Genomic DNA, 229,590 nt, shown 5'->3' with positions numbered 1-229,590 from the left:
CTTATGACGTTTTGAGCGTCCGCTTCAGTCGTTTCTGCACGCTGGCCACCTTGCTGTCGAGACGGCCCACGGCCCCCTTGCGATAGTCGATCTTGATGGAACAGGAGATGCGATTGCAGTCCTTGCGCATCCGTTCGTAACACTGCTTGACGACGGCCATCACCTCGTCCCACTCGCCTTCCAGCACCGTCCCCATCGGGTTCAGCCGGTACTCTACGCCGCTCTTATCGATGATCTCCAGCGAGCGGGCGACATATTTGCCCACGCTTTCGCCCTTGCCCAACGGCGACATGCTGACTTCGAGCAACACCATGATGGCCTCTCTCCTATTTCGCGGGATTGGTTTCGGGGTTCGCCGTTCGCTGCTGGAGCCAGGCGGACGGGTACTGGACGTGGCCGGTCAGTCTGAACTCCTGGACGGCGCGACGAAGGATGTCCTTGCGCTGCGCATAGTCGGCCTGAGTGGCCTTGGTCTCGTCACGAAGCTCGCCCAGCCATGAGAGAAACTCCGCCGCTTCAGGGCCGAAGATGGATTCAAGGTCCTGGCGAATCCTGGAGGCGAGCGCCGGCGAGGCCCCGCTCGTGCTCACCGCGATTCGCAGGTGTCCGCGACTGACCACGGCCGGCATCATCACGGTGGAGTATTCCGGCTGGTCCACGGTCCAGAGCTGGAACCTGTCCTTGCGGGCCAGCTCCATCAGCGATTCTGCAAATTCCCGATTATCCCTGAGGCAGTTCAGGATTAGGACGACGCCGGGCGTGTCGGTGGCGCGGAACAGCCGCCCGCGGTGAATGACCTTGGCGCTGGCCGTGAGTTTCTTCAGCGTATCATTGAGCGTGGGATTGATCACGGTGACCTTGGCGCCGGCCTCCAGCAGCCGGATCGCCTTCTCGGCGGCTTCCTCGTCTCCTCCGAGCACGAGACAGGGCCAGCCTTTCACATCGAGTGACAGTGGAAATCCTGGATTCACGATTGACCTCTCCTTCTGGCTGCCGTCCGTCGCATGGTCTAGAGCGGACGGTCGCGTATCATACAACAGGACTCGCCGCGCACAAAAGGGACCTCCCATTTTTCGAGCCCGATCGTTATAATGCGAATCTTTGCATAGGCGCCGGAGGCGTCGCCCGGAATAATAGTGGGGCCCGGCGACAAGGAGAAATTGTGGCAAAGCATACGATGGGGACGTTCGGGATGGCGGGCGGTATCATCGCCTTGGCGGCGATCGCCGCCTATTTCGGCCTGGCCCACGGCTGCGAGAAGCCCGGCGTGAGCCGCATTGCCGGCCGTGTCACGATCCTTCCCGAGTTGGCCGGGCAGGTCAAGGCGACGGACGTGTTGTTCGTGATCGTGAGGCGGCCGCAGGCCAAACGCCCGTTAGCGGCCAAACGGTTCGATAACCCGCAATTTCCCGTGACCTACGAAATCACCAACGCCGACGTGATGATGCAGGGCACGGAATTGCGGGGCGTGGTCGAGGTGGTGGCGAGATTGGACCGCGACGGCCAAGCCGGACCGGCTCAGCCGGGCGATATCGAAGGCGAGTTCGAAAAAAATCCGACGATGGTCGGCGGAGACGACGTGGATATCACCTTGAAGGACCTGCGCTGAGCGGTGGCCGCACCCAGCGAAAGCCCGTCATTCGTCACTCGTCATTGGTCATTCGAAGGATGTCTCGGTCTAAATCCTGAACGAATGACGGTTGTCGAATGACACTTGACGTCCTCGCTGAGGCACCCGAGAGCATAGCTGGACGGGATTTTTAAGCGTCCTGTCTAGCAGGGTGTTGAAAAACTAGCATGCACGGCTCAAATTTTCCCCACCTCGCTCAACCGCCAACAGCTTCTGGCAATCCGAGAGGAGCCTGGCCGTCGTCTTCTGGTCTGTTGCGGCTCGCTGAACATAACCAGTCCCCCTTGGGGAGATCAGGTGGCCGGTGCCGGCGCCTGCAGGCGGCTGATACGGAGCAGGTTGTAGGCGGCGCCGACGAGCAAGGCGGCATGCTGCGTCCGTGCGAGACCTCGGAAGCGGGTCTTGCGCAAGCCGCCCACGGTCTTGAGCCAGCCGAAGATCTCTTCCACCCGTTTGCGAATCCGTTGGCTCAGCGCGTAGCCCACCGTGCGCGTGATGCGGCCATCGAGGCCGGGTGTGCGCCGGCCTGCCACCCGCGCCAGATGGGGACGAATGTGGCGCCGACGCAATTGGCGCACGAAGTCCCTGCAGTGATAGCCCTTGTCCGCCCCGAGTGTACGGGGGCGAATGCCCCGGCTGGCCTGCCGGCGCAGCATGGCCAGGGCCGTCTCCCGCTCGGCGGTCCCGGTGGCCGGCGCGATCTGCAGATCCACACACAGGCCGTGCCGGTTCTCCATCAAGACATGGCCGGAGAAGCAGAGCTTGGCCTCTTTGCCCTGGCCCTTACGGGCCAACCGAGCTTCCGGGTCCGTCGTGCTCTGATGCGTGGCGTTGGTGCGCCGCTCCCCATGAAAGTCCACGGTAGGATTACCGGGATCGTCCGGCGGTGCCGCCGCCGGGGCGGCCTTGGGCGTGACACTTTTGAGCGAGGCCCAGGCTTCGATCAGCGTGCCGTCCACGGTGAAGTGCTCATCCGAGAGCAGCCCCTCGCGGCGCGCGGCGGTGACCACCGCGTCAAAGAACCGCTGGGCCACCTCGTGCTGGAGCAGCCGCTCACTGTTCTGGCTGAACGTGCTGTGATCGAACCCCGGCTCATCGAGATTCATGTCCAGAAACCAGCGAAACAGGATGTTGTAGTTGAGCTCCTCGCAGAAGAGCCGATGCCCACGGATGGAGAACAGCGCGATCAGCAACTCGCTCTTCAGCAGCCGCTCGGGAGGGATCGACGGCCGTCCCGTCGAGCTGTACATCTCGTCAAAGGTCCGCTCCAGGGTCGCCAAGACTTCGTCAGCCCTCGCCTTGATCGCTCGCAGGGGGTGGGTGGCCGGAACTCGGGCTTCGGGAGACACGTAACTGAACATGGCTTGCTGAGCAGTCACCTCACCGCGCATCGTTCTCCCCCCTGGTTGTGTGAACGGCTGCACGGTGCTAATACTTATTCTGTGAAAGTCAATGGCTTTTTCAACATCCTGCTAGGTGTCGGCGGCGTCCTCGTCGAGCGCCATGTTCCAATAGAGATAGTCGCGCCAGCTTTGCGGCGCATTGCGGATCCCGATGGTGATCGTGACGACGGGGCTCCAACGGGGCTTGACGGGTTTCTTGATGAGCTTCATGCCGGCTTCCTCCGGCGTCCGTCCGCTCTTGCGGTTGTTGCAACGCCAGCAGGCCGTCACGATATTCTCCCAGGTCTTCTTGCCGCCTTTGGCGATGGGCACGACGTGATCGAAGGTCAACTCCTCCGTCCGAAACTTCACGCTGCAGTACTGGCAGGTATAGCCGTCGCGGGTGAAGATATTGATGCGCGAAAACTTGACCGCACGGTGGCTGTCCTTGAGCTTGACCATCTTGAGCAGCCGCATGACGGACGGAAGCTTGAAGGTAATCGAGACGCCGTGCACGTCCCGGTCGTAGAACTCGAGCACTTCGACCTTCCCTTGCCAGAGGAGCGAAATCGCCTTCTGCCAATGCACCACTCGCAACGGTTCATACGTCGCGTTGAGCAACAGGGTCAGTTCCATACAGAGTCCCTTTTTCCCTCCCTTAGATGAGAGTATAGCATCCAGGTCTATGCCATACTCACCGGATGAAATCAAGCAAGGGGCCGGCCATAGGAGCCCGTGCGATATTACACATTCTGCTATGGCGAATGATCCACGAGCATCTGCGTTGTTCTCGGCCCCGAAAAATCCTCAACGTACTCCAGCGAGTACGCCTCCGGTCTTTCAGGGCCTGCGGCCGCGCATCTGCTCATGCCTCCTTTGCCTCGCTACGAACGGTAATGTCGGACAGGCTCCCCGGCCGCGCCCGCCTTCCCCGTAACCGGATCTTGACGATTACCATATGAAGGCTAAGCGTTTCCCCCTTGTTCGCCTGGAAGAACTGCCCCCGGGAACCTGCCGGTCGGTCGAGACCGAGGCCGGATGGGTGGCGCTCTACAATGTGGAAGGGCGGATCTATGCCACCGACGACGTCTGTCCCCATGCAGGCGGACCGCTGGGCGAAGGTCAGATGAAAGGCGATTGCGTCGTGTGCCCCTGGCACGGATGGCGGTTCAACGTAAAGACCGGACAGCGGGTGGACAATCCTGATTTTCGCGTGGACTGTTTTGATGTGACGGTGGAAGACGGTCTGATCATGGCGGAGATTCCACTCGATCGCCCAGGGTCGTAGCCGTCTCGAGAGTCGGGCTCCGTGTAACGACCACGGGCGCTCCGTCAAGGCTATCTCACCGGCAGCGGCATCGCGGGGTTCAACGGGGCCAAATCTACCTCCGGCATCAGGTCAATCGCCGGCATCGACAGCGCGCTGATCTTCTTGTCCTTCAGATCCACTTGCCAAGTGTACTCCCGCTCGACCCAGTTGCGGCTTCCCTGCTCCCGGAACATGACCTTGACGATATACAGGTCCTCGGCCTGCTTCTCCACCATCCACTGTCCAAGACGGGTTTTCGCCCCCCGTGCTTCCCGCGACCGCGCAATCTCGTTCACACCTTGCAGGATCGTCGGGGCCTGTTTGGCTCGATGGGTCTGCACCAGCGCCAGGGCTTCGGCGGAGGCCGGATCGGCCAACAGGTTCAAGCTGGGAGGCTTCACGAACCAGTAGATGGCCCCGCCGATCACCAGCAGGCCGAGTGCAAGCCCATGCCACAAGGCGCTGCGAGACGGGCGCGAGAAGGGCTGGCGCGCTTGTGCGGCTGAAACACCGGAAGGTGGATTCGGCTGGTCCGGCTGAATGGGTGATGCAGGGCTGTCCATATGTGTTCACGGCGCGGTCCCGTCGGCCGGCCTCCATGGAGAATAGGGATCGTTGCGGTGCAAGTCAAATTGACGTATTGAGTCATCTAAAATCTTACCGAGCGACCGATCGTTGCGTCATTTGTCAATCTTACCCTCCGAGTCCGCATGGGGCGGGCCAGAAGGAGGGGGAGGATGGAGGCAGCGGGGATGGCGCGACGGTCGAAGCACGAGTATCTGCGGGTGATGTGGCAGCGGTATCAGCGGGCGGGGCGCCGCGAGCGATCGGCCCTCCTGGACGAAGTGACACGAGTCTGTCGATATCATCGCAAGTATGCGATTGGGTTGCTGAGCCGAGCGGCCCCACCTCGGCCGCCCGTGCGCCGGGTGATCCGGCGACGGCCGACGTATGGGGAGCCCGTGATTCGCCTGCTGGCAGAAATCTGGGCGGCCTCGGGCTATCTGTGTGGTCAGCGACTGAAGGCGGCGCTGCCGCACTGGCTGCCCTGGCTGACGCGGCGCACCGCGGTCACGCCGGCGGTGGAAGCCCAACTCCGGCGGATCAGTGCCCGGCAGATCGACCGCCGGCTGCGGGACCGGAAGCGACGGCTCAAGCGGCGGCTGTATGGCACGACGCGCCCGGGGTCCTTGTTGAAGCAGCAGATCCCGATCAAGACGGAGCACTGGGACGTCCGTACGCCCGGCTATCTGGAGATCGATCTGGTGTCGCACGCGGGCGCCTCGGCCGCCGGCGAGTTCCTGCACACCGTGGACGGTGTGGACATCCACACGACCTGGGTGGAGCGCCAGGCCGTGATGGGCAAGAGCCGTCACGGGGTCGTGCAGGCGATGACGACCATCGAGTCGCAGCTCCCGTTCCCCCTGCGGGGCGTGGATTCCGACAACGGGAGCGAGTTCATCCATGACCACCTGCTGGCGTGGTGTCAGCAGCGGCCTGTTGGTCGACAGGTCCAGTTCACGCGCTCGCGCCCGTATAAGAAGGATGACAACGCGCATGTGGAGCAGAAGAACTGGACGCATGTCCGCAAGCTAGTGGGTTGGGAGCGGTACGACACCGAGGCGGCGCGCACCGCGCTCAACGCGCTGTATGCGGACCTGCGGCTCTTCCAGAACCTCTTTCAGCCCGCGATGAAACTCGTCCGCAAGGTCCGGGTGGGCTCGCGGTTGATCCGGCGCTATGAGGCGCCGCAGACGCCGTTCGAGCGGGTGCGGGCCTGCGCCGACGCCGATCCGCAGAAGGTGGCCGCCCTGGAGCAAGTCCTGAAGACGACCGATCCGTTTGCGCTCTCGCAGCGGATTGACCGGCACCTGGAGCGACTCTGGGCGCTGGCCACCCGAGCCACGCGCACCCCGCGCGAAGCGGCGCCTCGGCCGCCGCAGCTGCGGGCGAGCACGCCCTGGCGTGGGTGGACCTTCAGCCCGAGGGTCCAGCGCCAGACACCGGCGCTGCCCCGGACAGGACGCTCATAAGGGGGGATCTCCAGTATGGACCGAGCGGCGATCGTTGATCCTAGGCCAAATACGGAAGCCGGTTTTCCGACCGAGCGCCCGAAGAATCCCAACTCCAGGCTCAGGGGATGCGTCGCTCGGTAAGATTCACAAATGACTCAACGATCCCCCGCTGGGTAAGATTTTTAAATGGCTTGATAGGATTGAGCCGCGGGTTCTGCGAGGGGATCGGCTGCGCGGCACACTGGCAATCCCACGAGCGACTGTGTTACAAGTCTGTGGTTTTGTCGGGCTGATCCACATCCGTCGCGCAACCTCCAGGCAGCGGTCCCGTCCTGCGAGCGGCAGCAGGCGGTCGAGGTGTGAGCGATCCCATGCCGCGAGGATGAAGATGTCATGAAAGTCTTTGTGTATGCAGACAATCTCAACCCGTCCCAACTGAAGCGCCGGGCTCCGGAGCATCAACCGGTTGGCAAGGCCTATCTTCCCGACCACACGATTCAGTTTTGCCGCTGGTCTTCGCAGTGGCGCTGCGGGCTGGCGAGCGTCGTGCCCTCCCCCGGCGAGCGGGTCTGGGGCATGATCGTGGAGATGACGGAAGAAGATCTGAAGAGCATGGATCTGTTCGAGGGCGATGTGCCGGAGGGGGCCTACCGCCACCTCTCCGTGACCGTGATCGATGAGCAGGAAGAGAAGCAATTGGTCACCACCCACGCGGCGCCGCCGATCGGGAAGTTCAAGCCGAAGGACCATTATCTTGATTGGGTGATGAAGGGCATCAAACATTGGAAGTTGGGTGAGGAAACGGAAGAGATCTGGAAGGGCTACTATCCCCGATAACCAGGATCACGATGGTCGCACAGCTCGGCTCGACCGGTGGGTGCTCCGTCGAGTCGTTTCATGGAGAGAAAGGACGACGTATGCCGAAGCCAAAATATCACATTCTCGTCTGCGCCAATACCAGGCCACCCGGACATCCGAAGCCTTCCTGCGGCTCGGCCGGGTCCCAGCAACTGCTCATGGCCTTCAACATGGGGCTCATGCAACGAGGCATTCAGCCTGGCGAGGTGTTGGTGACGGGAACCGGATGCCTCGGTCCCTGCGAGCAGGGCCCGACGGTCGTCGTCTATCCGACCGGCACCTGGTACGCCAAGGTGACGGAAGCGGACGTGACGGCCATTCTCGATGAACATATCGTGAAGGGGCAGCCGGTAGAAAAGCTTCGGCCGGATTCGGTATGGAACTAGCGGCAGCACCGGCCCGGTCGGTCCGACGCTGCCGGGCCATCCTCTGACGTTCGGGTAGAGCCCCAACCCTTCTCCCGATGGCCACGCCGACTCATCACGAGCACAAGCAACAGGCGCCAAAGCGTATCGGCTGCATGGTTGTCACCTGCAGCGACAGCCGCACGCCCGACACCGACAGCAGCGGCCAGCTCATCATGCGCCTGTTCAAGGACCAGGGGCATGAGGTCGTCGCCTACCATCTGATCAAGGATGAACCCTCGCAGATTCGGTCCAAGATCGAAGAGGCCTGCGCGAATCCGGAGGTGCAGGCCATCGTGATCAACGGCGGCACCGGCATCGCCCGGCGGGACTCCACGTTCGAGGCCGTGGACGGGATGTTGGAGAAACGGCTGGACGGTTTCGGAGAAATCTTCCGTTTTCTGACCTACCAGGAAATCGGCTCCCCGGCCATCATCAGCCGGGCGACGGCCGGCATCGTGAAGGGGCGCGTGCTCTTTTCCACGCCGGGGTCCGAACATGCGGTCCGATTGGCGATGGAAAAACTGATCCTGCCCGAAATCGGCCATCTCGTCCGCGAATTGACCAAATAACCCTCTCTCTCCCCCTTCGGGCATCACCAGCCCGGAGGTCGTCATTACGTCATCCGTCAATCGTGAAGACTGAGCCCGCCTTTGCGTTGCAAGGCAACTCATTCTTCTCGCGACTGACGGTTGACGCATGACGCCTCCGGTTCGGCCTAGTCCTGGGTGATTTTCGGCTCCGACACGCGCTTATAAAACACCAGCAGATCCCGGACTGAGATGATGCCGATGATGTCGCCGCCGCGCGTCACGCCGAGATGCCGCACGCCGAGATCACCCATCATGTCGTGCGCGTCCTGGGCGGTGCGGACCGTCTCAATCGTCGCCACCGGCGCCGTCATGATGTCCTGGACGGTCAGCTTGTTGAGGTCTTTGGTCCCGGCGACGCCGCGCCGCACGATGTCGCTATCCGTGATGATGCCGACGATCTTGCCGCCCTTTTTCACCAAAAGCGAGCTGATCTGATCGTCCTTCATGCGTTTGGCCGCGCCTTTCACGGACGTCGACGACCCGACGGTGACCGGTTTGGAATTCATGAGCTGACCGACTGTGGACATTGCTTCTTCCTCCTTCTTCGCGACGCGAATCCATCCGCCCCTGTTCATGTCATCTGCCGAGCCGCCCGCCGCGCCGGACAAAGCCGGCGCGGCGGCGCACCCTTGCCCGTTAAAAATTCAGCGTACCTTCCACGACCATGACGGCCCGCCCGCCGACTTTGATGTCCTTGATGACGTCGTCGTCCGATTCCACCCGGATCAGAATACGCGACGGCCGCTCCATCTCATAGCCCTGCTCCGCAATGATGTCGGTCGTCGGATTGACCTGCACGACGCCGTTTTGGACCAAATAGGCGCCGAGCGCCCCGCTGGCGCTCCCCGTGGCGGGATCTTCGACGATGCCGATGGCCGGAGCAAAGACGCGCGTGTGCACGGTGGAACGCGGCTCGACCGTCACGGTCGTAAAGACCAGCATGGCGTTGGCGCCGAATCGATCGCAGAGTTCCGCGATCGCCTGAGGATGGGGGGTGATCGAATCGACCGCCGTAAGCGTCCGCATCGGCACGATCAGGGTCGGCAACCCGGTGGACACGATCTCGATCGGAAACTTGGCCGCGGCGATCGCCGATTTGGCGACGCCCAGCGCCTGCGCGATCTCAAAGTGATCCCGCACGTCCTCGATCCGGCCCAGGAACTGGGGCTGCGGCTGCGACATGATGACCCGGAGGATCTCGTCGTCTGCGGAATAGATCTCCACCGGGAAGAGGCCCAGGTTGCACTCCTGGAGCACTCTGGTGCAGGGCTCCTTGAGGGGAACGCGCTTGAGCAGGGCCAGGATGTAGAAGGTCCCCACCACGGGATGCCCGGCAAAGGGAATTTCCTGGGTCGGCGTGAAAATGCGCAACTTGGCGACCGCCGCCGGGTCTGTGGGCGGAAAGACGAACACGGTCTCCGAGAGATTCATTTCGCGCGCAATCCGCTGCAGCACCCGATCGTCCAGGCCGACGGCGTCGGGCACCACCGCGACCGGATTGCCGCCGAAGGGACGGTCGGAAAAAACGTCGGCTTGATAGAACTTGAGAGATCGTGGCTCGCCGGGCATGCGTGTCTGTACTGTAGGTTCCGGGCGCGGTCTTGTCAACGAGGTCAGGCGGACTCGGCCGAATCAGGCCGGAATCGGAAGCGTCTCGTACTGTTGCGTCAAGGGATTGCCCAGATAGTCTTCCACATAATTCTTCAGGTGCCCGTTCCGATAGAGGAGCCGGTTTGCGAATTGGGTGTTGATCTTGTGCAACACCTTGACCCTCACGCCGGTTTTTCGCATGAACTGCTCCAGCGTCACGCCCGCGATGTCGGTATCCATGCCCCGTCCCGACTGCATCACGCACTTCGGGATATGGAGCACCTTTTCCGTAGTGATCCGGCGGGCAATGTCGTCGAAGGTGAGCAGCACCGTGCAGTCGGAATCCCCTCCAAGGGTGGCGTTCGGCACATAGAGCAGGCGCGCGCGATGCTTGCGAAACATCGAGAGGATCCGGTGGACGCTCTTGGCGACGACGACGGTGTCCTTCTTCTCCAATTCGAGGGAATCGAACGCGGTCACGATCCGGCGCCGGTTGAGAAAGGCCGTGATGGAGGCCTCGGTGTGGATCGTGGTCGAGTTCGGGAGGGCCATGTCGTAAATGCGCCGGGCCTCGTCGGGCAGCGTCGTCCGCCCCCGCCGCATCAGCGCGGCCGTGTCGGGCTTGATCCCGTTCACCGGGGTCAGGCAGCCCATCCAGAGCACGCACGATTTGTTCACGGCCGAAATCGTCCGGGCGTCCTCGGACATCGTATGGTGGTCGAAGGAGTAGAAGTTGGCCGACGACACGGCCGGCCCGTCCAACACCTTCAGCACATGCTTGACCGAGGGCGCGTGCGGCATGAGTTGCTGGCGGTAGGAGCCCAGCGTGATGACGGACAATTCAAAATTGATCCGGCCTGGGTATTGCGCCGCCAACTGGTGAATTTTCGGCACATGCACGAAGCCGACCGTGAAAAACTGGATGTTCTTGTCCGTGTATTTGAGAAAGTCCTCGACCCACTCCATGGCTTTCGGATGGAGAAACAGATCGGTCCATTCCATGTACTCGTTGCCGCCGAGACACCAAAACTGCAACGGATCGGTCGGCTTCTTGTTAATATAGTCGAGGATGAACTTCCAGTCCTCGTCGGAGGTCTTGGGAGGATCGAGCGTTTCCCGATAACTGTGGTCGAGTTCGTAGCAGAATTCGCATTTCACCGGGCAACCCTTCCCCAGGCTCAAGGGGATCTTCCCCGCATCCATCTCGCGAAGGAGGACCTCGCGGTAGTCCCCCTTCTGAAAGATCGGAGCGGCTTGCAGCAGCGGCAGTGGACGAGACATGGAGCTAGGCCTGAATAAACCGGATCGGAGCGACCAGGGCGACGGCGATTGACGGGGCCCCTGTCATGTTGCCAGACTGGGACACCATGGCTTCAGAGGCGATGCCGGAACACACGATTCCTCATGAGGTGGTCCGCGCGCTGGAATTGTTCGAGTTGACCGGGCCGGTCACCCGGGAGCGTGTCGAAGAACGGTATCGGGACCTCCTCCGCATCTGGCATCCGCACCGGTATGCGAACCTGACGAATAATCCAAGAAAATACATGGAGATGTACAAGAAAGGTGAAGTGATGACTAAAGAAGTCGAAGCCGCCTATCGCGTCATTTCAACCTGGCTGTCCCGGTCCGTTTCATGACCATTCCGCGAGGAATCGGCGCCGCTGATTGCCGCATGTTGGCGACCCCCCCGCAGAACGTTCTTTCATCCACCGGAGGCGTGGCTGACGACGCGCGTCATCGTCGGGCCGTCCTCCTTGTTCCCGTCCCCCTCCCCGAGCGCCACCGGCCAGGTGACTAAGCCGGAGACGCTGTCGGTTCCCCGCAGGCGGTCTTCCGGTTTCGCGTAGATCTGCGGCAATCGGTTCGTCCCGAACTTTGAAATGTAAAGGAACACGTGCTCCCTGGCATTGACGCGGACCGCCCAGGGGTGAAAGTCCTGTTGATAAAACTGCTCCGCCATCTCCATCGCCTCCAGGCAGGACAACCCGCCCGGTTCATTCAGCGTGTAGTAGTAGTCCAGCGGCAGATCGTACTCCGGCTGCTTGTGGATCGTGATCCCGAACTTTTCGGGCGACCGTACGATCGGCGTGTGCCGGTAGGCCACGAAATAAAACAGCTCCACCGAGTGAATGTAGGGCTGGTGCTCCAGGATGAACCGCCTGGTGTCCTCGGCCTCGTCTCGCGTTTCGCCGGGGAAGCCGTAAAAGGCCATCACGTGGTTCCAGATGCCGGCTTGGCTCGCCTGCATCAGGTTCGTCCGCATGACGCTCTTCTTCGCATGTTTGTCCATGAGGTTGAGGACCCGCTCGTTGGCGGACTCCATGCCGTAATAGAGGGTGCAGCAGCCGGACTTCGCCGCGAGATACCAGAGTTCCTGATCCTGGAGGGTTTCCTCGAACCGGATCAGCGTGGTCCATTTGATGCCGGCGTTGCGCTCGACCAACAGTTGCGACACTTTTTTAAATAAGGCCGGCGGATAGGATTCGTCAGAGAACAGGAAATGCCGGCAATGGTACTTGTCGCGCAGGGCCAGCACCTGCTCGATGACCTGGTGGGCCGGCACGCCCCGGTACTGGTCGAAATAGCCCTGCCCATGGTCGCAGAAGGTGCAGCGCCCCCAATAACAGCCGCGTGTCGCGAGATACGGCAGGATGCGCTCGGGGACGAAGTATTGGTCCAGCGGGAGCCCGTCGAAGTCGGGCAGCGGCAGCGCCGTGGTCTTCTCCGTGTAGATTTCCTTGTTGGTTTCGACTCCCACCGTGCCGCGATACATCAGGTTCGGCACGGATGAGATCGGCCGGCCGCCGGCCAGAGCCTCCAGCAGCCACAGGAGGGCATGTTCGCCTTCATAGAGGATGGCCGTGTCGAAGATCTCGTTGAAGAACTGCGGGTGGGTCGGCCATTCCTCCTGCAAGCGGGTCACGACGTTGCCGCCCACCGTGACGTGGATGTGCGGGAAGGCCTGCTTGATCATCTTGCAGAAGGTCAATCCGGCCAACAGTTGCATCTGCGTGCCGATCGAGACGCCGACGACGTGCGGCTGCTCCCGGTTCACCACCGGTAGCACGAGCTGCCGGCAGACATCGCGATAGACGTTGACCTGCTCGTCCTCCAAACAGGCGAAGACCTCGCGGGAGACGCCCGGCCGATAGCCGAGATTGCTCTCCATCGGGTAGAAGACGAGCGAAGCCGGATAGTAGGCGGCGGAGATGTATTGCATCACCTCGCGGAAGATGTTGAGCGCCCACTCGAGCTTGTCCGCATCGTAGAAGTCCTGGCTGCGCACGATGCGCTTGGCCTCCGCGGCCCGCTCGGCCAGGTCGAAAACCTCGACGGTGCACTTCTCCCGCAAGAGAGCCAGTTGGTCCGTTTCCTGGTCGGTCAGCGCCGCACGGCGCTCGCGCTCCTCCAATAACCGACGTTGGAGGTCCAGTCGCCCGCTGATCCAGAACAAAAAGGTGTCGCTGAAAAAGAGATCGTACATTTCGATGTTGATGTCTTTTTGCACGACTTCATGCCCCGCCTGGCGCAGGACGGCGGTCAGGCTTGGCAGGGCAAGGTAGGGAGCGGTCGGCACCCACTCGGGAGGGAACAGCAGCATGACCTTGGAGGTCTTGCGGTGTGCGTTCCCAGGGGGCGTCAACCCTTCGATTTGTACGAGTCCGTTCGCGCTCATTATTCTTCAACCACGACCGGCTACCCTAGATAGTCAAGAGGGCCTTGTGCTTGGAACCGTCGCCATTCCTCCGGTCGACTGTCCCGGTTCGAACCCCAAGAACCGGCAGAGGGACCGGCGATGCCGAAGCCGGTCCCTCGATTACATCTTACCTGCCAGTGTCGGCGTCTGGCCGAAAACCTTTGCCGCCTGGTATTGCAGATCGGGCAACTTATTCAGCCCAAACCGGCAGACGTACAGGAAAATATACTCCCGGATGTAGAGGCGAAGGTCCCAGCCTGCGTAATGATTCCGTTCGAATTCCTGGAACACCCGCTCCGCCTCTTCGATGCTCAACCCTTCTTTCACGGTGAAGTAGTAGTCGAGCGCCAGATCCCAATCCGGATTTTTGTAAGGCGTCACCCCCCATCGTTCCGGATGCTTGGCCACGGGATTGTGGCGCCCGAGATCGAACGTGCCGAAGCCCAGCGAATGGACATAATGTTTATTCTGCTCCAGGAATTGCACGGATTGCCAGGCTTCCTCCCTCGTTTCTCCTGGAAAGCCGAAGAAACCCATGCAGTGGTTCCAGATGCCCGCCTCCGCCGTATACTTGAGATGCCTGGTCATCACCTCGGTCGTCGTCGCTTTGTCCATCAGCTTGAGGACCCGCTCGTTTCCCGACTCATAGCCGAAGTGCAAATAGCGGCAGCCGGAGTTCTTCGCGTCCTCCCAGACGGCATCCTCCAAGAGACTTTTCTCGAACCGCATGTGTGTCGTCCAGAAGATCTCGATCTTGTTCTCGATGAGGCCGCGCGTGAGCTTGCGAAACAGCGCGGGCGGATAGGATTCATCGGTGAAGTGGAAATGCCGGGCGCCGTATTTGTCTTTGAGGTGCTTGATGTCGTTGAGCACGTCCTGGATTTTCTTCGACCGGTAACCGGCCGTGTAGCCCTCGCCGTGGTCGCAGAACTCGCAGCGCCCCCAGTAGCAGCCGCGCGTCGCCAGATATGGCAGCACCTTGGTTGGCGTGAAATACTTCTCCAGCGGCAATCCGTCGAAATCGGGCGGCGGCAGGGCGGCCATGTCTTCGGCATATGTGGTGGGCGACACATGCACGCCCTTATCATCCTTATAGACGGTATTGGGCACGTCGGATAGATCTCTTCCGGCACCCACGGCTTCGACCAGTTGGACGAACGCCGTCTCCCCTTCATACACCACGACACTGTCGAAATATTGGAACAGCGGCGAGTTGGGAAGCACGTCCCGCAGACGCGTCACCGTGTTGCCGCCGATCGTCAGATGGATGTGGGGAAAGTGTTTCTTGATCAGGGCGCAGAACGTCATCGAGGAGAAGATCTGCTGCTGGAGCACGATTGAGATGCCGACTACGTCCGGCTTTTCATCTACGATGGCCGGCCTGAGGATCTGCTCGAACACGTCGCGGTAGATGTTTACCTGTTCGTCCTCCACCGCGTCCATGACCTCCGCCGAGACATACGGCTTGTAAGAGAGATCCGTTTCCATCGGCGGCATGCAGATACGCGCCGGCGAATAGACCAGCGAAATGACCTGTGTGACCTCGCGGAAGACTTGAATAGCCCATTCCAACTTATCGATATCGTAGAAATTCTCTTCTTCCCGCACGATCCGCTTCGCTTGTTCGGCCTTCTTGATCAGCTCGTCGATCCGACGCCGGGTCACATCGCACAGCGCCATCTGGACATCCAGCTCCCACTCCGCCAACTCGCGCTTCCTGGAGAGCTTACGAAAACGGTCCAACTGCTGAGGCACCCGCCGGAGGACCTTCTTCAAAAAGTCCTCGCTGAAGTACCAGTCCCACATCTCGAGGTTTACGTCTTTTTGGATGACCCGGTGGCCGGCCTGGCGGAGGACGGAGGTGAGGGAGGGAAGGCTCAGGTACGGTTCGGAGGGAAACCAGTCGGGCGGGAAGACAAGCATGACCGTCATCTTCCGGCCGTTGGCCTGGAAAGAAGTCCGGCGATGGAGCTGAATCAGCTCCTTGGAAGCGCGATTGCCCTTGGAATACTCAACGCGCATATCATGCCCGCTGCCTTGTGGCAGCGGCAGACGTATCAAAAGATGAAGGCCACGATCATGCGAACCTCCGCATTGTAAGCTGGCGTGTTTTCAAGGGTCAAGGCCGGAACGCCGAGGAGTCTGACTATCGGTGAGCTACCCCTGAGCCGGATCGAGACTACCGCGATGGGCCAGTGGGATGGCCCGAGACAGGAGCGGACAGAGCCGTTCTGGAGGTGAGTTCTTCGAAATATTGCTCGAGCAGAGATTGGCGATCGGATTCAACCAGGACAAGCTGTCGTTGATCGAAGGTGTTGGCGCAGTAGAGATAGGACAGGTCTCCCGTCCGTCCCAACTCAATATGGAGATGGCGGCCGGCCGGCAGCGGCGAGTCATATTCTTTAAGGCGGGTCTTCGCGGGCAGCTCGCTCCACAACAACTGGGCGGCCGCCGTATGGTTCTCGTAGAGTGGAACCAAGGACGGGTCATCCTCGAGTCCCCGGGCAGCCAACAGTTCATCGAGCCGTTGCAGGTGTTCGGATGTGATCGTATCGGCCGAGGCCACTGAGCGGAACAGGGAGCCGTCCAGCTCATCGTCCGGCCCAGGCAGTCCCACCCATAAACCACGGGCGCCGCTTGCGCGGGCGAGAGAGAGATAGCGAAGCCGGTCAGAACGGCCCCATTCGAGTTGGCCGGAAGACAACCCGGGCGGCTTGAACAAAAGGCTTCGTGTCACGCGGCGGCGAGGCAGGCGGGACCAGACGGACTCGGCGGCTACCCCTTTGCAGATGAAATGATGGTCGCCGTCGGTTCGCTCAGGCGATTCATCCCAGGGATAAATCGCCGCGTGATCGCCGTGCCGACTCAGAACAAACAGCGGCCCATCGTCGGTGGGTTCCTCGACCGAGAGGTAATGCAATGGCAACGATGGGTCAACGCACGCAAGTCCGCGTCCAGCCAGGGCGCGTTGCAAGCCGATGCGCCGGCCGAGATGGCGGGCCTTCTCGAACAGCAATAACCGTCCTGCCGGAGCCAGGAGGCTCACAATCCAATCCAGCCGGCGGCCCAAACCCGTTCTGGCTTCGAATGCTTGCTGGGCCGCCGGATCGACCGCCCGTGCGAAGCTGTCCCACGATCGGCTTGGGAGGCCCGGGTCCTGTTCCGACTGAAACAGCGAATGGCTGGAGACGACCGTATCGTATGAGCCGGTGAACGATTCGCGGTCAGGGTCGAGCGCCATGAACGTCAGGTTCTTCAAACCCAGGGCGGCGGTCCGTTCACGGGCTACGGCAATGGAACCGGGCGACCGGTCCAATCCGACGAACGAGACCGTTGGATATTGCCGGGCGTAGAGAGTGGTCAGAATGCCCAAGCCGCAGCCGAAGTCCAGCACCAGCCGCGACTGATCGAGACGCGGCAGCATGGCGGCGCCCACGGTCAGGTAGTAGTCGAACCGCTGACTATAGAGCACCGGGTAGATCCGGGGCTGCGCCGCAAATTCATAGAAGGCCAGGTCCGGCTCCGCTTCGCAGGGATTCCGGTGGCGGGCTTCGGCCAGCAGGTTCAATTGATGAAGATCGGCGGCCTGGAGACGCTCGCGCTGCCAGCGTTCGTAGTCACGGTCGGACGTGAACGGGCGGAGATCCCACCAAAACAGATGGTCGGCGATGGCTTCCTGCAGTTCCGTGCCGGTCACGGGATGTGAAACTGAAATGAGAAATGTGAAATGAGAAATGTGAAGTGAGAAATATGAAATGGAAGAGCGGGGTCCTCGCATAGAGACCCTACGTCTTCCGTCTCACGACTCACCTCTCACGAATACGAGACTAAAACCGCTTGAGCATAATGGCATCTTCATACGCCGTCGGGACCGGATGCGGGTGTCGCAACTGGCCGGTGCCGAGCACGACGTATTTGAGGATGGTCAAGGCCTCAAGACCGATCGGCCCCCGGGCATGCAATCGGGACGAGCTGAGTCCCACCTCCCCGCCCAACCCGAACTCCTCGCCGCCGTGCAACCGCGACGAGGCATTGACCAGCACGGCCGCCGCATCCACCTCGCGCACAAACCGCATGGCATGGGCATAGTCGCGCGTAGCGATCACAGCGGTATGGCCGGTCCCATATTGCGCGATATGCGCCAAGGCTTCGTCCAGATCCTTGACCATCTTGACCGCCAAGGTCGGCGCGAGAAATTGCTTGCCCCAATCTTCGTCTGAAGCCGGGACCAGGTTCCGATACCGCGGCAACGGTTGCGCCCCGATCATGGCGACCGTCTTGGGGCAGCCGAGGACATCCACGTTGAATTCATCGAGCAAGCGGCGGATCAGGGCCGGCAGGAATTGGCGTGCGATGTTCTGTTGGACCAGGACCGTGTCCACGGAACTGGACTCCGAGGGCTGTTGCGCCTTGGCATTGACGATGAGGTTTTGCGCCATGGGGATATCGACTTCGCCGTCGACGTACATGTGATTGACCGCCCCGTCATGGCAGAGGATCGGGAGCCGGGACGTGTCGGCCACGGCCTTACGGAGCCCTGCTCCGCCGCGGACGATCAACGCGTCGATCTGTTGGCGTGTCGCGCGCATCAGTTCCAACGCCACGTCCTTTTCGGGCCGGTCGATCAGGGTGATGGCCGCCGCCGGAATCCGGTGCCGCTCTCCCGCTTCCCGCAGCAGGGACGCCAGCGCCTGATGGGTGGCCGCCCATTCGGGCGCGCCGCGAAACACCGACACGTTGCCGGCCTTGAAGCAAAGCGCCAGGATCTCCATCGTGGTATTGGGGTTCAGCTCCGAGATGATCCCGAGCACGCCGATGGGAACCCGGACTCGCCGGACCTGCATGCCGTTCGGCCGCTCTCCCTGTTCGACCACCTGCCCCGCCGGATCGTCGAGATCCGCTACGCGCTGGATACGGTCGGCCATCAATTTGAGGTCATCCTCCGCCAGCTTCACGCGATTGACCGCCGCCTTGACCCGGTCCTTATCCTTCTCGCCTTCGAGGCTTTTCCCCACCGCCAGGACATCCTCCCGGTTGGCAGCCAAGAGGTCGTCCGTCCGCTCGGTAATCAGCTCGGCCACAGTCCGAAGGGTGGCCTCCTTCACCGGTCCCGAGAGCAGGGCCATGGGGGTGACGGATTCGCGCGCCTTCTTGAGGAGCGCCGAGAGATACATCCTGACAGGCATTTCAACCATGGATCGTGACCTCTGCTGTAGGGAGATAATGGGCATGCGCGGACAAGGGGCCGAAGGTCGGTCACCAGCCCTCGCAACGGAACGGCGGACTATAGCATGCGGTTTTTTATCGGGTCAAAACGCCGGAAGGATCGTTGCGAGGGGCCCGTCGCAAGAGGTCCAATGTGAGGAACAAGCATCCGGTAGTGATCGAGACGGAGCGCCGGAGGCAGGATGGTCACGGACGGAGGAGGTCGCGTTGCAGTTGTTCCAACTGCTTGCCGAGCCGTTCCAGTTCGCTCCGGGTCTTTTCGAGGCTCTCCTCTCCGTTTTCCACAGGCGGTTCTCCCTGCTGGAGATCCTCGACCTTTTCTTGGAGGCGCCGGCTCTCGGCCGCCAACACGTTCGTCATCTCGCGCTTGAACTCGTCGCCGGTGTTTGGTCGGTTGCCCTCCGGCCGATTCTGATGTTCCTGCTCGGCCTTCAGAGCGCGCACCACCCGGCCCAGATCTTCGGTCCGTTCCTTGAGCTCGACGGTCAACCGGTCGGTGAGCAAGGACAGGCGGGCGGCCAGCACCTTATAGGCGACGATCAAGAGGCCCAACGCCCAGAACGTGATCGTGCCGAATGCCCGGTTCGTCAGCGCGACAGACTCCGGCATCAATGGCGGGGATACAATATAGCCGAGGAGGACCAACAGGGTGGACAGGCCGGCCACGACCAACGGAGCGTAGAGGTAGGTCGTCCAATAGGTGACGCCGATGGGAACCATATAGAGGAGCCAGGGCGTGAATCCCAACCCCATCTGGACATCAATAAAGAAGATCCCGGCGAGCAGGACCACGATCGCAATATGGAAGCCCATCTCTTGGGGATTCATGAACGGATTTGCAGCCGAGGCGACATGCCGGGTCTCCCAGAACACCGGGTTTGCCACATCGCGGGCGTCACCGTCTCCGCGGCCGATGGTGGGGCATGTTCCTTGATCGGTGTACATCCCCAATGAGGCGTGAATGACGGATTCAGGACAAGGCCGGAACTGAAGAATCGGGGCCATTGTACAGGTTCCGCGCAAATTGTCAAAACGGGCGACGCTTGAGTCCCACGGAAGCCCGCTGCTACAGTTGGACGGTCCATCACAATCCATCGCATCGGGGCCGTTCATTCCAACCAGAAGAGGTGCCTATGGCAGTGGCATCGGTTATGCTCCCGCTCGGGACCATCGCTCCTCCGTTCGCTCTCCGCGATGTCGTAAGCGGCCGGGTCATCTCGCTCGATTCGTTCCACGGAAAACAGGCCTTGCTGGTCATGTTTCTGTGCCGGCATTGCCCCTATGTACAGCATGTCCAGGGAGAACTTGGCAGGCTTGGACGGGACTATGCGGAGACCGGACTGGGCATCGTTGGCATCAGCAGCAACGATCCGGCCTCGTACCCGGACGACGCCCCGGAGCAGCTTAGCGAATTGGCGCAACGACTCGGGTGGCCGTTTCCCTTCTGCTTCGACGAGAGCCAGGAGGTCGCCAAGGCCTATAGGGCTGCCTGTACGCCGGATTTCTACCTGTTCGACGCCCAGCGGCGCCTGGTCTACCGAGGGCAGCTTGACGACAGCCGTCCCGGCAACAACAAGCCGGTCACGGGCCGCGATCTGCGCGCGGCGATCGATGCGGTGCTCGCGGGCCGGCCGGTCGATGCCAAGCAACAACCCAGCATCGGGTGCAGCATCAAGTGGAAGCCGGGCAACGCTCCCGGTTAGCCGGCAGGATGTTGAACAAGTCCGCCAACCGGGTACCAGCCTGGCGGGTGATCGCGGCATCCCAAACGGCCGTCATGCGTCAATGGTCAATGGTCAAGCGTCATTCGTTACAGACCGAGAAGGAGACACCCGTCGAATGACCAATGACGAGTGACGAATGACGAGTGACGAATGACGAATGTTCGCTCGTCAGTTGGGCGTGATCTCGTAGACCAGGGTCACGGTGGCCTCGACCTTGATCTCCCCGGAAGAGATCGGCACCTCGCCGCCCGTGGCCTCCATCGCCATGGTCGCGCGGGCCATATGGGGCGCGGGATGGACGACATGGCCCCCTTCGGTCACGTTCACAAGCCGCACGAGCTTGACGTTGAGCGATTCGCCCAGCGTGACCGCCTTTTCCCGCGCCTTGGCTGCGGCGAGTTTCAGGGCGTTCAGCCGGGCCTGTTGCTCGTCCCGCAATCCCCAATGCAACCCGTGAAAGTGGTTGGCGCCGGCCGACAAGGCCTCCTCAATCACCGTGGCCACCTTGTCCAGATCCCGGACCTCCACGGTGAGGGTATTGCTCACCGTGTAGCCGATGATCTCCGGCAAGACCGGCGGCGCATCCGAAGGCCGTTTGGGCGGTGGCTTATAGTGGGGTGACACGGTAAATGACGAAGTTTGAATGCGCTCCTTCTCGATCTTCAGCCCCCGCAATCGCTCCATCACCTTCTGCATGACGGCCGAATTCTGACTCTGCGTTTCCGCCAGCGACTTGCCGGCCGTCTCCATGCCAAGCGTCACGAACGCCGTGTCGGGCGCGACGGTCACGGTGCCGTTGGCGGCCACGGTCAGGGCCGGCGGCTCCGGCTTGACCCCCTCCCCGGCCAAGGCCGTCGTCGGTGCAATCAGATACGCGATCAAGAGCGCGATCCATGACATGGTCCGCATTGTCGTCCTTTCTCGGTTGAAACACGTCCACTCAACCGATTTACAGCCGTTCGAGGCCGAGGCTAGGCTGTCGGACCAAAGGAGTCAAGGAGCGACAGGACGACCGGCACGGCGCCCGCCACTGTCCTGTGCTCGAAGACGAGCGGCTTTACGACGGAGGGCAAACCGGGTACGGTATCGATCCCGTTCACGGTCAATCCCAGGTCCCTATGTCCAATCGGCAGACATCCGCCGGAGAGGAATCGCCAACGGCTCAGTCCTTTCGACTGTTGCCCCTCGGCGATGCGGCGCTCACGGTGGAATTCGGCAACGAGATCGATCCGGCCTTGAACGAACGGGTTATCGCCTTCGCCGACGCCCTGCGCGCACAGGGCTGGCCCGGCATAGGTGACATCGTCCCCACCTATCGCTCCATGACGATCCATGTGGATCCGCTCCGCCTGGACCTGGCGACCTTGTCGGATCGACTCCTCCGGTTCGCTCGCACCGCCCCTACCAGCCGTACTACTTCCTGCACAAGACATAGGATTCCGGTGCTGTACGGGGGCAGTTGGGGTCCGGATTTGGAAGAGCTGGCCGATTTTGCCAACCTCTCCGTGGCCGAGGTCATCAGCTTGCACACATCCGTCGAGTATCGGGTGTATATGCTGGGCTTTAGCCCCGGCTTTCCCTATCTCGGAATCGTGCCGGAACCATTGGCCATGCCTCGCCTGGCTACACCGCGCGCGTCGGTCCCGGCCGGGTCGGTCGGGATTGCCGGCAGCCAAACCGGCATCTATCCGAGCGCGACGCCGGGAGGCTGGCGGCTGATCGGGCGCACGCCTGTCACGGTTTATCGTCCGGCCGATGCCAAGCCGTTTCTCTTGAGCCCCGGTGATCTGGTCCGGTTCGACCCGATCAAGCCCGAGGAGTTCGATCGCCTCCATCGCAAGCATCAGCATGACGCGGATTGATCTGAACAGCGACATGGGAGAGCGCGAGACGCCGGAAGGGCTCGCCATCGACGCCGCGCTCATGCCGTTCATCACCTCGGTGAATATCGCTTGCGGTGGTCACGCGGGCACGCCGGTCCTCATGCGCCGGACGGCGCGACTCGCAGTTCAGCAGGGAGTCGCAATCGGCGCCCATCCTGGGTTGCCCGATCCGGAGCAGTTCGGGCGAGCGGAACGGATCGTGGCCCCTGATGACATCGAGACCTTGGTGATCCGGCAACTCGGCATGCTGGCCGAGGTCCTCGATCGTGACGGGCTGACCTTCGCCCACGTGAAACCGCACGGCGCACTGTACAACCGGGCGGCCAAAGACCCGGAGCTTGCCCGTGCGATTGTGCGGGCGGTGCAAATTGTCGATCGCACGCTCCTGCTCTACGCCCTGGCCGGGTCGGAACTGGTCAAGGCGGCGCAGGCCGCGGGCCTGGCGGTCGTCAACGAGGCCTTTACCGATCGGACTTATCGCGCCGACGGCAGTCTGGTCCCACGTTCAGAAAGAGGGGCTGTGCTGGAGACCGAAGAAGCCGTGCGACGGCAACTGCGCCAACTGATCACGGGCGTGGTCACGAGCGTCGAGGGATCACCGGTGCCGATTCAGGCCGACAGCCTCTGCCTCCACAGCGATACGCCGCAGGCGGTCGCGCTGGCGCGGATGGTCCGGCAGGAGCTCGACGTTGCGGGGATTCTGGTCGCGGCGGTGCGGGCGAGATGATGGCGGACAAACCGGCTCGGATCACGGTGGTCAAGCCCGGATGGTTCACCACGGTGCAAGATGGGGGACGGTACGGGTACCAGCAATACGGCATGCCAGTCAGCGGCCCGATGGACCGACGGTCCCATGTCATTGCGAATCGGCTCGCCGGCAATCGCGATCAGGAGGCCGCGCTTGAAATCACGCTCAAGGGACCGGAACTGTTGTTTGAGACGGCCTCGGTCGTGGCAGTCGCCGGCGCCGATCTCAGTCCCGCGATCAACGGTGTCGCCCTGCCGCTCTGGACCAGCGTGCCGGTGAAGGCCGGCAGCAGACTCGTGTTCGGAACCAGACGATCCGGCGCACGCGGCTACCTTGCCGTCGCCGGAGGGGTTGATGTCCCGGTTGTGCTGGGGAGCCGGTCCACCCATGTCTCCAGCGGAACCGGCGGGCTGAAGGGCCGTGCGTTGGCCGCAGGTGACTGTCTCATCGGTGGAACAGCCGGACCGCATCAGCAGGCGATGATCGGTCGCTCCCTGCCGGAGCGACTGCGTCCGAGTTACTCGGCCGCCGCCACGCTTCGAATCCTGCCCGGGCCACAGCTCTCGTCCTTTGCGCCACAGGCGTTTGACGTGCTGGCCGCCAACCCCTACCGGCTCTCCAGCCGATCGAATCGCATGGGGTATCGCTTGGAAGGACCAAGGCTGACGCAGGCACGGGCGGAAGCGCGGATTTCCGACGGGACGGCGTTGGGGGCGCTCCAGGTCCCGCCCGATGGTCAGCCGATTCTCCTGATGGCCGACCGCCAGACGATCGGCGGCTATCCGATCATCGCGGTCGTGATCTCGGCGGATCTGCACCTGGCCGGGCAATTGCTGCCGGGCGACACCGTCTCGTTCACGCCGACGACCCTCCCCGAGGCCCAGGCCATCCTGAAGGCGCAATGGAAGGACCTCAACGAGACGATGCCTCCAGCCGCAGAGGTTAGACCATGAACTTGTCGGGTGAAACGGCGATCGAAGGAAACGCTCGCAGCACTTGCCGATCGGCGGTCACAAGCGAAACCGCCAGATCTTCTGCAACGGCGACAAACTCGCAATCATAAGCGGAGCATCCCGATCGCTCGGCCAGTTGAAGCACATGGGCGGAGCGAACGATGTATTCTCGACCTTCCATCCAGCGCTCGGCTTCCTGAGTCAGGTGGAGGGCCTCATGGAACGTGACCTCGCCGCGACGGGCAAGGCCGGCGAGGCTGTTCCGAAACTCGGATCTCCAGAGCCATGGAGCTGCCCAGACGGCGTCATTCTGGAACACCGATTCGGCCTCGTCCGTCCGGCTCCCTCGCACGAATAGGTACACCAACAGATTCGTGTCGACGACAATCACAATCGTCCCTGCCGCTTCAGGCGATTTAGCTTGGCATCGGTCAACCGGCCGTTTCGCGGAGTGATGCGCATTTGTCTGGCGTGCGCCAAGAAGGCGTCGGGATCCTTCGGCATGCTCCGGCTGCCGGATTCCAATAGGGCAATGACCTCCTGATTGAGACTTCGATGATGGCGGGCCGCCTGGAGCTTGAGGGCGCGATAGATCGGCTCGGGAATGTTTTTGATCGTGACGGTGGCCATAAAGCACCTAATTTAAGACATCAGAATGGTTCCAAAACGGAACCATTCTACTGTCCGATTGTCGAAGGGTCAAGGAACAAGACGGTCTGAGGGGAAAAGAGGCTGGAGAATGGACAAGTTTACCAGGCGAGATCGGAGGTTTCCCAACAGAGGGCCCATTGCGAGATGTCAACAATAAGCCCGCCCATTCCCTTCATGCCCAGTTCTTGATCCGCGAGGTATTACGGTCTTCATTGCGGCCGAGCAGGGTGGCGATACGGTCGAACAGGTCCTTCTCGCCGGTGTCCCGATCGGGATAAGGCCCGACCGTCACGATCTGGCTGGTGCGCTGGTCTTCGGCCCCGCATTGGACAGAGCCCTGAACAATCCAGGTCCCATCGGGATGAGCATGATAGGTCACATGGACGGGACAACCGGCAATCTTCATGTCCTTGGTATCGCCCGATGCATCAGCCCGGCTGCTGTCCGAAGTATCATGCTGTCGCTGATCAGGCTTCTCTTCCGGCATGGCATCACCATAAAGAGGAATGGAGAAGAGGGTCCGGTGACAAAGCCTACTGGCACAGGTGTTGGAACCATACTGGGTGGAACCCCTGGAGCGGGCTGCCTGAAGAGCATTGCGAATGCGACGGCCCCACCAGGGTTTCTCCGAGTAACAGAACCGATCGACGTGGGCGAAGCTCGGGCCTTCACCACGGAGGAGCTGTCATGCCCAACACCAACGCCTCGTTCTCACCGCTGACAAGGAGCGATCAGCTCAAGGCACAACTCGACAAGCTCGAAGGGTTGGACCATCGGGCGCCGGTCCATCCGAATTTTCAGGCATTCGATGCCGAAACGGAAGACCTGCTCGTCCGGCTTTATGGCCAAGGCCATCGCTATGTCGAAGCCTATAAGTACGCAACGGTCGCCGAGGCGGAGGCCATCGTGAACTTGCCGGCATCCGCTCAAGAGCCGATGGCCAAGGATCTGCCCAAAACCGCCCTGCAACAGCGCCGCCAGGTGCTCCTCGGCATCCTGACGGAAGTCCAAGCACTGGAAGCGAGGGAGGCGACGGTGCTGACCGGGGAAGATCGCGAAGATCCGCCGAGCGTCTAACAGGCTGGGGAAAAACTCGATATGTGTGCTTCGACAGGCTACGCCGGCCGGTTTCAGGGCTCATAGCCTTCTGAGGCAGGCCGTCGCCGCCCGCCTTAGCGGCGGGCAGTGTGATCGTCCACTCGGCGCATCTTGGGAAGATCAGGGTCCGACAGCATCTCGTCGCGGATCTGCGCGAGGGCTTGGCCGAAGGCGCGATTGAGCCGATCGCCGGGTCTCAGTTCACTATGGGGCGTGTAGTCTTCCTGGAACTGCGCCTGGCCGGTATAGGACCCGACGCGGGCGCCGGTGGGTTTCAGCAAGATCAGCGTCAATCGGACCTCCCCCGTCCGCTTGTAGGTGTTCAGCCGGAAGAGGGCCGCGAGCTGATCCGAATAGTGTGGGACATAGGTCCAGGGCTTGCGCCGGTCATGTTCGTAAAACTGATCGATGCGGCCGGTCAGCAAGAGATCTGGTTCCGGTTCGTAGGCGCTCACGGTACGGAAGACCTTGTGAGCCGACAGCTCCGCCAGGATCTCCGCCGTCAGGGTCTGGGTCAGCTTCGAAGGAGGTGGATTCGTAAAATCATCCGCGAGCACGCCATAGCGATGCTGCCCTGAAAGGATCTCGTCCGAAGCGACCAGGGGATGCAGCTCCACGGCCGCATCGATCGAACGGTTGAGAGAAGCGGAGGGAAGGACCAGATGCGGCTCGTAGGTCGTCGCACAGCCGGCGACCAGTAGGAGTAGGGCGAGCGAGCGCAACGTAGAGTGATGGCCGCCAGTCTTGTGCATCGTAAGGGGGCTCCGGTGATGATCCAACAATCCTTACAGCTTATGAAAACACCAAACCCTAGGGGGCATAACTAGGAGAATCCCCCACGTCGGCCTGAGCGGTTGGACAGAACTGGACCCTCGATCGGCGGTGTATCAGATGGGGAGCCTGGGGTACTTGTTTCGGGCCGGCCGCTTGTTGTACGGTAGCCCCGTTCACACCATGGCAGTCATCTGGATTCGTGAGCCGTATGTCGTAACGCCTGCCGTCCATCCCCGCCGAGCGATTCCTCAGCTTCTGAGTACTCAGTTCTGAGTCCGGCTCGTCTGGTGGTGTCTCGCTGCAAGGGAGCGCCGCATGATCAGCACGTTCGATTTGACCCTATTGGGAAGTTTGATTGTCTTCGGGGGGCTGGTATTTCTCCAGCATCGGAACTGGCCGCATTTCGGACGGATCTGGCTCAGCGGCCGGCGATCCTTCCACGCAGACTCGACCCTGGAGGGCCGCGAGAAGCTGGAGCGGTCGGCGGTGATGGCGGGAACTCGCTGGCTGACGGTCGGCGCCCTCACGCTCTTTCTCGCCTACGCGCAAGGCGGAGAAGCAGCCTACCTCTTTGGTCCCTGGAGCGACGTCCTGTTCCACGTCGTCTTCGTGGCCGGTTGTTGGGGCATGACGGCGTTGGGGATCAAACGAAAGACCGAGGCGCCGGCAGGCAGGACGAACGATCGAACCCTGACGAGCGTGTCGCTCGCCGACAGCCATCCTCGCACCGGAGTCTGACGCGGGACGGGAGCGGGCGGAGAGGCTCTTCGGCGGCACCTACTCTATCCATCGCGCTGATCGTTGCTGTCCTCGCGAAATGCGAGTGAGACGGCTGACGCCGCCAACCCGCCTGCGGGCGGCCGGTTGGACCATCATGACAGGCATGCGTCACTCCGCCAGGGCCTCGCCGGTCGGCCTCTCTTCGCTGGCCGAGCGGCGTGAGCCAGGCTATTTTTTCCTTGGCTTTTTCCTTGGCACCTTGTGACCTTTCCGTCTCGCCTCGGACAGGCCGATGGCAATGGCCTGCTTCCGGCGCGTCACCTTCTTTTTGCTTTTTCCGCTTCGCAGCGTGCCTTGTTTCCGTTTGTGCATGGCCCGTTTCACGGATTTGCGCGAGCCCTCACTGTATCTCGCCATCGCATGCCTCCATTCTGTTTTGCTTCTCCGTTTCGCTTCGCGGGACGACGCAGCCCCTGCTTCCTCCAGCATAGGAGCGGGATCGACGGCGGCTGACTCGTGAGACCCCTGGCTGGTGACTCTGGGATGCCGTCACGCGCGGCCTGTCCTCGCAGGGCAAGGCAGTTTGACCGCCCGACGCTGCCCTCGTTAGACTTTTCGTCGGTCGGTCATCAGGGGCCAGGACATGCGACAGTGGCGGCATTCCATCGGATGGGTTGGCGCCCCGATGATCGGCGTCTCTCTGGCTCTGTCCGCCTGTCCGCCCGGCCTGTTCGATGAGGTGGTTGACATGCGAGCACTGACTGCTGAAGAGAACGGAAAAAGAAACCTTGAGGCGATACGGGCGCTGCAGGTGGAACAGCCTCGTGCGCCGGCGGCAACCCCGGCCCCGCCTCCGGTCTCCAACGCGCTGTCTTCGACAATCGAGTCCCAGCCTGTCCCATCAGATGTTCAATCGGATGCCATCCCTCTCGTGCCCTCATCGATTCCGATGCAGCCGGGTGGCTCGGCACAGACGCAGGTTCCTCCGATACGACTGTGGACCCCGAGCCCGCCGACCCGTCCAAGCCTCCCCGACTACCCTGTTCCAGCCTATACGATCCCGGCGCCGGTCGGACCGGACTACCACGGAACGATCCGCTGCCTGCCGGACGGACTGGGCGGGCAACGGTGCCAGCCGCGCTAAACCTGTTTTTACTGGATCAACTTAAGACTCGCCGGCCCTGACCGACAGTCGCGTGACGCGCCTCAGACGTGACGATTTCCGTGCGTCACGTCCCAGACATAGGGCAGCAGGTAATAGCACAGGATGAAGAGCGTCAGGCCTAAGACCGCGCCGACCAGGCCTCGGACCAACAGCCCCGCGAGCGGCAGCAGGAACAGGCCCAGGTGCATCACGTGGGCCATCGCCTTGTGTTGATCGTAGAAGGCTTGCCGCATCTCGCCGTGGAGCGATTCGATGAAGGAGAGGTGGGAGGGCAGCATCGTCGTACCCCCTTTCGTCCAAGCATGGGAAAAAAGATGGGTCAACAGACCGACGGCTGGTCAATACGGTACGCGCAAGAAAGCCGGGCCGTCAAGCAGGCGGATTGGATAGCAAGACCGGCTCCCGTTCGGACGAAGGCATGAACCGGCAGTGACCAGCAGGCTTGGGTTGTCACGAGGGAGGGAGAGAACCGGGGCTAACGGTCTGGAAAAGACTCCCGGAACATGGTCTTTCTTCTCAATCACGTCGCGCTCTCATCGCAAGCGATGGACAAGAGGATTGGCGGCATGCTCCGAAGCAGGTCATGACGACTCAGGATTTGAAGCCGCAGGACGAATACGGACTCGTCCTGGCTCAACGGTCACGATCGCATCAGATTGGAGTTCTGTGGCGTAGCGATTCAGGGCTAGTAGACAAGTAGGCGCCTGCTGTGCAGCGGACAAGATTACCAGCCGGATAATCCCGGCATGAGCCTGCCCGCGCACGACGGCCAGTTCGCCAAAGTCCTTGTCGAGGGTAATGAGGATTCGACCCTCCCAATGTGCCAGGGCCAAAATCTCGTCATCGCCGGGATCAGTAGGCCAGTCTCCCGCCCAGACAACATCGTGCCCCGCGGCTTTCAGCGGATAAACGGCACCACCCCAGACACAGGTATCGAGCAGAAGTTTCACGAGGCGGATTCAAGCGGCAGTGGCTCAATCCGTTCGTGACCGACGAGTCGATGCGCATAGGCGAGGCAGGCCTGGATGTCCTCTGGTTCCATCCACGGATAGCCTTGGAGGATCGTCTCGTGCGAGTCACCTGCGGCGAGCATGGCAAGGACATGCTCCACGGCGAGCCGGCGACCTCGAATGATCGGCTTTCCTCCAAAGATACGCGGGTTGACCGTGATGCGCTTGAGGAGAACGTCTTCGTGATTCGGGGTCGTCATAGCTGCAAATCATAGCGCATATGGCTTGAGATTAAAACAGACCGACCAGATCTCGAGAATGGGCATAGAGGACCTTTCCTTCTTGACGGGCTGTTCGAATCACGGTCCCGGGCGCATCGCGGTACGCCTCGAATTCCTCTGGGGTCACGACGATCACGTCCTGCGGTATACCCATCCTGATGAGGCGTGGGGCTCTTGGTTACCGCGAAGCCAGCTCACCAGCGTGAGTGATCTCCCGTCTGCCCACAGGACGAACCTGGGCGGCCTCCACCGTGATCACCGCGGCGGTCTTGCCTTCCAGGGTGGTGAACTCGACCTCGTAAGCCTCACCGTCACGATAGATGTGAACCACCGTCCCGACATCACCCGCCACGAGGCCTTCAGACGAAGCGTCTATGACCAGGACAACTCTATCGTGTTCTCTGATCATCGTTATGGCTCCTGTTCTCTCGGATACGCCGTCACTGAGCGCGGCGTGTCACAACCTGTGTCAACAATCCACACGGTCCGGACGAGAGCGGTTTGACCATTGGGTGTCCGTACAACGCCATCCACAATATACTTATGCCCCTTCGACTTGGACACGGTCCTTGTTGGGGAGATCCATTTCAGATCACGGAAGCCTTAGCCATAGCTCATCCCGCCTGCCTGTCCGTCCGCCTGCTGCAGCGCGGGCAGGTCCCACGCAGACAGGTCGTCGCGGAGGACGTTACAGTAGTTCCAAAGCTTTTGGACGATGGCTGATGGGCTCATAGGACCTGGGCCTAATTGAGGAAATAGGATGGCAGCGGAATAGCAAGGAAACGCAGGAAGAGCATCCAGGTAGTGGTCTCAGAGGCAATCACCGCACACCGCGCGTAGTAATTCGACAATCGTCGAACATGCTGAGACGCCGCGCGGCTTCTTTTGCTTTCCATCGTTTAGCCCAACCAACTTTGTGCGGCTTGCAGAGCGCACAGGAGCGCTGCTTGCGTTTATAGGGTTTTCGCATTTAGCCTGAGCGCCTTTTTGCAATAAGCTCTCTGACCGCCGGGACGAGTTCGTTAGGAATTTCCATGACCGTTTGAGTCCTGTCCTCCGCTGTGGCTTCGTCTTCCGCCACAGCCTCTTCCTCTGTCTGCTCTTCATAGTGCGCAAGGACCCGACGGACTCGCGCTTCATCCCAACCAGGGGGGAATTTGCTTTGTTTCATGCTTTTTTCCTTCGGCGGCGTCGGTATGCCAGTAAGGGTTTGCCGCTCAACTGATAGGCCGTAATGACAAACACCGAATCGGGTTCTGGATCGGGGACGTAAATAACTCGGAGATACCGGCCTGCCCTGGTCTGTCCAATCGCCACGCGAGATCCCTCTCGCCCAGGCCGATCCTCCCCCGGTCGTCTCAATACATCTTCGACCTCCTGTTCGTCAACCTGGTGACCATAAATGTGTGGCAAGTCCGTTTCAGGATCAACATAGAACCTGATATTCATCTATGAGGACTCTCTTCTACAGTGTGCAAGCTGAGGGGCGTCAACTGCTCGACGTAGTTGCCGTAGCTCATCCCATCGTCGCGGAGGAGGTTACAGGAGTTACAGACTATTGGGGCGATGGCAGATGGACTCATGGAAAAGACTCCCGGTACCCTTTCTTTCCACGCTCACCTTTTCATGTTCGACGATGGCATGCTCACTATTGGGTATGTTCATCGGATCGACCTACGTATGATCGCTGGGAATATTGACTTCCCATGGTTCTGCCGATACGTCAACCGTTCGCCATAGTTCGTCATGCCATCGCGGAGGACTGAGCTTCCCCCCATTGTTTGGACAGGTTTTCATCTGAATTAAGCTAATGGATCTTTCCCTCCTTCCCTCCTTTCTTTTAGAGTTCTTCTGACTCCTGTTTCCCCAGAGGCGCGGGCCACAAACCGTCAATGCGTGGTTTGGGTGCAGGGGCATTTCAACACTTCGCTCCAGGATCGGTTATACGGGGCGATCGCCTGTCGGTCCATACCGGAGTAGCCCCCTCGACTCAGCCAAAATGCACCTCGGCCGGGGTCCGTCGGCCCAAGCTCTGGTGCCGTCGTTCGGTGTTGTAGAACAGAAAATACCGCTGCAACCCGGCCCAGGCCTCGGCTCCGTCGGCGTCGTCCCGCAGGTAGATCTCCTCGTACTTCACGCTCCGCCACAGCCGTTCCACAAAGATATTGTCCAAGGCCCGGCCGCGCCCGTCCATGCTGATGCGGACGCCCGCGCCCTCCAGCCGCCCCGTGAACTCGTCGCTTGTAAACTGCGCCCCTTGATCCGTGTTGAAGATCTCCGGCTGCCCGCTCCCCAACGCGTTCTCCAACGCTTCCAGGCAGAACAGCGCGTCCAGCGTGTTGGAGAGCGCCCACGCCAGCACGTAGCGGCTGTACCAGTCCAGCACCGCGACCAGGTACAGGAACCCGCGCCGCATCGGCACATACGTGATGTCCGCACACCACACGTGGTTCGGCCGCTCCACCGCCAGCTCCCGCAGCAGATAGGGATACGTCGGATGCGCGGGCTGCCGGCGGCTCGTGTGCGGGCCCGGCAGCACCGCTTGCAACCCCATCACCCGCATCAGCCGCGCCACCCGCTTGTGGTTGACCACGTGGCCCAATCGCTGCAGCCAATCGGTCATCCGGGGCACTCCGTAAAACGGCCGTTGCAAGTACAGTTCATCGATCAGCCGCATCAACGTCAGATTCTCGGCCCGTTCGGGCACTGGCTCGTAGTAGTAGGTCGAGCGCGCCAGGCCCGCCACCACACACTGCTGCACGATCGACACGGCACCCGGGTCGGCGTGGATCCATCCGCGGCGGGTCTCCCGCGGCACGCTCAGAGCTTTTTTCGCAGCCACTCCAGCTCCATCTTCAGGCGGCCGATCTCCTGGTACAGCGGGGCCGTCACCACCTCCTCGCTACGCCCCGTGCCCGCCAGACCTCGCCGGAACACCTCCGGCGCCCCGTCTAGCAACTGTCGCTTCCAATGGGCAATCACCGTCGGGTGCACACCATGGACGGCACTCAATTCACTCAGGGTCCGCACCCCCTTGATCGCCTCCACTGCCACCCGCGCGTTGAACTCCTCCGAATGGGTCTTCCGTTTTGGGGCCATAGGTGTCTCCCGGTTTTTGCGACGGTCGTTCTACCATAATTTCTTGGCTTCACGACCTGTCCAAAAAACGGGGGTAACTTCAGACTGCCATGCTGTGATCCATCCCGCCGGGACGGCTGCGCAGGATACATCGGCAAGAAGACATTTGGAAGCGGCGGCGATCATGCAGGAATCAAGTCGCCATGCAGCGGTGGGAAGAGGCTCAGCAGAAGAGGCTCGTTGATCGAGTTCAGCCAGATATGCGGCAATGGCAGCGCTTGTCAGAAAAAGACTCCTGCTGTCATGAAAAAGACTCCCGGTACCTCCTCTGTTCCTTCAGTAATACTTAATCGACATCAATTTTGATTGCTTGCACAAGATTGAGGTCTTGTAGGACTTGTCTCAGCTCTGTTAGGAAAATGGCGACTTGCTGGGCATCAAGGTCTACGCTAAAGTCCAAGCCGAGTCGTAAATCTGATCCACTCCGCAACTTGGGCAGGAGTCTCGTGCCCAGTCGGTTCCAGATCTCTGGAGGTATTGCACCCGTAATGTGCACTGTTTTCTTAGCTCCTGTGACCGTTGGGCTCGGTATCGCAGGCGTTGGAGTGATCGGCTCTGGTTCGGCAATCGGAGGCTGATCACCGGTCTGTGGGGATTCGGGCTTTGTCTTCAGAGCCTTGGCCTTTGCCTTCAGAACCAAATAGACATCCGCATCGAAGGCGATCTCATCCGCCGGCATCAGCTCTTCAAACCACAATCTCGTATAGCCACCGCCCGACTGTTGCCCTGAAGCAAGGCCAAAATCTCCACGTGCCACAAATTCAGGGATCTTCGCTTTCAGATAGCTATCAGGATCGATCACCCGTTCCATTGAACCGTTCAAGAACGCCTGGCGAAGACTGACGAGAGGCCACGCACCAGATTCCTTGAAGGCCTGGGGCCATTTTCTCTCAAGGTAACTGGCTCCTGGTGATTCATTCAGGAGAGCTTGAGACTTCAAAGCCGTCAGCACCCTCCCACAGAGCGTTTCGGAGCTACTCGCATGCCCCGCCCCAAGGTCAATAACTTTGAGCCCGTCCGGCTCCTTGTTATCTGCGAGCACGACATAGCGATAACTTGCCCACACTTCATCCCTGGCGATGTCTTCTGCCTCACGAACCTTGGTGCCTACTTCCGAGCGATCGGCACGGTCAAACTCCCCTGTGAGGGTGCCATCTGCGAGACCCTTATCTACGCTTTTCCAGGCCAGCCACGTCTCAATCTTGTCTTTGAGGTCACGGCCTGGCTTCCGTACACACCAAATCAAAGAGCCATGATAGAGGCGAGGTGATTTACCGCGCTGCTTCGTCCATTCGGCAATGGTGTTCCGAAGTGGACCATTGCCACGCCATTCAGATTCAGGGTCGAGAATCACCAGAGTGAGGCGTGGCGTATCTTGGATAGCGGTCCCATCTTCTGGAAACGTGACAAACGGTAAGGACGCACCACGCTCGAATTCTTTTCGGACCACCATCAAGCCAGCCTTCCGCACCTCATCATCGTCCAGCGAAGCTCGCTTATCGCTGACGACCTTCTTGAGAGTCGGCTTGAAGCCAAAGCGGAATCCGTCATGGCCGACCTTCCTGATGAAATAGCCTCTCGATTCGAACGCCACTGCGGCGTTATCAATTGACGTGGTCTCAATTTCAGGTTCGCCAAGAGCAAAGCGAAGCTCCGGCAAATGGGCCGTTTTGTCTCCTTGCCCTCCGGATGATTCGAACAGGATCGTGGTGCCAACTCGCCGGTGTATATCACGAAGCGGTCCTTTCGTATCCACATCAAGTGCCCGAGCATGGCTATGCTCGTCTGTCAGATCGGTTTGAATAGCACTCAGCAGGCGAGACTCACCCAACTGGCCCAAAATCACCGCTCGGAACTCGGGGACTTCTAGAGGCGCAGAGCCTAGAGTGATAAGAGGTTCCCGTCTGGCCCGCTGGTAGGCATCGCGGTAGGCCCAGGAGATCCACTGGGCCAACATCGCAAGAGTGCCCCGTGTCTGTTGATACTGAGGGAGCGCCTGCCATTTTCTTTGGAACACAGAGAGCGTCGCCGGATGGAATGGATAGCAGGCTTCAAACCTACTGCGCAGGAAGTCTCGTGATTTGGCATCAGTGGTCGCGGTATCGACTGCCGTCCACTCAGGAGGCAATTGCGCACGGCGTTCAAAACACCAGTCGGCATACGTCTTTGCCACGGCCTTTCGGACTTTCTCGGGTCCAAGATCTTCAAAGAGCCGGCGCCGGACAACCTCACTAATCTCGGTTTCATCGTTCGCGATCAAATCTTTCGCCACTCGTTTGACAACTTTTGTAATCTTGTCCTGCCAATCTTTATCCCAATCCGTCATCTCCACCTGGCTGCGGGGTAAGCTGATCATCGCCGCGCCGCGGGTGGTGCCGGTCATGGCAACCGTCAGGTTTTGGATGAAGGCATGAAATCCCTCCGCCATCCCACGATGGCGGTTCAGGAAGTTCAACACCTCGTCACAAAGAATGAGGGCGCTGCCTCCAGCGGCTTCGATCACACGGCCGATGGTCTCTGTCCCAGGAGGCGTCGTCTTGGAAGCAGGTCCAAGTGCAGCCACACCAGCATCGCCGGCCAGTTGGCGAGCGAGATCAATCCAAGGCGTCTCGCGTCCTTCACGTGGATCCCAGGCATTCCCGACAAAGACCGCCACTTTGGCTTTAGGGATTTCGGAAAGACCAGCGCTCTTAACCAGTTCGTTCACACCGTTATGACCAGCTAGTGTCTTGGCATGTTCCACGAGGTGATACAGCGCTGTCAGGGTGTGGGTCTTTCCGCCACCAAACTGGGTAACCAACGTAAGGACTGGCGCCGAGTTCTCGGTCTTTCCCGACAGACGGCGCAGAACCATGCCCGCGTGTTCTCGCAAGGCGCGAGTGAAGCAGGTGCGATTGAAGAACTGGATGGGGTCTTTGTAATCCTTGGGAGCAGTGCCGGCCAGGACTTGTTCAAGGGCGATGGCGAACTCGTCAGGATTGAACGACCGGCCCTCCCGCACTTCAGGACGGGGCGTCGCGACTCTGTACCAAGGTTCCATAGGCTCCTCTCAAGCTTTTCCGATCACTATGGGGACCGTGAGACTCGAATCCGTCCGCCTCTAATCGTAATGATCGAGGATTCTGCAAGATCCCGACTGTGCCGATCGAGGACTTTTTCCATCAACGCGATACGCGCCGTGGCTGGAACGTCCGGCAACCGCACGAGTCCACTGTGAGAAGCCTCTTCCCTAAAGATGACTTCTCCGAAGTCTTTGTCCATTGTGATGAGGATTCGTTGTTCCGACGCGGCCCAGTGCAAGAGCGTGCGATCCCCGGGATCGGGCCCTCGTTCGCGCGACTCAACGACGTCGTGTCCTTGCTGCCGTAGCCATTCAGCCAAGCGATGCCCCGCACACCGATCAATGAGAAACCTCACTTTCCACCGACTTGAACAGCGTCAAGTGAATCATGCGCGATAACGGCATGCGCATAGGCCAGGCAGGCGCGAATGTCTTCCGGCTCCAAGTCCGGATAGTCCGCGAGAATCGCCTCCACGGTTTCTCCCTGGGCCAGCAGGCTCAGAATGAGTTCGACCGAGATCCGCATGCCACGGATGATCGGCTTGCCACTAAAGATCTCAGAGTTGGCGGTTATGCGTCGAAGAAGATTTTGTTCGCTCATAGGTATACTCTCCTTTGAGTAACGCTCGATTCACCGCGGAACAGCTAAGAGCATCGCGTCGAGCAATCGTTTTTCTTCGCTATCTTTTGGGTAGAGCGCAGAGAGCGCGTTGGCAAGGCGTAGGAAATCCGGCCCTCGCTCCTGCTCGGCTTTGAGCAGTGCCCGCAAGGCATTGGCCCGGCCGCTGGACTGTAACAGCATCGCAGCATGGACGCGGTCGAGAGTCGTAGCTTCTCTTCTGGTAGTGAGCGCCTCATCACTCACGTCTTTGATCGCTTTCACCTTACCCTTCTTGCCTGGCCCGCGGCCTCTAATCGCTGGCGCCTCCGGCTCTGGTAGCATGAAGTCCAAGGTCATCTGCGGATTGCGGCGGGCCTCCTGCTCGATGCGTGTGGCAACCGCGGAAGCGTCGTCTTCGCCAAAGAGCTGCTCGGCCCGCTCGCTCACGGGCAAGAGCCGGACGATCCCCTTCTCTGTTTCGATGATGCGGCCTTCCCATTGATCGAGGTGGATGCCCAGCGGCTGGGCGAAGCGGCGAACGACATCAAAGATCAGCGTGTAGCCTTTGGCTTTCTTCTTCCCGCTCGTTTCGTCTTGCTCATCCTCGTCTTGCGTGTCTTCTTCATCCTCAACCTCAGCCTTAACCTCAACCTCTCCGTTTGTGCTCTGCAGAGTCCAGAGAAAGAGAGCCGTGAGTCGAGCATCTTCTTCGAGCGCCCCTGCCGCACCATTGCGGGCTTTCGCCTCTGCCGTCCCGAGCACTTGCTGCAGCGCCAACCGACCGACGGTTTCCCACACATAGGCGAGGAAGCCCCGCAAGTAAGGCTCGCTGGCTTCTGGATTACCACCCAATGGTATTTCTCGTCCTTCAGCATCCTCCACCTTGGAATACCGGCTATAGATTTCCATCGCCGGACCGATGCAGGCGAAGACCAGATCTGCACCACGCACACCCTCGGATTGCAACCGTTCAACCCACTCCCCAACGCGGTTAGGTAATTCTCGATACACCTCTCCCCAGTCCCCGACGGAGGCGTCCTCACCTCGTCGCCGACAAACCAAATGGACACTGGTAGCGAGCGCAGCCGATTCACGGGAGCGGAGACGACCTGGTCGCTCTGTAGCTATAGGCCATGAGCCAGTTATCGTCCATCCGCCCTTTATCATGCCTGAGAGTAGTGCCTCCCATCCTTCGGTTGTTTTATGAGCAAATACTACTGAACCAATACCATCTTCCCGAAGGATTCGATGCCCTTCAACAAAGGCTTTATGCATTGCATGCTCGTACCATTCGACAGGCTTTTTCGCTCGATTGTCTAAATGCTCTTGTTCGTCTCGGACAGCCTCCCGTGTTTTTGGCGTAAGCTGGTTGGATGCATCGAACGGATCTCGCATGAGCGGATGCTTAGGCAGTGCACGCTTCAGCCAGACGAAAAAGAAATCCGAAAGGTCAGCGTATGGAACTGCGTCGTAGTACGGAGGGTCTGTAAAGAAAATGTTTGCTGCATGATCCGGCAGCGGTAAGTTTGTGGCATCAGCCAGTTGGACTTGTCCCGGACTAGGATGAGCTCGGCTCCACCACCCAACAACGGCGGCGATAGCGTGAAGCAACTCAGGATATTCCTCGTCTTCAACAACAGGGACCAACTCCAAAAAATCCCATACGATCGGTAAGGCCTGTCTAGCGAAGGTGCCCCGTGGTGCTTCAGTACTTGCTATCCATGAAACGAGAGAGGAAAGCCGCTCGGCCTGCTTCGATATTGAAAGTGCAAGAAGCTCATTTACCAACAGCCCAGGCTTTTGCTTGTGCATCAGAGCTAGGAGGGCCAGCTTCTGGCGGCACGTAAAAAAATCACCGAAGTTGTACACGCCATATTTCCGTGTGCGATAACCACCCCCTAGACTTCCTGTCCCATCTTGAGGCGTAGGCTCATTTGGAATCGGTTCAGCCCCAGCAAAATTCTTGGCAAGTTTTTGGAGCGCTGTTGACGATTTTGAAACTGCTTGGTAGTCACGGTCTGTTGCAACCCGGAAACGCCGACCTTGTTCCAAAGGATTCATCGTCATAACTGCGAGAAGAAATGCACCTCCGATACGGTGGCCATTCTTGTCAAAAATGACATCGGCCCCACCCCGCTGTTCTCGGAGTTGTGCTCTCACCCTGTCCGGCTGAAGCACCATCCGGCATGCTGGACAGATCGCCTTGGCAAGAGTGACAGTTCCATGAGAAACGTCCGAATCCTTCGTGGGCGTGAAGACCTCGAACTCTACTCGCGGGGACTTACCTTTTGACCGAAGCACTTTACAGCATAACGCTCGCTTCTTCTTTGGCTTCTGTGAAAGCCAGAACGAACGAACCAAGGGAATCTCGGCTCCGCAGCCGGAGGATTCGCATCGAACCGTTCTGGCCCAAAGATAGGCGATAGGCCTCGCCCCGTCCGGATCGGGCGGATAAAACTCAGCAAGTTCCTTTTCAGCCGCCGCCTTGATCTCGCCGCATACGCGCCGCAACTCGTCGGCCAGTTCCAGACCATGTCTCGGGATGTCTTCGAGCAAGACCTTTAAGATGAGGCAGGCCACTGGATTCAGATCACTCGCGAAAGCTTCGCATCCCAGTCGCAACGCCTCCAACGGAATCGAGCCGCCACCGGCGAACGGGTCCACGACCAGCGGTGCCTCTTCCCCGTGCGCTGCCTTTACGAGCCCACGCGACACTTCTAGGTAGGTGCGATCGGCTGAGAGGTCCCAGTTGGCGAAATCGCCGATGAACTTGAGCAGGGCTTGCCGCAGATCGATGTCTTTCGGCCCAACGCCTCGCACAAGCTGTTTCAGAAGTTGTCGCGCTTCTTGGTTAAACTCGTGTGGGCAATGCTCATCACAAGGATCGGGAAGGAGTAGGGCCAGCAGCATCGCCCGACAGGCCGCGAGTGGCCGTCTCGCCCACCACAAGTGCAAGGTGGACGGATGTCCATGCCGAATGGACTTCTCCCGCGCCGCATGCTTCGACACCACGGCAATCGGGAAATCGACCTCAGCGAGACGTTTACATTCTTTGGGGATCACTTTTTCTTCTTTGGTTGTTGGGCCTTGAGAAACTGTCGGTAACTCGAAACCGCTGAATCTACTTCCGATGCAGTCAAACGATTGATATAGGGAATAACATCATTCGAGTATTTAGTGAGTACACCTTCGCTGGCCTTCCAACAGTACTGCGGCTTCGATTTGAGATCATGCTTCCAAGCTATGGCTTGGAAAACATGACCAGTGAATTCCCTTCCATGAAGATTACCGATATGGTCGATAATGTCCTTTTGGCGAAGGGGATGACTCACATTTGGATCCTGAGTTTTCACAATGGCCAGCGGTCCAGTCGTTGCGTCTGCTTTCCCCACACCGACTGTCACATCGGCATCGCCGATTTTCTTGACCGATTCCAGCTTCACGCTGAAAATCGTCATGAGCCTTCCGCTATCCTCCCCGGCCTTTTTAATTTCTTCCGCTGCTTCGGCGAGCCCAGCAAGAAATTGGTGAACTGCGGACGTTTTCTTTTGGGAGGCACTCCCTTTCCCGGAGATATATGAAATGATATCTATAGGTGGGGTAATGCCTAGCGGGAGGAGTTGCCAATTTATGTCTTTTTCTAGTTGTTGATGAAAGGCTGCTTCAAGGACATCACGAAAATTTTTTATGCAGGTCTGAGTCAACGAGTACATTACAGCACCGAATCCATCTGCATTGTAAAAGTGCACCGCATTGTCTCGGTAGGTTCCTAGCAACTCCAAATTTCTTTGAACGGGCAGAACATTGATGCCTCTGGGAAATATCTTTGCAGCACTTGTCAATGCGTCTTGCCATGACAGAGTACGGTAGGGTTGGCCCCGCTTTTTCTTGTAAAAGATCGATGCGCCACTTTTCGAAAGCATAGCTTTTAAGATTAATTCCCACGCATTCAACAGCAAAATAACTACACACTCATCGCGATAGCGGAAAGAAGGCTTGTTGTAAATTTCAATCGCGGCAACGATCGCAGCCTTTGCATTGTCCAGGAGTCTTCTATGCGAACCACGGTAGTTCATGACTTACTCCTGTACTCGTTCTGCCCGCTGTATGGCGGTGAATCTTCACGGACTTTCATCGGTTGAGTCATTGCATCCACGGACAAATAGTAGTGATCGACTTTCTTGACCTCGTGCCAATCAAGCCGTGCCGGATCTTTAATCGGGTCTTGAAACCGCGGCTGCGTCTTACAGTGCGTGACCACATAGAGCCAGTAACAGTCGCGACGATCCTCAGCCACCCGCTTCTCGTTCGGCGTGAGGCAAACCGTTCCAGCGTCACCACCGATGCCTTTGATCTCAATCAGGCGCAGCTCGCCGGATTGCGTGTCCAAACTCGTGATGTCGTACCCCAAATCCTTTTCATGAACGTCGGTGACCGTGCGGCCTTGCGCCTGCTCATGCTCGATGACCACGCGCATGGCGATGGCTTCCGTTTCCGGATCAGGTCGAAGATTCTTCACTTCCGGCTTGTTCCGTTCCGGATGGGGGAAGACGAGAATGCTCGTCATTCGCTCGACAGATTGGAGGGTCAGCGATCGTTGGCGCTCCAGTTCTTGCCGCCGCTTTTCTCGCCGGGCGAGCATTACGGCATGCCGGTCTTCCGCGAGCTTGAGACTGCCCGCGGCCCCTTCCACTCCCCTTTCCGCTTCTTCGGCAAATCGCCCGATAAGCCGATCTTCCTTTTCCAATAACTCCTGCAGCGATAGTTCGACGTGCGCCCTGATTCGGTCCACCTCATCCAGGCGCTCCTTTCGGACTTCTTCCAGAAATGGTGTGAGCGCTTCTTGCTGCAGCCAATTCTGGGCGTCATGTGACGTGGCGACGGATGGAAGCGTCTTTGGAAGAGGTGCTGCCTGTAAATTACCCAGAACACTGGGCTCATGCAGGCGACAGGTTCCATCCTCCGCGACCTGCACGGCAAACAGGCGTTCATGGACCACATAGCCCAATCCGTCCACAATGCGAGCTCGATAGAAATCGATTCTCGCCGGCGCGGATTGTTCCAGCGAGTAGAAGCATGCTCCCACAGCGAGACTGTCCTGAGCCTGGGCCAGTGCATGGCGCCTCAGTGCCTCAAACAGCGGATGGCCCGGCGTGACCCATTCCAGATTGTGCGACTCGGCCGTCTCGCGGTCAGTTGAAAGCCGGGGATACCGGTTCGCCAGAGATTGGCACTTCCAATCCGGCTCTGTTTCGAATCGCCGAAGCGCTTGCGGTGTGCTGCCAGGTTCGAAGGTGTGGGGTAACGCAGGGACCGGCTTCAGCGTCAATGGGACGAGCGGCGCCACTTCACGGATGAAGCGCGCGATAGTTTCCGGCACGACTCGCCGCTCCTGAGCCCTCGCCCGCCGTTCGAGCAACATTTCGAGGTTCAGCTTCTTGGAGGCCAATCCCTCCAACGCGTGCTGACAGATCTCGCGGAAGCGCTTTTCCTTCACGTCACGCAGCAACCGCTCCTCTAGATCCGCGTCTCCCATGCGCCCGGCGTAGTAATCGCGCAGCACGCTTTCGAGCCTCGCTGCCGGAAGAATTTCGCCCACCACGTTGAACACCGCATCGTCATCCAGGGCGTCTCTGATCTCTTGAAGCTTCTCCAACAGTTTCTGCAAGACTCGGCCCTCGACCGTATTTGTCGCCACGAAATTGAAGATGAGGCAGTCCTTGACCTGGCCGTAGCGATGGATGCGGCCCATGCGCTGTTCGAGCCGATTGGGATTCCACGGAATGTCGTAATTAAAGAGGATGTGGCAACATTGCAGATTGATCCCCTCACCTGCGGCCTCCGTGGCGAGGAGCACTTGGATGGCCCCATCTTTGAACTGCTGTTCCGCATACAACCGGCTGCCCGGTTCATCCCGTGAGCCGGGCTTCATGCCACCGTGGATGAACCCGACGCGGAACCCCCAGCTCTTGAGGCACTTCACGAGATAGTCCAGTGTGTCTTTGAATTCGGTGAAGAGGAGGAGGCGCTGTTCTGGGTGATCGAAGAAGCCTTGCTCCTGCAGCACATCTTTGAGACGGGACAGCTTCGCCTCCACGCCGGCCTCTTCAACTTGCTGAGCTTGAATCGCGAGCACCTTGAGATCCTCGATTTTCTCGCGGACCTGTTCGGGATTCTGCGCCAGCGTAATGGCCTCCAGAATTTCTTCCAGCCGTTCCCGCTGGGATTCTTCCATCTCCTCCAATTCGTCCGGGTCAGGCAGTTGCGGCGGCGCCAGCCGGGCCAGTTCCTGCGCGGGATTCAGTCCCTCTTCCAAACGCCGCGCACGATTCTGGAGGGAATGGCGGAGCGCATAGGTGCTGGAAGCAAGCCGACGCTGATAGAGCGCCATCAGGAAGCCCACGGCACGGGCTCGCGGATCGTCCCCTTGCGCTGCCGCTTTGTGCGATTGAGCTTTCACGTACGCCGTCACGTCACGATAGAGACGGTCCTCCGGCCCGTCGATTTTGAAGTCCACCGTATGTGGAATACGCTTGGTGAAGATTTTTCGCGCAATCCATTGGCCGTCGGGTTGCCGCTCCGGGAAATAGACCATGGCCTCTTTGGTGCGACGCAGATAGAACGGTGCATGACGGCGGCTCATGGCCTCTCGAATCGACCGGACATCGGCATAGGCGTCCTCATCCAAGAGCTGCAGGAACAGGCTGAAGTTTTCCGGGATACCTTTGTGCGGTGTCGCGGTGAGCAGCAAGATATGGTCGCTGGAGTCGCGCAAGAACTCACCGAGGCGGTATCGTTGGCTTTTGTGCTCCGCATCCGAGGCCGACATGCGATGCGCTTCATCGACAATGACGAGGTCCCAGCGAACCTGCCGGAGTCCCGGCAAGATGTTGGTTCGTTTGGCTAAATCAAGCGATGTAAGGACCGTTTTTTGTTCCATCCACTGATTCACACCAAACTGGTCACGAATATCATCTCCCTTAAGGACCAGGAACTTCTCGTCGAACTTTTCCTTCAGCTCACGCTGCCATTGGAAGGTGAGATTGGCTGGGCAGACGATGAGGATGCGTTCAGCCAGGCCACGCAGCTTGAGCTCGCGGATGAGCAGGCCGGCCATGATCGTTTTCCCTGCGCCGGCATCATCGGCGAGGAGAAATCGGACGCGTGCCAACTTAAGGAGGTGATCGTAAACCGCTTCGAGCTGATGAGGGAGCGGATCGACGCGAGAAATTGAAAGACCAAAGTAGGGATCAAATTCGTATGCGATGCCAAGGACGTAGGCCTGGAGACCTAAGCGGAGGAGATTGCCGTCACCGGTATAGGTGTATATGGGATCTTGAATCCGAAGTGCTTTAATGTCGGAGGGTGTGAGGGTGACATTTCTGAACCGTTCGCTCTGCGTCCCGACGAGGCCAACAATCCACGAATCCGCACCGCCCGGTCGAAGGGTCTCGACCCGCATTGGTTCGCTGAACAAAGAGCCAGTAAGAATCTGACCTTCCTTGATCGGGGCAATGGCGGTCACAGGCTCCCTCCCGCAAGACTTCAGCGCCGAAGAATACCTTTTTCCTTCTCAGAAATCATCCGCCGGACTATAGACAAATGGACGTATTTCTCATGCCGCCGATCGGCACTGGGCGAATAAGGAATGCGAAATGTGGAATGCGAAATGTGGAATGCGGAATGTGGAATGCTGTCGCCTTGATTCCTGCCAGTTCATGGGCATGCAGGATACCTGGTGGCTGTGACACCCGGGGTCACGCCAAGAAGTGCTGAGTGCTGGCTAATAGAGCCCGAATGAGGACGAATGAGGAATGTGGAATGAGAAATTTGCGAAGAAAGGGCTACCGGAGGGAGAACAAACGTCAATTGTCACCCGTCCGTCGTACAGCGGCTGCTCGGCAGTTCTGAGGGCTGGCTGCTGAGGAAAGGGTTCAGAATGGGGAATGAGGAATGTGAAGTTAAAAATGAGGAGTTAACACGTAAATGGCTGAACATACATATGGAAGTGCTCTTAGAAGGTGGTGAGGATTGAGGGCTGGATGCTCAGTGCTGAGGGGCTGAATGGGAAATGAGGAATGGGAAATGAGGAATGGGAATTGAGAAATGAGGAATGACTGCAGATGATCCTATCAGGTTCGTGGATGGGTGAGGATGGGAGATGCCGGAATGGCCATTTCGATCATTGCACGGAGAGGAGGCTTTCGACAGAAATGTCTTCGTCAATGGATTCCCAGTGGATACCGATTCCTCCGCCGATCAAGCGCCAGTTACGACGCTGTTCGTCCGTGGCATTCAACAAACGCGGGAACCACGCCAATGGGGAGGATACTTCGCGCCCATCGGCTAGAACCACGCGCAGCATCGTGTCCGTGAACACGACATCAACGGCAAGCGGCTCAAATTTTATGGCCAAAGTACTCATGCCACTGCTCCCGGAATAGCTGTTGGTTATTTTGAACGATGTGGAGGATGTCCGTCAATTCGCTGCTCCGAAACCCCTTCGCGCGAGCGATAGAGACGGGGTCCAACCACAATTTCGCATACCGTTCAGCTTGTTCCACATGAATGTGTGGGGGCTCCTTGCCTTCCAGACTGAAAAAGAAGAAGCGATAGCCCTTTACCCGAAGTACGGTCGGCACCGGTTGCCTCCGTCGTGTCTTTCAGAAGAAGCGGTCATGCAGCATATGGTCGATTTCCCAACTACCTTGCCGGCGCAGGATACCCGTTTCCATCTGGGAAATCATCCACCAGACGTTAGACAGATGAACGTATTTCTCATGCCGCCGATCGGCACTGGGAGAATGAAAATGCGAAATGAGGAATGGGAAATAGGAAATGCGAAATGAGGAATGTGGAATCAGCAATTGGCGAAGACAAGGATTAAAGGGGATAAAAAGCGTCATTCGCGACTGGTCATTGGCCATGCGGCCTTTTCCTTACTATCCCTGGTGTGACGCTTTGATGCCATAATGCTATAATGCAACAACGTCACAAGGGAGGAGTCGGATGCCTGCTGACACTCGCACCACTGTCTATTTGAAGCCCCAGGTGTATCGTGCCCTGAAGGTCAAGGCTGCCACGACCGACCGCTCCATCTCGGATCTGGTGAACGCCGCCGTGCTGGAATCGTTGCGCGAAGATGCGGTCGATCTGGAAGCGTTTGATCGCCGAGCGAAGGAACCGTCACGTTCGTTCGAGAAAGTGCTTGAGGATCTCAAGCGTGACGGACTCCTATAGCCCACATTATTCATGACGGTTCGTGACGAAACCGCCGAGACGCCATGCGAGACGGGCACGCGGAGCCGCGAGGGAGGAAGGCATACTTGAAACAGTATGTCGACCGACCGAGCGGCGAGCCTGCCCGCTTGGCCGCGGGAACCTGGCAGCCAAGCTTGTCGCAGCGGCGTCTCGGCGGGTGCAGTAGAAGCGGTCATGAATAATGTGGGCTAGTCTCGTCATCAAGCGGTCGGCTGAGAAGGAACTCAGGAAACTGCCCGTGGACGACCTTCGCCGAGTGGTCGACCGCATCCGCGGGCTGACTCAGCGGCCGCGCCCTCCAGGCTGTGAAAAGCTTTCAGGCGAAGCCGAGCGATATCGCATCCGGCAGGGGGACTATCGCATAGTCTACGGCGTTGATGATTCTGCTCACGTCGTTGAAATCGTCAAGATCGGTCACCGGCGAGAGGTCTATCGTTAGCCGGATCGGCCGCATCGTCCAACCATTCACCTGCCCATCCGATCCCTTATGCCCCACACCCTGCTGATCTGCCCCAGTTCATCGGCGGTCGGATGCCGGCTGGTTGTGGACGAGGGTTCAGAGGAGACAAGCGTCGGCCGTCACCGGTCACGCGGTGCAATTTGCGAATGAGGAATGCTGATGGCAGATTGCTGGGCCGCGCCGGTCCGAATCAGCCTGCTTTCGCTGTCACGCGGAGCTTCACATGGGCCTTCTTTTGGAGTGCGTTGACGATGCCGAAGAAGTTCTCGGTACTCGGATTCCCGTGTGGAGCCAACATCCGATGCAGACTCTTGCTCGGCTTCTTGAGCGTGGTCGCGAGCGCCTCGAAGCCCACCGTGGCATTAACGAGGTCCCGGAGCATCGCTTTGCCGACGGCGGTCTCGCCGGCCAAATAGGCATTGATGGCCTCGATAAAGAGTGCTTCCCGGAAACGATCATCGCGTTGCACACGCGCCGCCACTGTTTCCTTAAATTCGCGTGTCAGTGCCATGGTACCCTCCGTCTCATCTATCCCTTCTTGCTAGCCTTGCGACGCCGCTAGCCCGCATTATTCATGAAGGTTCGTCGCGAAATCGCGCAGTCGCCAGGCGAGACGGGCAAGCACAGCCGCGAAGGACCAAGGCGTACTTGAAACAGTACGTCGAGAGACTGAGCGGCGAGCACGCCCGCCGTCAGGCTCTGTCGCAGCGGCGAATCCGCGATTGCAGCAGAAACGTTTATGAATAATGCGGGCTAGTCCGTCCATCGCGCTTGCGCCGCCTCGATCGCTTGTTGCTGACGTTGCTTGCTGCTTCCCCCAAGCAGAATCACAAGCTTGTCACCATCCTTGCCGAAATAAACCCGGTAGCCAGGTCCAAAGTCGATTTTCCGCTCGAAAACGCCTTCCCCCCGACACCTTTCACACTCGATCAGTTGCCCATCGACAATTGGGTGAGGGCTGCAGTTACCTTGGCGGCCGCAGGTGGATTGAGTCCTTCAAACCATGCCGCAAAGGGTGACCGACTTTGCGGATCGACATACTCAAGCAGCCGAATTTCGAATTCCATGTAAGGTAACACATACGTTACCATTATCCCTGGGTGAAAGGCAACTGAGCATGGGCTAAGGCCGGATTACGTGTTCAGAAAAGGGCTGAGGAATGCCAAGAAGTGCTGAGGACTGAGTGCTGAGTTGTAGAGCCCGAATGAGGAATCAGGAATGGATTTCCAATGGATGCCGGTCCTCCGCTGAATGACTTGACAATCTAGCTGGCAGGATTGCAAAGCGGCCGAGCTTGGCCGGCCGATAGACTGCAAAGTCTCGGCGGTCGATCGTGAAGATTCGCCGGATCTTTTCTCGTTCGGCCACCGTCACCAGGGCGGCATCGGCCAAATCCATGGGCAAGTTCCGGTACTTCTTCACGAGATCGCGCATCCGAGCGAGATCGGGGTTCTCGACGGGAAGAAGCGTCACAAACCCTCGTTCGAGCATTTCCCATAGGGCTTCCTGCGCCTTCCACGAGAAATTGAAGAGATACATGGCTTCAGTCAGAACCGGCCAGACCGTGCCCAGTGATTCATCCAAGGTCTGCAGCGTCGCCACACAACGTTCGTGGTGGCGGTCATCGGCGTGGATCAACGCAATGAGCGGCCCTGCATCGACGAGCACCACGTTCAGGCTCCCTGTCGCTTGACAGCGACGAGGCGACGAAAGGCCTTGCCCGTTTGAATGGAGAGGTCGGGCGGCCCGCCTCGCACGATCCCAATCAGATCGCGGATGGTCTCGTACGGCCGGTCCGCTTTGTCGCGGCCTTCCGTCTGCTTGGCCAGCACCCCAATGGCCTCGCGCACGACTTCCGATTTGGTGCGCCCGCGTGTTCGGGCGAGGCGCTCGATCACCCGTTCGGTTGAAGTTACCCCCGTTTTTTGGACAGGTCGTGAAGCCAAGATTGTGGTAGAACGACCGTCGCAAAAACCGGGAGGTAGACATGGCCCCAAAGCGGAAGACCCATTCGGAGGAATTCAAAGCGAGGGTGGCGGTGGAGGCGATCAAGGGGGTGCGGACCCTCAGTGAATTGAGTGCGGTCCACGGGGTGCACCCGACGGTGATTGCCCATTGGAAGCGACAGTTGCTGGACGGGGCGCCGGAGGTGTTCCGGCGGGGTCCCGCCAGCGGGGGCCGCAGCGAGGAAGTGGTGACGGCCCCGCTGTACCAGGAGATCGGCCGCCTCAAAATGGAGCTGGAGTGGCTCAGAAAAAAGCTCTGAGCGTGCCGCGGGAGACCCGACGCGGGTGGATCCACGCCGACCCGGGTGCCGTGTCGATCGTGCAGCAGTGTGCGGTGGCGGGCTTGGCGCGCTCGACCTACTACTACGAGCCGGTGCCGGAGCGCGAGGAGAATCTGGCGCTGATGCGGTTGATCGATGAACTGTACTTGCAACGGCCATTTTACGGGGTGCCCCGGATGACTGACTGGCTGCAGACCTTGGGGCATGTGATCAATCACAAGCGGGTGGCCCGCCTGATGCGCATCATGGGCTTGCAGGCCGTGCTGCCGGGGCCGCACACGAGCCGCCGGCAGGCCGCGCATCCGACGTATCCCTATCTGCTGCGGGATCTGGCGGTGGCGCGACCGAACCACGTGTGGTGTGCGGACATCACGTACGTCCCGATGCGGCGCGGGTTCCTGTACCTGGTCGTGGTGCTGGACTGGTACAGCCGCTACGTGCTGGCCTGGGCCTTGTCCAACACGCTGGACGCGCTGTTCTGCCTGGAGGCCTTGGAGGACGCGTTGGGGAGCGGCCAGCCGGAGATCTTCAACACGGATCAAGGGGCGCAGTTTACAAGCGACGAGTTCACGGGACGGCTGGAGGGCGCGGGGATCCGCATCAGCATGGATGGGCGCGGCCGGGCGCTGGACAACATTTTCGTGGAGCGGCTGTGGCGGAGCGTGAAGTACGAGGAGGTCTACCTGCGGGACTACGCCGATGGCGCCGAGGCCTGGAGGGGGTTGCAGCGGTATTTTGTGTTCTACAACACCGAACGCCGACACCAGAGCCTTGGCCGCCGGACCCCGGCCGAGGTGCATTTTGGCTGAGTCGAGGGGGCTATTCCGGGACCGACAGGCGATCGCCTCGTATAACCGATCCTGGAGCGAAGTTTTGAAGTGCCCCCGCGCCCCTGGGGAAACAGGAGCCAGAAGAACGCTGAAGGAAAGGAGGGAAGGAGGGAAAGATCCATTAGCTTAATTCGGATGAAAACCTGTCCAAACAATGGGGGGAAGCTGGGGGGAAGCTCAGGTTTTCGTGTCGATTCGAACCGTCAATGGCATGTCGTTCCTCCTGTATGACGCCAGCGTACTACACATTCGCGTTCTCCTCAAGCCGCCGCCTAGATGGCGCACGTCATTCGTCGAACGGCTGCCAGGAAGTGCTGAGTGCTGGGTGCTGAGTCCTGAATGCTGAGTGCCGATCCGACTTCAACGTCCTTTTTCGATCTTGCGGCCTTGCCCGTTAAACCAAATCCGAATATGCTTCAGGCCCTATGGCCGATCTTTCAGCCGCTGCTGGATCATGTCCCAGATGGGCCGTAACCCCAGGCGATCAGCCCATTCGGCGATATAGGTGTCGTCAATTTCGGCACCGCTGATTCTCAGCATGCCGGTAATGTCGCGAAGGTGCTTTTCCGACCCTCCCTCCCGGTAGTACTCCATTTTTTTGATGATGACATCCTCGGCCGAGGCAAAGGCGGCCTGGTAGGATTCCGCTGGACGGAGCTTCCGAGCTCGCGCGAAGCGGCTGCGATCGAAGGGTGTCTCTTTCCGAACCATCACACCCACTTTCAATCCAGATGTAGGGCGGATAATGTTGAACTGTGTTTGTTGTTCGATCGCCATTCGAACGGCTTCTTCGCTCAGATAGAACGTCTCGGCCGGGAAGACGATCAACAGATCGGCGACCTGTTCGGCGCGAATTCCGGCGACCAGATCGATGTCGTTGGTCAATCTTGGCTCGCCGTACGCCATCGACGCGACCGAACCGGTGACGAGATAGGGAATCCCAAGCCGCTCGAACGTTCGCACGACCTGTTCGAGCAATTCATACAGCTCCATGCGAGAGCCTCCGTACCACTTCCCGGTCAAGCTGCTCGGCATCCCACTCCGGGTGCAAGGAGGCTAACTGACCCCGCAACAGCTTGCGTGCGGAACGCCATAATCCAAATCCGATCGCGAGGCGCTCGGCCGGCGTTTTTCGCCTTAAGACCTCCGCCATCGCCTCGTCGACCACTTCGATCCGTCGGATCTCTTTGATCATTCAGGAGCCTCCCTTGCAGTTGACGGACGGGCCTTAACACTGACTGACGGGCCCCGCCACAGAAAATTCGGGCGCCAGTGTATCAAGGACAGGTCAGGAGGTCACCGTCCTTTGATGCTCCAGCCCTCGCCATAGGGATTGTTTGATGAGTCATACCGATACGGACTGCCGGCTCCGAAGGGGTTATTGATCGAGTCCGGTGAAAGGGGCGAGCCGTAGCGGCCAAATTGATTGCTCCACCCCGCATTATCCATGAACGCTTCTGCTGCATTCGTGGATTCGCTGCTGCAACTACCCTGCATGCCTTGTCTTTGCATACAGGGGCGGGCTCGTCGTTCAGTCGATCAACGTACTGCAAAGAGTAGGCGTCGCTCCCTCGCGGCTCCGCGTGCCCGTTTCGCGACGCGACCGGGCGGTTTCGTCACGAACCGTCATGAATCATGTGGGCTAACGATACGTTTCCCAGGTCCTGTGGCCCATCCCCTCACCGTCTCCTCTCCCCACGGGCGAGAGGGCACGGGAGAGGGGGAACGACCCGCAGATCAGTACAATGAACTTCCATGACGCAACACCAGGGTTACGAGACTGCCATTGTAGCGGCGCACTGCGACATCTGGGGTCACAGCAGAGGGACCGGATTGGAAATGCAAGAAGGCCTTGCTTGTCGGGGACTTGCAATTCGCCGACGGGCTTTCGGCTTCCGCCATTGTGACATCCTGGGTCACGCCAAGAGGTGCTCAGTGCTGGGTGCTGAGGGGTGAATGAAGAATGAGAAATGAGGAATGTGAAATGAGGAATGTTGTCAGCCCTCAGTCGTCAAGCGGCTGCTCTGCAGCGTTGAGGGACGGGTGCTGAGGCGTGGATGAGCAGCGGTCGATTGGCGCGCGTCAAACCGCTTGGTCAGAGTCTGCGGGAGAACTTGATCCATTTGAAGGTGCGGCGGGTGCGTTTGCGCAGAAGCGCGAGGAGGACGGTGATCCAGATGATGCCGACGATCACGGCCCGCTCGCCAAAAGAAGGTGAGCTGTCAATGCCATGCGACATGATCACGCGGGCAAGTGCGAGCATCGTGGCAATGGCGGCCATGATGGTCACCGGCAGGATGTCGTCCTCGGCCGACCAGAGGGCGATCCACACCACCGGGATGACGAACAACGCATGCCAGGGCACGTCGCCGAAACCTGCCCGATAATCGAGCGCGGCCACCCCAAGGGCCACGCCCAGAGCCAGGAGCATGGTGCCAAGACTGGTTTTTGGTTCTATCACGGCCTGGTCTCTTCCGGACTTCTTTCATGCGCGCACGTCCCACCTTACCCCGTCGGGTCGATGTCACACAATCAGCGGTGAGGACTCGCGGACGAGCTGCCGAGGGGAACTTGGATGTATTGAGGACGACGAAGCGGTACCGCTGCATGTCGTGCAAGTTGCACAGGTTCATCGCCAACCTGTCATTCGCCGGCGGTGGGGAAAGCCAATGGCCAAACGCGACAGCAACAGACCTCAAGGAGGCGTGGAAAATACGTGTATTTCGCCTGTTGCGTCCTTTCAAGAAGAAGAGTAGCTTCTTCTCCGGCCCGCTTTTAGCAAAGGAGGTTCCTATGAGATCGCTGAAACCGCTCCGGCTTTTCGCCCTGACCGTTGCGTTGCTGCTCTCGTTCACGACCCCGGCCTTGGCCGATCTGCTGGCCCTCTTGAACTATGAGAGTAAGCCGAATCAGTCGGTGAGGCGGGAAGGGATCGCGATCATGGAGATCGATCCCGAGTCGTCGGACTTCGGGAAGATCTTGATGGAGATTCCGCTCCCGCCCGATCTCGTCGCGCATCACATCTTCTTCAACCGCGATCGGACCAAGGCTTATATCACGGCCCTGGGGAAGAGCATCTTGCACGTCGTGGACCTGACTAAATTTCCGTACCGGCTCCACGCGATTGACGTGCCGGATTGCCAGGTCGGCGAGGATCTCGTCGTGTCGGAAGATAACCAGACCTGGTATCTCACCTGCATGGGATCGAGCACGGTCATCATGGGTGATGCGGTGAAGGACCAGCCGATCAAGACGATCAGCGCGTCTGGGTCGGCCGACGCCTTCATCCTGTATCCGCACGGCATTGCGATTCATAACGGCATCGACCGGGTGCTCATCACCAGCACGGTGAAGCCGGATATGTCGGAACAGGGCGACACGGTGACGGTGCTGGAGGCCAAGACTGGCAAGGTGCTGTCGACGCACAAGCTGGCCTCGAAACCGGCTCCCGCCAAATCCGCCCCCGTCGAGATCATGTTCGCTCCGAATGCCGACCCGCCGGTGGTCCACATTACCAATATGCTCGAGGCCACGCTGTGGGCCGGAATCTGGGATCCCAAGACCCAGACATTTTCTTTCCACCAGATCGATGACTTTGGTCCACGGCAACAGGGCATGCCGTTGGAAATGCTTTACAACGCGAAGGGAGACCGGTTGTACGTCACCACGGCCAAGCCGGGGTTCGTGAATCTCTATGACAACAGCGATCCGCGGCAGCCGAAGTTTCTGAAAGCCATTCCCGCCGCTCCCGGCGCCCACCATAGCGTGCTGTCTCCGGATGAGCGGTATCTATTTGTCCAGAACAGTCTGCTGAACCTGGAAGGCATGAGCGACGGGTCGATCACGGTGATCGATCTCAAGGATGACAAAGTCCTGGGCAGCATCGATACGTTGAAAGCGCAGGGGTTCAACCCCAACTGCATCATGCTGCTGCCGAATCACTTCAAACAAGGCGGGTTGCGGGCCAACGCACGGTAGAGAATGCGAAATGTGAAATGAGAAATGATGAATGAGGAATGGCGAGGAATGATGAGGAAATGGGGGGCAGATGACGCTCAAGATGTTTTGCGGCCTGCGTCAGGCTGAGCCGGAGCCCTATTCGGAGGTGGAGAGGACGGACCCTCGATCGGCAGCGTGATGTGGAATGTCGTCCCCACTCCTTCCTGGCTTTCAACCGTAATGGCGCCGCCATGGGCATCCACCACGTCCTTCACGATCTTCGTTCCGAGTCCCGTCCCTCCCACCTTACGGCTGATCGCCTGGTAGGTGAAGAGGCTGTCCCGGACTTCGGGTGACATCCCCTTCCCCGTGTCGATGACCGAAAGCAGGATGTGCTTTCCCGATTCATCGGTGCGGCCCTGCACGGTGACCGATCCACCCGAGGGCACTTCGGGGATCGCGTTGTTCACCAGATTATAGATGGCGTTGAAGAGCCGGCTCTCATCGGCCCGAATCACCGGCAGGGCTTCGAGAGCCTCGGTGCGAAGCGTCACCCCTCGTTCGTCGGCCAGGATGCGGAGCGTTGCATAGACGCTACTGACGACATCGGCCAGGCGGCAGGGTGCAAACGTGGGGGCGCGCGTCAGGCCCTTGACGGAATCGGCGATCTCTTTGACCCGGTCGTGGATGCGACGGGATCCGTGTCGGATCATTTCAATGAGTTCATGCGTCAGATCCCGACTGGGTTTGGCGGCGCTCGCCGCGGGCTGCGGCAGTTTCGAGAAGCATTCGCTGAGCTCCTCTTCCAGAAGTCCCGCTCCGGTCACGATCGGCATCAGCATGTTTTTGAGGTCATGCCCGATGTCTCCCAACACCCTCGCCACTTCGGCGAGCCGGTGTTCTTCCACCAGTTGGGCTTCGGTCCTGCGGAAGGCCTCTTCTTTCCTCTTGCGATCGACAAACAGTCCGATCTTGATCCCGATATCCGCCACCATGTCGAGGATATCCTGGTCCGGTTGACGACTGTCCCGGGAGAAAAATTCGATGACGCCGTACAGTTCCTCGCCCTTGCGCACGGGAAAGGCAAAGCCTCCGTGCAGGCCGACCCTCGCCGCCATCGGCGCGCGGCGAAACGTGGGGTCCGCGACCACGTCCGGAATCCAGATCGGCTTTCCGGTGGCCCAGGCACGACCGATCAATCCCTCCCCGCGTTGAAACGTCCCTTCCCTGCTGTCCCGGACGAACTCGGTGGCCTCGACCTGCGGCGCATGCCAGAGGTCGACGAAACAGAGAACTTGCCTCTCTTCATCCAGACTCCAGAACATCCCCAATTCCCAATCCAGGCTCTCGCCGATGGCTTGAAGCACGGCCTGCCCCGCGTCCTTCAGCGTTGCGGCGTCGGCCAGGACCCTGGTCACGGCATATTCTGCGGCCAGACGCCGTTCCGAGCGTCTCGTTCGAGACAGGGCTTCCCTGAGGTCGGCGACCATGAGTTCGTATCCACGGCCCGCATAGGCCAGGACCCACGCATAGGCGGCCAACCGCAGCAGATGCCAGAGCCACCATCCACTGTCCCACGGGGAAGAGAAGAGGAACATGATCTCGGCCAGTCCGAACAGGAAAGCCAGGCTGGCCAGTAGAGAGGTCTCCGGCCTCCCCGACTGTCGGAACTCCACCCAACATCCGGCTGAGCCGGCGAAGAACAGCAGGACGGCCAGGCTGTTCATCGCGATGGCGCTCAAGGTGAATTGGTCCTGATGGGTCATCGCGGGGATCAGTTCGGGGAACGAAAGTGTCCAGAGGCCGAGGACGATCCCACCCGCCGCTGCGCTGTTGGGGATCAGCCTGGACCAACGCCTGTCGGAATTCTTCGGAGGAAGCCAGACGAGCGCGTACCCGAATCCACCGCACAGGCTCGCCGCACTGCGCAAGAGGACAAACCCGTCGCCGGGAGGCGAGAGGGCATGGAAGATTTCGAGCAGGCCCATGCCGAGAAACCCCGCCGCGATGCCTTGTAGCTTCCCGCCGTCCCATTCGGCTCTCCGTGAAAATAGCAGCAGGGCCATCAGCACGGCCGCGAGGCCGCCCAACGCTTCCGCCGTGGAATGAAGCGGCAGGTTCACCCAGATTCGATGTGGCCACAGGGATCGGACGATCAGGCCGGAGAGGAGCGCTGCCGCTGCCATCGCGACCAGGACGAGCATCGGCGCCGACTGTCGGGTTTTCATCATCACACGCCCCTGGTTCAAGAACGACTCCGATGGTGGTTACGGATGGCGCCGGAGGAAGGCGAATCATCAGGCGGGGCGATGTGGACCGGATCGCGCCACAACGACAGGATCGTTCCCATCTCGGCTCCCATGCGGGCCTCCTCCGTGGGCGTGATCGGCGAGGAGAATCATAGCACGGGCGGATGACGGGTAACAGAAGCGGGATAAGCGAGACCGATGTATGAGGCTCAGCGCCGAGGGCGGATCTGGAGAAAGTCCTGGTGGACAGAGAGGCGATAGGCTCCGTCGCCTGCAGCACAATGCTTTGTCAGATAGTCTTCCACGTCGCGCCTGGTGGGCGGCCGGCTGATCGGCAAAAGATTCAGCATGAATTCGGCGACGGCGTAGGCGACGGCGGGGTCCTGGGTCTCCACATGGGCGGGATCCATGGTGGTGACGATCTGGTAGCGGCCGTCTTGTTTGGCGCGAAAGGCCGTGACGAGGCCATCGAGGGCGCCGGCGTCGATGAACACCCTGCGCTCGGGCAAGCCGTTGACCAGCGTCTGCAGGAACCGCTTGGCGTTTCGCTTCTGGTCCGTGTGGTCGAGAAAGATCTGGAAGGCGCGCTTGTAGTCCTCGCCCTGCGAGTCGAACACCTTCATGGATTCCGGGTCTGTCACGGGAAGCGTCCTGCCAAGGTTCACCCGGCCGGTTGTCTCACGGCGCCGAACGATACACGTTTTTCAGGGGGAAGGCCAGCGGCGGAGGGCGGCGGAACCCTCCACATTGACCCATCCCTTCCATTTCTATACTCTCCCCCGGACACGAGGTGGCGATGATGAAAATCCTGTTGGGCGTCGTGCTGGTGTTGGTCCTGTTGGTCGTGCTGGTGCTGGCCCTTCCGTTTCTCATCGATCTCAACAAGTATCAGGATCACTATCGGCCGCTGATTGAAGAGGCGCTCAACCGCAAAATCGCGCTCAAGGATATCCGGTTGACCATCTGGCCTCGCCTGGGGGCCCGCGTGGCCGGCTTCATGGTGATGGACGATCCCGCCTTCTCCTCCGATCCCTTCGCGTCGCTTGCCGCGTTGGAAGTCGGGATCAAGCTGATGCCCCTGCTCTCCGGCAAAGTCGTGGTGGAGGAGATCACGCTCCGTGACCCGGTCATCACGGTGCTGAAGAACAAGCAGGGATTGCTGAACGTCTCGACCATCGGACCGAAGGGGCCGGCCAAGCCGGAAGCGCCGAAACCGGAAGTTCCTGCCGCGCCGGCCGGCGGACCGCTGCAAGCGCTGGCCTTGCTGGCCGTGGACCGCGTGGCGATTGTCGGCGGGAAGCTGACCTATCAAGACCAGTCCACGTCCAAACCGACGGACTATGTGATCGACCATTTGGAATTTCTGCTGCAATCGGTCCATCTGGGCGAGTCCCCCACCCTCCACCTTGCCGCCACCCTGCAACCCTTCAAGCTGCCGGTGACGCTGGACGGATCGTTCGGTCCCCTCGTGGAGACGATGGACTTGCAGCAGTTCCGCTTCGACCTGGGAATCGGAAAGATCATGCTGAACCTTGCTGGCCGGGCCGTCGGCGGGCTGCTCGATGCCAGGCTGGCCTCTCCCTTCATTTCGTCCGCGGACCTGCCGATGGCTCTGCCCTTGACCAAACCGGTGCAGGTGAAGGATCTTCGGGCAACGGTGAAGGCGACGTATCCGCCCAAGGAAGGCCTGCCTCCCCTCGAGCTGGCCGAAGTCCCGAACCTCAGTCTGGCTGTCGTGATGGGTGACTCGGTGGTCGATGTGAAAGGCTCGGTCCTGGGAGGCCGCGCGACTATGACCGCCTCTTCACCACGAATCAGCACGGCCGATGTGCCGGTGGCCCTGCCGCTCAAGAAACCGCTTGAGATCCAGGATCTGCTGTTGGAGGCCGGCCTGAAAGGAGAAGACGCGCGCCTGTCCAACCTCTCGTTTCACCTGTTCAACGGTCAAGCCAAGGCCGAGGCCGGTATGACGCTCGGATCATCGGCCCCGCCGCCGTTCAACGGCAAGGCGACGATCCAAGGATTGCAGCTTGGTCCCGCGCTCCAGGCCCTGGGGACGGATAAGGTGTCCATGAGCGGGACGGCTACCGCCCAGCTTAATGTGGGGGGCCAGGGGTTTTCGATGCCGGACCTGACCAAAACGTTGGCCGGGACGGCTCGCTTGGCCGTGCGGGACGGGAAGATCGAGGGCATCAATCTCATGCAAGAGATCGGGACGGTGCTCAAGGTGGCCGGGGTGTCTTCGGAACGGGTGAATGCGACCCTGTTCTCGACCATCGAGACGGACTTGGCGGTCAAGGGCGGTATGGTGGCCGTCCAGCGGCTCCTCATGGACAGCCATGATTTTCGGGCGACCGGCAACGGCACGGTCGGGTTCGACCAGGCGCTCAACCTCGCCCTCAACCTGAATCTATCGGAGGCGATCAGCCAGAAGATTGCCCGCTCCACCCCGGTCGTCAAGCTCGCCCTCAAGGACGGACGCCTCGCGTTGCCGTTGAAGATCACCGGGACGGTCCAGGCCCCGAGCTACCAGGTGGATATGAAGGCGCTGGGCGGCAGAGTGCAGGAACAGGTGAAGGAGAAGGTCGAGAAGAAGGTGGAAGAGGCGGTCGAAGGGCTGATGCAGGGCACCACCAAGCCGGAGGATCTGAAGAAACAGGGGAAGGAATTGCTCAAGGATCTGTTTGGGCGCTGAGGAGGAGGCCGCATGCACACGATGGAACTGATCCAAGATTACCTGGTGCGCTACGGCTTCCGTCTCCTGGGCGCGTTGGCGATCCTCGTCGTCGGGGCCATGGTGGCGAAGCGGGTCGGCAACTTCACGCTCAAGGCTCTCGAGCGGCAGGAGATGGAACCGCCCGTCCGCCGGCTGCTCTCCCAAGTCGTGCAGGGGCTGGTGTTCATGCTGGCCATTCTGGCCGTCCTGGACCAGATCGGCGTCCAGATCGCGCCGCTGCTCGCCGGCTTGGGCGTGGCCGGCTTGGGGATCGGCATTGCGCTCCAGGGCGTGCTCAGCAACGTCATCGCCGGCCTTTCGATCATCTTCACCAAACCCTATCGAGTCGGCGAACATATCTCGCTGCTCGGGGTCCATGGGGATGTCGTGACGATCAGCATCTTCTCAACGATCCTGGTCCATCCCGACCGCTCCCGCGTGGTCATCCCCAACCGCAAGATCGTGGGGGAGATCCTCCATAACTTCGGGACGATCCGTCAACTGGACCTCTCGGTCGGCGTCTCCTACAAGACGGACATGGCCAAGGCGCTCGAGGTCGTCCGGGAACTGTTGGCCCGGCACCCGCACGTGTTGAAGGACCCGGCGCCGATTGTCGGGATTGCCGGGTTCGGCGACTCTTCCGTCACGATCGCGATCAAGCCCTGGGTGCCGGTCCCGCAGTTCGCCGCCGCGCAAGCGGAACTCAACCGGGCGATCATCGAACGGTTCCGCGCCGCCGAGATCGACATCCCGTTCCCGCAACGGGAGGTCCGGCTGTTGTCCGAAGCGCCGGCCCTGTCCTAACCCCTTCCGCCTTGCGTTTCACGTCTACATCTTTCGTCTTGCGTCCTCTCGTCTGACCGTCTGACGTCTCCCGTTGTCCCGCCTTCCGTTTCACTTTTCACGTTTCGCGCATGGAAGGACTTGTCCGCATCCGCCGGGTTCTCTTAGAATGCCGTCACCAGGAGAGACTGCATGACGCCGGACGATGCGCGCGCCCATTACAACTATCTGATGACCCTCTGTATCAGGCGGGAGGAGGCGTTTGGCCCGCTGGCACTGGCCTTCCTGCGGGAGCAGGACCTCGGCCGGTTGGGCCTCTTGCCGGAGGAGCAGTTCAACCTCTATATGGCGACAGCCGATGCCTTTGCGGCGGAGCCGAAGCGGTATGCGCATAAGCTCGAATGTCTGCAAAAGGCCAGCGACCTGCTCCCCAAGACACGGTTCTGGGAGCCGGGATTAGCCCGGCAGTTGACGCAGGACATCCAGCGGACGGCCGCCGAAATCGACATCTATACCCAGGCGATGCGTGTGCCCCGCGCGCATGACCTGAAACAGCAGTTGTTCATCGTCGAGACCGACGCGCCGCAGTATTACCTCGACCTGGCCCAGAAGCGCGCCGCCGCCTACTATCAGGCCAAGTACCGGCTGCCGCCTGAGGCCAAGACCGCGCAGCACTTCGGCGGCGCCCCGAAGAAGTTCGATCCGGACAATCCGGCCATCCAGAAGGAATTTCCCGGCGCCTGCGCCCCCTTCATGAGCGCGCGCACCAACGCCTTTCACCTGCTGCTGCCGTTCGATCTGAAGATCAGCCGGACGCCGGACGATCCGCTGGAAGGCGGCGTGCGGATTTTTTACGCCAAGCTGGGCTATTCCTATCCGCTCCGCTACGAAATGGGGAAGCTCTGTAGCTATCACGACGGGCAAATGTTGGACGTCGCCTTGGACGACCCGAACCTCAGGTTCGTCTCCGTCTCGGCCATCAAGGAACCGGAGTTCCGCTTTGTGCCGGACAACCAGCCTCCCGATGTGCCGGCCGATCTCGCCTACCCCATCAGCGTACTCGACCATGTCGGCTCGCTGGGACCGTTCATTCAAGTAAGCTGCAAGTTCAAGGTCTGGTTCGACGCCTCGGTGGTGTCCTTGTTGATTCAAGGGGCGCCGGATTTGACCGAATATGGTGTCCAGGGCGCCGCCGGGCTCATGACGCGCACCTACGCCTCGGACAAGGTGGAATCCTACGCCCAGTCGTTTCGGGAGCCATGGCAGGAGGGGTTGAGCTACAACTTCGTGAACCTCCATCTGGGGCTCCTGCCCGGCATGGAATCCGCCGTGATTCCCTACAACACGCCGATCTTCACCATCTTTCCCGTGCTGAATCGCCAGGCCTACCGGTTTCAGGACCGGTCGCAGCTTGGCCAGGACAGACCCTCGTGACTCCTATCGACCTCCGCAGCGATACGGTGACGAAACCGACGCCCGCCATGCGGGAGGCGATGGCGCAGGCCCCGGTGGGCGACGACGTGTATGGGGAAGATCCCACCGTCAACGCGCTTCAAGAAAAGGCCGCGGCGCTGCTGGGCAAGTCCTTTGCGCTCTTCGTCCCTTCAGGGACGATGGCGAACCAACTGAGCGTTCGCGTCCTGACCAAGCCGGGCGACGAAGTCATCCTGGACAGCAGATCCCACATCGTCCGATACGAACAAGGGGCCGCTGCGGCCCTCTCCGGCGTGCAGTTGTTCACGATTCCGACCGAGCGCGGCTTGCTGGCGCCCGAGCAGGTGCAGGCCGCCATCCGTCCGAAAGACCCCCATACCTTGCCGACCGGGTTGATCTGCCTGGAGAACACGCATAACGCGGGCGGCGGTTCGATCTATTCCCTCACGGCCATCGAGCGGATACACACGTTGGCCCGCTCGCAGGGCATTCCGATGCATCTCGATGGGGCGCGGCTCTTCAACGCGGTGGTGGCGACTGGAATTTCCGCCGCCGCCTATGCCCAGTACTTCGACACCGTGTCGTTCTGTCTCTCGAAAGGTCTGGGGGCCCCGGCCGGATCGCTGATCGTCACCAACCATGAAGAGCTGTCTCTGCGGCTGAGGCGATACCGGCGCATGTATGGCGGGGCCATGCGGCAGGCCGGTATCCTTGCGGCCGCCGGCTTGTATGCGCTCGACCACCATATCGTCCGGCTGAAGGAAGATCACGACAATGCCATCCGGCTGGCCCGCGCGCTCCGGTCGCTGCCGGCCGTGAAGGTGGATCTGGGACGGACCGAAACCAACATCGTGCTGTTCGACGTGCCGCAGCAGTCCCGCCCGGCGAGCGAGATCCTGGGGGCCTTACGAGAAAAGGGAGTCCTGATCAACGCCGTCGGGCCGACCACCTACCGTGCCGTGACCCATCTCGATGTGTCCGCCGACGACATCGACCGGGCAGCCGAGGTCTTTTCGGCGGTGCTGGCGACGTGAGAGACCTCGGACGTTCATCGTCAAGCGTTAAGCGTCAAACGTCAATCGCGGAGAAACGGCTAAACTCCGCGCGATTGTTCTTCTCGCTCCTCGTTTGACGGTTGACGAATGACGCATGACGAACACCACGGCGCTTGGCCGCGGTGGGTTCGTTGACACACTTTCGATCCCATCTTTAGAATGCCAGAGAACTACGGAGGCCGGATGCCGCTCGAGACCGTGTCGTTTCAGCAGATCAGCCGGATTCTCGAACTGACGGATCAACTGGGGTTGGACCGCGAGTGGATCGAAATCCCCCTCTCCACCGAGAGCCCCGGCCTGGTGAGAAAACTGAAGTCGGGAAAATTGGAGATCATCGTGGATGCCGACCGGCCGTTCGACCAATGGCTGGCGGATCTCCCGTCCCAGATTCAAGGAGCGACCGGAGGCTAACCCGCATTATTCACGATGACTTCTACTGCAACCGCCGATATGCCGCTGCGACAAGACTGGCCGCGCCTGAAGGGCAGCCAGCCAGGCGGGCTCGCCGCTCGCTCCCTCGACATACTGTCGCAAGTATGCCTCGGGCTTTCGCGGCTCCGCACGGGGCACCCATTGCTCTTCTCCATGCAATGGGTCCAACGCATGGCATCTCCGCGGTTTCGTCACGAATTCTCGTGAATAATGCGGGCTAACCGGCGTTCTCACGAAGCACCATGCATGAAGATGTGAAACCGGCAGCGTCCGAGGGCGAGACGGTCGACGGGCCGACCCGTCAAGAATTGAATGCTGAGTTGCTGGCGGTGCCGGACCTTCCCGAACCGCCCGAGGCTCTCGAACCGCCGGGATTCGACGAGATCCTGTCGCATGCCCTGAGGCACGTAAAGGGCAAGCGGGGCGGCGATCTGGTGGCGGTGCTGCTGACCGGATCGGCGGCGCGCCGCATGTTGACACCCCACAGCGATCTGGATTTGATCGCCGTCGTCAAGGGAGAGGCGGATCGGGACGAATTGATCCGGGTTGCGGATCGCATCGTCGATATCCGGTATCGGGGCCAGCGCCTGATGGAGGAGGAACTCGCCTATTCTCCAAGGCTAGCGTCGTTGCTGCGCAAGGCCCGCGTCCTGTTCGATCACGAGGGGGTCGGCGCCCAACTGGTCGAGCGCGCCGCCGAGCGGTTTCGGCAAGGACCGGAGCGCGTGGCCCTGTTCGAGCAGATCCGCTTGAAAACCGAGTGCCTGCATCTCCTGGGAAAAGCCGAGGACTTGCAGCGCAAGCCGGCGACCGCGCAGTATCTGCTGGCCCTGTTTGTCGACCGGTACCTGGAGGCCTTTTTCCGCTTGCGCGGATTTTGGCCGACGGCGCCAGCCGACGTGATTCGTTTTTTATCCTCCCGCGATCCCGCGATCGGCGGGCTTGTCGAGCGGTTTCACCTGGAGCCGACGGTAGCGGGCAAGCTCAATCTTGGGCGGCAACTGGCCGATCTGTTGTTTAAGGATATCCCGCTGCCGGCCCGGATCGACTAGCCTGCAGTGTCGTCATACGTCATCCGTCAATCGTCAAATGGTGACTGAAAGGGCATCTGCACGAAGCTTCGTTGCTTCCTTACGATTGACGTGTGACGATTGACGATTGACGTTCCTGCTCATGGTTTGAGTTGAGGAGAGGAGAGTTTCTTATGGAGATCGGATTCATCGGGCTTGGCAAGATGGGCATGAACATGGTCACGCGGCTCCGGCGGGGCCAGCACCGGGTGGTGGTCTATGACCGAGCGACGGAGCTGATCAAACAGGCCGAGCAACAGGGCTGCGTCGGCGCGACGTCCCTGGCCGATCTGGCTTCGAAACTGGCGGCTCCGCGGACGGTCTGGATCATGGTGCCCTCCGGCGCTCCGACCGAAGACACGATCCGGCAGATGGCCGCCCTGTTGGCTGCGGGCGATGCGATCGTGGACGGAGGCAATACGCGGTTTCACGACGACTTGCGGCGCCATGCCGAGCTGAAGGCCAAAGGCCTGCACTATGTGGATGCGGGGACCAGCGGCGGCGTGTGGGGGCTCGCCAACGGCTATTGCCTGATGGTCGGCGGCGACCGGGCGGTCGTGGAGCGGCTGTCGCCGGTGCTGACCACGTTGGCGCCGCCGAACGGTTGGGCCTATGTGGGCGGGCCCGGCGCGGGACATTATGTGAAGATGGTCCATAACGGCATCGAGTACAGCATGATGCAGGGTTATGCCGAAGGGTTTGAGCTGATGGCCAAGAGCGGATACGATCTGGACCTGGCCCGCATCGCCGATCTCTGGATGCAGGGCAGCGTGGTGCGGTCCTGGCTGCTGGAACTGGCGGCGGCAGCGCTCAAGGAAGACCCCAAGCTCGAAAAGCTGAAGGGGTTCGTCCAGGATTCGGGAGAAGGCCGATGGATGATTCAGGAGGCGATCGACAAGGACGTGCCGGTGCCGACCTTGACCATGGCCCTGTTCACCCGGTTCCGCTCCCGGCAGGAACAGTCCTTTGCCGAGAAGATGCTGGCGGCCTTGCGGAACGCCTTCGGCGGACATGCCGTTCGCCGGTAACCCTTATGTCCCCGGGAGCCCTGCCCTATGACTGCTGACGCCGAACGCATCCATGTCGAGACCGCGACCAACGGATTGTCCCCGGTCGAGCCCTGCACGGTGGTGATTTTCGGCGGCTCGGGCGACCTCGCCAGGCGGCGGTTGATCCCGGCCCTCTACAATCTGTTGCTCGACGGGTTGCTCCCCGAGAAGTATGTCGTGTTGGGGTTGGGACGGAAGCCGATGACCGACGAGGAGTTCCGCGGGGTGGCGCGGGAAGGGATCACGCGCTTCTCCCGCCAGGCCCTGAGCGACGAGAAGTGGCGGGATTTCTCGAATCATCTCTTCTATCAGCCCGGCGACACGGACGATCCCGCCACCTTCCAACAGATCAAACAGCGGGCGGAGGAGATCGAACGGCAGTTCGGCCTCCCCGGCCACAGGATTTTTTATTTGAGCATTCCTCCGAGTTCCTTTACCACGGTGTGTCAGGGGCTTGAACAATCCGGGCTTGCCGTGCGTCCGGCTCAAAATGTCCCCTATGCGCGCATCATCGTGGAGAAGCCGGTGGGCCGGGACCTTCAATCGGCCAAGCACATCAACGCGGTGACCGGCCGGGTGTTCGACGAGTCGCAGATCTTCCGCATCGACCATTATCTCGGGAAAGAAACCGTTCAGAATCTCATGGTGGTCCGGTTTGCGAATAGCTTGTTCGAGCCGGTTTGGAACCACAAGTACATCGACCATGTGCAGATTACGGTCAGCGAGGCGGAGGGCGTGGGCACGAGGGCGACCTATTACGAGGAAGCGGGCGCGCTGCGCGACATGATCCAGAACCACCTGCTGCAACTGCTCTGTTTGGTGGCGATGGAACCGCCCTATTCGCTGGACCCGGACGTGGTGCGCAACGCCAAGATGGAGGTGCTGCGCTGCCTCCGGCCGATTCGCGGGAAGGACGTCGAATCCTTTACCGTGCGGGCTCAGTATGCGGAGGGCCGGGTGCAGAAGGAACAGGTGCCCGGCTATCGTCGCGAATCCGGCGTGAACCCCAATTCGACGACCGAGACCTATGTGGCCGTGAAGTGTTTCGTCGAGAACTGGCGCTGGTCCGGCGTGCCCTTTTATCTGCGCACCGGCAAGGCGCTGCCGAAACGGGCCAGCGAAGTGGCCGTGCAGTTCAAAGAGATTCCGCAGATCCTGTTCAATACGAATCCGCAGCAGCCCCAGCCACCGAATGTGCTGGCCCTGCGGATTCAGCCGGAAGAGGGGCTCTCGCTGCGAATCGTTTCGCGAGTGCCTGGCACAAGGGCCGAAACCCATCCGGTCGAAATGAGCTTCAAATACTGCGACGTGTTCGGCAAACCCTCACCGGAAGCCTACGAGCGGCTGCTGCTGGACGTAATGGCGGGCGACGCCTCGCGCTTCATGCGGCGGGATGCGGTCGAAGCTTCCTGGGCCTGGATCACCGACATTCTGGAAGGTTGGAGCCAACAGGGGCTTCGGTGGCTGCCGGAATATCCGGCCGGGACCTGGGGGCCGGTCGAAGCCGATCGGATGATTCAGAAGGATGGCCGGAGTTGGCGGATCTTGTAACTTGAGGACAGCAGGGAGAGGGATATTCGTCTGTTGTCATTCATCAAACGTATAGGGAGCGGCAAGTCTTCCACCCTGCCTCCTTCACCCTTCCTCGATGGACGGATGACGCTTGACGCATGACAATACGCCCACGAGTCGAGGAGAAGGCCGCCGGACCTTGTCAAAACCCTCCCAACGGTAGCTGCTTTTTGATTTCGTCCTTCTTCCCCAGGCCGCCGATGAAACGGCGAAATTCCCCCTGCTCATAGAGCGCGAGCGCGGGCAATCCGGTGATCTCCAGTTCGGCTGGAATCTGATGGTTCTCGCGCACGTTCATCTTCAGGATCGTGATTCGCCCGTCTACTTCCGGCTGAAGCCGTTCCAACTCTCCAAGCAGGGCCCAACAATGGCCACAGCCTGGTTGCCAGAATTCCACCAGCACCGGAATCGGCGATCCGCCGACAATCCGGTCAAACTCCCAGTCGGTCACATCCGGAATCATGAGATCAGTGCCGGCCTTGAGGTTCCGGATGGCGAAGCGGAAGCAAAGACCTGCTCATAGATCAAGTCGGCCAGCAGCCGGTAGCCGGCGGTGGTCAGGTGCAGTCCGTCATTGGAATAGACTGCCGCCAGTTGTTGGGTTGCGGGATCGGCAGTGGCGGCGAAGAGATCGATCAGGGGCAGGCCTTTGCGTGAGGCATAGTCCGCGATCAAGCCGTTGAGTTGGTGGCGCCGGGCCAGGTGGCCGGCGATCCAATCCCTGGCGTCGGGTGAATCGCCTGTGTCTTCCACTCGAATCGAGGGCACCGTCACAAGGATCGGTGTGGCGCTGGCGGCCAGGGCCTGTTCATACAATTTGACCAGGTTGCGCATGACTTCCTGCGGGTGCGCATTCCATCCCAGATCGTTGGTGCCGCCGAGAATGATGACATAGGCCGGGTTGTGCGCCAGCACGTCCTGCCGGAACCGCAGGACCATCTCGCCCGTCAATTCTCCGCAGATCCCGCTGACCCGGACCATAGCCCAACCTCCCAGGCGTTCTTGAAGAAAGTCGCCGTAGGGCGTTTCGCGCCCTGTAGGGTTCTGGGGCGTGGCGGTTTGAAAACCCGCCGTCAGGCTATCGCCGAAGCAGATGATCAAGGGCGGTGACGGCGGCATCGGGGTTGGTTGCAATCCGTGGCAGGCGTCGGACGAGCGATCGGCGGAATCTTGCGCATTGTACGCGGCCCTGTTGTAAGGGACAAGCAGCGAGCAGGACGTCCGGTCGTCATTCATCAAGCGAAGCTTGGTCAAGGGACATCATGCGTCGGGTCGCGCAGAGGGTGGAATTTCTTGACGAACCGGAGGGTCCACGGTACCACTAGCCTATGGACCAGCCCAAAACGGAAGGCCGCAGCCGAGCCTCTTCTCTCCTCGAAGGGAAGGAGCCGGAAGCGGTCGATCCTGAAGTGGCGGCGGTCAAACAGCTCCTCCGCCTGCTCGATAAGACCTCCAAATCCTATCGCACCTACGGTCCGCATAATCCCGTCGCGCAGAAATTCTTCGACCAGTTGTACCGGGGTCTCGAATCCCATTTGGCGATCTACCACCTGTTGGGATTTGTGATCCAACGGTCCGAACTCTACTTCAAAGACCAGTCGGTCTATCAGCCGGAAGCCGAGGGGACCAGCGAGAACTTCGCCTTCAAACTCTATGCTGACGGTATCAGGGAGTTGGTGATCTATGCCGGGGTCTCGCGGGAGGATCTGGCATTTTTTCTCGGCGCGCTCTGGGGCGGGACCGGACGGGATGGAGAGGAAGATGACGATGACATCGTGACCAGGCTCTGGGCCAAAAACTTGGCCACGATCACGATCGTCACGGCGGAGGAAATCGCCAAGGTGGCGGGGTCGCTCGATATCCTGAGCCCGCAGAATGCGGGCGCCATGAGCGCCCCTCCGGGACGGCTTCGCGAGATCATCGATCAGGAAACGTCCCGGCTGTCCAAAGGCCAGGGGGGAGCGGGCGGAGCCGGCGCCTCGCAGCGGGCGCGATTTCAATCTGGTCTGGCCGGATTCGAGACCACGGAAGCGGAAATGACGGCGCTCCAGGCCGAAATTACCGCGGAAAGCCGGCGGGACAGCGTGGTCTATCTCATCGAGGTCCTCTCGGCGATCTTCGTCTCGGAGCCATCCGAGCCGGTGTTGTCTCGTTGCCTGGATGTGTTCGGACAGGTCGTCCGGTCTCTCCTTGAACAGGGGAATTGGACGGTCGTCAATACCGTCCTGGGGTTTCTGTACGAATCGGAAGGGATGCGCTCCGGCCTGACAGAGGCTCAACAAGCGCGCATCGCGCAGATCTTTTCGGACTTGGGCTCACCCGAGCAATTGAAACTGATTGAAACCTGCCTGAACCGTTCGGCGGAGGTCGGGACGGTGGACCTCCTGCCGGTCCTGCTCCAATTGAAACCCGCCGCCGTGCCCGGCCTCTGCGGACTGCTGGCCAATCTTCAGTTCGCCGCCCACCAGGCCGTTGTGAGCGACGCGTTGATCACCCTCGCCAAGGAGACGCCGGAGCCGATCCTGCGCGGCCTGACGGATCGGCGGCCGGCCTATGTGCGGCATCTGCTCTCGATTCTTCACCGGTGGAACGACCCGCGTCACGTCGAGCCGGTCGAAAAGATTGTCCGCTATCCCGATCCGCAGGTCCGCAAGGAGGTCATTCGGCTCTTGGGGCACCTCCGTCCGAACGGCTCCGGGGTCAAGTTTGTCGGATTGGTTGGCGACCAGGATGAAACGGTCCGCATGGCCGCGCTCAAGCTGCTGAACGACGGCCACTACACGGTTCCGTTTTCCGCCTGGGCCCCGCTCCTATCCGCCGAGCCGTTTGCCGACCGCAGTCCGGCGGAGAAGCGCGCGGTCTTTCAAGCCGTCCGTCAGACGAGCGGCGACGAGGCGGTCCCCTACTGGCAGGGATTGCTCACCGACTGGTCCTGGACGAATCGAAAGAAGAAAGAGGATCTGGCGCTCCTCGCCGCCGAGGCGTTGGGGAAGCTTGCGACGCCGGCCGCCCTGCAAGCGCTTGAGCTGGGCCAGGCGAAAGGCGGCGGCAGCGTGCGCCAAGCATGCAGCAACGCGTTGATCCTGGCGGCGAAGCAGCAGAAGGCAAAATCCGCGTCCATGGGATGATCCGCCGTCGGAATGGTCTGACACATGAATGAGCCCACGACATCGCCGCCCGAGACCGGTGACGCCGAGACCGGCGGGCAGCCGTTCCTCACTCATGAAAAGTCGCTGACGCAAAAAATCGCCAAGGGGTCGGAGGCCGGCGATATTCTGGATCAGCAAATCCTGATGCTGGGGATCCAGTTGGTCACCCAGTTGAACGCCCTCATCAAGACCGCCCGCATCCATGGCCGTACCAATGCCGCGCTCGACAAGCCGGTCGAAGGCATGCTCACGCTGATCAAGACACTGGCTCACAGCGCCGCGGTGGTGCTGCGTCTCCAGAATGATTTTCTGTTCATCGGCGACCAGCATCTGAAGGTCAACGCCCAGCAGATGGCGGTCTTTTCGAGCGTGATCGACAGCTTGAACGCCTGGAAGGTCGGCGGGATTTCGTTCTCGAACGAGGTGGAGTCCAAGGACATCCGCGGGTTCGCGCATGTCTTCGTCACCGGGGACCCCGCGTCGAGGACGCTTCAGGATCTGCGGAAGGAGCTGGAGGGGCACGGCGTCAAGGGCATCGAGCTGGAGGATCCCAAATTTCTCAATCCGGCCGGAGTGAAACAGCAGAAGGCCGTGGCCAAGAACTCCTACATGTCGGCCGCCGGGGCCGTGGGCCACTTGACGCAGCAGGCCCGCGAAGGCGGGGCGGTCGGATTCAAACAGGCCAAGCGCGCCATTCAAAATATCGTGGATCTCTTGACGCAGGACCCGGCGACTCTGTTGGGCCTCACCACGCTCCGATGCCACGACGAGTACACGCACAACCATTCCGTGAACGTCGCGCTCCTGTCCATGGCGCTGGGAAACCGGGCGGGGTACTCCAAAGTCGAGCTGGCGGATCTCGGATTGGCCGCCTTGTTTCACGACGTGGGGAAATGCGCCATTTCGCTCGACGTGCTGAACAAGCCGGGAGAATTTACGAAAGAGGAATGGCAGACCATGCGCACGCATCCGACGGAGGGCGTCCTGACCTTGATCACATTGAGGGGGATCCACCATGTTCCCGATCGAATGGCCGCCGCCTCCTTCGAGCACCACATGAATTACGACTTTTCCGGGTACCCCAAGCTGGCGGTTGAGTGGAAACAGTCGGTGGCGAGCCGGATTGTGACGATTGCCGACTGTTACGACGCGATGACCTCCTCGCGCGTGTATCGGCGGGAACCGATGACGCCGTCCAAGGTGCTCCAGTTCATGTTCTCGAAGAGCGGGCAGTCCTTCGATCCGGTGTTGCTGAAACTTTTCGTCAATTGCGTGGGGATCGTGCCGATCGGTAGTTTGGTCCTGTTGGACACCAACGAATTGGCCGTGGTCGTGCGGCCGGCCCAGGACAAGGACAATGCCGAGCGGCCGGTCGTGCGGATGGTCGCGGACAGCGACGGCAATCCGGTCGAGGACGGACCCGAGATGGATTTGGCCCAGAAGACGGACGACGGCGAGTACCGGGTCAGCATCGTCCAGCTCGTCGATAACGCCGCCTATCAGTTCGACACCAGCCGGTATTTCGTGTGAGGTCTTCTTCCGTGCGTCCCGCTCGGACCCCTCCTTGACAGTGGCGGAAATCGAACGCTATCCTGCCGGGCGGTTGCTTGTGCGAGAGCCCCACTCTTCAACTCGCGGACAAAGGAGCGTGTGCGAATGAACTGGCTGGATCGGACTGCGATGTGGGCGTCAATCGTCATGTTATCTGGCGTGGTGGGAGCGATGGCGGGCTTGGTCGAGGCCGCCGACTTCAAGATGGGCGTGGTCGATCCTCAAACGGTTTTGGAAAAGACCAAGGCCGGGCGACGGGCGCTCGATACCCTGAAGGAATATGCCCAGGCCCGCCAGAAACTCCTGGCGCAGGACGAGGAGGATCTCAAAAGCATGGAAAAGCAGCTCAAGGAGCAGGAAAGCACCTTGAGCGACGCCGCCAAGAAGGAAAAGCAGGAAAAGTTTCGCACGAAAATCGGCGAGTACCAGAAGCGGCTGCAGGAGTTCAATCAGGAATTGGCCGCCAAGCAAAAAGGGTTGGTGGACGAGTACATGAAGAAGATCAGCTCGGCGACCCAGACTGTGGCGGAGAAGAGCGGGTTCGCCCTGGTGGTGGACAAGGGCAGCGAACAGACGATCAAGATCGTGATCTACAATAAGGACGCGATCGACCTCACGGACCAGGTGATCAAAGAGTTTGATCGGGTGAACAAGTAGGCGGCCTCCCCTCCTAGACTTGCCCCGCCCCGACCTCCTTCCGCAATCGATCGACAAGCCGGGCGAAGGCAGCGCACTCCCCTTCCGTCGAGACCGGGACCAATTCGATGTGGTCCGGTCCGCTGGCGCCCAGGCCCAACTCGATAGCTCGTTTGATCTGCCGCTGATCCCAGGGGCTCCCCTCCAGAATTTTCGGCCATTGCCCGTATGACCGGAGCAGGGCCAGCGCCGTCACGTCGAGCGCCACGCGATCCCCGCTGATCAACAAGAGGTCCGCCTGCGCGGGTGTGCCGCTCGTCGGCCCGCCTTCAATCATAATCGTGGTCCCGTCTGCGACCGTGAGCTGCGGATGCACGGCCAGGTTCAGCTCCGCGATGCGCTCATGCCAGTGCCCGGAGAGGAAGGCGACCGATGGTCGGTTGCGCGGATGCACGATCCCCACCCAATTCTTCAGGCTGCACGAGTAATGGGCAAACCGGTGGGTCTTGACGACGGGGACATTGATGACGAGATCGGCGTCATAGAGCGGTTTCGAGACATAGTATCGGCGGAGCACGGTCGCGCCAGGCGGCTCCACTCCGACCCAGCCCTCATCTTCGAGCGCAAGGATCTTGGCTCCCTGCCGTGCCGCCGCGGCCCGCATGCCTGTGGCTTCGAGATTGGCCCTGGTCGGAAACCGAATGAGCCCGGAGCTGTCCGCCACAGCCACCTCCCCCGCCCCGGCCGACCGAACCGATCGGATCACCGCCTCGACGACCAGCGGGTTGGTCGTGGAGGGCGGCGGCCGATCGTTCACGACATTGGGCTTGATCAGCACATGCTTGCCCTGTATCGGCAGTCGGATCAATCCGCCCAACCGCTCCAATCCGGCGGCCAGCATGGCATGCGGATCGCGGCCTTGGACGACAGCCACCAGCGAGCGGGCACCGTTGACGAAGGGATTGGGAGGAATCGGTTTGGGTTCGACCAGCGGCGCCTTGGGCTCGAACAGCAGGTCTCCGAGCAGCGAGCGGGGCGCCATCGCGATGGCGGCGTAGAGGCCGGCGCCGAAGCCGATCCGGCCGAGCAGGTCTCGGCGGGATAAATCGATCACTTCGTCCCGGTCCCTGATTCCAGAGGGTATCCGGCCTCCCGCCAGGCGCGGATGCCGCCGTCCATCGAGGTGACGTTCGTATAGCCCATGCGCTGGAGCGCATCCGCCGCCAGGACCGACCGATAGCCGCCGCCGCAATACAGCACGATCTCGGCCTGCCGATCGGGAATGAGGGTTTCGATGTCGCGTTCGAGGATGCCCTTGCCCAGATGGTGGGCGCCCTTGATGTGGTCCTTGCTGAACTCGTGGTCCTCGCGCACGTCGATCAAGTGAAGCCGCTGATGCCGATCGAGCTTGGCCTTGACGTCGTCGATCATGCACTCGCGAACCCGCGCGCGGGTTTCGTTGACCAGTTTGAGGAATCCGGGATTATGTGTCATCGAATCACCTGTGCGCCATCGTGGATTTCTTGAGCACCATGAGCTAGAACAACGCCATTTGTCCGACCACCGGACGGCGAAAGGTCTGTGGAATCGACCGGTCGCAGGGTTCCGGAAACCCCGCTTTGCGTGCGCTCACGGTAAAGAGCGTCTCGATCATGTTCCAATAGGCGCCGCTGCCTTCCTGGCGGCGGTAGAAGCGGCTGTCCGACAGTCTGCCGCCCCTGACTTCCATGAGCCGATGGCGGATCTTGTCGATGCGATCGGGAAACGCCGCCGCCATGCGATCTAGAAACACCGGTTCCACACTGCCAGAGAGCCGCAACAATGTGTAGAAGGCCTCGTCCGCGCCGGCCGCCCGCGCCTGTGTGAGCAGCGTGGGGATATCCTGATCGTTCAAGCCCGGGATGATCGGAGCCAGCGACACGCCGGTGGGAATCCCGGCTTTGACGAGCGCCTCGACCGTCGCGAATCGCTTGGCCGGAGACGGGACGTGCGGCTCGACCTTGCGCGCCACCTCCGCATCGGCGAACGGGATGCTGATATATACGCGCAGCCAGGCCCGGTCGTGCAGGCGGCGGAGCAGATCGATGTCGCGCTGGATCAGGGCGCTTTTCGTGATCACGCCCACCGGATTCTGAAACTCCGCACAAACCTCCAGACAAGCCCGCGTGAGACCATAAGTCGCTTCCAGCGGCTGGTAACAGTCGGTGTTGCCCGAGAAGACGATCAACTCGCCCCGCCAGGATGGCCGCAAGAAGGCCTGTCGGAGCAGATCCGGCGCGTCCGGCTTGATGATCAGTTTCGATTCGAAATCGGTGCCGGCGCCGAAGCCCCAATATTCATGGCTGGGGCGCGCGTAACAATAGGCGCAGGCGTGGAAGCAGCCGCGATAGGGATTCACGCTCCACCGGAACGGCAGGTCCGGGCTCTCGTTTCGGCTCAGGATCTCTCGGGAGTCGTCCTCGAAGACCTGAACCTGAACCGGCGGCGGCGGTTCAAGCCATTCGCGATGCTGCGATTCATAGGGGTTGGGTGGATTCGCAACCGTCAGCACGGCCTATGGTGTCTCTCGGCCCGTTGCCCTGTCAAGATTGTGGCAGATGCAAGGTGTCCGAAAGACGCAGGAGCAGGATCACGAAACGCCGCGCCTCATCGGACCTTGGTTTGACTCCGCGGAACCTCGATGTTATTGTCCGATCCCGATTCGAAAGGCATGTGATCATGTACGATCTCCGCTACTTGCGAGACCATTTGGAAACATTGCGGGCCGCACTGGGTCCGCGCGGCGCGGACGTGGCTTGGGACGGGCTGGCCAAGCTTCTGGAAGAACGGCGCGGCCTCACCGTGCAGGTCGAGACGCTTCGGCATCAACTGAGGAAAGGGTCGGAAGAAATCGCGCGGCTGAAGCGAGAGAAACAGTCGGCGGATGCGGCGATGGCGGAGATGAAGCTCGTGGGCGACCGGATCAAGGAGGGTGAGGAGGGGTTGCGGGCGATCGAAGAGCAGGTGGCCGAACTCGCCTTGCGGATTCCCAACCTTCCCCATGAGTCCGTTCCTGTCGGCAAGGGGGCGGATGACAATGTCGAGGTCCGCCGATGGGGAACGGCGTCGGTCATGGAGTGGCCCGCACGTGCCCATTGGGAGATCGGCGAAACGCTCGGCATCCTGGATTTCGAACGGGCCTCGAAGATCGCCGGGGCGCGGTTTGCCGTGCTGACCGGTTTGGGGGCGCGATTGGAGCGAGCGCTAATCAACTTCATGCTGGACGTGCATACGACGGAGCATGGCTATCGCGAGGTGCTGCCGCCGTTTCTGGTGAACCGGGCTTCGATGACCGGGACCGGGCAGTTGCCAAAATTCGAAGAGGATCTGTTCCGGTTGCGCGACGATCCCTACTACCTGATCCCGACGGCTGAGGTGCCGGTCACGAATCTGCACCGTGATGAAATATTGGATGAGGGATCTCTCCCGATCCGCTATGTCGCCTATACGCCCTGCTTCAGGCGAGAGGCCGGGTCCTACGGCAAGGACACCAGGGGTCTGATCCGGCAGCATCAGTTCAACAAGGTGGAGCTGGTCAGTCTGGTTAAAGCGGAAGACTCCTATGGCGAGATGGACCGGCTCACGGGCCATGCGGAAGCGATCCTTCAACGGTTGGGCCTTCCCTACCGAGTGGTCACGCTCTGCACGGGGGACATGGGGTTTTCGGCCGCAAAAACCTACGACCTTGAGGTCTGGCTGCCATCACAGCAGACCTATCGGGAGATTTCCTCCTGCAGCAATTTCGAGGCGTTTCAGGCGCGCCGGGCCAACATGCGATGGCGCGACGATAAGGGCAAGAAGGACGCCAAGACGGAGTTCGTCCATACCTTGAACGGCTCAGGATTGGCGGTTGGACGGACACTCGTGGCGATTCTGGAAAATTACCAGCAGGCCGATGGGTCTGTGATTGTCCCTGAGCCGTTACGTCCGTATATGGGAGGAGTCGAGCGGATTGAGCGATAGCGGATGTAACTGGATAAGGGATAATAAGGCCTGCGGTTTAAGTGGCGCTAAGCGAAGGCACCAACGGTGTCTCTCCGGCGGCAACAGGTGCGATACAACGTAAAACAGCCACCGGTTCAAGCGAGGCTTGCGATAGAGGGCTTCGTCCGCGGAGCCGCCGGATCTACCGAGGGGTGGTTATAGGAAGAACGGATGAATTACTGGAGGAGTATCTCCGCTCGCCGTAATTACGATAGACCGATAAATAAGCGAGCGGCTCAACCGAAGGTTGGTTATAGGAAAGCTGAATAAACAACAGCGGTGTTTCTCCGGCGGCGTCAATGAAGAGGGCTTCGCCCGATGAGCCGCCGGGTCAAGCGAAGCTTGGTATGGAGGGGTGACGGAGTGGCCGAACGTGCCGGTCTTGAAAACCGGAGACGGGGCAACCTGTCCGCGAGTTCAAATCTCGCCCCCTCCGCCATATTTTCCCGCGAAAACTGAAGATTTTGGTCTGAAATTGTGGCGGTTCTGTGGCGGTTCTCGATTTTTTGAAGGTCTTGAAGGTTGGCCAGCCGCTTGAGTCCCTCCGATAAGTCCGCCTCGCTCACAATCGCATAGCGCCGATACACGGCTTCAGTCTTGTGCCCGGTCAGCTTCATCGCCACAGACCGCGGGACCCCTGCCCGCTCGAAGTTCCTGACGGCGGTCCGGCGGAAATCGTGGGGGATGCGTTCCGGTACCCCTGCCCGCTTGCAGGCTTCTTTCCATCGCCGATACAGGGCCTTCACGTGAATAGGCTTCACCGTCCCCCGATCATTCCAGAAGAACACCCACGGCACCGCCTGCCCGGTTTGCATCTCCAAGGCAAGGGCCTTCTCCCACTGATTCCGCAGGACATAGGCGAGTTCCGGGAGCACGGCAAACGGCAGGGTTCGGCCTTCATCGTTTTTGGTCGTGCCCGGTTCCAGTCTCACGGTTCCTGCCTGGAAATCAACCTGCTTCCATCTCAGCGGGAGGACTTCGCTCGGCGTTCGCCAGCCGGTCAGATAGGCGAACGTCACAGCCCCTCGGTATGCCTCTGGGAGATGCGCCCGCACGGCTTCAAAGTCCCGCCGCTCGAAAAAGCCCTTCCGGGCGTTCTGGATACTGATAACTGGAAACGGCGGGACAATCGCCTTCCCCGCTCGTTCCGCCAGCTTGAAGGCCCGATGCAGATAGGTCAGCTCAAGTTTCACCGTGGCGGGCGCAATCTTCGCGGCCAGCCGGTCGGCCACATAGCGGTTGAGGGCGTCAAGCGTGATGTCACAGGCGCGCCGATGACCAAGGGCGGGCGTCAGGGCCTTCACGCACGTTTCCAGCCGTCGGGTGGACCGACGTTGATTGACGGCATACTCATCGCGCAACATCTGCATCAGATCATCGAAGGTCGTTTTCTCCAACTGAGGTCCGCGGAGCTGCCCCCTGCCCATCTCGCCAAGGCGCTTGCGCAGCAGCCGCACGGCATCCTGCTCATTGGTTGAGCCGGATGTCTCCCGATAGCGTTGTCCCCGCCAGTGGTATTGAATCCACCAAGTCGAGCCCCGCTGAAACAGGGTGCCAAGACCGCGCCGCTTCATCGGCTCCTCCTCTTGGTTGTGCGTCTAGTCGGGACGAGTTGCCCCGTGTGAACCTGGACCAGCATCTTGACGAGACGGGCCAGGGGCTCGCTAATACCCCGTTCTCCCCTCTCCGCTAAGGCAATGGCGTTCGTCGTCACTCCCACAGCCTCAGCGAGTTTCGCTTGGGTCAGCCCTAACACCGTTCGCAGTCTCCGTAGTTCCTCGCCGTCCATGTGGACTATATAACTAAGTTATATAACATCTGTCAAGCCCGTCGCGATGCAAACCATCTCTCAATCGCCTTCTCGGGAAACAACAGGACCTTCCTCGATGGCTGGCTGTGCGGCATCTGCTTTTTGTGTCGATAGAGCCATCTAGGCACGATGCCGTACCGCTCGCACACTTCCACCACGGTGAGATACCGCCCGGTCTCAACCGGTGCCGGGGTCGGCGTTGTGCTGGTCATGAGCTTGTACAGGGCTATGGTCTTGACTCGCTCAAGGTCCCCGATCACGTCCGACAGGGATGCCGGCGAAAGTGAGATCACGAGGCGCTCCAGTGTGCTGATGAGGTCAGTCAACTGGGGAGAAGGATTCCCATTCATCGGCGTTCCTGCCTCTGACGGTGTTTGTAGGACTGGCTCCCGACTGGGCCCCAACGGAGCCCAGTCGGGCGGGTGAGAGTTAGCCAGCGAAAGATCGCCTCCGGCCCGTTCCAAAGGCGTTTATGGGTGCGGCCTTTGATTGCACCCATAATTCCTGCCATATGGTCATCGTAACTGGGCGAAATCACACCGCATTCCTCAAGGACTGGGTGGTAGAGGTATCGGTACAGGTAGAAGAGAGGAAGAGTAGCCGTAAGAGTATTAATGATTCTGTTAATCATGAGGCCCCGCAACAAGCTCAACGAGATGGTCGATCACGGAATACTGCTGGGCGAGTGTCCGTGTGCCGCCATTGGCGTCTTTCTCTACCACTCGAACGGCAGCAAGAAAGATTTTGTTGCGAAACACCTTGGTTGTCATTCGACCCTGGCGCTCTGGTTTTCTGCCCGCAGCTAAGATCCAGTGGCGCAAAAATTTGTGTCCTGGCCCCCATGGATGCTTGCCCTTTGTCACATCGCAGACCATGTAGAGGTGAGTTCCATAGAATGCACCAGGCGTGACGGTGACAAACCAGAGAAACAATTTGGTCTGCCGCCACATATCCTTTCGTGAAGCTCTGACGAACGACACTTCATATTCGCCGGATGGCACCAGGGGAGGAACCTCCGTCGAACTATCAAACGTGAGGTCCTCTAGCGTCTCTGACATTGTTGCCCTACCTCCGCCGCAGCGGTCCGGCATTGCGTATCGGCAGCGCGATCTATGAAATCCCGCAGGTCCTCTTGCCTTATGAGAACCCGGCGACCTAACCGGACGACAGGCAGAATCCCCTCCCGCACCCACCGCCGAACAGTGCTCTCCCCTACGTTCAACTCAGCTTTGATTGTTTGAATGTCCTTGAGCATCAGTACCTCCTCTGAGTAGTCGTGATTGCTCACATCCCAAGGCTACTACGGTTCGAGGAGATATTTACTTATCACCGAACAGAAAGAAGGATGATATGGACGGGACGAGAGAATGCGGCCGGAGAGGATTACCTTGCCCTTGCCTGCCGTGGGGCAAGTGGATGGACCTTCATCATTGCCTTGGCATATCTGCGGACACCCTTATCGTGACTTTTGGCAAGTAAGGCGTACCAATCATAAAGCACAGCCTTCTTTTCTGCGTTAACCCTAGCGAGCCTCTTCCTGGCTCGATTGAGCTGTAGCGGCGTGGTCTTCAAGATTGCCTGACATACGGAGGAGAGGGATCGACTGAGTGGAAGGTCAGCGGGAGGAATCTCACGCCCTAGTGCTTCTGAGACAATTCTGGCTAGTTTTTCATTGCGCACCACGAGATTTTTGGTCGAACGGGTAAGGGCCATGAATTCGGCACGAATTTGACCCATGAGAGACGCATAGTCATGCAATAGCGTTTCATCTCTGCTTGCTGTCTTTGTCTCCTTTCTCCTATCCGAAAGCTCTGGCGTCGCACATTGCGCCGAAAGCCATTTGAGCGCTTTGACTGTGCCTAAATGATCCCGTCTGACAATGTAGTCCATGAGCTTTTCCATGAACCACTTCTCGTAACGTTGGTACAAATCATTGCGAAATTTCTCCATGAGATAACCCAGTCCACTCCCTCGTACGATTTGGATACTGGCAAGTTCGATCGGATGCAGTGTTTTAGTCATAGAAGTCTCCTTGCAGGGATAGCCGAGAATGTTGAAACAAAAAGCCCATGCAGGGGATTCTCCCCCCACATGGGCCTCAGTTGTGCCGGTGGTCCCGTGAAACTACGTTAGACAAGACTTCAAATCTGCTCAGGTTGTATTGAGGTTCAATCCCTATCCTCTCTGGGCGGCTCTGTCAACGAAGCCCATACCGCCCTGTTTATAACGCAACGCGAGGGCTCCCTCTCCCCTGTCCTCCCGCCCCCTATTAGCAATCTTGCCCTATTGGCGGCCTTGGTGCTGGCTTACTACCCCTGCACAACCGCATGCTTGCATGAAAACTCGTTTAGCTTCGCGGTGTTGGCTCCAGTGACGCCCGAAGCCTGGAGATCTCCTGATCAAGTTCTAACACGTATCGTTTGCCGTGGCGGCCGAAGCGCTTGGAGATTCGCCGTTGACGCTCGGCAAAAAGAAGGATCGCCGTTTCCTTTGGGAACCCCCAAACTTGTCTCCGATAGATCCGACCATCATGGTTCCAGTATCGCGTATAGAGCTTCTTCGGCAAGCCTGAGCGAACCAGTACGCGCCTGGCTCCCCAGCGCGAAAGTCCGAGCAGCCGCGCTAGATCCTGTACGGACCATGCCCCATGAGGTATGGTTCTGCTTGTCCAAGCGTCATCTCGTGTCATTTTTAGCCAAGGAGTAACCTCATGGCATCAACATCATTCGGCGAGCGTTTTCCAGTTGGGATTAGACAGAAATTGATAGAGCCCTGCACCGGCGCCGAGAAATGCTGGCTGACCCGCCATTAGGCCTTGGGTGACATCGGGGCCGAGCATTTGTCGCAAGTGCGAGAGAAGCAGGTTGCGTTGCGTCGTTGTCAGATTAAGGGTTGTGGCTCTGGCGTTAGGATCACCAGGCGGCTTCACCAGTGTATGGGAGACCATCGCAGCTACAGAGACTAATTGTTTCCAAGTATTATTCTTCGCAGCCCCGACCTTCGAAAAATGGTCAACCATCTCACCCATGTTTATGGTTCCTGGTGGACTATCCATCACCTTCACTTGCAACCTAAGAAGCTCCTCGTCCAGCATAAGGAGAGTCGAATAGATAAGTACGGCCGTCTCTGCTGAATCGCCGATCTTACTGTTCGTGCTGGTTTTGTAAGGGCTGAGAACATCTCTGGCACATTCATAATCGATAGCGGCTTTCCTGATATCGAGCATCTCTTGAATCTGCTTTTGAACGCCGTCTCCGTCGTGCGTTTTGCTGAGCTGCTCAACCGCACTCTTTGCATATCCGAGAGAGTCAACGAAGGCCATGGCAAAACTGAACCTATTTTCTCTATCTGCAGGTATTGATGAAATGCACACGGCCTCTGCGGGTGTCGCCACAAACTGTAAAACCACGACTATGAAAAGGACAAAAAGGCGGCTACCCAAAATCCTTCTCCTGATAGAGAGAGATAAGCGGGAATGTGAGACCAATTCTGCACCTATCTCCAGAGGTTTCATGGTTGTTTAAATCCTGAATAGATAAAGCCATTGGTTCGAGTGCTGTTAAGAGCAGCCGCGTACAGACGGCTGCTGCCCGCATCAAAATACCCGATCCCTGTCACGGTGTTGGTTCCATTCGAGCAAACACCCCCGCCAAATGTGATCGAAATGTCGTACACATTGCCCTTTGCATGTGGGCTGACGGTTCCGGCAAAGGTGCACCCGCTGGAGCCGATGCCGGTCACGGCTCCGTTCTGCGTGATAAACACCGTTGCCGTGTCGGTCCCTCCAAGAACTGCAGCATTGCCTGAGTAGGTGCCGGCGATAGTACTGAGCGAGGGGGTCTGTTCATAGGCCGGGTTATAAACGCTGTTGAACGCAATCGCCTGGTTGAGGCTCGGATATGTAACCGTGCCGTTCAGCAATTGCTTCGCGGAGTAAGTGCCCGCCACCTGCGCGTTGTTGATCCCTTGCCCTTCAAGATTGAAGTCTCGTGCATCGAACGAAGAAAAGCTGCCGTTAACTGACGTACTCGTGCCTTGGACTCCTCCGGCGATAATTCCACTGTTATTTGGGGCGGAATAGAGTACCCAGAACGTCCCGTTGTCCAGAACAATGCCGGTCGCAGTCCGTGCTGTATTCGTGTTCCCGATCCATAATCCTTCTGCGGTCGGTGCGGGGGCAGGGGTTTCGCCACCATCTCCCCCACCGCACCCAGAGACCAAGCAAACCATGACAACCCATCTCGGCAACGCCCTCATCACCTTGCACATAAGTCCCCCTCATAATTGGAAATAAACACCATTGAGACAATCTACATAGGAGGGGGATACTAGAGCGATGAACCGTCGGCAGGCTATTACCCTTTCTGGGGGGCGCTCCTCGCATAATACTTCCATTTCGTGCTCTAGGTATTGACACGGCAGGGTATGAATAGGCAGAACCCACCCATGAATGATGACGAGGAGGCCCTACTCTGGTGGATCGTGTTCGCGATTGTCGCCGCCGTGCTCTGGTGGCCACGTTATGATCTGGAGATTGCTAGGAACCCCGGGCCTGCTGGTTATGAAATTGTGGAGTATGATTTTATGCTCCTCGGAAACTGTATAGAGGCTGCCGCGCGATGGCATGCTTATGATTGGAGTTGCCTGGAAAAAACCGTCTGGAGGGAGATCTTCAACGAATACTCACGCTACAACCAGAGAACACGGTGATACTCTCCACCCCCTCCATATCCCCTACCCTGAAATTTTTAAAATGTAACGCGAGGGGTCCGGCGGTTGCGGCTCTAACAGCGATTTGTGAAGGGGGGTGGGGTCCGCGCAACTTTTCGCCGCACTAGTTCGATGGCCTGCTCCGCGCCCATGGTCGAGCGCCTACCCTAATTGGTCCGGCGGTCAATTGCCCGGCTACCTAACCCCTTCCCGGCGCGTTTCATGAGGGTATGTGCGTGTGCTCTGGCTTTCAGAGAGGGCGTTTCGCTTGATACGGTCGGGTTCATGTCAGCCACACTTTCGCCACGGGCGGGCAGATTCGTCCGTGAAAACCAATGGTTATACGGAGTCTGCGAATGTTTACTTCATGGACGCTTCCGCCGGGGTGGCCAAGATGGTAAGCTCTTGGCCCCATGGAAAAACAGTCACGTAACAAAACTCCTGAGCGCACACCGTCGCCGCTAGACCTGCTTCCGCCAGAGCCGTTATTAGAACAGTATGAGAAAGCCATTGGCTCCTTGGTCATGCGTCTTTCCCTTTCCCATTTCATCCTAGAAGCACATCTTTGCTTTCTGATTGGTATTGACTTAGAGTGCGGGAGGGTCCTTACGGAAGACCTCCCTCTGAAGAGTCTCATAAACCGGGTCGGTCGAGCCGCGTCAGCAAAACTTCGACAACCTGAAGATATTAGAACTCTTAAGGCGATCCTGAAGGGCTTGGATGCTGTAAATGACAAGCGAAACCGTCTTGTACATGCGCTATGGTATTTCACGGACAGGGACCAACCCTTCTTTATTCCCAAGAAAGGGAAGCCAGTTGACCAAGAAGCCCCCTCAGTGGAAGAGGTAAAGAAGTTGGTCGATGCCGTTGAAACGTTGCTGAACGACTTGTTGAATTTTGTAGAGAAACAAAAATCACGCAATTCTGCTTCTGGTCTTAATTCGTGAGCGCTCTAAGCTCATCGCTGTGGCTGAACTGTGGCGGAACTATCCTTCCCGATCGGTTTTTATCGGTTCCCTACCCTCTTCAGTTTCGTCTGTAAGTGCTGGTGAATCTGAGGATTCGGTTAGTTCGTGGCCTATAGTCTCTGGGGTCTCAGGGGCTTCAAATCTCGCCCCCTCCGCCATCCTGCTCACCAGTTGAAGGAAGGGGGTGTTCGGTTCCACGTTTCCCTGCCCTGCCGCCATTCCCAGCCTCGATAGGCCCTCCCCCTCGGAAGTACAAGCCTGTGACCGAATGATGCATAGCACTGTGCCGAGGGAAGTTTGTACTATGCGTGTATCCGTTCAGACATAGAATTCTTGGCTCGATTCGGTATACGCATCATCCGACAGGGAGGTCGCCCATGAGCACCATTTTTGCTCCGAGGCACTACAGTCGTTTTCAGACCAAATATACGGTCCACTTCCTTGGGGACGCCTTTTTAGGGCGGGGCACCATCTTTGACATGTCGCTGGGAGGATGCCGGATTGATGGAGACTTGACCGTGCGGGCCGGCATCCCGCTTGCCATCCGGTTGGTGGTGCCGAACCGGCCGATTCCGATCAACATCGACCGCGTAAAAATTCGGTGGGTGAAAGGGCAGGCCTTCGGGGTCGAGTTTCTCGCCATGCAGCCCGCCGAGCGCACCAGGCTCAGTCAGCTCATCCAGGGCCTCGCCACCAGGCACTACGCTGCGTCGGTCGCAGACTAAACAGGGCCGCGCCGCAGGTTGTCTTCCGCGGTCTGGTGTTGCCCCCGTCCTGTTCCACTCTCCCTTCCCGCATCCTCTTCCATCGACGTCGAAGAAAAATCCTGCCTCGGTATAACAGCACCTACCTCTTCGGTATTTCACTCTAGCGGCTGCCTCACTATCCTACCCACGTGTTTGCGCTTCGCGATACGCGGGTGAGCCTTCGATTCCATTCCGGGCAACGGCGACAAAGGAGGCTGCGATGGAAAAACCCGTTGGTCGGCGGTCACACAGCACGCAGAAACAGCCGGGACGCATCGGGGCGATCCGTCGCGAACTGGAAGGCGCCCCCTGTCCGCATTGCGGCTGGCACCGGTACCAGTTGGTCATTCGGAGCGGGTCGAACAGCGCAGCGAGCGCGGTCTATGCCCGGTGCAGCCACTGCCAACGGCCCCGGGATCTGACGGAGGACCTCCAACGCATTCTCTGGATTTGAGGCAGGATGGAACTCCCCCGTTTCAGTAGACCCACTCGATGAGATCCGCCATGTCCATCAGTCGGAAACGCGAACAGGCAAAAGTAAAGCTCAGGGCTCTGCATATGATGGCGGCGAGCGGCGTCGTGCGCCCGGCTCATGTCGAGATCCGATATGCACCGCGTCCCCGTATGATCACGCCGTCCGTGGAGAAAAAGGAGCGTCCCGCGAAATCCGCTACAACGAGGCCTTCGTCACCTATCTCCCCGTCTCTGCTCTCGTTGGCCTTCACCCTGCCAGTGACGGATTTCATTCGCCATCTCCGACGTCGACGAGATGGGACAAGAGAGAACGTCAAAAAATCAGCTTAGCGTCACCGGTATAGGAAATCATTCATCATCTTGTTCTGCTGGTCTGTGCTTGCCGTCGATCGACTCTTGTAGGGATCCGGACCTCTGGGGTAATATAAGCGGCTTCCGATTCGCTCTCTGAAAAAGATTTACAGTAGTTGAGGCGAAAGGCCGACGTGGAGAGGTGGCCGAGTGGCCGAAGGCAACGGTTTGCTAAACCGTCACAGGGCCAAAAGCCTTGTCGCGGGTTCAAATCCCGCCCTCTCCGCCATACCGTGCTTGGCGTGTGTCGCGGGCTCTTCAGGCGCAGCCTTTCTTCATGGATGCTAGCGGAGAAACACCTCCAGTGTCTCATAAAACCGCGACTTGATTTTGATCGGGTAATCCTGTTACATCACCCCAGCTTCAGGTACGCACTCGCAAAAAAACCTGCCGGAATGCCGAGGTAGCTCAGTTGGCAGAGCACAGCCCTGAAAAGGCTGGTGTCGACAGTTCGATTCTGTCCCTCGGCACCATCTCCCATTAAAATTTCACAAATTAGCCTCATCTCGTGATATCTCCCCTCCGGTTTCCACATTTTGTGGCCCATTTTTCCTGCTTGGCTGTCCGGATGGTCTTCCGAGATCACTCAGCTCGTCTGCTGCCAGTCCGATAAAGGCTGTCCAAGCTGGCAACAGGATCGCGCCTGTAATGGCTTGTGAAGCAATGGCTTCGGAATGCAGGGATAGCGCAGTTGGTGATGATGGTCTGGCTACGAGATAAAAGCCGCCGATCTCTCCGGTCTCAAGCCTTCTACTTTCGGAGCCAGTAGCGCTCCACCTGGATGCTAAAATGACGGTTGTCTGGAGGACGGAACGGTCGAGGATGGCCCTGGCCAGCACGTGGTCATTGAACACCTGGGCCCGATCGAATGCAATGTGGGTCCGCGACGGACGGGAAACTCACTTCGGCTTTCCCCTGCTCTCCCTACCCTGAGCAGGAGACGACCCAGGCTGTTTCGCAAGCTGTTCCGTTTTTCCACGCTGATAGGCTGATCGGAGAGCGCTGGCAATGGCCTGTTGCAGGTGAAGCAAATCGTCCGCCCCATCATCTTCAATGAAAGCATCCAGGATATTCTCCGCCTGTTTTTCTGCCCAATCATTCGCCATGGTTGAAATAGGAGGTGACAGTCAGGGCTGGGTTTGGACCAGACTCACACGACCAATGAATCGTACGAACTGAGCCAGAGAGCCTCTTAATATACAGCAGTCTGCGCCAGAGTCAAGAAACGTTCGTAGCCAGAGGCCTCGGGTATTCGCGTAAATCAAACCCGGGGCGACAAGAGGGCTTCCAGTTCAATATTCGAAGCCCGCGCTGCAGCCTGGCAGGCGTCCTTTGACCGTATCCCGATGAGGGGAAAGGTTCGCATGATCCAGCTATTATAGTTACCGGGCACCGATTTCACGATCGAGGCAGTTTCCCTCTGGCTCACACTGGTGGTTTGACAGTCCCTCAAAATAAGAGAGGATTGGGCACGCCTTTGGAGTAATCATTCCTCACGCTGGTATACTGTCCCGCCAACCCTTGCCGATTGAGGCGCGCGAGCGTGTCCTGCTCGGATACGATTTGCCAGTTCGGGGATACTCTCCGCAGAATCTGGCCGAGGTAATGGGCCAACCCCACCTCGTTCCCACGAAGGCCAGGGGCCGTGATCGCCGGGAAGATCGCCACGCCATCCTGTTCCAAGCTGGCTGGATGGAAAGACGGGGACAATTCTGTCGAATTGGTCCGGACCTGCCATCCGTAGATGGAACTCGAGCAGCCGGTTAAGGAAGCGAGCAGAAATAGTCCGCCTATCCATACCCCACACGTTCGGAGAAGACCGGTCGTCTTCCGTGTTCTTAGCCGCATCGTTGCACCTGTACGATCACTCGTGAGGGCCGTGGTGGAATAGGCTCAGCAATTGCCGTCCGTCGTGTAGGTGTCCAGCACGCCAAAATGGTCGGAACCGGCGCCGAGGGTCACGGCATTCGGGCGGCCGAAGAGTTCCTGCCTGAGGCAGCCCAACGGATGAGCCGGGTCCGCCAGCATCATGAAGAGAAAATCAATGCGCCGGGCCTGGCTCACCCCGCGGCGGTAGCCGTCCTTGATCCGTTGCTGTTGATCTTCCGGCATCCTTTGTATGACCGAGGCCAAGGTCGGCGGCAATTCGATCTCCTCCTGGCGGGCGACCGGATTCAGTCTCGGGTCATAGGTGTGCAATTCTCCGGTTCGGCGCGCGACCGTGTAGGTATCGCGCAGACCGGCCTCCTGCAACTCGCGATATTCCGGCGAGTCCGGCTCAAAGTTGAAGTCTCCGCCGATGAGGATGCCCACATACGAGCCGGCGGCCTGCAGCCGCTTAAGCTCCGCGAGCAACGTACGCAGTTCCTGGACCCGTTGTTGCTGATCCTCCGCCAAGGCGTTCAGGATCTGTTGCGCGGAAGCCTGGTCCTGAATCCGTCCTTCGCTCTGCGCGACGAGCAGCCGTTGCGTGAAATATTCGTCTCGCTCGATCCCGGAATGCAGATGCAGACTGACGACGAGCAGCTTCCGATGGCTGGCGGGATTCTCCACTTCGGCGATCAAGGCATAACACAACTCGCTGAATTGCACTTGCCGGTGCTGTTCTCCATTCGACTGCAGAAGTCTTCAGTATTGGACTGTAGAGAGAAAGTGAGCTGTACGAGATATAGTTGGAAGTTGTGGAACAAGGGTGAGTAGGTGGCGTAGCTTTCCGGGTGAAGAAAACCCGAACACACCGGCTGGCAGGCCGGGGAAAGGCACGCCGATGCTGCCGATAGTCCGAACGCAGGACGGAGCGCAAGAGAGTGAGCAGGCCGTGGCCACAGCGCTGGACGAGTTGGCGCGGGAAGGGGCCCGCCGCATGATTCTGGCCGCCTTGGAGGTCGAAGCGGAGGAGTATCGGCAACGGCACCGCGATGCCCGCGACCCTCGTGGCCATGCCTTGGTGGTCCACAATGGGCAGGCCCGGCCGCGTCGCCTGACGGTGGGAACCGGGACGATCACGATTCGTGCGCCTCGGGGGAATGAGCGCCGGCGCGTCGACGAGGTGTGGCATAAGTTCATCAGCCGGATCTTGCCTCCCTATCTGCGCGCTCGCCCCAGGTCAGCGCCGTGCCCCCTGCTTTATCTTCATGGCCTGTCCACCGGGGATTTCCGCGAGGCCCTGCCGGCGCTGCTGGAGGCCGACGCGGCGGGGATCTCGCCCGCCGCGATCACGCGCCTGACGGCCACCTGGCGGACCGAGTAAGATCCGCGGCCGCTCGGAACCACCGCCCATTGTTGTCCTACCGGGAACCCGCTAGACCGCCTGTCAAAACTGACAGTATCTGCTGCTGGGGGTGACGGATAAAATGTCCATGTCCGACAGCGTGGTACGTCCTCAGGAATAGGTTGTCGCGGGAAAGGCCCGACCAAGGAGGCATGTCATGACAGAGGAAGCCAAGCGATTGGACGCCGCGCGTGAAGACAATGTCGCATGGCGGAAATGGGGACCCTATCTGAGTGAGCGGCAATGGGGGACAGTCCGGGAGGATTACAGTTACGGCGGCGATGCGTGGAATTTCTTCACCCACGACCATGCCCGTTCCCGGGCCTATCGCTGGGGCGAGGACGGCTTGGGGGGAATCTCCGATGACAAGCAACGGCTCCGCTTCGCTCTCGCTCTGTGGAACGGCAAGGACTCCATTCTGAAAGAACGTCTGTTCGGCCTGACCAATAGCGAGGCGAACCACGGCGAAGACGTCAAAGAATATTACTTCTACCTCGACAGCACGCCGACGCATTCGTACATGAAGTTTCTCTACAAGTACCCGCAAGCGGCCTATCCCTATGCCGATCTGGTGGAGACGAACAGGCGGCGGAGCCGGGAAGAGATGGAATACGAATTGTTGGACACGGGCGTGTTCAACGAGGACCGCTACTTCGACGTGTTCGTGGAATATGCGAAGGCGTCGCCCGAGGACATTCTCATCAAGATTACTGTGGCCAACCGGGGGCCGGAGGAGGCAGAGCTGCATGTGTTGCCGACCCTGTGGTTTCGCAACGACTGGGCTCCCTGGATCAGCCGACGCGGCGAGAAGCCGCTGCTGAAGGAGATCGAAGGGCCGGCGGGAGCGAAGACGATTGCGGCCCTGCACCCCGTCCTTGGCGGGTACGACCTGTACTGCGATGGCGATGTGCCGCTGCTCTTTACCGAGAACTCAACCAACCATGCCAAACTCCATCTCGACTATCCGGACGCCGGCCCCTATCTCAAGGATGCGATCAATAACTATGTGGTAGAGGGTCGTCAGGATGCCGTGAACCCGGAGCGGCAGGGCACGAAGGCCGCGGCGCATTACCGGCTGAAGGTGGGGCCGCGTCAATCGGCGGCGGTGCGGCTGCGTCTCGTCCGGCAGGCCTCAGCGCAGATTGGCGACAATCCTGCGAAAACAACCGTCAAAGGCAAAGCAAAAGGCGATGCCGGTCCTTTCGGCCAGGCCTTTGACCAGATCGTGCAGGAGCGGCTGGGGGAAGCCGACGAATTCTATCGCGCGGTGACGCCGCCATCCGTGAGTCCGGATGCGGCCAACGTAATGCGCCAGGCGCTCGCCGGCATGCTCTGGTCCAAACAGTATTACTATTGGGACGGTGATGCCTGGCTCGAGGAGCACAACGCCCACCCGCTCCATCGCGGCAGCCGCCATTTCCGGAACCGAGAGTGGTTCCACATGATCAACGACGACATCATCTCCATGCCCGACAAGTGGGAGTACCCCTGGTACGCTGCCTGGGACCTCGCGTTCCATACGCTGCCGCTCTCGATCGTGGACCCTGACTTTGCAAAGCAGCAGATGGAAATGATGTTGCGCGGGGTCTATCTGCATCCCAGCGGTCAGATCCCGGCCTATGAGTGGAACTTCAGCGACGTGAACCCCCCGGTCCATAGCTGGGCGACTCTCTTCCTCCACCGCACCGAACTGGCGCTGCGGGGCGAGGCCGACGTGGATTTCCTGAAGTCAGCCTTCAACAAGCTCCTGCTCAATTTCACATGGTGGGTCAACCGGAAGGACCGGTTCGGGAAGAACGTGTTCGAAGGCGGCTTCCTCGGCCTCGACAATATCGGCGTGTTCGACCGCAGCGCCCCCCTGCCCACCGGAGGGTATTTGGAACAGGCGGATGGGACGGCCTGGATGGCCCTGTTTACCCAGAACATGCTGGAGCTCTCGGTTGAAATCGTCCCTCACGACCGCACCTATGAAGGCATGGTGGGGAAGTTTGTCGAGCATTTCCTGTATATCGCCGCGGCCATGAATCGGCCCGGAGATGACGGCATGTGGGATGAAGAAGACGGCTTTTATTACGATCTGCTTCGCCTGCCGGATGGAAGCGGCACCAAACTCAAAGTGCGTTCGATGGTGGGCCTCCTGCCGCTGTGCGCCACCACCGTGGTCGAGGCCTGGCAGCGCGAGCGGGTGCCGCAAGCGGTGGCGATGTTTATGGAACGTGCGCGGCAGATGCCGGAGCTGCTGACCTCGGTCCATAAGACGGGACCGGGCCATCTCGGTGTGGCAGACCGCGGCATCTTTGCGCTCGTCAACGAGGAGCGGCTGCGCCGGATCTTGTCGAAGATGCTGGACGAGAACGAGTTCCTGAGCCCCTATGGCATCCGCTCGCTCTCCAAGTTCCACCAGCAACACCCCTATGTCTTCTGCGTCGACGGACAGGAGTACCGTGTCGATTACCTGCCGGCGGAATCCAATACCGGCATGTTCGGGGGCAACTCGAACTGGCGGGGGCCGGTCTGGATGCCGGTGAATGCCCTGATCATCCGGGCACTGCTGGCGTACTATCTCTATTACGGTGACAACTTCACAATCGAATGCCCCACTGGGTCCGGCAAGATGATGAATCTGTTTGAGGTCAGCAAGGACATTGCCGATCGCCTGACGCGCATGTTTCTGCGCAATGCTGACGGGAAGCGGCCGGTTTATGGCGGCACCAAGAAATATCAGGAGGACCCTCACTGGCGGGACCACATCCTCTTTTATGAATACTTCCATGGCGATAACGGAGCCGGGCTTGGCGCGAGCCATCAGACCGGGTGGACCGGCGTAGTGGCGAAACTCATTCAGCTCTTTGGCCTGTTGGACCCGAAAAGGATGCTCGAAGGCGGCAAGATGGCGGCCTTCGTGCGTGGCACGCCGGAAGGGAAGGCGAAGCCGTGACGGCCTTGCCTACCTACCCCTCGCTCTATCAGATCAATACGCGCGTCTGGCTGACCGAGCTGTCCCGCAAGCTGGGCAAGACCGCCACGCTGGACGATATCCCGGATGCCGAACTGGATGACCTGGCTCAACTGGGTTTTGACTGGATCTGGTTCTTGAGCGTGTGGCAGACCGGTTTGGCCGTGCAGCGCGTGTCGCGCGCCAATCCTGAATGGCGCAGGGAGTTTCAGGAGACCCTGCCGGACTTGCGAGAAGAAGACATCGGCGGGTCCGGGTTCGCAATTGCCGGTTACACGGTTCATCAGAATCTCGGCGGCGCGGCGGCGCTCGCGCGGCTGCGCGAGCGACTGAAGCAGCGAGGCCTGCGCCTGCTGCTCGATTTCGTGCCGAACCACATGGCGCCGGACCATCCCTGGGTCGAGCAGCATCTGGAGTACTTCGTTCAGGGGAACGACCAGGATCTCGTCAGGGCTCCGCAGAACTATTGCCGCATCAACACCGCTCAGGGCTCACGTGTGCTCGCCTACGGGCGGGATCCGTACTTCGCCGGCTGGCCCGACACGCTGCAGCTCGACTACAGCAATCCGGCCACGCAAGAAGCGATGATCGGCGAGCTGGTGAAGATCGCCGCCCAGTGCGATGGGGTGCGCTGCGACATGGCCATGCTCGTCCTGCCGGATGTTTTCGAACGGACATGGGGGCGCCGGGCGCCGCTTTTCTGGCCCGAGGCGACCAGGCGCGTGCGCGAACGTGTTCCGGGCTTTTGCTTCATGGCCGAGGTCTACTGGGACTTCGAATGGACGATGCAACAGCAGGGCTTCGACTACGCGTACGACAAACGGCTGTACGACCGCCTGCGCGAGGGCCATGCCAGGCCCGTGCGCGAGCATTTTCACGCCGGGCTTGATTACCAGAACAAGCTGGCGCGCTTTCTTGAAAACCATGACGAGCCGCGCGCGGCTGCGACCTTTTCACCTGAGGTGCATGAGGCCGCGGCGGTCACCACCTTTCTGTCGCCGGGGCTGCGCTTCTTTCATCAGGGGCAATTCGAGGGACGGAAGAAACGGATCTCGCCCCATCTGGTCCGGGGACCAGAGGAACCGGTCGATCAGCGCCTGAAGCAGTTTTACGACCGGCTGCTTGCCGTGCTGCGCAAGCCGGTCGTCCGTATCGGGGCCTGGCAATTGCTCGAATGCGTGCCGGCCTGAGAAGGCAACTGGACCTGGGATTGTTTTCTAGGCTATGCCTGGCAGGCAGCCGGCGAAGAGCCGCTGCTGGCGGCGGTGAATTATGCTCCGCACCAGAGTCAGTGCCAGGTCCGGCTTGCTGACCTCAAACTTGCCGATCGGCGATGGCGGCTTCAGGACTTGTTGAGCGATGCACAGTACGATTGGGAGGGTCACGAGCTTAAATCGCGCGGGCTCTACCTGGATCTGGCTCCGTGGCGGTACCACATCTTTAGATTGCAACAGTTACCGTGAGGCGCAGCGGCCTCGATGAGTCGTCAGGGACTGGCTGCAATCTCCTGCATCAGCCGCTGAAATTCCGGGTCGTTCCGAATGAGTCTGGTGGCGGCCAGGAGCAGGCGATCGATTTGATGGTCGGTCAAGTGCAACGTCGTCGGAATTTTCATGAGATACTCCCGCTCCGTTTGATCCTCAACCGCGTTGAGACTCACATCGACAAAATAGATCTCCGCATCCTGGGCAAACACGCTTTCAGCGCCAGGCAGCCGGTTGCGAAGCTCGTTGCGCCACATCTGAACGGCGAAGCGCATGAGCAGCAGCGTGTCCGTCGAATACCGGTTGATCGGGATATCGACGAGCGAGCTGAACGCCCGCGAGAGCACCGGAATATGATCGCTCCGATATTCCTTCACGTCCGGAGCGGTTTCGGCATTGACTGAGATGATGACCAGTTTCTTGATGTTCTTGATTCCGGCATTCTTGGCAATATTTTCCAGGCCGCCTGAGACTCCCACTCCTTCGACGATGCCCCTCAAGGCCATATTGTCGGAGAGCCCCCCGTCCAGCAAATGAACATTGGGCCGCTTCTCCGCGTCGAGATAGGATAGCAATTCCTGTGCCCGTTGTCGTTGGATGGCTCTCGTGGACTTTTTGGCTTCCAGGAGCCAGGCGGGAGGTTCGTACCCGCATTGGCCCGCGTAATTGTTCAAGGTAATAGGACTCAGCACCAATGGGAGGGCGGCCGAAGCCGCGGAGGCATAGGCCACCGGAAGTTGATTGAGATCCGAGCACATGGCGTCGAATTGAGCCTGGAGAAATTCAAATCTTGAGAGCGTGGCCATGTCCGAGGCATGAATCAGGATGCCCGGCCGGGTCTTTTGGCGGAGCAGGTCACCGTAGGTCTTGCCTTCGAATAGCGCTTCATCCAAGAGTTCGGCCATGATGTGGGTGCGCCCGAAGTAGGGAGACCAGAGGCGGAACCAATTGCTGGGAGATCGAAAGATCCGTGACCTGAGCTCGCTCTCCCAATCCTTGCGCAGAAAGCGGTATTCGAAGTCGTGAAAGATCCGCTCTCCGAATAGGGCATAATAGGCGCCCGTGAAGGTGCCGCCGGAGAGGGCGTAGATCACGTCGAGCTCATCCAGCAGCCGCTTTTGCTTTCCTTCCCACGTGATCGGCTGGCGAGACAGCTCGCGCAACGCCCCGAACGCGAGGGTCGAGGCCCTGCTCCCTCCCCCGGAGAATGCCGCCAAAACAAGGAGACTGTCTGAGTTGCCCTGCTCAGGAGTCGTGAGATTGGGCATTCGATAGCCGTACTGGGGATCCCAGTGAGTGAGCGGCGCATTCAAGGTCGGGCGAACGTACTCGCAGGCCGAAAGAGAAACCATCAGCAAGACATAGAGAATCGATTGACTCAGCAGGCGGATCACAGTTGACGATGCTTTAACGAACCGGGCGTGGGGCATAGGGTTCCGTCACGGCGATCTTCAAGGTCTGGCCCTGCACGAGAGGAGCCGATGCCTTGAGTCCGTTCGCCACGGCGATCTCTTCGGGCTTCCAGGCCGATCGGCTCCTCGTCGCCACCGCCTCGATGGTTTCTCCTGTCTGGGCTTTGACGAGCCGGATGCGTTTTTCGGTGATGTTATCCCGTTCAGTCGCGGTCAAGGGCCGGAAGCTGTTCACGGTGGAATCGAGCACCGGCTTCATCGACTCGAACCGTCTCGCGGGAGCCAGACCGGCGATCTGATAAATCAGGCCGCCGTGGGCGATCCAGGTCAGGTCGAGCTCGGTCTGGCTGTCGGCTTTGAGGTGGGTTCGAGCCGCGGGCAAATCACCGATCTGAAATCGTTGCGTCCGTGACAGAATGTCCGATTTGGTCGTCTTTTGAAGAGTGCGGGCGCCGTCCAACGGGTCCTGTCCTTCGGCAACGGTTCTCAACAGCAGAGCCCCCTCCCCGTCAGAAGCCGCGGCAATCAGCATTTGTGGCGTGTTTTCTACCTTCCATTTATCAGGGAGTTCAAAAAGGAAGTTCAAGTCCGGCTGGAGAAATTGCTGATCCATCAGGATTCCATTCGCCGCCCGCTGTCCGATGACGAGCCCATCCAGCCTGGCGAGGTAGGAGTCCTTGGTGGCGCTGATCGGTGCACGTGGCGCCCGCGTCAAGGTGGTTGCGTGCACCGACGTTTTTCTGACCCGTTCCGGCGTCGGAGGGTGGGAGTCGAAGAAGCTCGGCCTCCGCGGTTTCCCTTGGTACAGCTCCACCTCCCGTTCCAGATTGGACAGGAAGGTCGACAGCGCGACAGGATCCCAGCCGGCCTTTGCGGCAATCCCCTGCCCGACCTCATCGGCTTCATTTTCCTGGCTGCGGCTGTAGGGAGAAAAGATCAAGCTTTGCGTCAAGTCTCCGATCCCGCCGACGATGTTGCCGACCAGCGGGCTCACAAGGCCGGTCACGCCAGAGACGATCCCAAACACCGCAGCGAATGGACCGCGCTTTGAAATACTTTGAACCGAATGCCGCGCCGCCACATGGCCGATCTCATGCCCGACGACGCCCGCCAGCTCATCTTCGGAATTGGTCAGGGCGAGCAACCCGCGCGTGACATAGACGTACCCGCCCGGCAAGGCGAAGGCGTTCGGCTCTTCCATATCGACGAGGTGAAATTGATAGGCCACACTTTGGCGGGGCGATTGTTCGGCCAACCGTTTGCCCAACTGAGTCAAGTAGGCCGAGAAAGGGTCGTTGTCGAGCAACCCCATCTGGGCTTCGACCTTTTTAGCTTCCTCGGCTCCAAGCTTGTTTTCCTGCTCTTCCGAAACCAGCGTGAGTTCCGGCCTGCCGCTCACGGGATTCACTGAACAGGCGCTTTGCACAATCGGTATTGTCATGACCATCAGCAGGAAGACTCGCGACAGGAGCCGGGTTGCGGTGGAACGGTTGTCAGCAGATGGTCTGTACGTTATTCTCATGGATGCCTCGTAGGTTGTCTGTCGGACACTATCAAGCCACCCGCATGGGCCTCGGTGCGATCCATGCCCGCCTCCGCGCAATGACCGGGTCTGGACGGGACGTCACATGCATCTCGATCGCCCCCCGGTAGTCATGCGCAAACATGTGGACGTGGTCTCCAATCTCCTCAGGGCCGGCGTTACGGGCGCGTTCAGGCCAGGATGTTGGCCAAGGTCTCTTCCCTCTGCAGTCGTCTGGCGGCCACGTTACAGACAGGGAGTTGAACGGATGAGCTATCTACCAAACTCTCGCATTAGGCACAACTGTCAAAACTAGCAGGTGGACTCACTCGGCGACCGATCGGTTCCTTCGCCAAAAGAGCGAGATGGATCGAGCCGGTACGTTACTTTGCCGGCGGTTCCCCGCCGTCTCCGTTCTTCTCCTTCTCAATCGGTATGGCCTCTTTGATGAGATCATCGAGGAACTTGTTTAGAGGCGTATACTTCGAGGCTCGTTTCCGATTGAGGAAATCGGAGACGATACTGCCCAATGTGGCGCGGGCGATATCTTCCAGATACACAGGGTCTTGAGAAATGGCCTCACTCTCCATCGCCGTTTCGGCGATGGAGGTCCAGAGAAGTTCCCCGGTCTCGCCGTCCCAGAGTTGCAGAGAGATCCGCATGACGCTCGACCGCGTTTGCGTGAGTCGAAGGTCCAGTGCTGGAAATTTCCAACGATCCTGCATGACTTGCGTAAAAGCCGCCAACCGAGGCTGGAACACAAAGCGCGCGCCGACGGCTTCGCGAAATTTTCGGAGGGCATCGCGATCGAGGACGTTGCTCTGATCGTAATCATTCCTCACGCTGGTATACTGTCCCGCCAACCCTTGCCGATTGAGGCGCGCGAGCGTGTCCTGCTCGGATACGATTTGCCAGTTCGGGGATACTCTCCGCAGAATCTGGCCGAGGTAATGGGCCAACCCCACCTCGTTCCCACGAAGGCCAGGGGCCGTGATCGCCGGGAAGATCGCCACGCCATCCTGTTCCAAGCTGGCTGGATGGAAAGACGGGGACAATTCTGTCGAATTGGTCCGGACCTGCCATCCGTAGATGGAACTCGAGCAGCCGGTTAAGGAAGCGAGCAGAAATAGTCCGCCTATCCATACCCCACACGTTCGGAGAAGACCGGTCGTCTTCCGTGTTCTTAGCCGCATCGTTGCACCTGTACGATCACTCGTGAGGGCCGTGGTGGAATAGGCTCAGCAATTGCCGTCCGTCGTGTAGGTGTCCAGCACGCCAAAATGGTCGGAACCGGCGCCGAGGGTCACGGCATTCGGGCGGCCGAAGAGTTCCTGCCTGAGGCAGCCCAACGGATGAGCCGGGTCCGCCAGCATCATGAAGAGAAAATCAATGCGCCGGGCCTGGCTCACCCCGCGGCGGTAGCCGTCCTTGATCCGTTGCTGTTGATCCTCCGGCATCCTTTGTATGACCGAGGCCAAGGTCGGCGGCAATTCGATCTCCTCCTGGCGGGCGACCGGATTCAGTCTCGGGTCATAGGTGTGCAATTCTCCGGTTCGGCGCGCGACCGTGTAGGTATCGCGCAGACCGGCCTCCTGCAACTCGCGATATCCCGGCGAGTCCGGCTCAAAGTTGAAGTCTCCGCCGATGAGGATGCCCACATACGAGCCGGCGGCCTGCAGCCGCTTAAGCTCCGCGAGCAACGTACGCAGTTCCTGGACCCGTTGTTGCTGATCCTCCGCCAAGGCGTTCAGGATCTGTTGCGAGGAAGCCTGGTCCTGAATCCGACCTTCGCTCTGCGCGACGAGCAGCCGTTGCGTGAAATATTCGTCTCGCTCGATCCCGGAATGCAGATGCAGACTGACGACGAGCAGCTTCCGATGGCTGGCGGGATTCTCCACTTCGGCGATGAGCGCATAGCGCAATTCGCCGAACTGCACGCCCAGGCGGTCGCGGCAAAGCCCGAACCCTCCGCTCAATTTCAAGCCTGCCAGCTTCCGCACGAGCAACGGCGCTTTGGCGAGCACCACAAGACCGTTATTTAATCCTGGGACCACCGCTACTCCCGGAAGCGGTCTGACCCCGCAGGCATCGACTTGATGCACCTCGTTGTACGTGAGGCTGCGCGCTCTAAGTCCGTCAACGTAGGCGGTCGCCATGCGAGGCAACGGATTCACTTCCTGCAGCAACATCACGTCCGGCTCCACGCGAGCCATGTCGTCGATCTGCAACGTGATCCTGGCGGTTCGGTCGTCTTCGGATTCGCCCGGCCGCACCCAGAGGCGGCCCACGTCCAGGCCATGCAGGGTGTTGTAGGTGAGGACTCTGAATCGCGACATCCGGGCGGCGTCAGGATCGCCGGGGGGCCGATCCGAAGTCGATCCGACACAGCCTGTGTGGAGGGACATACCAAGCAGAATCGGAGCGACCAAGCGCATCCCGCCCTTGTTTGAGTGTGCCGCGGAAGCGCCTGTGCTCATCGATGTCGGTCAGGAGCTGGCCAGGGGACTTGTGAAACGTATCGATGGGACACCACACCGGCCGGTCGCACCCTCATGGCTTCTGCTTCCATGCCCGGTAGCGGCGGATCAGCGCGTTGGTGGAACTGTCGTGCCCAAGTTGGGGCTCCGCCTGGCTCTCCAGTTCAGGAATGATGCGCTGGGACAGCACCTTGCCCAACTCAACCCCCCACTGATCGAACGAATCGACGCCCCAGATGACACCCTGGGTAAACACGCTGTGCTCATAGAGGGCGATCAGTCGACCGAGCGACTCGGGCGTGAGCCGGCCGAGCAGCACGGTGTTGGAGGGCCGGTTGCCCTCGAAGGTGCGATGGGGAACCAGCCAATCAGGCGACCCTTCGGCCCGCACCTCCTCGGACGTCTTGCCGAACGCGAGGGCTTCGCCCTGCGCGAACATGTTTGCGAGCAAGAGATCGTGATGCCGGCCGAGCGGGTTGAGCGTCCGGGCGAATGCAATAAAGTCGCAGGGGATGAGTTTGGTTCCTTGATGGATCAATTGGTAGAAGGAGTGCTGGCCGTTGGTGCCGGGCTCACCCCAATAGATCGGGCTTGTTTCGTAACCGACCTTGGTCCCGTTGAGCATCACGCTCTTGCCGTTGCTCTCCATCGTCAACTGCTGGAGATAGGCAGGGAATCGTTTCAAATACTGCTCATAGGGCAGGACCGCCACGGTCTGCGCGCCGAAGAAGTTGTTGTACCACACGGTGAGCAGGCCGAGGAGCACGGGCAGGTTGCGGTCGAATGGCGCCGTCCGGAAGTGTTCGTCCATCCGGCGAAAGCCGGCCAGCATCTGGTGGAACTGCTCCGGCCCGACAGCCAGCATCGTCGAGAGGCCGATAGCCGAATCCATGGAATAGCGTCCGCCGACCCAGTCCCAGAACTCGAACATGTTGGCGAGGTCGATGCCGAATTGTCTCACCTCCGCCGCATTCGTCGAGACGGCGACAAAATGCTTGGCCACAGCCGCCTGCGCGCCGCCGAGTCCCTTGAGCGACCAGTCGCGCGCGCTGTGCGCGTTCGTCATGGTCTCGAGGGTCGTGAAGGTCTTGGACGACACGATGAAGAGGGTTTCCGCCGGGTTGAGGTCGCGCACGGCCTCCGCGAAATCGGTCCCGTCGATATTGGACACAAAACGGAACGTCATGCCTCGGTCGCTGTAGTGCTTGAGCGCTTCATAAGCCATGACCGGCCCCAGGTCTGACCCCCCGATCCCGATGTTGACGATGTGGCGGATGCGTTTGCCCGTGTGCCCCTTCCAGGCGCCGCTCCGGACGCGGTTCGAGAAGTCCGCCATTTTGTCGAGCACCGCATGGACACGCGGCACCACATTGACGCCATCGACCACGATGGAGGAGTCCTTCGGCGCGCGCAGCGCCACATGAAGGACGGCACGGTTCTCGGTCACGTTGATCTTCTCGCCGTTGAACATCGCCTCGATCCGAGCCCGCAACCCGCATTCCTCCGCGAGGTGGACGAGAAGGCGGAGCGTCTCGTCCGTGATGCGATTCTTCGAATAATCCAGGAAGACGCCGGCGGCCTCCGCGGTCATACGGGTCCCGCGTTCGGGGTCCTGCGCGAAGAGGGTCCGGAGATGCGCGTCACGAATCCGTTCGTGGTGCGCGGCCAAGGCCTTCCAGGCCGGGCGAGCGGTGAGCTGATTGCCGGGTGAACTCATGCTGTCTGCTCCTGGTACTCCGAATGAAGATCGCACACAGGCTTGTAGCAGATGCCGCATTCAATTTCTTGTCGGAAGAATACGCTGAATGTCGTTCAAAATCGAGGGGACGCCGATGGGTTGGATGATCCGACCCTCAGCGCGGTAAGCGACGGGTTTTCATTGCCCGATCGTTCCATCACTATTGACCCGTCGCTCTACACGTTGTCCGCTTCGGTGGATGTCGCCCGTTGTCGAGCCGGCGCCTGTTGCCCCCATTGCCAGTTGGCGATCTCGGGCATATCCTCGCCGTATCGGGAGATATACTCCTTGTGCTCGAACAGCTTGTCGCGCAGCGCCTGCTTGGCATAGGCGGCCCTGGCTCCCAAGGAGGGGACCCGGTCGATGACGTCGCTGGCCAGGTGGAATCGATCGAGGTCGTTGAGGACGCACATGTCGAACGGCGTCGTGGTGGTCCCCTCCTCCTTGTACCCGCGGACATGCAGGTTTTTGTGATTCGTTCGCCTGTACGTGAGTCGATGGATCAACCAGGGGTAGCCGTGGAATGCGAAGATGATCGGTTTGTCCTTGGTGAACAGCGCATCGAAATCATGGTCGGAGAGACCGTGCGGGTGTTCACTTGGCGGTTGCAGTTTCATCAAGTTGACGACGTTCACGACCCTGATCTTCACTTCGGGCATATATCGCCGGAAGAGGTCCACCGCGGCCAAGGTCTCCAAGGTGGGCACGTCCCCGCAGCAGGCCATGACCACATCCGGCTCGCTGCCCTTATCGTTGCTGGCCCACTCCCAGATGCCGATCCCCGCGGTGCAATGTTTGACGGCCTCGTCCATCGTCAGCCATTGGGGAGCCGGTTGCTTGCCGGCGACGATGACATTGACGTAGTTGCGGCTGCGCAGGCAGTGGTCGGTGACGGACAGGAGCGTGTTGGCATCCGGCGGGAGATACACGCGCACGACCTGCGCCTTCTTGTTCACCACATGGTCGATGAAGCCCGGGTCCTGGTGACTGAATCCATTGTGATCCTGCCGCCAGACATGCGAGCTGAGCAGATAGTTGAGCGAGGCGATCGGCCGCCGCCAGGGAATGTCGTTACAGACCTTGAGCCACTTCGCATGCTGATTGAACATGGAATCGATGATGTGGATGAAAGCTTCATAGCAGGAGAAGAACCCGTGCCGGCCCGTCAGGAGATATCCCTCCAGCCACCCCTGGCACTGGTGCTCGCTGAGCATCTCCATCACCCGGCCGTCAGGCGCCAGATGGTCGTCGTAGGGGTACCGGTCCGCCATCCAGACGCGGTTGGTCACCTCCAGCACGTCCTGCCAGCGGTTCGAGTTGTTCTCGTCCGGGCTGAACAGGCGGAAGTTCCGGCTCTCCAGGTTCAGCTTCATCGTGTCCCGCAGGAACTTGCCCATGAGGCGGGTGGACTCGGCCATGACGGCGCCGGGTTTCGTGACCTTGATCGCGTAGTCGCGGAAATTCGGCAGACGCAGGTCCTTGAGCAGGAGACCGCCGTTGGCGTGAGGATTGGCGCTCATGCGGCGTTCTGCCTTCGGGGCGAGTTCGGCCAATTCGGGCTTCAACCGGCCGGTCTTATCGAACAGCTCATCCGGTTTGTAGCTCTTCATCCATTGCTCAAGGATTTTGACATGCTCGGGCTTCTCGTGCATTTCACCCATCGGCACCTGGTGGCTTCGCCAATAGTCTTCCGTCCGCTTGCCGTCGATTTCCTTCGGACAGGTCCAGCCCTTCGGTGAACGGAGGATCATCATCGGCCACCGTGGCCGCTCCTTCACCCCGGTCTTTCGTGCCTGGGTCTGGATGTGCCGGATGTCGTCGAAGCAGGCATCGAGCGTGGCGGCCATCAATTGATGCATCTTGGCCGGATCGTCGCCTTCGACGAAATGCGGCGTATAGCCGTATCCGCGAAAGAGCTGGTCCAACTCTTCGTGGCTGATACGGGCCAGCACGCAGGGGTTGGCGATTTTGTACCCGTTCAGATGCAGGATCGGCAGGACGGCTCCGTCTGAGGCCGGATTGAGAAATTTGTTGGAGTGCCAGGAGGTCGCGAGCGGTCCCGTTTCGGCTTCGCCGTCCCCGACGACGCAGGCGACGATGAGGTCAGGGTTATCGAACGCAGCCCCGTATGCGTGCGACAAAGCATAGCCCAGTTCCCCTCCTTCGTGGATGGAGCCGGGAGTTTCCGGCGCCACGTGGCTCGGGATGCCTCCGGGAAATGAGAACTGCGTGAACAGCCGCTTCAGGCCCTCTTCGTCCTGAGAGATGTTCGGATAGACCTCGCTGTAGGTGTTTTCGAGGTAGGCATTCGCCACCAGCCCTGGCCCGCCATGGCCGGGACCGGTGATGTAGATCATGTTGAGATCCCGTTGCTGGATGATTCGGTTCAGATGGACGTAGATGAAATTCAGCCCTGGGGTGGTCCCCCAATGACCGAGGAGCCGGGGCTTGATGTGTTCTTTCTTCAGCGGCTCCTTCAGCAGGGGATTGTCATAGAGGTAGATCTGCCCGACGGACAAATAATTCGCCGCGCGCCAGTACGCGTCCATCAGGTTGAGTACTTTTTCTGACAATGGGTTCTTCATGACCGCTCCTTCTCTGTGACCACGCCGGCTCGACAGAGGTCGAGCCGGTTATGAACGTCCTCCTCGCACGCAGCGAACCGTCTCTCTGGCGATCCAGGTTTCCTCATCCGCCGCGACGACATAGGCGGACGGCCGAGATTCCTCCACGCTGATCCGTGCTGCCTGACCCGGCGCAAGCCCTACCGATGCTCGATTGCGGTCTGGGTCGAGCCTCAGGCCGCACCAGCCCATGTTCCGGCAAATCCGGTCCCGGATCTCCGGTGCATTTTCCCCGATCCCGCCTCCGAAGACGATGGCATCGGCGCCGCCCAGCACGGCAAGGTAGGCGCCAAGGTACTTGCGCACGCGATAGCAGAACAGATCAATGGCGAACATGACCCGTTGATCCTGTTCCTGCTCAGCCGCGCGGAGCAACTCCCGCATGTCTGACGACCGCCCCGACAATCCGAGGAGGCCGGAACGTTCGTTGAGCCACCGTTCAACTTCAGCCGGCTCGGCCTTTTCCCGCTCGCACAGGTAACTGATGATCGAGGCATCCACATCGCCGGAACGGGTGCCCATCACCAATCCCTCCAACGGCGTGAAGCCCATCGAGGTCTCCACCGATCGGCCTTGCGCAATGGCCGCCACGGAGCAGCCGTTCCCCAATTGGAGCGTAATCAACCGTGCTCGTTCCAACGGGGTTCCCGTGGTTGCCGCATAGCCATGGGCGAGCGACGCATGGGCAATCCCGTGAAACCCGTAACGGCTGATCCGATGCCGGTCGGCCAGTTCCCTGGGAATCGCGTATTGTTTGGCAATAGCCGGCATGGTCTTGTGGAAGGCCGTGTCGAACACGGCCACCATCGGCAGCTTGGAGCCCAGCACCTCCCTGGTTCCCCGGATCCCTGCAAGACAAGCGGGATTGTGCAGCGGGGCCAATTCGGACAGCGCGTCGATGCCGGCTTCAACCTCTTCCGTGATTAACGTGGACTCCACAAAGCGATCTGCTCCGTGGACCACCCGATGCCCGACCGCGTCGATCCCACCGAGCGAACCGGCCAGACGATCGAACAGCACCCTCAGCGCCTGTGCATGGTCCCGAATCTCTATGGCCCCCGACCGGTCCTCATGCTCGCCCAGCACCTCGAAGCTCGTGTGGCTTCCGATCCCTTTGATCGAGCCCTGAAGCAAGGCCGGTCCGGTTGTCAGGGCGCCGTTCGACTCCTCAACGACGTCCACCAGGCGAAACTTAATCGACGAACTCCCGCTGTTGATCACCAAAACCTTCATGTCAGCGTCGCAGCCATGTGGGAATCAACGACGATAATCTGTCATTTTGCGCGGCGAGCGAGGCGCTGCCGTCTCCCAATCTTATTCTTATTTCACGCTTCAAACGAGCCGATACTTCGACCCCGGCCGCTCCTCTCGGATCTTCTCTTTTATACATGGTATACGTGGCAGAGTGAACCGCATCACACGTCAAAAATGGCAGGCTCATCTTTTCTGCGGCATGGCTGCTGTGAATATTCATGGACACGCATAAACCCATGAAACCCATGCTCGCCGCCGAATGGTGCTGGGGCCCGGAGTAGATCGTGATCTTGGAACTGGAGGAGAAGAAGTGCCATGATCGGCCTGCAAGACCGCTTTGGAGGGCTCTCGTTGTGAAGTCCGCACGGCCGGTCCGTGCTTGGTACAATCCCAGCGAAGGTTCGGCCGGTGATAGATCGCATGACACATGTTCAGCTCGAATTTACAGGGGGGAGTAGTGCCAATGACGGAGACAGTCGCCATACTGGTCGGCGGAGGGCCGGCGCCGGGCATCAATGGGGTGATCAGCGCTGCGACGATTCGATGCCTCGATGAGGGCTGGAAGGTCCTGGGTATCGAGCAAGGGTTCAAATGGATCATGCGGGGGGACTTGAGCAAGGTCGTGCCATTGACCCTTGAACGGATGAGCCGGCTTCACTTTCGCGGCGGATCGCTGCTCAAGACCTCACGTGCGAACCCGACCAAAAATCCCAGCCATCTGGCCCAGGTGTTGAAAAGTCTGGACCAACTCGGCGTAACGGGACTGGTCACGATCGGAGGAGACGATACCTGTTTTTCAGCCCTTTCGCTCGAACGGGCCGCACAGGGCCGCCTGCGCGTTGTACACGTCCCCAAGACCATCGATAATGACCTTGATCTTCCGCAGGGCATCTCGACCTTTGGATTCCAGACCGCTAGGCACGTCGGGACCTTTGCGGTCACGAGCATCCTCGAAGATGCGCGCACAACCGGCCATTGGTTTTTTGTCGTGGCTATGGGACGCAAGGCCGGGCATCTGGCACTGGGAATCGGCAAAGCGGCCGGGGCGACACTCACGATGATTCCGGAGGAGTTTCGCGACAGACCCATCAAACTCGCGACAGTGGCCGATATTCTCGCGGGCGCGATCATCAAGCGGCTGAGTCTGGGCCGGGAAGATGGCGTCGCCGTACTGGCGGAAGGTTTGGCGGAGATCATGAGCCCCGACGACCTGACGGCTTTGGCTTCCGTCGCGCGCGACGACCATGGTCATGTGGAACTGGCGGATCTCGATCTGGGCCGTGTGCTGAAGGAGGAAGTCCTGAAGCGCCTGGCTCCTTACGGCCTCTCCCCGACCATTCGGGTCAAGGACCTGGGCTATGAATTGCGGTGCGCGGATCCCATTCCGTTCGACATGGAATACTGTCGTGATCTCGGGTGCTCCGCAGCGGAGTACCTGATCAGCGGGGGGACGGGGGCGATGGTCTCGATTGTCAACGGTGCCTGTTCGCCGATCCCGTTCGGCAGGATTCTCGATCCCGCCACGCAACGGACCAGGGTCCGCATGGTGGATGTGGCGTCGGAGTCCTATCGAATTGCCCGGCGCTATATGGTCCGATTGGACGAGAGCGATTTTGCGGAGCGCGAACGCCTGGCTCGTTGCGCCGCGGTGGCGGGGCTCACCGCCGAGGCCTTCCGGGAACGATTTGCCGCGGTGGCGGCGCATGAACGGGGCGCACCAGCACTCCCGTCGTCGGGGAATCACTGAGCCTCGCGACAGAAGCACCCCGCTGGTGAAGGCGGGGTGCTTCATCGAGCGACCGCTGCCGGAGTAGTTCAAGATCTAGCGGTGCAAAAACGCATCGGCCAGGAGCGCCCGATTGAGGGTCTCCACCATCTTCAGATGCGCGGTTCGATCTTCCTTGAGGCCTTTGCCGAAGAGGTCGGAATGGTGGGTTTTGAGAATATGTGCAAATTCTTCATGCTTGGCGATAGGGATCTCGTACAGGGAGGCCAGGGCCGTCACATATTCCCCTCCTCCCGCCGCCGATTCTTGGCGGAGATTTTCATAGGCTACGCCGGCAAACAGGTTGATCTTCTGCTCCTGCCGCACCAGGCCATCCTCCGTGTATAGAGCGCCCGGGGTCGTGCTGGAGAGGAAATTGGAAATCGAGTCGGACGTGGCTTTGGTTGTGCCACAGGCGGACAGGGCAAGCCCCAGGACCGCGATTCCCATGGCTGCCAAGAGTGGCCGGCGAAGTGTGGTATTCATGACTCCTCCTTGTACAAGAAGCGGTTGGGGGCGGACGCTGAATGTGAAACGTATCGGCAACATGATCGATGGTCGCGCCGATTGCGGACTGGCCTCAGGTTTCCATCGATTGCGCTGTGACTTTCAGATCGGCCGCGAGCCTCACCGGCGGCTCTGATTGCGAGTCGGCGCCTCAGTACACCAGTGGAATCTCCCGGGCTAATTCGTACTTCAACAACGACCGGATCTTGGTTTCGATCTGGAGGTACCGGGCGACCTTGGCCTCCGGCAAGACATGGCTGAGTTGCTGGGCGTAGGATTGCTTCAGCGCCACTTCGGCATCCTCGACCGCCAGGGCTTCGTCGAGGAGGTTCGCCGCCGTGCTGTTCGGCACTGGCCCGTTCTTGAAGGCCTCCGCATAGTCCGTAATGGTCCGGCCGAGCCGTTTGTTGATCTGGTCGAGATTCTTCTGATATTCGTCATACAAAGGCCAGAACTTAGCCGCCTCGCCGTCCGTCAGATTCATGTTGCTCGCCACCAGCAACTTCTTGTCGGCCTTGATCTTGTTCAACAGAATTTCCGCATTGGTGGCCGCCGAGGTCTTGGCGGCCTGGCTGCCGGTATCCGCCGTGCGAACCGGTTCCGATGCGCAACCTTGAAGGCAGACGAGCCCCAGAACAATCACTCCGAGTCCGCGGCTTCTCATGAACGTGCTCCTTTGTTTGGGATCAAGGTCGGCGGCACTGCCTGCGTCAATATACCAGCGGAATCTGTTGCGCGAGTTCCATCTTGATGATGGCCCGGATTTTATTTTCGATCTGAATGTACCGGGCCGTCTTGGATGCCGGCAGTACCTTGTTGAGCTTGTCTGCATAGGTCCGTTTCAACTTCGCCTCGGCTTCTTCTACGGCCAACGCTTCATTCATCAGCTTCTTGGCCGTGTCGTTTGGCAGCGGGCCCTTCTGGAAGGCTTCGGCATATTCCCCGATCGTCCGGGTGAGTCGCTGATTGATCTGATCGAGTTCCTTCTGATAGCCGTCATATAAGGGCCAGAAGGCCTTGGCTTCGGAATCGCTGAGGTCCATGTTGCCGGCCACCAGGAGTTTCTTGTCCGCTTTCAGCTTTTCCTTGAGGATTTCCATATTTGTCGGGCTTGGGGCATTCTGTGCAACAACCGGCGCGGCCCACACGAGCAGTGCCGCCATGCAGAAGCCTTGGAGGAATTTCATGATCGTCATCTCCTTTCTGAAAGGTGGTTCGACCGTGTGCGCATGCGCGCAGCGCACACTCTCTACCATCAATGGAAGCCGGCTTCCACTGTTAAAAGTGACAGGCCGGCGAAGAACGTTCTCGTCAAGGCCGGAACCGTTCTCCACTCGCCGATGCATGGCGACCCGTCAGGTTCTTCCTTGACTTGACGGCTGACTATACCGCGCGATATGGTTAGCCATATGAAGACGACCATACAAATACCTGATAGCCTTTTCGAGGAGGCGCGCAAGGTAGCCCGCCGGGAGCGGACGACCTTGAAGGCTCTGGTCGAACAGGGGCTTCGCAGGATTGTTTCAGAGCACAAACGGCATCACGAATTCCGCCTTCGCAAAGCCACATTTAAAGGCCATGGGTTGCATCCGCATCTCGCGGGAGCCTCCTGGGAGCAAATTCGGGAATTGAGCTACGAAGGCCGCGGCGGATGATCGCCGTCGATAGCAATATTCTCGTGTATGCCCACCGCGAAGATTCCCCTTGGCACGAACGGGCCTATGCTCACCTCCTCGGACTGGCTGAGCGACGAGCGCCATGGGCCATACCATGGCCATGCATTCACGAATTTCTCGCCATTGTGACCCATGCGCGTATCTATGCTCCGCCGACTCCCCTGCAAGCGGCGATAGACCAGATTGAAGCTTGGATGGAATCACCGAGCCTTGTCCTCCTGTCGGAGCCCGAGGACTACTGGAGGCAATTCCGGGACGTGCTCCAGGCTTCCCGAGCGTCCGGTCCTCAAATCCATGACGCGCGAGTCGCGGCTCTATGCCTGCAACACGGAGTGCTTGAGTTGTGGACGGCGGATCGGGACTTTGGCCGATTTCCCGGGTTGACGGTTCGGAATCCCTTAGTCGGCTAACCGGCTCTTCTACACATCAACCACAGGCTACTGATTCTCGATCACTCCCGTCTGTTCCCACTCGCTTCCTGTTTGCGGTCAGCAACAGGATACAGGGGTGAGCGATCGGTCCGTCCGGCCGCTCGATTCGAAAGGTCACGGGTTCTCCCCCGATCCAATGGATTGCAAATTCGGCGTGGCCGACACGAACCGGCGCCCGGCCAGCGAGGCCTGTATGGCTTGTGGCAGGTCGGAGACCAGCCGTTGCTTGACGACGTAGCCCGTCGCGCCGACGTCCAAGGCCTCCCGAAGATAATCCGGATCGTCATGGACGGTGAGGAAGATGATCTTGGTCTGGACGCCGTCGGCTCGCAGTCGCCGCGCCACGTCCAGGCCGTCCATGATCGGCATGGTGATATCCAGCACTGCAATATCCGGGATCAGCCGTTCCACGAGCTCGACCGCGGCGACTCCGTCGGAAACCGTGCCGAGAATGTCGCACTCATCAGCCATCAACTGGACGGCGTGATCGAGAAACTGCGCGTTGTCGTCGGCGAAAATCACGCGGGGGCGAAACGCCGCCCCGTGGTCCGGGCTCTGGCAAGGCGTCGTAATGGATTGATTGGCCACGAGGACCACTTCTGCACACCGCCGGTCCGCAGAGGGCGTGAATGGGAAGATGCCACAGAGGTATCACGGAGCGCCGATCGGCACCACTGTCAAAACTGACAGGGCATGTTGATGGGAATGTCGGAATTCAGAGAGCGGAGATAAGACGCTCGCGAATGGCGAATTGCACGAGGTCGGCGGTGGATTTGAGTCGGAATTGATCCATAACCCGATACTTGTGAAAGGCGACCGTGCGGGGAGTCATCCCCAGCGTGGCCGCCACCTCCTTCATCGATCGCCCCTCGGCGAGGAGTTGCAGCACCTCACGTTGTCTCGGCGTCAGCGGCCGGCGGCCGGACAGTGGTGAGCGGCCGGTCCGTGGAATGTCCTCAAGCACCGACGCCATGGCAGGACACATATACCGGCGTCCCTGGCGAACGGCTCGCAGAGCCTCGAATAACCGCGTGGACGCCTCGCTCTTCAACAGGTATCCCATGGCGCCGGCTTCGAGGGCGCGTCTCGCCAAATCCGGGTCCTCGCTGGCCGTAAGGATGATGAACGCGGTATGAGGAAGCCGTTGCTTGAGGCGCTCCAGCGCGTCCAGTCCGTTTAACAACGGCATGGCCACGTCGGCGATCACGATGTCCGGTTTCAGGCGGAGCGCTTGGGCGATCAGTTGGCGCCCGTCCAGCGCCGTGCCGACGATGTCATACTCGTCATAGCCCTCGAACAATTGCGTGAAGGCGTCCAACAGGAGACGGTGATCATCGGCGAGCAGCACGCGGAACAGCTTCATGGCCTGTTCATTCCATAGTCCGCTCCGGCCGGATCGGCACGCGGGCTTCGATCTCGGTTCCCGCCCCTGGTGCCGACCGGATCGCCAACGTGCCACCGACGGAACCGACCCGCTCGGTCATGCTCACCAATCCCAGGCCCTCGCTGCATTCCAAAACGCTCGGATCGAAACCCTTGCCCTTATCCCGGAGCCGCATGGTCACGATCGTGGATTGTCTCGCCAGAGACAACTCGACCGAATCGGTCCCGCTGTGTTTCCTGGCATTGTGCAGGCCCTCCTGCGCGACGCGATACAGTGTGAGCGCGACATCATCTGGCAGCGTCCGCGGCATGTCGAGATCGGTAAAGTGCACGTGCAGCCCGCACTCCGCCATGTCCCGGCAGAGGGCTCGGATGGCCGGCACCAACCCGAGATGTTTCAATTTGGACGGATGCAGCCGATGAGACATGGCATGGATGTCGGCCGACAGGGCTTTCAACCGCTGTTGCATGGCCTCCATGGCATCCTGCCGTCCCGGATTGGAGGAAGGAACCCGTCCGAACTGTTCCAATTCCACCGACAACAGCGCCAACGTCTGGTTCACATGGTCGTGGAGCTCACGGGCGATTCGGCTCCGTTCCGCTTCTTGCGCGGTGATCAGCCGCGCGCTGAGACGTCGCAACGTCTCTTCGTTGTGTTTCTGTTCCGTGATGTCCTTGGCGATGCCGGTGGCAAAGCTGGTGTGGCCTTCCGGATCACGCGTGAGCGCCCCATGGTCATCGAGCCAATGCACCGTGCCATCGGGCAATCTGACCCGATACTGTTCCCTGTAGTCGCTCGCCTCGCCCGCCAACCATGCCGTATAGGCTCGTTCGACGCGCGCCCGATCCTGCTCGTGCACGCACGTGAGCCAGAAGCGCGCCTCGCCGTAGAATGCCGCCGCCTTGCGGCCCATGACGGATTCGACTGAAGGGCTGATATAGATGACACGTTCGGGGTTCATGCGGACGAACCAGAAGATCTCACCGACGGCTTCGGACAGCAGCCGCTGCAGCGTCTCGCGTTCGTGCCGTTCCGCTTCTGCGGTCACGTCCAGGAAAAACCCGCGCAGGCTTCGCGGCCGCTTCAATGGGCCGACGACCGTCACGAGGTCGAGCAGCCACACTGGTCTTCCGTCCTTTGCGATCATCCGATACCGAAGCTCAAAGTGAGGCTGCCGTGTGGACAACTGCCGGCAACGATCGATGGCGCTCCTGCGATCATCGGGATGGAGGTGAGACTCCCAGAAGTCAGGCTTGTACCAGTCTTCTCGCGGATAGCCCAGCAAGACTTCGGCTTCTCGGCCAATGTAGGTCATCCGCCAAGTTTTCGCGTCGGCCTCCCAAGGAATGATGTGGCTGGATTCTCTGATCTCTTTGGACGGTCGGTCACGATTCTGCAGGGTCTTGGCGATTCGCTTGACGGGCGTGACGTTCTGGTGCGCTAACAGAATCCAGACAGCCGATGGACGCTCCGCTCTCTTCAATCGGCTGCCCTGTACGAGATACCACTGGCGTTTGCCTGCAAGCTCGCAGGAGTACAACTGCTCAAACTTGGTGACATCCCTGTCCAACAGCCGTCGAATCTGGCGATGGACGGTTCTTGCGGTGTCGGCATCCTTCAGTCCTGTTCTTCGACAGACATCGAGGTAATCGAGGCCCACCCCGTGTGTCTTGGAACTCAGGCCATTCCGTTTTGCAAACCGGCGCCATGCGCCATTCACATAGCGAATGATTCCCTTGTGGTCGAGTACCGCCACATTCGTCTGATAGGTGTTAATGATGGACTGAACAGAACGGTTCAACTCGTCCGAGTTACGAAGGCTCTGTCGGGCCGTCTGCTTCGAAGGGCTAAGGCGTTTCCGCCGTCGTTCATGAACCTGAAGGTTCATCAGCCACGACCATAAGGGTTCACTGCAGCCGAGCTTACCGGGGGGGGGGGTACATACCACACCCCGTGTGCTTTGTCACTCAAGGCAAGGTAAATTCATGCATGACGGCAGGGGTTGTCACAGGAATCAAGCATGGACCGTGCCGAATACGCGATAAGTTCGACCTTGGCTATGGGATTCATGGCACGGTTTTGCAAGGGCATACTCGCTAATGGGGGCCTGGAGAGGTCGAACTGAGGCACTTTGGGGCAGATAGGCTTCCGGTACTGCCCTGTTTTGCCGCGACAACGGCGCAGCATGATAGACAGGTCCCCTTCAGAAAATAGGACTATTTCTCCTTCGCCGGAAGGCTGAGAGGCAGCAAAGTGGTTTCGGGGGGCTAAAAATACAATGCCCCGTAGAAAAAGGCCGTCGCCCAGGTGTTGCGGACACCCCAGCCGCTCTCCTTTTCGGGTTTGTAGTCGACATCGATGGCCAGGCGATCAAAGGCCCCGCCGATTCCGAAATTCTTGAACAGCCGATATTCGAGTCCGGCGTAGAACTCGTTCATCGACCCTTTGAAAGAGTCCGTTTCCAAATAAAACCAGTCGAACCGCACCTGAGCCTGAAGGCGGGTCGTAATGTTGTAGTTGACGAGCAGGCCGAAGCTGGGAAGCGGCACGGTCAGCTTATCGCTTTCCGTACGCGACGCGATCGTCGTCCCACCGCCGCAAGATGGTCCCCCTGAACAGATGAGGTTGCCGGCAAAAAGGGTCTTGAGGTTGGCGAGGTAGAGCCCGCCGGAGAGGCCGAGCTCGACTTTGTCGGAGTGATAAAAGGAATAATTGTAGATCAGCCGGTAGAGCTTGATGTCCAATTCGCTCTGAAGCGCGCCGCCAGCGGCATACGTGGTGTCGCCGATCGTGACATTCTCGTTGAGCACCCGATTCCCGTTCCGAGTGACGTCGTAGTAGCTGAATCCCAGGCTGTGTCGGTCGTTAAATCGGTACTGGGAATCGATGCGCCAAAAGCTATCGCTCCGTTCTCCGCCCAGCGTTCGGGCAAAATCCACCGTGCTGCCGATACCGCTGGCGCCATTGAACCGCACGATTGTATCTGCGTTGAAGACCAGACCATAGCCGCCGCGGACCATGAATCGGTTGGGCAGTTCCTCCGTGGCGGCTTCTTCGCCCCAGCCAGGAGGCGTCAGCAAAAGCACCATGGTGACCGCCAGCAGGATCCTTGCTGTGGGCTGCGTTTGAATGGTCTTCATGGGCACGTCCTCCGTACAGAAAACAGGCGAAAAATGGACAGGCCGCTACTTCCTTTCCAGCCGGGTGAAATGGACATAGGACCCGACCATGAGAAAGTTGATCGCCACGGCCACGACGTTCCAGACCATCACGGGCCGTGAGCCGATCAACCATCCATAGTAGACCCACAGGATCTGAAAGGTGCCCATGATGGCCGCCATGGTCGGGTTCATCCCCTTGCAGGACCTCCGCTTGAGCATGGCCAACAGGTCGGGAAGTGCCGCAAAAGTCGTCCCGAATCCAGCCACAAATCCGATCACTTCGGTCAATGACATCGAGCAGTGCTTTTACTTGGCCGCGGGCTTTGGCGGATAGTCCTTGTACGCCTTGGCGATGGCCCGTTCGACCAGCACGATATTCTCTCGTGCCGTATCTTCAAGGTTGGCCACCATTGTGGCCCGCCAGACCAGTTCATTCTTGACCGGTTCCACGAGGTCGGTAATCAACGTCCCTTCCTTGTACTCGTAGGTCGTGACGCCGCTGTACCCCGCTCCCCAACCGTATCCCCCGCGCCATCCATAGGCCCCGACGGTGGGGCCGGTGCTCTCGACCCGCTGCTTCTCCTTGATCCCCACCCAGTAATGGACAAGGAGGTCGGGATGATCCTCCAACCCGACCTGCCGGAGCCCTTTCTGAGAGAGCTCCCGCGAGAGGATCGTTTCAAGCCGCTTGCGAGTCAGGGAGTTGTTGAGCACTCCGCCTTGATTCAGGTCCGTGAGCCCGACAAAGGCAAAGGTCCGGAATCGCGAGAAGTCCGCCGACGGATCAAAGTCGGTCTTGACGTCGATGGTGGTGCAGCCGTAGAGAGCCCAACAGAGGAGCATGACAGAGGGCCAGGATGCTCGAATGTTCATTGATCACTCTCCTATCAATACGAGTGAATCGAGCCTCAATCTCAAATAAGACATGCATGATGTGAGCAGGAAAAGGATCGGTCCATGGTCCGGAGGGTCCTGAATCGGTCGGAGGATGGCTCCTGTTTGCGATCTGGACCGCCTTTCCCAAGAGATGACACGGCGTTTCCCATTCCTCCTTCATGCCGGCTGCGGTGTTTTGAGCAGGCGCTCGACCGGGAAACCTTGATCCGCCGCCCGTGATCGAAGCCCGCGATAGACCTCATCACTCATGACGGGCGTGCGGCTCAGGATCCACAAATGGTTGCGGTCGGGAGTGCCGACCAGCGCATAGCGGTACTCCTGATCCACCTCAAGAATCCAGTAATCTCCCTGTGCCAATACTCCGAATTTCACCTTCAGCCGGGCGTTGGTGCTCGGCTCGACGACATGGGCCGTTCCCTCGATGCTCTGCACCTCCCCGTCGAACGAGCGGGTGCGACAGCGATTGACGACCTTGATCGTGCCGTCATCCAACGGAGTGTAGTGAGCCTGAGTGGCGACGCAATTCCGTTGAAACCGTTCGGGGAACCTGGCGATTTCATACCAGGTCCCTGCATATCGGGACAGGTCGACATGCCGGGCGGTGATTAAGGGAGGATGGATCGTACACCCGAGCGCTCCCGCAATGCCTGCAAAGAGACCGGCTGTCAGAATGATTCGAACCGTGGGGTGACGCCAAAACATAGCCTCTCCCCCTCGTTACCGTGCTCCCGCCTCTCGTAGCATGACCTCGATGTCGCGGTGGCCCTTTCGTTGCGCATGTTGCAAGGCCGTGACACCGCCTTTGTCCGGGAGGTTGAGATCGGTGCCAGCCTCGATGAGGAGCCGAACGATGGCCTGATGACGCGGCCCGCCCTGCCCGAGAATCACCGTTTCCAACAGCGCGGTCCATCCCAACCGATTCACGTGATTGAGATCGACGGAGGTCTTTACCAACAGGTGTACCGCCTCGACATGGCCCCGCTCGCAGGCTGGAATGAGCGCCGTACCCCCGAAGCGATTGTAGACTTTAAAGTTAGGCCGGGCTTTCAGAATCAGGGCAAGGATCTCCGTCCGTCCCTCTGCTCCGGCATACAGGAGCGGGCTGTCTTGACGGTCGTCTTGCGCGTTCACGTCCGCTCCGGCCTCGATCAAGAGCCGGGCTGTGTCGACGGAGTTGTGCATCGTCGCCACGAGGAGAGGTGTTTGTTTCTGATCGTTCCGGCAGTCAACCGGTATCGACGTTTGCAAGGCTTGGCGGAGGACCGCGGTGTCGTTGCGCCGTGCGGCCTTCAGGAGGTCGAAACAGTCGAGCGGATCGTCGCCGTAGGCGACGGGCGCTGCCGCCATGGAGAGGGCGAGGAGCGATAATGTCACAAGACCGGTCACGCTGATCTGATCGAGAAGAGAGGTCAGGACCATCGGAATCGGATAGGCCATGGGGTCAGGCTCCGATACACTCGCAAATCGCCCGGCAGTTGGTTCATCAAGGCAAGTCACGGTCCAAGGCAGCGTCCAGCTTGTTGTGGGCCCAGCTTATCGACTGGGCCGATTGCCGGGAACTGTCAAAACTGACAGGCCTTGTTGTCGACTCGGCCTCAGCGGGAGATGTGAGCCGGTGACGTGCGCGTCACGTCCGTGGGTTTTCATCAGGCCGGGGCTCATTTCTGGAAAATCACTTTCCAATCGTCCTTCATGCTCACGTTCTGCTCCTTTCTATCGCAGTGCCCTCGGCCGGCTGCTTGAGCCTTCGCCCACGACCGTCCCCAGTGGGTGGGTTCTCATGGCGCATCAGCTCCAGGTCGCACCAGCCGGAATCCGAGATGGTTTGTACCCGTATCCGGTTCGCCTTTCCCACGCCCGCCGGCGATGTAGCGCGCGCAATACTGGTCCGTACACAAAAACGACCCGCCCTTATGCACTTTCTTCTTCACGCCTGGTTCACTGGGGTCGAAGCTGTCGACCGGTCCTTGCGGATTGCGTGTAACGAGTCCCTGACCGACCAACAACCGATAGTAGTCGTGGCGATACCAATCACTCGTCCATTCCCAGACGTTTCCGGCCATGTCATAAAGCCCGTAACCATTCGGCGGGAAGGAAGCCACCGGTGCGACAGCCGCATAGCCGTCTTCCTTTGTGTTTTTGTCCGGGAAGTGCCCCTGGAAGGTATTGGCCATGAACTGACCGCCGGGCTTGAACTCGTCGCCCCAAGCGTAGGGCTTGCGGTCGAGCCTTCCTCGCTGGGCGAACTCGAATTCAGCTTCGGTCGGCAGACGCTTCCCGGCCCATTTCGCATAGGCCAGCGCGTCTTCGTAGGCGATATGGACAACGGGATATCGCTCGCGGCCTTTGATGGAACTCTTCGGGCCTTCAGGGTGCTGCCAGTCCGCTCCGTTCACATAACTCCACCATTGGAAGTGATCGTTCAGCTTCACCGGATGGTCGGGCGGCGAGAAGACCACCGAACCGGCAACGAGATTCTCGGGCGGCGCGCCGGGGAAATCCTCCGCGCGCGGCGCGCGCTCGGCCACCGTGACGTAATCCGTTGCCTTGACGAACTTCGCAAACTGCTCGTTCGTGACTTCCGTCTTATCCATCCAAAAACCGTCCACATAGACGCGATGCCACGGCTGCGCATCGGGAAAGTCATCCGCCCCCATCCAGAACTCGCCGCCCGGAATCCAGACCATGCCCTCAGGGGTCTGTTGCGACGCTGTCGGGATCGTACGTGGGGACTCGCTGACGAGCTGTGAGGTTTGAGGTTCGACACCGCGATTTGCTTTCGCCGCAGAAATGCCCATGTCACAGGTCAGGGAGGGCACCGGAGACCAGCGGGACGTACCTTTGGACCAGCCCCACCATCCGGCAACGGCGAGTCCGCCGAGGACCAGGGTTCCCATCACCCACCGGAGGCGCGGTGTCGCTCGTATCAACGTCAGAATCCTTAGATCATTCGTGTCGCTATGATTTGATGCCTCAGTCGGACAGCGTCTTGCGCCGGGCCGTCTCGTGCAAGGCCTGTTTCATTTCGTTCGTATCGGCTGTCTTCGTCTCCTTCACCTCGATGGTGATGCTGTGAATCTTGCCGGTGAACTGATTGTCTCGTTCCTTGTAGTCCTCCGTGACCGGCGTACCCTCGTCCACTCCGACATCGGCGCCTTCGTCAGCTGAGTAGCCACAACATTGCGTATGCTCGATTCGTCCTTCGGCGGCCTTCTGCCCGTTGACAAGGATCGTGCCCGTGCCGCCCTTGCCCATCCCGGGACCATCGGATGCGAACTCATACCGGATCGTCGCCTTGCCCGGAGTCAGCGGCTGGGCCGCCGCAATATTGAACCGCTCCAGGCCGAGAAAATTGTACGTGTAGACCGGTTTGCCATCTTTAAGATAGAGGCTCCAACCGCCAAACCGGCCGGCCTGGGCCAGGATCACGCCGTTTGCGCCGCCCTCGGAAATTTCTACCTCCGCTGTGATCGTGTGGGAGCGGTTCTTCGTGTTGATGAACACGTTTTCCGACATTCCGGTCATGCCTTCATAGACTGTGAGCGAGGTGCGACTGCCCATCAAATCAGGCCTCCCGGCAATCGCAGGATTGAGGCGTTCGACCCGGCGATCATCAATGGGCAATACGTGGTACTTAACTGCTTCCTTCAGGAAAAGACCTTGCAACTCTTTAAGCTTTTTAGGAATCCTGGCTGCCAGATCGTTGGACAGGCTGAAATCATTGCGCGTATCGTAGAGTTCCCATTTGTCTTCAAGGAGGGTCGCGCGGGGCTTTGGCTCCCAGGGCACCGAGTGGACGGTAGCGGCAAACCAGCCATCCGCGTAGATTGCGCGGTTGCCGCCGATTTCGAAGTACTGGACTCTGTGCCGGCTCTTGGCTTTGGCGCCGTCGAACGTATAGGCCATGCTCACGCCTTCGATCGAGGCTTGTACGGTGCCGTTCACTACCTTCGGCTCCGGCAGGCCAGCGGCCTGCAACACCGTCGGCGCCACGTCGATGACATGATGGAACTGCGTTCGCACCTCGCCCTTCGCCTTGATGCCCTTGGGCCAGTGAATCACCAATCCGTTGCGGGTGCCACCGAAGTTCGACGCGACTTGCTTGGTCCAGGTGAACGGTGTATCGCCTGCCACGGCCCAGCCGGCTGCCATGTGGCCATAGGACATCGGACCGCCAAGTTCGTCATAATGCTGAAGAATGCTTTCGACGGTTTCCTGCACGCCGTTGAAGTATGTCATCTCGTTAAACAGGCCGTTCATGCCCCCCTCGGCGCTCGTGCCGTTGTCGCCCACGATGTAGAAGATCAGCGTGTTGTTCATTTGACCCGTCGCTTCGACGGCCTGGATCAATCGACCGATCTCGGCGTCGGTGTATTCGCCGAAGCCGGCGAAGATCTCCATCTGGCGGGTAAAGAGCTTCTTCTCGTCCGCCGTGAGCTGGCCCCAGTCCTTGATCGCGTCCGGTTTGGGCGCGAGCGTCGTCCCCGGAGGCACTACGCCCAGCTTGATCTGGCGGGCCAGGGTCTCTTCGCGGAATCGGTCCCAGCCGCCGTCGAACCTGCCCTTGTACTTGGCAATCCATTCCTTGGGCACGTGGTGCGGCGCATGGGTCGCGCCCGGCGCGAAGTAGATAAAGAACGGCTTATCCGGCGTGAGCGACTTCTGATAGCCCATCCACTTGATCGCCTGGTTGGTCATGTCGGTCATGAAATGGTAGTTCGGATCGTGCGGCAGCTCTACCTGAGTCAACCCGTCGTAGAGCAGCGGCGACCACTGGTTGGTTTCCCCGCCGATGAAACCGTAGAACTTGTCGAAGCCCGAACGGGTCGGCCAGCGGTCGGTCGGACCGGAGGGGCTGACTTCCCAGGCCGCGGTTTCGTGGTTCTTCCCGAAGAAGGCGGTGCTGTAGCCATTCAGCCGCAGCATCTCGGCGAGCGGCGCAACATTATTTGGCCGCTGGCCCGTGTTGCCCGGAAACGCGGTCGCGATTTCCGTGATCCCGCCCATATTGTTCATGTGGTGGTTGCGGCCGCTCAGCAGGGCGGTCCTGGTCGGCGAACAGAGGGCGGTGGTGTGGAAGTGGTTGTAGCGCAGCCCGTTATTGGCGAGACGCTCGACGGTCGGCATATGGATGGGCCCGCCGAAGGCACTGGACATGCCGAAACCCATATCGTCGATCAGCACGATGAGGACGTTCGGCGCTCCCGCCGGCGCCTTGACCTCGAATCGCGGCGGAGCTTTCACCTTGCGCGCATCGAGTTCGGTGATTGGTTTCGGTTTGGGTTCCGGAATCGGCAACACCGTACGATCGAGCTTGTCCGCAGCGAACGGCGCCTGCACGTCGATGACGAGATATCCCATTAGGGCTACAGTGACGACTGCGAACAATCCACGAGGTCTCATATTGAGTCTCCTTGAATCGGGACAACCGAATTCGTCTGACAGCGCTTTCTTGTGCGCGAACTCCCGCTGGCACTTTGATCTTTTCCAGCCACCTGAGTGTGTTCAATGCGCGCTTCGAGGACTTTTTGTCGTTCACCAACAGGGTGACGGTGCCGACGCAGGGAAGCCGACGGTCATCGAATATGAGATTGTCCTCGCGTATCCCGTATCATGTCTCTTCCTAATTCCCCGGCGTGTACCATATGGGGCTCGTGTAGGCCCTCTCCTGAAGCACCATTGCGGTGCCGGGAAGCGGCTTCACGCCGAAACGTTTCGCGTCGTAGGCGGTCCAGCGCGGCGTTGGGATCTCGATGACCCGAGCGTAGTAGAACGCGCGTTGACTGGCATCGAAGTCCGGGTCTTTCCAGACCGTAATCAATTCCGGATCGCCGATCGTGTTAGTCCAGGTGGCATGTTCCACATCCACGGTGTTGCCGACGGCCGACAACTTGCCGTCCTTGCCATGTCGACGCTTCTCAGCATCGCCCCAGACGACGTCATAGATCTTCTCGTGCAGGGCTCCCTTGGCGTCGAGCCAGCCTTTGATGATCTGGATACGGTCCAGATTCGCGCCGATGGGGTCTTTCAATGCCGCGACGAGGAAGGTGGGCGATTTCCCCTTCGGCGCATCGGTCAATTCGCTGCCCATCGGCACGCCTTTGCCGTAACCAATGGCTGCCGGGAGGCGGTTATGCGCATCGTCCGGCTCGAAGTCCCAGCCTCCAAAGAACCGCACGAGCATGCGCGGCCCTGTGGTGGCGTAGGTTTCACGGCGCTGCATGGCGTCAAAGATCGCCTCGCGCGTGTTCTCCGTCGCCCAGACGGCGGCGTAGCCGGCGGCCGAGACCTCCCAATCCATCACTTTTACGCCTGTCTTCGGGTGCTGAAAGAACGTCTTGGTCATGCGCTCCGGGCTTGGCTCCTGCGGGGCAGTCTTGCCGAAGAAGCTCTCCTCCTCTAACGCGGCAAGGCCCGTATGCGCATCGCTGCTGCCGATAAGCCCGAACTTGTAGGGGTTCGTGTCCAGCTTCGCTTCCAGCACGAGACCGTTCTTCAGCGCGGATCGCGCATACTCGTATTCCAGCATGTCCTTCGTCTTTGCGACGCTTCCGTCGAGGTTGCCCTTGTCCCAGATCTCGAAGTTGGCGAATTCATCGTTGGGGGAAAGGGCCGGGTGTGCTTCGCCGGTCCCCTTCGTCTGGGTGATTTCGTAGAGCCGCTCCCATTTCACTCGCGTCTCGGCGTACTGACGGTCTATCTTCTTGCCGAACGCCTCCACCATGGGAAACATCAGACCGTTACTGAGATTGCCGTTATGCGCGATCGCGAGCACTTCACTGCCCGTTTTTTCTTCCGTGGCGGCCATCCATTTCCACAGATCCTGAGGATTGTCGCTGCCGAGCGGCGGTAGTGTGGTGAAAGGCTCGACAAGCCTGGCCTTTGCGCCGTTTTCTCGGAAGATGACGTTCCGGTGCAGATTGTTCCCGCCCGTGTTGGAGGTCCACTCGTACCCGATAAAGGCGGTAAAGCGGCCTGGATCGTTGTAGGCATCCGCAGTCTTGATGACCTCCTGCCAGGCGGAGCGATAGGCATGCGTGCCGGGAAGCGGGAAGCCCTTGGGGAGGTGGTTCTTGCCGAAGCTCATGATGATATCGATCGCAGCCTCGGCGCCATGGCCGGACTTGATTTGGTCGTACCACTTTCGCCCTTGCGGGGTTGCCAACAACACGGGATCCCCGCTCATCAACTGCGGGAAAAATCCAAATCCATCGGAGTGGTCAGCAACGACGAGGAAATCCAGCGGCCGTGACAGCTTGACCGGCTGACCTGTATTCGAAGTAATCTCTTCTCCTTTGGCAAAGCGGTAGGCATCGCGAGGGGTAAGCCGGGCGCCGAACACGCCGGCGTCCATGGAGAACGACGTGTGTAGATGCGTGTCGCCGAAGAATGGTCTCGTCGGATAATTGCGGCCCGCATACGGCGAGTACGCGGGCTTTGAAGGGTGCACCTTTTCCAGCGCGGCCTTGTCGGCCGATCCGATGTCGCTCTGCTGGTAAGCCCACGCCCACGGCGCCAGGATAATGGCGATCAGTGCGGCGAGCGTTGAACGTCCGCATGCCTTCATGGTGTCCTCCTCAGAACGCTGAAACACGCTGAAGCGCCCAGAACACTGCGACACTGCCGATGGCGTACGGCGGAACAAGGCTCGCCCAGGGCGGAAGCGGACCGCAGACAGGTCGGGTGATGTTCGCCAGGCTCAGTACGGCGCCGATAAAGAGCAATTGCCCAGATTCGACGCCGACATTGAAACAGAGCAAGGCGGCCGGAATCTGTCCCTGCGGCAGACCCACCTCACTCAAGGCACCCGCGAATCCGAAACCGTGCAGCAGCCCGAACACGAGCGCCACGATCCACGGCGCGCGGGCCGTGAGCCCTTCCCGGCCGCCGCGCGCGTGAACGATCTCCGCCGCCACGAATACAATGGAGAGCGCAATGACCGCCTCCACGGGCGCCTGTGGCACATGCACGAATCCAAGCGTGACCAACGCGAGCGTGATGCTGTGTGCGATCGTAAACGCAGTGATGGTCTTCACCAGACGCCATGCTCCCTCCGTGATGATCAGAAGCGCGAGGACGAAGAGGAGATGATCGATTCCGAGTAAAATGTGCTCGATTCCCAGCGTAAGATAGACGCCCGCGACCCTGAGGCCGGATTGCAGCGTCGGTATGGCCGCCGCAGGGTGGGCCGGCGTCAGCCGCTGCGTCCAGGTCGTGCCGTCCAGGAACTCTATGCGCACCAGCGCATCGGTCATCGTGCGTTCCAGTCCGCCGATCCGGATCGACTGGCCGCGTAAAGGCTCAACCGCCCGGAGTCGCCATGTCTGGATCGCTGCGCCTCCGTGTTCGCGGGCGGTCACAGGCGTGAGCCTCTCCGTGGCCCCTGACAGTTCCGGCGAGAGCGACAGTCTCATCGCTCCGCGCATCGGTGTCTTCCACAGGACATGAAACTCGCCGGTCTTTTCTTCGTGCAGTTCGAGATAGGCCGGGCGCATCTCATGGGCAGACGCTGGAACGGAGAGAAGTAACGCAGCGAGCCATGCAATGACAATGGCGCACCTCATTGCGCAAGCTTTGCCAATGGTCCAATCAATGGCCTGACCGTTTCATCGACGACCACCTCATATTTTTTCAACAATCCGGCAACAAATTGTTCGTTCGCCTTGGCTTGTTGCACGCGATGCCAATCCTCCAGCACCTGAGCCCGCACCTCATCAAAGGGCCGCAATCGAGGGGCCTCCCGGTCGCTGACGTTCACGAGATGAAATCCGTACCCCGACTGAATGGGGCCATGCCATCGGCCTGGTTCCAGAGCGAATACGTTTCCGGCAAACTTCTCTCCGAACAGTCTCGTGACGACCTGCTCATCCAAGCCGGGATAGTCGCGCTCCAGCAGCGAGCTATCGCCCAATTGCTCAACATGAGCTTGCATGAGGTCCGCAAGCCCTTTTCTCGCAGCGGGCTCCGTTTTGAAATAGACCTGGGAAAATGAGGTACGCGCTGGTGTCCGGTAGCGGGCTGATTCGGACTCATAAAGCCGCCTCAATTCGGCTTCTGCTGGCTCGGCAAGCCGGGCCGTATCCTGCACGAGAAATTCCATCTTCTGCGCCAGCCGGCGGCGGACGATCGTATCGTTCTCGTCCAATCCCATGGCTTTCGCCTCACGGGCAAGGAGTTCTTCCTTCACATAGTCCGCGACGAGGCCTTGGAGTTCCTCTTTGGTGGGCGATCGCTGCCATTGCCGCGTCCAGGTCTCCGTGAGCCAGTTCACCTCCGCCGTAGTCAGGCGCAGGACGCGCGGTTCGTCGCCGCCTCCACGATTGATCCAGCCGTGGGCACCGAACAACAGTCCGCCCAAGACCAGAAAGTGCAGCAATGGTTCGGCGAGCCAGCGTCTCATGACGGTGCCATCCATGAACTCGCGTCAGAGCGCCGGGCTAACAGGTCCGGCACTTTGTGCTGAACATAGCCCAATCTTCTCGACCGCCTGGCCATCAACGGCCATCCAACGCCAGGGGGAGTGCTTTAGCTTCGAATCGCGGCGACACTTTCGTCTCCCGCGCGTCCAATGTGGTGATAGTCGGGAGTTCGGGCTCCGGAATCAGTATCTGGGTCCGGTCGAGAGATCCCGTCTCGCCCGGATATGTCAGTGTCATGACTGCCGCAAGCGCCCAGCAACGCGAGGCCGAAGGCCCCGCGTCTCTTGTCTCTCCCCATGTGGTCGCTCCTCCGGTACCCATTAAGGTGACGAGGCCTTAACCGCTCCGGTTCGACGGGTTGCGTTCGCCGCTGCCCCAGATGAAACTCACCTGGAAGAAATTGATGTAGGCGCCGGGAAACTGTCCGACGACGCTGCCGCCCAGCGGTCCGCGATCCTGGTTGACGGACATAGTGCCGCTGTAGGCCAATTCGTAACTAAAGGCCACGTTGAGCGTGGGGCTGGCTTGCCATTCGGCGCCAAGCCCGAACCGGAAAACCTGGCCGATCGGGAGGGTGACCGTGCGGTCCTGGTCCTTCAGCATTGAACTGTCCCAGGCGAAGCCGGTATTGATCAGCCAGGCTTCATTCAGGCGATAGCGGCTTCCCAGAGCGACATGGTAGGTGTCTTGATAGTTCACCTTGATGGTCCCGCTCGGAGTCAGCGTGTCTCCGGCCACCCCGATATCCACTTTTCCGAACTGGCTCCAGTCTTGCCATCCAAAGTCCAGCATCAAGGCCCACCGATCGGTGAACTCATGGTAGGCGCTCAGCATTACTTGCTGAGGGACTCTCACCCCCAAATCGAGTTGATTACCCAGCAGGCCCCGGTTTTGTAAAGCGGTTCCGATCGGGCCTGACAGACCGGTGAACTCGGGGACATCGGAAAAATTCAGCTTCACTTGTGAATAGTAGGTGACGCCAAATCGCATCCCTTTCTTGGGTTCGAACAATACTCCAACATTTCCGCCGGCTCCTGCGGTCGTATCCTTCACCTGCATTTGCCCGTCCGGCACATCAAGGAAGAGCCGGTTGTTGACGGCGGCGCTGTAGTTGAGGTAGCCGACCATGACGTTGGCGGCAGCCCCGATGGAGAGTTGGTCGGTGATGCGATAGCTGAGACCCGGCATGACGCTCACACCGATCAACGTGCTCTCCAGCCCGTGATACCGGCCGACCCACCCGCTGTTGTAATTCAAGCCGAGCCCGAAATTGGAAAACAGGCCGATACCCAGTTTGATATCCCGACCCAAACCGTGGACATAGAACAGACTGGCGCCGGGTAAGACACCAAGCGGGTTTCCACCGTCGTTTCCATCCACCGTCGTTCCGCCACTTGGGCTGAACCCAATGCTCCCATAGAGCAGTTGAGCGCCTGCCTGGAACTGGTTGCCCTCGAGCAAACTCATGCCGGCCGGATTCTTGAGGAGCGTGGCTGGATCCTGCGCACGGGCTGCCCAGCCCGCACCAGCCAGTCCGACATCGGCTGTGCCGATTTCATAGAGCGAGAGACCGCCGGCCATCGCCTGAGCCGAAGCCATCAGCATCGTGGTGAGCGTGGCTGTAATCGCCACTCTTCGTGGCACGGGTCGCCTCATATCGCTGCTTCACTGAGAACCGGTGCTACTTCATCATCTTTTCCACGGTTTTCCGCAGGTCGGCTGACTTGGGATTGCTGACGCTCCGCTTGACGACGATGTCCGTGGGCCGGACATCCTTCCCGTAGTAGGCTCGATTGGACTCATTCGACACAGCGATGATCGCTCCCTCGGCCGAGATGCCAGCGAAGATGCCCTTCTTCCGAGCATAGGACAGGATATCGGCGGCGATGCCACGAACCGAGACTCCTTCCCCTTCCGGGCCGACGGCCATGGAGACATCCGCGCCCAGCTTGAAATCGGTTCGATAAAATTCCTCCAGCCCTTTCTGGGTTCTCACCACCAGCACCATCTCCGATACGTCCCCTCCGATTTGCAGGCCGAAACTGGCCGACCCGATGGTGTAAAAGGCCGGTTCGGACCAGTCGCCGGTTTTCTCATCCCGCACCAGCAAGACTCCGCTGCCTCCCGCGCCGCCGAAGACGAAGGCCCCTCGGACAAATTGTGGGACAATGAAGAGCGCTTTGGCCTCAGACTTCAATTCGCGAATTGGACCGCCCACACTGGGGTCGGCGGCAAATGCCTCTATGGTAAGGCGCGCCTTGTCCACGAGTTGTTGCTGTTCGGCGAAGTCGGCAGCATAGGATGGAGGCGCGATCATCAGTGCCTGGATGGTCAGCGCCACCGCGCCGAGTCCCAACCTCATGCTACGCATCTGCCTTCGGTGTGTTCCTCGGTGCTTCTGCTGTTCGACAATCATGTGAGACCTCCTCTTGTGCAATGGCCGACAACGTGTGCTACTTCTCGGCTGGCGGCGCCAGATTGAAATCAATCTCCCCGCTTTCATCGAACGGGATGGTGAAGTTGCTGGGCGCTTGCGCGAAGGCCTTGCCTTTGAGGCGGTAGCGCAGCTTGGTCGCTGATGCGCTCATCTCCTGCATCTGGCGCAGGAATCCGCCGAGGCCGGTGATGACTTCCGCGGTGATCATCTCGGAACTGAAGCGCGGGATGGTCACGGCCTGGCCGGACATGCCGTTGCCAAACTCCTTCTCGTTGAGGTCGATCTGAAAGCGGATGCCGTTAATGCCCAGATCGAAGTTGTTCGGATTTTGAATACGCAATTGCACGTCGAACCGTTGTTCGAAAACAGCCACGTCCTTTGGGGCGATGTCGGCGATGCCAAATTTAGGTGTCTCAAAGTCCTTCGGCATCGTCGAACAGGCTGTGACTGCCGCGACAATCAGCATAGGCCATGTCCGGGTGGCACCACCGCAATGTGGCCGTCGCTGCATATGCGTTCTCCTTCATAATGGCGTGGGTCTACCCCGAGACCGCAGAAGTCCACCTTGGCCCTCCCGATCGGTGGCCAGATCGTGGAGCGATCCTACGGTTCAGCGGGTATGGCGACAACTGTCAATTCTGACAGGTCAGATCATGAGGTATTGAGAGTCTCGGAGAGACCGGCGCCACCCGTGATGAGGACAGTCAGACGCTCGAACTCAAAACACATAGGAGGCGCCAAGGGTGACATTGGTATTGTGCACCAAGCCCTCCTCGAAGCTCTGCTTGCGTTGCGACCGTTGAAAACCAAGCAGCACATTCCACCGTTCGGAGAGGCGATAGCGGGCGTTGATCTCTCCCAGCACGACGGTCTCATGACCGTCTTTGCGCTCATCTCCCACGATGCCGCTGGTCCAATTGTTTCGCTCGTAATGGAAGCCCAGTTCGAGTCCCAGTCGCTTCGTCAACTCGGCCTCCAATCCCAGGGCGACGTAATGGTTGATGTAGGACGTATCATCGCGCAGCTCCGGCTGATGACGGCCGTCCGCCAACCCCCGCTCGTAATGGTATCCCAGGGTGAACGCCATGCGTTCCGTCATGTGCCAGACCAGATGCGGGCCGACTGTCCAAAAATTTGTGTTCTGGTGCTCAAAGGCATCGTTGTAGAGTCGAACGCCATAGCGCGCCAATAGGCGCAGTTCCCAACTGTCCGACAATCGTTGCTCCAGCCTCACCGATCCGATGTGGCTGGTGACTCGCTCCTCAGCCAGGGAGTCGGTGCGCTTGCTTTCGTTGTCGCCCAACAGCAGGTTCGGCGTGGAGTAGAAGCGGACGCGCATTTTCGTGTCCGGCGTGAATTCGTGCAGGGCCTGGATGCCGAAGCTTCCGTGGTTGAAGCGAGGGTTCACCGCGTAGACGAAAGCTTGCCCGCGAACGGCAACCTCCGTGCGCCCCCAGGGCGAGGCGAAGGGTCGTGCAACAGTCAGCTCCGGCTCGATGACCATATCCGAACCCTTGCCGGTAAGGACCGAATCCAGTACAGGCTGGGTAGGGTCGCCGTGCAGGCTTAAGCGGCGCGTGGCCGAAAACAGGGCCACATCATCGGTATAGTGAAGATTGCCGACGGCATTGACGGACCATTCTTCGGCGCCGGAGGCGGTTGCGCCGAGGATAAGCAGGTGGATAAGGCCGATGCGGCAGAACCGTTCGATGGATCTCAGCAAGCTCACCGTGATCCAATCCTTGCCTCCTCAGGAGGAGGTTGGGACGGCTCCCGGCGAGCCTGGCGGCGGATAGGCCAGCGACCCTCGGATTTCGGTGATCTTCTCCTTGGGTAGGTTCGGCAGGTACAGGGCTCGCTGGGCCTTCCATTCCTTAACCTGCGCCTCGACTGCATGAACGCGGCTTTCATCGACCGGCTTGCCCGGCAGTTCATACTGAATCTGAGCCGGGAAGGCAAAGTCCGATCCCGCCGCCGCGACGATGTCCATGATTCGCAGATTCAGGTCTTCGGCGATCTCCAGGGATTCCGTGTAATCCGTCACCCCGATGTAGGCAAAGACGCCCACATTCAACGAATAATCGCCAAACCCGAGAAACCGAACCCAGAGTGGCTCCGGGAGGACTTTGGGATGCGCATAGAGCATCATCTGGACTTCGACGAGAATGTATCGGATCTGGTCCGGCGTGGTCTCGTACCGCAGGCCAATCTGAGGGTGGTACCAGAATCGATCGCGGACGGAGTAGTTGTCCAGGTGCAGATTGGCAAATTCGCCGTTGGCCACGGTGATCAGGCTCCGATCGAGCGTGCGGATTCGAGTGGCCCGCAGGCCGATTTCTTCCACGGTCCCCACCTGGTCGCCGAAGCGGCAGAAGTCCCCGACGCGCACCGGTTGCGAGGAAAACAACGTCAGGGCTCCGAAAATATTCTCCAGGCTTTTCTGGGAGGCGAGGGCGACCGCCACGCCGCTGATGCTGAGGCCTGCCAGCAAGGTCGTGACCTTGAATCCCATGTTGTCCAACCAGAGCAGCATGATGCCGGTCATCACCACCAGCTTGACCAACCGTGATACGGGCGTGACCAGCACCCGCGCGCCGGCCAAACCCCTGCGGTCAAGGTCCCCAAGGATGCGAGAGGCGCCGAAATCCACCAACCGAATCAGCAGCCACGCTAAGGCAAAAAGCGGAATCGTCGCGACCTGCATGAGCGCGCTGAAGGCGACCGACGGCCCAATGAGCGGGCTCAAGGCTCTGGCGAGCAGGATCCAGACGAGCAGCTTGAGAGGAGCGGCAAAAAACCGTTCCAGATTCTCCGCGCGTTGGACGCTGAACAGCCGCAGAATCCGTCCTCCCAGCCAGGTGATCCACGTGGCGACGGGGTACAGCAGGAGCAGGACGGTGACGGTCAGAACCCATTGCCAGAGGTGAATGCCGAGGATCGAATAGTCGAACATCCAGGCCGGGAAGAACCGTTCGAGCGGCCCATAGCCATATTCCTTATAGAGCGCCGGGATGTCCGCCGTCGTCGTGGACGCGAACTTCCAGATGTGGGCGCCGTCTCCATAGGGAACCTGTTGCAGCAGGATATCGTAGGACTTGTCGCCGGCGGCAAGACGGCCGACCCGTTCGCGCCCTGCCGGTAGATTATCTTGGCGATCGCCTTCAGGAGACGAACTCAGGAGTTCAAGATCGATGAAGAGGGCGCGATCCAGAATAATCTTGAATTGGCGCGCCAGATCAGGTCCCTGATTTAGGTCAAGACCGGGAGGCAGGTTGCGGAGATCCAGATATTCCGACGCCGTTGCATAGTCCCGCTCTCTCGTGGCCTTAAGAAATCCCTTGACGGCGGATCGCGGGGTCTGGCGACCGAGTGGATCGTCCGGTATTTGCGTGCCGGCCAATTGTTCCGGCTGGAACGTCTCGACGGCGCGCCGTTCCTTTGCGCCCTTGATCAGCTCTTTGACGCTCGGTTTTGTCTGATCACCGGCAGCCCATAGCGGCAGAGGGTGCGGTAGATTCGTCATGACCAAGGCTGTTCCTGCGATCATCACTACCAATCTCAGACGCCTGGTGAGTCCCCTCATGGCATGTCCCTCCTTCGATCTCCGGATACGATGGCACAGGATGTCAAAATGTGCGCAATGATCATCGACTGGAACGGTCGCGTCAATGTGATCAGGCGGGAGACAATTGGGATGGGACCGCGCAGGTGGTGGCGCAGGATAAGCGCCATCCACCTTGAACTCATGACGACAGATGAATCTCTGTCACTTGTGCATTTTGGTGAATTTGGACCCCTCCAAGGTCAGGTTGTACATGAGACCCTTTTGACCGAAGACAAACCCGACGATCGGATCCTTGATCTTGGCCGTGTCAATCGAACCGCCCGCTCCAAGCGTGACCAGTGCGACGGACCCGTCGACTCCCGCCTTCCAGCCTTCGCCCGTGCGGAATTTGTACAGTGCTTCCTCGTCCATGAACACGAGGAGCACGGTCTTCATCTGTCCTCCGAACTGGAATCCGAACGACGCCGAGGCAATGTTGTAGTAGTCCTCAGTTTTGCCTGCGATGCGGAGCGCCCCTTCCCCATATTCACCGCCGAATCCGACCCCGGCTTTCAGCACCTTCGGCAGGACCAGCACTCCCTTGCTGCTTTCCAGAAACTCCTTTCCTCCCCCCACTTGCTTCTGAAATTCTTCCAAGGCCACGTCCACGCTGACATCGATTTCTCTGGCGGTCGCAGCGCTCGCCTGGTCCGCCAGCCATCCGGCTGTCACGAAGACCAGACTCAGGGTGACAGACACAGCCCACAGGTGCTTGATATTCCACATCACGCGGCTCCTTTCTCGCATAGAGAACAAATTCGGTCTCGGGATTATACGTGATCGAGCACCCGAGAATACGACTCCATGATATTCCGGGGAGAAAAGCGGCGACACTGTCAAAATTGACAGGATCGCGCAGTGCCGGTCCGACCGACCATTGCCGGAACGTGATCGGCAAGCGCACTTGTCCGGTCCGAGACTATTTCGCAGAACCCGACTGCCTCGCAATCCCCGCCTTGTACTCCTCCTCGGAAATCTCCTTCACCTCGGAGGATTGCAACGTGACCGTGCTCCCGGTTTTCGCGTCCTTGATTTTCACGGCTCCCCCTTTGCCGGTTTCCTTGACTTCGGTGCTGTAATAAGACTTGCCGGACGCCGGATCGGTCACCCGGTAATAGTTAGTGCAGCCGGCGGTCATGACGGTGGAGGCGAACAATGCCAAGGCCAGACTAAAGTGTTTGCGCATGATGTCCTCCTCAGTAAAGGGGTTGATATCCTGTCGCCGTCCTCGCCGATGCGACAGGGTTGTCTGACGTTTAGAACGACCCGAACATGTAGCGAACACCAACTTCGACATTCCACTCATATGCGCCAATGAGGTCACGCCCCCATAAGCCCACACCTGGACGCACATACGCGCCGAGCCGACCGATCAGATTCCGGCCCAGTTCAAATTCAAACGTCATGCTGCTCTTCGCATTGCGCTCCCAATTGACCTGCCACACTCCCTGCAGGATAGTCCACCAGCGCTCGGGCCAGATCGTATTGATTTGCATTGAGGCCCTGGTGACCTCGAAGTCAGAACGGGCCGGGTCGCCGCCAACCGACACCTGATGCTGGAACACCCCGAACAAAAAGGACTCCCATCGCGGGAGGAACCGGGCCGTGGCAATGAGCGGGCCAACGGTGTATTTTCCAAGACCTAACGTATTCTCGTCGGCGGTAGGGAACGTGGAGATCACGCCGATGAAGAATCCGTATTCGGGCGTGTTATAGGCGCGCCATCCCGCTGCGACGGCGAGGTCGCTCAGGCCTTGCGCGCTCAGGCTCCCCGGGCGATTCGGATCGGTCCATTTTAGGAAGGGCACATCCACCCGAAACAGCCAATTGCTTCGGAATGGGAGATCCACCCGCAGCGTGCTGTCCCTGGCTTGGGCGCCGTGAGGCAGATTCGCATATTGGGTGGTCAGTTGCACTCGGCCGACGATGGCCGTCGGATCGGTCCCGTATTTGGCCGCAAGCTTCTTGAGCCTCTCCGCTTCAGCTTGTACTTCAGGAGTCAAAACCCTAGGCCTCAGTCGAGGCGGAAGGAACCGTGGTTCCTTCGGAGGGCCTTCCGGTCCCGGCTCGCCCTCCGACTTGGACCCCTTCGCTCTCTGCTCTTCCGGGTCCTGATCGGCCGGAACACTGTCTTCACTTATGACGCTAGGTGATGCTTCGTGAGCCCAGGCCGAATCGAGACTCCGCGCAACGCCTGTCATATGCGACAAGCCGATGACTACCAGCGCCGGAAACCAGGCTGCCCCTGTTCTCGTTCCCCTGCCTCTCGCCGTACGGCAGGATCTCAGAATCTTACGAGAAGACACCTGTCATCCGGCGGCTCCAAGTGACGGACGTTCGGCGCTAACCGCGGACAGGATCATACCCTTGATACGGCGAAGGGAGTACTGTCAGAAATGACAGGCCCCCTGCCCGATCCGCAGGGCCTCCGGCCGGCGACGATCTATGTCGCTCGCCGGCTCAACCTGATCCCGATTTGGTCGAGCAGCGGAGTGGCAATCATCGTCAGCGCAATCACCATGGTGCCGGACGCGAATTGGAGCGGAGTCACAACGCCCGAGGCGAGCAAGGTGCTCAGGATCACAAAGCCGAACTCACCGCCCTGCGATAAGAGAAATGACAGTCGCACAGCCTGACGATGCCCCATGGACAGGGATCTGGCGGCTGCATAGAGTACCGCGGTTTTGACCAGGACGATCACGACCACATGCATCAGCAGTTTCGTCGTGTGCCCGGTCAGGACGGTCAGGTCCAACGAGAGGCCGACGGAGACAAAGAACAACGCCAATAGGAGGTTTTTGAACGGCGTGACTTCCTGCTCAATCCCCCGTTGATGAGCTGTACCGGAAAAGGCCAGGCCCATGAGGAAAGCGCCCAACGCCATCGAGAGTCCGGCACGAGACGCCAGCCACGCACTGCCGAGGAGCGCAATGAAAATCACGGCCGTGAAGCTCTCGGTCATGTTCCGAGCGAGGGTGAGGCGAAACAGCCATGGACAAACTACTCGACCAAAGCCGAATAGGACCAACATGGTCCCGAAGGTCCGACCGGTGTCCCACCAGGATATGGACTCCGCCGATCCGGTTCCCGCAAACACCGGTACCAGAACCATAATGGGCACCACCGCCAAATCTTGGAACAGCAAGATACCGAAGGCCGCCCGGCCGTGCTCCTGGTCCAACTCCCGCTTGGAGGCGAGCATTTGCAGCACCAAGGCGGTGGAGGAGTTGGAAATGACCAGTCCCAAGAGGAGGGCCAGCGGCCAGGTGGGCGCGAACAGACGCCAGTAGAACATGAGGACGAATCCAGTCACCAGCACCTGCAACGTTCCCAGCACAACGGCATAACGTCGCAACGACCAGACTTTCCGAAGGTCGAGTTCAAGGCCGATAAGGAACAAAAAGAAGACCACGCCCAGTTCGGAGATTTCCCGCAGGCGGTCAACCTGGGTGGGCCCCAATATGTGCGAGGACCCCAGGATGACGCCGGCGATCAACAGCCCGAGGTCGGCGCCCATTCCGAACCTGCGGGCGAGCGGAATTGCCACCGCGCTGATCATGAGTAGGAGCGTGACGGCCAAAACGATCTCGTCCAGATGCAAATAGGTATTCATCGGAACCCCCCGCGAGGGGTGACAGGATACGCGGCCAATCCGCGAATGTGAAGGGACCGATGAACTGCGCCGATACCGTCGTTCCCGCGCATTCGAGGCCGAACAGATGACGCGAACCGCGACACCGCCCGGTTGATCGGCGAGATTCACACAGGACCTCGGATGGTCGCTGCAACCAGATCTGTCAATTCTGACAGTATGACGAGGAGGACGCTCACCCTAGAATGGCTCTATTCTCAAGTCGGCGCTATCGAGTCACGGTTCTCGTGATGTCCCTAAGAGGTCCAGACCTGTGCCGTCGTTCTCGTCCCTTCCCAAAACGTCATGGGTTCGGATAACCATCCTCGCGGTCATCCTCCTGTTCGAGACCGGCTGCGCCCACTATCCGGTGAACCCGAAGCTTGAGCGCTATGAGCCGGCCCACCCGTCGATCAGCTCTCCCAATCGATCCGATGAACTCCTCTTGGTCGTATCCTTTTCCGGCGGAGGGACCCGTGCCGCCGCGTTGGCCTATGGGGTGCTCGAAGCCATGGCCCGAGTCGAGGTTCCGGCGCCGCCCCGTAGGCCTGCCCTTCCCGAGACGCGACTCACGCATCGCCTCTTCGACGAGATAGACATCGTCACGGGTGTCTCAGGCGGGAGCGTGACGGCCGCCTCTCTAGCCCTTCGCGGCGAACGGATCTTCACGGACTTTCGTCACCAGTTTCTCAGCCGGAATGTCACCTGGGGTCTGGTTGGAAGGCTGCTGAACCCGATCAATCTATGGCGGTTGGCATCCGTGTATTTCAGCCGGACCGATCTCGAGGCGGAATATTTTGATGATCTGCTGTTTCACGGAGCCACCTACAAGGATCTCGATTCCCAAAGAGGACCGGACCTCTTTATCCAAGCCACCGATATCGTGGACGGCCACTATTTTTCGTTTTCGCGGCTTCAATTCGGGTTAATTTGTTCCGACCTCTCGCGGTTTCCTCTGGCCCGAGCGGTGGCGGCTTCGGCTTCCCTTCCCGGTCCGTTCACCGCCATCACCATCCGCAATTATGCGGGTCAATGTGGGTATCAGGAAGAACCCTGGATGACGGAGGCTCTTGGGAGACGGGACATCACGAGTCGTGCCTATCGCTTGGCGAGACAGTTGCGTTCGTACCAAGATTGGGAAGGCAAACCCTACATCCATCTGGTTGACGGCGGCATCAGCGATAACCTCGGGGTGCGAGGATACTTGGACTTCTTGATCGCGAGCGGCGATCCTTCCCGCGCGTTCAAGCAGCGAGGGATTGAACACGTCAAGCGGGTGGCCTTTATCATAGTCAACGCCGAGACGAAACGGTCTACTCGCTATTGGAGTTTGCTGGAAGAAACGCCCGGCCTGGACAATATCAGCGATGTGTCATTCTCGGCCATGATCAACAGCTACAATTTCGAATCGATGGAACTCCTCCGACGGATGGTCAAGGGCTGGTCCGTTCATCGGCAGGAGACTGCGCCGGATCAAGAGCCGATCGAGTTTTATGCCGCGGAAGTCGCCTTCAGCGCGCTCTCGGACTACAAAGAGCAGGAAACGTTTCTCAACTTCCCGACCAGTTTCGATCTATCGGAGGAACAGATCGACCGTCTCCGCGAAGTCGCCGCCCGACTGCTCTATCAATCCGAAGACTTTCGCCGGCTGGTTCAGGATCTCGGCGGCAAGCTTCCCTCGTCATTATTGGCGCCGGCGTCGATGTCCCCGTTGCCTCCGCAGAAGTCTCACTAACCTCATGATGAACAGTCTGGGCAACAGGCGGTTCGATTATTGCTTCCTTTTCAATGGCGCTCCCGTTGTCGGATGACGCTGACCTGATACCCTCATCCAGTCCGGGTTGAGGTTGGAATCCCGACTAAGTACTGTCTATAATGTGCGCGCCCGCCGATCGGAGACATTGGTGGTCCATGTCGCCATGCATGATGAGTAGCTCAGCAACCATGCCACCGAATCTTCGCTCCGAATTGCGCTCGTGGTCCAGCTTGCATCCCTCCGTCACCATCCGCGTCATCGCAATCTGTGGCCTGTGGCTCAGCACTCTCGCCGCCTGCAAGGACGAGGCGACCTCGCGGCCGGCGCCAACCCCGCCGGAGGTGCGGGTCGCTCACGTCTCCCAAGAGGACGTTCCGCTTTACGGCGAATGGGTGGGCACGACGGACGGGCTGGTCAATGCGACGATCCAGGCACGGGTGACCGGCTACCTCGTCAGGCGCACCTTTGAGGAAGGCGCGTTTGTCAAGAAAGGTCACCTGCTTTTCGAAATTGACTCCCGTCCCTTTCAAGCCGCGCTTGCAGAGGCGAAAGGCCAACTCAGCCGGGCGCAGGCGCAACTCGTCAAAACCGAGTTGGACGTCAAGCGGGACCGGCCGCTCGCCGCGGCCAAGGCCATCAGCCAAAAGGAGTTGGACGATTCGATCCAAGCTTACGAGGCCGCAAAAGGATCGGTGGCTTCGGCCAAGGCCTCCGTCCTGCAGGCCCAACTCAACTTGGACTTTACCAGGATTGAAGCGCCGATCGATGGGGTCACCGGCATTGCCAAGGCGCAGGTCGGCGATCTGGTCGGCCCCAGTACGGGCGTGCTGACCTCGATTTCGACTGTGGATCCGATCCGCGTTTACTTTCCTATCAGCGAACAGGAATATCTCAAGGCCGCCAGCAAGGTTCAGGCTAAGTACCAAGCGCAGGCTCGATCGCAGGACGACGGACTTGAACTGATTCTGGCGGACAGCGCCGTCTACCCGCATAAGGGCAGCTATCTGCTCGTCGATCGTCAAGTCGACGTGAAAACGGGAACGATCCGGGTGGCGGCCACCTTCCCCAATCCGGGCAATCTGCTGCGTCCCGGGCTCTTCGCCCGGGTGCGCGCGCCCATTCAGACGAAAAAGGGCGCGCTCCTGGTCCCGCAGCGGGCCGTGACGGAATTGCAGGGAGACTACCAGGTGGCGGTCGTCGGGTCCAATAACCAAGTGGAAGTCCGAACGGTCAAGGTCGGAGAACGGATCGGCAGCCGCTGGATCATTATTGAAGGGCTCAAGCCCGGCGAGCAGGTCATTGTCGAGGGAGTCCAGAAGGTCAAGGCCGGGATGACTGTGACCCCCAAGTCCGCCGAATCGTCGTAAGGCAGGTGGGCGGCCCGATGGCCAGATTTTTCATCAATCGTCCAATCGTCGCGATGGTCATCTCGATCATCATGACGATCCTGGGCATCGTCGCCATGGTCCAGCTCCCCGTGGCGCTGTTTCCCAACATTGCTCCGCCTGAAATCAACTTGAGCGCGACGTACGTGGGGGCGGACTCCGTCACGCTCGAGCAGTCTGTGGCCACCCCGATCGAGCAAAAGATGAGCGGCGTGGACAACATGATCTATATGTATTCGGTCAACGCCGGCAACGGGCAGATGAACCTCCGCGTGGATTTCGACATCAACACGAAGCCGAACGACGATCAGATCCTGACCCAGATGCGCTACACGCAGGCCGAATCCCAGTTGCCGACCGAGGTTCGAAATTACGGCGTGACGATCAACAAATCGACCACGAGTCCCCTGGCGTTGTTCTCGCTCTACTCCCCTAACGGCGCCTACGACGATATTTGGCTGGCAAATTATGCCTATGTGAACATCAACGATCCCATGGCGCGCGTGCCGGGCGTCGGCCAGGTGCAGATCTTCGGCGCCGGCCAGTATGCGATGCGGTTTTGGGTGCACCCCGACGTTCTGGCCAAACTCGGGATGACCGTGACCGAGATCCTGGACGCGATCAAGAAGCAGAACACGGTGAACCCGGCCGGTCAGGTCGGCGCCGAACCGGTCCCCCCAGGTCAGGAATTCACCTATTCAGTCCGGGCGCAGGGCCGTCTCGCGAGCCCGGAGGAATTCGGGAACATTGTCGTCAGAGCCGCTCCGGACGGCTCCATTGTCCGGCTCAAGGATGTGGCCCGGGTGGAGCTCGGCGCGCAATCGTACAACATCATCAATCGGCTGAACGGAAAACCGGCGGCGCTGGTCGCGATCTATCAACTCCCCGGATCGAACGCGATCGACACGGTGGATCGCGCCAAGCGGCTGATGGAGGAAATTAAATCCCGCTTCCCTGCTGACCTTGACTATGTCGTTTCGCTGGACACGACCCTCGCGGTCCGCGAAGGGATCAAGGAGATCGTCCATACCCTTTGGGAAGCCTTGATCCTGGTGTTGATCGTGGTCTTCGTGTTCCTGCAAGGCTGGCGCGCGACCTTGATTCCGATGCTGGCCGTGCCGGTTTCATTGGTCGGCACGTTCATGATGTTTCCCCTGCTCGGGTTCTCGGTCAACACTCTCTCGCTCCTGGGACTAGTGCTGGCGATCGGGCTTGTGGTGGACGACGCGATCGTCGTCGTGGAAGCGGTGGAGCACCACATCGAGCACGGCCTGTCTCCGAAGGAGGCCACGCTCAAGGCCATGGAGGAGGTGTCAGGCCCGGTGATTGCGATTGCACTCATTCTTGCGGCGGTGTTCGTGCCGACAGCCTTCATTCCCGGCATCACCGGCCGCCTCTATCAGCAATTTGCCGTGACGATCGCCATCTCGGTCGTGATTTCCGCCTTCAACGCCCTGACCCTCAGTCCCGCCCTCTCCGCGCTGTTGCTGCGCCCGAAACAGCCGGCTCGCGGACCGTTGGGGATGTTTTTCGGTTGGTTCAACCGTTGGTTTGGCCTGGCCACCGATCGCTATGTGGGGCTCTGTGGGCATCTGATCCGCAAGGCCGGTCGGTCGATGCTGTTCCTGGCCGTGGTTGCGGCCGCCGCCGGTCTCCTCGGATGGCGTTTGCCCGCCGGATTTCTTCCCACGGAAGACCAAGGGTACCTGTACTTGAACGTCCAGCTCCCGTTTGCCTCCTCGCTTCAACGCACCAATGACGTCGCCAAGACAGTCGAGGGTATTCTGAAGGAAACCCCCGGCGTCCAGTACGCGACGGTGATTGTCGGGTACAGTCTCCTCAGCACGGTGGCCACGACATACAATGCTTTCTTCTTCGTGACCCTTGATCCTTGGGATGAACGGACCAAGCCGGAGGAAGGACTCAGGGGCATCTTTCAGCACCTGAACCGCGAATTAGGCCGATTGCCTGAAGCCCAGGCGCTCGCCTTCCCTCCTCCGGCGATTCCGGGCGTCGGAACATCGGGCGGCGTCACGTTCGTGCTGGAAGACCGATCCGGTCAGGACATCGCGTTTCTTGCCGAACAGACCAAGATCTTCATGGAAGCCGCCCGCCAACGGCCTGAGATTGCTTCCGTGAACACGACCCTCATCCCCTCCGTGCCGCAGATCATGGCCCGCGTGGATCGCGAGAAGGTCCTCAAGCAGGGAGTGAACCTGGGCGATGTGTATCAGACCCTCCAGGCCTTCATGGGCGGGGTGATGGTGAACTACTTCAATCGTTTTGGACGGGTCTGGCAGGTGTATGTCCAAGCGGAAGGAGAATTTCGCACGCGCGCCGAGAACGTCGGGCAATTTTTTGTGCGCAACGGGGACGGCGACATGGTCCCGCTCTCCACGCTCGTGACGACGGAGCGGACCCAGGGTCCTGAGTTCACGATGCGGTACAACGGTTATCGCTCTGCGCAGATGTTCGTCTCGGCCGCGCGCGGCTACAGTTCCGGCCAGGCGATGAAGGCCTTGGAGGAGGTGTTCAGAGAGACCATGCCCCGCGAGATGGGTTACGACTATATGGGGATGTCTTTTCAAGAGAAGCTGGCCGCCGAAGGGGTGCCCGCGAGCGTCATTTTCGGCTTCTCCCTGCTGTTCGTGTTTTTGATCCTGGCGGCCCAATACGAAAGCTGGACCCTTCCTTTCAGCGTGTTGCTCGGAACGCCGGTGGCGGTGTTCGGCGCCTTCTTTGCGCTCTGGGCGGTGGGACTTGAGAACAACGTCTTTGCGCAGATCGGGTTGGTGATGCTCATTGGGCTGGCGGCGAAAAATGCCATCCTGATCGTGGAATTTGCCAAGATCGAATATGAGAAAGGCCAGCCATTGGCTGAGGCCGCGTTGACCGGGGCCCGCCTCAGGCTGCGTCCGATCCTCATGACCGCCTTTGCCTTTATCTTCGGCATTCTGCCTTTGGTGTTGTCGTCAGGCGCGGGAGCCGTCGCACGGATAATTATCGGCATCACGGTGCTCGGAGGGATGCTGGCCGCCAGTCTGATTGCGATTTTTCTGATCCCGGTGACGTTCTACGTGGTGGAGCGGCTATCGCACCGTGCTGACAGGACAACGCCGGATCCGACGCCACCGGAATCTCCGCGCTCGATCGATGGAACATATCTGCCGGCGTCGGTTACCCAGTCGGAACCGCTTTCCTCGCACGTGCGCAGCGAGGGAGGGGCCCTGACATGAATCGATGGCTAGTCGCACTCGCGCTCGTGATGCCCATGGCGGCCTGCAAAATGGGTCCGGATTATGTCAGGCCGGAAAGTCACGAGGCGGATGAATGGCGTCTGGCTCCCGCCACCTCGGAATCGATCGCCAACCTGCCCTGGTGGGAGTTGCTCAGGGACCCGGAACTCCAACGGCTGATCCAGACCGCGTTACAGGAGAACCAGGACCTTCGAACGGCGGTCGCCAGCGTCGAAGAGGTCCAGGCGCAGCTCGTGATCGCTCGGTTCGATCTGGCGCCGTCGCTCGGATACGAAGGGCGGGCCTTTGTGTTCAAGACAGAACGCGATACGCTTGCCTTGCCCTCGGGAGGGACGGGAGGGATCACGATCCCGAGCCAGGTAGGGCAAGGAGGCACGCTCTCGAATGCGAATGCCTTCGCAGGCCTGAAATGGGAGCTGGACCTGTGGGGACGTATCCGCCGGTCGATCGAATCGGCGCACGCGGTCTTGGCCTCCCGCGAAGAGGCGAAACGGGCCATCGTGCTCAGCTTGGTCGGCAATGTCGCCGAGGCCTACTTCGACCTCCGCCAACTGGACCTTCAAGTCGAAATTACCAAGCGGACCCTGAAGACCTGGGAGGACACGGTCAGGCTGTCCCGAATCAAATTGGAGCAGGGGGTGATTCCCAAGCTTGATCTCGACCGGTTTGAGGCTGAACGGGCCTATGCCGCGGCGCAATTGGCGGATCTTGAGCGCCAGGTCGTTCAAAAGGAGAATCAGTTTAGTGTGCTTCTGGGACGGAAGCCCGCCCGCATCGCGCGCGGGCTTGGGCTCACCGAGCAGAGCCTGCCGCCGGCAGTCCCGGCGGGCTTACCGTCCGATCTGTTGCGGCGGCGGCCGGATATCCTGCAGGCCGAACAGGAGTGGGTTTCGGCGACGGCCCAGATCGGGGTTGCCGAGGCCTTGCGCTTTCCACAGTTTTCTCTGACGGGCGCGCTCGGGGTGGCCAACACCCAGTTGTCCGGCTTTGCGCCCGGGGCGACCTTCGCCCAGACCGCCGGGGTTTCCGTCGCCGGTCCGTTGCTGAACGCGACCGCTCTCGGTTACCAGGTTAAGGTGGCGGAAGCTCGAGCCAGACAAGCGGCGGCACAGTATGACAGGACCGTCGTCACGGCATTCAAGGAAGTAGAGGACGCGCTGATTGCGGTCCAGAAGTCCCGGCAACAGCGGGAGGCGCAGGAAGCCCAGGTCCTCTCGCTACAGTCGGCTCTCGAAATGGCCGATCTGCGCTATCGAGGGGGCCGCGCAAGCTATCTCGACGTCCTGACGGCCCAGCGGACGCTGTTTGATGCGGAACTTGCGCTGGCCAGAACGAGACGGAATCAATTGACCGCCGTTGTGCAGTTGTATAAAGCTGTGGGGGGAGGCTGGTCGCCTGATGACGTCGCTCCGACTCAGGCGAACCTGTCCACCGTCTCCCGTCCCGAGCGGGTGAGCAAGGACTAACTGAGCAACGGGGTCCTGGGCCGCAACGTTCCGTGAAATTCTCCCGCCGTCGATTTCTCCACAGAACCCTATCATGGCCCTGCTTCCAGGCTTTTGGCCTCAACCATCCTTTGCACAGGCGATGCTGTTTCCAGTTGGCCCTGTGGTCGATGCGCGATGCCCGCTCCATGATGGCAGGAGATGGATTCATTGAATCGCGGTGGTGAACTGAAACCTGCTGCTCTCGACGATCCGGGTCCGGCATCGGGGGTGGCGAAGGTGCGCGAGCATCCCCGATCCCGCCGACATCTGATCCTGCTCGCCGTTCTTCCGTTCTTCATCCTGATCCCGGCTACGGCATTCGCCGATGTCGTGTTGCTGAAGAATGGAGACCGTGTCAGCGGGAAGATTCTGAAAATGGAAAGCGAGCAACTGGAAATCGACACGGCTTTTGCCGGCAAGATCCGGATCGGCTGGGGTGATATCCAAAGTGTACGGTCCGACCGCCCCTTGGCGCTGACCTTTTTTGCTTCCTCTTCCATTCCGGACGGAGTCGGTCTTCGAGATGGAGACCGAGTGATCGTCACCGAACTGGATGCGGAGGGGCCGATTCGCTTGTCGGACGTCAAAGCCATCAACGTCTCCGACCTCTACCACCGCGGCAACATCAATCTCGGCGGCAATGTGGTCAGCGGCAATTCCAACACGCAGGCTCTGAACGCCGCGGCCTCTTATACCTTGCGGCAGGACCGGCATCGGCTCCAGCTCGACGGCAAAATGAACCGGGGCGAGGCCAATGGGGAACTCACCGCGCAGAATGGGGCTGCCTCGGGCAGGTACGACTATCTCCTCACGCGGCAGATGTTTCTCTCGGGCGGGCAGCTCTTGGAGCATGATCGATTTCAGAACCTGGCCGTCCGCAGCACCGCCACGGCGGCGCTTGGGTATGATTTTTACGATCGCCAGACCCGTTCCCTATCCGTTGGAGCCGGCCCCAGCCTTGTGTATGAAAATTTCACAACGTCCCCGGACACCGTAGTCCCGTCGGCGATGTGGTTTGTTCGGTGGTATCAGGAATTCCGGGGCGGGGACGTCACCCTCTTTCATCACCACCAGGGGTTTCGCGATCTTGCGAGGGACGGAGGATTTCGCCTCAATGCGGACCAAGGCATTCGGGTCAAGGTCTACGGTGATTTGGCGCTGAACTTCGAATACGACTTGCGCTTCAACACCAAGCCGGCGCCAGGGCGAAAAACCGTAGATACGACGGCGATCTTCGGCCTGAGTTACGCCTTCGGCGATTAGAGATCACCCGGCCCTGTTGAGCGGAGCACTCTATCGGCCCGGCAGAACGTCCGCTAAGGGGAGCGTAGAAAAGTGGTGAAGGCTGATGGCTGCGGCGGATGCCACATTGAGGGATTCGACGGCCTCTTGGAGCGGGATGTAAAAGCGAACATTGGCCGCCAGCAGGAGCCGGTCCGACAGACCCTGACTCTCGTTGCCGAACATCAGCATGGTTTTTGCTGGTCGTCTGGTGATGGCCGACAAGGGAGTGGCGCCTTGAGGGTTTGAATCGGCGGCAAAGCAAGAGAGGGGGAAGGGGGCCAGTGCGGAAAAATCGACGTCCCGAAAGGTCGGAATGGTTAGGATGGTCCCGGCGGAGGCTCGAACGACCTTCGGACTAAAGACATCGGCGCAACCGGGGCTGAGCCACACGGCATCGAGCCCAAACCCTGCGGCGGACCGTATCAATGTGCCGACGTTGGTAGGGTCTTGCACAGAATCGAGATACACGGTCAGGAGAGATGGCCGCTTGGCACTGTCCAACCTGGGCCAGGTCGGTTGTTTGACGATGGCGAGGGCCTCTTGGGCGGTGCTGGTGTCGGAGAGGCGGTCCAAGGTTGCTTGAGGGCAGTGATACAGCCGAAAAGGCTGAACAATTCGGGGGGCGAGAAGGATATCCTGGTGCTTGGTCAGGAAATCCGGCGTAACAAGGAGGCTGTCGATTTGGTCTTGTTTGCGTCTCAGGAGTTCCAGGATCAGTTTGGTCGTATTGACTATGAAACAACGTTCCTGGTCGCGGGAGAACTTGTCTCGGACGAGCGCCCGCACACGTTTGGCAACTGTTTGAGAAACGCTTGGGAACGAGGGCACGATTCGATTCGGGGAAAGGAAGGGGTGAAGGCCGACCCACGCACCTGCCACACCATGGAGCGCGTGGACGCTCCGAGATGTGGCAGGTACCCTGGTTGGATTATCGGCGCTTCTTATTTGCTGCCGCTTCGGCTGCGCGAATGCGTTGCGCCCGAGCCTTGGCACGGCGCAATTCGCCCAGCTTTTCTCGGGTCCGCCGCCTTTGCAGATCGAGTTGCGCAATCTGGGCCCGCACGTAGGCCTTTTCTTGCTTATGCAACGAGGCGCACTCGGACTTGGAAAGGTTGACCCAGTCGCCGGAGCTTCTTGCGCGCCGCATACGCTCTTGCAAAGATTCGCGAAGCTGGCGACTTCGAAGCGAAATCAAAGATTTCAGCGCCTGCTCCCGTCGGAGAATTTCCTCTTCCTCAGCCATGATCCCACGCAAATCTGACCCGAGCATATTCCGTACCTCCTAGCGATTCCGCTGGCCTACTAAGAGCCGCCGTATTATACCTGAATCGAATCAGAGACTCCATCTCCATAAGTCATTGAAAAAACTATCATTTACGTTTATCTATGGCGGTTCTTCCTGCCTGTAAGCACCAAAATATTTGAGAAAGCCAGCAAAATGGCTCGGTTGCGATGGTCTTCCAGCTTGGCTATGATGCCGCCATGAGCGGTTCTCTCTACCTGCAAGCCTGGCGAATGGCCAAACGCCAGACGCTGGAAAGCCTGGCTGAAAAATCAGGCATGGAGCTTTCCTTTCTCGCAGCGGTGGAGACTGGAGAGGGTGATTGTACGGTTTCTGCCCTGCAAGCCATTGCCGGATCGCTGGGGATTCCCCCGTCTTGGCTCTATGGACACCCCGATGATCTGAATCGGCTCCTTCAATCGGAGGATGTGGAGGACGACGAATCCGGTAAGGCTCGCACGATCGCTGATTCCATCGACCCGGTGCTGGAACGAATTCTCCGTTCGGCAGGACGGGACCGTATGCTCTATGCCCTGTTAACGGCCCTCTTGCAATCGGGTGACGAACGGCTGACTCGGGCGGCCGAAGTCAGCCTGCGCAGCCTTGTCAAACAGGCCAATCAGGCGACACAGGCGCTGGTCCCCTGGCTCACCAGACCGTCCGGACATTTCGAGCCTCCGAACGATTGACCCAGAAGCCTGGATTGGTTATCGCCGGATGCTCGGCCTTCTGAGTCTACCGATCCGATCCACTGTCCTGCCGGTACAGTTGCCAGCCGATGAGGCCGACGGTCAGGACGCCGAGCCAGGCTCCGAACGGCGGGACCGCAAACAGTTGAAACGGATCGGAGCTGATCCATGGCCACAGCGAGCTCACGGCAACCGGAATTGCCAGGAAGATGCCCATCAAGGCCTCCCCGGTTACGAGACCTGCGGCAAAAAGCAGGCCGATCCCCTCTGCCTCGGAGGAATCTCGCCGTTGGCGGTTGGCTAAGGTGCGAATCAGCCCTCCGACCATGACCGCTGCGGTCAATTTGAACGGAAGATAGATCCCCAGCGCCACGGCTAACACCGGAACCCGAAATCCCCCCGCACGACGGGCGCATTGTTGATCCACCACAATCACTGCGGCGGCAAGGAGCGCTCCCAGGCCGACCAATGCCCACGGCAGGCCGCCATGAAACACGCCCTGGGCCAAACTGGCCATGAGCGTCGCCTGCGGCGCCGCCAACGGATGGGGATGGCTGTCGGATGAAACGCCGATGCCGTACTTGGCATGGAGGAGCGACAGAATCGGCACAATCACGATGGCCCCTCCCGTGACCCCGACCACCTGCATGACCTGTTGCTTCCAGGGCGTCGATCCGACGATCCGGCCGGTTTTCAGGTCCTGCAAGTTATCGCCTCCCATCGCAGCGGCACAGCACACGACCGCGCCGATCAGGATGGCGGCGGGCGGGCCGGCCGGATGCCCGGTTCCCATCAGCAGCAATAGCAAGACGGCGCTCAGCATGATCGTGGCAATGGTGACGCCGGATACCGGGTTGCTCGAACTTCCGACCAGGCCGGCCATGTACCCGGCCACCGTCGAAAACAAGAACGCCGCCGTTGTCATCGCCAGGCTCATCACGGCAGCCCACAGCATGTTCTCCACCACCGATTGATACACGAGCATCACGGATGCCCAGGCCGCGACCAACAGGACGATGAGGACGAACAACGGTGTGTCTCGCTCGGTGCGCGGAATGGCCTCGGTGCGCTCAGACGCTACCGCTTGTGTCCGTGCGGCAAAGACTCCGGCGGAACTGCGTCGAAGCCGGAACAACCCTTCGAGGAGCGGACGGCGGACCTGAACCAGCGTCCACAATCCTCCCACCAACATGGCGCCGATACCCACGTAGCGAATCTGCTGGCTCCAGATCATCCTGGCTGTCGTCAGCGCGTCAGAAGGCTGGGAGTCCGGCGACAGGCCATACAGAGGCAGCAGGATAAGCCAGCCGAGGATTCCGCCGGCGAAGACCACCGCCGCGATCTCAGCCTTGATAATGAACCCGACGGCCAGCAAGGCAGGCGAGAGATTCACGCCCCCGTAGAAGACCGTTGAACCGAAGCGAACGGCCCCCTCCGCGGCTTCACTCCACAGGCGAAGGCCGCTTTCGCCAAATTTGGCCCAGGCGCCGAGCAACGAGGCGATCATTAAAGGGCGGATGCCGTTTCCCCGACCGGAGGAGGCTGCTCCGGCCTTCAGCACTTCCGCCGTCGCCACGCCCTCGGGAAAGCGAAGCTTCGGATCCAAGATGAGCACCCGCCGAAGCGGAATCGTGAACAGGACGCCCAAGAGACCCCCAACGAGGGCCAGCAGGGTCGTCTGCCAATAGTCGAAGGTCTGCCAGTAGCCCAGGATCAAGAGAGCTGGCAGGGTGAAGATCACCCCCGCAGCAAGCGCTTCCCCCGAGGAGGCGGCCGTCTGCACGATGTTGTTTTCGAGAATGTTGGACGTCTTGAAGAGCCGAAACAGGGTCATCGAAACCACCGCCGCAGGAATTGAGGCGGAGACGGTCATGCCAGCGAAGAGACCGAGATACGCATTGGCGCCAGCGAGGACGACCGACAGCAGCAACGACAGAATCAGCGCCTTGCCCGTGATTTCGGGAAGATGGGTGGCGGCTGGAACGACCGGTTCATCGGTTGGTGTGGAAGAACGGAACGCAGCGATCTCATCGTGGGAATCCACCGGCATCGTGTCGTCGTTCATACCATGCTTTCCCTGACAGGTCCATCGACCCCTATGCTAGACTGAGCCCGATCTTCGGACCTGACGAATCCGTGATCATGATGAACCTGAACAGGACGATTGTTGAATAGAGAGAAAGGACAGGGTGATGAGCGACCCGCGGACCATCGGGAGCCTGGTGATTGATCGGTTGCGTGCGTTGGGCGTCGAGCATGTCTTCGGCATCCCCGGAGACTATGTCCTCACGTTCTACAAATTGCTGGAGCAGTCTCCGCTGCACCTGGTGGGCACGACGAGGGAGGACTGCGCCGGCTTCGCGGCGGATGCCTATGCGCGCATACGGGGCGTGGGGGCCTTGTGCGTCACCTATTGCGTCGGAGGGCTCAACACGGTCAATGCCGTGGCCTGCGCCTATGCGGAGCGATCGCCGGTCGTCGTGCTGACCGGGTCGCCAGGCTTATCTGAACGGGCCCGCAACCCCTATCTGCACCACATGGTGAGGGATTTCGAGACGCAGAAGGAGGTGTTCGAGAAGGTGACGGTCGCCGCCGTCGTGTTGGATGATCCCCTGACGGCTGCCCGGCAGCTCGACCACGCGATTGCGGCGCTCACACGCTATCGCCGCCCGATCTACGTGGAAATCCCTCGTGATCTGGTTCACGCGAGACTCCCCGTTGCCGCGCCCGCTTCGACGATCGCCGAAGAAGCAACCGATCCCGAGGTGTTGGCCGAAGCTCTTGGCGAGGTACGATCGATGCTGGTCTCGGCGAAACGGCCGGTGATCCTGGCTGGAGCGGAGGCGGGACGCTACGGCCTACAGGACGAGTTGGTCCGGCTGGTCGAGCGGTTCAACATGCCCGTCGCCTCCACGCTCCACGGGAAATCCGTCATCAGCGAAGATCATCCGTCCTATGTGGGGGTTTACGGGGGACTGATCGGGCGGGAAGAGGTGCTCCAGTTCGTGCACGACTCCGATTGCCTGTTGATCCTGGGATCGATTCTATCGGACGTGGACGTGCTCGACCCGCAGCGGCCAGAGCTGGCTAGCGGACAGGTCATCCATGCGACGGCGGATCGGATCGCGATCAAGCACCATCGCTACGACGGCATCGAGTTCGAGGCCTTCGTGAAGGGGCTGCTTCATCTGCAGATCGCTCCCTTCGCTTCAAGGACGTTGCCCAAGCCTGAAAGGGCGGCCTACCTCCGCCCGGAGCCGGCAGACCCCATCACCTTACAGGGGCTGTTCTCTCATCTGGATACCGTGCTGGAGGACACGACCATCGTGATCGCCGATGTCGGTGAATCCCTGTTCGCCTCGGCCGATTTGCGCGTCCGCCGGCGGTTCGAATTCCTGTCTCCCGCCTATTACACCTCGATGGGCTTTGCCGTCCCTGCCGCCGTGGGAGCCGGATTCGCGGATCGGCGCCTTCGCCCGCTGGTGTTGGTGGGAGACGGCGCGTTCCAGATGACCGGCACGGAACTGGCGACGGCCGTCCGCTACGGCCAGACTCCCATCGTGCTCATTCTCAATAATCGGGGCTATTCGACGGAGCGGGAAATCCTGGAAGGAACCTTCAACGATATTCACGAGTGGCGTTACGAACGCGTCTGCGAGTTGATCGGCGGCGGAACAGGATGGTGCATTCGAACCCATGGCGAGTTTGTGGAGTCGTTGGATCGAGCCCTTCGCGACCCCTCGACGCTCTATGTGTTCAACATTCTGTTGGACCCGACCGATCGATCGGCCGGCATGAAGCGGCTGGCAGGACGATTGGCCGAGCGGCTGACTGCTCAGCGGGAATCCTGAGCATGAGCGATCAAGTGAGTCGAGAAGTCAGGCTGTCGCCCGACGCCGAGCCTGAATGCGGCTGAGCCAGTTTTGCAGCCTCGCCGCTTTGCTGGCCTGCTCGGGATCGGCCGAACCACCGGATTCCTCGGAATGCGTCATGGTGTTGGGGGTTGCCATGGACACAGTCGCTCCTTCCCCCCTCCCATTGGACTCGACCGACCGGTCGAGTGCGGTCGTCTCATTCGTCGGACCACCGGCTCCGGCAACTCCCGCGGTGGAAGCTGGTTCGAGAGGTTGGGAGGGGAGGATTCTCGTGATTTTGGCAAGGTTCCGTTCGATGGCCTTGATCTCGTCGTCCAGCGGGTTGGTCATGAGGACGACCGTGCAGGACTTCCGCGCCGATTCAATGTTGCCCTCCGCCGCGTAAATTTTGGCCAGTGAGCGATGGGCCTTCAGGTTTTCCGGGCTGAGCGCGACCGCGTCCTCCAACATCGCCTTGGCCTTGGCATCCTCACCCATCTGCTGATAGATCGAGCCTAAGACCACCATCGCGATCACATAACCGGGATAGACGAGCAGGCCCTCCTGCAGCACGACGGCGGCTTTTTGCAACAGGCCGGCCTTCACATATTCTTCTGCCAACTGGACAAACACCTTGGAATGGGGGGCCTTCGCCCATTCGGCCGCCAACCGCTCGAGTCGTTCGGAAATGGATGGGTCTGGCACAGGCGTACCGGGCATGAAGTGGATTTAGTGGCCTGGGGAGGTGCGAACGCGGTTGTCGGGTTTCAGCTCGCGCACCCGGTCGAGCAGGGCATGAGCCGCCATACGCTTGGACATCAGCGGCAGTTCCGTCAGACGTCCTGTCCTGTCCACGAGGATGATTTGATTGGTGTCCGAGCCAAACCCTGAACCTTCGGTGAGCACGTTATTGCCAACGACCAAGTCCAGGCCTTTCTTCTTAAGTTTGGCCTGTGCATGAGACACTAGGTCCTGCGTTTCTGCGGCGAATCCCACCAGGAACTGGGTGGTTCGCCGGTCAGCCAGATCGGTCAGGATGTCCACAGTCGGTTCAAGCTCCAGCGCTGTCGGGAACTTCGCGTCTTTCTTGATCTTCTGTCCAGCCGGCCGGGCTGGCCGAAAGTCGGCGACCGCCGCGGCCATGATGACGATTGTTGACCAAGCCAGATGACCGGTCAAGGCTTTGTGCATTTCCTCTGTGGTCTTGACGGCTACGGCCTGCACCCCGGGTGGAATGGCAAGCGCGGTCGGGCCGGTCACGAGGACGACCTCTGCGCCCCTTGCCGCGGCGGCCTCGGCGACGGCATAACCCATTTTCCCGGACGAGCGGTTCGAGAGATATCGCACCGGATCGATCGGCTCCTGCGTCGGTCCCGCCGAAACCAACACCCGTTCGCCCATGAAATCCTGGCGTGGGCTGAGCGCCTCGATCAACGCATCCAGGATTGTCCCCTCTTCCGGAAGCCTCCCCCGTCCCGTCCGCCCGCTTGCCAACGGACCGACCTCGGGATCGAGCACCACCACTCCCCGTTCTCGCAAGGTGGCCACATGCCCTTGAACGGTGGGGTGGTCCCACATGCCTCCGTCCATGGCAGGGGCAATGACAATCGGGCACTGGGCGGCCAGCATGAGGGATCCCAGCAGGTCGTCCGCCAAGCCCAGCGCGATCTTCGCGATCGTGTGCGCGGTGCAGGGCGCGATCACGATCGCCTGGGCCTCCTCAGCCCAGGCGAGGTGCCGCATTTCGTGGCCGGCGGCAAAGAGATCCGATGCGACGGAACCTTGCGACAGCACTTCGAATGAGAGCGGCGTGACGAACTTGGCGGCGGACTGGGTCAGCACCACCCGGACGGCCGCCCCTTCTGCCTTGAGCCGGCGGAGAAGCAGCAGGGCCTTGTAGGCCGCGATGCTTCCGCACACGCCCAGAACCAGGCGGCGGCCGATGAGGCGCGGCCGTAGCGCAGAGGCCGCGCCCGGAGCGTCACCCTGCTCCTTCTGAGTCGGCTTGAGCCGCTTCCTTCGGGGAATCATCGACATAGTTGCTCAGCTCTTTCTTGATCTCGCGCGCGTCTTCGGCCGTCATCATGGCCATGCGCTCGTTCTCGAGGTCGCGGCCCTTGCGCGATTCCTTGATGGCGTCGCGGGCCTCTTTCCCGCGCAGGTACTGGATCTGTCCCTGCAGGACCTCATCAAGGGCCTGGGTCGTTTCCTTCGCGAATCGCGCTTGGCCGAGTAATTTCGCGCCCTGCATGAGATGCTTGGCCCGCTGGGCGGCCACCAGAACCAGCCGGTGCCTGGAGTCAAAACGATCCTGAATGTTCTCCGGTAACAACTGCAGCATGTCGCTCATGGACTCTCGCCCTCCTTGTCTTCCTTGTCGAGAATGAAATTGGCCTCAAGCCATCCGATGTCGAGGCGTTTGGTCTTGATCCGTTCGGCGATGAAAATGCTTTCCAGCTCTTTCAACGATTGCTTCAGATCGTCGTTGCGAACGATATAGTAATACTCCCGATAGCTCCAGACCTCCTCCCGCGCTTTCTTCAGCCGGCGCGCGATTTCCTCCGCCGAGTCTCCCGCCCGCATCTGCAGGCGCGTCCGGAGCGCCTTAAGCGACGGAGGCAGGATGTAAATATAGATTCCATCCTGGAATTTTTTCTTGATCTGGGCCGCGCCCTGGGTGTCGATCTCCAGCAGGACGTCCACCCCCTGGTCCAGCTTGTCCGCGATGGCTTTGCGGGGGGTGCCGTACCAGTGCCCATAGACCCGGGCCCATTCGACGAACTCCTGCCGTTCGATCATCTCCTGAAACGTCCGGTCGTCGATAAAGAAATACTCGCGCCCATGTTCCTCGCCGGGCCTCGGCTGCCTGGTCGTGCAGGACACGGAATGCCACAGATTGGGAACGATGTGCACAATCTGTTTGCACAACGTTGTTTTCCCCGTTCCCGAAGGAGCCGACACGATATATAGCAAACCTCGACGTTCCATCCTTGGGCCGACACCAGACCTTTCGACGATCCTATGGGTTGGGAGACGAAGACGGCGGTGGCTACTCGATATTTTGCACTTGTTCGCGAATCTTTTCCAGCACCGTCTTCATTTGCACGACGGTGGAGGCGATGCCGGCGTCGTTGGCTTTGGACCCGAGCGTGTTCACTTCTCGGCCCATCTCCTGCAGCAGGAAATCCAAGGTCTTGCCGATTGTCCCGGACTTGGCCAGCGTCTCGCGAAACTGCTGGAGGTGCGAACCCAAGCGAACCAGCTCCTCCGTGACGTCGCTCCGATCGGCCAGCAGGGCGATTTCCTGATGCAGGCGCGCTTCATCGACCGCAGGCCCCTGGAGCAGGCCTTCGACCCGCGCCTTCAGTTTGGAGAAGGCCGCTTCCACAAGCCGCGGCGCCTGTTCGGCCACCGTCGAACGGGCCCGCTCGATTGCGTCCAGATGTCCGAGAATCGCGAGGCTCAAGGCTTGGCCTTCGCGTTCGCGCATGAGAACCAACTCCTTCAAAGCCGCTTCGACCAATCGGCCGGCAAGCTTGAGCAGGGCCTTGTCCGGACCGCCGGCCTCCTCGGACACCGTGACCAGTTCCCGCACGCCGGCCAGGGTATTGATGTCGAGCCTCCCGCTCAGGCGAAGCTGTTTCTTCAGGTCGCGCAGGGCGCCGCAGTATTGCACCGCCAGATCGCGGTCGAGCGTGATCTGTTTGCGGCCCTGCCGGGCGCCGTTGATCGTCAGCGTGACATCGACGCGGCCCCGATGGCAATGACGTTGAACCGCTTCCTTGCAGGCCTCTTCGAACGAGGACAGACTCTTGGGAATCCGGCAGGCGATGTCCAGGAAGCGATGGTTCACCGATCGAATCTCCACGACCAGGGTTCCGTCTTTCCAGGCGGCTTCCTGGCGGCCGTATCCGGTCATGCTCCGTATCATTGAGGAGATTTTCCTTTCCATGGACAGAGGTCGTACAACACGCAGGCACCGCAGGTCGGGCGCCGCGCCAGGCAGACATAACGCCCGTGCAGGAGCAACCGTTGGGATCCTTCCGTCCATTGAGACCGCGGGATGCTCTTCATGAGGTCCTGTTCGATCCGATCCGGGTCCGCCGACTTGGAGAGGCCCAGACGCTGGGCCACCCGTTTCACATGGGTATCGACCACCACCGCCGGCTGTCCATAGGCATGTCCAAGGATGACGTTCGCCGTTTTTCTTCCGACCCCGGGCAGGGCCACGAGTTCCTCCATGGTGGACGGAACCCGGCCGTGAAACCGTTGGACCAGGGCTGTCGCGCAGGCCACCAGGTTTTTGGCTTTGCTCTTGAAAAATCCTGTCGGGCGGATCATGGACTCCAACTCAGGGATCTCGGCCTTGGCAAGATCGTTGGGTTGGGGGTACCGGCGGAACAGGGCCGGCGTGACCTGATTCACGCGGCGGTCGGTGCATTGCGCGGAGAGAATGGTCGCCACGAGCAATTGGTAGGGATCGGCGTGGTCGAGTTCCACCTGAGGCCGCGGATTGGCCTCCTTCAAGGCCTGAAGGATGGCTGGCACCGATGCACTGCCCGGACGCCTCACATCCCGACCCCGTTTGCCGGCCCAACGGCCGCTGTGCGCTTTCCTTGAAGGCGCGTCGAGTCCATATCAAGACAAGGGACCGGCAGGGCGCCGCCGGAGGTCATGGGGTCGCCGAAGGCCTGGACGCGGCACAGCATGCCGTCCAGATGGGCGATCAAGGGCGTGAGCGATTGCGGTTGCATCGCCGAAATCGCGAGGGCTCCGAACCGGCGGCAGAGCCCGTCTCGTTCGCTGAGAGGTATCTGATCGCACTTGTTGAAGACGAGCAGACGCGGGATATCGGCCATGTCCAGATCCCGGAGGATATCCTCGACCGCGCGGATTTGCCGATCCGGATCCGAGGCATCGGCGGCGACGAGGTGGAGCAACAGATCGGCGTCGCGCAGCTCACGCAATGTGGTCCTGAAGATGCCCATCAAGTCTTTCGGCAGATCGCGGATGAACCCCACGGTATCCGTGACGATCACTTCCCGATCGCGCGGGAATCGCAGCCGCCGGCTGGACGTATCGAGCGTCTCAAAGAGGCGGTCCTGCGCGGACACCTGACTCCGGGTGAGCACGTTGAGCAAAGTGGATTTCCCCGCGTTGGTGTAGCCCACGATCGAGACGACCGGCACCCCCTGGCGTTTGCGGCGGGCGCGCCGTTGGTCCTGATGGCGCGCAAAGGTGGCCAACTGCCGTTCCAGATGGGCGATGCGGTCACGCACACGCCGGCGATCCGTCTCCAACTTGGTCTCGCCCGGTCCGCGTCCGCCGATGCCTCCTCCCAACCGGGAGAGGCTCGTGCCCTGGCCGGAAAGGCGAGGGAGCAGGTAGCGGAGCTGCGCCAATTCCACCTGCACTTTGCCTTCGCGCGTATGCGCCCTCTGCGCGAAAATATCCAGGATCAATTGCGTGCGGTCGATGACCCGGAGGTCCGTGACCTCCGTGATCGCGCGGACCTGGGCCGGCGACAGGTCCTGATCGAAAATCAACAGATTGGCACCCTGTTGCAGCGCAGTGATCACGACTTCTTTCAATTTGCCGCTTCCCATCAGATACTTGGGATGGACGACCGGCGTGCGTTGGACGATGCGATCCAACACGGTGAGGCCGGCGGATCTCGCCAGTTCGGCGAGCTCGAGCAGGCGCTCTTCCTGTTCCATCCGGCTGCGCGTGCTGGCGCTGACCAGGATGGCGGGGTCCTGGCCGGCAGCGACTTCATGGCCGGAGGAGGACTTGGCGATTCGGTTCTCCAAATCGGAGATAAATCTCGCGCAATCCAGATGCAGCTCGTGAAAAGAGACCGGCGGGTTGACTTCATACACCAGGCCCGCGGCGTTGGGCGGCAGAAGGTGCGCCAGACGGATCTGGCCGGGATTTCCGTCCTCGGCTACGCTCAACTTTGCCAGCAGATCAAGTCTCAACAACGCCAGGTTGGTCAGGTCCTCCCGGGGCACGGCCTCGTCCCGAAGATGCGTGTGGACCAGCCTGGTGCCGCGCAAGGAGCGGTCCCCCAGACGAAGCTTGGACACCGCGGCAATCGGTTGAGCCCAATCGGCGCCGACCACGACGCGCTCCACCGCTCCCCGCCTGGTCAACAGGGCGCCGATCGGTCGACCGATGAGGCGGGAGAGTTGTGTACAACTCCTGGCAAGTTCGGCGGAGATGACCTTGTCGGCCGGCACGCGGCGGCGTGTCAGGTGCTCCAACTGCAAGAGGTGGCTCGGCTTTAATCCCGCAATGTGTCCGATGACGCTTTGAATGGCAGACGCTCCTTATCTATGAATGGGTGACTTGGGGGCTTCGCGAATTCTCGATCGCGACCCCGTTGAATGGTTCATCCGTGCCGGGAAACGAAGCATTGGCCTGGGACTCCATGTCCCAGGATGCCATTCGCCCTTGGCAATAGGCATCCAGACCGGCCTTGGCGATCATGACGGCATTGTCGGTGCAAAGCGAGAGGGGTGGGATCACGACCTCGATGCCTTGCGTGCTTGCAGCCTCCATCAGGCGCGCGCGAAGGCGGGAGTTGGCTGAGACTCCGCCCACGACCGCCAAGGTCCGCAGCCCGCTCTGGTCAACGGCCCTCAACGCCTTGATGACCAAGACGTCCACGATGGCTTCCTGATAACTCGCGGCGATATCGGCTGTCCGAGTTGGCTGGTCCCAATCGGGATGATCCCGCAGGTGATACAGGAGGGAGGTTTTGAGTCCGCTGAAACTGAAGTCAAGACTCGTGCGCTTGCCCAGAGAGCGTGGGAACCGGACGGCCTTGGGGTTGCCCGATCGTGCCAGCTTATCCAGTGCCGGACCTCCGGGGAATCCCAGCCCCAATAGCTTTGCGCCCTTGTCAAAAGCTTCTCCCGCCGCATCATCGAGTGTGCGCCCAAGGAGGCGGTATCCCGATGTACCGGCCGTCCGGTAGAGGTGCGTGTGTCCGCCGGAGACGACCAACACCAGGGCAGAAGACCTGCTCGCCGGACGGTCGATCCAAGCCGAGGCGATGTGGCCATCGAGATGGTTGACCGTGACCCAGGGAATCCTCAAGGCATAGGCGAGCGCTTTTCCATAACTCAACCCGACCAGCAGCGCGCCCGCGAGGCCGGGCCCGCTGGTGCAGGCGATCAGGCGAAGGTTTGCCCAGCCGGCGTCTGCTTGGTCCAGCGCACGCCGCGCGATCGACTCGATCGTTTCGATATGTCGGCGGGCCGCCAATTCCGGCACGACGCCGCCATAGGGCCCATGAGTGGCATGTTGCGATGAGACGATGCTGGATCGCACCCGTCCCTCCCAATCAAGGACGGCCGCGGCCGTCTCGTCGCAGGAGGTTTCGAGGCCGAGCACCAGGCCGGAGTTATTGGCAAGCATGGCAGGCGACGGGCAACCGGATCTGGAGCGGGAATCGGTCACACGATTGAAAAACACGAAGGCCCCCGAAATCCACGGGGGCCTTCGCTGGGATGGCAATGAACGCGGACATGCGGCCTGGCGTCGTGGTCACACCCCCGCCAAGGCGCCGATTTCTTCGAATACCGGCGCACCGTCTCGAAGGACCACCCGCACCCGGCGCGCCTCTTTGAACCGGCCCTTGATGAGCTCTTCGGACAAGGGATCGCCCAGGCTCCGTTGAATCGTCCGTCGCATGGGCCTGGCCCCGTAGAGCGGTTGGTAGCCTTCCTGGATGAGCCACTGCTTGACTTCGTCGCTGACCTCGATCTGGATGCCCTTTTCAAGGAGGCGATTGTTGAGTTCCGCCAGCAGAATATCCAGGATCGCGAAGAGGTGGACCTTCTCGAGCGGATGGAACACGACGATCTCGTCGATCCGGTTCAGAAATTCCGGGCTGAACGAGCGGCGCAACTCGCCCAATACCTCGTCCTTGATCTTGCGGTCCTGCACGCCGGCTTCGGCGCTCTGGAACCCCAGCGAGACGTTCCGTTGGATCAGCTTGGTGCCAAGGTTCGAGGTCATGATCACGACCGTATTCTTGAAGTCCACCTTGCGGCCCAGGCTATCGGTCAGGACGCCATCGTCGAGCACCTGCAAGAGAACGTTGAAGACATCCGGATGGGCCTTTTCGATCTCGTCGAACAGGACGACGGAATAGGGCCGCCGCCTGACCTTTTCGGTGAGCTGTCCGCCTTCCTCGTAGCCGACGTAGCCGGGAGGGGCGCCGAAGAGCCGGGAGCTGGTGAACTTCTCCTGGTACTCCGACATATCCACCCGAATCAGCGCATCCTCCGTATTGAACAGAAACTCGGCCAGAGCCCGCGCCAGTTCCGTCTTTCCGACCCCGGTCGGGCCGAGGAAGATGAACGAGCCGATGGGCTTCTTCGTCTCCTTGAGTCCGGCCCGCGACCGCCTGATGGACCGGCAAACGGCTGAAATGGCTTCGTCCTGGCCGATGATGCGGCGGTGGAGAAACTCTTCCATGCGCAGGAGCTTGTTGGACTCTTCCTCCTCAAGTTTGAAGAGCGGAATGCCGGTCATCTTCGACACGACATAGGCCACGTCTTCCTTGCTGATGACGGGCTTTTGCTTTTCCTGGCTCTTCTTCCATTCGCGCTTGGACTCCTCCAGCAGCTTGCGCAGCCGCTCCTCTTCCTCGCGGTGGCGGACGGCTTCTTCGAAGTTCTGCATGGAGATGGCCACTTCCTTCTCGCGCGAGACGCGCTTCAACTCTTGCTCCAACGCCTTCAACTCGCCGGGAAGGGCGTAGGTTTGCAATTTGGCGCGCGACCCGGTCTCATCGATCAGGTCGATGGCCTTGTCCGGCAGGAACCGATCCGTAATGTAACGGTCTGAGAGCTTCACCGCCTCCACGATGGCCTCGTCCGTGATCTCCACCCCGTGGTGTTCTTCATAGCGATCGCGCAATCCTTGGATGATCCGTACCGTCTCATCCAGGCTCGGCGGCTGCACATGGATGGGCTGGAACCGCCGCTTGAGCGCGCCGTCCTTTTCGATGTGCTTGCGATACTCGTCGAGGGTGGTGGCGCCGATGCATTGAATTTCGCCGCGCGACAAGGCCGGCTTCAACATGTTGGACGCGTCGATGGAGCCTTCCGCCGCCCCTGCTCCCACCAGCGTGTGCAGCTCGTCGATGAAGATGATGATATTCCCGGCCTGGGTGATCTCCTTCATGACCACTTTGAGCCGCTCTTCGAACTGGCCCCGGTATTTGGTGCCGGCGACCAGAGAACCCAAATCGAGCGCGATCACCCGCCGATTCAATAGGTTGTCCGGCACTTCGGAGGCGACGATCCGCTGGGCCAACCCCTCGACGATGGCGGTCTTGCCGACGCCGGATTCTCCGATGAGCACCGGATTGTTCTTGGTACGACGGCTGAGAATTTGCAGCACCCGCTCGATTTCGTCCGAGCGCCCGATGACAGGATCCAACTGCCCCTCCTGGGCAAGCTGGGTAAGATCCCGTCCGAATTCATCCAACGCCGGCGTATTGCTCTTGCGGTCCCGTTCGCGCGGCGCCGATTTCCTGAGAAACGTGACGGTCAACTGCCGGGCGGTCAGCAGGTTGGCGCCGAGGCTTCTGAGGATCTTGCCGCCGATTCCCTCCTCCTCCCGCAACAATCCCAGGAGCAGGTGCTCGCTGCCGATGTGATTGTGTCCCAGCAGCCGAGCTTCCTCGACCGCATATTCGATAACCTTCTTGACCCGCGGGCTGAAGGGGATTTCCCCGAACGTCATCGTGGTGCCGCCGCCGGGCAGGTTCCGCTCGATCTCAAGGCGAATCTGCTCTGGGGACAGCCCCATCTTCTTGAGAATCATGAGCGCAATCCCGTCGGATTCGCGCAGGATGGCGAGGACAAGGTGTTCGGTGCCGAGGTAGTCGTTCTGATGCCGTTCCGCCTCTTCTCTGGCCAGGATGATGATCTTCCGACCCTTGTCAGTGAATCGTTCGAACATCCGCCCTCCTTGTGGGTTAAGCGTTCAGGGAGAAAGCACGGAACCCAAGGAAAAATCTAAAGTTATTCTAATCGGCAGGTTGAGGCATGTCAAGGTGCGAACAAATCTCTGTGCACGCGATCTCGCGCGTACTGTTCTCCTGCGTCGCCTCGCATTTTCTTACATCACGTACGCTTCGAAATCATTCGATTATGGTGGCCTGCGTTGACTTCGCAAAACCGGCTCCCTAGTATCTGCCCGCCCGACTACACGGTTCCGATGATCCGGCGGGGCGATCGATGAAGCGGATCGGCATCCTGACCAAACCCAAGTTTCCCGATGTGGCGCAGACGCTGCACGAGCTGTGTCTGTGGCTGCGGCACCGGCAGAAGGACGTCTTGCTCGAATCGTCGACCGCGGCCTTGATCGATGAATGTCAGCCGTTCGACCGGCCGACGATCGCGCGAGAGGCCGACATGATTATCGTCCTCGGAGGAGACGGCACGATGTTGGGCGCCGCCCGTCTCGTTGCGGCACGCAACCCGCCGATCCTGGGCGTCAATATGGGCGGGCTGGGATTTCTCACCGAGGTGACGGTCGATCACCTGTTCGACGCGCTGGAGCGGGTGTTTCGTGATGACTTTGCGATCGACGAGCGCCTGATGCTCTCCGCCACGATGGAGCGGGCGGGTGAAGTCGTGATGCAATCCACCGCGCTGAACGATGTCGTCATTTCCAAAGGGACCCTGGCTCGGATGATCGAAACGCAGGTGGGAATCAGCGGGCAATTCGTGACCAATCTGAGGGGAGATGGGCTGATCGTTTCGACGCCGACCGGATCGACGGGCTATGCCCTCTCCGCGGGAGGACCGATCGTCAGTCCGGCGGCGTCGGCCTTCATGCTGGCGCCGATCTGCCCCCATACGCTGACGCACCGGCCCCTGATCGTGCCGAGCACGGTGAGCATTTCGATTTCGCTCAGCAGCAAAGACGCCGGGGCGATGGTGACGCTCGACGGGCAGGAGGGCATGGCGATGCAGAAAGGGGATGTGGTGATTGTCACGGCGTCCGATCACCGGACGCACCTGATCCGATTTCCCGAACGGACCTACTACGAAACCCTTCGCCTGAAGCTCAAATGGGGGGACGGGTGATGGATCATGCAGGAAGCGCGACTATTTGGAACGGATCGCGTAGATGTGGCCCAACATCTCCTGGTTGGTGACATACTTGAATTCGCCGATGCAATCCCCGCTCGCCTTCTGTCCCTGCTCCGCCTGTTGAAGCGCCTTGAGTCCGGCCGCATCAACGTACGCCGTCTTCCGTTGGACCAACAGATCGGTCAGCCGTTTCATGGATGATTCGATCGCCGCGCGCGTGACCGGCGAGAGTCCGGCGAGATAGCGGCTCACCACTTCCGCGCACCACTCCCCGTCCCGCTTCGCCACGCCGACCAATCCCTCGCTGGCCTTGCGGGCCCAGCCGGCGAGAAAAACGCCGGGGAGCACCTGGCCGGACGCTTCATCGTACGCCTGAAAGAGCGCGTCGTCCGGCTCATTGCCGGTCTTGTTTGGATTGGTCACGAAGACCCCGTTCTTGTAGGGAAGACCGACCGTCTCATCGACTTTATCGCCGACGGCGAAGACGACGCTGTCGACCGGAAACTCGTAGAACTGTTTGAGGCCGACCGCGGCGGTATCCTCTCCCTTGGGCTCCAGCTTCGTCTCTTCCATTTCGAGCGCCCGGACCCGATTGTTGGCGTCTACGAGCACACGCTTGGGCGAGGCCAGAAAGCGGAACCCGAATTTGGTCTCGCTGACCTTGGGCTCGCACTTGTCGCATTCCGCCAACATGTCCTTGAGGATGGCGTCGGGCTGCTGCCCCACCGCTTCGAGCCGCGGCCTGATCCGCTCGATTTCCTTCGCCAAGGCCTCTTGATCGAGGTTGGCGCAAATGGCTCGGATTTCTTTCGGATTGTATTTGCGTTCGGCTGGTCCGCGGCGGGCAATGGCCGTCACGCGCTCCACCTTTTTATACCGGCTGAGCCAATGGGCGATATCGACCATCACGTCGCCGACCCCGATGACGGCGACATGCTTTCCCATGTCGAACGGGCGATCGCCGAAGCCGGGCAGGCGATTGAAGTGATAGACCACATCCTTCGCGTGAAAGACCCCCTGCGCCGAATCGCCCTCGACGCCGATGGTCTTGGTTCCCTGGGCGCCGGTGGAAAAGACGATCGCGCTGGCGCCGAGCGACCGCAGTTGCTCGACGGTCAGGTCCTTGTTGGCGCCGACGGAGACGTTTCCGAAATAATGCACGTTCGGCCGCTCCAGGATATCCCAATAGGTCTTCTTCAAGCCGCCCCGCAGTTTAAGCTTGCTCGGAAAAATGCCGTACTCCGCAAGGCCGCCGAACTTGATGTCGCGGTTCAAAACAATGACTTCATGCCCGGCTTTCGACAACACGTTGGCCACCGACATGCCGGCGGGGCCTGCGCCGACCACGATAATAAGATGTGTAGCTCCGGATGGCTGATGAGCGGTATTCATATGCGACAGAGGTCCCCTTGTGCGATTGCGTGGGTTTGAATAAAAAAGGCAAAATTTTCGCGGACTTTAGCACAGTGACTTTTGAACTGTCAAAGGAGTGGAAGGGGCTCCTCGGCAATCCGCCGGCTTTCCTTGAGTCTATGCCCGCATTTTTACCCCCCGGCGCTGCCCACCGGGCCGCCCGGTTCCGTCATGCGCCAGGGATTGAGCAATGCCTTGAGCCGTTGTTCTTTGAGCACCCGCTTGCGCCTCGCCACTTCCCGGACAGTTTTGCCTGTCTTGTAGGCCTCCTTGGAAATCTGCGCCGCCGCATCGTAGCCGATCTCCGGCGCCAAGGCCGTGCACATGGCCAGGCTCTGCTCGATGGACTCGCGACAACGCTTTTCGTTGGCCTGGATGCCTTCGATGCAGCGGGCTGCAAAATTGTCTGAAGCGGTGGCGAGCAATTCGATGGACTGCAGGAGGTTGTAGGCCATGACGGGCAACATCACCAAGAGTTCGAAGTTGCCCGCCTGCCCGCCGACCGTCACGGTCGCGTCGTTCCCGATGACTTGCGCGCAGACCATCGTGACCGATTCGGCGATGACCGGATTGACCTTGCCTGGCATGATCGATGAGCCCGGTTGCGTTTCCGGGAGGTGAAGTTCGCCCAGACCGCATCGGGGGCCCGATCCCAGCCATCGAATATCGTTGGCGATCTTCATCAGGCTCACCGCCAGCGTACGCAGTTCTCCGCTGGCCTCGACCACGGAATCTTGGGTCGATTGCGCCTCGAAATGGTTTTTGGCTTCTTTGAGTTTGCAGCCGATCTCCTTGGCAATCATGGCGATCACGCGGCTGGCAAAATCCGGGTGGGCGTTGAGGCCGGTCCCGACGGCGGTGCCACCCAAGGCCACTTCGCTCAGCGCGGCCTGCGCATGCCTGATCCGCTCGATTCCCAATTCGATCTGGCGGGCATAGCCGCCGAATTCCTGTCCCAGGCGCACGGGTGTGGCGTCCTGCAAATGCGTGCGGCCGATTTTGACGATCGGATCGAACTCCTTGGCCTTGCGGGCCAACGCCTTGCGCAACCTGATCAGCGCGGGAATGAGCTGCCGCTCCATCATTTCCACCGCGGCGACATGGATCGCCGTCGGAATGACGTCGTTGCTCGACTGCCCCAGATTCACGTGATCGTTGGGATGGACGAGCTTGCTCCCCCTGGCTCCTCCGAGCAATTCCGTCGCCCGATTAGAGATGACTTCATTGGCATTCATGTTGGACGAGGTGCCGGAGCCGGTTTGAAAAATATCCACGGGAAACTCCGCATCCAGCCCTCCTTCGATGACTTCCGTCGCGGCCTGCTTGATCGCCTCGGCCTGCGCCTTGTCGATCAGGCCCAACGAGTGGTTGGCGGCCGCGGCCGCGCGCTTGATCAGGCCCATGGCGCGGATGAAGGAGCGGGGAAACCGGAGCGCGCTGATCGGAAAGTTCTCGATGGCGCGCGCGGTTTGTACGCCGTAATAGGCTTCCGCCGGGACGGCGAGTTCGCCCATCGTATCGCGCTCCATCCTGGTCGGCCCCTGCGGGATTCGAACGCCGGTCCGGTTGTTCATCGGTTGTGCGGAACGTGTCGGCTTCATCGTGCTGGGTTCCCCTGGTGCTGGTCAGATTGATGCAGACGGATTGCGGCTGCCTGCCGTCACAGAGCGAGGCATCTTAATCATTTGACGGTCCGTTCACAAGTCCATTGAGCGAGAAGGAGGGTCGAGGCCGGAAAGAAACCGGTAAGGACTCGTCCGTGAATGACTCCGGAACAGTGACATGGATGCTCGCACAACCTGGCCGAGCTAAGGAGAATGCGAAAGGAAAATTCGGATGGCAGGCCGAATGCAGAGCGGAGGGACGAGAAACACAAGGCCCGCCGTACCGGCGGGCCTTTCGTAGTCACTCGAACGATGGCTCGACGAGCCGAAGCGATTAGGCGACCTTGACCTCGATAGCCCTGGGTTTCGCCTTATCGGATTTCGGAAGGTGAAGGTGCAGCACCCCGTCCTGGTACTCCGCCTTGATCTTGCTTTCATCGACGTAATCCGGCACGACGAAGCTGCGCACGAATCGTCCATACGCCCGTTCAATCCGATGGAACTTCTTGTTCTTCTCCTCCTTCTCGTGCTTTCGTTCCCCCTGAATGCTGAGGACACCCTCCTCGAGGGTGATCTTGACGTCATCCTTCTTGACCTCGGGCAGCTCGGCCTTAATCAGATACTCGCCGTCCGTCTCGCTGATATCGACGGACGGAGTCCAATCGGCCACCGTCATGGTTTCTTTGCCGTCGGATTTCGCCGTTGATGGACGTCCGAAGACACGGTTCAAACGATCCGACATTTCTTCCAGTTCCCTGAATGGGTCCCACCGTACCAGATTCATCATCGCACCTCCTTGAGTGTAGCGGCTCCGATCAGCCGGCTTCTAGGTATGTAGTTAACCCGGCTTGCCGAATCGTCAAGGGGAAGGGCGCGAGTGGTGAAGGTTTTTGCGTGAGATCGAGACGTTGACTTCTCAAGAAGAAGCCTTATGATTTTCTACCCTTGCGCCAAAAGGCGAGGAGATCCTGTTAGCGGCGTTGGTCGATCGGCACATAGGGGCGGTTATGTTCCCCGGCGTAGATTTGTTCGGGCCGGAAGAGCCTGTTTTCGCGCAATTGCTCCAGCCAGTGCGCCAACCATCCCGCCACCCTCGCGACGGCAAAAATCGGCGTGAACAGCTCCATGTCGATGCCCATTTTGTCGTAAATGATGCCGGAATAAAAATCGACATTGGGATAGATTTGCTTGGCGTCGAGATAGTCGGCCGCCACCTTTTCGAGTTCGACAGCGATCTCGTACAGGGGCGACGGGCCAAATTCGGCAAACAATTGCTCGCAAAGCCGTTGAAGAATGACCGCCCGCGGGTCCTTTACCTTGTATACCCGATGGCCGAACCCCATCAGCTTGCCCTTGTTCTTGAGTTTCTCGTCGACATAGGCGCGGACGCGGGATGGACGGCCGATCTCGCGGAGCATCTGAACCACTTCCTCGTTGGCGCCCCCATGCAACGGTCCCTTCAGCGCCCCGATGGAGGACGCCACGACCGTATAGGGATCGGCCAGAGTCGAGGCCGTGACCAATCCCGCGAAGGTGGAGGCGTTCATCGTGTGCTCGGCGTGCAAAATCAGGCAGACATCCAAAATATGCGCCCAGACCTTGGGTGGCTCCTGATCGAAGAGCATGGCGAGAAAGTTCGCGGCGAAGCCCAGATGATCGCGCGGCGGCACATGGTCGTCTCCATGGCGCATACGGGCGACCGCAGCCACAATGGTCGGAACTTTGGCAATGAGCCGAACGGCGGACCAGTAATTATTGTCGAGGTCCTCGACGTTGCGGCCCGGATAGAACATGCCGAGGGCCGCCACAGCCGCTTGGAGGGCATCCATCGGATGGCCCGTCTCCGGCAGGCACTTGATCAGGTCGATGATCTTGAACTTGATGCGGCGATGATGTGTGACATCATCGACAAACCGACTCAAGTCCTGTTCGACCGGAAGGTGGCCGAACAGCAACAGGTACGAAGTTTCGAGAAACGAGGAGTTGGCACAAAGGTCCTCGACGCGGATGCCCCGGTACTCCAAGACGCCTCGTTGGCCGTCCACGTCGCTGATCGCGGATTTGGCGGCCGGAACTCCGGCCAGGCCAGGCATGAAATCATGCGCCATAGTCGCCCCTCCTCTCGTATCGTTCCAACCTCGCCGATCGCATTGCCGAGAACGTGACGACGCCGCGATCTGACTTCATTATGCCGTTCGACCGCGACTCTGTCGAGTGTTCGCATCGGCCTTGCAGCCACCAAGATCCGGTTCTCGACCTTGCAAAGGTCCAAGACGATTGGCATACTGAATATACGTAGGCATGACAGCATGGATGCGGGGATCCGGGTCTGGCGATGAAGACAGCATGGTTTCGGGTCATGACGGTCCTCGGCCTGTTGCTCCTTGCAGCCGGCGCCCTTGTGTGGTGGCGCCAGGAGACACAGCCGCTCCCGGCCATCGTGTCGCCTAATGGGCTGTCCGCTCCCTCCTCTTCACGCGTGGGGACCAGCGCCTTGAGCCATGGCGGTGCGATGCCCGAGCCGGTTCGGCAACCGCCTCAGGAGGCGACCCGACCCGATGGTTCTGGCGGATCGGCTCCCTCATCACCGTCAAGACAGGAAACGGCAACCGGCTCATGATGAAGGCGGCGGCAATGCAGATGAACAGAGCCTGTGCAGGATGGGGCGGTCTCTTGCTGCTCACGGTCGCACTCGGCGCCGCGGATCCGCTGTCGGCCCAGGACGGAGAGTTACAACTCTTCGCCGTCGTCACAAAGCCGCCGAAGGATAAAGCCGCGGTGACCGCCCAGGTCTCGGTCGAGGGGACCGTGAGCGAGGCCAAACTGATGCCAACCGAGCGAGTGCTGGGCAATCCGGTCTGGCGGACGCTCGAAATGTGTCATTCGCTGAAAGCTGAGGTGAAGAAGATCCCCGAAGGGTATCAGGTGCTGTCGGTGAGGATTTTGGATGCGTCGATGTTGCCGATGAATTTGCAAAGCACCGCGGGGGACTGCTTGATCCAGAAGGCTATCGAAGTGGCGCCGCTGGTGGATTGACACAGTGCTGAGTGCTCAGTGCTGAGAGGGTGCTTCCGGAACTTTCTATAGTCAGTCCCCAGCACTCATCACTCAGTCCTGAGATCGGCACTCGGGGCAGTCGGTCGGTTCCGGGTCCTGCCGGTACTCCTCGGCCGTCAACGGAAAGAGTTGCTCGCAACAGCGGCACTGCCTGATCTCGAAATACGCCACCCCCTTCTCGTCGATTTCCGTCGGCAGCAGTAATTCGACCGGGTCGTATCCGATCGTGACTCCGTCTTGAAATTTCACGACGGCCAGGCGGACATTGAACAATTCGAAGGTGGCTTCCTGCCCCTTGCGCTCGTTGATATGGCCGAGCACGAACACCGGTTGACCCTTGCGTTTGGTCCGGAGTTCCCGTAACGTGCGCTGGCCTGGCGCGGCGATGGCAAAACTGCCGGTTGAACTGGTTCCCGCCGAGATGATCATGAGCGCCTCTTTCCACCAACCTGAGCTGAACCCGGGCAACGTGAACAGGATGTAACAACCGAGATCGGAAGGTCAAGACGGTCCGGACGTTCCCATAGAAGATAAGATAAAATCGAGAAGGACAACGCCATGGCGAAGATTACCATTTATCAGAAACCCACCTGCTCCACCTGCCGCCAGGCCCTGCAGATAATTCGCGAAAGCGGGGCCGACTATTCGGCTGTAAATTATTACGAGACACCCTTTACCAAGGCTCAGCTCAAGGATCTCCTGAAGCGTGCCGGCTTGAAACCGAGGGACGTGCTTCGGACCAAAGAAGACATCTATAAGCACCTTAAGCTGGCCGAGCGCCAGCTCTCCGATGACGAACTGATCGACCTGATGCTGAAGCATCCCGATCTCATTCAACGTCCGATCGTCCAGAAGGGAGAAAAGGTGCTGTTGGCGAGGCCCGCCGAATCCGTTCAGGAACTCTTGTCTCCGTCCTGATAGAAGGTCACCTGCCCGGTGTCCGCTGTGATCCGGAGCGCGGTTCGGCCCTCCAGCACCGACAGGATCAGGTCGCCGGCGATCGTCCTCCGCCAGCCTTCCAGAAGCGGCACGGTCGGCGTGTTGCCGGCCGCACGCTCGTCCACGATTTTCTGAAGGTCGCCGGCCGTGGCCAGCAACGTCGGCGCGATCCCAAGCGCCGCGGCGCGGGCCTTGAGGGTGGCTTGCAGCAATTCGAATTGCCCGGCGGATTCCGGTTCGGGCTTGCGGTCCCGGGGGACGTCCGGCCATTCGCTGGCCGGCAGCGTCAAGGCCTGCGCGATCACGGTCAGGATCGCCTCACCGCTCCGCGCGACTTCCTGCGGCGGGAATCCCCGGATCTCCCGCAGGTCGGCCTGGTGCTTGGGAGCTTGTCGGGCGACTTGCAGCAGAACTTCATCCCGCAGCACCCGCCCGCGCGGCACGTTCCGCCGCCGCGCTTCCGTCTCCCGCCAGGCTGTCAGTTCCCGCAAGACCGCCGCCTGACGCGGTTTCAAACTGTCCCAGCCGCGTATCCGCTGGTACCGTTCCCGGCTCGTCTGCTCGCGCTCCACCACCAAGGCGCCGAGACGGTCGAACTCCTCCTGCACCCATGCCAGCCGCCCAAGCGAGTGCAGCCGCCGGAGCAGTTCATCATGGATAGGCAGGAGGTACCGCACGTCGGCCAGCGCATAGGCGATCTGGTCGTGCGACAGGGGACGCTGGCTCCAGTTGGTGAAGGTGTGCGACTTTTCCAGTCTGGCCCCCTGGGTCCGCTGCACAAGCTGGGCATAGGCGATCTGGGCCCCGTACCCGAGCATCGCCGCGGCGATCTGCGTATCGAAAAACGGGCGCGGAAGCTGGCCCATGTGTGTGGCCAGCAGTTCCAGATCCTGCCGGCCCGCGTGGACGACCTTCTCGATCTTCGTCGAGCAGATGATCTCCCACAGACGGGGCAAGGCGCGGGTCTGTTGCAGCGCCGGAAAATCCAACACCACCTGGAGATCGGCCGTGCTCAACTGGATCAATTCCAGCCGGGGAACGAAACTCTCTTCCCCGATGAATTCCGTGTCGATTCCGAGGCGCGCACAGGAAGCAAGCTGATCGCACAGTCGGCTCAGAGCCGGTTCGTCGCTGATATAGTGCGGGGGGGGTTGGTGAGGCACCGGTTACTCGGTCGGCCGGAACGGGGCGTCAGCATGCCGCGGGGGTTCGACGTTGCTGAGGCTCAGTGATTCCTTGAGAAATTGGTACGCTTCGATGATCCGCCGCAGTTCCGGCTCCGCGCTGCGATCCCCTTCCCGCGCGTCGGGATGGAGGTCTTTGGCCCGCTGCCGGAACGCGCGCGTGACCTTTAAGAGGGAGGCGCCGTCCTCCAAACCCAGGATGTCGTAGGCTTCGCTCATGGTCCGGACCTCGCCCCTCGGCCCCGTCCCGTCCCAGGAGTTGCCTCCTCCGCCGGCGGCCTTGAGGAAATCGGCCAGGTTGATGCGGCGGCGACGGCGTCGGGGCCGCTCGCGGACTTCGCTGTCGAGATCATCCCAACGATCTTCGACGAATTCAAGCCTCGCCTCCAACCGGATGGCGTGCGACAGGTCGCAGACCAGCGGAAGCTCCGCATCGATCATGTCCAGCGAGCGGCCGATCTCCTCCAAGGCCTGCTCGACCTGAAAGAAACTGTCGACGCGCTCCTCCATCATGTGGTCGACCGCAAAGTCCAGGCTGTCCGCCGTTCTCGTGCGCAGCACCTCGATCCGGCGGCGCATGCCGTTCTGATACCGCAGGACCTTGCGCTGATCAAAAGGCATGACAGGGTTCCGACGGGTTCGCAGGTTGATCAACAGAAGGAGGATTCTAGCATATCCTCCGGGATCGGCGCAGAGAGAGTCCCTCGCCTGCGCCTTGCGCAGGGACACGAAGCTGGCGGCGGGCGATCAGTCGGCAAGAGGCCCCTCGCCGCCCCGGTCCCGGCGGCGGGCGACGCCGGTCTCGCGCGCCGCGGCGGCCACGGCCTGGGCGATCTTGGGCACCACCTGCTTGTCGAACAGGCTGGGGATAATATAGTCGTCGCTCAAGGCCGTGGCCGGGATGATTTCCGCCAGCGCCTGCGCCGCCGCGAGTTTCATGGATTCGTTGATCTCGCGCGCCTGCGCATCGAGCGCCCCGCGAAACATGCCGGGAAAGGCCAGGGCGTTGTTGATTTGATTCGGATGGTCCGACCGGCCCGTCGCGAAAATGCGGGACTTGGCTGTCCCCGCCAGGGGAGCGATCTCCGGATCCGGGTTCGCCATGGCGAACACGATCCGGTCCTTGTCCATGAGCATCAGGTCGTCCGGAGTCAAGACATTGCCAACCGAAAGGCCGATCAACACGTCGGCCCCTTTGAGCGCGTCTTGCAGCGTGCCGGCCGGCCGGCCTCGATCGATCGCGGCCCGCAGATCGTGACGGCAGGCTCGCAATTGATCCCCATCGCCCTGCAGTACAATGCCTTCGGGTTCGATGCCTTTTAAATGCGAGACCCCCGCGGCCAGCAACATCCGGCAACAGGCGGTCCCGGCCGCGCCGAGGCCGATGACGACCACCCGCGCCTTGTCCAGCCGCTTGTTGACGAGCTTCAGCGCATTGGTCAAGGCTGCCAGAATCACCACCGCCGTCCCGTGCTGATCGTCATGCATCACCGGAATGTCGAGCATCTCCTTCAGCCGGCGCTCGATGTCGAAGCAACGGGGAGCCCCGATGTCCTCAAGATTGATGGCGCCGAATCCGGGCGCGAGGTGCGTCACCGTGCGCACGATCTCGTCCGGGTCCTGCGTGTTGAGACAGATCGGCCAGGCGTCGATGCCGGCCAGTTCCCGAAACAGCATCGCCTTGCCTTCCATGACCGGAAGCGCGGCCTCCGGCCCTAAATTGCCCAGCCCAAGCACGGCAGACCCGTCGGTGACGATGGCGACGCTGTTCTGTTTGGTCGTGAAGGCATAGACCTTGGAACGGTCTCGCGCAATCGCCTGAGAGACACGGCCCACGCCCGGCGTATAGACCATCGAGAGGATGTTGCGGGTGGAAAGCGGCAGCTTGCTCTGGACCTTGATCTTGCCGCCGAGATGGAGCAGGAAAATCCGATCCGAGGCGGACAGCACCCGCACGTCCGGAATGTCGTCGAGCCGCTTGAGGACGTGCTCGCCGTGCGCCTCGCTGCTCACATCGAAGGTGATGTCGCGGACGATCCGGTCCGCTGTGGCGGAGACGATATCGACCGCGCCCAAATTGGCGCCTTCCTCCGCCAGCCTGGCCGCGACCTGCGCAAAGGTGCCGGGACGATTGCGCAATTCGAGCCGGACGGTCAGCCGGTAATTGGAATAGGGCCCGATATCCATCCTGGTTCCATCCCTTCTGCCTTCCTGCCTGACAGAGAGAATAGCACAGAGATTCCACCGTTTGCGCACGGAGCCCATAACGGCGTCGAGCGTTTCCCGGACAGACGGAATGCATCCCCTCTCTGGCTGAGCGGTTGACCCTGTTCTTAAGCCGGTGTTAGGTTCCCCTCATGACACAGACAACCGAAACCCGTCGTTCCAACCGTCTCATCAACGAGACCAGTCCGTACCTGCTGCAGCATGCCTACAATCCGGTGGATTGGTATCCCTGGGGACCGGAAGCCCTGGAGCGGGCGAGGCGGCTCGATCGGCCGATCCTGCTGTCCATCGGGTACTCCTCCTGCCATTGGTGCCATGTCATGGAGCGGGAATCGTTCGAGAACGACGAGATCGCCCGGCTCATGAACGAGCACTTCGTCTGTATCAAGGTCGATCGCGAGGAACGCCCGGATCTTGATGAAATCTACATGCAGGCGACGGTGGCCATGAATCAGGGCCAGGGCGGCTGGCCCATGACCGTCTTTCTGACCCCGGAGCAACAACCCTTCTTTGCCGGGACCTACTTTCCTCCGACCGACCGGTGGGGCCGTCCGGGCTTCGGGACGTTATTGAAAAAGATCGCCGAGTTTTGGGTGAAGGACCGCCAGGGCCTGCGGGAACAGGCCGGCCACATGACCGGCCGCCTGAGGCAGGAGGTCCAACTCCCGGCCCCCGTCTCGATCGGCGATGCGGAGTTCGATGCTGCCGTCCGCCAGTACGAGGAGGAGTTCGATGCGCGATACGGGGGGTTCGGCGGAGCGCCCAAGTTCCCTCCTGCCACCGGCCTGTCGTTCCTGCTGCGGCAATTCCATCGAACAAGAAACCGGAAGATCCTGGATATGGTCTGCCGCACGCTCGACAGCATGGCGACGGGAGGGATCTACGATCATGTCGGCGGAGGCTTTGCGCGGTATTCCACCGATGCCAAGTGGCTGGTGCCGCACTTCGAAAAAATGCTGTACGACAACGCGTTGCTGGCCAAGGTCTATGTGGAGGCCTATCAAATTTCGCAAGAGGCTCGGTATCGCCGTGTGGCGACCGAAACCTTGGAGTACATCCTGCGGGAGATGACCGGACCGGAGGGAGCCTACTATTCGGCGACGGATGCGGATTCCGAGGGAGTCGAAGGCAAGTTTTTTGTCTGGACGCCGGAGGAGATTCGCCAAGCCATCGGCGACGACACGGAAGCCGCGCGCTTCTGCGCCTATTACGACATCTCTGAAAAAGGGAACTGGGTGGAGCCGGCCGGGCACGGCGAATCACAGGGAATCCGGAATATCCCCCATACGTCGAGGTCGATCGAGGAGGTGGCGCGGGAATGCGGGATCACGGCCCTGGAGCTGGAGGCCAGCCTCGACCGGTCGCGGCGGCTGGTCTATGAGGCGAGACAGAAGCGCGTTCCTCCCGGCTTGGACGACAAGATCATCGTGGCCTGGAACGGCCTCATGATCAGCGCGATGGCGGAGGGGGCCCGCGTGCTTCGTGAGCCACGATATCTGTCGGCCGCCGTCAAGGCCGCGGACTTTCTGCTACGGACCATGGTCAAGCCGGACGGACGGCTCTTTCGCACGTACCGGCTCGGGCGCCCGCAACATGAAGCCTGCCTGGAAGATTACGCCTGCCTGGCCGAGGGCTTGATCGATCTCTACGAGGCGGGCGCGCCGGAGCCGTACCTGAAGGCAGCCGTCCGTCTCGCTGAACGGATTGTGGAAGATTTTCGGGACGAGGAGCGGGGCGGGTTCTATACCACCGGGCGGCAGCATGAAGCGTTGTTGTGGCGCAGCCGAGAAGGGCCCGACGGCGCCACGCCCAGCGCCAACGCCGTGGCGGCCTCCGTGCTGGCGCGGCTGTCCTTTCACTACGGCCGGGACGATTGGCGGGAGTTGGCGACCAATGCCATTCGTGTCTACGGCCGATCCATTGCTCGCTATCCTCGCGCCTTCGCGAAGAGCTTGATCGTCGCCGAGTTCTTACTAGAAGGGCCGGTCGAGCTGGCGTTGATCGGCCGACCGAATGAACCGGGCTTCGAGGCGCTCCGCGCGGCAATGAACCGGCCCTATTTGCCCCATCGCATCCTCGCCCAGGGTGATCCTTCGGGTGAGCCGGTGGAGCACCCCCTGTTATCGGGTAAGTCGTTGGTCGGCCACCGGGCGGCCTTGTACATCTGTCGCAATTTTGCCTGCCAGGCGCCGCTGACCGATCCTGCTTCGGTCGAATCGGCCTTGGATGGCGGGCCGACCTCCCCGCCTGATTCTCAGACTCCTCGCTCCCTGTCCGGTACCAGGCTGGTCGGCCATGCCACTCCCGGAGGAACAGCCGGCTACGCGGCCCGAAAGCTCGGCGCCGATCCGTCCCTCTCCGGCAGCGCCTATACCTCGTTCGGTTCCACAGGCCTCACGACCAGCCGTCTGGGCTTCGGCTGCTATCGGATCGATACGAGCGATCCCGAGTTCGGCTCCGCGCTTGCGCTGGCGCTCCGAAAGGGCTGTAACCTGATCGATACCTCGACCAACTACGCAGACGGCGACAGCGAACGGCTGGTCGGCCTCACGTTGGCCGAGCTTCAGCGCAAGGGAGAGATCAATCGCGACGAGATCATCGTTGTGACGAAGATCGGGTATGTCCAGGGGCACAATCTCAAACAGGCAGAAGAGCGGGAGCGGATGGGACGGCCCTATCCTGAGATGGTGAAGTACGGCGACGGCATCTGGCATTGCCTGCATCCGGAGTTCCTAGCGGATCAGTTGGCGTCTTCCTTGGATCGTTTGGGGCTGGCGACGGTTGATGTCTGCCTGCTTCACAATCCGGAATATTTCCTGTTGGACGCGCAACATCAGGGGCGGCCGCTCGACGAGACGCGCCGTGAATTCGACCGCCGCCTCGGCCAGGCCTTCCAGTACCTCGAGGAGCAGGTCCGACAGGGCCGCATCCGATATTATGGCGTGTCCTCCAATACGGTCATCGGGCCTGCCGAGAGCCCTGAGACAACCTCGCTGTCTCGCATGCTGGAAATCGCGGAAACGGCGGCCCGCGAGGCGGGCCAGGCCTCGGCTCATTTTCAAGTCTTGCAATGTCCGTTGAATCTATTCGAATCCGGGGCTGTGTTGTTGCCCAATACAGGGCTTAATAACGAACAAACGGTCTTGGACCATGCAACCGTCAAGGGCATCGCGGTCCTGGCCAATCGGCCGTTGAACGCCATGCCGGCCAGACCGGAATCCAAGGGCGGCATTGTCCGGTTGGCACAGGTGTCGGTTGAATCGGAATCGATCGACTTTGCAGCCCAACGAGACAAGGTCGCCGCGCTGGAGGCGACCTATCTGCGCGAACTGGCTCCACATGTGCCCCATGCAGGACAGGGGTTGGATCCAAAAGAATACTTTACTTGGTCGCAGGAATTGGCGAAGATTCGACCACATCTGGACGGGCTGGAACATTGGGAGCAGGTCGAGCACCATATGATCGCGCCGCACCTGAACCAGGTCGTGCGCGCGCTCAATCAAATCCTGACCGGAAAGCTGGCCGAGCAATGGGAAGTCTGGAGGGATGGCTACCAGCCGGAGCTGCTGCGCCTGCTGAAGAGCCTCAAAGGAGAGGCCGCAGAACGAAGCCGGCTTCGGGTTGAACGCATCAGCGCCACCATCACGCCCTTCCTGCCTCCTTCCATGGCTCAGGTCCCGCTCTCGCAGAAGGCCCTGCTGGTCGTCATGAGCACCGCCGGCGTGACCTCGGTGTTGAACGGGATGCGCACACAGGGTTACGTGGAAGACTCGTTCGGTATGCTCCGAGGGACGATGCTCCCGAACGTTCGCCCCATTTATGAAGCAGCCCGGCGAATTCAGTGGTCGTGACTCGGATATCATGGCGCTTCGTCATCTCAGGCGAAGGGTAAGTGCCACGAATCCCTTGAGGAGTTGTCTCCGGCTACCGAGAACAACCTGAAGGCAGCCGGTTAAACCGAAGGTAGGTATAAAATAGTACGATGAAATAACTAAAGGTGTCCCCTCCTGGCGGTAGATTCCTGAGAAGTTATGAAGAGCCTGTGGCTCAAGCTTGTTATGTATGGAATGCGAAGAGTCACTGGAGGTGTCTCTCCGGCGCCGTCATATGCGATACAACGAAGAAGAGGCGCCGGTTCAACCGAAGGTTGGTATGGAGGACCGATGAAGATCGAGCGCCAGCACCGGTGGTTTCTGCTCTCCAGCCTGTTGGTGATGGTGATATCGAGCGGCTGTGCGACCAGATCCGGCTCCGCAGTCGGACAGGAGAAAGCGACTGAACCGGCGGCCGCAGAGCAGGATGCCATGCGGGCGGAGCAAGTGGCCGAACCGGCCTTGAAGGAAGTGCCGCTTGAGCAGGCGCAGGAAGCCGAGCCGCTTCCGCCTGAACCGTCTGAACCGACCAAAGCCTACCTGCTCGATGTGCCCTTTGATTTTGACCGCTATGGCCTGCGAATGGACGCGGTGGCGATTGTCGAGACCAACGCCCAAAACTTGAGCAAGGACACCGTCTCCCAGATCGTGTTGGAGGGCCGCGCGGATGAAATCGGGACCGCGGCCTATAATATGGTGTTAGGCGAACGGCGTGCCAAGACGGTCAAGCGTTACTTGGAAAATCTGGGATTTCCTCCTTCCATCTTATCGGTTGTGACCTACGGCAAAGACCGCCCCCTCTGCTTCGAGCACACACCCGAGTGCTGGCAGAAAAACCGCAGCGTGCGCTTCACGGTCAAGTAAGGCCTGCTCCCGTCTGGAGGTCCCCGGGAGTATGTTTAAGCGGGATCTCCGCGACCCTCTTTCACTGCTCCCGCACACCATTGGCCTTCCAGAAATTTTACAAGAATCTGACAACCCGTTAACCGGCTTGGAGCCGACCGTCTGGTATCGTTCCCAGAAAAGGAGGCGAGATGCCGGACACCTTCCACACATTCATCATCCTGGGACTTGGACTGGCCGCCTGCTCCCCGATCATCTTGGCGATTCAGACCTTGCGGGGGATGCGGACCAAACTCCTCTACCCTCTCTTGAGGATCAAACGTTCGGGGAGGAGCATCGAACCGTTGATCGTGCTCCTGAAGCAAGCATAGAGTCGGTCCCGGTTCGGCAATCTGTAAGAGTCGTATCGCAGAAACGGGCAAACACACATAACCAAGGAGGAATCAGATGGTCAGAGTCGGGCAACTCATGACGGCGGAGCCGGTGACGGTCGATCGGGGGACATCGGTGATCGAGGCGGCGAAGGTCATGCGCCACCGGCGCATCGGCAGCGTCCTGGTACGATCTCGGGACCAATTGATCGGGATCGTGACCGAGCCGGATATCATCAGGAAGGCGATTGTGGAAGAACGACCTCTGGCCGCCATTGCGGTGGAGGACATCATGAGCAGCCCGATCATCGGAATCGACGAACGGCGCCCGATCACCGAGGCGGCGGATTTGATGCAGCAGAATCAGACCCGCCACCTGGCGGTGACCCAAAGCGGAAAAATTGTCGGGATGGTCTCGGTGCGGGATCTGTTGCATCCGGTCTCGATCGACGAGTTCTAGCAGAACCGTCGCCGCTCACGAGATCCTATCCGACTGGAGCTTGTATCCGACGCCGCGCACGGTCACGACGTAGGCCGGGTTGGCCGCGTCGGTTTCAATCTTCTGCCGCAGCGAATAGATGTGCACGTCGAGCGTATGCTCTTCCAGCGCCCAATCCTCTCCCCACACCCGATTCAACAGTTCCTGCCTGGTAAAGACCCGCGCGGGGTGCTGCATCAGGTGAGAGAGAATCTGAAACTCCTTCGGCGTCAGCTCGACCTCGCGTCCGTTGACGCTCACCTCATGTCGCTCCACATCCAGACAAAGTCCGCAGATCTCAAAGCGCTGGCCGCGGGTTGACGAAGCTCGAGTCCGTCTCAGGAGCGCTCTAATCCGCGCCACGACTTCCCGATAACTGTCCGTGCAGAGCACCTGATCGACGCCTGTCTGCAGGTCTTCAGCGCATTCCTCTTCTCCACAAGGTTGGCCGGGCGGCTGGAGCGACACGACCGGGATGCACTCCTTGGCGGCTGCCTGCAGCAAGGCCGCCAGCGATGGCTGTCGGCGATCGATCAGAACAAGAGCCGGTGAAGATTGTCGATACTTGGCGATCCCTTCATCGGCACTGCGCGCCAGGACACAGATATAGCCGTTGCTGGAAAGGCACTTGTCGAGCGATCGGGAGACGGTCTCGTCGCTCGTAACCGCCAAGATTGCTAACGGCCCGTTTGCCATGGCACCCTCCTCTGAAGAAACCGCCGCGAGCGTATGTTGGAAGCGTTGCCAAACAGTAATGCGGGAATTACGTGTCAGTAAATTCTGACTCGGCCCGACCCTCCTACTAGAGCCGCCTCGGGCGGAGCTTTGGATTCCTGCACAATTAACACGGAATTTACACTGTCATGAATTGTACGACACGGCGTGAAAGTATACGAGGTGCGCCATGTCAATCCTACGTGTACCTGACGAATAAATTACCCGATTGTCATTGCACCATACCCGAGCATTGATCGTACCTTACAAAAAAGGAGGGGCGAGTGAAGAACGAGCGAAGGTGGTCAGGCAGTATCCGTCAGTTCCTGAAGGAGCACATCATCGTTCCCATATTCAGGATCTGGATCTTGCTGATCGGTATGGCGTTTGTACCTGGTCTGGCAGCAGCGACCGGCTTGATTCAGCAGCAGGTAGGCGACCCCTCGCTGATCGGACCGGTCCGGTCGGGCGATCGTGGGGCATCCGATCCCCGATCGGTTGTCGCGCAGTCGACGACGAGCGCCGAAACGATCCAGATGACTGATCCGGTTCAAGTGACTGGTCAGTATGAACGCCCCGCGACCGGACAACGGCTTGCGATTCAAAGCTCAACCCTGGAGAATCTGTTGCTCGAAAAGGGGATCTTGACGCAAGAAGATTGGGTCCGGCTCAAGGCGGAGGAAGAACGCCGCATTTTCGAGCAAACCGCAGAAATGCAATTTGCTGGAAATCCTCGCTGGTATGAGCGGATTCGGATCAATGGTTATACGCAATTCCGCTACAATCTCGGAGCCACGGACGGACGGTTCGACCTCCCGTTGACGGATAGTTTCGGCGATCAACAGGGGAATGAATTTTATGTCAGGCGGCTCCGGTTGGTCTTTCAAGGGCAGGTCTCTGAACGGATAGCATTTTTTCTACAGTTCGCGTTGGAGGGCAGCCAACAGGTCCTCTCCAATCAAGAGATGATCGATAACTATGCGGACTTCTATCTAACAAAGGACCGCGTCCATCGCTTGCGGTTCGGGCTCCACCGCGTTCCGAATTCATTCGACACCTACCGATCGAGCACCAATCGACAAGAACTCGACCGGCACGAGTCCATCCAGAGCGGCGCTCCCGGCGAGAGAGACTTGGGAATCGCCTATTACTACAGTTCCAAGACCGCCCAAGAGCGGTTTGCACAACTCGCCGCCTATCATAATGGACCTGGCGATTACGGCATGTTCGGGATCATGGTCTATAACGGACAGGGGCGCAGTCGACTGGAGCTGAACAAGAACAAGCACGTGGGGGCTCGTCTCGCCTATCCGTTTCAGTTCCGAAACGGCCGATTGTTGGAAACCGGCGTCCATGGCTATTACGGCTATTTCTCCGTGCCAGGAGTGAGCCAACCGAATGTCGCGAGCGCGGCCCGATGCCACGACCGGTTAACCGCAGAAGGGGGGTGCGACGTCAAGGACCAACGGTTCAACGCCTACATCTGGACGCCGCCGCAACCCTGGGGCATCATGGCCGAGTTCACGATCGGCCGCGGTCCGCAACGCAACCAGCAGACCGGCTTTGTCGATGAAACCCAAGTCTTAGGGTACTACATTCAAGCCAACTATACCTGGCGGTATTCGGACGTGGGCATGCTCACTCCGTATGTTCGTTGGGGGGAATACTATGGTGGGTTCAAATCAATTAACGGAGCACCGGATGGACAATCGAGAACCTTGAATTTCGGATTGGTCTGGGAGCCGGATACGCATCTCCGCTTTGTGGCTGATTGGATGATCAAGGACGGATTGAACAGCACCCTGGTAGCCAATCAGTCCCAGATCGATTTTGACGCCTCGCAACTCCGGTTCCAGGCTCAGTGGTTTTGGAACTAGGAGATGGACGGCCTGGGAGGGGAATCCGGTCCCGGCTGAGTGGCGTGACAGCCGATAGGACACCGTCCGGAGGCTCGCACACCAGAATGACTTCCCTCGCTTCATATCGCAATCCTCATGAGCCAGTAAGCGTGACTCCAACTCATTCAGGACAAGCACAATCCTTACCGGAACTGTTCGCTCCACCCCTGCCGTGGATACTGGCCCTTGTCTTGGGGGGCCTTCTACTGATCGTTGATAGTCTTCTGCCCCTGAGTTTGGGCAACGGTACGTTGTACGCCCTCCTAATGTTATTTGCCTTTTTCATCCCCTCACCCCGGGCTCCGATGGTGCTCGCTAGCTATGCGACAGTGCTATTGCTCGCCGGCTTCCTGCTCAGCACGGAACTCCTGGGTGTGCCAGAATGGGTCTCTGTGTACAATCGTCTTTTCGCACTCATCGTCATTTGCGTCTCGGCCTGGTCTATTCAGGAACGCCAGAAAGCGGGATCTGCGCTCCAGCGTCTCTACGACGAACTGGAGCAACGGGTCCATGAGCGCACCAAAGATCTCTGTAATCTGAATCAAACCTTGATCGAGGAAATTCACCAACGTCGTGAAGCGGAGCGTATTCTGCGTTCTCATGAAGCGGCGCTGGAAGCGAGCCAGGCGGCCTTGGAGCAAAGCCGACAAGACTTGCAGGACCTTACCGCGAAACTGTTGACGGCCCAGGAACAGGAGCGCCGCCGCATCTCGCATGAGTTACATGACGATATCAACCAACGGCTGGCATTGCTGGCGATGGATCTACAGGCCTTGGAACAGGATGAGCGAGGCATCCCGGTTGCGATTCGAGAAAACCTGCGGTCTTTGCTCTCTCGGACGACCCAGCTTTCCGACGATATTCGGGGACTGGCCTACCAATTTCATCCTTCGGTCCTGGACGACCTCGGCTTGAACGCGGCGCTTGAGTGCCTAGTCGATGATTTTCAGACCCGAACCGGCATCAAGACGATCCTCGTGTGCCAGGACCCTATGGAAGACCTACAGGAAGACGTGAGTTCATGTCTTTACCGCGTCGTCCAGGAGAGCCTGTCGAATATCGCCAGACATGCCAGGTCCGCGCGGGTCGAAATCGAGTTGACTGCGGACGAACAAAGACTCGAGTTGTCGATCCGCGATCACGGATGCGGGTTCGAGGTGCACAATGTGAAACGAGGCCGCAGGGGCATGGGGATACTGAATATGCAGGAACGGGTCCGAGCCGTGCAGGGGGTGTTCAAGCTGGATTCTCAGCCCGGACGAGGCACCCTGATTCTCATCACGATCCCACTTTCTGTGAGGTTTCGACAATGAAACCACGAGTGCTCCTTGCTGACGACCATACCCTCGTCCTCGCCGGATTCGTCAAGTTGCTCGAAGACAGTTGCGAGGTTGTTGGGTTGGTGGAGGATGGTCGTGCGCTCCTTGATGCAGCCCAGCATCTACAACCTGACATCGCCATTGTGGATATTTCGATGCCCCTGTTGAACGGCATTGAGGCCTGCAGTCGAGTCCGCGCGGCCTCCCCCCAAACCAAGTTGATCATCGTGACCATGCATGCGGCGATGCCCTATGTCCAGGCGGCCTTCAAGGCGGGAGCGGCGGGCTACGTTCTTAAACGATCTGCGACCGATGAACTTCTGCAAGCTATCCGCACGGTGCGAAGCGGGAACTATTACGTGACTCCGCTGATGACCAAGGAGGTGGTCAATGTCTTGGTGAAGGGCCCGTCGGACTCGAACGCCTCTCTCGATGACCTTTCAACGCGGCAACGTGAAATCCTCCAACTGGTGGCCGAGGGGTACACGGTCAAGGAAATAGCCGGTCAGTTAGGCCTTTCGCCGAGAACCGTTGAGTTTCATAAGGGGCGCACCATGCAGCAGTTGCAGGTGCGCAGCACGGCTGAATTGGTTAAGTATGCTATTGCCCACGCCTTGATTGTTCCGACCTAGGCAGTGGCGAACGCTCCAGTGGCATCTATCACGGTGTGATGCTTCCGGGCGTTCGATGCCTCTGCCTTCCCACCAAACACCCTCGCGACTGCCGATCTCCTGTTGTATTCCGATCGTGGTGCCCTTGAGCCAGATCCAGAACGACTCTGCCAACTGCGGCTTTTACGTGCCGACGGATCGAACCGATACCGGCATCGCCGACCATTCATACTGGACCCCCGCCCCCGCAACACACTGTTAACGCCACTTTCATGACCTCGTGACGCGCCCTCTGCATAACCATCGATGCGAAGACGGAAGACAGGCTGCCCCGAGAGGTGCCGCTTCGACAGCCGTATCGCGCAGCAGCATTGAGGCACACCATTCACCATCGCTTTGCGGGCTTCATGAAGGAGGGATGCATGCGGGAACGGTCACAGGGACGAATCTCACACAATCAATGGATTCTTCCGGTTTTCTGGTCGATCGGTCTGACATTCGCAGCCGGCCTAGCATCAGCAGCAGGCCCGGCTGACCAGCAGTTGGCCGATCCTTCCATGATCGGGCCGGTTCGGCCGAGTGAACGTATGATGATGTCTCAGGCAGGATCGGTCCTCGCGCAGGCGTCCGGCAGCGCTGAGCCGATCCAGATGACGGATCCTGTCCACGTGACCGGTCAACAGGAACGGGTCACATCCGGCCAACGGCTCTCCATTCAGAGCACAACTCTGGAGAATCTTTTGCTCGAAAAAGGAGTCCTGACGCAAGACGACTGGATACGGCTTAAGGCGGAGGAGGAACGTCGCATCTTCGAGCAAACCGCGGAAATGCAATTTGCCGGAAATCCTCGCTGGTATGAGCGGATTCGCATCAACGGCTATACGCAATTCCGCTACAACCTCGGGGCAAGCGATGGCAAGTTCGATATCCCGTTGAACGACAGTTTCGGCGATCAGCAAGGCAACGAGTTCTATGTCCGCCGGCTGCGGCTGGTTTTTCAGGGCCAAGTCTCCGAACGGGTGGCCTTCTTCATTCAATTCGCGCTCGAAGGCTCGCAGCAGGAACTCTCTAATCGAGAAATGATCGACAATCACATGGACTTTTACCTGACGAAGGATCGAGTCCATCGCCTGCGAATGGGTCTTCATCGTGTTCCAAACTCCTTCGACACCTACCGCTCCAGCACCAATCGGCAGGAGTTGGACCGGCACGAATCGGTGACCAGCGGGGCTCCGAATGAGAGAGACTTGGGCATCGCCTATTACTGGAGTCCCAAAACCGCTCAAGAGCGATACGCGCAGTTGGCTGCCTATCACAATGGCCCGGGCGACTACGGCGTCTTTGGCATCATGGTCTATAACGGGCAGTCGCGAAATCGTCTTGAGCTCAACAAGAACAAGCACGTGGGGGCTCGTCTCGCCTATCCGTTTCAGTTCCGAAACGGCCGATTGTTGGAAACCGGCGTCCATGGCTATTACGGCTATTTCTCCGTGCCAGGAGTGAGCCAACCGAATGTCGCGAGCGCGGCCCGATGCCACGACCGGTTAACCGCAGAAGGGGGGTGCGACGTCAAGGACCAACGGTTCAACGCCTACATCTGGACGCCGCCGCAACCCTGGGGCATCATGGCCGAGTTCACGATCGGCCGCGGTCCGCAACGCAACCAGCAGACCGGCTTTGTCGATGAAACCCAAGTCTTAGGGTACTACATTCAAGCCAACTATACCTGGCGGTATTCGGACGTGGGCATGCTCACTCCGTATGTTCGTTGGGGGGAATACTATGGCGGGTTCAAATCAATTAACGGAGCACCGGATGGACAATCGAGAACCTGGAATTTCGGATTGGTCTGGGAACCGGATACACACCTCCGCTTCGTGGCTGATTATGTGTTCAAGAACGGATTAAACAGCACCCTGGTAGCCAATCAGTCCCAGATCGATTTTGACGCCTCGCAACTCCGGTTCCAGGCCCAATGGTTTTGGAACTGAGGACTTCACCGCCCGTGAGGGAGTCCTGGAATCATCCCAGGGCTCCCTCTTCCCGGAGGGTGTACTGATCTTAATCGGCTCACAGGGGTTTCATTCTTCTATCGAGGTCGAGCATGAGAAACCGAACGCATGTCGGTAACGCCCGCGCGCTGATTGTCGATCCTGAGTTTACCTTCGGACTACCCTTCGCTGATTGGCTGGCCGGCGGCGGGTATCATCCAATTTTAGTTCGCTACCTTGACCCGGTGGTGGACCAACTGCGCGACATCGATCTCGATGTGATTGTATTGAGCCTTGAGTCGACCCAGCAAGATGGGGCGACTCAGCACTGTGATGGATTGCGGCTGGTCCGCAGTGCCTGCCCGAGCCTGCCGGTCATCGCGATCACCAAGTCCAGCCCAAAAGCCTGGGTCGATATATTCTTGCGGGATTCTGCAGGAGATATATCTCCAATCCCAGTAGAGCTGACTCGAATGGTGGCTTGGATTCAAACAAGACTGGATACTTTTCCCTTCCCCACTTGTTTCCTTTCGGCCAACCAGGCGCTCTGGGAATGAAACGGGTGTGGCGACATACTGACCCCCTGCAAAGCCAACCGATGCCAGAAGGCATGTGAAAAGATTCGCATCGATCACATGTCTGACGGAAGAAAGCCGAACGGTCGAGCCAGTTACCGTTTTGAAGCCGACGGATCCCCCTTCATCTCGTGGTCGAGCAGCTTCAAGTCAACCGCAAGGATGCGTCCCTCGTCGATATAAGGCCACGGCCGGCGCTCGTCAGGAGGCACCAAGACATAGCTTGGCACGAATGAGGCACGGAAGCTGTTACGGGAAATGGGTTGCAAGGGATTATCGACGGGATCGATCTCATACATCATGTTGATATTAATGGAGTCGGACGGCAACGTGCGATCATTGGCCAGGATGAAATAGAGGTGCTGGTCTTGTACAAACAACCCTCCTGATGTGACAGCAAGTCCCACACTGACATCCGTGTACCGACGATAAAATGTGACGAGTTCCTCCGGTTTCGCCTGGGCGAGTGCGTGGCTTAACTGAGGAGCCAGTGCTTGAATCTCCATGGGGGAAAAGGCCGCAGCAGCCTGCGCCTCTCCCATCACCATCGAACCGATCATCCCCTTTCGGGAGATCACGCGCACCCCATTCAACACAGCCGCCATTTGTTCTGTGCTCACCCGTGCAGGATGGCCGTGCTCCCCGTTCCTCCGCTCATCAACCTCCAGCCGAATTGAGGTCAGAGAATCTCGATACAGCTCGCGGGGAGGGGGCGAGCTTGCACAGCCTTCGGCCAACACCAGGAGGGCCACGAGCACAGAGCCAACCCAGGATGGGGAGTTGTTCTTCATCGAGATCACCCCTTCTTCGTCGGAAGACAAGACATTGCGTTTCGCTGAACGGTGCCGAGCGGTATCCTATCAGACGTGGCATAAGAAAAGGGAGCGTCCTCCCGATCAGAGAACGCTCCCCTCACGTGTGAACTCTGCCTACTGGCGTGATACCAAGATCGCGTCTATCGCCTGCCTTGTTCGGCAAGCCGAAGGTCCGTTTCACCGGCCGCCGGTATACCCGCTAGGCCTGTTTTCGCAAGCTTCAGTTCTTGACGGTTCCTGGCAATCTGGGTTCCAGTCAAGGGGTAGTATCCTGCACGAGCGACCGTCTCTTGTCCTTGGCGGCTATTGACAAAGGAGAGGAACTCCCTCAGCACTCCATCCAATTCACCAGTTGGATTTTTCTTCACATACAGATATAGCTCTCGACCCAACGGATAGGCGCCCGATATGACTGCTTCCCGAGAGGGAAGGACGGCAGGCTGGCCGCTGTCCGGCGCAATCGGCACTGTGCGGACGGCGGAAATCTGGAACCCCTCACCCGCATACCCGATTGCTTGGGGATCTTGGGCGATGGCGATGATCTCCGAGGCCGAGCCCGGCTGCTCAATCAACGTGTCATTTAGCTCGCCGTCTTTGAGAGCGACATGTTTGAAAAAGTCCCGCGTACCAGAGCGCTTATCTCGTCCGAAGAGATGTATGGGCTCGCTGGCCAACGAGCCCGGCACACCGATCTGACCCCAGTGCGTAACGGGTGCGTGTCCGCGTTTGCGATCCTTGCCGAAGATCGCATCCACTTGCTGCATCGTCAGTTGCTGAACGGGGTTGTCCTTCTGCACATAGATGGCGACCGCGTCCATTGCAACAGGGACTTCGAGCGGACGGTGTCCATGGTTAGACTCAAAGCCCTGAATTTCATCCTCGGTCAGTCGGCGGGATGAAGCCAGTAGCTCCACTGTGTTCGATCCCCCTGTCCCCCGCCCCCGTACCTTGTCCCCCCGTCGCTGATAAGAAATACCGAGCTGAAACTCTCGGACGGCAGCGCCCGATCCTACCCCTTCCACCGCAATCTGGGTGGAGGGATGCAAAACCATAAATTGGGCGGCAAGCTTGGTCAGGAGCGGGCGCATCGTATCGGAGCCCGCGATGCTGAGTTTGCCCGACAGCCCGTTCTGACTCACGTAGGGCTCAATCGTGGAATCAACGGTCACCCCTCCAGTTTGATTATGTCCGGCAAGCTCTGCCGCCGCTGTGGACACGAACGTTGCCAAGCAGGCCGAGGCCACGACACCGGGGATGAGCCTCCAGTAGGCGGGAACATGACGGGTTTGTGTCATCATCTGAAACCTCCTTCGCTGCAATGGATGATCGTGATGGTCCGGGATCTGGACAGACATGTCATTGGCGGGGACTCTATCGTTGCCCCATTGCTGACCAGTCATCCGGCTGTTAACTCTACGTTAACTCTTTGGTCGGCCGCCCACTGGCTGGTCGGGAACAGACTCAAGGCCGCTCCCTCCTCAACATCATCCGCCGCGCGGTTCCAGTCATTCCGCAGCCCGAGGCTTTCCGCGAGACCTGTTTGCTTGGGCACAGAGTTAACCTCGTTGCAACCCGTCCTTGACCCTTGGAGAGGCCGCTTCGGCTATACTCACAGGAAATTCCATCCGTATGAAGGTTACCGCCAAGGGAGCAACTGTATGTGGGACGATCTTGGAGAAGTACCGCTGACCAGCTTGGAATTGTTTGGCGGCATACTGTTGCTTTGGTTCGTTTGGTCGATCGGATCCGATGTCCGGAATATTTTTCGGCTTCGCAAATAGACCGGTGGCAAATCACAGCGAGATGGTTCCGCCTTCCATTTTATTCTGCTGAACGATCCATTTGAGGACCGTTCCATCTCATCTTGTCGCGTGGAGAAAGCTTGCAGGCAATCGTTTCAGGTTGAGGTCTGCGGGGCCATATGCCGGATGATCTTGCCTTCGACCATGTAGACCACCAGTTCGGCGATATTGGTGGCATGATCCGCCACCCGCTCGATGGACTTCGCGACGAACGTCAGGCGGATGGCGCGCGAAATGGTCCGAGGATCTTCCAGCATGTAGGAGAGCAATTCCCTGAACAACTGCCCCATGAGGTCATCGACGAAGTCGTCGTCTTTCATCACTTTCTGCGCGAGAGCGACGTCGCCTCCGACAAAACTGTCGAGGCTCTCTTTGACCATGGTGACCGCCCACTGTCCCATGCGCGGAATGTCGATGTAGGGTTTCAGTTGCGGCTCTCGATTCAACTCGATGGCCCGTTCGCTGATGCTTTCGGCCAGATCGCTGATCCGCTCGAGTTCGCTCGCGATCTTCATGGCGGTCGTGATCAGGCGGAGATCGCGGGCGGCCGGCTGGTGGAGCGCCAACAACCCGATACAGTCCTCGTCGATTTCCACATCCAGCGCATTGACGCGATGATCCCCATCGATCACCCGGACCGCGAGAGCGGAATCCCTGGCGGTCAAGGCCCGCAAGGCGTTCTGGATCTGCCCCTCGGCCAACCCGCCCATTCTGAGCAACTTGGCCTTGAGTTGCTGAAGCTCGTCGTCAAAATGCCGCTGCATGGCGTGCTCCCCTTTTCTCCTACCCGAATCGACCGGTGATATAGTCTTCGGTTTGCTTGTTCGAAGGGGTCGTGAAGATCGTCTTCGTCTGGCTGAATTCGATCAACTCGCCCAGGTACATGAAGGCGGTCCAGTCGGACACGCGCGCCGCCTGCTGCATGTTATGCGTCACGATGAGAATCGTGACCGTTTGCTTCAGTGTAAGGAGCAGCTCCTCTACGCTGGCCGTCGCGATCGGATCGAGCGCGGAGGTCGGCTCATCCAGCAGCAGCATTTCCGGGTTGGTGGCGAGGGCACGGGCGATGCAGAGGCGCTGTTGCTGCCCTCCCGAAAGCGACGCACCGGACTGGTCCAGGCGGTCCTTCACCTCTTCCCAGAGGGCTGCGCCTCGTAAGGCCCGCTCCACGGCCTCGTCCAGGAGCGCCCGGCTGGTGATCCCGCGCACCCGCAAGCCGTAGGCGACGTTTTCGTAGATGGACTTCGGAAAGGGATTGGGCTTCTGGAAGACCATCCCGATCCTCATGCGCACGTCGATCGGATCCATCCGAGGGGACAGGATATTGCACTGGTCCGGATACAGCATGATCTCGCCCTGGTACCCGTTGCCGACATAGAGGTCGTGCATGCGGTTGAAGCAGCGGAGAAACGTCGACTTGCCGCAACCGGACGGACCGATCAATGCGGTAATTTGATTCTGCCCCACCGGCAACGTGATGTTCCGCAGCGCCCTGGTGGCCCCGTACGAGAACGAGAGGTTTTTGGCTTCCGCCTTGAGTGTGGCCGGCCCGCCCAAGAGAGATGGCTCATTCATCACGCCGACTCCTGCTGTCTCTGTTGTCTGTGTGGGCATGGCTTCGCTCCTCTACCAGGTAATCCGTTTGCGCATGCGGTACCGGAGATAGATGGCGGCGCCGTTCATCATGAGGGTCATCACCATCAAGATCACACCGGCCGCAGCGGCATTGCTCAAGAAATCATCCCCTGGACGGGAAACCCAGGAAAACATCTGGATCGGCATGGCCGTAAAGGCCGAGTTCAGCCATTCGAACGAGACAAACGGCGGTTCGGCGGTGATCGGCGCCGGTGGAAGAAACGCAATAAAGGTAAGGGCCCCGATCGTGATGATGGGAGCGGTTTCCCCGATGGCCCGACTCAACCCCATGATGACCCCGGTCATGATGCCGGCCAGCGAATAGGGCAGGACATGCTCGGTGACGGTCTGCCATTTGGTCGCCCCCAGCGCGTAGGCAGCCTCTCGAATCTGAACTGGAATGGCACGGATGGCCTCCCTGGTGGCGACAATCACGACCGGGAGGATGAGCAGCGCCAGGGTCAACCCCGCCGTCAGGATGCTCTCCCCCATGCCGAACAGGTACACGAAGGCGCCGAGGGCCAGAAGGCCGTAGATGATCGAGGGAACGCCCGCCAGATTCGTCACGGTGATTTCGATCAACTCGGTCATTCGATTGCGGGGCGAATATTCTTCGAGGTACAGGCCCGCCGCCACCCCGATCGGCACGCCGGCGACGATGGTTACGAGCATGATCAGAGCGGTTCCGACCCAGGCGGACAGGATGCCGGCGTCCGCTGCTCGGCGGGAGGGAAAGGATGTGAGAAACCGCCAGTCGATTCGCGACAGCCCGTCCAACAAGAGCTGGCCGAACAGCAGGACCAGGGCGATGACTGCAACAGCCAGAGTCCCAAGCCCGAAGACCGTGAACAGGCGCTCAGCCAACCGCCGGCGGGCTAAATTTCTTTTTTGGCCGGACAACAACGGTGACGGCATCAGTACACCTCCCGGAAGCGTTTGCGCAGGAGATGACCGAATACATTGAAGGCCAAGGTCATGAGGCAGAGGACCAATCCTGCCGCAAAGATGCTCTGATAGCCGATGCTCCCGTGTGGCAGATCGCCCAAGGCGACCTGGACGATATAGGCGGTGATCGTGGCGGCCGGTTCCATGGGGTTCCAGGTCAGGATGGGATTTTGCCCCGCGGCGATGGCTACGACCATGGTTTCGCCGATCGCGCGCGAGATGGCCAGGATATAGGCGGCGACGATGCCGGAGGTGGCGGCGGGGCCGACGACTTTCAGCGCCGTTTGCAATCGAGTTGCCCCCAGCGCATAGGAGGATTCCCGTAGCGCCATGGGAACGGCCCGCATGGCGTCTTCGCTCAGCGAGATCACGAACGGCATGATCATGATGCCGATGACGAGGCCTGGCCCGAGCATGTTGAATCCCGGCAGATCCGGCAGAATCACCTGAAGCCCCGGCGTGACGACCAACAGGGCAAAGTAGCCGTAGACCACGGTGGGGACCGCCCCCAGCAGCTCCAGAATCGGCTTGATGAATTCGCGCAGCGGCGCCGGGGCAAATTCAGATAGATAGACGGCGGCCACCGTGCCCAAGGGGATGGCGACGAGCAACCCAACCCCGCTCGTGACCACGGTGCCGGCGACCAACGGCAGGATGCCGAAGTGCGCGTCGGCAAACAGAGGCGTCCAGAGGGTGTCCGTCAGAAAGTCCGTGAGCGACACATGCTGGAAGAAGGCCAGCGATTCGTAGAGCAGGATGGCGAGAATACCGAAGGTCACGGCGATGGACGCGCAGGCGGCCATGAACAAGATGCCTTCAGCCAGCCCTTCATACAGGCGTCGGAGCTGGCGGCGCGACAAGCGGACGTCGTTCTTGTCGAATCCCACTTGCTTGTCGGCGTCGGAGACGACCGCGACGGATTTATTCACAGCTTGGGGTCTCGCTTGAGAATGTCGTCGATGGGCAATCCGACCTCCGGGGTTCCGCCGAACCCGGAACCCAGGCGCCCGTCCCGGAACCGTTGCAGGGCTATCCTGTATGCACCCTCCGGCAACGGAATGTATCGGACCTCTTCCGCCAGCTTGGCGCCCTGCGTCAGATAGAATTCGACAAATTCTTTGATCTCCCCTCGCTTCGCCGAGCTGTCCTTGACATAGATGAACAGCGGGCGCGAGAGCGGCGCATAGGCGCCCTTCAGCACGTTCTCCACGCTGGGAGCCACGGAGCCATGTCCATTGTCGATTGGGAGCGGCTTCAACCGTTTGGCATGGGGCGCGTAATAGGCAAAGGGAATATACCCGAGCGCGTTCTTGTTCGCTTCCACGCCTTGCACCAGGACGTTGTCGTCTTCGCTTCCGGTGTAGTCCCCACGGCTGGCCTTGGCCTTCCCGACCACGGCTTCCGTGAAATAGTCGAACGTGCCGGAATCGGAGCCTGCGCCGAAGAGGACCAGCGAGGTGTTCGGCCATTCGGGCCTGATCTGATTCCATCGCGTGACCGTGCCCTGGGCCGCCGGTTCCCACATCTTCTTGAGATCCGCCACCGAGATCGAGTTGAGCCAGGTATTGTGCGGGTTGACGACGACGGTCAACGCATCATAGGCGACGGGCAATTCGATATACTTGATGCCGTTCGCGCGACACAGTTCGATCTCTTCTTTCAGGATGGGCCTGGAAGCGTCGGCGATGTCGATTTCTCCGCGGCAGAATTTCTTGAACCCTCCCCCGGTTCCTGAAATCCCGACCGTCACGCGAACCGCCCCCTTCGCGGCCTTCTGGAATTCCTCCGCCACGGCCTCGGTCACCGGATAGACCGTGCTGGACCCGTCGATCTTGATGATGGGCTTTCCCTGGGCCGGCAGGGGTGCATCCGGAGCGACCGCAGCAATCAGCAGGCTTGCGAACCCGATTCCCATGAAGAAACGAGTCATCATACGCCCCTTTCAGATCCATTCGCGTAGCAGGAGAGGAGCATGGAGAACGGGGATTACCCCGCCGTTATTGAATGATCAAGAAACAGTTACATCTGGGACCAGGCCGACGGGGACGCTACAGGAAACTTCCCCGGAAGTTTACGCGCAGGTGATGCGGTCTTGACGATGTAGAAACGAGGACAGGCGACTATCAGCACATATGGTCGGTTGAACGCAGGGATACAAGAACCGGAAAGGAGAGAGGCGCTCCATGAAGAGTTGGGTCCATGATCATATCGCCATCGTGCCGGTGGGCGAGACGGAACGAGAGGGAGTCGTCAGGCAAGCGCTGGTCCGCATGCTGGCGTTCGACCCCTCCCAGTTGTGGAACCGGCTGACGAGGCTTTCGCTCAGCCTCTTGATCGTGACGATCCAGATCGCCTTCATCTGTGGGGTGGGACGGACGCTGCTCGATATTCCGCTGATGTTCCAATCGGCTCTCGAGGTGGGCCTGCGGCAGGTCATCGTCGATGCTCTGATACTCCTGGCCGTGGTCGAGGTGCTAAAGACCACGCTCACCTACTTTTCGGCCGGGCGCGTCAAGGTAACGTTCATCGTGGACACGATCCTCGTCGTCATGTTGACGGAGGTCATCTCCGAGTGGTTCCAAGGCGCCGATCCCTTCCGGTTCGCCATGCTCGGCGGGATCCTGCTGGTGTTGGCCGTGACCCGCGTGGTGGCGGTCCGGTTCTCCCCCGCCGGCTCTGTCGAACGGGAGCAGCAGGAGGAGGCGATATCACCGAGCGACCGCGCCGAAGCTTGCTGATGATGATAGTCCTCCAGGAGGCGGCTGATGCAACAAGATAACGGCAGAGCTGACGCGCTGATACTCGATCTCTTGGCACAGGATGCGGCTCATCCTCTCACGCTTGAAGAGGTGGCGGCGATGCTGCCGGAGCTGAGCTGGGCGGAACTGTTCCATGCCGTAGACCATTTGAGCCGCCGGAGACGGATCGTCCTGTCGAGGCATGGTTTTACCTACCTGTTGGCCGATCTCGCTCGCTCCGGCCAACAGACGGAGGTGGTCATGGCCGGCTCCGTGCGTGATTCCCGCTGATCTCAACCAATCCCATTTGGGCCGAGCAGGTCTGTCGCAAGGGCTCCCTGGCTTATGCTAAGCTCGGAGCCCAAGGTGACAGGGCTTGTCCGCCGTTCTCCACCGCAGAGGCGGATGGTGCACGGAGCCGAGAGCAGTCTCCTGCATCCGGCTCCGTTAGCCGCCGCCTGCTAGGGTTTCATGGCCAAACTCGGCATTCTCGATATCGGCACCAATTCCATCCATCTCGTCCTGGCCGAGGTCGAACCCGACTTCTCCTATAAGATCGTCGATCGTCTCAAAGACATCACGAGATTGGGCGACGGGGCGTTTGTCGCCAGACGTTTGTCGGACTCGGCGGTGGCGCGCGGGTTGGAGGTGATCCGCAATCTCGTGCGGCTCGCCAGGAACCGGGGCTTCGAGCGCATCGAAGCGGTGGCCACCAGCGCCGTGCGGGAGGCCAGAAACGGCGGCCAATTTCTGGAACAGATCGCCCGCGAGACTGGTTTGACCGTCCGCGTGATCACGGGGAGCGAGGAAGCCCGGCTCATTTTTTTGGGCGTCCAGCACAGCATGACGCTCACCGAACGCCCGATTTTGGTCGTGGACGTCGGTGGCGGATCGGTCGAACTGATGGCAGGCAACCGGGAGGGCCTGCTGCGGGGATGCAGCCTGAAGTTGGGCGCCATTCGCCTCAAGGATCTGTACCTTCACCGCAATCCCAACTCCAAGTCGATGCAAAAGCAGATGCGGGCCTTGATCCGGACGCAACTGGAAGAGGCGTTCAAGGACTTTCGCCGCACGCGCTTTGAGCGTATTGTCGCGACCTCCGGCATGGCCGGCAATCTGGCGGAAGTGATTCACCTGGAACGGACGGGACGCCCCCTGCCCCAGCTCAACCTGGCCACGGTGGCGCGCAAGGATCTTGAAGCGATTGAAGCGCGTCTGGGCCGATCCGGTCCCAAAGAACGCCTGGCGATTCCGGGCATCGATCCCAAGCGGGCCGACACGCTGTTCCCGGCCGCCACGGTGCTGCGCATGGTGCTCGAGCTCTGCGAAGCGGAGGAGCTGATCATCAGCGACAAGGCCATCAGGGAGGGCGTGATCTATGATTTCATTCAGCGCCATCGCGAGAAGATCAAGGCCGAACAGGAGATCCCGGATGTCCGGCGGAGAAACGTGATCGGTCTGGCGCGGCGGTGCCAGGTCCCGCTGGACCACGGCGACCATGTGGCCAAATTGGCGCTTCAGCTCTTCGACCAGACCAGGGCCGTTCACGGCTATGGGCGGAAGGAGCGGGAATGGCTGGAATATGCGGCGCTGCTGCACGACGTCGGCTACATGATCAATCCCCGGCAGCACCACAAGCACACGTACTATTTGATCAAGCACAGCGACCTGTCGGGATTTCAGTCGGAGGAGATCGAGGTCATCGCGAACGTTGCACGCTACCATCGGCGCTCGCATCCGCAGAAGAAACACGGCTCCTTTGGGGCTTTGTCCGGCACGATCCGCCGGGTCATCGAGATACTCAGCGCGATGCTCCGCGTGGCCGACGGCCTCGACCGCTCCCATTTCGCCGTGGTCCGCAGCCTTCAGGTGCGCCTCGGCGCCACCATTACGATCTCGCTGCAGACCGCCGGCGATGTCGAGCTCGAACTGTGGGCCGCCAAAGGCCGCGCCGATCTGCTGGAGAAGGTCCTGGGCCGGAAGGTTCAGTTCGTGAAGATTCGCGCGAAGGGAGCCGCGGCATGACCGCCCAGACAAGCACGTTCGCCCAACCCCATCCCTATCCGGGAAAACTCATCATCGTCGAGGGCATCGACGGGTCCGGAAAGAGCACGCAACTGTCGCTGTTGCAAAAATGGCTGGAGTCGAAGGAATACAAGGTCTTTTTCACGGAATGGAATTCGTCAGAACTCGTCAAGGACACGACCAAACGAGGCAAGAAGAGCAAAAGCCTCACGCCGACCACCTTCAGCCTGCTGCATGCCACCGATTTCGCCTCTCGCTTCTACCACGAGATCCTGCCGCCGTTGAAAGCCGGCATGCTGGTGTTGGCGGACCGCTACGTCTATACCGCGTTCGCGCGCGACGCGGTCCGCGGAGTCTCCCCGGCCTGGGTGCGGAAAGTCTACCAGTTCGCGGTGCGCCCGGACATGGCGTTCTATTTCAATGTCCCCATCGACGTGGCCATGGGACGTCTCTTGCGCGGCACGCGCGCCCAGCTCAAATATTACGAGGCTGGCATGGACATGAATCTCCACCCGGACCTGACCGAAAGCTTCCGGATCTTTCAATCGCGGATTCTCATGGAATACGACAAGATCGTCGGCGAGTACGGCCTGACGGTGATGGACGCGACGAAGGATATCGAGGTCCAGCAGAACGAAATGCGCCGGCTCGTCGATCAGGCGCTGGTCAACTACAAACCCAAACGGGGCACGCATGGCAAGCGGACAGTATTTTGGCGACGGTTTAGCGTACGTCGATCCGAGTGATCTCAAAGGGCAACTGATCGCGATCGAGGGGACCGACGGGGTCGGCCGGTCCACGCACATCGAATCGTTGCAGGAGTGGCTGGAGGTTCAGGGATACGGGGTCGTGACGACCGGCTGGACCAGGTCCACCCTGATGTCCAAGACCATCGAAATGGCCAAGCAGGGGAACATCCTCGACCGCTGGTCGTTCAGCCTCCTCTATGCGACGGATTTTGCGGATCGGTTGGAGCACCAGATCATTCCGGCCCTGCGATCCGGCTTCATCGTCCTCGCGGACCGGTATATCTACACCGCGTTTGCCCGGGACATCGTCCGGAGCGGCGACCGCAAATGGATTAAAGACGTGCTGGGCTTCGCGCTGGTGCCCGACCTCGTGTGTTATCTGCGGATCGACGTGGACACCCTCGCGCTCCGGGTCATTGAAACCAAAGGCATGGATTTCTGGGAATCGGGCATGGACCTTCGCCTCGGAACGGACCTCTACGACAGCTTCAAGAAGTATCAATCGCTGATGATCGAGGAGTTCGACAAGATGGCGGAGGAATTCGGGTTCGAAGTCGTGGATGCCCGGAAACCGCCGGAGGAAATCCAGGAGGAGCTGCGTTCGCACATTCAACCGTTGCTGGAACGGACGTCCAAGAAGGTCGAGTTGCTCGGCGCCGACATGGCCCCGCCGATTTCATAAGACGGTCCCGCGTTCACCGTCCTTTTATCCGCGTATCCGCTTTACAAGGCTCGGAGCGCGGAGGGCGGCATCCACCATTCGAGCAGGCCCCGTCCCGGCTTGGGATGTTCCCCAAACGTGATCAGGCAGGCGCCGGCCTTTTTCATCGAGAGGGCCGCGGCGGGCTTGCCGAACAACATGAGGCTCGCGGCCTCGCTGAGGTGCGGTTCGTGCCCCACGCAAATGACCGTGGCGTCATTGGGGAGGGTGGCCAACAGGGGAAACAGCTTGTCGGGCGGACTGTCGGGAATCAGTTCGTCGCAGATGCGGGGCGAGGCCTTGATTTTCAGCATGTGATACAGAATCTGAGCGGTCTCATGCGCGCGAAGAAACGGGCTGGTCAGGATATGGGTGGGACGGATATCAAGGTTGGCGAGTCCCTCGGCTGCTTGCCGCACGCGGTTCTCGCCCTTCTTGGTCAGCGGCCGCTGCGCATCTTCTCCCTGCCAGTCTTCCCGTGCGACGGCGATGCCGTGTCTGAATAGGACACACTGCATGATGGGCCGATCTCCTTTCTCTGATGATCAAACTGGCGGGATTCTATCATCTTTATTCCTCTCCCGATAGGTTGAGCCGTCTCGGCCGTCGCGGACCGGCCGTATCTCCTTACGATTTCCCGCCCAGCACGCGTTGAATGGTGTGCACGGCATCTCCCATCCAGGACCCCTCCGCGGCCTTTCTGCGAGCAGCCGCTTCCGCTTGCTGCTTGATGTGTTCCAGCCTCGCGCCGGTATCTTTGTAGTTGGGGTCGAGACGTTGAGTCCGGCGATAGGCCGAGGTGGCTTCCGACCAGCGTTCGAGATCTTCAAGCGTACGGCCCAGAAGATAATGGAGCGTGATCGTCCGATGGTCCAATTGCGCGGCCTGCGTGCCCAGGGCCTTGCGGAAGGCCACGACGGCCTCCGGCAATCGTCCTGAGGCGCGTAGACAGATCCCGATTTGCGCATAGGCCTGCAACGCCAGGCTGGGATCTCCGGTCAGACGTTGAAACCGGTCCATGGCCTCCTGATAGCGTCCCTCTTTCTTCAAGACCATCCCTTCGTCATACAGGGCTTGCGGATCTTCGAGCGCCGGATGGGTGTGAGTCGCTTCGGGCGCCGGTGAGTCGGCCGGCGGTTCAGCCAGCGATTCTGCTCGTTCCGCCGCCGTGGGTTCATTGTTCTGTGGCGACGGCACTCCGTCAGTCTCCGGCAGTTCGTCCGAAAGCCCGTCGTCATCCGTGGCGACGGTCGGATCCGCCTCGCTCAGTCCGGGGAGCAAGCCGCCGTGAATGAGATCGGGGCCTGTCTCGATCAGGAGGCGGCTCGTCACGTAAGCGGCTGGCTTGAGAGACGCCCGGCTCAGCGCGGCATCGCAGACTTGGTTCACGACCCGAGGGATTCCGCCGGCCATACGGCAGATCACGGCGCAGGCCCGGTCGGTGAACAGCTTGCGCCGGCCGCCGCCGATGGTCAGACGGTGCTGAATGTACTGCGAGGTGTCTTCAACGGAGAGGGGCGTCAGGTGATGGGCCACCGCGATACGTTGTGCAAAGTGCCTGGCATCCGGACGTTGGAGCAGGCTGCGAAGGTCCGGCTGTCCGAAGAGCAGGATCTGAAGCTGCGCGGTCTGGCCGTCGTTCAGATTCGACAACAGGCGCAGCTCTTCCATCAGCGGGGCCGTCAGGTTCTGAGCTTCATCCACGACCAGCAGCGCCCGCCGACCCCGCGCCATTTGATCCCGCAGGAAACCGGACAACGTCTGGAACGATTCGACTCGGTCGCTGGCCTGCCGGTCGAGGCCGAAGGCGAGCAGAATCCAAGGAAGCAGTTCGGCGGTATTGTTGGGGCCGACGGAAATCGTGCCGGCGACGAACCGGTCCGCATGCGCCGCGAGGAACTTGCGGAGCAACGTGGTTTTGCCGGTGCCCGGTTCGCCGGTCACGACCACGAAGCCCGCGCCGTTCAGCAGTCCTCGTTCCAGCATCGACCAGGCCTTCTGCTGTTGCGGGCCGGCCCAGAAAAAGTCAGGGTCCGGCAGGAGGGCAAAGGGGTTGGTCGTCAGCCCGTAACACGCTTCGTACATGATCCGCCTGTCCGGTTGATGCGAATGGCTTGATCGAATTCAACCTAGCATAGCCGTCCGTGAAGGAAAGCGATTTACAATTCCGAACAGGGAAGCATAGCAGACGGAGCCAAACGGAATTCGCAATCATGGCGTCCGATGACCATGTATCCGGAACCCTTCAGAACGACAGTTGCGCAGAGGAATCGTGTTTGGAAGATCGGCCCGGAGCACGCCGCCGCTCCTGTTCCGGTGGCCGCCCTTGCTCTGATTGTCCTTGCCCCTGGCGATAAAAGCGCCCCGACGGATGACCCTCATCGCATGACCGCGTCTCGCTCCGTCTGAAATCGTGAATTCCGGTATTTGGTTTGCTATTTGCTAGATCATCACGCTACCATGACAGGCTGCGCGCCCGGTATCTGATCCTTCGGTCTATGAAAAACTTAAGCCGCCAGGCTGTCGTGCTCGCCTTTGTCGCGATTGCCGCCTTTCTGGTTGCCCATACGCTCAACGCTTTTGTCGCCCAGGCTCTGTTGCCGCCGTTGGAGGGGACGGAAAGCTCCATCGTCCGGCCTGCCGCGGCCGGTCATGTTCAGGATCTGCGTCAACTGGCCCGCGAGATCGAAACCAGCCGCCTGTTTGCACCGCCTCCACCGTCGATGCAGGCCGCTTCTGGCAGCCCGGTCATGGGAGGGCCGATGGGACAGCCCGCCGTTCTTGCCGCTCTGGACGCGGTGAAGAAAATCCGGTTGCTCGGCACCGTCGTCGGAGACGGCGCGCAATCCTTGGCCGTCGTGGAGCATCTGACCGGCCGCCGTCAGGCCGCGTATCGCGTGGGCGACCAGGTGGAAGGGGTCGGCACGGTGAGCGAGATCCGAAAGGAGTCCATTCTGCTGACGCAAGGGCCGCTCCAGGAAGAGTTGTTCTTGGATATTCTCCAGCAGGCGGCCCCGGCCGTGGTTCCGGCCGGCGCGGTCGTGGCCCCGGCCTCCATGCCCGGACCGCTCCGGCGGTCCGTCGATCGAGCCGAACTGTCGCAGATGTTATCGGACGTGCCGAAGCTGATGACGCAGGCGCGGGCCGTTCCTCACATGAATGAGGGAAAGGTGGACGGGTTCCGCATGGACTTCATCATGAAGGGCAGTTTCTTCGAGAAGATCGGCCTCCAGGCCGGGGATGTGCTGCAACGGATCAACGGCGTCGAACTGCGCGATCCGGGCATGGCCCTGGGCCTTTTTCAACAATTAAGAAACGAACGGACTGTCGCGGTAGACGTGCTTCGGAACAGCCAGCGCACCACCTTGACCTACGATATCCGAGGGTAAGCGTCGTGACCCCGTATCCCCATCTTCACCAACCGATGTTCAATCTCTGGAAGCGACACGGTCGGCTGGTTGTTATCTCGGTCCTGCTTATCGGTTTGATGCAGACCTTGAATCCGTCATGGGCGCAGGTGACGGCGCCGAAACCCAATGGGCAGGGGGGGCGCGTCACGCTCGATTTCAACGAAGTGGACTTGCCCGTCGTCATTCGTTTCATCAGCGAGCTGACCGGCAAGAACATCGTCGTCGATGAAACCGCCAAGAAAAACAGCGGCAAGATTACGATCTTTTCGCCGACGAAGGTCACGGTGGATCAGGCCTACCATATGTTCCTCGCCGCTTTGGAGGTGAATCGTCTGACGGCCATTCCGAAAGGAAATGTGGTGGAGATCGTACAAACCGCCGAGGCGCCTCCGGAGCGCGCGGTGTTCGTCTATAAGCTCAGACATGCCAACGCGACCGATGTGGCGGCCCTCCTCACGAACTTGGTCGCGCGGGCAGCGGCTCAACCGGTCAGCACCCAACCGGGCGGGCGGCCGCCGATCCGACCGCTCACCGAGTTCGAAGCGCCGGTGCAGGTGTTTGCCGACAAGGCCACCAATTCGATCGTAATCAGTTCGACCAAGAACGCCTATACGATGCTGGAAAGCGTGATCCGCGGGCTGGATACGAAACGCAACCAGGTGTTCGTGGAAGCCGTGATCCTTGAAATCGGCGTGGACCGGCTTCGTCAGATCGGCACAGATCCTGTGCAGGCTGTCGGTGCGGGCAAGTCCGGATCGGTTCAAGGGCTGTTCGGCCTGAACCGCACGCCCGAAGATATCGCGACGATCGCACAGATTTTGAGCGGCGCCACCTCGGGCAATACGTTGACGATTCTGGACACCCTCAATGTTCGAGTCTTTCTGCAACTTCTGATGACGATGACCGACACAAATATCCTCTCCACGCCGCAAGTGTTGGCCTCCGACAACCAGAAGGCCAAGATCGTGGTCGGCGAGAACCGGCCTTTTCCGACCGGCCAGGCGCAAGGCATCACCGGGGGCACGTTGGTGACCATCGAGCGCAAGGACGTGGGCGTGACCTTGGAAATGACGCCGCAAGTCTTGGACGACGGCCTCATCCGCATTGAGGTCAAGCAGGAGATCACGGCGATCGCGGAAAGCGTAGCGCAGACGATCGGAACAGGCACGGCCTCCGTCCCGGTGGGCCCGACCACCACCAAACGGGCCATGGAGACCACGACCGTGGCGAAGGACGGGCAAACAATCGTGGTCGGCGGGCTGGTCCGCGACAACGTGACGATGAATGAACGAAAGATCCCGTTCCTGGGCGATATCCCTTGGCTCGGGTGGCTGTTCCGCTTTCAGAGCAAGCAGTCGGAGAAACTGAACCTGCTCGTCTTTTTGACTCCTCATTTGGTTCGCGATGAAGCCGACATGATCGAACTCAACAAGCGCAAGGCGCAGGAGGCGAATCTCGTTCAGCGGCTCAACCGAATCGACGAACCGACCGGCACGCAGCGTCAGATCCTCGAACAACTGATGCCGAAGACCGCCCCGCCGGCCGATGTCCCTCTGGAGGGAGTGGAGCCGACAGAAACCCCCGTTCCCCAGCCCTAACCCACATTATTCACGAACCGTCATGAATAATGTGGGTTAAGAGACGCGAAATACGTCCATTCCCTATCGCTTAAAAATACACGTATTTCGTCCTACCATTTATCCCGTTCCACTTCTTGCAATCTTCACCACGTCATACTAGGATGCGCCCGCGTGCCTCCGTCCCCGGTACAGCGCAAGCCTGGAGGACCTGTCCGTCCATCCTGTGAGACTCCGCCAAGGAGGGATTCTCGATGCGGAACTGGAATGAATCCCATTCCCAGAGGGATTGGGTGTATCGGCGACTCGTGCTTCTCCTCGCTCTCTTGCCGGTCGTGCTCATCGGGCCACATGTCGCAATGGCGGCCGAAGAACAGCAGGTCAAGGGCGTCACCAAGTCGGTGGCGGCTCCCCATGCGACCGATCGGCTTCAGGAAATGGAGAAGCGGGAGCGGGCGTCGGCGCCTCCCCGTCAGATCCAGCGAGCGGCTCCCCACCATGAAGAAGCCCCAAACAAACCCTTCCCTGACGTAAAAAAAAAGCCGGGAGGCCCCGATCGCGACAGCAATCTGTTGATCCAACCATCTCAACCAAGTGAACGTTCTGCCAGATTGCAGGCCCCCGCGGCTCCCCCGCTCAACAGAAGTTTCCCAGGCCTCATTGATACGGGATGGATCCCTCCCGACACCCAGGGGGCCGTCGGTCGCGATCATCTCATGGAAATCCTGAACAATGGAGTCGGCTTTTTTGAAAAAGCGACCGGGACCTTGCTGACCCAAGTGACCCTCAGGACCTTCTGGTCCTCGCTCGGCACGGGGATCCAGGAACCGGCCAATGATGTCTTCGATCCCAAGGTGCTCTACGATCAATATGCGGAACGATTCGTGGCGATCTCCATCGGCGGACGCGAGCCGCCCTGGTCCTGGATACTGATCGGTGTGTCCGCCACCTCCGATCCGACCGGTGACTGGTTTCTCTATGCCATCGATGCCGACCGCTTCAACGACACCCAGTTCAGCGAATGGGCGGACTATCCTGGACTAGGACTCGACGCCCGGAACTACTATGTGACGGCCAATATGATCGGTGGCGGCTCAAACAGGAAACTCTGGGTCATTCCCAAGCAGCCGCTGCTGCAAAATTCTTCGATTATGCAATTTACGGAGTTCAGGACATCACTGCTAGGCGGGTCATCCCAACCGGCCCACGTGTTTGGGAATTCTGAGTTTGAGTACGTAGTCTCCGGGAAATGGTTGATTGCCGGTGGGCCGGGACCAAATGCGCTCCGCATTGGCCGCGTCCGGTTCGCGCCGGACCCGATGTATGAAGATCTGGGCTTCATTGCCGTGAATCAGCAGCTATTTGCCCCCTCGGCGCGTCAGTTGGGAGGGGTTCCGAACTTAGAAGTCCATGGACAGGGACTCCAGAATGCGGTCTTCCGGAACGGCCGTCTGTGGACCGTTCAGCACCTCGGCAGTGCTGATTTTCAGCGGGTAGAGATCGCGTGGTATGAGATCGACCCTGCCGAAGCCTCGCTCACAGAGGCAGGGGCACCGGTGCAGGAGGGGCGGATCGGCGACAACGTCATGTCCTTCTTCTATCCGTCGATCGGGGTCAACAAGGACAACCATGTCATGATCGGCTTCAGCGAATCGTCTCCCGCGATGTATGCCGGGGCCGCTTACACCGCCAGAGAAACGGGAGACCCGCCAGGCTCGATGCAGCCGGTCGAACTCCTCAAGGAAGGGTTGGGGCCCTACTATAAAACGTTCGGAGCAGGGAGGAACCGTTGGGGCGACTATAGCGCGACAACGGTCGATCCTGACGATGATCGTACGTTCTGGACCATCCAGGAATATGCCGAGCAACCGGTTGGATCCGGCACGGTCGATGGGAATGGGCGGTGGGGCACCTGGTGGGCCGGTACCAAGTTCGGCATCTTCAACCTCACGGTCGCGAAGAGTGGCAGCGGAGCGGGCACCGTGGTTTCCGCTCCGGACGGGATTGATTGCGGTTCGACCTGCGAAGCTGTGTTCGGCAACGGGACCTCGGTCGTCCTCACCGCCACAGCGGCTTCCGGCTCGACCTTCGCCGGATGGACAGGAGGAGGCTGTTCAGGCACCGGGACCTGCACGGTCTCCACCGACGCGACTGTGACGGCGACGTTCAACACGATCCCGCCACCGCCGCCCCCACCGCCTGCACCAACTCCTTCGGGCACCGGCGGTGATGATGGCGGCGGATGTGCATTGAATCCCTCATCACCATTCGATCCTCTGTTACCCCTGCTGGTGGCCGCATCGATCGGCTATCTGATCTGGCGACACCGGCGGAGACGGTACTGACATGGTCCAGGCTGGAAAAGGATCGATTCCATGCTGAAATCCGCCTGCTCCGATCATCCGATCGGGAAAAGTTGGCTTGAGGCCTGGCGCAACGTTGCGGAAACCTGCGGCCTCATTTATCGGCCCGGATGGAGCAAGGATTCCTATTTTGTGGGAGCAGTCCTCGCCGCGATCGGATATTGGATCGTCCTGTCCGTTGCCGGCGCCGTCTCGCCGCAGAGAGGGACCGGCAGCGACTCGCTGGTTGTGCTGTCGATCGTCCTGTGGCAGCCGCTTTGTGAAGAAGTTTTCTTTCGCGGCGTCCTCCAGGGGATTCTGCTGGAAGAAACCGGCCGCCGCCTTCTCTTCGGGCCGCTCACGTTGGCCAATGTGGTTGCCAGCGTCGCCTTCGCCTCGGCTCACCTCCCCACCCATCCGCTTCTCTGGGTTGGAGGCATCTTCGTCGTCTCTCTGGCGTTCGGCTTTCTCCGGGAACGGCTCGGCAGCCTGTACCCGCTGGCATTGCTGCATATGTACTACAACGGTGGGTACCTGCTGCTGACAGGGTGGATGCAGACCTGAAGAATTTGGATGGAAACCTGTTACTTGAGCGTCTTTTCCGTCCACCAGTCCGGAAAGGCAGCCCGCACCTCTCCGGAACGGTACAGCTTGTTCGCGAGTTCCAACGCGGCCAATCCCGGAGCGGTCTTGATCACCACCATATTCGTCCCGATTGGTAGACGGGCCAACACTTCCACTTGATGCCTGTCTGCCCAGTCCTGCACCTTCTCCTGGGACCAGGATGGCTCGAGATCGACGATCACGTTTCCCGGCAGCAGGCGCATTGGACTATCCGGTGACGGGGCATCCCGAAGCACCGGCGAGAATGAGGCCCTCCCACTTCCGGAGCCGAGTTCCTTCACCAACCGATCAGGAGTCACCCCCTTTTCGACCTCCCAGAGCCGGAGACCGCGGGGGCTGTGAGGAAGGACATGGCCAAGGGGCAGGGTGGTCGCGGAACCTTGATCGGGAGCCAATTCCGCCACCTGTTCAGCGTCGAGCCAGACCCGCCGTTCGTTTGTCCCGTCATACCAGATGAAGGACGTCCCCCAACGGCCTTGGGCCGGCTCCTGGGAATGGGCCTGCGGAGGACCGTCGATCCATTCCATGCCGGCGCAACTTGCGATCGTGACAAATGCCAGAACCATCAATGGAGCCGTGTGTCTTGCCACGTGGTCCACTCCCCGTCACGTCCCGTAAAAGGTCAGCTTCCAGGAGACCAGCGTCCCTGTCAGGCCCGGACTCGAGTCTCGAATCAGCAACGTCCAATTGCCGTCCACACCCTCCCCGAGATGGCGCGCGCTGCCGAAGATCCACGCGTTGTAGTCGCCGCAGAGATCGACGCCGCTTCCCGAACAGGTGCGAGGCTCGGCCAGGACGCTCGTGGTTCCCGTGGTTTCATTGCGGAGGACGATTTCCAGCTCCTCGTCGTTGGCGTGATTGAGCGTCACCTCAATCTCAATCCATTCGATTCTGGCGATCCCGCTCGAAGCGATCGCGACCGTATTCGTGGCGGTCCCGCCGTCGGCGAGTGCCAACGACGGCGTGAGGGTGCGTGAAAAGGTGCGCTGCGGGCCGAGGTTCGTCCAGGTGCGGGCCCTGGTGACGGCGGCCTCGGCATCGACCGTGCCAAACCCGTACTTGTGATTCACGTGAAATCCGGCCCCGTTGATCATCCAGTCCGAGTCGCCGGGATCGTTCTGCCTGGCCGTTTCCGCCAACACCTGTCGCACGTCACGCCATCCCAAATGCGGATTCGCCTGGAGCATGAGCGCGGCAACTCCGGAAACCACGGCAGTGGCGGCGGACGTCCCGCCGAACTGGGTCGTATAGTTGGGATCGACCGGATCACCGCCCGATCCGGAGATATTGTACCCTTGGGAACCGGACCGGTCCGTGGTCGTGATGCCGGGCAACGCAAACCCGGGCCCGACCGTATTGGATGGAGCACAGACCCAGAGGTTGGCGCCGGGATCCGAATAGGGCGGTTGTTGCCCGGCCGCGTTGACCGCGCACACCGCCATCACGCCGCGAAAATTGGCATAACCTTCGTAATTCGAATTGTCGCCTCTCCGCGGACCGCCGTTTCCGCCGGCCCAGACATAGATGGTGCCCAGCCCGTTTCGACCGCCGGACAAACCGGCCAGCACACCCGCTTTCCAGAGTGGACCGCTGGGATGCAGGCGCCCGTCATCCGGCGCGCCCCAACTATTGTTCGAGATCCACACGCCGGCCGCATTTCTCGTCATGGCGTCGGCTTCCAGACTATCCGGGCTGATGACCCCGCTTGCGAGCAGGTTGTATCCGACCAGATTCGCATAGGGAGAGACTCCTCGGCCTCCGGCCCTGTTCGCAAAGGCCGCGGCCACCCCCGCCACTGCCGTGCCGTGACAGTCCGCCGACCCTCCGGCTTCTCTACAGGTCCCGGTGCTCACCGGCGTGGGATCGGAGCCATGGGTCAGATAATTGTGGCTCTGCCCGGAAATCACATTGGGAGCGAGATCTTCATGACCGATCTCCAGCCCGTCGTCCACCACGGCGATCCGGACTCCGCGGCCGCTGATGTCCTGATTCCACGCGCCGACGACCCGCGCATCTTCCCCGACCGTGCCGCCGCCCTGGCCGGTATTTTGGAGATGCCACTGTTGAGAGAACAGCGGATCGTCGATGACGGCGACCGGCCCGCCCACGGTCGATCCACCCGACGCCGTTTGCGTGGTGGCCGGGTTTGCGTCCTCCCCTGCCGAACAGCCGGCGAGGAGCAGATAGAGTGCCGCACCAACGACCGGCACGCCGAGTCCATGGAAGAAAGGTTGCATCATCGGGTCATGGCTCAGCGTATGCGAGGGATCGACCGGCTTTTCAGAGACGGTCTTCAGGACTATTGATCAGAGTGAGTGCCGAACGTTACCAATGAGCCCAGCTCAAATCATCTATACGAAAGAGCTAAGGCCGGCGACAGTCCCTCGTCCTCAGGCAAGCGACGACCGCCCCTTTTCTCAATTGCCTGGTCAGTGAATTCTCGACTGTATTACTATTCCTTCATGAGTTCAGGTGAAGTTCAGGATAGAGACCTGAATCATCGCCTTTTCCCTTGATCCCTCGGCCTCTAGCTAACCCGGCGCGGAACTTGCTTGGGTACTGCTCTTTCGGATAAGGTACTTCGGCAGCAATCCCGGTCGGTATTCCCCGCCTGGAGAAGCAGAGCCCGCGGTTGCCGGCCCGTGCGATTTCGTCGATAAGAAAAGGTGCGTTGGTGGCCTACGGACTCTCACTCCTCGGGAGGGTCTTGCGTGAAAAATTTCACCTCCCCGATCCCGTCCTTGAAGACGCGCTCACGCAGCAGCGGGCTCGCAGGGTACGCTTGGGCGAGTTGCTGGTCAAGAACAGAACGATGAAGGAAGAGGAAGTTCTCCAGGCGCTCGCGCAGCAGTTGGACCTCCCCTGGGTCCCCTTCTTGGATGCCACGTTGGTAAACGGCGACCTCATCAACAAGGTACCGATCGGTTTTGCCCGGCGATTCAAAGTTCTCCCCTTGCGGGAGGAGGACGACGGCGTCGTCGTAGCCACAGCCGATCCGCTCCAAGTCGAGGCCCTCGACGACTTGCGCTTGTTGCTGGGGAAACCGGTGAAGCCCGTCATTACCACGCCAATCGTGCTCCTGTCGACCCTGAATCAAGTGTATGACCGCGCGGCGGCTCCCGCGGCCGAATCGGTCATGGAGGATCTGGTCGCCGAAAGCAATCTGGACAAGCTGGCCCACGAGTTGGAAGAACCGAAAGACTTGCTGGACGCCACGGACGAGGCGCCGATCATCCGGTTGGTCAACTCGATCCTCTTTGAGTCGGTCAAACGCCGGGCAAGCGATATCCACGTCGAATCCTTCGAGCGGGGCCTGGTCATCCGCTATCGAATCGACGGGGTGCTCTATCCCGTGCTGACCCCTCCCAAGCATCTCCAGTCGAGCATCACCGCCAGGCTCAAAATCATGGCGGGGCTGAACATCGCCGAGAAGCGGCTGCCCCAGGACGGACGGTTCGGCATTCGGACCGCAGGGAAGGATGTCGATATCCGAGTCTCGGTGTTGCCGACTTCCCATGGTGAACGGGTTGTGCTGCGGTTGCTCCAGAAGGAAAACAAGCTGCTCAACCTGTCCGAGATCGGCTTTTCACAGGATCAGTTGACCATCATGCAGCAACTGATTCACCTGACCCACGGCATCATTCTGGTCACGGGGCCGACCGGCAGCGGGAAGACCACGACGCTCTACGGAGCCTTGAGCCAGATCAATGCGCCGGACAAGAACATCATCACCATCGAAGATCCCGTCGAGTATCAGCTTCAGGGCATCGGCCAGATGCAGGTCAATCCCAAGATCAATCTGACCTTCGCGGCCGGCCTGCGGTCGATTCTCCGGCAGGACCCGGACGTGATCATGATCGGGGAAATCCGCGATTTGGAGACGGCCGAAATCGCCATCCACGCCTCGCTGACCGGCCACTTGGTGTTCTCCACGCTCCATACCAACGATGCGGCCAGCGCGGCTACCAGATTGATCGACATGGGGATCGAACCTTTCTTGGTCGCGTCATCGGTAGTGGCGGTGCTGGCCCAGCGGCTCGCGCGCGTGATCTGTCCGGACTGCCGGCGCCCCTACGAGCCCAGCGATGAGGAATTGGCGCGGCTCGGGATCAATCCGGCCAAGGGCCATCCGATGCTGTATCGCGGGGTCGGCTGCCCGTCATGCGGCAATACCGGCTACCGGGGACGGACCGGCGTCTACGAGCTGTTGGTGATGGACGACGAGATTCGTCGCTTGATCGGCGCCAAGGCCGATGCCTCTCGAATTCGGGAGGCGGCCATGGGGAAGGGAATGATTCCCTTGAAGCTCGACGGAGCTGCCAAGGTCGTCAAGGGCGTCACGACGACGGAAGAGGTGATGCGGATCACCCAGCAGGAAGTGGAAATCTAGCCCGCAGTATGAAGGATTGAGAAACATGCCGGTTTCAGTACAGGGTGGCTTCGACGACAGACAAGCCCGCCGGGAGCGGCGCACGGACGCTGGGGTTGCATCGGTTTCCATGCGCGTCGCCACATTGCTCCTGCCGTGAGTTCACGACCGCCAGTCCTTACGGTCAATGACGCATAATTCCGATGCCGGTCTATGCCTACAAGGGCCTCAGAGCGGACGGCGGCACGGCGGCCGGGATCATTGACGCGGAGAGCCTCCGTGGGGCTCGGCTCAAGCTGCGCCAAGGCGGGGTCTATCCGACCGAGTTGCGCGAAACGCGGGCCTCTGGCTTGGACGCGGGCCACGCGGCCGGGCATCCGTCGCACGGCGCGCGCCCCCGTTCGCTCTCCCCGACCGACCTCGCGCTCGCCACGCGGCAACTGGCCACGTTGCTCGTCGCCGGCCTGCCACTGGTCGATGCCCTGGGCATTCTCGTCGATCAGGTGGAGAAAAAATCCGTGCAAAGCCTCTTTGCGGATATCCGGGAACAGGTGCGGGCCGGCAAGGCCCTGAGCGCCGCCCTGGGCGAATACCCGCGGGAGTTCGGGCAGATTTACACGCAGATGGTGCGGGCGGGGGAGGCCAGCGGGGCCTTGGACCAAATCCTGTTTCGCCTGTCGGAGTTTCTTGAGAAGCAGCAGGCCTTGAAATCCAAGGTGACCAACGCGCTGATGTATCCGGTGGTCATGCTGGTCGTCGGACTCGGCGTCCTGTTTCTCCTCATGACGTTTGCGATTCCCAAGATCACCGCCGTCTTTACGGACCTCGGGCAGGCGCTACCCTGGCCCACGGTCGTGCTGATGCGCGCCAGCGACCTGTTGTCCCGCTATTGGCATGTGCTGTTGATCGGTCTCGGCGCGACCCTGTATGGCCTGCGCCGCTATGTCCGCACGTCAAACGGACAATACCGGATGCATCGGTTGATGCTGAAGCTGCCGCTGATCGGCGAGATCGCGAGGAAGGTCGCCATCTCCCGGCTCAGCAGCACGCTGGCCACCATGCTGTCCAGCGGTGTACAGTTGCTCGATGCCCTCGACGTGTCACGGCGCGTGATGAACAACCGCGTGCTGGAGGCGGCCGTGGAAGAGGCCCGCCAGAACATCCGCGAGGGGGAAAGCATCGCGGTGCCCCTGAAACGGAGCGGGGAATTTCCGCCGCTGGTGACCCACATGGTCGCCGTCGGGGAAAAAAGCGGCGAGATGGAGGAGATGCTCAAGCGGATCGCCGGCATTTACGACGGCGAAGTGGACCGGGTGGTGGCCCGGGCGACCGCGCTCCTCGAGCCGATCATGATCTTGTGCATGGGCGTGATCGTCTTATTTATTGTGGTGGCGATTCTTTTGCCAATCTTCGAAATGGGACAAATGGTCCGGTGAGGTGACAATGGTCAGGCGGCGGATGAGGGTGCGAATGGGCGGGCAGCGGTGGATGATGGGCTGGCGGATCGGCCGTGCGGCCGGCTTCACGTTCATCGAGATCATGGTGGTCGTGGCGATTCTCGCCATCCTGGCGGCGTTGGTGGTGCCCCGGATCATGGGGCGGACCGATGAGGCCAAGCGCACGGCGGCGAAGGTACAGATCCGCAACATCGAGGCGGCGCTTCAGCTCTACAAGCTGGACAACGGGGTCTACCCTTCGACCGAGCAGAACCTCAAGGCGCTGGTCGAAAAACCGACCACCGGAGTCGTTCCCAAAAAGTGGAAGCTCGGCGGTTACCTGCAGAAGGTGCCGGAAGATCCCTGGGGCAACCCTTACAAATACATCAGCCCGAGCACGCGCGGGGACTACGAGATCATTTCCCTGGGGACCGACGGCGAAGTGGGCGGCGAGGGGCCCAATGCCGATATCACCAATTGGAACCTGGATAAGGACTAGCCCGCATCGTGAGACCGTTGCGATCCTCTCAAGCAGACACGGAGGCCTGGCCCTACAGAATGGGGCGAGGCTCGCACGAAGGCGGGTTTACCCTGTTTGAAATCATCCTTGTGCTCGGATTGTTGGGACTGCTCCTGGCCATTGTGGTCCCCAGGATCGGCTTGCTTCAGGATGCGGGGACCGCCGGCCGTTCATTGATCGGGTTGATCCATACCCTGAAGGGCCAGGCCGTTTCCTCGCAGCAGGTGTGGCGCCTCCACCTGGACTTGGATCAGGGGCAATACTGGGTCACGACCGTGTTTGCCGATGGAGAACGGATCCCACTCGATCCCCGATATGAAAAGCGATTCGAACTGCCCGTCGGCGTCAAGTTCGAACGGGCGGTGACAGTGTTTCAAGGCAGGCGGGAAACCGGCACGGTCTACGTTCAGATTCTGCCGAACGGGTATCCGGAGGCGGCCATTATTTCGCTGCGCGATCTGGACGACAATCGGACGCTCGTCGCGCTCCATGTCAGTAATCTGACCGGCCAGATTCGCGTCAGCGACGTGGACGTGGATCTCGCCCCCCTCCCTCCCCTTCCGGAATATGTCCGGCCGCTGTTGTTCCCGGAGATCTACGGAGGCAACCTCAGCGTCTAGCCATGCACCGAGCCGAATCTGAGAACGGTCCCCTACTTCCCAAGGAGGAGGATGCCCGCGGGTTCACCCTCTTGGAGGTCATGCTGGCCATGGCCCTGTTGGCGATTGTGCTCCCGGTCCTGTTGGGCCTGCGCAATCGGGACCTGGACCTTCGCGAACGCGCGAGAGAAATCACCACGGCTACTCTCTTGGCCCAGGAGAAGCTGCTGGAGACGGAGTTGCTGCCGGTGCTGCCGACAGGAGGAGAGCAGAGCGGAGACTTCAAGGATGCGCCGCCGGGTCTCTCCTTCCGCGCGACGGGCGAAGATCGGGCGCCTGGCTACCGCTGGAGGCGGTCCATCATGCCGACTCCGTTGGAAAAGGTCCAGGAGGTGCACGTCGAGGTGCTCTGGACTCATGGATTGAACGAAGAATCCGTCGAGCTCAGCCATTATGTCTTTCAGACCAGCGGCGCGGCCCTCTGATCACGCTGATCACGAGGAGCGCGGCTTCACCCTGATCGAATTGATCCTGGGGGTGGCCATTCTCGCGGTGGCCGCTACCTTCATCTTCGGATCGTTGACGGCGACCACCGACGCGATCGAGCGCGTGCGCGAGGACAGCACACGGGAACAGATGGTCCGGAGTTGTTTGAGCCTGCTGGCACAGGATCTCATGTTGAGCCGGAACTCCGCCACCCAGCCGTGGATCGGACAGAACCTCATCGGCGAGGGCGGCTACCCGGCGGACACCTTGGCCTTCGTGACCGGCAATCAGCAGAGCCAACAGCGAGATCGTCCGGAAGCAGACGCCGCGCGGGTGGTCTATGCGAAAGTCGGGAGAAAGCTGGTTCGATTCGTCCGGCCCAACATCTACACGCTCAGCGAAGAGGGAGTCCGGCAAACGGATGTGGCGGACCAGGTCGCCGGCTTCAACATCCGGTACTATGACAGCCAGGCGCGCGTGTGGATCGAGCAGTGGGACGGGCGCTCGCGCAAGACCCTGCCGCAGGGCTTTATGATCGAGCTCATCTTGCAACGGGAAGACGAGCCTCCGAGGACCTTTACGTCATGGCTGACACTGCCGAGTTGACGCTGGGACAACCCTCCTCCTGGTCCTCCTCCGTCCGCACCATCCTGCTCTGGTGCGCGGTGGGGGTGGCGCTCACGTTGCTGTTTTTCTTGCTGACGTTTCCGTTCGAGGCGGTGCAGGCTCGCCTGCTGGCTGAGATCGAGCGGGGCACAGGGGCCAAGGTGCAGATCGATCGGTGGCACGTGGCTTGGCCGCTCGGACTTGAATGGAAGAACGTCCAGATCAGCGTACGGGACCAGCAGGCCTTCCGGCTGGCCCGCATCGAGGCCCTACTGTCGGTGGCCGACGCGTTGCACGGCACCCCTGTCGCGGATCTCTCAGTCTGGTTGGAGGACAAGGGTGAACCGGCCGCGCTCCAGACCAGAACGGTCTTTACGGGATGGAATTTCCACGGCGTCGCCCTGGTGGAGGGCACGGCGGATCGGGTGGAGCTGGCCAAACTGATCGGCGCGCCCATTCGAGGCGGCCGGCTCAAGGGCCGGTTCCAGTTCTCAGGGAACCCGTCGGCCCAGGCAGGGAATATCGCGATTGGAAACGGAGAACTGACGGTCGATGCAACGGAGGTCGCCGTGGACCCCGTCTCCGCCCAGGGAGGGCGCATGCCGGAATGGGGCCTCGCGGTCGTTCATGGCAAGGTGACCTGTACGGCAGGACTCTGCCGCATCGTGGAGCTACGGGGAAACGGCCCGGACGGATCGGTAACCGGCAGCGGACAGGTAACGCTCGCGCAGTCGCTGGACGAGGCTCGTCTGGATCTCGCGCTGACGATTACCTGTAGTCCGTCTCTGTCTCAGCGGATGGCCGCAGTCGGAGGGTTTCCGCTGCCTCCCGGCACCCCCATTACCGTCCGGCTGGTCGGGCCGGTCGTGCGGCCGCAACTCTCTCTCTGAGCGCGAAACCAAGGAAGGGATCGTGTGACCCGTGAGTGAAAGCGTCGGACTCGACATCGGAGCTTCCGCCATCAAAGCCGTCCGCTACCGCCGGTCGTTGGCGGGACAGGACGAGGTGGAGTATTTTTACCAGCCCCTGCCCTTCCTCCAGCCAGACCAGAGAGACATGGCCGAGCGGGCCAGGCTGATCCGGCGTTTTCTCGAACGGCATCAACTGCACCGCGCGCCCATCGTGACGGCCCTTCCCTGCCGCAACCTATCGTTGCGTCGGCTCGCCCTCCCCTTTACCGACCCGGAAAAGATGGCCCAGGTCGTGCCGTTCGAGATGGAAAATCTCATTCCCATGTCCATCGAAGATGTGGCGGTCGAAGGCTTGATGCTGGCGACGAAGGACGTGACCCCAGGGACCAGGCCACAGAGCGATGTATTGGTGGCGGCCGCCCCCAAGAAGACGCTGAGCGAGCATTTGGAGTTTCTGAGGGCCGCGCGCGTGCATCCGGCGGCCGTCAACGTGGACGCGTTGGCGCTCTTTTCGGTCGTCCAGTTGCTCCGCTCCGAGGGCGGCGCGGTGCCGGAAAACTTGGCCGTCCTTGATGTGGGAGCCACGAAGACGACGATTTGCCTGATTCACCGGGATCGTCCCTGGTTGCTCCGCACCCTCTCTTGGGGCGGCAACCACCTGACGCAGGCGTTGGCCCAGCGTTATCAATGGACGCTCGAAGAAGCGGAGCGGCGAAAGCGGATGGCCACCGTCCAACTCGGCGAGGAATGGATCGAACCGCTCGTGCGGGAGGTGAGGTTGGCGCTGCATGCGTTCGAGTCCTCCACCCAAACGAGAATTCAACATCTGTGGGTGTCCGGCGGCGGCGCGAAGTTCCGCCACTTTCCCGAGTACCTCGGCCAGAAGCTCGAACTGGATGTGGTCGGCCCTCGCGAAGGGTTTGGCCAAACGAGCCCACGGGCCTTCTCGGTCGCCTTGGGGCTGGCGTTGCACCCCAAGGTGCTGGGCCGCCGCTGGTTGGCCAAATCCAACGGCGCCGCGCTCGGCTACGACCTCAAGCGGCAACTGCACGAAGGTCAGAGGGTCCGCAGCCAGGAGATCAAACAGGATACGATCTGGGCGTCGGTCGGCTTGGCCTGCCTGATCGCCCTGGGCATCGGTGATGTCTGGACGCATGTGTCGCTGAAACGTGACCAGGTCCGTCAGGATCGGGCGGCCTTGCAGGCGTTCTATCAGCGGGCGATCGGAGGCGACGCGCTTCCCGGGGAAGAAGTGGACCGGGCGCGCAGCCAAGTGGTCTCCCTGTCCAAACGGATCGAACTCCTGGAATCGCAACAGACGCCGGTGATCCCGACATTGGCCAAGCTGGTCCGGCGGCTGCCCTCGACCGGAACGGTGAGAGTGCGGGGCCTGTTGATGGAGGGACCGGGGGTGCAGCTTGAAGCGGAAACGGATTCCTTCGACTCGGTCGAACGCATCAAGAAGGCCCTGCAACAGGAGACCGGCTTTCAGGAGATCGCGGTGAGCGATGCGCGGGTCGGGGCATCGCCCAACCAAGTGATCTTCAGGCTCACGTTTACGGCGGAGGCACGCTGATGGACGCGTTGCGCCAACGTTGGAATCAACTCTCGCCGCGCGAACGGTGGCTGGTCGGCGCCGGCATGGCGGTGCTGGCCTTGGGACTGCTGTTCGCCTTGGTGCTCGACCCGCTGCTTGACGAGGCCGCCGCGCTCGACCGCCAACATCACAAGAAACGCCGCAACTACGAAGAACTCGTCCAGATCGCGGTGCAGCATCAGGAGTTGCGCGACCGGCTGGCGTCGATCGAACAACGACTGGCGCGAAGCAGCGGATCGTTCTCGTTGCTGGCGTTTCTCGAAGAAACGGCCGTCGCCACCGGCGTCCGCGACCAGATCGTCGGCATGCAACCCCAACCGGCGACCGAGGTGTCCGGCTATCAAGAAAATGCCGTGGAAATGCGGCTCGACGGTCTGCAACTGCCGCAGCTCCTGGCGCTGGTCGGCGCGATCGACGGGGCGCCGGCTTTGGTGGAAATCAAGCGGCTCCAAGTCGTCCCGCGCTACGACAGCCCCCATTTGCTTCAGGTGACGATCAGGATCTCCTCCTATGAAAAGGTCGGATGAGCGGGGCATTGCGCTGCTCCTGGCTCTGCTCGTGCTCACGCTGCTGGTCGCGATTATTCTCGACTTCGACGCGGAGGCGCGGCGGGAGTTTCGGGATGCGGCCGTGTTCCGGGACGGCTTGAAGGCGACGACCATCGCGCGGGCCGGCATCCAGGCGGCGCGCGCGGTCCTCCGGCAGGACAGCCTGTTGGAAGCGAGAACCAAACTCCACTACGACGGGCCGGGCGACCTTTGGATGATGCCGTTGACCAACTTTCCCCTTGGAGACGGCATCATCAACGCTGTCATCGAAGACGAGCGCGGCAAGCTGAATCTCAATCTCCTCGGGGGCTTGAACGATCCCGTGGCCAAACGGTCCACCCTGCTCCGCTTCAAGCGCCTGTTCGAGCTGATCCAGGTCGATCCCCGCGTAGTCGACGCCATCGTCGATTGGATCGATGCCGATGAAGCGCCGGAGGCCGACGGGGCGGAATCGTCGTATTATCAGACCCTCCGCCCCCCCTATCGGGCCGCCAATGAACCGCTGCAAAGCTTGGAGGAATTGCGGCTGGTCAAGGGCGTCACCCAGGACATGATCGACAAGATGGCCAAGTACGTGACGGTCTTTCCTTCACAAACAGACGGCCGCATCAACCTGAACACCGCCCATCCGTTGGTCATACAGGCCTTGGACCTGCGCATCAGCGCCGCCATCGCCGGCGAGATCATCCAAGGACGTCCCTACAAGACGATGCAGGATCTTGATCGCATCTCCAGTTTCGAACCGATCGCCAAGGAACTGCGATTGACGCAAGCCTACGACATCAAGAGCCAGTTTTTCTCTATTCGCGGGACGGTGCGGGTCAACGAAGCGGTGAAATCCGTCCTGGGGGTCGTGAAACGGGACGAAGCCAAGGGAGACACCACACTGCTCTTTGTACAGATCCGCTAAGGTTCATAGACCAATTTTCGACAAGGCGACATAAAGCAACATCTCCACATCTCCATCGATTGCACGCGTCTCGACGCAAGTCGTCTTATCGAAGGACGCGGTTTCACTCACCTTTCTTGCTCACGAACAGCATAGCCTTGCGGCCGGAGCGGAGCTTTTCTCCCACGCGCAGTAGCCATGGATACTTGGCTTCTCCCGCCAAAGAGGCGCTCAGAGCCCCTTGCGACCAGGAAGAAAAGTCTGTTACTGTTCCATGCACGGTTGGCACAAGGAGGCTTCATGAACCCGGCAGATACCCTCATGCTTGACGCGAAGCAGGCCATCCTCGATGAGGCCCACCGCCGGTTTCTGGTCCTTCAAGAGGAGGGCCGGAGCGAAGAGGCCATGCAGCAGTTTCAAGTAACCCTCAGTTGCGCCTCAGACTTGCTGAACGAATCCTTGCAGATCCTGGAGCGAGTCCTGGCGGAGCAGCAGCGTGCGGAGCAAGACCCTTCCGACTCGCCTGGCGACAAGCCGCTCTCCTAAGTCCTTTCTCGTATTTGTCCTTGGACAGGCCCTGCATAGGGCCAGTTGTCTTTCTCTTGTGCGTATCGCAAATCCCTGTTTCACACTGTTGAAACGGGTTTGCCGTTCCGAGTCAGATGCGAAAGTCAGACGAAGCGCTGGCCTTGGTTGCCTTGACAGGATGGGGAGCGGCTGATATAGGAACACGGCAACGGTGGCTACGACTGGAATTTCTGGCGCTGGCGTAGCTCAATCGGCAGAGCAGCGGTTTTGTAAACCGCCGGTTGGAGGTTCGATTCCTCTCGCCAGCTCCATACCCTGCTTGACTCGACCCGGAGCAATTGACGCCGCCGGATACATCCCTCCAGCGATACTTCGATTGCTTGACTGGCCAGGGGTATACGGCAGCATAAGCAACCGCTTTTTCGTTCCTGTCTCACCCTGACACTCATCGAGACCCAAGGCACCCACCTGGTAGCAAGGTGTTAGCAGCATTGATTAAGCGCGTCTCATATCAGTAGGACATCTGGCTACCGCTCTGCTACCGAAACAAGCCAAACCACGTCCATCCATCCGTGACGATGGTCTCTCGGAATCCTCGACTTGTCGGACGATAAATCTTGCTGGATCAGGTCTAGCAGGGTGTTGAAAAACTAGCATGCACGGCTCAAATTTTCCCCACCTCGCTCAACCGCCAACAGCTTCTGGCAATCCGAGAGGAGCCTGGCCGTTGTCTTCTGGTCTGTTGCGGCTCGCTGAACATAACCAGTCCCTCTTGGGGAGATCAGGTGGCCGGTGCCGGCGCCTGCAGGCGGCTGATACGGAGCAGGTTGTAGGCGGCGCCGACGAGCAAGGCGGCATGCTGCGTCCGTGCGAGACCTCGGAAGCGGGTCTTGCGCAAGCCGCCCACGGTCTTGAGCCAGCCGAAGATCTCTTCCACCCGTTTGCGAATCCGTTGGCTCAGCGCGTAGCCCACCGTGCGCGTGATGCGGCCATCGAGGCCGGGTGTGCGCCGGCCTGCCACCCGCGCCAGATGGGGACGAATGTGGCGCCGACGCAATTGGCGCACGAAGTCCCTGCAGTGATAGCCCTTGTCCGCCCCGAGTGTACGGGGGCGAATGCCCCGGCTGGCCTGCCGGCGCAGCATGGCCAGGGCCGTCTCCCGCTCGGCGGTCCCGGTGGCCGGCGCGATCTGCAGATCCACACACAGGCCGTGCCGGTTCTCCATCAAGACATGGCCGGAGAAGCAGAGCTTGGCCTCTTTGCCCTGGCCCTTACGGGCCAACCGAGCTTCCGGGTCCGTCGTGCTCTGATGCGTGGCGTTGGTGCGCCGCTCCCCATGAAAGTCCACGGTAGGATTACCGGGATCGTCCGGCGGTGCCGCCGCCGGGGCGGCCTTGGGCGTGACACTTTTGAGCGAGGCCCAGGCTTCGATCAGCGTGCCGTCCACGGTGAAGTGCTCATCCGAGAGCAGCCCCTCGCGGCGCGCGGCGGTGACCACCGCGTCAAAGAACCGCTGGGCCACCTCGTGCTGGAGCAGCCGCTCACTGTTCTGGCTGAACGTGCTGTGATCGAACCCCGGCTCATCGAGATTCATGTCCAGAAACCAGCGAAACAGGATGTTGTAGTTGAGCTCCTCGCAGAAGAGCCGATGCCCACGGATGGAGAACAGCGCGATCAGCAACTCGCTCTTCAGCAGCCGCTCGGGAGGGATCGACGGCCGTCCCGTCGAGCTGTACATCTCGTCAAAGGTCCGCTCCAGGGTCGCCAAGACTTCGTCAGCCCTCGCCTTGATCGCTCGCAGGGGGTGGGTGGCCGGAACTCGGGCTTCGGGAGACACGTAACTGAACATGGCTTGCTGAGCAGTCACCTCACCGCGCATCGTTCTCCCCCCTGGTTGTGTGAACGGCTGCACGGTGCTAATACTTATTCTGTGAAAGTCAATGGCTTTTTCAACATCCTGCTAGTGGGGTATGTTCTGAACTTGTCGGCCGTTGTTCGCCAACTCCATTGGCTTGAAATCGCGGACCTGGGATCGTGGACGGTACCAAACCCCTCATTCACCTCGTCAATCGCACGATCAATCTCCATCGCATCCTCTACTGCGAACGGCAGGTCTACCAGGACGAATGGACCGTCAAGGTGTTTCTGACTGGACAGACGACTCCACTGGTCCTATGCCAGGCGGAGGCCAAACTCTTCTGGAGCCATCTGGAGGGGATGTCGACGACCTTGGGCTAGGAACCTGTCCGACATTGACCTTTCTACTGCGGCGAACGATGTCCCGGCATCTGCTTTGTTCTCGTCCCGAAAAATCCTCAACGTATTCCAGCGAATACGCCTCCGGTTTTTCGCAGCCTGCGGCCGTGCATCTGCCAGCACCTCCTTCACCTCGTCACGAACGGCAATGCCGGACAGGCTCCTAGTCACCGGCCCACAGCCGGCTACGACTGAATAATTTCTTCTCCGGCTTCGAACTCTTCCGCCACCTCCTCCACCTCTCCCTCGATACGGCTCTTGGTCGTGGAGGGATGCAAGCCGTATTTTCTGAGCATCTTGTAAAAATCAGCCCGATACCGGCCGGCAAATTGGGCGGCGCGCGAAATGTTGCCGTTGGTGAGTTGCAACACGCTTTTGAGGTAGTTCCGCTCAAAGTCCTCTTTTGCCTCGGTCAACGGCTTAAGCGGAGCCTCCGTCACCGCCGTGATGGACGGCAGGAGATCCGGCGTGATCAGGTCCTGGCGCGACATGATCACGGCCTTTTCGATCGCATTTTCCAGCTCGCGCACGTTGCCCGGCCAATGGTACATGCCGAGTTTCTGCATCGCGGAGGGGGTGAACCCGGTCACGTTCTTGTTGGTTCGGCTGACCGATTGCTTCAGGAAATGATGGGCCAGCACGGGAATGTCGTCCCGCCGTTCTCGAAGCGGCGGAATGACCAGGGGGACCACTTGCACGCGATAATAGAGATCGCTCCGGAACGTGCCCGACTTCACGGCTTCGCCCAAGTCCCGATTGGTCGCCACGATGATGCGCACATCGACTTTCGTGGTATGGTCCGCGCCGACTTCCTTGACTTCCCGGTCTTGCACGGCGCGCAGCAGCTTGACCTGCATGGAGAGAGGCATCTCTCCGATCTCGTCGAGAAACAGGGTTCCACCGTTGGCGCTTTGGAACAGGCCCTTCTTCGCGGCATGGGCGTTGGTGAAGGCGCCTTTGACGTGTCCGAACAGCTCGCTCTCGAACAGGGTTTCGGGAATCGCCGCGCAGTTCAAGGCGATGAAGGGCCCCTGGGCGCGGCGGCTGTTGGCATGAACCACGCGTGCCACGACTTCTTTTCCGGTTCCGGTTTCTCCCAACAGACAAATCGTCGCATCGGTGTCGGCCACCTGGGCGATCTGTTGGAACAGCCGCTGCATCTGCGGGCTCCGCGCGACGACGTTCTCCATGCCGTACAGCTCTTTGACGAGCAGCTTGAGCCGCTGAATCTCCCGGCTCATCCGCTGTTGGGACAAGGCCTTCTCCAAGCTGGCCTTCAGTTCCTTGTCGTCAAACGGCTTGGTCAGGTACCCAGTGGCGCCCCGCTGCATGGCTTCCACCGCGTTCGGGATGCTGCCGTGCGCGGTGAGGATGATGACCGGCAGGCCGGGATGAATCCGGAGCAGCTCCTCCGTCACCATCAGCCCATCCTCGCCCTTCAGGCGCAGGTCGGTAATGGCCAGATCAAACACGCCCTTTCTCGCCTCGGCAAAGGCCTCCTGGCCGGTCGTGCAGGTGGTGACGGCGAAGCCCATGGACGTGAGCCGCATCTTCAGGAGATGCAGCAGCCCTTCGTCGTCATCGATCACGAGAATCTTTTCTTTGTCCATGGCATTCCTCATCAGGGTTTGGGCTCCCCTTCGAGCGGGAGCGGAGCGGGCGGCGCCGGGGGCCGCACGGGTCTGGCCTTTTCTCTCATTTCCTGGTCGATTCGCTTGAGGGCCTCAAGCTGATTGGTCAGTTCCTCGATTTTCTTATCTCGCTGCTCGAGTTGCGCTTGCAGCGCCTGCACCATGGCCGGGTCCGACCCGGGACGGGGCGGTTCCTTCTTTCCGGCCAGTTCCTCGATTTTCTTCTGCCGTTCGGAAAGTTCCCGCTGCAGCGTTTCAACGGTGCTGAGATCGGATTCTTTCGAGGACGCGATCTGTTGGAGTTCTCCTTGTCTGACAAGCAATTCTCGGGCCAGATACTCGACCGTTTGGGTTAGCAGCTCCCTTTCTCGAGCGATGGCCTGGGCGTTCCAGTGCGCCGCCATCCAGGAATCACCATCCTTCGCATTCGACCCCGCCCGTAACAACTGCACCCAGGCCTGGCTGGCCTGCGACAATTTTCCCTTTGGGGCCAGGCTCACAACCTTTTGAAAATGTGTGATTGCGCTATCGCGATGTTCGAAGAGCGCCGTCAGACCACGGTTGAAGTAGGCCTGGTCGCAGGTATTGGTCGCCTGGCATTTGGCAATCAACGCATCCTGTCGCCGGATGAGGGATTGAAACCCCCGTTGGTCGAGCCCATCCAACCGAAACACGGGGGCGGAACCTGGTTGAGGTGTATGGATTGTACTACAGGCAGCCGCGAGAAAGCACCACCCTATCATCAGACTATAGGGTATGGCATCACAGGCCCGAGGGAGGAGTCCTCTCATGGCTCTGAACCCTCTTTGGCCAAACGCAGGATGAATTTCACCGTCGCTCCTTTCCCTCGTTCGCTTTCGATCCAGATTCGCCCCCCATGGGCCTTCACGACCTGTTTCGCCAAGGCGAGGCCCAGCCCGCTCCCGGCGACGGCTCGCGATCCCTGGCTGCGGCCTTGATAAAACCGCTCGAAAATATGCGGCAGGTCCTCCGGATTGATCCCCGGCCCATGATCCACGACCGAGACCAGCAGCAAGCCTTGCTTCGGCTTGGCTTCGGCGAGGATCCGCACGACCGACCCTTCCGGGGCGAATTTTAGAGCATTGGAGAGCAGGTTATCGAGCACCTGTTCAATCCGCATGAAATCGGCCTTGATCCACAGGCGGGATTTGGGCAGGTCGCTGAGAATCTGCACATGCTTGGAGTCGGCCAAGAGCCGGATCTTGTTGACGCAGACCTCCACCAGCCGGTGAAAGTCCGTCGGGACTATCCGATACTCCATCATCCCGGCTTCCATTTTGGAGAGGTCCAGGATCGTGGAGATGAGCCGGATCAGGCGCCGGCTACTGTCGGACATGATGCGCAACGTCTCTTTCTGATCGGGCGTGACCGGGCCTGGGATTTCGTCCAGCAGCAGTTGCGTGCCCTCTTGAATCGAGGCCATGGGCGTCCGGAGTTCATGGGAGACATGCGCCAGGAATTCCGACTTCATGTCGTCCAACTGTTGCAGCTTCTTCCCCATCCAGTTCACGGTGTCGACCAGTTCCTGGAGATCCTGCGGCGCCGAGATCTGGAGCGGCGCTCCGAAATTCCCCTGCCCGATATGTTTGATGTGGGACTGCACCCGGCGGAGCGGACGCAGAATGCTGTAACTGGCGATGCCGGCGACCACCAGGCCGAACAACAAGGCCACGACGATCAGGTGTCGGGTCGCCGCCTCGGCTTTGGCGGCACTCGCGTACGCATGGCTGATGCCGATGCTGACGCTGGCCTGCCGCAGATCCGTGTAGGCCTGCAAGGTCTGCGTCATGCGATCGACGATCGCATCCCTCGTGCTTTCATAGGAGGGGGAGAGCCGGCCCGGTATCGCCGGCTGTCGCTGCGTTTCCTGACGGAACAGGTTGACCTGTTCTCTTCGCAGCCGTTCCACGTCGGCCAACAGTTTTTGGGCTTGGGGATTCCGCTCGGTCGCCCGCAGCGTCGCCAAGGTCCGGCTGAACTCCTCCCCTTCCTCTTCTGACTGAAGCAGAAACGCCGGATCCCGGACAGCCAGGAATTTCTTTTCACTCTGGATGCCGCCGAGCAGCAAGGTCGTCAACCGCTTGCTGGTTTCGATGGCGGGGTAATGGCTGACGGCCATTTCCGTGGTCAGGATCGTGATCTGCCTCAATTGGAACAGGGCGTAGATCGTCACCCCGGTCATCACGCCGATGATGACCAGGATGGTCAAAACCAGCCGCCAAAAAATCGGAAGTCCCATGGGCGTCCGGCGTGCTCTCAGACCTAGTCCGAGATTCCTTACACTATTTACCGTGGCGGAACAATGTCTGGCAAAGCAATTCTTCACGGGCGCGCCGCGGGCTCGCGGCGCGCACAACCGCCATCAGGTCTCGCCGGGCGCCAGAGGTCGATTGCAGGGGTCTCTCGCGATCCGGTATCCTGCGCCATCACAACCCGGCCGGCGCGGCGGTGGAAGCGGTCGGGCCGTGAATCGGACGGATCGTTCACCTGGATTGGGCAAGCAGGCAATCGATGGCGACGCGGGATCACGAGTGGCCGGCCTATGTGCAATGGTATTGTTGCCCCTCTTGCCGGCGCTTATGGACATACCAAGGCAGTGAGATGGTCGTCTTGGAAAGCCAGTTTGCCCTGGCGCCCGCCCTCCCAACCCCCGGCGTGCCGGCACGCCCCTGTCTGGCTTGCGAAGGCAGAGTCTCGGCTCCGACGACGAGAATTTAACCCGCATTATTCATGAACGCTTCTGCTGCAATCGCGGATTCGCCGCTGCAACAAGCTGGCATGCAGTTTCACGGCCTGCCAGCGGGCGGGCTCGCCACTCGGTCGGTTCGACGTACTGTTTCAAGTACGCCTTGTATCTTGGAATTGTGGTACATGAGACATACGGAATGTGACAGATCGATACGCCTCCGGTCCGAAGAGACCGCGGCCGAGCCGGGTCGTCACATTCCCTATTCCATAAGCCCGCACAGTTGCCTGGGCCACCGAGCCCGCATCAAGACAAGGACGGGCTTCACCAAGGAGGAGGCGATGCAGACATCGTCGGTGTGTGTCGGAATTGATATCTCGAAAGCGCAGCTGGACGTCGCCATGCGGCCGGCTGGCACGCCGCTGAGCGTCCCGTATGATGCCCAGGGAATCAGCACGGTGATCGCACGGCTGAGCCAGGTATCGCCGATACGGATTGTCGTGGAAGCCACCGGGGGCTTGGAACGGCCGTTGCTGCGGGCGCTGGTGGACGCCGCCTTGCCCGTGATCGCGGTCAATCCGCGCCAGGTCCGGGACTTTGCCAAAGCGACGGGCCGGTTGGCGAAGACCGATACGCTGGACGCGCAGGTGTTGGCCCGCTTCGCAGAGGTCATCCAACCGGAAGTGCGGGCGCTCCCCGATCCGCAGACCGCGGAACTGGCGGCCCTGTTGGCGCGACGCCGCCAAGTGCTGGCGATGCAGCGGGCCGAGCAGAACCGGTTGGACCGAGCTCCAGCCCGCGTGCGGAAGCGGATTGAAGCCCATCTGCGCTGGTTGCGCACCGAACTGGCCCGGCTCGACGAGGACCTCGATGACATGATTGAAGAGAGCCCCATCTGGCGTGCACGCGAAGATTTGTTGCAGAGCGTGCCCGGCATCGGACCGGTAATGAGTCGCACGGTCTTGGCCGAGCTGCCGGAGTTGGGCTTGCTGAATCGCAAGCAAATTGCGGCCTTGGTGGGCGTCGCGCCCTTCAATCGGGACAGTGGGCGGCTGCGCGGCCGACGCACCATCTGGGGTGGGCGGGCCCCCGTCCGCACCGCGCTGTACATGGCGACCTTGGTGGCGACGCGCTGGAACCCCGTCATCCGGCAGTTCTACCAGCGACTGCGTACCGCCGGCAAAGCATCCAAGGTCGCGCTGGTCGCCGCGATGCGCAAGCTGCTGACCATTCTCAATGCGATGGTACATCATGGGACTCCATGGCAACCGGCCGCTGCACGGAGAGCTTGACATTCAAGACAGTTGCTTGGTCCTTCGCGGCTGTGCTTGCCCGTCTCGCCTGGCGACTGCACGATTTCGCCACGAATCGCCATGAATAATGCGGGTTAGACCTTCCCACCTCTCCCCGATCAAACTCCAATAGCCCTACTGCCGGTGCAGCGTCTTATAGAGCCGCTGGCGTCGGGAAGAGCCTTGCAGAGCCTGGAACAGGTGGCCGCGGAACAGGAACATGAGGACCGTGAGCGGTGGGGTGCAGATCAGGACCAGCAGCGTACTCAGCTCTTCCGGCACGCCGAGCTGCGCCAGCCAGGCGGTGAGCGCCGTAAAGGGCAGGACCAGCAACTGCGTGAAATCCAGACCGGCCCCTCGCCCCAGGCGAGCGGACAGGGTAAAGAAAAACGTCAGCCCCAAGGGTCCGATGACGACGACCAGTGGCAAGAACCATTCGATCCAGTTCTCAAGCACGAATTCATAACTGGCCTTCATCACCTCCAGCGGCGAATCGTGTCGCAACTGATAGATGACCTCGGGCGCCGGGTTCAGCAGGACAAACAGGAGGAAGAACACGGCGGTGGCAAGAAAGGCTCCCTGGGGATTTGCGGCCATGCCCTGATCGAGCAACATGAGCGGAATCCACAGGACAAACCCGACTCCGATGACATCCCAAAAATACTTCCCGAAACTCTCCTGAATATCGCGCAAAGAGATCGGTCTGGTGCTCTTGACCGCCAACTCGAAGAGAAAGAGCGTCGCGCCGATCACCAGGGCGTTTACCGCGCCAAGAATGAATCCTCCGGCGATGCCAAGGGGAGCGGCGAGCGTAGTCGCGATCATCATGATCCCGAGGAACAACACCAATGCCAGCGCGACGATCCACCCCAGGCGAAACGACCGCATCGTGGCGCTCAACGCCGACCGATAGAGGTCCCATGTCGCGAGAAGATAGCTCATGTTCGGATAGACGGCTGCTTTGGCTTGGACCGGCCTGTCAAGGACCGCTGGATCCACCAGCCGGTCAACCTGGCCCAGAACCGATCGGGCAACAGGACCCGGCCCAACCGTACGAAACGGCCGATGAATCCGGTCGGCACCACGACTTGCCCCGATCCAAGCTGCGAGAGCGACAGGCGCACGACCTCCGACGGCAATTGGAGGCCGATCGGATCATGGGGCTCGGAGCCGGCTCTGCTGTGAAAGTCTGTAGCGGTCGAGCCGGGACAACAGGCTTGGACGTTCACCCCGTAGGGCCGCACCTCTTCAGCCAAGGATTGCGAGAAGGCGATCAGGAAGGTCTTGGTCGCCGCATAGACCGCCATGTACGGGATCGGCAGGAACCCCGCCACGGAGGCCACGGTGACGATGCCTCCCGAGCGCCGAGCGATCATGTGGGGCAGGACCAAACGAATCGTTTCCACGACGGTCAGGACGTGCAGGCGCACCATGGCTTCCAGAGCGGCCGGCGACATCCTAGCAAATTCGCCGAAGAAACCGAACCCCGCATTGTTCACCAGGAGATCCACGTGAGAACGCCATGACTGGGCGGCCAGATGAAGTTGTTGCGCCGCTCCCGGCTCGGCCAGGTCGATGACCGCCGTTTCAACGACTCCTCCATAATTCGCCATGAGGGTCTCGGCCAGACTGCGGAGCGCCGCCTCATCCCGGGCGACCAACAGAAGATCGTAACCGCGAGCGGCCAGGGCTCGTGCATACTCGGCCCCGATTCCACGCGACGCGCCGGTGATCACGGCAAAGGGCCTGTCGCTATCTGGCTTTGTCACGGTCGACCGCGCCATGTGCCATACATAAAGGGACCGCCTCAGGCCGGTCAAGGAGAACCCGCGCACATCAGTCCATCGAGCGAACGATCGTCCATCCGGCGAGGCCGGCATTGACTTAGAGGGGGCGGTGATTAATCTTACAGAACGGGCAATGACACCCTCATCGGCTTGAAGGAGCGCGAGACACGATGGACATGAATCGCATGACAATCAAGTTGCAGGAAGCTCTGCAGGCGGCCTCCGGCCTGGCGATGCGCAGAAGCCATCAGGGCATCGATGTCGAGCATCTGCTCTCGGCCATCCTGGATCAGTCCGGCGGCATCGGCCCCAGCCTTTTGGAATCGGCCGGCGTCTCGCTTCAAGCCGTCCGCCAGGCCATCGAGCAGGCGTTGGCCCGTGTTCCCCAGGTCCAGGGACCAGGTAGCGGTCCCGGACAGATCCATGTCACGCCTCGCCTCTCGCAGGTGTTGAACCGGGCTGAGCAGGAAATGCAAGGTCTCAAAGATGAATACCTGAGCGTCGAGCATGTCATCTTGGCGATGGTCGAGGAAGGCGGCGTCTTCAGGAAGCTCGGCCTGACCAGAGACAAGGTCTTGTCGGCCCTTCAGCAGGTCCGGGGCAACCAGCGCGTTACCAGCCAAGATCCGGAAGGGACGTATCAGGCACTGGAAAAATACGGCCGCGATCTGACGAAACTCGCCTCGCAAGGGAAGCTGGACCCGGTCATCGGCCGCGACGACGAAATCCGGCGGGTCATTCAGATTCTCTCGCGGCGGACCAAGAACAACCCGGTCTTGATCGGCGAGCCCGGCGTCGGCAAGACCGCGATCGTCGAAGGCCTCGCCCAACGGATCGTCAAGGGCGACGTGCCGGAAGGCCTCAAACAGAAACGGGTCGTGGTGCTCGATATGGGCGCGTTGGTCGCGGGCGCCAAATTCAGAGGCGAATTCGAGGAACGGCTCAAGGCCGTTCTCAAGGAAATCCAAGCCGCCTCCGGACAGATTCTCCTGTTCATCGACGAGTTGCATACGGTCGTCGGGGCCGGGGCCGCGGAGGGCGCCATGGATGCGGCCAACCTGCTGAAACCCATGCTCGCGCGCGGGGAACTCCACCTGATCGGCGCCACCACGCTCGACGAATACCGCAAGCACATCGAAAAAGACGCGGCCTTGGAGCGACGGTTTCAGACCGTGCTGGTCGATCAGCCTTCAGTCGAAGATACGATCTCGATTCTCCGCGGTCTGAAAGAACGATACGAAGTCCATCACGGGGTCCGGATCAAGGATGCCGCGCTGGTCGCCGCCGCCAAGCTCTCGCACCGGTATATCTCCGACCGCTTTCTGCCCGACAAGGCGATCGATCTGGTGGACGAAGCCGCCGCCCGTTTGCGCACCGAGATCGACAGTCTTCCGGCTGAGCTGGATGAGGTGTCGCGGAAGGTCCTGCAACTGGAGATTGAGCGGGAGGCGCTGCGCAAGGAAACAGACGCAGCGAGCCGGTCCCGCCTCAACACCCTCGAAGACGAGCTGGCCGAGAAGAACCGTGACTTGCAGGTCCTCAAGACCCGCTGGGAAGCCGAAAAGGTCTCGGTCGGCCGGCTGAGAAAACTGCGCCAGCAAATCGAACAGGTCAAACAGGAGATCGAACGGGCGGAACGCGCCTATGATCTCAACCGCGTGGCGGAACTGCGATACGGCGAGCTGCCCAAATTGGAGCGGGAGCTGGCGTCGGAGGAGCAACACCTTCAGAAAAAACAGGGCGAGCAACGTTTGTTGAAGGAAGAGGTGGACGAAGAGGATATCGCGCTCGTGGTCAGCCGGTGGACGGGCATTCCGGTCACGAGGCTGGTCGAGGGCGAGACGGAGAAAATTCTCCGGTTGGAAGATCTGCTCCACGAACGGGTGATCGGGCAGGACGAAGCGGTCCGGGCCGTCGCGGACGCAGTGCTGCGGGCTCGATCCGGCATCAAAGATCCCAAGCGGCCGATCGGATCGTTTCTGTTCCTCGGCCCGACCGGCGTCGGCAAAACGGAACTGGCGAGAGCGCTGGCCGCGACGCTTTTTGACGACGAGGGCAACCTGATCCGGATTGACATGTCCGAATACATGGAAAAACACACGGTCGCGCGGCTCGTGGGAGCGCCTCCCGGCTATGTGGGCTATGAAGAGGGCGGCCAACTGACCGAAGCGGTCCGCCGGCGCCCCTACTCCGTGATACTGTTCGACGAGGTCGAAAAGGCTCATGCCGACGTCTTCAATATTCTCCTGCAAGTCCTGGACGATGGGCGCCTCACCGATTCTCAGGGCCGGACGGTGGATTTCAAGAATACCGTCCTGATCATGACCTCCAACATCGGCAGCCAGCACATTTTGGAGGCCCAACACCTGCGAAAATCGTATGAGGAGATCCGGAACCTCGTGCTTCGGGAGCTTCGCCAGCATTTCCGCCCCGAATTCCTGAACCGCGTGGACGAGACGGTCGTGTTCCATCCGCTCACCGCGCAGGAACTCGGTCGGATCGTCGATATCCAACTGGGCCGTCTCCGGGAGCGGCTGGCGGAGCGGCGAATCACGCTCAGCCTGACGCCGGCGGCACGGACTCACCTTGCGGCCTTGGGCTACGATCCGGTTTACGGAGCGCGTCCACTGAAGCGGTTGATCCAACAGGAGGTGGAAACGCCGATGGCGCGGCAGTTGGTGAAGGGAGAGCTGAGAGATGGCGACAGCGCCGTAGTCGACGTGAAGGACGACCGGATCGTCGTCATTCCGGTGGTTGAAACGAAACCGTAATGCTCGCCGGTTCCGCCGCCTCCGTGAAGGGGTGTCGGCGGAACCGTCAGCCGATCGCCGCAGCCCCGCCTTTGGCATCCGTGTCGCCGCCGCTTAGCCGATGTCTGTCGATCCGGCATTCCGTCGGGGAGATCTCGCACAGATGCCCTTTGATGGTCCAGAACGAAGCCTTGTTGATGACGACGCGATCCGGCTCGCGCTGCTCCAGGCGCAGCACAAGCTTCCCCGACTCGATTTCCTTGAGCTCAACCGTGTTCGGCGATTTGTTCAGCTCATAGGCTCGCTTCTCGTTGAACGCGAGGGTGCTGTCCACGATTTTGGCGACCATGCGACCGGCCTGGTCGAACAGGGCAAAATTGACGAGCAAGGCCCCGTTCGACGGCTTCACCGCCAGTTGCGCCAACGGCACGCCTTCGATGTCGATCACTCCGTTTGAATTCCGATAGAGGTTCGAGCCGATTTCAATATCCATGCACCCCTCCGCTGTCTGTCGATCGAATGATCACTGCCTTCTGCGCGGGTTCCCGTTCACGCCTTCTTGATCCGATTCAAGATTAAGGCGATGCACCCGCCCATCAACCCGCCTCCGGCCACGGCCGTCAGGATCTCCAGAAACTTGGCCTCCCAGACAGACCCTTGGGCCTGCATCACTTCCCTGATGCCGCCTTGCAACATGATGACCGCCAAGGCCATCGTCGCGCCGATAAGAAACCACCACAGGAAGGTTCTCAGAGATTGCATGAAAATCGCCTATGCCTCGACCTTTCGATCAAGCGACCGATACTGCACCGCTTCGGCCACGTGAGCCGTCGCAATCCGGTCCGCCCCGGCCAAGTCCGCGATGGTTCGCGCGACGCGCAGAATACGCCCGTAGGCCCTGGCGGACAAGCCCAGCCTCGTCATCGCCTGTTCGATCAACCTTTGCGCCTCGTCATTCAACGCACAATACTTTGAGAGCTGCTTCGGCTTCAACTGGGTATTGGTGAACCAGCCTTCCTTTCGATAACGCGATCGCTGCCTGGCCCTGGCCTCGACGACGCGGCCCTGGATCGCGGCGGAACTCTCCGCAGGAAGTCCATCGCGGCCGAGATCCTGGATCGGCACGGGCGGGACCTCGACGTGCAGGTCCAAACGGTCCTGCAACGGGCCCGACAACCGTCCTCGATAGCGGCGGATCTGATAGGGTGTGCACAGACACTCCCGCGAGCGGTCTCCATAGTAGCCGCAGGGGCAGGGATTCATCGCCGCGATCAACATGACGCGGGCGGGATAACGGACCGAAGCATTCGCGCGGGTCAACAGCAGCACACCCTCTTCGAGCGGTTGCCTCAACCCGTCGAGGACATGCCGTTTGAACTCCAACACCTCGTCCAGAAACAACACGCCCTGATGGGCGAGCGACACTTCCCCGGGGCGAGGAATCACGCCGCCGCCGATCAATCCGGCGTCCGAGATGCTGTGATGCGGGGCGCGAAACGGCCTGGTTGCAATCAGCGGCGCCTGGCCATCGAGCAGGCCGGCGCAACTGTAGATCCTGGTCGTCTCCAAGGCCTCTTCCAGCTCGAACGGCGGCAGGATGCTGGGGACTCGGCGGGCGAGCATGGTCTTGCCCGACCCAGGCGGCCCGACCATCAGCACGTTGTGTCCGCCGGCCGCGGCGATCTCGAGCGCCCGTTTCGCATGTCCTTGTCCCTTCACATCGGCAAAGTCTTCGTGCTCCGAGGGTAAGTCGCTCAGGTACGCCTGCCGATCGACGACCGTCGCGTCAATTTCTTTCTGCCCCTGCAACCAGGCCACGACCTCGGGAAGGGTTCGCACCGGCAACACGCGGACTCTTTCGATCATCGCAGCTTCGATCGCATTCTCAGCCGGGACGATCAGCGTCTTCGTCGATCCGGCCGCCATGCTCATCGCCAGCGCGCCCGGCACCGGTTTGACCCGGCCGTCGAGCGACAGTTCGCCCACGAATATCTTGTCTGCCACGGCCTCCCGTGAAACCACCTCTTCCGCCACCAGCAAGCCCATGGCGATGGCGAGGTCCAGGCCGGACCCTTCCTTCTTCAAGCCGGCCGGTGCGAGATTGACCGTGATTCTCTTGATCGGAAACGAAAACCCCGTGTTCTTGAGCGCGGCACGAACCCGATCCCGGCTCTCCTTGACGATTACGTCCGGAAGGCCGACCACGGAAAACTGAGGCAGCCCGCCGCCGACATCCACTTCCACCTCGATCAGGTGGGCGTCCATTCCGACGACCGTGCTGCTGAGGACTTTCGAAAGCATGGAGTCGTGGGAGGGTGATGAATGGAGGTGATGATGGTTCAACAGACAGGCACGGAGATGATCCGGTGTTCCTCGTAGGCAGCGGGATTATAGGGACGGGACCCTTTCGTTTTCAACAATCCCACCCAAATTGGGTATAATGAGGCCGCCGTCGAATGTCGGGCCGGCGACGCACCGATCACGAGAGCCGTTCAACCATGTCAACCACGCCGCGCTTGCCGAGATCCGCGCCCCTTCGACGGACCATCCTTTCTTGGTTCCATCGGCTGCGCCAACCGGCCGCCTGCTTCCTCGCCCTCATTTTCTTGTCGTTTGCATCCTGTTCCATCGGTCGAGCCGACAGTCCCCTGCCGGATTCCGGCACCTGGACCACTGCAGCCCCCGCTCCGACTGAACGGACCGAGGTCGCAGCCGCTGCCCTGGATGGGCGGATCTACGTCGTGGGCGGCTTTGAAGCTCCCGCGCTGGGCAACCTGTTGAATCTGAGCATCAGCGAGAAGGTCGAGGTCTACGACCCGCAAACCGATCGCTGGACGTCCAAGGCGCCGTTGCCGGTGGGGTTGCACCATGCTGGTTTGGCGGCGGTCGGCCGGCATCTCTACGTTGTCGGCGGCTACACGCGCTCGGGCCTGTCCGTCTGGAAGCCGGTAGCCTCGCTTTACCGGTATGACCCACAGGAAGATCGTTGGTCCGAAGGCACACCGATGCCCACTCCCCGCGGCGCTCTAGCCTTGGCCGTCGTCAACGGACGCATTCTGGCGATCGGGGGCTATAACGGCGACATTAACGTGCCGGCCGTCGAGGAGTACGATCCCCAAGCCGATCGATGGGCCACAAAGGCCCCCCTGCCCGATCCGCGCGATCATCTGGCGGCTGCCACCGACGGCCGTTTTGTGTATGTGATCGGCGGCAGGTTGAACGGCAGCTACAGCCGAAACGTGGCGCTGGTCCACCAATATGATCCCGAAGCGGACCGTTGGACCAGGCGCGCCGATCTCCCGACCGCCCGGAGCGGGATCACGGCGGCGGTCCTGGCCGGCCGGATCTATGTCTTCGGAGGCGAAGCTCCGGCTGGAACGTTCACAACCACGGAAGCCTACCAGCCTGGCTCCGACAAGTGGCAGACGATGGCGCCGATGCCGACCGGCCGTCACGGGTTGGGCTCTGCCGTCGTGGGGGACCGAATCTTTGTGATCGCCGGAGGACCGAAGCCCGGCGGGTCGTTCAGCAACGCGAATGAGGTATTCGTACCGCCGCGCGACGGACCAGGAACCAAGACCAGTCAGAAGGCTTCGCCCGCGCACGTCGGCAGCGTCATGGCCGTGTTGGCGACTCTCAGCGAGGCCGAAGTGTTGCCGCCGGAGGGAACGACGGAAGCCAACCGCGTGATCAAAAGCCTGATCCAGTTTCAATCGGCCATGATGAAGAGTCCCGATTCGCAGGTGCAGACCTTTTTTGCAACAGCCGTCGAACGCAAGTTCGGAGCCGAGGGCCGGACGCTGTTGGAAGCCGCCCGTCGGAAAGGCTGGACCTCCGAGGTGCTTGAAGCCGTCGCCGAGTTCGCGCGGGGACCGGTCCAGTGGGATCAGGCCAGGCTGGACGAGGGGTGGAGGACCTACAACGTGACCCAGTCGGACTTGCTCCTGCTGGCAGGCCTGTTCACGGAGGCTCGGACAAGATTCACTGCCAAGCGTCAGAATATTCACGACGTGTTTGCGTCAAAACGTCGATCCATGCCGGGCGCGGGCCAAAGCGCACCTGTGCCGGACGAGACGGTGATGTAACCGTGAGGAGCAAAGGAGGGTTCGATGGCAACGAGAGCCTATGTACTGATCAAAGTCCGCGCCGGGAAAACCAAAGCGGTTGTCGAAGCGCTGCGGAAAGTCCCCGGCATCGAACAGGTCCACCCCTGTTTCGGACAGCCCGACATCTTCAGCTTCGTCAGCGTCGCAGACGAACGGGCTCTCTCTGAGGTTGTCATCACCAAGATCCACACGATCGAGGGGGTCGAGGAAACCGATACCCACATCGTGGCCGACACTTAATCATTCGGCTGTTCGGGCCCCGCTACGTCACGACACCGGGCTATTTGATAGCAGGTTTCCACCAGCCTGAGCGCTTCCAATCCTTCCTGCCCTGGGACTGGCAGG

Annotated in this window: 217 protein-coding genes, 4 tRNA genes and 1 pseudogene (1 of these 222 cut by a window edge); 88 read left to right on the top strand and 134 right to left on the bottom strand. The window is 60.2% G+C overall.

The features are described from left to right. Position 1: 1 nt before the first annotated feature. A complete protein-coding gene (locus tag QWI75_RS12755) occupies positions 2-313 on the bottom strand; it encodes an MTH1187 family thiamine-binding protein (protein WP_289268958.1) in 312 nt (103 codons plus the stop codon). A gap of 13 nt (positions 314-326) precedes the next feature. Then, a complete protein-coding gene (locus tag QWI75_RS12750) occupies positions 327-971 on the bottom strand; it encodes a precorrin-2 dehydrogenase/sirohydrochlorin ferrochelatase family protein (protein ID WP_289268957.1) in 645 nt (214 codons plus the stop codon). Positions 972-1,162: 191 nt separating this feature from the next. Here QWI75_RS12750 and QWI75_RS12745 point away from each other — a divergent pair, with 191 nt between their 5' ends. Next, positions 1,163-1,609, top strand: coding sequence for a c-type cytochrome biogenesis protein CcmI/CycH (locus tag QWI75_RS12745; protein WP_289268956.1), 447 nt, complete (start codon positions 1,163-1,165; stop codon positions 1,607-1,609). A 314-nt stretch (positions 1,610-1,923) separates the two neighbouring features. Here QWI75_RS12745 and QWI75_RS12740 read toward each other — a convergent pair whose 3' ends face one another. Both QWI75_RS12740 and QWI75_RS12735 read right to left on the bottom strand, forming a co-directional pair. Further along, positions 1,924-3,021: an IS5 family transposase gene (locus QWI75_RS12740; protein ID WP_289268763.1), complete on the bottom strand. Its 1,098-nt coding sequence runs from the start codon at positions 3,019-3,021 to the stop codon at positions 1,924-1,926. 81 nt (positions 3,022-3,102) lie between these two features. Beyond that, positions 3,103-3,648, bottom strand: coding sequence for an HNH endonuclease (locus tag QWI75_RS12735; RefSeq protein ID WP_289268955.1), 546 nt, complete (start codon positions 3,646-3,648; stop codon positions 3,103-3,105). 322 nt (positions 3,649-3,970) lie between these two features. On the opposite strand from QWI75_RS12735, the gene QWI75_RS12730 reads away from it, so the two are divergent. Then, entirely contained in the window at positions 3,971-4,300 is a 330-nt protein-coding gene (locus QWI75_RS12730) for a Rieske (2Fe-2S) protein (RefSeq protein ID WP_289268954.1), read from the top strand. 50 nt (positions 4,301-4,350) lie between these two features. Here the strand turns inward: QWI75_RS12730 and QWI75_RS12725 are convergent, their stop codons facing one another. Then, positions 4,351-4,884 (bottom strand): hypothetical protein, encoded by a 534-nt coding sequence (locus QWI75_RS12725; protein WP_289268953.1) that lies wholly within the window; start codon positions 4,882-4,884, stop codon positions 4,351-4,353. A 189-nt stretch (positions 4,885-5,073) separates the two neighbouring features. Between QWI75_RS12725 and QWI75_RS12720 the strand changes: the two genes are divergently transcribed. The 4 genes from QWI75_RS12720 to QWI75_RS12705 all read left to right on the top strand — a co-directional run bounded on the left by QWI75_RS12720 (position 5,074) and on the right by QWI75_RS12705 (position 8,170). Continuing rightward, the gene (locus QWI75_RS12720; RefSeq protein WP_289268952.1) at positions 5,074-6,354 is read left to right on the top strand and encodes a hypothetical protein; all 1,281 of its coding nucleotides are present in this window, start codon (positions 5,074-5,076) and stop codon (positions 6,352-6,354) included. Positions 6,355-6,729: 375 nt separating this feature from the next. Further along, a complete protein-coding gene (locus QWI75_RS12715) occupies positions 6,730-7,173 on the top strand; it encodes a gamma-glutamylcyclotransferase family protein (RefSeq protein WP_289268951.1) in 444 nt (147 codons plus the stop codon). A gap of 80 nt (positions 7,174-7,253) precedes the next feature. After that, positions 7,254-7,580: a (2Fe-2S) ferredoxin domain-containing protein gene (locus QWI75_RS12710; RefSeq protein ID WP_289268950.1), complete on the top strand. Its 327-nt coding sequence runs from the start codon at positions 7,254-7,256 to the stop codon at positions 7,578-7,580. Positions 7,581-7,657: 77 nt separating this feature from the next. Continuing rightward, positions 7,658-8,170, top strand: coding sequence for a MogA/MoaB family molybdenum cofactor biosynthesis protein (locus tag QWI75_RS12705; protein ID WP_289268949.1), 513 nt, complete (start codon positions 7,658-7,660; stop codon positions 8,168-8,170). A gap of 146 nt (positions 8,171-8,316) precedes the next feature. Here QWI75_RS12705 and QWI75_RS12700 read toward each other — a convergent pair whose 3' ends face one another. The 3 genes from QWI75_RS12700 to QWI75_RS12690 all read right to left on the bottom strand — a co-directional run bounded on the left by QWI75_RS12700 (position 8,317) and on the right by QWI75_RS12690 (position 11,062). After that, positions 8,317-8,718 (bottom strand): CBS domain-containing protein, encoded by a 402-nt coding sequence (locus tag QWI75_RS12700; protein ID WP_289268948.1) that lies wholly within the window; start codon positions 8,716-8,718, stop codon positions 8,317-8,319. A 109-nt stretch (positions 8,719-8,827) separates the two neighbouring features. Further along, positions 8,828-9,760, bottom strand: a complete 933-nt coding sequence (locus tag QWI75_RS12695) for a PhzF family phenazine biosynthesis protein (RefSeq protein WP_289268947.1) — start codon at positions 9,758-9,760, stop codon at positions 8,828-8,830. Positions 9,761-9,823: 63 nt separating this feature from the next. Next, on the bottom strand, positions 9,824-11,062 hold the full coding sequence (locus QWI75_RS12690) for a hypothetical protein (RefSeq protein ID WP_289268946.1): 1,239 nt from the start codon (positions 11,060-11,062) through the stop codon (positions 9,824-9,826). A 65-nt stretch (positions 11,063-11,127) separates the two neighbouring features. On the opposite strand from QWI75_RS12690, the gene QWI75_RS12685 reads away from it, so the two are divergent. Next, positions 11,128-11,418, top strand: a complete 291-nt coding sequence (locus QWI75_RS12685; protein ID WP_289268945.1) for a hypothetical protein — start codon at positions 11,128-11,130, stop codon at positions 11,416-11,418. Between the two features lie 65 nt (positions 11,419-11,483). On the opposite strand, the gene QWI75_RS12680 is transcribed toward QWI75_RS12685, so the two are convergent. The 5 genes from QWI75_RS12680 to QWI75_RS12660 all read right to left on the bottom strand — a co-directional run bounded on the left by QWI75_RS12680 (position 11,484) and on the right by QWI75_RS12660 (position 19,589). Beyond that, positions 11,484-13,457: a B12-binding domain-containing radical SAM protein gene (locus tag QWI75_RS12680; protein ID WP_289268944.1), complete on the bottom strand. Its 1,974-nt coding sequence runs from the start codon at positions 13,455-13,457 to the stop codon at positions 11,484-11,486. 141 nt (positions 13,458-13,598) lie between these two features. Beyond that, entirely contained in the window at positions 13,599-15,500 is a 1,902-nt protein-coding gene (locus QWI75_RS12675; protein ID WP_289268943.1) for a B12-binding domain-containing radical SAM protein, read from the bottom strand. 157 nt (positions 15,501-15,657) lie between these two features. Beyond that, on the bottom strand, positions 15,658-17,175 hold the full coding sequence (locus QWI75_RS12670; protein ID WP_289268942.1) for a class I SAM-dependent methyltransferase: 1,518 nt from the start codon (positions 17,173-17,175) through the stop codon (positions 15,658-15,660). 130 nt (positions 17,176-17,305) lie between these two features. Beyond that, positions 17,306-18,673 (bottom strand): glutamate-5-semialdehyde dehydrogenase, encoded by a 1,368-nt coding sequence (locus tag QWI75_RS12665; protein WP_289268941.1) that lies wholly within the window; start codon positions 18,671-18,673, stop codon positions 17,306-17,308. A gap of 217 nt (positions 18,674-18,890) precedes the next feature. Further along, positions 18,891-19,589 (bottom strand): DUF2852 domain-containing protein, encoded by a 699-nt coding sequence (locus QWI75_RS12660; protein ID WP_289268940.1) that lies wholly within the window; start codon positions 19,587-19,589, stop codon positions 18,891-18,893. A 248-nt stretch (positions 19,590-19,837) separates the two neighbouring features. Between QWI75_RS12660 and QWI75_RS12655 the strand changes: the two genes are divergently transcribed. Further along, complete coding sequence (locus tag QWI75_RS12655) at positions 19,838-20,407, top strand: thioredoxin family protein (RefSeq protein WP_289268939.1); 570 nt, start codon at positions 19,838-19,840, stop codon at positions 20,405-20,407. A gap of 189 nt (positions 20,408-20,596) precedes the next feature. Here the strand turns inward: QWI75_RS12655 and QWI75_RS12650 are convergent, their stop codons facing one another. Then, positions 20,597-21,337 carry an SIMPL domain-containing protein gene (locus QWI75_RS12650; RefSeq protein ID WP_289268938.1) on the bottom strand — a complete coding sequence of 247 codons (741 nt, stop codon included), beginning with the start codon at positions 21,335-21,337 and terminating at the stop codon, positions 20,597-20,599. Between the two features lie 128 nt (positions 21,338-21,465). On the opposite strand from QWI75_RS12650, the gene pxpB reads away from it, so the two are divergent. The 3 genes from pxpB to QWI75_RS12635 are packed head-to-tail and all read left to right on the top strand — an operon-like array spanning position 21,466 to position 24,012. Continuing rightward, complete coding sequence (gene pxpB / locus QWI75_RS12645; protein WP_289268937.1) at positions 21,466-22,290, top strand: 5-oxoprolinase subunit PxpB; 825 nt, start codon at positions 21,466-21,468, stop codon at positions 22,288-22,290. Further along, positions 22,277-23,038 carry a 5-oxoprolinase subunit PxpA gene (locus tag QWI75_RS12640; protein WP_289268936.1) on the top strand — a complete coding sequence of 254 codons (762 nt, stop codon included), beginning with the start codon at positions 22,277-22,279 and terminating at the stop codon, positions 23,036-23,038. Before pxpB ends, QWI75_RS12640 begins: the two co-directional genes overlap by 14 nt. Then, positions 23,035-24,012: a 5-oxoprolinase subunit C family protein gene (locus QWI75_RS12635; RefSeq protein WP_289268935.1), complete on the top strand. Its 978-nt coding sequence runs from the start codon at positions 23,035-23,037 to the stop codon at positions 24,010-24,012. Before QWI75_RS12640 ends, QWI75_RS12635 begins: the two co-directional genes overlap by 4 nt. On the opposite strand, the gene QWI75_RS12630 is transcribed toward QWI75_RS12635, so the two are convergent. From QWI75_RS12630 to QWI75_RS12620, 3 genes are all read right to left on the bottom strand, one after another. Further along, a complete protein-coding gene (locus QWI75_RS12630) occupies positions 24,002-24,403 on the bottom strand; it encodes a type II toxin-antitoxin system VapC family toxin (protein ID WP_289268934.1) in 402 nt (133 codons plus the stop codon). The two genes, QWI75_RS12635 and QWI75_RS12630, sit on opposite strands and share 11 nt — an antisense overlap. After that, positions 24,400-24,642 carry a FitA-like ribbon-helix-helix domain-containing protein gene (locus tag QWI75_RS12625; protein WP_289268933.1) on the bottom strand — a complete coding sequence of 81 codons (243 nt, stop codon included), beginning with the start codon at positions 24,640-24,642 and terminating at the stop codon, positions 24,400-24,402. Before QWI75_RS12625 ends, QWI75_RS12630 begins: the two co-directional genes overlap by 4 nt. Positions 24,643-24,835: 193 nt before the next feature. Next, complete coding sequence (locus QWI75_RS12620; protein WP_289268932.1) at positions 24,836-25,150, bottom strand: hypothetical protein; 315 nt, start codon at positions 25,148-25,150, stop codon at positions 24,836-24,838. A gap of 200 nt (positions 25,151-25,350) precedes the next feature. Between QWI75_RS12620 and QWI75_RS12615 the strand changes: the two genes are divergently transcribed. Then, entirely contained in the window at positions 25,351-25,740 is a 390-nt protein-coding gene (locus QWI75_RS12615; protein ID WP_289268931.1) for a hypothetical protein, read from the top strand. Between the two features lie 95 nt (positions 25,741-25,835). On the opposite strand, the gene QWI75_RS12610 is transcribed toward QWI75_RS12615, so the two are convergent. After that, complete coding sequence (locus tag QWI75_RS12610) at positions 25,836-26,513, bottom strand: hypothetical protein (RefSeq protein ID WP_289268930.1); 678 nt, start codon at positions 26,511-26,513, stop codon at positions 25,836-25,838. Between the two features lie 337 nt (positions 26,514-26,850). On the opposite strand from QWI75_RS12610, the gene QWI75_RS12605 reads away from it, so the two are divergent. Next, on the top strand, positions 26,851-27,273 hold the full coding sequence (locus QWI75_RS12605) for a hypothetical protein (RefSeq protein ID WP_289268929.1): 423 nt from the start codon (positions 26,851-26,853) through the stop codon (positions 27,271-27,273). Between the two features lie 210 nt (positions 27,274-27,483). On the opposite strand, the gene QWI75_RS12600 is transcribed toward QWI75_RS12605, so the two are convergent. Continuing rightward, on the bottom strand, positions 27,484-27,672 hold the full coding sequence (locus QWI75_RS12600) for a DUF6496 domain-containing protein (RefSeq protein WP_289268928.1): 189 nt from the start codon (positions 27,670-27,672) through the stop codon (positions 27,484-27,486). Between the two features lie 226 nt (positions 27,673-27,898). Here QWI75_RS12600 and QWI75_RS12595 point away from each other — a divergent pair, with 226 nt between their 5' ends. Further along, positions 27,899-28,399, top strand: a complete 501-nt coding sequence (locus tag QWI75_RS12595) for a hypothetical protein (RefSeq protein ID WP_289268927.1) — start codon at positions 27,899-27,901, stop codon at positions 28,397-28,399. A gap of 62 nt (positions 28,400-28,461) precedes the next feature. On the opposite strand, the gene QWI75_RS12590 is transcribed toward QWI75_RS12595, so the two are convergent. The 17 genes from QWI75_RS12590 to QWI75_RS12525 form a co-directional block, all read right to left on the bottom strand. Further along, the gene (locus QWI75_RS12590; RefSeq protein WP_289268926.1) at positions 28,462-28,698 is read right to left on the bottom strand and encodes a hypothetical protein; all 237 of its coding nucleotides are present in this window, start codon (positions 28,696-28,698) and stop codon (positions 28,462-28,464) included. Positions 28,699-29,001: 303 nt separating this feature from the next. Further along, on the bottom strand, positions 29,002-29,370 hold the full coding sequence (locus QWI75_RS12585) for a DUF5615 family PIN-like protein (protein WP_289268925.1): 369 nt from the start codon (positions 29,368-29,370) through the stop codon (positions 29,002-29,004). Then, a complete protein-coding gene (locus tag QWI75_RS12580) occupies positions 29,367-29,630 on the bottom strand; it encodes a DUF433 domain-containing protein (protein WP_289268924.1) in 264 nt (87 codons plus the stop codon). The genes QWI75_RS12585 and QWI75_RS12580 overlap by 4 nt, the downstream gene beginning before the upstream one ends. A 199-nt stretch (positions 29,631-29,829) precedes the next feature. Continuing rightward, complete coding sequence (locus QWI75_RS12575) at positions 29,830-30,060, bottom strand: DUF4926 domain-containing protein (protein WP_289268923.1); 231 nt, start codon at positions 30,058-30,060, stop codon at positions 29,830-29,832. A gap of 2 nt (positions 30,061-30,062) precedes the next feature. After that, positions 30,063-30,215, bottom strand: coding sequence for a DUF6883 domain-containing protein (locus QWI75_RS22860; RefSeq protein WP_370693575.1), 153 nt, complete (start codon positions 30,213-30,215; stop codon positions 30,063-30,065). A 406-nt stretch (positions 30,216-30,621) separates the two neighbouring features. Then, positions 30,622-30,822, bottom strand: coding sequence for a hypothetical protein (locus QWI75_RS12570; protein ID WP_289268922.1), 201 nt, complete (start codon positions 30,820-30,822; stop codon positions 30,622-30,624). Further along, on the bottom strand, positions 30,819-31,100 hold the full coding sequence (locus QWI75_RS22855; RefSeq protein ID WP_370693574.1) for a DUF4258 domain-containing protein: 282 nt from the start codon (positions 31,098-31,100) through the stop codon (positions 30,819-30,821). The genes QWI75_RS12570 and QWI75_RS22855 overlap by 4 nt, the downstream gene beginning before the upstream one ends. Positions 31,101-31,641: 541 nt before the next feature. Continuing rightward, a protein-coding gene (locus QWI75_RS12565) for an IS3 family transposase (protein ID WP_289268921.1) occupies positions 31,642-32,750 on the bottom strand; the annotation gives its coding sequence in 2 pieces (ribosomal slippage) (positions 31,642-32,474 and positions 32,474-32,750; 1,110 coding nt in all). Positions 32,751-33,075: 325 nt separating this feature from the next. Continuing rightward, positions 33,076-35,829, bottom strand: a complete 2,754-nt coding sequence (locus QWI75_RS12560) for a DUF499 family protein (RefSeq protein ID WP_289268920.1) — start codon at positions 35,827-35,829, stop codon at positions 33,076-33,078. 26 nt (positions 35,830-35,855) lie between these two features. Beyond that, complete coding sequence (locus QWI75_RS22850; RefSeq protein ID WP_370693573.1) at positions 35,856-36,206, bottom strand: DUF5615 family PIN-like protein; 351 nt, start codon at positions 36,204-36,206, stop codon at positions 35,856-35,858. Next, positions 36,203-36,451, bottom strand: coding sequence for a DUF433 domain-containing protein (locus QWI75_RS12555; protein WP_289268919.1), 249 nt, complete (start codon positions 36,449-36,451; stop codon positions 36,203-36,205). Before QWI75_RS12555 ends, QWI75_RS22850 begins: the two co-directional genes overlap by 4 nt. A 30-nt stretch (positions 36,452-36,481) precedes the next feature. Next, complete coding sequence (locus tag QWI75_RS12550; RefSeq protein WP_289268918.1) at positions 36,482-39,514, bottom strand: DUF1156 domain-containing protein; 3,033 nt, start codon at positions 39,512-39,514, stop codon at positions 36,482-36,484. Continuing rightward, positions 39,511-40,527 (bottom strand): DUF3644 domain-containing protein, encoded by a 1,017-nt coding sequence (locus QWI75_RS12545; protein ID WP_289268917.1) that lies wholly within the window; start codon positions 40,525-40,527, stop codon positions 39,511-39,513. The genes QWI75_RS12550 and QWI75_RS12545 overlap by 4 nt, the downstream gene beginning before the upstream one ends. Next, positions 40,524-43,976, bottom strand: coding sequence for a helicase-related protein (locus QWI75_RS12540; RefSeq protein ID WP_289268916.1), 3,453 nt, complete (start codon positions 43,974-43,976; stop codon positions 40,524-40,526). The genes QWI75_RS12545 and QWI75_RS12540 overlap by 4 nt, the downstream gene beginning before the upstream one ends. 657 nt (positions 43,977-44,633) lie before the next feature. Then, a complete protein-coding gene (locus tag QWI75_RS12535; protein ID WP_289268915.1) occupies positions 44,634-44,876 on the bottom strand; it encodes a DUF2442 domain-containing protein in 243 nt (80 codons plus the stop codon). Continuing rightward, the gene (locus tag QWI75_RS12530; RefSeq protein ID WP_289268914.1) at positions 44,851-45,093 is read right to left on the bottom strand and encodes a DUF4160 domain-containing protein; all 243 of its coding nucleotides are present in this window, start codon (positions 45,091-45,093) and stop codon (positions 44,851-44,853) included. Before QWI75_RS12530 ends, QWI75_RS12535 begins: the two co-directional genes overlap by 26 nt. Positions 45,094-45,114: 21 nt before the next feature. Then, positions 45,115-45,378 (bottom strand): hypothetical protein, encoded by a 264-nt coding sequence (locus QWI75_RS12525; protein ID WP_289268913.1) that lies wholly within the window; start codon positions 45,376-45,378, stop codon positions 45,115-45,117. Between the two features lie 82 nt (positions 45,379-45,460). Between QWI75_RS12525 and QWI75_RS12520 the strand changes: the two genes are divergently transcribed. Together QWI75_RS12520 and QWI75_RS12515 are read left to right on the top strand one after the other, a co-directional pair. Continuing rightward, the gene (locus QWI75_RS12520; RefSeq protein ID WP_289268912.1) at positions 45,461-45,691 is read left to right on the top strand and encodes an RH3 domain-containing protein; all 231 of its coding nucleotides are present in this window, start codon (positions 45,461-45,463) and stop codon (positions 45,689-45,691) included. 202 nt (positions 45,692-45,893) lie between these two features. After that, positions 45,894-46,151 carry a type II toxin-antitoxin system RelE family toxin gene (locus QWI75_RS12515; protein ID WP_289268911.1) on the top strand — a complete coding sequence of 86 codons (258 nt, stop codon included), beginning with the start codon at positions 45,894-45,896 and terminating at the stop codon, positions 46,149-46,151. Between the two features lie 211 nt (positions 46,152-46,362). Here the strand turns inward: QWI75_RS12515 and QWI75_RS12510 are convergent, their stop codons facing one another. From QWI75_RS12510 to QWI75_RS12495, 4 genes are all read right to left on the bottom strand, one after another. Continuing rightward, positions 46,363-46,683: a helix-turn-helix domain-containing transcriptional regulator gene (locus tag QWI75_RS12510; protein ID WP_289268910.1), complete on the bottom strand. Its 321-nt coding sequence runs from the start codon at positions 46,681-46,683 to the stop codon at positions 46,363-46,365. A 418-nt stretch (positions 46,684-47,101) separates the two neighbouring features. Then, the gene (locus QWI75_RS12505) at positions 47,102-47,239 is read right to left on the bottom strand and encodes a hypothetical protein (RefSeq protein ID WP_289268909.1); all 138 of its coding nucleotides are present in this window, start codon (positions 47,237-47,239) and stop codon (positions 47,102-47,104) included. 145 nt (positions 47,240-47,384) lie between these two features. Continuing rightward, the gene (locus QWI75_RS12500; protein WP_289268908.1) at positions 47,385-47,843 is read right to left on the bottom strand and encodes a type II toxin-antitoxin system VapC family toxin; all 459 of its coding nucleotides are present in this window, start codon (positions 47,841-47,843) and stop codon (positions 47,385-47,387) included. 2 nt (positions 47,844-47,845) lie between these two features. Continuing rightward, on the bottom strand, positions 47,846-48,118 hold the full coding sequence (locus QWI75_RS12495; protein ID WP_289268907.1) for a hypothetical protein: 273 nt from the start codon (positions 48,116-48,118) through the stop codon (positions 47,846-47,848). A gap of 41 nt (positions 48,119-48,159) precedes the next feature. Here QWI75_RS12495 and QWI75_RS12490 point away from each other — a divergent pair. After that, positions 48,160-49,268, top strand: a protein-coding gene (locus QWI75_RS12490) for an IS3 family transposase (protein ID WP_289268906.1) whose coding sequence is annotated in 2 segments (ribosomal slippage) — positions 48,160-48,436 and positions 48,436-49,268 — 1,110 coding nt in all. Because the reading frame shifts where the segments join, the coding sequence is not laid out codon by codon here. A 444-nt stretch (positions 49,269-49,712) separates the two neighbouring features. Here QWI75_RS12490 and QWI75_RS12485 read toward each other — a convergent pair. The 3 genes from QWI75_RS12485 to QWI75_RS12475 all read right to left on the bottom strand — a co-directional run bounded on the left by QWI75_RS12485 (position 49,713) and on the right by QWI75_RS12475 (position 51,750). Next, entirely contained in the window at positions 49,713-50,282 is a 570-nt protein-coding gene (locus QWI75_RS12485; RefSeq protein ID WP_289268905.1) for a hypothetical protein, read from the bottom strand. Beyond that, the gene (locus QWI75_RS12480) at positions 50,269-50,484 is read right to left on the bottom strand and encodes a hypothetical protein (RefSeq protein WP_289268904.1); all 216 of its coding nucleotides are present in this window, start codon (positions 50,482-50,484) and stop codon (positions 50,269-50,271) included. Before QWI75_RS12480 ends, QWI75_RS12485 begins: the two co-directional genes overlap by 14 nt. Positions 50,485-51,384: 900 nt before the next feature. Next, positions 51,385-51,750 (bottom strand): hypothetical protein, encoded by a 366-nt coding sequence (locus QWI75_RS12475; protein ID WP_289268903.1) that lies wholly within the window; start codon positions 51,748-51,750, stop codon positions 51,385-51,387. A 332-nt stretch (positions 51,751-52,082) separates the two neighbouring features. Between QWI75_RS12475 and QWI75_RS12470 the strand changes: the two genes are divergently transcribed. Next, positions 52,083-53,267, top strand: coding sequence for a YncE family protein (locus tag QWI75_RS12470; protein WP_289268902.1), 1,185 nt, complete (start codon positions 52,083-52,085; stop codon positions 53,265-53,267). A 77-nt stretch (positions 53,268-53,344) separates the two neighbouring features. Here the strand turns inward: QWI75_RS12470 and QWI75_RS12465 are convergent, their stop codons facing one another. Together QWI75_RS12465 and QWI75_RS12460 are read right to left on the bottom strand one after the other, a co-directional pair. Then, the gene (locus tag QWI75_RS12465; protein ID WP_289268901.1) at positions 53,345-55,459 is read right to left on the bottom strand and encodes an ATP-binding protein; all 2,115 of its coding nucleotides are present in this window, start codon (positions 55,457-55,459) and stop codon (positions 53,345-53,347) included. A gap of 227 nt (positions 55,460-55,686) precedes the next feature. Further along, on the bottom strand, positions 55,687-56,118 hold the full coding sequence (locus QWI75_RS12460) for a hypothetical protein (protein ID WP_289268900.1): 432 nt from the start codon (positions 56,116-56,118) through the stop codon (positions 55,687-55,689). A gap of 155 nt (positions 56,119-56,273) precedes the next feature. Here QWI75_RS12460 and QWI75_RS12455 point away from each other — a divergent pair, with 155 nt between their 5' ends. The 8 genes from QWI75_RS12455 (at position 56,274) to zwf (ending at position 65,567) form a co-directional block, all read left to right on the top strand. Further along, the gene (locus QWI75_RS12455) at positions 56,274-58,172 is read left to right on the top strand and encodes an AsmA family protein (protein WP_289268899.1); all 1,899 of its coding nucleotides are present in this window, start codon (positions 56,274-56,276) and stop codon (positions 58,170-58,172) included. A gap of 12 nt (positions 58,173-58,184) precedes the next feature. Beyond that, the gene (locus QWI75_RS12450) at positions 58,185-58,997 is read left to right on the top strand and encodes a mechanosensitive ion channel family protein (protein WP_289268898.1); all 813 of its coding nucleotides are present in this window, start codon (positions 58,185-58,187) and stop codon (positions 58,995-58,997) included. Between the two features lie 171 nt (positions 58,998-59,168). Next, on the top strand, positions 59,169-60,410 hold the full coding sequence (locus tag QWI75_RS12445) for a hypothetical protein (protein ID WP_289268897.1): 1,242 nt from the start codon (positions 59,169-59,171) through the stop codon (positions 60,408-60,410). After that, complete coding sequence (gene ltaE / locus QWI75_RS12440; RefSeq protein ID WP_289268896.1) at positions 60,407-61,444, top strand: low-specificity L-threonine aldolase; 1,038 nt, start codon at positions 60,407-60,409, stop codon at positions 61,442-61,444. The genes QWI75_RS12445 and ltaE overlap by 4 nt, the downstream gene beginning before the upstream one ends. A 204-nt stretch (positions 61,445-61,648) precedes the next feature. Further along, positions 61,649-61,876: a hypothetical protein gene (locus QWI75_RS12435; protein ID WP_289268895.1), complete on the top strand. Its 228-nt coding sequence runs from the start codon at positions 61,649-61,651 to the stop codon at positions 61,874-61,876. A 263-nt stretch (positions 61,877-62,139) separates the two neighbouring features. Further along, entirely contained in the window at positions 62,140-62,949 is an 810-nt protein-coding gene (locus QWI75_RS12430; protein ID WP_289268894.1) for a nucleotidyltransferase domain-containing protein, read from the top strand. Between the two features lie 152 nt (positions 62,950-63,101). Next, the gene (gene gnd / locus QWI75_RS12425) at positions 63,102-63,995 is read left to right on the top strand and encodes a phosphogluconate dehydrogenase (NAD(+)-dependent, decarboxylating) (RefSeq protein ID WP_289268893.1); all 894 of its coding nucleotides are present in this window, start codon (positions 63,102-63,104) and stop codon (positions 63,993-63,995) included. A 27-nt stretch (positions 63,996-64,022) separates the two neighbouring features. Next, on the top strand, positions 64,023-65,567 hold the full coding sequence (zwf, locus tag QWI75_RS12420; RefSeq protein WP_289268892.1) for a glucose-6-phosphate dehydrogenase: 1,545 nt from the start codon (positions 64,023-64,025) through the stop codon (positions 65,565-65,567). A 163-nt stretch (positions 65,568-65,730) separates the two neighbouring features. Here the strand turns inward: zwf and QWI75_RS12415 are convergent, their stop codons facing one another. Then, positions 65,731-66,051, bottom strand: a complete 321-nt coding sequence (locus QWI75_RS12415) for a thioredoxin family protein (protein WP_289268891.1) — start codon at positions 66,049-66,051, stop codon at positions 65,731-65,733. Beyond that, positions 66,048-66,824 carry a GDSL-type esterase/lipase family protein gene (locus QWI75_RS12410; protein WP_289268890.1) on the bottom strand — a complete coding sequence of 259 codons (777 nt, stop codon included), beginning with the start codon at positions 66,822-66,824 and terminating at the stop codon, positions 66,048-66,050. Before QWI75_RS12410 ends, QWI75_RS12415 begins: the two co-directional genes overlap by 4 nt. A 92-nt stretch (positions 66,825-66,916) precedes the next feature. Here QWI75_RS12410 and QWI75_RS12405 point away from each other — a divergent pair, with 92 nt between their 5' ends. The 3 genes from QWI75_RS12405 to QWI75_RS12395 all read left to right on the top strand — a co-directional run bounded on the left by QWI75_RS12405 (position 66,917) and on the right by QWI75_RS12395 (position 70,945). Then, positions 66,917-68,716, top strand: a complete 1,800-nt coding sequence (locus QWI75_RS12405) for a HEAT repeat domain-containing protein (RefSeq protein ID WP_289268889.1) — start codon at positions 66,917-66,919, stop codon at positions 68,714-68,716. Positions 68,717-68,740: 24 nt separating this feature from the next. Next, positions 68,741-70,267 (top strand): HD-GYP domain-containing protein, encoded by a 1,527-nt coding sequence (locus QWI75_RS12400; RefSeq protein ID WP_289268888.1) that lies wholly within the window; start codon positions 68,741-68,743, stop codon positions 70,265-70,267. 126 nt (positions 70,268-70,393) lie between these two features. Next, complete coding sequence (locus QWI75_RS12395; RefSeq protein ID WP_289268887.1) at positions 70,394-70,945, top strand: OmpH/Skp family outer membrane protein; 552 nt, start codon at positions 70,394-70,396, stop codon at positions 70,943-70,945. 13 nt (positions 70,946-70,958) lie between these two features. Here QWI75_RS12395 and QWI75_RS12390 read toward each other — a convergent pair whose 3' ends face one another. Genes QWI75_RS12390 through QWI75_RS12380 form a run of 3 tightly spaced genes read right to left on the bottom strand, consistent with a single transcriptional unit; the run spans position 70,959 to position 73,475 of the window. Next, entirely contained in the window at positions 70,959-72,038 is a 1,080-nt protein-coding gene (locus tag QWI75_RS12390; protein WP_289268886.1) for a DUF362 domain-containing protein, read from the bottom strand. Continuing rightward, positions 72,035-72,418 carry a rhodanese-like domain-containing protein gene (locus QWI75_RS12385; protein ID WP_289268885.1) on the bottom strand — a complete coding sequence of 128 codons (384 nt, stop codon included), beginning with the start codon at positions 72,416-72,418 and terminating at the stop codon, positions 72,035-72,037. The genes QWI75_RS12390 and QWI75_RS12385 overlap by 4 nt, the downstream gene beginning before the upstream one ends. 43 nt (positions 72,419-72,461) lie before the next feature. Then, positions 72,462-73,475 carry a PA0069 family radical SAM protein gene (locus tag QWI75_RS12380; protein WP_289268884.1) on the bottom strand — a complete coding sequence of 338 codons (1,014 nt, stop codon included), beginning with the start codon at positions 73,473-73,475 and terminating at the stop codon, positions 72,462-72,464. 167 nt (positions 73,476-73,642) lie between these two features. Here QWI75_RS12380 and serS point away from each other — a divergent pair, with 167 nt between their 5' ends. Together serS and QWI75_RS12370 are read left to right on the top strand one after the other, a co-directional pair. Next, positions 73,643-74,926: a serine--tRNA ligase gene (gene serS, locus QWI75_RS12375; protein WP_289268883.1), complete on the top strand. Its 1,284-nt coding sequence runs from the start codon at positions 73,643-73,645 to the stop codon at positions 74,924-74,926. A gap of 370 nt (positions 74,927-75,296) precedes the next feature. After that, positions 75,297-75,386: transfer RNA gene (locus tag QWI75_RS12370), tRNA-Ser, on the top strand. 184 nt (positions 75,387-75,570) lie between these two features. Here QWI75_RS12370 and QWI75_RS22845 read toward each other — a convergent pair. The 8 genes and pseudogenes from QWI75_RS22845 to QWI75_RS12340 form a co-directional block, all read right to left on the bottom strand. Further along, a pseudogene (locus QWI75_RS22845) lies at positions 75,571-76,311 on the bottom strand (tyrosine-type recombinase/integrase); the annotation flags it as partial. A 206-nt stretch (positions 76,312-76,517) separates the two neighbouring features. Further along, positions 76,518-76,736: a helix-turn-helix transcriptional regulator gene (locus tag QWI75_RS22840; protein WP_370693572.1), complete on the bottom strand. Its 219-nt coding sequence runs from the start codon at positions 76,734-76,736 to the stop codon at positions 76,518-76,520. A 32-nt stretch (positions 76,737-76,768) separates the two neighbouring features. Beyond that, positions 76,769-77,107 (bottom strand): helix-turn-helix domain-containing protein, encoded by a 339-nt coding sequence (locus QWI75_RS12360; RefSeq protein ID WP_289268881.1) that lies wholly within the window; start codon positions 77,105-77,107, stop codon positions 76,769-76,771. A 273-nt stretch (positions 77,108-77,380) separates the two neighbouring features. Continuing rightward, positions 77,381-77,707, bottom strand: a complete 327-nt coding sequence (locus QWI75_RS12355) for a hypothetical protein (protein ID WP_289268880.1) — start codon at positions 77,705-77,707, stop codon at positions 77,381-77,383. A 92-nt stretch (positions 77,708-77,799) separates the two neighbouring features. Beyond that, positions 77,800-78,012 carry a helix-turn-helix domain-containing protein gene (locus tag QWI75_RS22835; protein ID WP_370693571.1) on the bottom strand — a complete coding sequence of 71 codons (213 nt, stop codon included), beginning with the start codon at positions 78,010-78,012 and terminating at the stop codon, positions 77,800-77,802. A 128-nt stretch (positions 78,013-78,140) separates the two neighbouring features. Then, positions 78,141-78,779 carry a hypothetical protein gene (locus tag QWI75_RS12350; RefSeq protein WP_289268879.1) on the bottom strand — a complete coding sequence of 213 codons (639 nt, stop codon included), beginning with the start codon at positions 78,777-78,779 and terminating at the stop codon, positions 78,141-78,143. Between the two features lie 700 nt (positions 78,780-79,479). After that, complete coding sequence (locus tag QWI75_RS12345) at positions 79,480-80,271, bottom strand: hypothetical protein (protein ID WP_289268878.1); 792 nt, start codon at positions 80,269-80,271, stop codon at positions 79,480-79,482. Continuing rightward, on the bottom strand, positions 80,268-81,026 hold the full coding sequence (locus QWI75_RS12340) for a hypothetical protein (protein WP_289268877.1): 759 nt from the start codon (positions 81,024-81,026) through the stop codon (positions 80,268-80,270). The genes QWI75_RS12345 and QWI75_RS12340 overlap by 4 nt, the downstream gene beginning before the upstream one ends. 177 nt (positions 81,027-81,203) lie before the next feature. Between QWI75_RS12340 and QWI75_RS12335 the strand changes: the two genes are divergently transcribed. The 6 genes from QWI75_RS12335 to QWI75_RS12310 all read left to right on the top strand — a co-directional run bounded on the left by QWI75_RS12335 (position 81,204) and on the right by QWI75_RS12310 (position 84,479). Further along, a complete protein-coding gene (locus tag QWI75_RS12335) occupies positions 81,204-81,467 on the top strand; it encodes a hypothetical protein (protein ID WP_289268876.1) in 264 nt (87 codons plus the stop codon). Between the two features lie 413 nt (positions 81,468-81,880). Further along, positions 81,881-82,414: a hypothetical protein gene (locus tag QWI75_RS12330; protein ID WP_289268875.1), complete on the top strand. Its 534-nt coding sequence runs from the start codon at positions 81,881-81,883 to the stop codon at positions 82,412-82,414. 398 nt (positions 82,415-82,812) lie between these two features. Beyond that, a complete protein-coding gene (locus QWI75_RS12325) occupies positions 82,813-83,160 on the top strand; it encodes a PilZ domain-containing protein (protein ID WP_289268874.1) in 348 nt (115 codons plus the stop codon). A gap of 241 nt (positions 83,161-83,401) precedes the next feature. Beyond that, on the top strand, positions 83,402-83,635 hold the full coding sequence (locus QWI75_RS12320) for a hypothetical protein (protein WP_289268873.1): 234 nt from the start codon (positions 83,402-83,404) through the stop codon (positions 83,633-83,635). Between the two features lie 507 nt (positions 83,636-84,142). Next, a tRNA-Ser gene (locus QWI75_RS12315) sits at positions 84,143-84,235 on the top strand. Between the two features lie 168 nt (positions 84,236-84,403). Then, a tRNA-Phe gene (locus QWI75_RS12310) sits at positions 84,404-84,479 on the top strand. Positions 84,480-85,455: 976 nt separating this feature from the next. On the opposite strand, the gene QWI75_RS12305 is transcribed toward QWI75_RS12310, so the two are convergent. Together QWI75_RS12305 and QWI75_RS12300 are read right to left on the bottom strand one after the other, a co-directional pair. Next, positions 85,456-85,674, bottom strand: coding sequence for a hypothetical protein (locus QWI75_RS12305; RefSeq protein ID WP_289268872.1), 219 nt, complete (start codon positions 85,672-85,674; stop codon positions 85,456-85,458). A 225-nt stretch (positions 85,675-85,899) separates the two neighbouring features. Then, entirely contained in the window at positions 85,900-86,598 is a 699-nt protein-coding gene (locus QWI75_RS12300; RefSeq protein WP_289268871.1) for an exonuclease/endonuclease/phosphatase family protein, read from the bottom strand. A gap of 175 nt (positions 86,599-86,773) precedes the next feature. On the opposite strand from QWI75_RS12300, the gene QWI75_RS12295 reads away from it, so the two are divergent. From QWI75_RS12295 to QWI75_RS12285, 3 genes are all read left to right on the top strand, one after another. Beyond that, positions 86,774-87,256 (top strand): transposase, encoded by a 483-nt coding sequence (locus QWI75_RS12295; RefSeq protein WP_289268870.1) that lies wholly within the window; start codon positions 86,774-86,776, stop codon positions 87,254-87,256. 178 nt (positions 87,257-87,434) lie between these two features. Beyond that, positions 87,435-90,215: an MGH1-like glycoside hydrolase domain-containing protein gene (locus QWI75_RS12290; protein WP_289268869.1), complete on the top strand. Its 2,781-nt coding sequence runs from the start codon at positions 87,435-87,437 to the stop codon at positions 90,213-90,215. Then, positions 90,212-91,423 carry an alpha-amylase family glycosyl hydrolase gene (locus QWI75_RS12285; RefSeq protein ID WP_289268868.1) on the top strand — a complete coding sequence of 404 codons (1,212 nt, stop codon included), beginning with the start codon at positions 90,212-90,214 and terminating at the stop codon, positions 91,421-91,423. Before QWI75_RS12290 ends, QWI75_RS12285 begins: the two co-directional genes overlap by 4 nt. A gap of 296 nt (positions 91,424-91,719) precedes the next feature. Here the strand turns inward: QWI75_RS12285 and QWI75_RS12280 are convergent, their stop codons facing one another. From QWI75_RS12280 to QWI75_RS12250, 7 genes are all read right to left on the bottom strand, one after another. Further along, positions 91,720-93,111 (bottom strand): patatin-like phospholipase family protein, encoded by a 1,392-nt coding sequence (locus QWI75_RS12280; RefSeq protein ID WP_289268867.1) that lies wholly within the window; start codon positions 93,109-93,111, stop codon positions 91,720-91,722. A 13-nt stretch (positions 93,112-93,124) separates the two neighbouring features. Then, positions 93,125-94,570 (bottom strand): M48 family metalloprotease, encoded by a 1,446-nt coding sequence (locus QWI75_RS12275; RefSeq protein ID WP_289268866.1) that lies wholly within the window; start codon positions 94,568-94,570, stop codon positions 93,125-93,127. A gap of 464 nt (positions 94,571-95,034) precedes the next feature. After that, a complete protein-coding gene (locus QWI75_RS12270) occupies positions 95,035-95,664 on the bottom strand; it encodes a hypothetical protein (RefSeq protein ID WP_289268865.1) in 630 nt (209 codons plus the stop codon). Between the two features lie 225 nt (positions 95,665-95,889). Continuing rightward, positions 95,890-96,987, bottom strand: a complete 1,098-nt coding sequence (locus tag QWI75_RS12265) for an endonuclease/exonuclease/phosphatase family protein (protein ID WP_289268864.1) — start codon at positions 96,985-96,987, stop codon at positions 95,890-95,892. 214 nt (positions 96,988-97,201) lie between these two features. Then, positions 97,202-98,845, bottom strand: coding sequence for a glucose-6-phosphate isomerase (pgi, locus tag QWI75_RS12260; protein WP_289268863.1), 1,644 nt, complete (start codon positions 98,843-98,845; stop codon positions 97,202-97,204). Positions 98,846-99,042: 197 nt separating this feature from the next. Next, positions 99,043-101,487, bottom strand: a complete 2,445-nt coding sequence (locus QWI75_RS12255; RefSeq protein ID WP_289271650.1) for a phosphoketolase family protein — start codon at positions 101,485-101,487, stop codon at positions 99,043-99,045. 12 nt (positions 101,488-101,499) lie between these two features. Next, positions 101,500-102,723, bottom strand: a complete 1,224-nt coding sequence (locus QWI75_RS12250; protein ID WP_289268862.1) for an acetate/propionate family kinase — start codon at positions 102,721-102,723, stop codon at positions 101,500-101,502. A 484-nt stretch (positions 102,724-103,207) separates the two neighbouring features. Between QWI75_RS12250 and pfp the strand changes: the two genes are divergently transcribed. Continuing rightward, positions 103,208-104,491: a diphosphate--fructose-6-phosphate 1-phosphotransferase gene (pfp, locus tag QWI75_RS12245; protein ID WP_289268861.1), complete on the top strand. Its 1,284-nt coding sequence runs from the start codon at positions 103,208-103,210 to the stop codon at positions 104,489-104,491. 75 nt (positions 104,492-104,566) lie between these two features. On the opposite strand, the gene QWI75_RS12240 is transcribed toward pfp, so the two are convergent. From QWI75_RS12240 to QWI75_RS12230, 3 genes are all read right to left on the bottom strand, one after another. Beyond that, positions 104,567-104,995, bottom strand: a complete 429-nt coding sequence (locus QWI75_RS12240; RefSeq protein WP_289268860.1) for a DUF3015 family protein — start codon at positions 104,993-104,995, stop codon at positions 104,567-104,569. A 172-nt stretch (positions 104,996-105,167) separates the two neighbouring features. Further along, on the bottom strand, positions 105,168-105,680 hold the full coding sequence (locus QWI75_RS12235; protein WP_289268859.1) for a hypothetical protein: 513 nt from the start codon (positions 105,678-105,680) through the stop codon (positions 105,168-105,170). Positions 105,681-105,726: 46 nt separating this feature from the next. Then, positions 105,727-106,203: a hypothetical protein gene (locus QWI75_RS12230; RefSeq protein WP_289268858.1), complete on the bottom strand. Its 477-nt coding sequence runs from the start codon at positions 106,201-106,203 to the stop codon at positions 105,727-105,729. A gap of 222 nt (positions 106,204-106,425) precedes the next feature. Here QWI75_RS12230 and QWI75_RS12225 point away from each other — a divergent pair, with 222 nt between their 5' ends. Beyond that, a complete protein-coding gene (locus QWI75_RS12225) occupies positions 106,426-106,671 on the top strand; it encodes a type II toxin-antitoxin system VapB family antitoxin (RefSeq protein WP_289268857.1) in 246 nt (81 codons plus the stop codon). Further along, on the top strand, positions 106,668-107,102 hold the full coding sequence (locus QWI75_RS22830; RefSeq protein WP_370693570.1) for a type II toxin-antitoxin system VapC family toxin: 435 nt from the start codon (positions 106,668-106,670) through the stop codon (positions 107,100-107,102). Before QWI75_RS12225 ends, QWI75_RS22830 begins: the two co-directional genes overlap by 4 nt. A gap of 135 nt (positions 107,103-107,237) precedes the next feature. Here the strand turns inward: QWI75_RS22830 and QWI75_RS12220 are convergent, their stop codons facing one another. From QWI75_RS12220 to QWI75_RS12115, 22 genes are all read right to left on the bottom strand, one after another. Next, positions 107,238-107,711, bottom strand: a complete 474-nt coding sequence (locus tag QWI75_RS12220) for a response regulator (RefSeq protein WP_289268856.1) — start codon at positions 107,709-107,711, stop codon at positions 107,238-107,240. Positions 107,712-107,838: 127 nt separating this feature from the next. Beyond that, positions 107,839-108,486 (bottom strand): response regulator, encoded by a 648-nt coding sequence (locus tag QWI75_RS12215; RefSeq protein WP_289268855.1) that lies wholly within the window; start codon positions 108,484-108,486, stop codon positions 107,839-107,841. Between the two features lie 7 nt (positions 108,487-108,493). Next, entirely contained in the window at positions 108,494-110,395 is a 1,902-nt protein-coding gene (locus QWI75_RS12210) for a PAS domain-containing sensor histidine kinase (RefSeq protein ID WP_289268854.1), read from the bottom strand. A gap of 379 nt (positions 110,396-110,774) precedes the next feature. Then, positions 110,775-111,647 carry a hypothetical protein gene (locus tag QWI75_RS12205; RefSeq protein ID WP_289268853.1) on the bottom strand — a complete coding sequence of 291 codons (873 nt, stop codon included), beginning with the start codon at positions 111,645-111,647 and terminating at the stop codon, positions 110,775-110,777. A 45-nt stretch (positions 111,648-111,692) separates the two neighbouring features. Further along, on the bottom strand, positions 111,693-111,962 hold the full coding sequence (locus QWI75_RS12200; protein WP_289268852.1) for a SemiSWEET family sugar transporter: 270 nt from the start codon (positions 111,960-111,962) through the stop codon (positions 111,693-111,695). Between the two features lie 12 nt (positions 111,963-111,974). Then, a complete protein-coding gene (locus tag QWI75_RS12195) occupies positions 111,975-112,541 on the bottom strand; it encodes a DUF4136 domain-containing protein (RefSeq protein ID WP_289268851.1) in 567 nt (188 codons plus the stop codon). 180 nt (positions 112,542-112,721) lie between these two features. Then, positions 112,722-113,267, bottom strand: coding sequence for a lipocalin family protein (locus tag QWI75_RS12190; RefSeq protein WP_289268850.1), 546 nt, complete (start codon positions 113,265-113,267; stop codon positions 112,722-112,724). A 15-nt stretch (positions 113,268-113,282) separates the two neighbouring features. Continuing rightward, entirely contained in the window at positions 113,283-113,912 is a 630-nt protein-coding gene (locus QWI75_RS12185) for an ankyrin repeat domain-containing protein (RefSeq protein ID WP_370693640.1), read from the bottom strand. Positions 113,913-114,343: 431 nt separating this feature from the next. Continuing rightward, complete coding sequence (locus QWI75_RS12180; RefSeq protein ID WP_289268848.1) at positions 114,344-115,462, bottom strand: formylglycine-generating enzyme family protein; 1,119 nt, start codon at positions 115,460-115,462, stop codon at positions 114,344-114,346. 76 nt (positions 115,463-115,538) lie between these two features. Then, on the bottom strand, positions 115,539-117,926 hold the full coding sequence (locus tag QWI75_RS12175; RefSeq protein WP_289268847.1) for an arylsulfatase: 2,388 nt from the start codon (positions 117,924-117,926) through the stop codon (positions 115,539-115,541). A gap of 262 nt (positions 117,927-118,188) precedes the next feature. Beyond that, a complete protein-coding gene (locus tag QWI75_RS12170) occupies positions 118,189-120,132 on the bottom strand; it encodes a DUF3604 domain-containing protein (protein WP_289268846.1) in 1,944 nt (647 codons plus the stop codon). A gap of 10 nt (positions 120,133-120,142) precedes the next feature. Beyond that, entirely contained in the window at positions 120,143-120,925 is a 783-nt protein-coding gene (locus QWI75_RS12165; protein ID WP_289268845.1) for a HupE/UreJ family protein, read from the bottom strand. A gap of 200 nt (positions 120,926-121,125) precedes the next feature. Then, entirely contained in the window at positions 121,126-121,965 is an 840-nt protein-coding gene (locus tag QWI75_RS12160; RefSeq protein ID WP_289268844.1) for a peptidyl-prolyl cis-trans isomerase, read from the bottom strand. Positions 121,966-122,320: 355 nt separating this feature from the next. Next, a complete protein-coding gene (locus tag QWI75_RS12155) occupies positions 122,321-123,628 on the bottom strand; it encodes an OmpP1/FadL family transporter (protein WP_289268843.1) in 1,308 nt (435 codons plus the stop codon). A gap of 37 nt (positions 123,629-123,665) precedes the next feature. Then, a complete protein-coding gene (locus QWI75_RS12150; protein WP_289268842.1) occupies positions 123,666-124,355 on the bottom strand; it encodes a lipid-binding SYLF domain-containing protein in 690 nt (229 codons plus the stop codon). Between the two features lie 82 nt (positions 124,356-124,437). Then, on the bottom strand, positions 124,438-124,887 hold the full coding sequence (locus QWI75_RS12145; RefSeq protein ID WP_289268841.1) for an LEA/WHy family protein: 450 nt from the start codon (positions 124,885-124,887) through the stop codon (positions 124,438-124,440). 252 nt (positions 124,888-125,139) lie between these two features. Then, complete coding sequence (locus QWI75_RS12140; protein ID WP_289268840.1) at positions 125,140-126,150, bottom strand: outer membrane beta-barrel protein; 1,011 nt, start codon at positions 126,148-126,150, stop codon at positions 125,140-125,142. A gap of 21 nt (positions 126,151-126,171) precedes the next feature. Further along, positions 126,172-127,944 (bottom strand): mechanosensitive ion channel family protein, encoded by a 1,773-nt coding sequence (locus tag QWI75_RS12135; RefSeq protein ID WP_289268839.1) that lies wholly within the window; start codon positions 127,942-127,944, stop codon positions 126,172-126,174. A gap of 243 nt (positions 127,945-128,187) precedes the next feature. Continuing rightward, a complete protein-coding gene (locus QWI75_RS12130) occupies positions 128,188-128,751 on the bottom strand; it encodes a lipid-binding SYLF domain-containing protein (RefSeq protein ID WP_289268838.1) in 564 nt (187 codons plus the stop codon). A 193-nt stretch (positions 128,752-128,944) separates the two neighbouring features. Next, positions 128,945-129,211 carry a hypothetical protein gene (locus QWI75_RS12125; protein WP_289268837.1) on the bottom strand — a complete coding sequence of 89 codons (267 nt, stop codon included), beginning with the start codon at positions 129,209-129,211 and terminating at the stop codon, positions 128,945-128,947. 70 nt (positions 129,212-129,281) lie between these two features. Beyond that, positions 129,282-130,028, bottom strand: a complete 747-nt coding sequence (locus tag QWI75_RS12120) for a hypothetical protein (RefSeq protein ID WP_289268836.1) — start codon at positions 130,026-130,028, stop codon at positions 129,282-129,284. Between the two features lie 440 nt (positions 130,029-130,468). Beyond that, positions 130,469-131,638: a cation:proton antiporter domain-containing protein gene (locus tag QWI75_RS12115; protein ID WP_289268835.1), complete on the bottom strand. Its 1,170-nt coding sequence runs from the start codon at positions 131,636-131,638 to the stop codon at positions 130,469-130,471. Positions 131,639-131,930: 292 nt separating this feature from the next. Here QWI75_RS12115 and QWI75_RS12110 point away from each other — a divergent pair, with 292 nt between their 5' ends. The 5 genes from QWI75_RS12110 (at position 131,931) to QWI75_RS12090 (ending at position 140,804) form a co-directional block, all read left to right on the top strand. After that, positions 131,931-133,391 (top strand): patatin-like phospholipase family protein, encoded by a 1,461-nt coding sequence (locus QWI75_RS12110; RefSeq protein ID WP_289268834.1) that lies wholly within the window; start codon positions 131,931-131,933, stop codon positions 133,389-133,391. Positions 133,392-133,600: 209 nt separating this feature from the next. Then, on the top strand, positions 133,601-134,779 hold the full coding sequence (locus tag QWI75_RS12105; protein WP_289268833.1) for an efflux RND transporter periplasmic adaptor subunit: 1,179 nt from the start codon (positions 133,601-133,603) through the stop codon (positions 134,777-134,779). 17 nt (positions 134,780-134,796) lie between these two features. After that, positions 134,797-138,033 (top strand): efflux RND transporter permease subunit, encoded by a 3,237-nt coding sequence (locus tag QWI75_RS12100; RefSeq protein WP_289268832.1) that lies wholly within the window; start codon positions 134,797-134,799, stop codon positions 138,031-138,033. After that, entirely contained in the window at positions 138,030-139,520 is a 1,491-nt protein-coding gene (locus QWI75_RS12095) for an efflux transporter outer membrane subunit (protein ID WP_289268831.1), read from the top strand. The genes QWI75_RS12100 and QWI75_RS12095 overlap by 4 nt, the downstream gene beginning before the upstream one ends. A gap of 180 nt (positions 139,521-139,700) precedes the next feature. Beyond that, the gene (locus QWI75_RS12090; RefSeq protein WP_289268830.1) at positions 139,701-140,804 is read left to right on the top strand and encodes a DUF481 domain-containing protein; all 1,104 of its coding nucleotides are present in this window, start codon (positions 139,701-139,703) and stop codon (positions 140,802-140,804) included. A 30-nt stretch (positions 140,805-140,834) separates the two neighbouring features. On the opposite strand, the gene QWI75_RS12085 is transcribed toward QWI75_RS12090, so the two are convergent. Together QWI75_RS12085 and QWI75_RS12080 are read right to left on the bottom strand one after the other, a co-directional pair. Continuing rightward, on the bottom strand, positions 140,835-141,611 hold the full coding sequence (locus tag QWI75_RS12085; protein ID WP_289268829.1) for a TrmH family RNA methyltransferase: 777 nt from the start codon (positions 141,609-141,611) through the stop codon (positions 140,835-140,837). 142 nt (positions 141,612-141,753) lie between these two features. Continuing rightward, positions 141,754-142,095: a hypothetical protein gene (locus QWI75_RS12080; protein WP_289268828.1), complete on the bottom strand. Its 342-nt coding sequence runs from the start codon at positions 142,093-142,095 to the stop codon at positions 141,754-141,756. 212 nt (positions 142,096-142,307) lie between these two features. On the opposite strand from QWI75_RS12080, the gene QWI75_RS12075 reads away from it, so the two are divergent. Then, positions 142,308-142,796, top strand: coding sequence for a helix-turn-helix domain-containing protein (locus QWI75_RS12075; protein WP_289268827.1), 489 nt, complete (start codon positions 142,308-142,310; stop codon positions 142,794-142,796). Between the two features lie 46 nt (positions 142,797-142,842). Here the strand turns inward: QWI75_RS12075 and QWI75_RS12070 are convergent, their stop codons facing one another. After that, positions 142,843-144,861, bottom strand: coding sequence for an OPT family oligopeptide transporter (locus QWI75_RS12070; RefSeq protein WP_289268826.1), 2,019 nt, complete (start codon positions 144,859-144,861; stop codon positions 142,843-142,845). A gap of 127 nt (positions 144,862-144,988) precedes the next feature. Between QWI75_RS12070 and QWI75_RS12065 the strand changes: the two genes are divergently transcribed. Continuing rightward, positions 144,989-146,647, top strand: a complete 1,659-nt coding sequence (locus tag QWI75_RS12065; RefSeq protein ID WP_289268825.1) for an alpha-keto acid decarboxylase family protein — start codon at positions 144,989-144,991, stop codon at positions 146,645-146,647. A 27-nt stretch (positions 146,648-146,674) separates the two neighbouring features. Here the strand turns inward: QWI75_RS12065 and QWI75_RS12060 are convergent, their stop codons facing one another. The 9 genes from QWI75_RS12060 to QWI75_RS12020 form a co-directional block, all read right to left on the bottom strand. Beyond that, positions 146,675-147,355 (bottom strand): tetratricopeptide repeat protein, encoded by a 681-nt coding sequence (locus QWI75_RS12060; protein WP_289268824.1) that lies wholly within the window; start codon positions 147,353-147,355, stop codon positions 146,675-146,677. A gap of 24 nt (positions 147,356-147,379) precedes the next feature. Then, on the bottom strand, positions 147,380-148,687 hold the full coding sequence (gene coaBC, locus QWI75_RS12055) for a bifunctional phosphopantothenoylcysteine decarboxylase/phosphopantothenate--cysteine ligase CoaBC (protein ID WP_289268823.1): 1,308 nt from the start codon (positions 148,685-148,687) through the stop codon (positions 147,380-147,382). Beyond that, positions 148,632-149,000 carry a DNA-directed RNA polymerase subunit omega gene (rpoZ, locus tag QWI75_RS12050; RefSeq protein WP_289268822.1) on the bottom strand — a complete coding sequence of 123 codons (369 nt, stop codon included), beginning with the start codon at positions 148,998-149,000 and terminating at the stop codon, positions 148,632-148,634. The genes coaBC and rpoZ overlap by 56 nt, the downstream gene beginning before the upstream one ends. Beyond that, complete coding sequence (gene gmk, locus QWI75_RS12045) at positions 148,997-149,638, bottom strand: guanylate kinase (RefSeq protein ID WP_289268821.1); 642 nt, start codon at positions 149,636-149,638, stop codon at positions 148,997-148,999. The genes rpoZ and gmk overlap by 4 nt, the downstream gene beginning before the upstream one ends. Positions 149,639-149,699: 61 nt before the next feature. After that, positions 149,700-150,569 carry a YicC/YloC family endoribonuclease gene (locus QWI75_RS12040; RefSeq protein WP_289268820.1) on the bottom strand — a complete coding sequence of 290 codons (870 nt, stop codon included), beginning with the start codon at positions 150,567-150,569 and terminating at the stop codon, positions 149,700-149,702. 8 nt (positions 150,570-150,577) lie between these two features. Then, entirely contained in the window at positions 150,578-151,198 is a 621-nt protein-coding gene (gene nth / locus QWI75_RS12035; protein ID WP_289268819.1) for an endonuclease III, read from the bottom strand. A 20-nt stretch (positions 151,199-151,218) separates the two neighbouring features. Then, entirely contained in the window at positions 151,219-152,919 is a 1,701-nt protein-coding gene (gene hflX / locus QWI75_RS12030) for a GTPase HflX (protein ID WP_289268818.1), read from the bottom strand. Between the two features lie 64 nt (positions 152,920-152,983). Next, a complete protein-coding gene (gene tsaD, locus QWI75_RS12025) occupies positions 152,984-154,072 on the bottom strand; it encodes a tRNA (adenosine(37)-N6)-threonylcarbamoyltransferase complex transferase subunit TsaD (RefSeq protein WP_289268817.1) in 1,089 nt (362 codons plus the stop codon). 129 nt (positions 154,073-154,201) lie between these two features. Beyond that, positions 154,202-156,631, bottom strand: a complete 2,430-nt coding sequence (locus tag QWI75_RS12020; RefSeq protein ID WP_289268816.1) for an ATP-dependent Clp protease ATP-binding subunit — start codon at positions 156,629-156,631, stop codon at positions 154,202-154,204. 278 nt (positions 156,632-156,909) lie between these two features. On the opposite strand from QWI75_RS12020, the gene QWI75_RS12015 reads away from it, so the two are divergent. Beyond that, positions 156,910-157,764 (top strand): NAD(+)/NADH kinase, encoded by an 855-nt coding sequence (locus tag QWI75_RS12015; protein ID WP_289268815.1) that lies wholly within the window; start codon positions 156,910-156,912, stop codon positions 157,762-157,764. A gap of 21 nt (positions 157,765-157,785) precedes the next feature. On the opposite strand, the gene QWI75_RS12010 is transcribed toward QWI75_RS12015, so the two are convergent. The 4 genes from QWI75_RS12010 to QWI75_RS11995 form a co-directional block, all read right to left on the bottom strand. Further along, complete coding sequence (locus QWI75_RS12010) at positions 157,786-159,162, bottom strand: FAD-dependent oxidoreductase (protein ID WP_289268814.1); 1,377 nt, start codon at positions 159,160-159,162, stop codon at positions 157,786-157,788. Between the two features lie 152 nt (positions 159,163-159,314). After that, the gene (locus QWI75_RS12005; RefSeq protein ID WP_370693639.1) at positions 159,315-160,757 is read right to left on the bottom strand and encodes a class II fumarate hydratase; all 1,443 of its coding nucleotides are present in this window, start codon (positions 160,755-160,757) and stop codon (positions 159,315-159,317) included. 364 nt (positions 160,758-161,121) lie between these two features. Next, positions 161,122-161,574 carry an Hsp20/alpha crystallin family protein gene (locus QWI75_RS12000; protein ID WP_289268812.1) on the bottom strand — a complete coding sequence of 151 codons (453 nt, stop codon included), beginning with the start codon at positions 161,572-161,574 and terminating at the stop codon, positions 161,122-161,124. Positions 161,575-161,758: 184 nt separating this feature from the next. Then, positions 161,759-162,895 (bottom strand): citrate synthase, encoded by a 1,137-nt coding sequence (locus QWI75_RS11995; RefSeq protein ID WP_289268811.1) that lies wholly within the window; start codon positions 162,893-162,895, stop codon positions 161,759-161,761. Between the two features lie 526 nt (positions 162,896-163,421). On the opposite strand from QWI75_RS11995, the gene QWI75_RS11990 reads away from it, so the two are divergent. Further along, a complete protein-coding gene (locus tag QWI75_RS11990; RefSeq protein WP_289268810.1) occupies positions 163,422-163,823 on the top strand; it encodes a hypothetical protein in 402 nt (133 codons plus the stop codon). Positions 163,824-163,895: 72 nt separating this feature from the next. Here QWI75_RS11990 and QWI75_RS11985 read toward each other — a convergent pair whose 3' ends face one another. Next, positions 163,896-164,273: a hypothetical protein gene (locus QWI75_RS11985; RefSeq protein ID WP_289268809.1), complete on the bottom strand. Its 378-nt coding sequence runs from the start codon at positions 164,271-164,273 to the stop codon at positions 163,896-163,898. A 129-nt stretch (positions 164,274-164,402) separates the two neighbouring features. Here QWI75_RS11985 and arsC point away from each other — a divergent pair, with 129 nt between their 5' ends. Further along, positions 164,403-164,762: an arsenate reductase (glutaredoxin) gene (gene arsC / locus QWI75_RS11980; protein ID WP_289268808.1), complete on the top strand. Its 360-nt coding sequence runs from the start codon at positions 164,403-164,405 to the stop codon at positions 164,760-164,762. Here arsC and rnd read toward each other — a convergent pair. The 3 genes from rnd to QWI75_RS11965 form a co-directional block, all read right to left on the bottom strand. After that, a complete protein-coding gene (gene rnd / locus QWI75_RS11975) occupies positions 164,738-165,946 on the bottom strand; it encodes a ribonuclease D (RefSeq protein WP_289268807.1) in 1,209 nt (402 codons plus the stop codon). The genes arsC and rnd overlap by 25 nt on opposite strands. 3 nt (positions 165,947-165,949) lie before the next feature. Next, positions 165,950-166,588 (bottom strand): DnaJ domain-containing protein, encoded by a 639-nt coding sequence (locus tag QWI75_RS11970; protein ID WP_289268806.1) that lies wholly within the window; start codon positions 166,586-166,588, stop codon positions 165,950-165,952. A gap of 126 nt (positions 166,589-166,714) precedes the next feature. Continuing rightward, entirely contained in the window at positions 166,715-168,154 is a 1,440-nt protein-coding gene (locus QWI75_RS11965; protein WP_289268805.1) for an NAD-dependent malic enzyme, read from the bottom strand. Positions 168,155-168,324: 170 nt separating this feature from the next. On the opposite strand from QWI75_RS11965, the gene QWI75_RS11960 reads away from it, so the two are divergent. The 4 genes from QWI75_RS11960 (at position 168,325) to QWI75_RS11945 (ending at position 173,739) form a co-directional block, all read left to right on the top strand. Then, on the top strand, positions 168,325-172,044 hold the full coding sequence (locus tag QWI75_RS11960) for an aldo/keto reductase (protein WP_289268804.1): 3,720 nt from the start codon (positions 168,325-168,327) through the stop codon (positions 172,042-172,044). 312 nt (positions 172,045-172,356) lie between these two features. Beyond that, positions 172,357-172,929, top strand: a complete 573-nt coding sequence (locus QWI75_RS11955) for an OmpA family protein (protein WP_289268803.1) — start codon at positions 172,357-172,359, stop codon at positions 172,927-172,929. A gap of 170 nt (positions 172,930-173,099) precedes the next feature. After that, on the top strand, positions 173,100-173,279 hold the full coding sequence (locus QWI75_RS11950; protein WP_289268802.1) for a hypothetical protein: 180 nt from the start codon (positions 173,100-173,102) through the stop codon (positions 173,277-173,279). Between the two features lie 76 nt (positions 173,280-173,355). After that, a complete protein-coding gene (locus tag QWI75_RS11945) occupies positions 173,356-173,739 on the top strand; it encodes a CBS domain-containing protein (protein ID WP_289268801.1) in 384 nt (127 codons plus the stop codon). Between the two features lie 15 nt (positions 173,740-173,754). Here the strand turns inward: QWI75_RS11945 and QWI75_RS11940 are convergent, their stop codons facing one another. After that, the gene (locus QWI75_RS11940; RefSeq protein ID WP_289268800.1) at positions 173,755-174,453 is read right to left on the bottom strand and encodes a winged helix-turn-helix domain-containing protein; all 699 of its coding nucleotides are present in this window, start codon (positions 174,451-174,453) and stop codon (positions 173,755-173,757) included. Between the two features lie 398 nt (positions 174,454-174,851). On the opposite strand from QWI75_RS11940, the gene QWI75_RS11935 reads away from it, so the two are divergent. From QWI75_RS11935 to QWI75_RS11915, 5 genes are all read left to right on the top strand, one after another. Continuing rightward, positions 174,852-176,348 (top strand): porin, encoded by a 1,497-nt coding sequence (locus QWI75_RS11935; protein ID WP_289268799.1) that lies wholly within the window; start codon positions 174,852-174,854, stop codon positions 176,346-176,348. A gap of 413 nt (positions 176,349-176,761) precedes the next feature. Next, on the top strand, positions 176,762-177,682 hold the full coding sequence (locus QWI75_RS11930; protein WP_289268798.1) for a sensor histidine kinase: 921 nt from the start codon (positions 176,762-176,764) through the stop codon (positions 177,680-177,682). After that, complete coding sequence (locus QWI75_RS11925; protein ID WP_289268797.1) at positions 177,679-178,320, top strand: response regulator; 642 nt, start codon at positions 177,679-177,681, stop codon at positions 178,318-178,320. The genes QWI75_RS11930 and QWI75_RS11925 overlap by 4 nt, the downstream gene beginning before the upstream one ends. Positions 178,321-178,886: 566 nt before the next feature. After that, on the top strand, positions 178,887-180,290 hold the full coding sequence (locus tag QWI75_RS11920) for a porin (RefSeq protein WP_289268796.1): 1,404 nt from the start codon (positions 178,887-178,889) through the stop codon (positions 180,288-180,290). Positions 180,291-180,403: 113 nt separating this feature from the next. Continuing rightward, positions 180,404-180,847: a hypothetical protein gene (locus QWI75_RS11915; protein ID WP_289268795.1), complete on the top strand. Its 444-nt coding sequence runs from the start codon at positions 180,404-180,406 to the stop codon at positions 180,845-180,847. A gap of 113 nt (positions 180,848-180,960) precedes the next feature. On the opposite strand, the gene QWI75_RS11910 is transcribed toward QWI75_RS11915, so the two are convergent. The 7 genes from QWI75_RS11910 to QWI75_RS11880 all read right to left on the bottom strand — a co-directional run bounded on the left by QWI75_RS11910 (position 180,961) and on the right by QWI75_RS11880 (position 187,995). Further along, the gene (locus QWI75_RS11910; protein ID WP_289268794.1) at positions 180,961-181,470 is read right to left on the bottom strand and encodes a hypothetical protein; all 510 of its coding nucleotides are present in this window, start codon (positions 181,468-181,470) and stop codon (positions 180,961-180,963) included. A 350-nt stretch (positions 181,471-181,820) separates the two neighbouring features. After that, positions 181,821-182,978 carry a PstS family phosphate ABC transporter substrate-binding protein gene (locus QWI75_RS11905; protein ID WP_289268793.1) on the bottom strand — a complete coding sequence of 386 codons (1,158 nt, stop codon included), beginning with the start codon at positions 182,976-182,978 and terminating at the stop codon, positions 181,821-181,823. Positions 182,979-183,577: 599 nt separating this feature from the next. Then, positions 183,578-184,246 carry a phosphate signaling complex protein PhoU gene (gene phoU / locus QWI75_RS11900; RefSeq protein WP_289268792.1) on the bottom strand — a complete coding sequence of 223 codons (669 nt, stop codon included), beginning with the start codon at positions 184,244-184,246 and terminating at the stop codon, positions 183,578-183,580. A gap of 19 nt (positions 184,247-184,265) precedes the next feature. After that, positions 184,266-185,057: a phosphate ABC transporter ATP-binding protein PstB gene (pstB, locus tag QWI75_RS11895; protein WP_289268791.1), complete on the bottom strand. Its 792-nt coding sequence runs from the start codon at positions 185,055-185,057 to the stop codon at positions 184,266-184,268. Between the two features lie 51 nt (positions 185,058-185,108). Continuing rightward, entirely contained in the window at positions 185,109-186,032 is a 924-nt protein-coding gene (gene pstA / locus QWI75_RS11890; protein ID WP_289268790.1) for a phosphate ABC transporter permease PstA, read from the bottom strand. Then, the gene (gene pstC, locus QWI75_RS11885; protein WP_370693638.1) at positions 186,032-186,922 is read right to left on the bottom strand and encodes a phosphate ABC transporter permease subunit PstC; all 891 of its coding nucleotides are present in this window, start codon (positions 186,920-186,922) and stop codon (positions 186,032-186,034) included. Before pstC ends, pstA begins: the two co-directional genes overlap by 1 nt. Before the next feature lie 65 nt (positions 186,923-186,987). Then, on the bottom strand, positions 186,988-187,995 hold the full coding sequence (locus QWI75_RS11880; protein WP_289268788.1) for a PstS family phosphate ABC transporter substrate-binding protein: 1,008 nt from the start codon (positions 187,993-187,995) through the stop codon (positions 186,988-186,990). A gap of 250 nt (positions 187,996-188,245) precedes the next feature. Here QWI75_RS11880 and QWI75_RS11875 point away from each other — a divergent pair, with 250 nt between their 5' ends. From QWI75_RS11875 to QWI75_RS11855, 5 genes are all read left to right on the top strand, one after another. After that, on the top strand, positions 188,246-188,800 hold the full coding sequence (locus tag QWI75_RS11875; protein ID WP_289268787.1) for a phosphate-starvation-inducible PsiE family protein: 555 nt from the start codon (positions 188,246-188,248) through the stop codon (positions 188,798-188,800). A 27-nt stretch (positions 188,801-188,827) separates the two neighbouring features. After that, complete coding sequence (locus QWI75_RS11870; protein WP_289268786.1) at positions 188,828-189,091, top strand: hypothetical protein; 264 nt, start codon at positions 188,828-188,830, stop codon at positions 189,089-189,091. A 180-nt stretch (positions 189,092-189,271) separates the two neighbouring features. Further along, positions 189,272-190,825, top strand: a complete 1,554-nt coding sequence (locus tag QWI75_RS11865; protein ID WP_289268785.1) for a Ppx/GppA phosphatase family protein — start codon at positions 189,272-189,274, stop codon at positions 190,823-190,825. After that, on the top strand, positions 190,822-191,571 hold the full coding sequence (locus tag QWI75_RS11860) for a dTMP kinase (RefSeq protein ID WP_289268784.1): 750 nt from the start codon (positions 190,822-190,824) through the stop codon (positions 191,569-191,571). Before QWI75_RS11865 ends, QWI75_RS11860 begins: the two co-directional genes overlap by 4 nt. Continuing rightward, on the top strand, positions 191,519-192,256 hold the full coding sequence (locus tag QWI75_RS11855; RefSeq protein ID WP_289268783.1) for a dTMP kinase: 738 nt from the start codon (positions 191,519-191,521) through the stop codon (positions 192,254-192,256). Before QWI75_RS11860 ends, QWI75_RS11855 begins: the two co-directional genes overlap by 53 nt. 41 nt (positions 192,257-192,297) lie before the next feature. On the opposite strand, the gene sixA is transcribed toward QWI75_RS11855, so the two are convergent. Together sixA and QWI75_RS11845 are read right to left on the bottom strand one after the other, a co-directional pair. Continuing rightward, positions 192,298-192,792: a phosphohistidine phosphatase SixA gene (gene sixA, locus QWI75_RS11850; RefSeq protein WP_289268782.1), complete on the bottom strand. Its 495-nt coding sequence runs from the start codon at positions 192,790-192,792 to the stop codon at positions 192,298-192,300. Positions 192,793-192,901: 109 nt separating this feature from the next. Further along, positions 192,902-194,359 carry an AAA family ATPase gene (locus QWI75_RS11845; protein WP_289268781.1) on the bottom strand — a complete coding sequence of 486 codons (1,458 nt, stop codon included), beginning with the start codon at positions 194,357-194,359 and terminating at the stop codon, positions 192,902-192,904. Positions 194,360-194,772: 413 nt separating this feature from the next. Between QWI75_RS11845 and gspC the strand changes: the two genes are divergently transcribed. From gspC to mrtJ, 4 genes are all read left to right on the top strand, one after another. Further along, a complete protein-coding gene (gene gspC / locus QWI75_RS11840; RefSeq protein ID WP_289268780.1) occupies positions 194,773-195,663 on the top strand; it encodes a type II secretion system protein GspC in 891 nt (296 codons plus the stop codon). 5 nt (positions 195,664-195,668) lie between these two features. Continuing rightward, the gene (locus QWI75_RS11835; RefSeq protein ID WP_289268779.1) at positions 195,669-197,282 is read left to right on the top strand and encodes a type II secretion system protein GspD; all 1,614 of its coding nucleotides are present in this window, start codon (positions 195,669-195,671) and stop codon (positions 197,280-197,282) included. 233 nt (positions 197,283-197,515) lie between these two features. Continuing rightward, positions 197,516-199,606, top strand: coding sequence for a JDVT-CTERM domain-containing protein (locus QWI75_RS11830; RefSeq protein ID WP_289268778.1), 2,091 nt, complete (start codon positions 197,516-197,518; stop codon positions 199,604-199,606). Positions 199,607-199,636: 30 nt separating this feature from the next. Then, positions 199,637-200,167, top strand: coding sequence for a JDVT-CTERM system glutamic-type intramembrane protease MrtJ (gene mrtJ / locus QWI75_RS11825; RefSeq protein ID WP_289268777.1), 531 nt, complete (start codon positions 199,637-199,639; stop codon positions 200,165-200,167). A 20-nt stretch (positions 200,168-200,187) separates the two neighbouring features. On the opposite strand, the gene QWI75_RS11820 is transcribed toward mrtJ, so the two are convergent. Together QWI75_RS11820 and QWI75_RS11815 are read right to left on the bottom strand one after the other, a co-directional pair. After that, entirely contained in the window at positions 200,188-200,817 is a 630-nt protein-coding gene (locus QWI75_RS11820) for a S8 family serine peptidase (protein ID WP_289268776.1), read from the bottom strand. A 15-nt stretch (positions 200,818-200,832) separates the two neighbouring features. Further along, on the bottom strand, positions 200,833-202,467 hold the full coding sequence (locus QWI75_RS11815) for a S8 family serine peptidase (protein WP_289268775.1): 1,635 nt from the start codon (positions 202,465-202,467) through the stop codon (positions 200,833-200,835). Positions 202,468-202,901: 434 nt separating this feature from the next. On the opposite strand from QWI75_RS11815, the gene gspE reads away from it, so the two are divergent. The 12 genes from gspE to QWI75_RS11755 all read left to right on the top strand — a co-directional run bounded on the left by gspE (position 202,902) and on the right by QWI75_RS11755 (position 213,027). Continuing rightward, on the top strand, positions 202,902-204,617 hold the full coding sequence (gene gspE, locus QWI75_RS11810) for a type II secretion system ATPase GspE (RefSeq protein WP_289268774.1): 1,716 nt from the start codon (positions 202,902-202,904) through the stop codon (positions 204,615-204,617). A 182-nt stretch (positions 204,618-204,799) separates the two neighbouring features. Beyond that, positions 204,800-206,032 (top strand): type II secretion system inner membrane protein GspF, encoded by a 1,233-nt coding sequence (gene gspF, locus QWI75_RS11805; RefSeq protein ID WP_289268773.1) that lies wholly within the window; start codon positions 204,800-204,802, stop codon positions 206,030-206,032. Positions 206,033-206,066: 34 nt separating this feature from the next. Beyond that, a complete protein-coding gene (gene gspG / locus QWI75_RS11800) occupies positions 206,067-206,531 on the top strand; it encodes a type II secretion system major pseudopilin GspG (protein ID WP_289268772.1) in 465 nt (154 codons plus the stop codon). 8 nt (positions 206,532-206,539) lie between these two features. Beyond that, on the top strand, positions 206,540-207,172 hold the full coding sequence (locus QWI75_RS11795; protein ID WP_289268771.1) for a hypothetical protein: 633 nt from the start codon (positions 206,540-206,542) through the stop codon (positions 207,170-207,172). A gap of 2 nt (positions 207,173-207,174) precedes the next feature. Continuing rightward, on the top strand, positions 207,175-207,636 hold the full coding sequence (locus tag QWI75_RS11790; RefSeq protein WP_289268770.1) for a type IV pilus modification PilV family protein: 462 nt from the start codon (positions 207,175-207,177) through the stop codon (positions 207,634-207,636). Then, positions 207,605-208,243 carry a type II secretion system protein GspJ gene (locus QWI75_RS11785; RefSeq protein ID WP_289268769.1) on the top strand — a complete coding sequence of 213 codons (639 nt, stop codon included), beginning with the start codon at positions 207,605-207,607 and terminating at the stop codon, positions 208,241-208,243. The genes QWI75_RS11790 and QWI75_RS11785 overlap by 32 nt, the downstream gene beginning before the upstream one ends. Further along, positions 208,222-209,133 carry a type II secretion system protein GspN gene (gspN, locus tag QWI75_RS11780; RefSeq protein WP_289268768.1) on the top strand — a complete coding sequence of 304 codons (912 nt, stop codon included), beginning with the start codon at positions 208,222-208,224 and terminating at the stop codon, positions 209,131-209,133. Before QWI75_RS11785 ends, gspN begins: the two co-directional genes overlap by 22 nt. 31 nt (positions 209,134-209,164) lie before the next feature. Further along, positions 209,165-210,730, top strand: a complete 1,566-nt coding sequence (gene pilM, locus QWI75_RS11775; RefSeq protein WP_289268767.1) for a pilus assembly protein PilM — start codon at positions 209,165-209,167, stop codon at positions 210,728-210,730. After that, a complete protein-coding gene (locus QWI75_RS11770; RefSeq protein WP_289268766.1) occupies positions 210,730-211,278 on the top strand; it encodes a type II secretion system protein M in 549 nt (182 codons plus the stop codon). Before pilM ends, QWI75_RS11770 begins: the two co-directional genes overlap by 1 nt. After that, complete coding sequence (gspK, locus tag QWI75_RS11765; RefSeq protein ID WP_289268765.1) at positions 211,262-212,209, top strand: type II secretion system minor pseudopilin GspK; 948 nt, start codon at positions 211,262-211,264, stop codon at positions 212,207-212,209. The genes QWI75_RS11770 and gspK overlap by 17 nt, the downstream gene beginning before the upstream one ends. A gap of 279 nt (positions 212,210-212,488) precedes the next feature. Further along, positions 212,489-212,734, top strand: a complete 246-nt coding sequence (locus QWI75_RS11760) for a hypothetical protein (RefSeq protein WP_289268764.1) — start codon at positions 212,489-212,491, stop codon at positions 212,732-212,734. 217 nt (positions 212,735-212,951) lie between these two features. Then, positions 212,952-213,027: transfer RNA gene (locus QWI75_RS11755), tRNA-Thr, on the top strand. A gap of 470 nt (positions 213,028-213,497) precedes the next feature. Here the strand turns inward: QWI75_RS11755 and QWI75_RS11750 are convergent. Then, positions 213,498-214,595, bottom strand: coding sequence for an IS5 family transposase (locus tag QWI75_RS11750; protein ID WP_289268763.1), 1,098 nt, complete (start codon positions 214,593-214,595; stop codon positions 213,498-213,500). Positions 214,596-214,750: 155 nt separating this feature from the next. Here QWI75_RS11750 and QWI75_RS11745 point away from each other — a divergent pair, with 155 nt between their 5' ends. Beyond that, positions 214,751-214,954, top strand: a complete 204-nt coding sequence (locus tag QWI75_RS11745) for a hypothetical protein (RefSeq protein WP_289268762.1) — start codon at positions 214,751-214,753, stop codon at positions 214,952-214,954. A gap of 203 nt (positions 214,955-215,157) precedes the next feature. Here the strand turns inward: QWI75_RS11745 and QWI75_RS11740 are convergent, their stop codons facing one another. The 3 genes from QWI75_RS11740 to QWI75_RS11730 all read right to left on the bottom strand — a co-directional run bounded on the left by QWI75_RS11740 (position 215,158) and on the right by QWI75_RS11730 (position 218,863). Continuing rightward, positions 215,158-216,582 (bottom strand): sigma-54-dependent transcriptional regulator, encoded by a 1,425-nt coding sequence (locus tag QWI75_RS11740; protein WP_289268761.1) that lies wholly within the window; start codon positions 216,580-216,582, stop codon positions 215,158-215,160. An 11-nt stretch (positions 216,583-216,593) separates the two neighbouring features. Continuing rightward, positions 216,594-217,277: a hypothetical protein gene (locus QWI75_RS11735; RefSeq protein ID WP_289268760.1), complete on the bottom strand. Its 684-nt coding sequence runs from the start codon at positions 217,275-217,277 to the stop codon at positions 216,594-216,596. Between the two features lie 113 nt (positions 217,278-217,390). Next, on the bottom strand, positions 217,391-218,863 hold the full coding sequence (locus QWI75_RS11730; protein ID WP_289268759.1) for a sensor histidine kinase: 1,473 nt from the start codon (positions 218,861-218,863) through the stop codon (positions 217,391-217,393). A gap of 788 nt (positions 218,864-219,651) precedes the next feature. On the opposite strand from QWI75_RS11730, the gene QWI75_RS11725 reads away from it, so the two are divergent. Further along, complete coding sequence (locus QWI75_RS11725) at positions 219,652-220,602, top strand: IS110 family RNA-guided transposase (RefSeq protein WP_289266904.1); 951 nt, start codon at positions 219,652-219,654, stop codon at positions 220,600-220,602. A 135-nt stretch (positions 220,603-220,737) separates the two neighbouring features. Here the strand turns inward: QWI75_RS11725 and QWI75_RS11720 are convergent, their stop codons facing one another. Further along, entirely contained in the window at positions 220,738-221,544 is an 807-nt protein-coding gene (locus QWI75_RS11720) for a hypothetical protein (RefSeq protein ID WP_289268758.1), read from the bottom strand. Next, on the bottom strand, positions 221,541-222,371 hold the full coding sequence (locus QWI75_RS11715; RefSeq protein WP_289268757.1) for an SDR family NAD(P)-dependent oxidoreductase: 831 nt from the start codon (positions 222,369-222,371) through the stop codon (positions 221,541-221,543). The genes QWI75_RS11720 and QWI75_RS11715 overlap by 4 nt, the downstream gene beginning before the upstream one ends. A 188-nt stretch (positions 222,372-222,559) precedes the next feature. On the opposite strand from QWI75_RS11715, the gene clpB reads away from it, so the two are divergent. Further along, on the top strand, positions 222,560-225,160 hold the full coding sequence (gene clpB, locus QWI75_RS11710; RefSeq protein ID WP_370693569.1) for an ATP-dependent chaperone ClpB: 2,601 nt from the start codon (positions 222,560-222,562) through the stop codon (positions 225,158-225,160). A 46-nt stretch (positions 225,161-225,206) separates the two neighbouring features. Here the strand turns inward: clpB and QWI75_RS11705 are convergent, their stop codons facing one another. The 3 genes from QWI75_RS11705 to QWI75_RS11695 are packed head-to-tail and all read right to left on the bottom strand — an operon-like array spanning position 225,207 to position 227,440. Continuing rightward, a complete protein-coding gene (locus QWI75_RS11705; RefSeq protein WP_289268755.1) occupies positions 225,207-225,632 on the bottom strand; it encodes a hypothetical protein in 426 nt (141 codons plus the stop codon). A gap of 56 nt (positions 225,633-225,688) precedes the next feature. Next, the gene (locus QWI75_RS11700; RefSeq protein WP_289268754.1) at positions 225,689-225,901 is read right to left on the bottom strand and encodes a hypothetical protein; all 213 of its coding nucleotides are present in this window, start codon (positions 225,899-225,901) and stop codon (positions 225,689-225,691) included. Between the two features lie 9 nt (positions 225,902-225,910). Beyond that, the gene (locus QWI75_RS11695) at positions 225,911-227,440 is read right to left on the bottom strand and encodes a YifB family Mg chelatase-like AAA ATPase (RefSeq protein WP_289268753.1); all 1,530 of its coding nucleotides are present in this window, start codon (positions 227,438-227,440) and stop codon (positions 225,911-225,913) included. A gap of 197 nt (positions 227,441-227,637) precedes the next feature. On the opposite strand from QWI75_RS11695, the gene QWI75_RS11690 reads away from it, so the two are divergent. Further along, complete coding sequence (locus tag QWI75_RS11690) at positions 227,638-229,224, top strand: Kelch repeat-containing protein (protein WP_289268752.1); 1,587 nt, start codon at positions 227,638-227,640, stop codon at positions 229,222-229,224. A 24-nt stretch (positions 229,225-229,248) separates the two neighbouring features. Beyond that, the gene (locus QWI75_RS11685; RefSeq protein ID WP_289268751.1) at positions 229,249-229,485 is read left to right on the top strand and encodes an Lrp/AsnC family transcriptional regulator; all 237 of its coding nucleotides are present in this window, start codon (positions 229,249-229,251) and stop codon (positions 229,483-229,485) included. Here the strand turns inward: QWI75_RS11685 and QWI75_RS11680 are convergent. Beyond that, positions 229,482-229,590, bottom strand: the 3' portion of a protein-coding gene (locus tag QWI75_RS11680) for a Gfo/Idh/MocA family protein (protein WP_289268750.1). It continues 875 nt past the right edge of the window; 109 of the gene's 984 nt are visible here — the last part of the coding sequence; the start codon falls outside the window, past its right edge — the gene reads right to left on this strand; its stop codon occupies positions 229,482-229,484. The two genes, QWI75_RS11685 and QWI75_RS11680, sit on opposite strands and share 4 nt — an antisense overlap.

The sequence above is a fragment of the Nitrospira tepida genome (assembly GCF_947241125.1).
In the GTDB taxonomy this organism is placed as follows: Bacteria; Nitrospirota; Nitrospiria; order Nitrospirales; family Nitrospiraceae; genus Nitrospira_G; species Nitrospira_G tepida.
This window is presented reverse-complemented; position numbering and strand designations above follow the sequence as displayed.

Excerpts from the sequence above, each read along its gene's own strand:
- QWI75_RS12520 (WP_289268912.1), top strand. The coding sequence starts at position 45,461 with ATGCCTGCTGACACTCGCACCACTGTCTATTTGAAGCCCCAGGTGTAT.
- QWI75_RS12720 (WP_289268952.1), top strand. The coding sequence starts at position 5,074 with ATGGCGCGACGGTCGAAGCACGAGTATCTGCGGGTGATGTGGCAGCGG.
- QWI75_RS12570 (WP_289268922.1), bottom strand. The coding sequence starts at position 30,822 with ATGAAACAAAGCAAATTCCCCCCTGGTTGGGATGAAGCGCGAGTCCGT.
- QWI75_RS11770 (WP_289268766.1), top strand. The coding sequence starts at position 210,730 with ATGGACGCGTTGCGCCAACGTTGGAATCAACTCTCGCCGCGCGAACGG.
- QWI75_RS12725 (WP_289268953.1), bottom strand. The coding sequence starts at position 4,884 with ATGGACAGCCCTGCATCACCCATTCAGCCGGACCAGCCGAATCCACCT.
- QWI75_RS12680 (WP_289268944.1), bottom strand. The coding sequence starts at position 13,457 with ATGAGCGCGAACGGACTCGTACAAATCGAAGGGTTGACGCCCCCTGGG.
- QWI75_RS11705 (WP_289268755.1), bottom strand. The coding sequence starts at position 225,632 with ATGGATATTGAAATCGGCTCGAACCTCTATCGGAATTCAAACGGAGTG.
- QWI75_RS12715 (WP_289268951.1), top strand. The coding sequence starts at position 6,730 with ATGAAAGTCTTTGTGTATGCAGACAATCTCAACCCGTCCCAACTGAAG.
- QWI75_RS12555 (WP_289268919.1), bottom strand. The coding sequence starts at position 36,451 with ATGAGCGAACAAAATCTTCTTCGACGCATAACCGCCAACTCTGAGATC.
- QWI75_RS12250 (WP_289268862.1), bottom strand. The coding sequence starts at position 102,723 with ATGAAGGTTTTGGTGATCAACAGCGGGAGTTCGTCGATTAAGTTTCGC.
- QWI75_RS11995 (WP_289268811.1), bottom strand. The coding sequence starts at position 162,895 with ATGGCGCATGATTTCATGCCTGGCCTGGCCGGAGTTCCGGCCGCCAAA.
- QWI75_RS11760 (WP_289268764.1), top strand. The coding sequence starts at position 212,489 with ATGAACCCGGCAGATACCCTCATGCTTGACGCGAAGCAGGCCATCCTC.
- QWI75_RS12225 (WP_289268857.1), top strand. The coding sequence starts at position 106,426 with ATGAAGACGACCATACAAATACCTGATAGCCTTTTCGAGGAGGCGCGC.
- QWI75_RS12755 (WP_289268958.1), bottom strand. The coding sequence starts at position 313 with ATGGTGTTGCTCGAAGTCAGCATGTCGCCGTTGGGCAAGGGCGAAAGC.
- clpB (WP_370693569.1), top strand. The coding sequence starts at position 222,560 with ATGGACATGAATCGCATGACAATCAAGTTGCAGGAAGCTCTGCAGGCG.
- QWI75_RS12355 (WP_289268880.1), bottom strand. The coding sequence starts at position 77,707 with ATGTGGCGGCAGACCAAATTGTTTCTCTGGTTTGTCACCGTCACGCCT.
- QWI75_RS12190 (WP_289268850.1), bottom strand. The coding sequence starts at position 113,267 with ATGTTTTGGCGTCACCCCACGGTTCGAATCATTCTGACAGCCGGTCTC.
- QWI75_RS12665 (WP_289268941.1), bottom strand. The coding sequence starts at position 18,673 with ATGGTTGAAATGCCTGTCAGGATGTATCTCTCGGCGCTCCTCAAGAAG.
- QWI75_RS12000 (WP_289268812.1), bottom strand. The coding sequence starts at position 161,574 with ATGATGAATCTGGTACGGTGGGACCCATTCAGGGAACTGGAAGAAATG.
- QWI75_RS12435 (WP_289268895.1), top strand. The coding sequence starts at position 61,649 with ATGCCGCTCGAGACCGTGTCGTTTCAGCAGATCAGCCGGATTCTCGAA.
- QWI75_RS12235 (WP_289268859.1), bottom strand. The coding sequence starts at position 105,680 with ATGAGAAGCCGCGGACTCGGAGTGATTGTTCTGGGGCTCGTCTGCCTT.
- QWI75_RS12205 (WP_289268853.1), bottom strand. The coding sequence starts at position 111,647 with ATGAAGACCATTCAAACGCAGCCCACAGCAAGGATCCTGCTGGCGGTC.
- QWI75_RS11730 (WP_289268759.1), bottom strand. The coding sequence starts at position 218,863 with ATGGGACTTCCGATTTTTTGGCGGCTGGTTTTGACCATCCTGGTCATC.
- QWI75_RS12485 (WP_289268905.1), bottom strand. The coding sequence starts at position 50,282 with ATGGAGCTGTATGAATTGCTCGAACAGGTCGTGCGAACGTTCGAGCGG.
- QWI75_RS12410 (WP_289268890.1), bottom strand. The coding sequence starts at position 66,824 with ATGAATGACGACCGGACGTCCTGCTCGCTGCTTGTCCCTTACAACAGG.
- gmk (WP_289268821.1), bottom strand. The coding sequence starts at position 149,638 with ATGGAACGTCGAGGTTTGCTATATATCGTGTCGGCTCCTTCGGGAACG.
- QWI75_RS11935 (WP_289268799.1), top strand. The coding sequence starts at position 174,852 with ATGGCGTTTGTACCTGGTCTGGCAGCAGCGACCGGCTTGATTCAGCAG.
- QWI75_RS12320 (WP_289268873.1), top strand. The coding sequence starts at position 83,402 with ATGGAAAAACCCGTTGGTCGGCGGTCACACAGCACGCAGAAACAGCCG.
- QWI75_RS12525 (WP_289268913.1), bottom strand. The coding sequence starts at position 45,378 with ATGGCCAATGACCAGTCGCGAATGACGCTTTTTATCCCCTTTAATCCT.
- QWI75_RS11875 (WP_289268787.1), top strand. The coding sequence starts at position 188,246 with ATGAAGAGTTGGGTCCATGATCATATCGCCATCGTGCCGGTGGGCGAG.
- QWI75_RS12590 (WP_289268926.1), bottom strand. The coding sequence starts at position 28,698 with ATGCTGCCCTCCCACCTCTCCTTCATCGAATCGCTCCACGGCGAGATG.
- QWI75_RS12445 (WP_289268897.1), top strand. The coding sequence starts at position 59,169 with ATGACGCCGGACGATGCGCGCGCCCATTACAACTATCTGATGACCCTC.
- QWI75_RS12430 (WP_289268894.1), top strand. The coding sequence starts at position 62,140 with ATGCATGAAGATGTGAAACCGGCAGCGTCCGAGGGCGAGACGGTCGAC.
- QWI75_RS12470 (WP_289268902.1), top strand. The coding sequence starts at position 52,083 with ATGAGATCGCTGAAACCGCTCCGGCTTTTCGCCCTGACCGTTGCGTTG.
- QWI75_RS11960 (WP_289268804.1), top strand. The coding sequence starts at position 168,325 with ATGACACAGACAACCGAAACCCGTCGTTCCAACCGTCTCATCAACGAG.
- QWI75_RS11720 (WP_289268758.1), bottom strand. The coding sequence starts at position 221,544 with ATGAGCTATCTTCTCGCGACATGGGACCTCTATCGGTCGGCGTTGAGC.
- pstA (WP_289268790.1), bottom strand. The coding sequence starts at position 186,032 with ATGCCGTCACCGTTGTTGTCCGGCCAAAAAAGAAATTTAGCCCGCCGG.
- QWI75_RS12735 (WP_289268955.1), bottom strand. The coding sequence starts at position 3,648 with ATGGAACTGACCCTGTTGCTCAACGCGACGTATGAACCGTTGCGAGTG.
- rpoZ (WP_289268822.1), bottom strand. The coding sequence starts at position 149,000 with ATGAGCGACATGCTGCAGTTGTTACCGGAGAACATTCAGGATCGTTTT.
- QWI75_RS12145 (WP_289268841.1), bottom strand. The coding sequence starts at position 124,887 with ATGCTGATTGTCGCGGCAGTCACAGCCTGTTCGACGATGCCGAAGGAC.
- QWI75_RS11685 (WP_289268751.1), top strand. The coding sequence starts at position 229,249 with ATGGCAACGAGAGCCTATGTACTGATCAAAGTCCGCGCCGGGAAAACC.
- QWI75_RS12105 (WP_289268833.1), top strand. The coding sequence starts at position 133,601 with ATGCCACCGAATCTTCGCTCCGAATTGCGCTCGTGGTCCAGCTTGCAT.
- QWI75_RS12070 (WP_289268826.1), bottom strand. The coding sequence starts at position 144,861 with ATGAACGACGACACGATGCCGGTGGATTCCCACGATGAGATCGCTGCG.
- QWI75_RS11965 (WP_289268805.1), bottom strand. The coding sequence starts at position 168,154 with ATGGATATCGGGCCCTATTCCAATTACCGGCTGACCGTCCGGCTCGAA.
- QWI75_RS22830 (WP_370693570.1), top strand. The coding sequence starts at position 106,668 with ATGATCGCCGTCGATAGCAATATTCTCGTGTATGCCCACCGCGAAGAT.
- QWI75_RS12605 (WP_289268929.1), top strand. The coding sequence starts at position 26,851 with ATGATCAGCACGTTCGATTTGACCCTATTGGGAAGTTTGATTGTCTTC.
- QWI75_RS12010 (WP_289268814.1), bottom strand. The coding sequence starts at position 159,162 with ATGAATACCGCTCATCAGCCATCCGGAGCTACACATCTTATTATCGTG.
- gspC (WP_289268780.1), top strand. The coding sequence starts at position 194,773 with ATGAAAAACTTAAGCCGCCAGGCTGTCGTGCTCGCCTTTGTCGCGATT.
- QWI75_RS12455 (WP_289268899.1), top strand. The coding sequence starts at position 56,274 with ATGATGAAAATCCTGTTGGGCGTCGTGCTGGTGTTGGTCCTGTTGGTC.
- QWI75_RS12635 (WP_289268935.1), top strand. The coding sequence starts at position 23,035 with ATGATGGCGGACAAACCGGCTCGGATCACGGTGGTCAAGCCCGGATGG.
- QWI75_RS11785 (WP_289268769.1), top strand. The coding sequence starts at position 207,605 with ATGTCTTTCAGACCAGCGGCGCGGCCCTCTGATCACGCTGATCACGAG.
- phoU (WP_289268792.1), bottom strand. The coding sequence starts at position 184,246 with ATGCAGCGGCATTTTGACGACGAGCTTCAGCAACTCAAGGCCAAGTTG.
- coaBC (WP_289268823.1), bottom strand. The coding sequence starts at position 148,687 with ATGTCGATGATTCCCCGAAGGAAGCGGCTCAAGCCGACTCAGAAGGAG.
- QWI75_RS12535 (WP_289268915.1), bottom strand. The coding sequence starts at position 44,876 with ATGAGTACTTTGGCCATAAAATTTGAGCCGCTTGCCGTTGATGTCGTG.
- QWI75_RS12150 (WP_289268842.1), bottom strand. The coding sequence starts at position 124,355 with ATGCGTAGCATGAGGTTGGGACTCGGCGCGGTGGCGCTGACCATCCAG.
- QWI75_RS12015 (WP_289268815.1), top strand. The coding sequence starts at position 156,910 with ATGAAGCGGATCGGCATCCTGACCAAACCCAAGTTTCCCGATGTGGCG.
- QWI75_RS12095 (WP_289268831.1), top strand. The coding sequence starts at position 138,030 with ATGAATCGATGGCTAGTCGCACTCGCGCTCGTGATGCCCATGGCGGCC.
- QWI75_RS11920 (WP_289268796.1), top strand. The coding sequence starts at position 178,887 with ATGATGATGTCTCAGGCAGGATCGGTCCTCGCGCAGGCGTCCGGCAGC.
- QWI75_RS22855 (WP_370693574.1), bottom strand. The coding sequence starts at position 31,100 with ATGAATATCAGGTTCTATGTTGATCCTGAAACGGACTTGCCACACATT.
- QWI75_RS12115 (WP_289268835.1), bottom strand. The coding sequence starts at position 131,638 with ATGAATACCTATTTGCATCTGGACGAGATCGTTTTGGCCGTCACGCTC.
- QWI75_RS11750 (WP_289268763.1), bottom strand. The coding sequence starts at position 214,595 with ATGCGCGGTGAGGTGACTGCTCAGCAAGCCATGTTCAGTTACGTGTCT.
- QWI75_RS12100 (WP_289268832.1), top strand. The coding sequence starts at position 134,797 with ATGGCCAGATTTTTCATCAATCGTCCAATCGTCGCGATGGTCATCTCG.
- QWI75_RS12730 (WP_289268954.1), top strand. The coding sequence starts at position 3,971 with ATGAAGGCTAAGCGTTTCCCCCTTGTTCGCCTGGAAGAACTGCCCCCG.
- gspG (WP_289268772.1), top strand. The coding sequence starts at position 206,067 with ATGGGCGGGCAGCGGTGGATGATGGGCTGGCGGATCGGCCGTGCGGCC.
- QWI75_RS12655 (WP_289268939.1), top strand. The coding sequence starts at position 19,838 with ATGGCAGTGGCATCGGTTATGCTCCCGCTCGGGACCATCGCTCCTCCG.
- QWI75_RS11690 (WP_289268752.1), top strand. The coding sequence starts at position 227,638 with ATGTCAACCACGCCGCGCTTGCCGAGATCCGCGCCCCTTCGACGGACC.
- QWI75_RS12360 (WP_289268881.1), bottom strand. The coding sequence starts at position 77,107 with ATGAATGGGAATCCTTCTCCCCAGTTGACTGACCTCATCAGCACACTG.
- QWI75_RS12040 (WP_289268820.1), bottom strand. The coding sequence starts at position 150,569 with ATGACCGGATACGGCCGCCAGGAAGCCGCCTGGAAAGACGGAACCCTG.
- QWI75_RS11845 (WP_289268781.1), bottom strand. The coding sequence starts at position 194,359 with ATGTACGAAGCGTGTTACGGGCTGACGACCAACCCCTTTGCCCTCCTG.
- QWI75_RS12710 (WP_289268950.1), top strand. The coding sequence starts at position 7,254 with ATGCCGAAGCCAAAATATCACATTCTCGTCTGCGCCAATACCAGGCCA.
- gspN (WP_289268768.1), top strand. The coding sequence starts at position 208,222 with ATGGCTGACACTGCCGAGTTGACGCTGGGACAACCCTCCTCCTGGTCC.
- gspK (WP_289268765.1), top strand. The coding sequence starts at position 211,262 with ATGAAAAGGTCGGATGAGCGGGGCATTGCGCTGCTCCTGGCTCTGCTC.
- QWI75_RS12610 (WP_289268930.1), bottom strand. The coding sequence starts at position 26,513 with ATGCACAAGACTGGCGGCCATCACTCTACGTTGCGCTCGCTCGCCCTA.
- QWI75_RS11915 (WP_289268795.1), top strand. The coding sequence starts at position 180,404 with ATGAGAAACCGAACGCATGTCGGTAACGCCCGCGCGCTGATTGTCGAT.
- QWI75_RS12595 (WP_289268927.1), top strand. The coding sequence starts at position 27,899 with ATGCGACAGTGGCGGCATTCCATCGGATGGGTTGGCGCCCCGATGATC.
- QWI75_RS12690 (WP_289268946.1), bottom strand. The coding sequence starts at position 11,062 with ATGTCTCGTCCACTGCCGCTGCTGCAAGCCGCTCCGATCTTTCAGAAG.
- QWI75_RS12350 (WP_289268879.1), bottom strand. The coding sequence starts at position 78,779 with ATGACTAAAACACTGCATCCGATCGAACTTGCCAGTATCCAAATCGTA.
- QWI75_RS12090 (WP_289268830.1), top strand. The coding sequence starts at position 139,701 with ATGGATTCATTGAATCGCGGTGGTGAACTGAAACCTGCTGCTCTCGAC.
- QWI75_RS12325 (WP_289268874.1), top strand. The coding sequence starts at position 82,813 with ATGAGCACCATTTTTGCTCCGAGGCACTACAGTCGTTTTCAGACCAAA.
- QWI75_RS12160 (WP_289268844.1), bottom strand. The coding sequence starts at position 121,965 with ATGAGACGCTGGCTCGCCGAACCATTGCTGCACTTTCTGGTCTTGGGC.
- QWI75_RS12065 (WP_289268825.1), top strand. The coding sequence starts at position 144,989 with ATGAGCGACCCGCGGACCATCGGGAGCCTGGTGATTGATCGGTTGCGT.
- QWI75_RS11970 (WP_289268806.1), bottom strand. The coding sequence starts at position 166,588 with ATGCCTTTTGATCAGCGCAAGGTCCTGCGGTATCAGAACGGCATGCGC.
- pstB (WP_289268791.1), bottom strand. The coding sequence starts at position 185,057 with ATGAATGAGCCATCTCTCTTGGGCGGGCCGGCCACACTCAAGGCGGAA.
- QWI75_RS12705 (WP_289268949.1), top strand. The coding sequence starts at position 7,658 with ATGGCCACGCCGACTCATCACGAGCACAAGCAACAGGCGCCAAAGCGT.
- QWI75_RS12650 (WP_289268938.1), bottom strand. The coding sequence starts at position 21,337 with ATGCGGACCATGTCATGGATCGCGCTCTTGATCGCGTATCTGATTGCA.
- QWI75_RS12195 (WP_289268851.1), bottom strand. The coding sequence starts at position 112,541 with ATGAACATTCGAGCATCCTGGCCCTCTGTCATGCTCCTCTGTTGGGCT.
- QWI75_RS12005 (WP_370693639.1), bottom strand. The coding sequence starts at position 160,757 with ATGAACAACCGGACCGGCGTTCGAATCCCGCAGGGGCCGACCAGGATG.
- QWI75_RS11790 (WP_289268770.1), top strand. The coding sequence starts at position 207,175 with ATGCACCGAGCCGAATCTGAGAACGGTCCCCTACTTCCCAAGGAGGAG.
- QWI75_RS12685 (WP_289268945.1), top strand. The coding sequence starts at position 11,128 with ATGTTGCCAGACTGGGACACCATGGCTTCAGAGGCGATGCCGGAACAC.
- QWI75_RS12200 (WP_289268852.1), bottom strand. The coding sequence starts at position 111,962 with ATGTCATTGACCGAAGTGATCGGATTTGTGGCTGGATTCGGGACGACT.
- QWI75_RS11985 (WP_289268809.1), bottom strand. The coding sequence starts at position 164,273 with ATGATCATCTCGGCGGGAACCAGTTCAACCGGCAGTTTTGCCATCGCC.
- QWI75_RS12125 (WP_289268837.1), bottom strand. The coding sequence starts at position 129,211 with ATGCGCAAACACTTTAGTCTGGCCTTGGCATTGTTCGCCTCCACCGTC.
- QWI75_RS12450 (WP_289268898.1), top strand. The coding sequence starts at position 58,185 with ATGCACACGATGGAACTGATCCAAGATTACCTGGTGCGCTACGGCTTC.
- QWI75_RS12675 (WP_289268943.1), bottom strand. The coding sequence starts at position 15,500 with ATGCGCGTTGAGTATTCCAAGGGCAATCGCGCTTCCAAGGAGCTGATT.
- QWI75_RS11700 (WP_289268754.1), bottom strand. The coding sequence starts at position 225,901 with ATGCAATCTCTGAGAACCTTCCTGTGGTGGTTTCTTATCGGCGCGACG.
- QWI75_RS11865 (WP_289268785.1), top strand. The coding sequence starts at position 189,272 with ATGGCCAAACTCGGCATTCTCGATATCGGCACCAATTCCATCCATCTC.
- gspF (WP_289268773.1), top strand. The coding sequence starts at position 204,800 with ATGCCGGTCTATGCCTACAAGGGCCTCAGAGCGGACGGCGGCACGGCG.
- QWI75_RS12170 (WP_289268846.1), bottom strand. The coding sequence starts at position 120,132 with ATGAAGGCATGCGGACGTTCAACGCTCGCCGCACTGATCGCCATTATC.
- QWI75_RS12215 (WP_289268855.1), bottom strand. The coding sequence starts at position 108,486 with ATGAAGCTGTTCCGCGTGCTGCTCGCCGATGATCACCGTCTCCTGTTG.
- QWI75_RS12180 (WP_289268848.1), bottom strand. The coding sequence starts at position 115,462 with ATGGGAACCCTGGTCCTCGGCGGACTCGCCGTTGCCGGATGGTGGGGC.
- QWI75_RS11910 (WP_289268794.1), bottom strand. The coding sequence starts at position 181,470 with ATGGCGGCTGTGTTGAATGGGGTGCGCGTGATCTCCCGAAAGGGGATG.
- QWI75_RS12505 (WP_289268909.1), bottom strand. The coding sequence starts at position 47,239 with ATGGAATTCGAAATTCGGCTGCTTGAGTATGTCGATCCGCAAAGTCGG.
- QWI75_RS11990 (WP_289268810.1), top strand. The coding sequence starts at position 163,422 with ATGCAGATGAACAGAGCCTGTGCAGGATGGGGCGGTCTCTTGCTGCTC.
- QWI75_RS12415 (WP_289268891.1), bottom strand. The coding sequence starts at position 66,051 with ATGATTCCGGATGTGACCGACTGGGAGTTTGACCGGATTGTCGGCGGA.
- QWI75_RS12080 (WP_289268828.1), bottom strand. The coding sequence starts at position 142,095 with ATGCTCGGGTCAGATTTGCGTGGGATCATGGCTGAGGAAGAGGAAATT.
- QWI75_RS11950 (WP_289268802.1), top strand. The coding sequence starts at position 173,100 with ATGCCGGACACCTTCCACACATTCATCATCCTGGGACTTGGACTGGCC.
- QWI75_RS12230 (WP_289268858.1), bottom strand. The coding sequence starts at position 106,203 with ATGAAATTCCTCCAAGGCTTCTGCATGGCGGCACTGCTCGTGTGGGCC.
- QWI75_RS12385 (WP_289268885.1), bottom strand. The coding sequence starts at position 72,418 with ATGACACATAATCCCGGATTCCTCAAACTGGTCAACGAAACCCGCGCG.
- QWI75_RS12345 (WP_289268878.1), bottom strand. The coding sequence starts at position 80,271 with ATGAAACCTCTGGAGATAGGTGCAGAATTGGTCTCACATTCCCGCTTA.
- QWI75_RS11815 (WP_289268775.1), bottom strand. The coding sequence starts at position 202,467 with ATGATGCAACCTTTCTTCCATGGACTCGGCGTGCCGGTCGTTGGTGCG.
- QWI75_RS12240 (WP_289268860.1), bottom strand. The coding sequence starts at position 104,995 with ATGAATACCACACTTCGCCGGCCACTCTTGGCAGCCATGGGAATCGCG.
- QWI75_RS11855 (WP_289268783.1), top strand. The coding sequence starts at position 191,519 with ATGGCAAGCGGACAGTATTTTGGCGACGGTTTAGCGTACGTCGATCCG.
- QWI75_RS11945 (WP_289268801.1), top strand. The coding sequence starts at position 173,356 with ATGGTCAGAGTCGGGCAACTCATGACGGCGGAGCCGGTGACGGTCGAT.
- QWI75_RS11830 (WP_289268778.1), top strand. The coding sequence starts at position 197,516 with ATGCGGAACTGGAATGAATCCCATTCCCAGAGGGATTGGGTGTATCGG.
- QWI75_RS12700 (WP_289268948.1), bottom strand. The coding sequence starts at position 8,718 with ATGTCCACAGTCGGTCAGCTCATGAATTCCAAACCGGTCACCGTCGGG.
- QWI75_RS12580 (WP_289268924.1), bottom strand. The coding sequence starts at position 29,630 with ATGACGACCCCGAATCACGAAGACGTTCTCCTCAAGCGCATCACGGTC.
- QWI75_RS11955 (WP_289268803.1), top strand. The coding sequence starts at position 172,357 with ATGAAGATCGAGCGCCAGCACCGGTGGTTTCTGCTCTCCAGCCTGTTG.
- QWI75_RS12600 (WP_289268928.1), bottom strand. The coding sequence starts at position 27,672 with ATGGCGAGATACAGTGAGGGCTCGCGCAAATCCGTGAAACGGGCCATG.
- QWI75_RS12295 (WP_289268870.1), top strand. The coding sequence starts at position 86,774 with ATGCTGCCGATAGTCCGAACGCAGGACGGAGCGCAAGAGAGTGAGCAG.
- QWI75_RS12075 (WP_289268827.1), top strand. The coding sequence starts at position 142,308 with ATGAGCGGTTCTCTCTACCTGCAAGCCTGGCGAATGGCCAAACGCCAG.
- QWI75_RS12135 (WP_289268839.1), bottom strand. The coding sequence starts at position 127,944 with ATGACGAATCTACCGCACCCTCTGCCGCTATGGGCTGCCGGTGATCAG.
- pgi (WP_289268863.1), bottom strand. The coding sequence starts at position 98,845 with ATGAGTTCACCCGGCAATCAGCTCACCGCTCGCCCGGCCTGGAAGGCC.
- QWI75_RS22835 (WP_370693571.1), bottom strand. The coding sequence starts at position 78,012 with ATGCTCAAGGACATTCAAACAATCAAAGCTGAGTTGAACGTAGGGGAG.
- QWI75_RS12465 (WP_289268901.1), bottom strand. The coding sequence starts at position 55,459 with ATGATGAAAACCCGACAGTCGGCGCCGATGCTCGTCCTGGTCGCGATG.
- QWI75_RS12130 (WP_289268838.1), bottom strand. The coding sequence starts at position 128,751 with ATGTGGAATATCAAGCACCTGTGGGCTGTGTCTGTCACCCTGAGTCTG.
- QWI75_RS12480 (WP_289268904.1), bottom strand. The coding sequence starts at position 50,484 with ATGATCAAAGAGATCCGACGGATCGAAGTGGTCGACGAGGCGATGGCG.
- QWI75_RS12185 (WP_370693640.1), bottom strand. The coding sequence starts at position 113,912 with ATGGCGGCAGCGCCCGTCGCCTACGGCGACGATCCGCTCGACTGTTTC.
- QWI75_RS11740 (WP_289268761.1), bottom strand. The coding sequence starts at position 216,582 with ATGGACAAAGAAAAGATTCTCGTGATCGATGACGACGAAGGGCTGCTG.
- QWI75_RS11695 (WP_289268753.1), bottom strand. The coding sequence starts at position 227,440 with ATGCTTTCGAAAGTCCTCAGCAGCACGGTCGTCGGAATGGACGCCCAC.
- QWI75_RS12695 (WP_289268947.1), bottom strand. The coding sequence starts at position 9,760 with ATGCCCGGCGAGCCACGATCTCTCAAGTTCTATCAAGCCGACGTTTTT.
- QWI75_RS11870 (WP_289268786.1), top strand. The coding sequence starts at position 188,828 with ATGCAACAAGATAACGGCAGAGCTGACGCGCTGATACTCGATCTCTTG.
- pfp (WP_289268861.1), top strand. The coding sequence starts at position 103,208 with ATGACGGAGACAGTCGCCATACTGGTCGGCGGAGGGCCGGCGCCGGGC.
- QWI75_RS12020 (WP_289268816.1), bottom strand. The coding sequence starts at position 156,631 with ATGTTCGAACGATTCACTGACAAGGGTCGGAAGATCATCATCCTGGCC.
- QWI75_RS12210 (WP_289268854.1), bottom strand. The coding sequence starts at position 110,395 with ATGAACCTTCAGGTTCATGAACGACGGCGGAAACGCCTTAGCCCTTCG.
- QWI75_RS12275 (WP_289268866.1), bottom strand. The coding sequence starts at position 94,570 with ATGACAATACCGATTGTGCAAAGCGCCTGTTCAGTGAATCCCGTGAGC.
- QWI75_RS12620 (WP_289268932.1), bottom strand. The coding sequence starts at position 25,150 with ATGCCGGAAGAGAAGCCTGATCAGCGACAGCATGATACTTCGGACAGC.
- QWI75_RS12395 (WP_289268887.1), top strand. The coding sequence starts at position 70,394 with ATGAACTGGCTGGATCGGACTGCGATGTGGGCGTCAATCGTCATGTTA.
- QWI75_RS12400 (WP_289268888.1), top strand. The coding sequence starts at position 68,741 with ATGAATGAGCCCACGACATCGCCGCCCGAGACCGGTGACGCCGAGACC.
- QWI75_RS12510 (WP_289268910.1), bottom strand. The coding sequence starts at position 46,683 with ATGGCACTGACACGCGAATTTAAGGAAACAGTGGCGGCGCGTGTGCAA.
- QWI75_RS11925 (WP_289268797.1), top strand. The coding sequence starts at position 177,679 with ATGAAACCACGAGTGCTCCTTGCTGACGACCATACCCTCGTCCTCGCC.
- tsaD (WP_289268817.1), bottom strand. The coding sequence starts at position 154,072 with ATGCTTGCCAATAACTCCGGCCTGGTGCTCGGCCTCGAAACCTCCTGC.
- QWI75_RS12625 (WP_289268933.1), bottom strand. The coding sequence starts at position 24,642 with ATGGCCACCGTCACGATCAAAAACATTCCCGAGCCGATCTATCGCGCC.
- QWI75_RS11940 (WP_289268800.1), bottom strand. The coding sequence starts at position 174,453 with ATGGCAAACGGGCCGTTAGCAATCTTGGCGGTTACGAGCGACGAGACC.
- arsC (WP_289268808.1), top strand. The coding sequence starts at position 164,403 with ATGGCGAAGATTACCATTTATCAGAAACCCACCTGCTCCACCTGCCGC.
- QWI75_RS12640 (WP_289268936.1), top strand. The coding sequence starts at position 22,277 with ATGACGCGGATTGATCTGAACAGCGACATGGGAGAGCGCGAGACGCCG.
- QWI75_RS12335 (WP_289268876.1), top strand. The coding sequence starts at position 81,204 with ATGAATGATGACGAGGAGGCCCTACTCTGGTGGATCGTGTTCGCGATT.
- QWI75_RS12330 (WP_289268875.1), top strand. The coding sequence starts at position 81,881 with ATGGAAAAACAGTCACGTAACAAAACTCCTGAGCGCACACCGTCGCCG.
- QWI75_RS12265 (WP_289268864.1), bottom strand. The coding sequence starts at position 96,987 with ATGTCGCGATTCAGAGTCCTCACCTACAACACCCTGCATGGCCTGGAC.
- serS (WP_289268883.1), top strand. The coding sequence starts at position 73,643 with ATGTACGATCTCCGCTACTTGCGAGACCATTTGGAAACATTGCGGGCC.
- QWI75_RS11860 (WP_289268784.1), top strand. The coding sequence starts at position 190,822 with ATGACCGCCCAGACAAGCACGTTCGCCCAACCCCATCCCTATCCGGGA.
- QWI75_RS12405 (WP_289268889.1), top strand. The coding sequence starts at position 66,917 with ATGGACCAGCCCAAAACGGAAGGCCGCAGCCGAGCCTCTTCTCTCCTC.
- QWI75_RS12560 (WP_289268920.1), bottom strand. The coding sequence starts at position 35,829 with ATGGAACCTTGGTACAGAGTCGCGACGCCCCGTCCTGAAGTGCGGGAG.
- QWI75_RS12175 (WP_289268847.1), bottom strand. The coding sequence starts at position 117,926 with ATGGGATATCTCGTCATCGACGTGCAGGCGCCGTTCGCTGCGGACAAG.
- sixA (WP_289268782.1), bottom strand. The coding sequence starts at position 192,792 with ATGCAGTGTGTCCTATTCAGACACGGCATCGCCGTCGCACGGGAAGAC.
- QWI75_RS12340 (WP_289268877.1), bottom strand. The coding sequence starts at position 81,026 with ATGTGCAAGGTGATGAGGGCGTTGCCGAGATGGGTTGTCATGGTTTGC.
- QWI75_RS12615 (WP_289268931.1), top strand. The coding sequence starts at position 25,351 with ATGCCCAACACCAACGCCTCGTTCTCACCGCTGACAAGGAGCGATCAG.
- QWI75_RS11725 (WP_289266904.1), top strand. The coding sequence starts at position 219,652 with ATGCAGACATCGTCGGTGTGTGTCGGAATTGATATCTCGAAAGCGCAG.
- QWI75_RS12545 (WP_289268917.1), bottom strand. The coding sequence starts at position 40,527 with ATGAACTACCGTGGTTCGCATAGAAGACTCCTGGACAATGCAAAGGCT.
- zwf (WP_289268892.1), top strand. The coding sequence starts at position 64,023 with ATGACTGCTGACGCCGAACGCATCCATGTCGAGACCGCGACCAACGGA.
- mrtJ (WP_289268777.1), top strand. The coding sequence starts at position 199,637 with ATGCTGAAATCCGCCTGCTCCGATCATCCGATCGGGAAAAGTTGGCTT.
- QWI75_RS12740 (WP_289268763.1), bottom strand. The coding sequence starts at position 3,021 with ATGCGCGGTGAGGTGACTGCTCAGCAAGCCATGTTCAGTTACGTGTCT.
- QWI75_RS12290 (WP_289268869.1), top strand. The coding sequence starts at position 87,435 with ATGACAGAGGAAGCCAAGCGATTGGACGCCGCGCGTGAAGACAATGTC.
- QWI75_RS11880 (WP_289268788.1), bottom strand. The coding sequence starts at position 187,995 with ATGATGACTCGTTTCTTCATGGGAATCGGGTTCGCAAGCCTGCTGATT.
- QWI75_RS22840 (WP_370693572.1), bottom strand. The coding sequence starts at position 76,736 with ATGGACGGCGAGGAACTACGGAGACTGCGAACGGTGTTAGGGCTGACC.
- QWI75_RS12575 (WP_289268923.1), bottom strand. The coding sequence starts at position 30,060 with ATGATCAGAGAACACGATAGAGTTGTCCTGGTCATAGACGCTTCGTCT.
- QWI75_RS12515 (WP_289268911.1), top strand. The coding sequence starts at position 45,894 with ATGTGGGCTAGTCTCGTCATCAAGCGGTCGGCTGAGAAGGAACTCAGG.
- QWI75_RS11905 (WP_289268793.1), bottom strand. The coding sequence starts at position 182,978 with ATGATGACACAAACCCGTCATGTTCCCGCCTACTGGAGGCTCATCCCC.
- gnd (WP_289268893.1), top strand. The coding sequence starts at position 63,102 with ATGGAGATCGGATTCATCGGGCTTGGCAAGATGGGCATGAACATGGTC.